Annotated in this window: 178 protein-coding genes, 6 tRNA genes and 1 pseudogene (1 of these 185 cut by a window edge); 127 read left to right on the forward strand and 58 right to left on the reverse strand. The window is 66.5% G+C overall.

From position 1 onward, the window contains the following. The first annotated feature begins 115 nt into the window (after positions 1–115). The 3 genes from BLT68_RS09210 to BLT68_RS04350 are packed head-to-tail and all read left to right on the forward strand — an operon-like array spanning position 116 to position 4,052. The gene (locus tag BLT68_RS09210) at positions 116–1,576 is read left to right on the forward strand and encodes a hypothetical protein (protein WP_074633012.1); all 1,461 of its coding nucleotides are present in this window, start codon (positions 116–118) and stop codon (positions 1,574–1,576) included. After that, a complete protein-coding gene (locus tag BLT68_RS04345; protein WP_074633014.1) occupies positions 1,570–2,799 on the forward strand; it encodes a S8 family peptidase in 1,230 nt (409 codons plus the stop codon). Before BLT68_RS09210 ends, BLT68_RS04345 begins: the two co-directional genes overlap by 7 nt. Continuing rightward, complete coding sequence (locus tag BLT68_RS04350; protein ID WP_074633016.1) at positions 2,796–4,052, forward strand: S8 family peptidase; 1,257 nt, start codon at positions 2,796–2,798, stop codon at positions 4,050–4,052. Before BLT68_RS04345 ends, BLT68_RS04350 begins: the two co-directional genes overlap by 4 nt. Positions 4,053–4,077: 25 nt before the next feature. On the opposite strand, the gene BLT68_RS04355 is transcribed toward BLT68_RS04350, so the two are convergent. Beyond that, positions 4,078–5,202, reverse strand: coding sequence for an Abi family protein (locus tag BLT68_RS04355; protein WP_074633017.1), 1,125 nt, complete (start codon positions 5,200–5,202; stop codon positions 4,078–4,080). Between the two features lie 425 nt (positions 5,203–5,627). Between BLT68_RS04355 and BLT68_RS04360 the strand changes: the two genes are divergently transcribed. The 3 genes from BLT68_RS04360 to BLT68_RS04370 all read left to right on the forward strand — a co-directional run bounded on the left by BLT68_RS04360 (position 5,628) and on the right by BLT68_RS04370 (position 11,749). After that, entirely contained in the window at positions 5,628–10,196 is a 4,569-nt protein-coding gene (locus BLT68_RS04360) for an acyl-CoA dehydratase activase-related protein (protein WP_074633019.1), read from the forward strand. Between the two features lie 117 nt (positions 10,197–10,313). After that, the gene (locus tag BLT68_RS04365) at positions 10,314–10,643 is read left to right on the forward strand and encodes a PadR family transcriptional regulator (protein WP_050695369.1); all 330 of its coding nucleotides are present in this window, start codon (positions 10,314–10,316) and stop codon (positions 10,641–10,643) included. Next, positions 10,640–11,749: a permease prefix domain 1-containing protein gene (locus tag BLT68_RS04370; RefSeq protein ID WP_074633021.1), complete on the forward strand. Its 1,110-nt coding sequence runs from the start codon at positions 10,640–10,642 to the stop codon at positions 11,747–11,749. The genes BLT68_RS04365 and BLT68_RS04370 overlap by 4 nt, the downstream gene beginning before the upstream one ends. Positions 11,750–11,839: 90 nt before the next feature. On the opposite strand, the gene BLT68_RS04375 is transcribed toward BLT68_RS04370, so the two are convergent. Next, a complete protein-coding gene (locus BLT68_RS04375; protein ID WP_074633022.1) occupies positions 11,840–13,450 on the reverse strand; it encodes a glycoside hydrolase family 2 TIM barrel-domain containing protein in 1,611 nt (536 codons plus the stop codon). A gap of 301 nt (positions 13,451–13,751) precedes the next feature. Further along, a complete protein-coding gene (locus BLT68_RS04380; RefSeq protein WP_074633024.1) occupies positions 13,752–15,752 on the reverse strand; it encodes an OPT family oligopeptide transporter in 2,001 nt (666 codons plus the stop codon). A 644-nt stretch (positions 15,753–16,396) separates the two neighbouring features. On the opposite strand from BLT68_RS04380, the gene BLT68_RS04385 reads away from it, so the two are divergent. Then, positions 16,397–16,486 (forward strand) — tRNA-Ser (locus BLT68_RS04385). Between the two features lie 745 nt (positions 16,487–17,231). Here BLT68_RS04385 and BLT68_RS04390 read toward each other — a convergent pair. Together BLT68_RS04390 and BLT68_RS04395 are read right to left on the reverse strand one after the other, a co-directional pair. Beyond that, positions 17,232–17,873: a superoxide dismutase gene (locus tag BLT68_RS04390; protein WP_074633025.1), complete on the reverse strand. Its 642-nt coding sequence runs from the start codon at positions 17,871–17,873 to the stop codon at positions 17,232–17,234. A 153-nt stretch (positions 17,874–18,026) separates the two neighbouring features. Next, on the reverse strand, positions 18,027–19,004 hold the full coding sequence (locus BLT68_RS04395; protein ID WP_074633027.1) for a DUF808 domain-containing protein: 978 nt from the start codon (positions 19,002–19,004) through the stop codon (positions 18,027–18,029). Positions 19,005–19,083: 79 nt separating this feature from the next. Here BLT68_RS04395 and BLT68_RS04400 point away from each other — a divergent pair, with 79 nt between their 5' ends. The 4 genes from BLT68_RS04400 to BLT68_RS04415 are packed head-to-tail and all read left to right on the forward strand — an operon-like array spanning position 19,084 to position 27,259. After that, entirely contained in the window at positions 19,084–20,760 is a 1,677-nt protein-coding gene (locus BLT68_RS04400; RefSeq protein ID WP_074633028.1) for a methyltransferase, read from the forward strand. Between the two features lie 51 nt (positions 20,761–20,811). Beyond that, a complete protein-coding gene (locus tag BLT68_RS04405) occupies positions 20,812–22,206 on the forward strand; it encodes an SWIM zinc finger family protein (protein ID WP_074633030.1) in 1,395 nt (464 codons plus the stop codon). Continuing rightward, complete coding sequence (locus BLT68_RS04410) at positions 22,203–24,656, forward strand: DUF6493 family protein (protein ID WP_074633031.1); 2,454 nt, start codon at positions 22,203–22,205, stop codon at positions 24,654–24,656. Before BLT68_RS04405 ends, BLT68_RS04410 begins: the two co-directional genes overlap by 4 nt. Next, entirely contained in the window at positions 24,653–27,259 is a 2,607-nt protein-coding gene (locus BLT68_RS04415) for a DUF7825 domain-containing protein (RefSeq protein WP_074633033.1), read from the forward strand. The genes BLT68_RS04410 and BLT68_RS04415 overlap by 4 nt, the downstream gene beginning before the upstream one ends. Here BLT68_RS04415 and BLT68_RS04420 read toward each other — a convergent pair. The 4 genes from BLT68_RS04420 to BLT68_RS04435 all read right to left on the reverse strand — a co-directional run bounded on the left by BLT68_RS04420 (position 27,210) and on the right by BLT68_RS04435 (position 31,958). Beyond that, on the reverse strand, positions 27,210–28,928 hold the full coding sequence (locus BLT68_RS04420) for an ATP-binding cassette domain-containing protein (RefSeq protein WP_074633035.1): 1,719 nt from the start codon (positions 28,926–28,928) through the stop codon (positions 27,210–27,212). The two genes, BLT68_RS04415 and BLT68_RS04420, sit on opposite strands and share 50 nt — an antisense overlap. A gap of 483 nt (positions 28,929–29,411) precedes the next feature. Then, positions 29,412–29,681: a transporter gene (locus tag BLT68_RS04425; protein ID WP_050695358.1), complete on the reverse strand. Its 270-nt coding sequence runs from the start codon at positions 29,679–29,681 to the stop codon at positions 29,412–29,414. A 25-nt stretch (positions 29,682–29,706) separates the two neighbouring features. Then, the gene (locus BLT68_RS04430) at positions 29,707–30,732 is read right to left on the reverse strand and encodes a DUF1266 domain-containing protein (protein ID WP_074633036.1); all 1,026 of its coding nucleotides are present in this window, start codon (positions 30,730–30,732) and stop codon (positions 29,707–29,709) included. Between the two features lie 167 nt (positions 30,733–30,899). Then, positions 30,900–31,958 carry a DUF1266 domain-containing protein gene (locus BLT68_RS04435; protein ID WP_083332369.1) on the reverse strand — a complete coding sequence of 353 codons (1,059 nt, stop codon included), beginning with the start codon at positions 31,956–31,958 and terminating at the stop codon, positions 30,900–30,902. A 263-nt stretch (positions 31,959–32,221) separates the two neighbouring features. Between BLT68_RS04435 and topA the strand changes: the two genes are divergently transcribed. From topA to hemH, 7 genes are all read left to right on the forward strand, one after another. Then, complete coding sequence (topA, locus tag BLT68_RS04440) at positions 32,222–34,954, forward strand: type I DNA topoisomerase (protein WP_074633038.1); 2,733 nt, start codon at positions 32,222–32,224, stop codon at positions 34,952–34,954. After that, positions 34,954–35,784, forward strand: a complete 831-nt coding sequence (tmk, locus tag BLT68_RS04445; protein WP_050695355.1) for a dTMP kinase — start codon at positions 34,954–34,956, stop codon at positions 35,782–35,784. Before topA ends, tmk begins: the two co-directional genes overlap by 1 nt. Next, the gene (locus BLT68_RS04450) at positions 35,781–36,974 is read left to right on the forward strand and encodes a DNA polymerase III subunit delta' (RefSeq protein WP_074633040.1); all 1,194 of its coding nucleotides are present in this window, start codon (positions 35,781–35,783) and stop codon (positions 36,972–36,974) included. Before tmk ends, BLT68_RS04450 begins: the two co-directional genes overlap by 4 nt. Before the next feature lie 36 nt (positions 36,975–37,010). Continuing rightward, the gene (locus tag BLT68_RS04455; protein ID WP_074633041.1) at positions 37,011–38,627 is read left to right on the forward strand and encodes an alpha/beta hydrolase; all 1,617 of its coding nucleotides are present in this window, start codon (positions 37,011–37,013) and stop codon (positions 38,625–38,627) included. A gap of 116 nt (positions 38,628–38,743) precedes the next feature. Beyond that, positions 38,744–38,816: transfer RNA gene (locus BLT68_RS04460), tRNA-Thr, on the forward strand. A gap of 383 nt (positions 38,817–39,199) precedes the next feature. Next, the gene (locus BLT68_RS04465) at positions 39,200–39,670 is read left to right on the forward strand and encodes a Dps family protein (RefSeq protein ID WP_050695353.1); all 471 of its coding nucleotides are present in this window, start codon (positions 39,200–39,202) and stop codon (positions 39,668–39,670) included. A gap of 225 nt (positions 39,671–39,895) precedes the next feature. Beyond that, positions 39,896–40,948: a ferrochelatase gene (gene hemH, locus BLT68_RS04470; protein WP_050695352.1), complete on the forward strand. Its 1,053-nt coding sequence runs from the start codon at positions 39,896–39,898 to the stop codon at positions 40,946–40,948. A gap of 22 nt (positions 40,949–40,970) precedes the next feature. On the opposite strand, the gene BLT68_RS04475 is transcribed toward hemH, so the two are convergent. Then, positions 40,971–42,197, reverse strand: coding sequence for a chloride channel protein (locus BLT68_RS04475; protein WP_074633043.1), 1,227 nt, complete (start codon positions 42,195–42,197; stop codon positions 40,971–40,973). Next, positions 42,191–42,649, reverse strand: a complete 459-nt coding sequence (locus BLT68_RS04480) for a MarR family winged helix-turn-helix transcriptional regulator (protein WP_050695350.1) — start codon at positions 42,647–42,649, stop codon at positions 42,191–42,193. Before BLT68_RS04480 ends, BLT68_RS04475 begins: the two co-directional genes overlap by 7 nt. A gap of 228 nt (positions 42,650–42,877) precedes the next feature. On the opposite strand from BLT68_RS04480, the gene BLT68_RS04485 reads away from it, so the two are divergent. Then, positions 42,878–43,207: a histone-like nucleoid-structuring protein Lsr2 gene (locus tag BLT68_RS04485; RefSeq protein ID WP_050695349.1), complete on the forward strand. Its 330-nt coding sequence runs from the start codon at positions 42,878–42,880 to the stop codon at positions 43,205–43,207. Between the two features lie 212 nt (positions 43,208–43,419). Here BLT68_RS04485 and BLT68_RS04490 read toward each other — a convergent pair whose 3' ends face one another. After that, a complete protein-coding gene (locus tag BLT68_RS04490; RefSeq protein ID WP_074633045.1) occupies positions 43,420–44,631 on the reverse strand; it encodes an OmpA family protein in 1,212 nt (403 codons plus the stop codon). Between the two features lie 261 nt (positions 44,632–44,892). On the opposite strand from BLT68_RS04490, the gene BLT68_RS04495 reads away from it, so the two are divergent. The 3 genes from BLT68_RS04495 (at position 44,893) to ispD (ending at position 47,146) form a co-directional block, all read left to right on the forward strand. Next, positions 44,893–45,630 carry a phosphoglyceromutase gene (locus BLT68_RS04495; protein ID WP_074633046.1) on the forward strand — a complete coding sequence of 246 codons (738 nt, stop codon included), beginning with the start codon at positions 44,893–44,895 and terminating at the stop codon, positions 45,628–45,630. 297 nt (positions 45,631–45,927) lie between these two features. Further along, complete coding sequence (locus BLT68_RS04500; protein ID WP_074633048.1) at positions 45,928–46,443, forward strand: CarD family transcriptional regulator; 516 nt, start codon at positions 45,928–45,930, stop codon at positions 46,441–46,443. After that, on the forward strand, positions 46,430–47,146 hold the full coding sequence (ispD, locus tag BLT68_RS04505) for a 2-C-methyl-D-erythritol 4-phosphate cytidylyltransferase (protein ID WP_074633050.1): 717 nt from the start codon (positions 46,430–46,432) through the stop codon (positions 47,144–47,146). Before BLT68_RS04500 ends, ispD begins: the two co-directional genes overlap by 14 nt. Here ispD and BLT68_RS04510 read toward each other — a convergent pair. The 5 genes from BLT68_RS04510 to BLT68_RS04525 all read right to left on the reverse strand — a co-directional run bounded on the left by BLT68_RS04510 (position 47,143) and on the right by BLT68_RS04525 (position 50,530). Then, positions 47,143–47,847 (reverse strand): hypothetical protein, encoded by a 705-nt coding sequence (locus tag BLT68_RS04510; protein ID WP_131800072.1) that lies wholly within the window; start codon positions 47,845–47,847, stop codon positions 47,143–47,145. The two genes, ispD and BLT68_RS04510, sit on opposite strands and share 4 nt — an antisense overlap. 116 nt (positions 47,848–47,963) lie before the next feature. Beyond that, positions 47,964–48,749: a hypothetical protein gene (locus BLT68_RS04515; RefSeq protein WP_131800073.1), complete on the reverse strand. Its 786-nt coding sequence runs from the start codon at positions 48,747–48,749 to the stop codon at positions 47,964–47,966. Further along, positions 48,746–49,942 carry a glycine zipper 2TM domain-containing protein gene (locus BLT68_RS09090; protein ID WP_131800074.1) on the reverse strand — a complete coding sequence of 399 codons (1,197 nt, stop codon included), beginning with the start codon at positions 49,940–49,942 and terminating at the stop codon, positions 48,746–48,748. The genes BLT68_RS04515 and BLT68_RS09090 overlap by 4 nt, the downstream gene beginning before the upstream one ends. Further along, entirely contained in the window at positions 49,939–50,238 is a 300-nt protein-coding gene (locus BLT68_RS04520) for a hypothetical protein (protein WP_050695339.1), read from the reverse strand. Before BLT68_RS04520 ends, BLT68_RS09090 begins: the two co-directional genes overlap by 4 nt. Next, positions 50,222–50,530: an SAV_915 family protein gene (locus BLT68_RS04525; protein WP_050695338.1), complete on the reverse strand. Its 309-nt coding sequence runs from the start codon at positions 50,528–50,530 to the stop codon at positions 50,222–50,224. The genes BLT68_RS04520 and BLT68_RS04525 overlap by 17 nt, the downstream gene beginning before the upstream one ends. An 89-nt stretch (positions 50,531–50,619) precedes the next feature. Between BLT68_RS04525 and BLT68_RS04530 the strand changes: the two genes are divergently transcribed. Beyond that, entirely contained in the window at positions 50,620–52,032 is a 1,413-nt protein-coding gene (locus BLT68_RS04530; RefSeq protein WP_341349666.1) for an MFS transporter, read from the forward strand. Positions 52,033–52,370: 338 nt separating this feature from the next. Here the strand turns inward: BLT68_RS04530 and BLT68_RS04535 are convergent, their stop codons facing one another. The 3 genes from BLT68_RS04535 to BLT68_RS04545 all read right to left on the reverse strand — a co-directional run bounded on the left by BLT68_RS04535 (position 52,371) and on the right by BLT68_RS04545 (position 54,686). Further along, positions 52,371–52,574, reverse strand: coding sequence for a hypothetical protein (locus BLT68_RS04535; RefSeq protein WP_050695336.1), 204 nt, complete (start codon positions 52,572–52,574; stop codon positions 52,371–52,373). 149 nt (positions 52,575–52,723) lie between these two features. Beyond that, the gene (gene ispF / locus BLT68_RS04540) at positions 52,724–53,215 is read right to left on the reverse strand and encodes a 2-C-methyl-D-erythritol 2,4-cyclodiphosphate synthase (protein ID WP_074633056.1); all 492 of its coding nucleotides are present in this window, start codon (positions 53,213–53,215) and stop codon (positions 52,724–52,726) included. A 67-nt stretch (positions 53,216–53,282) separates the two neighbouring features. Beyond that, positions 53,283–54,686: a hypothetical protein gene (locus tag BLT68_RS04545; RefSeq protein ID WP_131800075.1), complete on the reverse strand. Its 1,404-nt coding sequence runs from the start codon at positions 54,684–54,686 to the stop codon at positions 53,283–53,285. Positions 54,687–54,806: 120 nt separating this feature from the next. On the opposite strand from BLT68_RS04545, the gene thrC reads away from it, so the two are divergent. The 5 genes from thrC (at position 54,807) to rlmB (ending at position 61,308) form a co-directional block, all read left to right on the forward strand. Further along, positions 54,807–56,270: a threonine synthase gene (thrC, locus tag BLT68_RS04550; protein ID WP_074633060.1), complete on the forward strand. Its 1,464-nt coding sequence runs from the start codon at positions 54,807–54,809 to the stop codon at positions 56,268–56,270. A gap of 138 nt (positions 56,271–56,408) precedes the next feature. Then, positions 56,409–57,860, forward strand: a complete 1,452-nt coding sequence (gene cysS / locus BLT68_RS04555) for a cysteine--tRNA ligase (RefSeq protein WP_074633061.1) — start codon at positions 56,409–56,411, stop codon at positions 57,858–57,860. Between the two features lie 79 nt (positions 57,861–57,939). Then, positions 57,940–58,821 carry a glycosyltransferase family 2 protein gene (locus BLT68_RS04560; RefSeq protein WP_074633063.1) on the forward strand — a complete coding sequence of 294 codons (882 nt, stop codon included), beginning with the start codon at positions 57,940–57,942 and terminating at the stop codon, positions 58,819–58,821. 11 nt (positions 58,822–58,832) lie between these two features. Beyond that, the gene (locus BLT68_RS04565; RefSeq protein WP_232618745.1) at positions 58,833–60,194 is read left to right on the forward strand and encodes a lipopolysaccharide biosynthesis protein; all 1,362 of its coding nucleotides are present in this window, start codon (positions 58,833–58,835) and stop codon (positions 60,192–60,194) included. 136 nt (positions 60,195–60,330) lie between these two features. Next, a complete protein-coding gene (rlmB, locus tag BLT68_RS04570) occupies positions 60,331–61,308 on the forward strand; it encodes a 23S rRNA (guanosine(2251)-2'-O)-methyltransferase RlmB (RefSeq protein WP_074633064.1) in 978 nt (325 codons plus the stop codon). 168 nt (positions 61,309–61,476) lie between these two features. Here the strand turns inward: rlmB and BLT68_RS09215 are convergent, their stop codons facing one another. The 3 genes from BLT68_RS09215 to BLT68_RS04585 all read right to left on the reverse strand — a co-directional run bounded on the left by BLT68_RS09215 (position 61,477) and on the right by BLT68_RS04585 (position 63,200). Continuing rightward, on the reverse strand, positions 61,477–61,767 hold the full coding sequence (locus BLT68_RS09215) for a WXG100 family type VII secretion target (RefSeq protein WP_050695329.1): 291 nt from the start codon (positions 61,765–61,767) through the stop codon (positions 61,477–61,479). Between the two features lie 183 nt (positions 61,768–61,950). Beyond that, positions 61,951–62,616, reverse strand: coding sequence for a hypothetical protein (locus tag BLT68_RS04580; RefSeq protein WP_074633066.1), 666 nt, complete (start codon positions 62,614–62,616; stop codon positions 61,951–61,953). Further along, the gene (locus BLT68_RS04585; RefSeq protein WP_074633067.1) at positions 62,613–63,200 is read right to left on the reverse strand and encodes a hypothetical protein; all 588 of its coding nucleotides are present in this window, start codon (positions 63,198–63,200) and stop codon (positions 62,613–62,615) included. The genes BLT68_RS04580 and BLT68_RS04585 overlap by 4 nt, the downstream gene beginning before the upstream one ends. A 454-nt stretch (positions 63,201–63,654) precedes the next feature. Between BLT68_RS04585 and BLT68_RS04590 the strand changes: the two genes are divergently transcribed. Next, the gene (locus tag BLT68_RS04590) at positions 63,655–64,965 is read left to right on the forward strand and encodes an ISL3 family transposase (RefSeq protein ID WP_074633069.1); all 1,311 of its coding nucleotides are present in this window, start codon (positions 63,655–63,657) and stop codon (positions 64,963–64,965) included. A 363-nt stretch (positions 64,966–65,328) separates the two neighbouring features. Here BLT68_RS04590 and BLT68_RS04595 read toward each other — a convergent pair whose 3' ends face one another. After that, positions 65,329–65,796: a hypothetical protein gene (locus BLT68_RS04595; protein ID WP_050695326.1), complete on the reverse strand. Its 468-nt coding sequence runs from the start codon at positions 65,794–65,796 to the stop codon at positions 65,329–65,331. A gap of 236 nt (positions 65,797–66,032) precedes the next feature. Between BLT68_RS04595 and BLT68_RS04600 the strand changes: the two genes are divergently transcribed. The 23 genes and pseudogenes from BLT68_RS04600 (at position 66,033) to BLT68_RS04710 (ending at position 101,901) form a co-directional block, all read left to right on the forward strand. Further along, a complete protein-coding gene (locus BLT68_RS04600; protein ID WP_050695325.1) occupies positions 66,033–66,527 on the forward strand; it encodes a DUF456 domain-containing protein in 495 nt (164 codons plus the stop codon). A gap of 93 nt (positions 66,528–66,620) precedes the next feature. Next, positions 66,621–67,922: an adenylosuccinate synthase gene (locus BLT68_RS04605; RefSeq protein WP_074633076.1), complete on the forward strand. Its 1,302-nt coding sequence runs from the start codon at positions 66,621–66,623 to the stop codon at positions 67,920–67,922. Positions 67,923–68,449: 527 nt separating this feature from the next. Next, positions 68,450–69,373, forward strand: coding sequence for a hypothetical protein (locus tag BLT68_RS04610; RefSeq protein WP_232618746.1), 924 nt, complete (start codon positions 68,450–68,452; stop codon positions 69,371–69,373). A gap of 84 nt (positions 69,374–69,457) precedes the next feature. After that, a pseudogene (locus BLT68_RS04615) lies at positions 69,458–70,122 on the forward strand (heme-binding beta-barrel domain-containing protein). Next, a complete protein-coding gene (gene ygfZ, locus BLT68_RS04620; RefSeq protein ID WP_074633078.1) occupies positions 70,115–71,281 on the forward strand; it encodes a CAF17-like 4Fe-4S cluster assembly/insertion protein YgfZ in 1,167 nt (388 codons plus the stop codon). The pseudogene BLT68_RS04615 and the gene ygfZ overlap by 8 nt, the downstream one beginning before the upstream one ends. Then, positions 71,281–71,766 carry a D-aminoacyl-tRNA deacylase gene (gene dtd, locus BLT68_RS04625; protein WP_074633080.1) on the forward strand — a complete coding sequence of 162 codons (486 nt, stop codon included), beginning with the start codon at positions 71,281–71,283 and terminating at the stop codon, positions 71,764–71,766. The genes ygfZ and dtd overlap by 1 nt, the downstream gene beginning before the upstream one ends. A gap of 187 nt (positions 71,767–71,953) precedes the next feature. Then, positions 71,954–74,422 carry an ATP-dependent Clp protease ATP-binding subunit gene (locus BLT68_RS04630; protein ID WP_074633081.1) on the forward strand — a complete coding sequence of 823 codons (2,469 nt, stop codon included), beginning with the start codon at positions 71,954–71,956 and terminating at the stop codon, positions 74,420–74,422. A gap of 186 nt (positions 74,423–74,608) precedes the next feature. After that, positions 74,609–80,461, forward strand: a complete 5,853-nt coding sequence (locus BLT68_RS04635; protein ID WP_408641285.1) for an Ig-like domain-containing protein — start codon at positions 74,609–74,611, stop codon at positions 80,459–80,461. Between the two features lie 78 nt (positions 80,462–80,539). Beyond that, positions 80,540–81,505 carry an AAA family ATPase gene (locus BLT68_RS04640; RefSeq protein ID WP_050695318.1) on the forward strand — a complete coding sequence of 322 codons (966 nt, stop codon included), beginning with the start codon at positions 80,540–80,542 and terminating at the stop codon, positions 81,503–81,505. Between the two features lie 20 nt (positions 81,506–81,525). Further along, entirely contained in the window at positions 81,526–82,755 is a 1,230-nt protein-coding gene (locus BLT68_RS04645; protein WP_074633083.1) for a DUF58 domain-containing protein, read from the forward strand. Next, complete coding sequence (locus BLT68_RS04650; protein WP_232618747.1) at positions 82,752–85,433, forward strand: transglutaminase TgpA family protein; 2,682 nt, start codon at positions 82,752–82,754, stop codon at positions 85,431–85,433. The genes BLT68_RS04645 and BLT68_RS04650 overlap by 4 nt, the downstream gene beginning before the upstream one ends. Next, positions 85,430–86,968, forward strand: coding sequence for a serine/threonine-protein kinase (locus tag BLT68_RS04655; RefSeq protein ID WP_232618748.1), 1,539 nt, complete (start codon positions 85,430–85,432; stop codon positions 86,966–86,968). The genes BLT68_RS04650 and BLT68_RS04655 overlap by 4 nt, the downstream gene beginning before the upstream one ends. A gap of 136 nt (positions 86,969–87,104) precedes the next feature. After that, positions 87,105–87,977: a PP2C family protein-serine/threonine phosphatase gene (locus BLT68_RS04660; RefSeq protein ID WP_074633085.1), complete on the forward strand. Its 873-nt coding sequence runs from the start codon at positions 87,105–87,107 to the stop codon at positions 87,975–87,977. After that, complete coding sequence (locus tag BLT68_RS04665) at positions 87,977–89,311, forward strand: FHA domain-containing protein (protein WP_074633086.1); 1,335 nt, start codon at positions 87,977–87,979, stop codon at positions 89,309–89,311. The genes BLT68_RS04660 and BLT68_RS04665 overlap by 1 nt, the downstream gene beginning before the upstream one ends. 223 nt (positions 89,312–89,534) lie before the next feature. Then, positions 89,535–92,246 carry a pyruvate, phosphate dikinase gene (ppdK, locus tag BLT68_RS04670; protein WP_070779287.1) on the forward strand — a complete coding sequence of 904 codons (2,712 nt, stop codon included), beginning with the start codon at positions 89,535–89,537 and terminating at the stop codon, positions 92,244–92,246. A 770-nt stretch (positions 92,247–93,016) separates the two neighbouring features. Then, the gene (locus BLT68_RS04675) at positions 93,017–94,579 is read left to right on the forward strand and encodes an FTR1 family iron permease (protein ID WP_165603240.1); all 1,563 of its coding nucleotides are present in this window, start codon (positions 93,017–93,019) and stop codon (positions 94,577–94,579) included. Between the two features lie 56 nt (positions 94,580–94,635). Next, positions 94,636–95,274 (forward strand): iron transporter, encoded by a 639-nt coding sequence (locus tag BLT68_RS04680; RefSeq protein ID WP_050695312.1) that lies wholly within the window; start codon positions 94,636–94,638, stop codon positions 95,272–95,274. A 133-nt stretch (positions 95,275–95,407) separates the two neighbouring features. Then, complete coding sequence (locus tag BLT68_RS04685) at positions 95,408–96,730, forward strand: DUF2318 domain-containing protein (RefSeq protein ID WP_074633089.1); 1,323 nt, start codon at positions 95,408–95,410, stop codon at positions 96,728–96,730. A gap of 22 nt (positions 96,731–96,752) precedes the next feature. Next, positions 96,753–98,018, forward strand: coding sequence for an ABC transporter permease (locus BLT68_RS04690; RefSeq protein ID WP_074633091.1), 1,266 nt, complete (start codon positions 96,753–96,755; stop codon positions 98,016–98,018). Between the two features lie 5 nt (positions 98,019–98,023). Continuing rightward, complete coding sequence (locus tag BLT68_RS04695) at positions 98,024–99,232, forward strand: ABC transporter permease (RefSeq protein ID WP_074633093.1); 1,209 nt, start codon at positions 98,024–98,026, stop codon at positions 99,230–99,232. A gap of 8 nt (positions 99,233–99,240) precedes the next feature. Next, positions 99,241–100,044 carry an ABC transporter ATP-binding protein gene (locus tag BLT68_RS04700; RefSeq protein WP_074633095.1) on the forward strand — a complete coding sequence of 268 codons (804 nt, stop codon included), beginning with the start codon at positions 99,241–99,243 and terminating at the stop codon, positions 100,042–100,044. Continuing rightward, entirely contained in the window at positions 100,041–100,637 is a 597-nt protein-coding gene (locus tag BLT68_RS04705) for an FMN-binding protein (RefSeq protein WP_074633097.1), read from the forward strand. Before BLT68_RS04700 ends, BLT68_RS04705 begins: the two co-directional genes overlap by 4 nt. Positions 100,638–100,671: 34 nt before the next feature. Beyond that, on the forward strand, positions 100,672–101,901 hold the full coding sequence (locus BLT68_RS04710; protein ID WP_083332381.1) for an FAD:protein FMN transferase: 1,230 nt from the start codon (positions 100,672–100,674) through the stop codon (positions 101,899–101,901). Here BLT68_RS04710 and BLT68_RS04715 read toward each other — a convergent pair. Next, positions 101,882–102,145: a hypothetical protein gene (locus BLT68_RS04715; RefSeq protein WP_074633100.1), complete on the reverse strand. Its 264-nt coding sequence runs from the start codon at positions 102,143–102,145 to the stop codon at positions 101,882–101,884. The genes BLT68_RS04710 and BLT68_RS04715 overlap by 20 nt on opposite strands. A 1,076-nt stretch (positions 102,146–103,221) precedes the next feature. Between BLT68_RS04715 and BLT68_RS04725 the strand changes: the two genes are divergently transcribed. Then, on the forward strand, positions 103,222–105,069 hold the full coding sequence (locus BLT68_RS04725; protein ID WP_074633103.1) for a hypothetical protein: 1,848 nt from the start codon (positions 103,222–103,224) through the stop codon (positions 105,067–105,069). Positions 105,070–105,213: 144 nt separating this feature from the next. Here the strand turns inward: BLT68_RS04725 and BLT68_RS04730 are convergent, their stop codons facing one another. Next, positions 105,214–106,377 (reverse strand): alpha/beta hydrolase, encoded by a 1,164-nt coding sequence (locus BLT68_RS04730; RefSeq protein ID WP_083332371.1) that lies wholly within the window; start codon positions 106,375–106,377, stop codon positions 105,214–105,216. A gap of 433 nt (positions 106,378–106,810) precedes the next feature. Here BLT68_RS04730 and BLT68_RS04735 point away from each other — a divergent pair, with 433 nt between their 5' ends. Further along, positions 106,811–108,103, forward strand: a complete 1,293-nt coding sequence (locus BLT68_RS04735) for a C40 family peptidase (protein WP_074633104.1) — start codon at positions 106,811–106,813, stop codon at positions 108,101–108,103. Between the two features lie 126 nt (positions 108,104–108,229). On the opposite strand, the gene BLT68_RS04740 is transcribed toward BLT68_RS04735, so the two are convergent. Then, positions 108,230–108,724, reverse strand: coding sequence for an inorganic diphosphatase (locus tag BLT68_RS04740; protein ID WP_050695303.1), 495 nt, complete (start codon positions 108,722–108,724; stop codon positions 108,230–108,232). A 117-nt stretch (positions 108,725–108,841) separates the two neighbouring features. On the opposite strand from BLT68_RS04740, the gene dacB reads away from it, so the two are divergent. From dacB to BLT68_RS04795, 10 genes are all read left to right on the forward strand, one after another. Then, positions 108,842–110,182: a D-alanyl-D-alanine carboxypeptidase/D-alanyl-D-alanine endopeptidase gene (gene dacB, locus BLT68_RS04745; protein WP_082175905.1), complete on the forward strand. Its 1,341-nt coding sequence runs from the start codon at positions 108,842–108,844 to the stop codon at positions 110,180–110,182. A gap of 4 nt (positions 110,183–110,186) precedes the next feature. Continuing rightward, on the forward strand, positions 110,187–111,029 hold the full coding sequence (locus BLT68_RS09410; RefSeq protein WP_074633106.1) for a zinc-dependent metalloprotease: 843 nt from the start codon (positions 110,187–110,189) through the stop codon (positions 111,027–111,029). Next, positions 111,019–112,128, forward strand: a complete 1,110-nt coding sequence (tilS, locus tag BLT68_RS04755; RefSeq protein ID WP_232618749.1) for a tRNA lysidine(34) synthetase TilS — start codon at positions 111,019–111,021, stop codon at positions 112,126–112,128. The genes BLT68_RS09410 and tilS overlap by 11 nt, the downstream gene beginning before the upstream one ends. A 183-nt stretch (positions 112,129–112,311) precedes the next feature. Then, the gene (gene hpt, locus BLT68_RS04765) at positions 112,312–112,893 is read left to right on the forward strand and encodes a hypoxanthine phosphoribosyltransferase (protein WP_070779194.1); all 582 of its coding nucleotides are present in this window, start codon (positions 112,312–112,314) and stop codon (positions 112,891–112,893) included. Next, the gene (gene ftsH, locus BLT68_RS04770) at positions 112,890–114,935 is read left to right on the forward strand and encodes an ATP-dependent zinc metalloprotease FtsH (protein ID WP_074633109.1); all 2,046 of its coding nucleotides are present in this window, start codon (positions 112,890–112,892) and stop codon (positions 114,933–114,935) included. The genes hpt and ftsH overlap by 4 nt, the downstream gene beginning before the upstream one ends. Next, positions 114,932–115,501, forward strand: a complete 570-nt coding sequence (folE, locus tag BLT68_RS04775; RefSeq protein WP_074633111.1) for a GTP cyclohydrolase I FolE — start codon at positions 114,932–114,934, stop codon at positions 115,499–115,501. The genes ftsH and folE overlap by 4 nt, the downstream gene beginning before the upstream one ends. Before the next feature lies 1 nt (position 115,502). Further along, positions 115,503–116,372, forward strand: coding sequence for a dihydropteroate synthase (folP, locus tag BLT68_RS04780; protein WP_074633114.1), 870 nt, complete (start codon positions 115,503–115,505; stop codon positions 116,370–116,372). Beyond that, entirely contained in the window at positions 116,365–118,584 is a 2,220-nt protein-coding gene (gene folK / locus BLT68_RS04785; RefSeq protein WP_074633116.1) for a 2-amino-4-hydroxy-6-hydroxymethyldihydropteridine diphosphokinase, read from the forward strand. Before folP ends, folK begins: the two co-directional genes overlap by 8 nt. 2 nt (positions 118,585–118,586) lie before the next feature. Continuing rightward, a complete protein-coding gene (locus BLT68_RS04790; RefSeq protein WP_050695293.1) occupies positions 118,587–119,060 on the forward strand; it encodes a DUF3180 family protein in 474 nt (157 codons plus the stop codon). A 100-nt stretch (positions 119,061–119,160) separates the two neighbouring features. Next, positions 119,161–120,033, forward strand: a complete 873-nt coding sequence (locus BLT68_RS04795; RefSeq protein WP_131800076.1) for a hypothetical protein — start codon at positions 119,161–119,163, stop codon at positions 120,031–120,033. A 56-nt stretch (positions 120,034–120,089) separates the two neighbouring features. Here the strand turns inward: BLT68_RS04795 and disA are convergent, their stop codons facing one another. Both disA and radA read right to left on the reverse strand, forming a co-directional pair. After that, positions 120,090–121,160 carry a DNA integrity scanning diadenylate cyclase DisA gene (disA, locus tag BLT68_RS04800; protein ID WP_070779187.1) on the reverse strand — a complete coding sequence of 357 codons (1,071 nt, stop codon included), beginning with the start codon at positions 121,158–121,160 and terminating at the stop codon, positions 120,090–120,092. 36 nt (positions 121,161–121,196) lie between these two features. Further along, a complete protein-coding gene (gene radA, locus BLT68_RS04805; protein ID WP_070779186.1) occupies positions 121,197–122,579 on the reverse strand; it encodes a DNA repair protein RadA in 1,383 nt (460 codons plus the stop codon). A 299-nt stretch (positions 122,580–122,878) separates the two neighbouring features. On the opposite strand from radA, the gene BLT68_RS04810 reads away from it, so the two are divergent. From BLT68_RS04810 to BLT68_RS04825, 4 genes are all read left to right on the forward strand, one after another. Further along, entirely contained in the window at positions 122,879–128,920 is a 6,042-nt protein-coding gene (locus BLT68_RS04810; RefSeq protein WP_070779185.1) for a fibronectin type III domain-containing protein, read from the forward strand. Between the two features lie 4 nt (positions 128,921–128,924). After that, entirely contained in the window at positions 128,925–130,160 is a 1,236-nt protein-coding gene (locus BLT68_RS04815) for a DUF58 domain-containing protein (protein WP_083332373.1), read from the forward strand. 62 nt (positions 130,161–130,222) lie between these two features. Continuing rightward, entirely contained in the window at positions 130,223–132,718 is a 2,496-nt protein-coding gene (locus tag BLT68_RS04820; protein ID WP_074633119.1) for a transglutaminase-like domain-containing protein, read from the forward strand. Next, on the forward strand, positions 132,718–134,214 hold the full coding sequence (locus BLT68_RS04825) for a serine/threonine-protein kinase (RefSeq protein ID WP_074633120.1): 1,497 nt from the start codon (positions 132,718–132,720) through the stop codon (positions 134,212–134,214). Before BLT68_RS04820 ends, BLT68_RS04825 begins: the two co-directional genes overlap by 1 nt. Before the next feature lie 214 nt (positions 134,215–134,428). On the opposite strand, the gene BLT68_RS04830 is transcribed toward BLT68_RS04825, so the two are convergent. The 6 genes from BLT68_RS04830 to eccCa all read right to left on the reverse strand — a co-directional run bounded on the left by BLT68_RS04830 (position 134,429) and on the right by eccCa (position 143,661). Beyond that, entirely contained in the window at positions 134,429–135,670 is a 1,242-nt protein-coding gene (locus BLT68_RS04830; RefSeq protein ID WP_074633122.1) for a S8 family serine peptidase, read from the reverse strand. An 8-nt stretch (positions 135,671–135,678) separates the two neighbouring features. Continuing rightward, the gene (locus BLT68_RS04835) at positions 135,679–136,893 is read right to left on the reverse strand and encodes a S8 family peptidase (RefSeq protein ID WP_232618754.1); all 1,215 of its coding nucleotides are present in this window, start codon (positions 136,891–136,893) and stop codon (positions 135,679–135,681) included. A 5-nt stretch (positions 136,894–136,898) separates the two neighbouring features. Further along, positions 136,899–138,401, reverse strand: coding sequence for a hypothetical protein (locus tag BLT68_RS04840; RefSeq protein WP_074633125.1), 1,503 nt, complete (start codon positions 138,399–138,401; stop codon positions 136,899–136,901). Positions 138,402–138,427: 26 nt separating this feature from the next. Continuing rightward, positions 138,428–138,955, reverse strand: a complete 528-nt coding sequence (locus BLT68_RS04845) for a hypothetical protein (protein WP_198482569.1) — start codon at positions 138,953–138,955, stop codon at positions 138,428–138,430. A 57-nt stretch (positions 138,956–139,012) separates the two neighbouring features. Then, positions 139,013–139,546: a hypothetical protein gene (locus tag BLT68_RS04850; RefSeq protein WP_074632990.1), complete on the reverse strand. Its 534-nt coding sequence runs from the start codon at positions 139,544–139,546 to the stop codon at positions 139,013–139,015. A 68-nt stretch (positions 139,547–139,614) separates the two neighbouring features. Beyond that, the gene (eccCa, locus tag BLT68_RS04855) at positions 139,615–143,661 is read right to left on the reverse strand and encodes a type VII secretion protein EccCa (RefSeq protein ID WP_050695281.1); all 4,047 of its coding nucleotides are present in this window, start codon (positions 143,659–143,661) and stop codon (positions 139,615–139,617) included. A gap of 138 nt (positions 143,662–143,799) precedes the next feature. On the opposite strand from eccCa, the gene BLT68_RS04860 reads away from it, so the two are divergent. Both BLT68_RS04860 and BLT68_RS04865 read left to right on the forward strand, forming a co-directional pair. Next, positions 143,800–145,221 carry a hypothetical protein gene (locus BLT68_RS04860; protein ID WP_050695280.1) on the forward strand — a complete coding sequence of 474 codons (1,422 nt, stop codon included), beginning with the start codon at positions 143,800–143,802 and terminating at the stop codon, positions 145,219–145,221. Beyond that, entirely contained in the window at positions 145,221–146,882 is a 1,662-nt protein-coding gene (locus BLT68_RS04865; protein ID WP_074633128.1) for a hypothetical protein, read from the forward strand. The genes BLT68_RS04860 and BLT68_RS04865 overlap by 1 nt, the downstream gene beginning before the upstream one ends. Here the strand turns inward: BLT68_RS04865 and BLT68_RS09220 are convergent. The 3 genes from BLT68_RS09220 to BLT68_RS04875 all read right to left on the reverse strand — a co-directional run bounded on the left by BLT68_RS09220 (position 146,855) and on the right by BLT68_RS04875 (position 148,739). Beyond that, positions 146,855–146,992, reverse strand: a complete 138-nt coding sequence (locus BLT68_RS09220) for a hypothetical protein (protein WP_165603239.1) — start codon at positions 146,990–146,992, stop codon at positions 146,855–146,857. The genes BLT68_RS04865 and BLT68_RS09220 overlap by 28 nt on opposite strands. Positions 146,993–148,130: 1,138 nt before the next feature. Then, complete coding sequence (locus BLT68_RS04870; RefSeq protein WP_070779175.1) at positions 148,131–148,412, reverse strand: WXG100 family type VII secretion target; 282 nt, start codon at positions 148,410–148,412, stop codon at positions 148,131–148,133. A gap of 21 nt (positions 148,413–148,433) precedes the next feature. Continuing rightward, complete coding sequence (locus tag BLT68_RS04875; RefSeq protein WP_207512875.1) at positions 148,434–148,739, reverse strand: WXG100 family type VII secretion target; 306 nt, start codon at positions 148,737–148,739, stop codon at positions 148,434–148,436. A 195-nt stretch (positions 148,740–148,934) separates the two neighbouring features. Here BLT68_RS04875 and BLT68_RS04880 point away from each other — a divergent pair, with 195 nt between their 5' ends. The 7 genes from BLT68_RS04880 (at position 148,935) to BLT68_RS04910 (ending at position 157,686) form a co-directional block, all read left to right on the forward strand. Then, positions 148,935–150,296, forward strand: coding sequence for an EsaB/YukD family protein (locus tag BLT68_RS04880; protein WP_050695276.1), 1,362 nt, complete (start codon positions 148,935–148,937; stop codon positions 150,294–150,296). A 3-nt stretch (positions 150,297–150,299) separates the two neighbouring features. Next, the gene (locus tag BLT68_RS04885; protein ID WP_070779173.1) at positions 150,300–151,751 is read left to right on the forward strand and encodes a type VII secretion protein EccB; all 1,452 of its coding nucleotides are present in this window, start codon (positions 150,300–150,302) and stop codon (positions 151,749–151,751) included. A gap of 26 nt (positions 151,752–151,777) precedes the next feature. Further along, entirely contained in the window at positions 151,778–153,178 is a 1,401-nt protein-coding gene (locus tag BLT68_RS04890) for a S8 family serine peptidase (protein WP_232618755.1), read from the forward strand. Beyond that, positions 153,175–154,359 (forward strand): S8 family peptidase, encoded by a 1,185-nt coding sequence (locus tag BLT68_RS04895; protein ID WP_074633129.1) that lies wholly within the window; start codon positions 153,175–153,177, stop codon positions 154,357–154,359. Before BLT68_RS04890 ends, BLT68_RS04895 begins: the two co-directional genes overlap by 4 nt. Positions 154,360–154,495: 136 nt before the next feature. Then, positions 154,496–154,882: a YbaB/EbfC family nucleoid-associated protein gene (locus BLT68_RS04900; protein WP_050695273.1), complete on the forward strand. Its 387-nt coding sequence runs from the start codon at positions 154,496–154,498 to the stop codon at positions 154,880–154,882. A 6-nt stretch (positions 154,883–154,888) separates the two neighbouring features. After that, positions 154,889–156,241 carry a hypothetical protein gene (locus tag BLT68_RS09225; RefSeq protein WP_074633131.1) on the forward strand — a complete coding sequence of 451 codons (1,353 nt, stop codon included), beginning with the start codon at positions 154,889–154,891 and terminating at the stop codon, positions 156,239–156,241. Beyond that, on the forward strand, positions 156,238–157,686 hold the full coding sequence (locus tag BLT68_RS04910; RefSeq protein ID WP_074633133.1) for a WXG100-like domain-containing protein: 1,449 nt from the start codon (positions 156,238–156,240) through the stop codon (positions 157,684–157,686). The genes BLT68_RS09225 and BLT68_RS04910 overlap by 4 nt, the downstream gene beginning before the upstream one ends. Positions 157,687–157,852: 166 nt before the next feature. On the opposite strand, the gene BLT68_RS04915 is transcribed toward BLT68_RS04910, so the two are convergent. Together BLT68_RS04915 and BLT68_RS04920 are read right to left on the reverse strand one after the other, a co-directional pair. Then, a complete protein-coding gene (locus BLT68_RS04915; protein WP_074633135.1) occupies positions 157,853–158,530 on the reverse strand; it encodes a potassium channel family protein in 678 nt (225 codons plus the stop codon). Between the two features lie 379 nt (positions 158,531–158,909). Next, positions 158,910–160,472: a TrkH family potassium uptake protein gene (locus BLT68_RS04920; RefSeq protein WP_074633136.1), complete on the reverse strand. Its 1,563-nt coding sequence runs from the start codon at positions 160,470–160,472 to the stop codon at positions 158,910–158,912. Between the two features lie 141 nt (positions 160,473–160,613). On the opposite strand from BLT68_RS04920, the gene BLT68_RS04925 reads away from it, so the two are divergent. The 3 genes from BLT68_RS04925 (at position 160,614) to BLT68_RS04935 (ending at position 161,748) form a co-directional block, all read left to right on the forward strand. Further along, a complete protein-coding gene (locus BLT68_RS04925) occupies positions 160,614–160,832 on the forward strand; it encodes a helix-turn-helix domain-containing protein (protein WP_050695268.1) in 219 nt (72 codons plus the stop codon). 84 nt (positions 160,833–160,916) lie between these two features. Then, entirely contained in the window at positions 160,917–161,015 is a 99-nt protein-coding gene (locus BLT68_RS04930) for a 30S ribosomal protein bS22 (protein ID WP_003792170.1), read from the forward strand. 64 nt (positions 161,016–161,079) lie between these two features. Beyond that, the gene (locus BLT68_RS04935) at positions 161,080–161,748 is read left to right on the forward strand and encodes a histidine phosphatase family protein (protein ID WP_050695840.1); all 669 of its coding nucleotides are present in this window, start codon (positions 161,080–161,082) and stop codon (positions 161,746–161,748) included. On the opposite strand, the gene BLT68_RS04940 is transcribed toward BLT68_RS04935, so the two are convergent. Beyond that, positions 161,745–162,125: a phospholipase gene (locus BLT68_RS04940; RefSeq protein WP_050695267.1), complete on the reverse strand. Its 381-nt coding sequence runs from the start codon at positions 162,123–162,125 to the stop codon at positions 161,745–161,747. The genes BLT68_RS04935 and BLT68_RS04940 overlap by 4 nt on opposite strands. A 74-nt stretch (positions 162,126–162,199) precedes the next feature. After that, a complete protein-coding gene (locus BLT68_RS04945) occupies positions 162,200–163,105 on the reverse strand; it encodes a ribokinase (RefSeq protein WP_050695266.1) in 906 nt (301 codons plus the stop codon). 146 nt (positions 163,106–163,251) lie between these two features. On the opposite strand from BLT68_RS04945, the gene BLT68_RS04950 reads away from it, so the two are divergent. After that, the gene (locus tag BLT68_RS04950) at positions 163,252–164,691 is read left to right on the forward strand and encodes an MFS transporter (RefSeq protein WP_074633138.1); all 1,440 of its coding nucleotides are present in this window, start codon (positions 163,252–163,254) and stop codon (positions 164,689–164,691) included. A gap of 141 nt (positions 164,692–164,832) precedes the next feature. On the opposite strand, the gene BLT68_RS04955 is transcribed toward BLT68_RS04950, so the two are convergent. The 6 genes from BLT68_RS04955 to BLT68_RS04980 form a co-directional block, all read right to left on the reverse strand. Then, positions 164,833–165,450 carry a DUF4853 domain-containing protein gene (locus BLT68_RS04955; RefSeq protein ID WP_232618756.1) on the reverse strand — a complete coding sequence of 206 codons (618 nt, stop codon included), beginning with the start codon at positions 165,448–165,450 and terminating at the stop codon, positions 164,833–164,835. A gap of 5 nt (positions 165,451–165,455) precedes the next feature. Continuing rightward, positions 165,456–165,956, reverse strand: a complete 501-nt coding sequence (locus BLT68_RS04960; RefSeq protein WP_083332376.1) for a DUF4853 domain-containing protein — start codon at positions 165,954–165,956, stop codon at positions 165,456–165,458. A gap of 98 nt (positions 165,957–166,054) precedes the next feature. Beyond that, a complete protein-coding gene (locus BLT68_RS04965) occupies positions 166,055–166,573 on the reverse strand; it encodes a DUF4853 domain-containing protein (RefSeq protein WP_074633143.1) in 519 nt (172 codons plus the stop codon). Positions 166,574–166,659: 86 nt separating this feature from the next. Continuing rightward, on the reverse strand, positions 166,660–168,252 hold the full coding sequence (locus BLT68_RS04970; RefSeq protein ID WP_074633144.1) for an alpha/beta hydrolase: 1,593 nt from the start codon (positions 168,250–168,252) through the stop codon (positions 166,660–166,662). Positions 168,253–168,448: 196 nt separating this feature from the next. Continuing rightward, positions 168,449–169,342: a 1,4-dihydroxy-2-naphthoate polyprenyltransferase gene (locus BLT68_RS04975; protein WP_050695263.1), complete on the reverse strand. Its 894-nt coding sequence runs from the start codon at positions 169,340–169,342 to the stop codon at positions 168,449–168,451. Between the two features lie 40 nt (positions 169,343–169,382). Beyond that, positions 169,383–170,702, reverse strand: coding sequence for an AMP-binding protein (locus BLT68_RS04980; RefSeq protein WP_070779160.1), 1,320 nt, complete (start codon positions 170,700–170,702; stop codon positions 169,383–169,385). Between the two features lie 213 nt (positions 170,703–170,915). Here BLT68_RS04980 and BLT68_RS04985 point away from each other — a divergent pair, with 213 nt between their 5' ends. After that, positions 170,916–172,358, forward strand: a complete 1,443-nt coding sequence (locus BLT68_RS04985; RefSeq protein WP_074633146.1) for a L,D-transpeptidase family protein — start codon at positions 170,916–170,918, stop codon at positions 172,356–172,358. Positions 172,359–172,808: 450 nt separating this feature from the next. Further along, the gene (locus BLT68_RS04990; RefSeq protein WP_074633147.1) at positions 172,809–174,542 is read left to right on the forward strand and encodes an alpha-glucosidase; all 1,734 of its coding nucleotides are present in this window, start codon (positions 172,809–172,811) and stop codon (positions 174,540–174,542) included. An 82-nt stretch (positions 174,543–174,624) separates the two neighbouring features. Here BLT68_RS04990 and BLT68_RS04995 read toward each other — a convergent pair whose 3' ends face one another. Next, positions 174,625–175,605: a 1,4-dihydroxy-2-naphthoyl-CoA synthase gene (locus tag BLT68_RS04995; protein ID WP_050695260.1), complete on the reverse strand. Its 981-nt coding sequence runs from the start codon at positions 175,603–175,605 to the stop codon at positions 174,625–174,627. 314 nt (positions 175,606–175,919) lie between these two features. On the opposite strand from BLT68_RS04995, the gene BLT68_RS05000 reads away from it, so the two are divergent. The 3 genes from BLT68_RS05000 (at position 175,920) to BLT68_RS05010 (ending at position 180,257) form a co-directional block, all read left to right on the forward strand. Beyond that, entirely contained in the window at positions 175,920–176,978 is a 1,059-nt protein-coding gene (locus BLT68_RS05000; RefSeq protein ID WP_050695259.1) for an o-succinylbenzoate synthase, read from the forward strand. Positions 176,979–176,987: 9 nt separating this feature from the next. Continuing rightward, positions 176,988–178,640, forward strand: a complete 1,653-nt coding sequence (gene menD / locus BLT68_RS05005) for a 2-succinyl-5-enolpyruvyl-6-hydroxy-3-cyclohexene-1-carboxylic-acid synthase (protein WP_074633149.1) — start codon at positions 176,988–176,990, stop codon at positions 178,638–178,640. Between the two features lie 126 nt (positions 178,641–178,766). Further along, positions 178,767–180,257, forward strand: coding sequence for a S1C family serine protease (locus BLT68_RS05010; protein WP_074633151.1), 1,491 nt, complete (start codon positions 178,767–178,769; stop codon positions 180,255–180,257). Positions 180,258–181,406: 1,149 nt separating this feature from the next. Here BLT68_RS05010 and BLT68_RS05020 read toward each other — a convergent pair. Then, complete coding sequence (locus tag BLT68_RS05020; RefSeq protein WP_198482570.1) at positions 181,407–182,630, reverse strand: isochorismate synthase; 1,224 nt, start codon at positions 182,628–182,630, stop codon at positions 181,407–181,409. 58 nt (positions 182,631–182,688) lie between these two features. Here BLT68_RS05020 and BLT68_RS05025 point away from each other — a divergent pair, with 58 nt between their 5' ends. Next, positions 182,689–183,396, forward strand: coding sequence for a class I SAM-dependent methyltransferase (locus BLT68_RS05025; RefSeq protein ID WP_074633154.1), 708 nt, complete (start codon positions 182,689–182,691; stop codon positions 183,394–183,396). A gap of 66 nt (positions 183,397–183,462) precedes the next feature. Here the strand turns inward: BLT68_RS05025 and BLT68_RS05030 are convergent, their stop codons facing one another. Genes BLT68_RS05030 through BLT68_RS05040 form a run of 3 tightly spaced genes read right to left on the reverse strand, consistent with a single transcriptional unit; the run spans position 183,463 to position 186,560 of the window. Then, entirely contained in the window at positions 183,463–184,632 is a 1,170-nt protein-coding gene (locus tag BLT68_RS05030) for a S8 family peptidase (protein ID WP_232618757.1), read from the reverse strand. After that, positions 184,626–186,059, reverse strand: coding sequence for a hypothetical protein (locus BLT68_RS05035; RefSeq protein WP_074633157.1), 1,434 nt, complete (start codon positions 186,057–186,059; stop codon positions 184,626–184,628). The genes BLT68_RS05030 and BLT68_RS05035 overlap by 7 nt, the downstream gene beginning before the upstream one ends. A gap of 24 nt (positions 186,060–186,083) precedes the next feature. Further along, positions 186,084–186,560, reverse strand: a complete 477-nt coding sequence (locus BLT68_RS05040) for a hypothetical protein (RefSeq protein WP_074633159.1) — start codon at positions 186,558–186,560, stop codon at positions 186,084–186,086. Positions 186,561–186,948: 388 nt separating this feature from the next. On the opposite strand from BLT68_RS05040, the gene BLT68_RS05045 reads away from it, so the two are divergent. The 18 genes from BLT68_RS05045 (at position 186,949) to htpX (ending at position 207,914) form a co-directional block, all read left to right on the forward strand. Continuing rightward, on the forward strand, positions 186,949–188,229 hold the full coding sequence (locus BLT68_RS05045) for a geranylgeranyl reductase family protein (RefSeq protein ID WP_074633218.1): 1,281 nt from the start codon (positions 186,949–186,951) through the stop codon (positions 188,227–188,229). A gap of 28 nt (positions 188,230–188,257) precedes the next feature. Then, positions 188,258–188,617 (forward strand): NADH-quinone oxidoreductase subunit A, encoded by a 360-nt coding sequence (locus BLT68_RS05050; protein WP_050695250.1) that lies wholly within the window; start codon positions 188,258–188,260, stop codon positions 188,615–188,617. A 22-nt stretch (positions 188,618–188,639) separates the two neighbouring features. Next, complete coding sequence (locus BLT68_RS05055) at positions 188,640–189,194, forward strand: NADH-quinone oxidoreductase subunit B (RefSeq protein WP_050695249.1); 555 nt, start codon at positions 188,640–188,642, stop codon at positions 189,192–189,194. Then, entirely contained in the window at positions 189,191–189,928 is a 738-nt protein-coding gene (locus BLT68_RS05060; protein ID WP_074633160.1) for an NADH-quinone oxidoreductase subunit C, read from the forward strand. Before BLT68_RS05055 ends, BLT68_RS05060 begins: the two co-directional genes overlap by 4 nt. Beyond that, a complete protein-coding gene (locus BLT68_RS05065; RefSeq protein WP_074633162.1) occupies positions 189,928–191,274 on the forward strand; it encodes an NADH-quinone oxidoreductase subunit D in 1,347 nt (448 codons plus the stop codon). Before BLT68_RS05060 ends, BLT68_RS05065 begins: the two co-directional genes overlap by 1 nt. Then, a complete protein-coding gene (gene nuoE, locus BLT68_RS05070) occupies positions 191,271–191,981 on the forward strand; it encodes an NADH-quinone oxidoreductase subunit NuoE (protein ID WP_074633164.1) in 711 nt (236 codons plus the stop codon). The genes BLT68_RS05065 and nuoE overlap by 4 nt, the downstream gene beginning before the upstream one ends. Beyond that, the gene (nuoF, locus tag BLT68_RS05075) at positions 191,978–193,282 is read left to right on the forward strand and encodes an NADH-quinone oxidoreductase subunit NuoF (protein WP_074633165.1); all 1,305 of its coding nucleotides are present in this window, start codon (positions 191,978–191,980) and stop codon (positions 193,280–193,282) included. The genes nuoE and nuoF overlap by 4 nt, the downstream gene beginning before the upstream one ends. Continuing rightward, positions 193,279–195,837 carry an NADH-quinone oxidoreductase subunit G gene (locus BLT68_RS05080; protein WP_074633167.1) on the forward strand — a complete coding sequence of 853 codons (2,559 nt, stop codon included), beginning with the start codon at positions 193,279–193,281 and terminating at the stop codon, positions 195,835–195,837. Before nuoF ends, BLT68_RS05080 begins: the two co-directional genes overlap by 4 nt. After that, positions 195,834–197,162: an NADH-quinone oxidoreductase subunit NuoH gene (gene nuoH, locus BLT68_RS05085; protein WP_074633168.1), complete on the forward strand. Its 1,329-nt coding sequence runs from the start codon at positions 195,834–195,836 to the stop codon at positions 197,160–197,162. The genes BLT68_RS05080 and nuoH overlap by 4 nt, the downstream gene beginning before the upstream one ends. Continuing rightward, positions 197,155–197,808, forward strand: a complete 654-nt coding sequence (gene nuoI / locus BLT68_RS05090; RefSeq protein WP_070779147.1) for an NADH-quinone oxidoreductase subunit NuoI — start codon at positions 197,155–197,157, stop codon at positions 197,806–197,808. The genes nuoH and nuoI overlap by 8 nt, the downstream gene beginning before the upstream one ends. Next, complete coding sequence (locus tag BLT68_RS05095; RefSeq protein ID WP_074633170.1) at positions 197,805–198,782, forward strand: NADH-quinone oxidoreductase subunit J; 978 nt, start codon at positions 197,805–197,807, stop codon at positions 198,780–198,782. The genes nuoI and BLT68_RS05095 overlap by 4 nt, the downstream gene beginning before the upstream one ends. Then, complete coding sequence (gene nuoK / locus BLT68_RS05100) at positions 198,779–199,078, forward strand: NADH-quinone oxidoreductase subunit NuoK (protein ID WP_009056164.1); 300 nt, start codon at positions 198,779–198,781, stop codon at positions 199,076–199,078. The genes BLT68_RS05095 and nuoK overlap by 4 nt, the downstream gene beginning before the upstream one ends. 15 nt (positions 199,079–199,093) lie before the next feature. After that, positions 199,094–201,070 (forward strand): NADH-quinone oxidoreductase subunit L, encoded by a 1,977-nt coding sequence (gene nuoL / locus BLT68_RS05105; RefSeq protein ID WP_074633171.1) that lies wholly within the window; start codon positions 199,094–199,096, stop codon positions 201,068–201,070. 25 nt (positions 201,071–201,095) lie between these two features. Then, positions 201,096–202,643: a complex I subunit 4 family protein gene (locus BLT68_RS05110; protein ID WP_074633173.1), complete on the forward strand. Its 1,548-nt coding sequence runs from the start codon at positions 201,096–201,098 to the stop codon at positions 202,641–202,643. 11 nt (positions 202,644–202,654) lie between these two features. Continuing rightward, positions 202,655–204,208 (forward strand): NADH-quinone oxidoreductase subunit NuoN, encoded by a 1,554-nt coding sequence (nuoN, locus tag BLT68_RS05115; RefSeq protein WP_050695836.1) that lies wholly within the window; start codon positions 202,655–202,657, stop codon positions 204,206–204,208. Next, positions 204,205–205,218 carry a polyprenyl synthetase family protein gene (locus BLT68_RS05120; RefSeq protein WP_050695238.1) on the forward strand — a complete coding sequence of 338 codons (1,014 nt, stop codon included), beginning with the start codon at positions 204,205–204,207 and terminating at the stop codon, positions 205,216–205,218. The genes nuoN and BLT68_RS05120 overlap by 4 nt, the downstream gene beginning before the upstream one ends. Before the next feature lie 170 nt (positions 205,219–205,388). Beyond that, positions 205,389–206,900: an FAD-dependent oxidoreductase gene (locus BLT68_RS05125; protein WP_050695237.1), complete on the forward strand. Its 1,512-nt coding sequence runs from the start codon at positions 205,389–205,391 to the stop codon at positions 206,898–206,900. Positions 206,901–207,038: 138 nt separating this feature from the next. Continuing rightward, positions 207,039–207,914 carry a zinc metalloprotease HtpX gene (htpX, locus tag BLT68_RS05130; RefSeq protein ID WP_050695236.1) on the forward strand — a complete coding sequence of 292 codons (876 nt, stop codon included), beginning with the start codon at positions 207,039–207,041 and terminating at the stop codon, positions 207,912–207,914. A gap of 197 nt (positions 207,915–208,111) precedes the next feature. Here htpX and BLT68_RS05135 read toward each other — a convergent pair whose 3' ends face one another. After that, the gene (locus BLT68_RS05135) at positions 208,112–208,615 is read right to left on the reverse strand and encodes a YajQ family cyclic di-GMP-binding protein (protein ID WP_070779142.1); all 504 of its coding nucleotides are present in this window, start codon (positions 208,613–208,615) and stop codon (positions 208,112–208,114) included. A gap of 100 nt (positions 208,616–208,715) precedes the next feature. On the opposite strand from BLT68_RS05135, the gene BLT68_RS05140 reads away from it, so the two are divergent. From BLT68_RS05140 to BLT68_RS09105, 5 genes are all read left to right on the forward strand, one after another. Next, positions 208,716–208,797, forward strand: a tRNA-Tyr gene (locus tag BLT68_RS05140). 95 nt (positions 208,798–208,892) lie between these two features. Next, positions 208,893–208,965: transfer RNA gene (locus tag BLT68_RS05145), tRNA-Thr, on the forward strand. A 27-nt stretch (positions 208,966–208,992) separates the two neighbouring features. Beyond that, a tRNA-Met gene (locus BLT68_RS05150) sits at positions 208,993–209,066 on the forward strand. 56 nt (positions 209,067–209,122) lie between these two features. After that, positions 209,123–209,293, forward strand: a complete 171-nt coding sequence (gene rpmG, locus BLT68_RS05155) for a 50S ribosomal protein L33 (protein WP_006680816.1) — start codon at positions 209,123–209,125, stop codon at positions 209,291–209,293. 91 nt (positions 209,294–209,384) lie between these two features. Beyond that, positions 209,385–210,407 carry a sialidase family protein gene (locus BLT68_RS09105; RefSeq protein WP_074633175.1) on the forward strand — a complete coding sequence of 341 codons (1,023 nt, stop codon included), beginning with the start codon at positions 209,385–209,387 and terminating at the stop codon, positions 210,405–210,407. An 18-nt stretch (positions 210,408–210,425) separates the two neighbouring features. On the opposite strand, the gene BLT68_RS05165 is transcribed toward BLT68_RS09105, so the two are convergent. After that, positions 210,426–211,085 (reverse strand): FadR/GntR family transcriptional regulator, encoded by a 660-nt coding sequence (locus BLT68_RS05165; RefSeq protein ID WP_074633176.1) that lies wholly within the window; start codon positions 211,083–211,085, stop codon positions 210,426–210,428. Between the two features lie 172 nt (positions 211,086–211,257). Between BLT68_RS05165 and BLT68_RS05170 the strand changes: the two genes are divergently transcribed. The 9 genes from BLT68_RS05170 to BLT68_RS05210 all read left to right on the forward strand — a co-directional run bounded on the left by BLT68_RS05170 (position 211,258) and on the right by BLT68_RS05210 (position 221,827). Then, on the forward strand, positions 211,258–212,820 hold the full coding sequence (locus BLT68_RS05170) for an ABC transporter substrate-binding protein (RefSeq protein WP_050695233.1): 1,563 nt from the start codon (positions 211,258–211,260) through the stop codon (positions 212,818–212,820). A gap of 118 nt (positions 212,821–212,938) precedes the next feature. Beyond that, positions 212,939–213,895: an ABC transporter permease gene (locus BLT68_RS05175; protein WP_050695232.1), complete on the forward strand. Its 957-nt coding sequence runs from the start codon at positions 212,939–212,941 to the stop codon at positions 213,893–213,895. Between the two features lie 3 nt (positions 213,896–213,898). After that, the gene (locus BLT68_RS05180) at positions 213,899–215,944 is read left to right on the forward strand and encodes a dipeptide/oligopeptide/nickel ABC transporter permease/ATP-binding protein (protein WP_074633178.1); all 2,046 of its coding nucleotides are present in this window, start codon (positions 213,899–213,901) and stop codon (positions 215,942–215,944) included. Then, on the forward strand, positions 215,941–216,759 hold the full coding sequence (locus BLT68_RS05185; protein ID WP_050695230.1) for an ABC transporter ATP-binding protein: 819 nt from the start codon (positions 215,941–215,943) through the stop codon (positions 216,757–216,759). Before BLT68_RS05180 ends, BLT68_RS05185 begins: the two co-directional genes overlap by 4 nt. After that, the gene (locus BLT68_RS05190; RefSeq protein WP_050695229.1) at positions 216,759–217,676 is read left to right on the forward strand and encodes a dihydrodipicolinate synthase family protein; all 918 of its coding nucleotides are present in this window, start codon (positions 216,759–216,761) and stop codon (positions 217,674–217,676) included. Before BLT68_RS05185 ends, BLT68_RS05190 begins: the two co-directional genes overlap by 1 nt. Positions 217,677–217,781: 105 nt before the next feature. Beyond that, a complete protein-coding gene (locus BLT68_RS05195) occupies positions 217,782–218,702 on the forward strand; it encodes an ROK family protein (protein WP_050695228.1) in 921 nt (306 codons plus the stop codon). 9 nt (positions 218,703–218,711) lie between these two features. Next, positions 218,712–219,386: an N-acetylmannosamine-6-phosphate 2-epimerase gene (locus BLT68_RS05200; protein ID WP_074633179.1), complete on the forward strand. Its 675-nt coding sequence runs from the start codon at positions 218,712–218,714 to the stop codon at positions 219,384–219,386. Between the two features lie 91 nt (positions 219,387–219,477). Further along, the gene (locus BLT68_RS05205) at positions 219,478–220,728 is read left to right on the forward strand and encodes an MFS transporter (protein WP_074633181.1); all 1,251 of its coding nucleotides are present in this window, start codon (positions 219,478–219,480) and stop codon (positions 220,726–220,728) included. A gap of 10 nt (positions 220,729–220,738) precedes the next feature. Beyond that, positions 220,739–221,827: a UDP-N-acetylmuramate dehydrogenase gene (locus BLT68_RS05210; protein WP_074633182.1), complete on the forward strand. Its 1,089-nt coding sequence runs from the start codon at positions 220,739–220,741 to the stop codon at positions 221,825–221,827. A gap of 258 nt (positions 221,828–222,085) precedes the next feature. On the opposite strand, the gene BLT68_RS05215 is transcribed toward BLT68_RS05210, so the two are convergent. Genes BLT68_RS05215 through BLT68_RS05225 form a run of 3 tightly spaced genes read right to left on the reverse strand, consistent with a single transcriptional unit; the run spans position 222,086 to position 225,186 of the window. Next, positions 222,086–223,168: an adenosine deaminase gene (locus tag BLT68_RS05215; protein WP_074633184.1), complete on the reverse strand. Its 1,083-nt coding sequence runs from the start codon at positions 223,166–223,168 to the stop codon at positions 222,086–222,088. 3 nt (positions 223,169–223,171) lie between these two features. Continuing rightward, the gene (locus tag BLT68_RS05220; RefSeq protein ID WP_074633185.1) at positions 223,172–223,981 is read right to left on the reverse strand and encodes an alpha/beta hydrolase; all 810 of its coding nucleotides are present in this window, start codon (positions 223,979–223,981) and stop codon (positions 223,172–223,174) included. Beyond that, a complete protein-coding gene (locus BLT68_RS05225) occupies positions 223,981–225,186 on the reverse strand; it encodes a pyridoxal phosphate-dependent aminotransferase (protein WP_074633187.1) in 1,206 nt (401 codons plus the stop codon). Before BLT68_RS05225 ends, BLT68_RS05220 begins: the two co-directional genes overlap by 1 nt. A gap of 181 nt (positions 225,187–225,367) precedes the next feature. On the opposite strand from BLT68_RS05225, the gene BLT68_RS05230 reads away from it, so the two are divergent. From BLT68_RS05230 to BLT68_RS05265, 8 genes are all read left to right on the forward strand, one after another. Continuing rightward, positions 225,368–225,440 (forward strand) — tRNA-Trp (locus BLT68_RS05230). 33 nt (positions 225,441–225,473) lie between these two features. Next, positions 225,474–225,770, forward strand: coding sequence for a preprotein translocase subunit SecE (gene secE / locus BLT68_RS05235; protein ID WP_070779135.1), 297 nt, complete (start codon positions 225,474–225,476; stop codon positions 225,768–225,770). Positions 225,771–225,847: 77 nt separating this feature from the next. Next, positions 225,848–226,654: a transcription termination/antitermination protein NusG gene (gene nusG, locus BLT68_RS05240; RefSeq protein WP_074633188.1), complete on the forward strand. Its 807-nt coding sequence runs from the start codon at positions 225,848–225,850 to the stop codon at positions 226,652–226,654. A 160-nt stretch (positions 226,655–226,814) separates the two neighbouring features. Next, positions 226,815–227,246 carry a 50S ribosomal protein L11 gene (gene rplK, locus BLT68_RS05245; protein WP_050695219.1) on the forward strand — a complete coding sequence of 144 codons (432 nt, stop codon included), beginning with the start codon at positions 226,815–226,817 and terminating at the stop codon, positions 227,244–227,246. Positions 227,247–227,313: 67 nt separating this feature from the next. Then, entirely contained in the window at positions 227,314–228,021 is a 708-nt protein-coding gene (rplA, locus tag BLT68_RS05250) for a 50S ribosomal protein L1 (protein ID WP_050695218.1), read from the forward strand. A 179-nt stretch (positions 228,022–228,200) separates the two neighbouring features. Further along, positions 228,201–228,800: an MptD family putative ECF transporter S component gene (locus tag BLT68_RS05255; RefSeq protein WP_074633190.1), complete on the forward strand. Its 600-nt coding sequence runs from the start codon at positions 228,201–228,203 to the stop codon at positions 228,798–228,800. Then, entirely contained in the window at positions 228,793–229,569 is a 777-nt protein-coding gene (locus BLT68_RS05260; RefSeq protein WP_074633191.1) for an energy-coupling factor transporter transmembrane component T family protein, read from the forward strand. Before BLT68_RS05255 ends, BLT68_RS05260 begins: the two co-directional genes overlap by 8 nt. Continuing rightward, on the forward strand, positions 229,566–230,686 hold the 5' portion of the coding sequence (locus BLT68_RS05265; protein ID WP_074633193.1) for an ABC transporter ATP-binding protein. It continues 340 nt past the right edge of the window; the window shows 1,121 of its 1,461 coding nt (coding positions 1–1,121); its start codon is at positions 229,566–229,568; its stop codon lies off the right edge, out of view. Before BLT68_RS05260 ends, BLT68_RS05265 begins: the two co-directional genes overlap by 4 nt.

Genomic DNA, 230,686 nt, shown 5'->3' on the forward strand with positions numbered 1-230,686 from the left:
GACGGCGGTTCGGCGTCTTCCGGTGGGGAGACCGAGGGGACCCAGAACGCACACGATCAGGGACAGCAGCAGGGCGTCTGACGCAAACTAGAGTTAGGGAAAGGACTGTTTGATTATGGTTTCGTCGCCGATGTATGAGCGTTTGAAGGTTTTCATGGAGGCGGCCCGGGCCAATCGTGGGCTGGATGCCTGGGATACCGACCACGAGAAGACGATGGAGGGTTTTGAGCAGGCGATTGATCGCTTGAAGGACTATCGCGATGGTCATGGTTTTACGGGTAAGACCGGGGACGCGATGAACCGGTGGGTGGACCGGTCCATCAGCCGCATCGAGGGCTACCGGGCCAAGTATCAGCGCGGATACAACGCCTATTCCGCGGGCCGCAAATCGATGGAGTCGGCCCTGAAGGAGGCGGAGTTGCTTTCGCCGGATTTGTTGGATGCGAAGACTGCGGCGATGCGTGGTGCTCCGCTTGTTGCGGTTCCTGAGAGTGAGCCGGGGGGTGGCGTGTCACTGTTGGGGATGCGTTTCACGACTGGTGAGGCTTACGCGTCTGCGGTTGAGGAGCAGAACAACGCCCAGCGCGAGGCCGCGGCGGCGCGCGTGCTGCACATGGTGAATGGTAAGACCAAGCTGTTCAGCAGTATCGTGAAGGGCTCTGCTTCCGGCCCGGGAGTAGAGCAAAGCGGCAAGGGATCACCTGACTCTGGCTCGGACCCGTCAGCTGATACGTGGGGTTATTCTTCTGGGAATGGTTTTGGTCGCCAGGGTGGTCGTAGTTCTTCTTCGGGTGATTATCCGGGTGGGTTTGATCAGCCGTGGTGGAGTGAGGCTGATGCGGCTGCGGCTCGTAATCGGACGGTTGCTTCGGGTGCGTTGCCTACGCGGGAGCCTTCGTATGGGGATGTGGGGTCGCGGACGAATCCGATTACGGATCCTCAGGATTTGATGGATACGGATTTGTTGCATCGGCGTGTTAATGGTACGGCGTATCGTAATGGTGTTGTGGGGGGTCATACGCCGGCTCCTGCGGCGGATGTGGATCATCCGTTGTGGCGCCTTAATGGTGGTGGTGCCTCTGATTCGTCTGTGGCTGGTCGTTTGGGTGGTGCGGGTGTGCTGGGTGCTGGCGCGCTGGGTATGCGTGGTGCGGCCCGCATGGGCTCGGGTGGTCTGGGCGCCGCTGGCGGGCTCAAGGTTGGTTCTTATTCTGGGTCTGGGTTTGGTTCCTACACTCCCCCCTCGGCTGGTGCGAATGGTGGCGCGGGCTCGGGTGCGTCTGGTGTGACGGGCGCGGCTGGTAAGGCCGGCGCTGCTGGCGCTGCTGGTAAAAGCGGTGCTGGTGCTGCTGGTGGTCGTGGTTTCATGGGTGGTGGTGCCGGCGCTGGTGCGGGTGCTGGTAAGCAGGATCGTAAGGGGCGTAAGCGTAAGTATGTGGCGTTTACGTTTGAGGATGAGGATGAGGGTGGGTTGCCTCGGGGGTATGTGAATCCGTTGTCGCAGATGTCTGGGAATGACCGGAGTATTACTCCGGCGAAGCGTGTGGATGATGGGTGGGATCCTCGCCAATGGTGAATCCTATGCATGTTTTCGCGCCCCACCCACCCCGCCTGGCTGTGGGGTGGGTGGGGCGTGCTGCGCGCGTCCTTGCTGCTGCTGTCTGCGTCGTGACTATGGCCCTGGGTGTGCTTGTGTTGGTGCCTGCGTCGGCCCTTGCGGATGATGTGATTACGACGCAGGAGTATTTCTCTTATTATCATTTGGATACTGCTCGTGCGAAGGGGTATACGGGTAAGGGCGTGACCATCGCCCTCATCGACGGCCCCGTAGACACCAGCGCGCCTGAGCTCAAGGGCGCCAACATCACTGATAAGAGCCGATGCACCATCGAAGCATCCAAAAAGGGGAGGGGCCATGGCACGGATATGGCGTCGATTCTCGTCTCCCCGTATTTCGGGGTAGCGCCCGACGCGGCCCTCTACTCCTATCAGCTGTCTAATGCCAATTCGATCTCGGCAGGTACGTGTCAGAAGGACGGGGAGAAGCTCGATACTTTCGGTAAATTGATCAATCAGGCTATTGATGACGGCGCCCAGATCATTTCCATTTCGCAAGGCGGTGATGACAACACTCTTGAGTTGAAGTGGGCGATTGCTCGGGCGATGAGCCGGGGGGTCATTATTGTCAACTCCGCGGGCAATACGGGGGCCGATGCTAACGAAGATCAGCTTAGCGGTAGGTCTGGTGTGGTGGGGGTGTCCGCGATCACCAGCGACGGCAAGTTCGCCAACTACTCCTCTTGGGGCAACGGGGTGACCACCGCCGCTTTTGGCGGACCTGTCACGACACGTGATGATACAGACGCCACCAAGCTGGCGGTGTCTAATGGTTCGTCGAATTCGGCGGCGATCGTGTCGGGGTTGTTGGCGTTGGCTCGTCAGAAGTGGCCGGACGCTACGGCGAATCAGACCCTGCAAGTCCTGACCCGCACCGGGCTGAACCCAAACCACCAGTGGGATAAGTACACAGGGTACGGGGCCGCTAACATTGGTCCGTTGGTGAACACGGACCCCTCCCAGTACCCAGACGAAAACCCCCTGGCACAAAAGGAAGGCGGATCCAAACCTACGGTGGAAGAAGTTCAGGACTACGCCGACGGACTTGCTGATCCCAGGTACGTTGGTTCCCCCGACTCTTACGTGTATCGGGGAACCGACGAAACGCTCCTGAATCTCGTCGACCCCAATAGCTCGGCCCCCATCCACCTGGGTACCAGTCCCAAGTATCACCGAAAATGATCACGATGGATCGCGCGCGACACCCTGATCCTGTTTCTGCGGCGCCTTGCACGCCCCGCTCACACCGTCTGGTTTCGGGGTGGGTGGGGCGCCCCGCGCGCGCCCTTGCCGCGGCCGCTTCCGTCCTGGCGCTGACTGTTGGTGCTCTTGTGTTGGTGCCTGCGTCGGCGCGGGCGGATGATGTGATTACGACGCAGGAGTACTTCTCTTATTATCATTTGGATACTGCTCGGGCTAAGGGGTATACGGGTAAGGGCGTGACCATCGCCCTCATCGACGGCCCGGTCGAGCTGAGCGATCCCGAGCTCAAGGGAGCCAACATCACCGACAAAAGCCGATGCACGATCAACGCAACGATCGCGAGCCGTTACCATGGTAGTGAAATGGCAGCCATCCTCGCGTCCCAGGCGTATGGCGTCGCCCCGGAAGCAACGATCCTGTCCTACCAAAAGCCTACATCCGACGACACGCCCTCAGAATCGTGCAAGGAGGGTGGCAAGAAGTTGCACAGTGACGCGAGTTTGATCAACAGTGCTATCGATGACGGTGCGCAGATCATTTCTGCATCTTTTAGTACCAATGACACCAGTGATGACCTCAAGTGGGCGATTGCTCGGGCGATGAGCCGGGGGGTCATTATTGTCAACTCCGCGGGCAATACCGGAACGGACAACAATCATAGTCAGTTGAGTCAGTGGTCTGGTGTGGTGGGGGTGTCCGCTATCACCAGTGATGGGAAGTTCGCCAAATACTCCTCGTGGGGTAACGGGGTGACCACCGCGGCCGTCGGCGGGCCACTCAAGGTGCGAGACTTCGATACTGGCAAAACAGCAGTCACCAATGGTTCGTCGAACTCGGCGGCGATCGTTTCCGGGATGTTGGCTCTGGCTCGTCAGAAGTGGCCCGACGCCACGGCGAACCAGACCCTGCAAGTCCTAACCCACACCGGGCTGAACCCAAACCACGAGTGGAACAAGTACACGGGGTACGGGGCCGCTAACATTGGTCCGTTGGTGAATACGGACCCCTCCCAGTACCCAGACGAAAACCCCCTGGCCCAAAAGGAAGGCGGATCCAAACCCACCGCGAGCGAGGTACAAGACTACGCCGACGGACTGGCTGATCCCAGACGTACCACTTCTGATAGCTCCTACGCTTATCGCGGCACGGACGATTCAATCTTCGCCTACATCAACCCCGGTGACGAGAGGCCCATCCACCTGGGCACCAGCCCCAGATACCACCGCAAGTGACCACGACCGTGACTCGCGCGCGACCTCACACGCCCGCGGCGGCCTCTGGGTAAGCGTCAAGGCAACCCGTGTCCGGGCTATCCAGATCGCCACAGTTGACTGGGTTGGTGTCGGCACTCAAGTCAGCTTGCGCAGCTCCTGTCACTGTCGGTGAATAGTCGATGGGGGTAAGAGCCGCGAGTTTCCGGTCTGCTTGCCGGCAGTAGCCCTCAATGAGTCGCTGGATGGCGCGCAGCGTTGAATTGACGAGGTGGTTGCGTGGAACCTCCACGTGCAGATCACCGAAGAAGAGGGGACGGCGGCGCTCGATCCGCTCACTAAATCCCTTGAGATCAGCCACCATGTGGCTCAGCGCCTTGTGCGAATCGGCAAACTCGAGATGGCACAGGAGGGCAGCTGCGAAGTTGTTGACGACCAAGCGGTCGAGGGCGTCGTTGAGAGCCTTCTTTTTGCCGGAGTTGCGTCTGGGGCTGACGCCGCACATGCGTAAGGCAGCCAGAGTAACCTCTTTGTCGTAGCGCTTTCCGTTGGACTGGCGGCGTCCTTCGGAGGGGCGCGAGACATCGGCGAGTAGGCAATTGCCGTGAGACACGGCGTTGCGGAGCTTGCGCACGATGAACAATAGATGTGCGTACGGAGCTTGCATGTCATGGTAGTCGAAGTATGACGAGTAGAGTCGGATGTGTTCGTTGAGAGGAAGCAACTCCCAGAGATGCCAGATGGAGGGGGCATTGTTGCACGCTTCCCACATATCCTCCGTGTATGGATTGCAGCGTATCAAGGAGGTATCGCCGTGGAGGATTCGGCGCACAAGAGTCTCCGATAGATCGGGTTTGGGATCGTTCATGATGAGCTGGTTGAGCCGCACCTTGAGGAAATGCTCGGTGCTGAGAGCGAGCGAGAGGCAGATTCGGCTCAGCGCAAAATCCATATAAGAAAGCTCAACGAGGTGACCGAAGTCGAGACCCGAATAGGTATAGGTCGCTCCTATCTCTATCCTTTTGTAGTTTCGTTCGTAGGACTTGATCTTGAAAAAATATGAGCGCGAGCGAAGAAACTCTCGGGCCGAGTCTTCATCCATTAGCTCGAATGTGATTCCGTGTGACTTCAGTAAAGCAATCTGCTCATCGATGGTGATGCTCCGCCTCATGCGGACCTCGTTGTTCCAAAAATTATGAGGGGGCCGAATCTGCGATCCGACCCCCCGATACCCTGGAGCCGAACCCCCGAGCATCTGACGTAGTGCCCCCAGTCTATAGTTGCTCGTGCTCGCAGTCAAACACCTCCTAGCCCGCGTCGGCCTCTGGGTGAGCCTCAAGGCAACCGGGGGCCGGGCGATCCGGGCCATTCCGGCGCTGATGGCCGGATTGTTTCCGCGGGGTCGATTTTTGCAACGCTTCATATGTTGTAATTCCGAGCCAGTGTAGGGTGGAACACAGGGCTTTGCGCTCCATGTAAAAGACGCATATTCGCACGTTAGAGCCGATTGAGGTGGCCAATGATGTGCGGATACGCCGGAGCTTTGACGCGTCACGATCCGGGTCCTATGTTGTGGGGTGATCGCAGGAGGTCTCCATGACAACGCAGCGCCCCCAGGACGCTCCACGTCCCTACCAGCTCGGTATCGACGTCGGTTCCACGACGGTCAAGGCCGTCGTCCTGGACGGAAACCGCCGACTCTTCTCGGACTACAGGCGGCACAACGCTGACGTGCGCGCTTCCCTGGGGGCGCTCCTCGCCGACGTCGAGCGCGCGCTGCCCGATGCCCGCGTGCACGCGGCGATCACCGGTTCCGGTGGCCTGACGACCGCGCGCGCCATGGGCATCCCCTTCGTGCAGGAAGTCATCGCGGGCACGGAGGCCACGCAGCGCCTGCACCCCGAGGTCGACGTCGTCATCGAGCTGGGCGGCGAAGACGCCAAGCTCACCTACCTGCACCCCACGCCCGAGCAGCGCATGAACGGCACCTGCGCGGGCGGCACCGGCGCCTTCATCGACCAGATGGCAACCCTGCTGCACACCGACGCCGCCGGATTGGGCGAGCTGGCGACGCGCCACACGCAGCTCTATCCGATCGCGTCGCGCTGCGGCGTGTTCGCCAAGTCGGACATCCAGCCCCTCATCAACCAGGGGGCCGCCCACGAGGACCTGGCCGCCTCCATCTTTAACGCGGTCGCCACGCAGACGATCGCAGGCCTGGCGTGCGGGCGCCCGATCCGCGGGACGGTCATGTTCCTGGGAGGGCCCCTGCACTTCCTGCCAGCCCTGCGCGAGGCCTACAAAACACTGCTGCCCAAAGCAGACGCCTTCGTCACCCCCGACGACGCCCAGCTCTACGTCGCGATCGGCGCGGCCCTGCTGGCCGAGAAGGAAGCGGCTAAGAAACGGCGCCAGGCCGACGAAGCCAGGGCCGCCTCCCTGGACTCGCACGGCGACAGGCTCACCTCCCTGATGGACCGCCTGGCCGCCGCCCCCGTACAGGTCGAGTCACCGCGCATGGACCCCCTCTTCGCCTCCCCCAAGGACCGTGAGGAGTTCATGGAGCGTCACGGCCGCGACGTCATTCCAAAGGCGAGCCCAGAGGCGGCCCAGGGGCGCTGCTGGCTGGGCATCGACGCGGGATCCACGACGATCAAGGCCGTCGTCATAGACTCCGAGGACCGGATCGTCTTTACCCACTACGCCTCCAACGAGGGCGACCCCGTGGCCGCCGCCGTCGACATCGTGCGCGCGGTGCGCGGCGCGCTGCCGCAGGGGTGCGAAATCGGGCGCTCGTGCTCCACCGGATACGGCGAGGGCCTGGTGAAATCCGCCCTCACGATGGACGAAGGCGAGATCGAAACCATGGCCCACTACCGGGCCGCCGAGTTCATCTGCCCGGGCGTCACCTCCGTCATCGACATCGGCGGCCAGGACATGAAGTACCTGCGCATCCGCGACCACGCCGTGGACTCCATCTCCGTCAACGAGGCCTGTTCCTCCGGATGCGGGTCCTTCCTGCAAACCTTCGCGCAGACGATGGGTACGGACGTGCACTCGTTTGCCCGCATGGCGATGGAGTCGAGCTCGCCGGTGGACCTGGGAACCCGCTGCACGGTGTTCATGAACTCCTCCGTCAAGCAGGCCCAGAAGGAAGGCGCGGACGTGCGCGACATCAGCGCAGGCCTGTCCTACTCGGTGGTGCGCAACGCCCTGTATAAAGTCATCAAGCTCAAGGATCCTTCCGACCTGGGCGAAAGGATCGTGGTCCAGGGCGGCACCTTCCTCAACGACTCCGTGCTGCGCGCCTTCGAGCTCCTGACGGGACGGCGCGTGGTTCGCCCCGACATCGCAGGCCTCATGGGAGCCTATGGCGCGGCCCTCACCGCGCGCATGCATGACAGCGGGGAGGGCACCTCGTCCCTGGCCACGGTCGAATCCCTGGAAGACTTTAGCGTAGAGACCACGCGCAAGACGTGTCGCCTGTGCCAGAACCACTGCCAGATGACCATCTCGACGTTCTCCAACGGCGAGCGCCACGTGTCGGGTAACCGCTGCGAACGCGGCGCCTCATTAGAGCGCGTCCCAAAGAAGTCGAACCTGCCCAACCTCTACGACTGGAAGTACAAGCGTATCTTTGGATACCGGCGCCTCACAGAGAAAAAGGCATTCCGGGGGGACATCGGCGTGCCGCGCGTGCTCGGCATGTACGAAAACTACCCGTTCTGGTTCACGATGCTCTCTGCCCTGGGATTCCGCGTCATGATCTCCGGCCGCTCCAACCACGACCTGTTTGAAACGGGGATGGAGTCGATTCCCTCGGAGAACGTGTGCTACCCCGCCAAGCTGGTTCACGGGCACATCGAATCCCTGCTGGACAAGGGCCTCACCACGATCTTTTACCCGTGCGTGGACTTTGAACAAAAGCTGACGGAGGGCGACAACTCCTTTAACTGCCCCATCGTGGCCACCTACCCGGAGGTTATTCGCAACAACATGGAGCGGCTGGCCGAACCGGGTGTGCGCTTCATCAGCCCGTTCATCAACTTTGGCAACCGCGATTACCTGCCCGCCCACCTGTCCAAAACCTTCAAGGAATACGGCTACGACATCCCCGTCGACGAAATGAAGGCCGCCTTGGACAAGGCGTGGGAGGAGGACGCCGCCGTCAAGGCGGAAATCCGCGCGAAGGGCGCCGAGACGATCGCGTGGATGCGCGAGAACGGCGTGCGAGGCATCGTCCTGGCCGGACGCCCCTATCACCTGGACCCCGAGATCAACCACGGCATCCCCGAGGTCATCATCGGGCTGGGAATGGCGGTGCTCACGGAGGACAGCATCGTCGACGCGCGCCTCGAACGACCCCTGCGCGTGCTCGACCAGTGGACCTACCACTCGCGCCTCTACGAGGCCGCCGCCCGCGTCGGCGACGAAGCGGACCTGGCGATGGTCCAGCTGAACTCGTTTGGCTGCGGCGTCGACGCCATCACTGCCGACCAGGTTCAGGAAATCCTCGAAGGGCGCGGCGACGTGCACACCGTCCTCAAGATCGACGAGGTCTCTAACCTGGGCGCGGCAAAGATCCGCCTGCGTTCCCTCGACGCGGCCATCACCGAGCGCGCCTCGCCTCGCCCCGCCCCGGGCCTGGCCGCGGCCGGGAGGGGGGCAGACGGCGCGGAACCGGTGGATCTGGCCCCCGCCTGGTCCGTGGGCATCGTCTCCGGCGCGGTCGATACCGCCGCCCTGCGCGACCCATCGGGTCAGGCCGCCCGCGAGGAGCAGGCCGGCCACATCCAGCCGCGCGCCGTCTTTACCGAAGAGATGCGCCAGGCCGGCTATCAGATCCTCGCGCCCCAGATGTCGCCCATTCACTTCCGCTTCCTGACGCCGCTGTTTGCCCAGGCGGGCCTGAAGGTGAAGGTTCTGGAGCACACCAGCCGCGCCTCCATGGAGGTGGGCCTCAAGTATGTCAACAACGATTCGTGCTATCCGGCGATCGTCGTCATCGGACAGCTGCTTGAGGAGTTTATCTCCGGGCGCGCCGACCCCGACCGCACCGCCGTGGGTATCACCCAGACGGGCGGCATGTGCCGCGCCACGAACTACGCGGCGCTGCTGCGCAAGGGATTGCGCGACGCCGGATACCCGCAGGTGCCCGTCATCGCGCTGTCCGTCCAGGGCTTCGAGGACAATCCCGGCTTTCGCCTGGGCGCGGCACAGATCCACAAGGCCATCCAGGCCTTCGTCATCGGAGACGCCATCCAGTCGATGCTCCTGCGCGTGCGCCCCTACGAGGCCCACCCCGGATCCGCGATGGACCTGTACCGCACGTGGGACGGATACGTCCAGGAGTGGATCACCACCGGGCGGGTCGAGGCCCTGGGCGGGCGCACCTCGTATACGAAGATCATCCGCGAATGCGTGCGCGCCTTCGACTCCCTGCCCCTGCGCGATATCCCCCGTAAGCCGCGCGTCGGGCTGGTCGGCGAAATCCTGGTCAAGTTCCATCCCGACGCCAACAACCACGCCGTCGACGTCATCGAGGCAGAGGGCTGCGAGGCGGAGCTGCCGGGCCTCATGCAGTTTTTCCACAACTCGACGGCGACCGCCGCGTGGGATAAGGAAAACCTGGGCATCGACGGTAAGCAGCGCTACATCATGCCGATCGTGCTGTGGGCGCTCAAGAAGTACGAGAAGCCCGTGCATCGCGCCTTCGCCTCCACCGGCGGCAAGTTCGAGGCGCACCGTCCCATCGAAGAGATGATCGCCCGGTCCCAGGACATCGCGCGCCTGGGCAACCAGGCCGGAGAGGGCTGGTATCTGACCGCCGAAATGGTCGATATGATCGAGCACGGCTGCCCCAACATCATCTGCGCCCAGCCCTTCGCGTGCCTGCCGAACCACATCGTGGGCAAGGGAATGTTCCGGGCGCTGCGCAATCGCTACCCGCAGTCGAATATCGTCGCAGTCGACTACGACCCCGGCGCTTCGGAGGTCAATCAGCTCAACCGCATCAAGTTGATGCTGGCCACTGCCCTGCAGTCACCGGACGTGCGCGATGACGGCGTCTTGCACCTGGTGGACGCCGAGGAACCGCCCGGGGGTGCGGGCGCCGTCATGCTGGGCATGCCGACCATCCCCCGCAGGAGGGCCGCGTTCCGCTAGGCCGCAGCAGCCGCGCACTCCGCCTTTACTTCCCTTGACGTACTACGACAGACGTGCTATGTTTGTCGTATGGTTGGGAGTGCCCAGCCACGGCCTCGTGAACGGAAGGAGGAATCGATGATCAGCGCCGACGCGATCAGGGGATACATCGACCTCATCGTGCTGGGGCTGCTGCGCGAACGCCCGTCCTACGCCTACGAGCTGGCCAAGACCATCAGCCAGGTGTCTCAGGGGCAGTACGCCATCAAGCAGACGACCCTCTACTCAGCGCTCAAACGACTGGAAGGGCAAGGGGTCACCGAGTCCTACCAGGGCGTCTCAGAATCGGGCAAGACCCGCACCTACTACCGCCTGGGCCCCACCGGCCAGGCCTACCTCAACGACAAGATCGCGGAATGGGCCGACACCAAGAACCTCGTCGACCGCTTCGTGGAAGGAAGACAATGATGGAGACCATCGATAATTTCCTCGACGCCATGTTCGCACCCTACCCAGCCTCGACACGACTGACCGACGCCAAAGTCGAACTGCGCGCCATGATGGAGGACGCCTACGCCGACGCCATCGCCTCCGGCATGACGCACAACGAGGCGGTCGGCCGTGTCATCACCGACTTCGGAAACCTCCAGGAGATCGCCCCCGTCCTCGGTATCGCCGACGACCTCACCGCCGTCAACGGGGCGCCCCAGCCGGAGGCAGCCCCCGCGCGGGCCGGGACCGACGGGACCGGGACCCCGAGCAGGCCCCGCGTCACACTGCCCGAGGCGCAAGAACTCGCCGAAGCGCGCAGGCGCGGGGCCGCCAGCCTGGGACTCAGCGTCGCCATCCTGGTCTCGACGGGCATCCCCATGTTCGCGCTCCGGGGGCTGACGGAGGTCGGCCTCGTCCCCTTCAACGAGGACACGGCCACCTTCCTGGCCCTGGGTGTGGACCTGCTGCTCGTCGCCCTCGGCGTCATCATGCTGCTGTCCAGATCCCGGTTGTTCGCCAACGTCAAACACCTGGTGAACCTGGAGTTCACGCCCGACCCCATCGTCACGGCGTGGGCGGCCAGGCTGCGCCTTGAGCACGAGGACCGGCGTATGCGGCGCCTCACCATCGCCGTCGGACTGTGGATCTGCGCGGCGCTGCCACTCGCGGTGGTCCAAGCGCTGCCACCCATCGGCATCGGTATGGACGTGCCGGCGGGCGCCGACAACGGGACGCTCAACGGCGGCGACCTGTTCGAGCTCGCCCTGGCGCTGTCGGTGGCGCTCGTGGCGCTCGGCCTGTGGATCTTCCTGCCCGCCAACTGGGCCGTGCAAACGCAGCAGACCCTCATCCGCGAGGGCCGCCAAGAGTACGACTACGACGAAGAGAACTACCGCGACCCCGTCATCGGGATCGTCGCCAGCGTCTACTGGCCGTGCGTCGTCGTCGCCTACTTCGTGTGGGGGGCCGTCTTCGACCAGTGGGACAAGTCGTGGGTGCTCTTCCCCATCTCAGGACTGCTGTTCGGGGTCTTCGCCGCAGTGCGGACGTCGATCCGCCGCGCCAAGGCCGGCCCCCGGTAGGCGGTGCCAAAAATGCGCGGCACCCGGATGGGCCCCACCCGGGTGCCGCGCATCCCCACCCGGGGGTGGCAGGGGCGCCCGCCCGGGGCTTTACGCCGGTGCGGGCATGAAGCCCCGCCCGATTTCAAATCCCGCCGGAGCCCAGCCCGTGCCGTACGACAGCCGCACGGACACCTCCCGCATCCCCGAGGCCGGCCACTCCACCGGGAAGAATCCCGTTTCGCCGGGCGCGACGTCCAGGAACGCCGGATACTCCCAGGTCACCTGGCCGTCCTCGACGATGCGGCACAAAAACTCCAGGTCGGACGTCGACGTGAACGTCATGCGGTTGCGCACGGTCACCCCCGAATAAGACGGCGCGACCGACACGGGCGCATAGTGCAGCTCTTTGCCGCGCACCCTGTCCAGCTCCGGGAAACCGGTTCCCGTGTATTCGGGGCGCGTCGGATCCAACGCGCGGGTGAGGGAATCCTGTGCATCGCTCTCGCCCACGGCCCACGCGATCACGCTCGGGTGCGCGCGATCCCTGCGAACCGCGGCCTCGATCGCCTCGTCCCGGGCCGCGCCGGCACCATGCATTGTGGAGGCGCAGTCGATGATGTACAGGCCGTACTCGTCAGCCAGCTCATAGAAACGCGCGTGCGCGGGCGCGTGTGACACCGCGACCGTGTTGACCCCGTTGCGTTTGCACCACACGACGTCCTCCAGCATCTCGGGCAGCCCGACCGCCAGGCCCGTGCGGGTGTGGCACTCGTCGCGACGCACTCCCCGCAGGACCAGCGCCCGCCCGCCCAGGCTCACGTCCTTGGGAGAGGCCACCAGGTCGCGGAAGCCGATCCGCAGAGCAATCGTGTCTTCCGTGCCGTCCTGGTCCCCCAGCGTCACCACCAGCGTGTACAGCGCGGGTTCTTCCGCGCTCCACCCAATCACGTTCAGCCCCCGCGCCGTCAGCTGATCACCGGGCGCGCCGACCGCTGACCACAGCTCCTCCTGCTGGGCCTCGCCCAGCAGAGCGGCGCGTACGCGAACACCCCCCGACGCCTCAACAGCCAGTCGCAGGCTGCCCGATGTCCCGTCGTGAGACGCCACCGGGAAGACGTCTCTGAGGTGCGCCGGGGGCCGCGCCTCCAGCGACACCTCCCGGAACAGCCCGTGGCAGCACACGGGGGAATCCATCAGCAGCACGCTGATCGCGTGCGTCTGAGTCGGCTCCAGCGCCTCGGTCACGTCGAACGCCGCGGGAATGAAACCGTCCGGGCAAAAACCGACGAAGGTCCCGTCGACCCACGCGTAGAGGGGGCCCGAAAAGCCGCCGAAAGTCAGGGCCATCATCCACCCGCGTTCGCCCGCGTCCTTCAGCGGCGCATCCAGCGAAAACTCGCGGCGCAGGATCGAGGCGCGCACCCGGTCGCCTAAAAGCGGCCGATCAGCCCGTGCGCGACTGAACAACTCGGTTTTCTCGCCCGCCTGTGAACCGTCCGACTCCAGGACGCCGGGAACGGACGTCGCTTCGAATTCTCTCTGGAGGGGAGCGCGCTCAATCAGCTCGGCGGCAGTGCCGACCACGGCCCGCACCTGCCAGGTGCTGGACAGCATCTGGATCGGCCGACGTGACCTCCACGTCGCGTGGACCTGCAGGCGATTCACCGAGGCTCCTGGGTCCCGCAGCCACGCGACGTCCGGTTCCAGGATGTGCATCATACGGCCCAAAGTACCATTTGCCGATTAGTCACGGAAGGGCATACTTTGCATAAACACATATAAATGTGCCTTGACATGCGCATTAGATGCGGATGTCAAGCCGGAGAATGACCGCATCGTGGGATTATTTGTCCTAACAGGCGGACAAAAAGACGTATTGCGCCGGCCGCGGGGGGCGGCGCCAGGAACCCCGGCCTCGTCGCACGGCGCGGACCCGGCCGGGGTGGGCCGACGCGCACGGACGGACTACGGCCTGAGGGGGCCGGCGCACGCGGTCGGCTCTCCGCCTGGCGCCGGGATACTACATCGAGGCGGACTCGCGATCCGAGTCGCGCGAAATCTTGCGCGCGAAACGGTACAGCAACCACGAGGCGCCGGCGAAGAACGCGACACCCAAGACGTTCGCGACGGGCGTGTAGCCCTGGCCGATGAAGGGTAACGCGAGCGGCGAATCCAACCCCGTCGCGCCCGCGATACCCGCGTAAACCACACCGAACAGGGATTCGCCCACGATCAGGCCGGTCGCGGCCAGCGTGCCGAAACGCTTCGCGCGCTCCGCGTCAGCCTGCTTTGACGCCCACCTGTTGTAGAGGAAGCCGGCCAGGCCGCCGATCGGGATCAGGATCGTCAGCGCCGCGGGCAGGTAAATCCCCATGCCCACCGCCAGCGGAGGCAGAGCCAGCTTGCCCTTCGACGCGGGACGCGCCACCTCGTCAATGACGATGACGACGACGCCAATCACCGCGCCGATACCCAGCAGCTTCCAGTCGATGCCGCCGCCCAACACGCCCTTTGCCAGCGACGAAATCAGCGAGGCCTGAGGGGCCGCTAACGCGTCCGGACCCGCGCCGGGCGCGCCCTGGAAACCAAACGAATTCTGCATCAGCTGCAGCACCGGCGGAATGACCAGCGCGCCGAAAACAACGCCGATGATGAGGGCAACCTGCTGCTTCCAGGGGGTCGCTTCCACCAGCTGACCCGTCTTCAGGTCCTGCAGGTTATCGTTTGAAATCGTCGCAATGCAGAACACGATCGCCGACGTAAACAGCGCGAACGCGATCAGCGCCGTATTCTCTTGCACGGTCGCCCCGCGACCGTGCACCGCCAAAATGACGACCGCCGTGACCACGACAACCAGCAGGCCCACGCCCGACACGGGCGAGTTGGACGCGCCAATCAGGCCCGCCATGTAGCCGCACACCGCCGCAACCAACAGGCCGGCCAGCAAAATGAACAAGACCGACACCGCAATCAGCGTGGCCGTATTGTGTTCGATCTGAGTGCCGCGAATAAACCACCACAGCAGGCCGGCGATCGGGATCATCGCCGCGACGATCGACACGATCACCCACGTGCCCGGAATATCCTGTTCCGTGCGTTCAATCTCCCGGCCGACGTCCCCGGCCCCGCGCGAGGCGCGCAGCGACTCTTTGATGCCGCGGGCGATCGGCCCCATGATTTTTACGAGCGTCCAAATGGCGGCGACCGCCATGACGCCGGCACCGATGAAACGCACGTCGTTCTTAAAGATGGTGGACAGCGCCTCCGTCAAATCCTCCGCGTCTTCGACAGAGCCGTCAGCGTACAGAGGCAGCAGGACCCCGTAGGACAACAGCATGCCGATCAGCATCGCGATGCCGACCGTCATACCCACCAGGTGGCCCACGCCGACGAGCGCCAGCGACAGCGACGTCGACAACATCGTGCCCGTCGAACCGATCTTGAGGGCGGCCCCCACCTCGGAAGCCGTGACCTTCAGGTAGCCGAGCAGCGTCATCGCGGCGGACGCCAGCGCGCCCCACGTGATTGCCAGCAGGCCGCGCTTGTTATCCTGGCCGGCATCCTTCGCATCGCCGACCTTCAGGATTTCGGCACCGGCCACGCCCTCTGGATAGGGCAAATCCGAACCCGTCACCAACGCGCGGCGCAGCGGAATCGAATACATGACGCCCAGCGCACCGCCCACGGCGCACACAAACATGGTTTGCCAATACGGAAACCCGCTCCACCAACCCACGATCACGAGGCCCGGCAGGACGAAAATGACCGCCGAAAGTGTGCCGGCAGCGGACGCGATGGTCTGAACAATGTTGTTCTCTTGAACCGTGTGATCGCTCCAGAAGCGCAAAATCGCCATCGAAATGACCGCCGCCGGGATCGACGTCGCGAAGGTCAGGCCGACCTTCAGACCCAGGTACACGTTTGCCGCCGTGAACACCAGCGTGATGATTCCGCCGATGACGATGCCGCGCAAGGTTAGTTCTTTGAGCGACGTTTGCTTGATCGCATGTGGCGCAGACACAAATATCCTTTCGCTGCGTTGGTACCTACCCTGACAGGGTAGTGCATCGATGCTTCGGACCCAGTAGTGCGCATGGCGCCCATCCGCGCTATCACGTCGGTTGTGATCCACAGAGGCGCGGCGAGGATGGGCGGATCCTGCCAGGCGGCCCCGCAACCGATCGGGCCGTATTTCCGCCCGATGACGCGCCCCGCGAGCTTTCCCGTGCCGACATCGACGGACGTTGCATGCCTGTATCCCTGGCGTGGGGGCGGTTCGGAGCGTTCGCGCTCAGCGTGCACGCCCGACGCACCTGCTTTAGGTGCTGGGGTCGGTTGAGGGCGCCGCGGCGGCCCGCGTGGGGGCGCGACCTGGTTTTCGCGCGGGGGTCGGTTTGGAGGTGGCCCATGTGCCGTTTTGAGCCGGTTACCTTGTTCCCCGCTTCCATGAATGGTTTTGCTTTGCGTCACATTTGAATCGTTCGGCGTGACCTGGTTCCCCGCGTGCACGAATGGTTTGATATCGAGGACGGGTTTTTGACCCCCTGTTCCCTTGTGCGTGAATGGTTTTGCGTGGGTCTGCTTGCTCGCCATCGTCACCCCTGTTTCCCGCGTGCTTGATTGATTTGCGCTCGCGAGGGTTCCTGCAGTAAAATTACTAGCCGAGGTAGCGTGTCCGAGCGGCCGAAGGTGCAGCACTCGAAATGCTGTGTGGTGTCACAGCCACCCTGGGTTCAAATCCCAGCGCTACCGCCACTGGCCGTCCGGCCCCAGACGGGGCCGGACGGTTTTGTTGTGTGTTTGTGTGGGTTTGGGCCAATGGGGGCATAGGGCAGAACGGAGTTGTAGGACGGGGCGTGTTGGTTGTGTTTGTACTTTTCGGTTTGTTTTCGCGGGAAAGTTGGTGTTGAAGTTGGTGGGCACCAGCTTGACGGATGGATAAACGTGTTGGTTTGTCCGTAATTTTTCGGCTTTCTGACGCGGAAAAATCCCGATTTAAACCGGATGTACGCGCCCCGATTTTAGCTAGGTGTGCGCGTCGTGGCGCCCGCGGCTGCCGACCCGCCTGGCTCGCGCTCTGTTGCGGGACCTCTTCGGGGCGCAGCCGCCGTCTTCGCTGTCGTTCGCCCAGGCCCGTGTTCTGCTGTTGGTGTTGCTGCCTTTTGCGGCTGTTTCCCCGTGTGTCTGTTTCCTAATCCAGATGCAGGGCTGCTGTCAACATCGCCCAAAAAGCGGTGCCTGCGATTGGCGGCCCGCCCAAACGCATGATCTACCGCTGGTGTTGCTGCCCTTTGCGGCTGGTTCGTGGATAGGAAGTGCGTTTCTGGATAGGTTATGCACTCGTGGATAGGTTATTAACCTATCCAGAAGCTCGTAACCTATCCAGGTGGCCGTTTCCTATCCACGAAGCCGTTTCCTATCCAGATGCGGGACTCACGCGCGCCGCGCGCTCTCACCCTGGCCCGCCAGGGCCGCATGAATCCGCCTGGGCCGCCAGCTCCTATGAGTTCGGCAAGCCCGCGGGTGCGTTCACCAGGCCGGAGGATAGGCGGGCAGCGTTGAAGCGGGACGCGACGTTTTCCCAGTTAACCAGGTTCCACCAGGCCTTCACGTAGTTGGCCTTGACGTTGAGGTAATCCAGGTAGAAGGCGTGCTCCCACATGTCGATCATGAGCAGGGGAAGGGTTGCGACGGGGGTGTTGCCCTGCTGGTCGGTCAGCTGGAAGGTCACCAGGCGCTCGGCGATGCTGTCCCACGCGAGGACGGCCCAGCCGGAGCCCTGCAGGCCCAGGGCGGCGGCCGCGAACTGCGCCTGGAAGGCCTCGAAGGAGCCGAAGAACTCGTTGATCGCGTCCGCGAGCTCTCCCGCGGGGCGGGACGCGCCCTCACCGGTCATGTTGGTCCAGAAGATCGAGTGGTTCGTGTGGCCGCCCAGGTTGAAGGCCAGGTTCTTTTCCCACAGGTTGATGGCTCCGAAATCACCGGCCTCGCGTGCTGCGGCCAGCTTGTCCAGCGCGGCGTTTGCCCCGGCCACGTACGCGGCATGGTGCTTATCGTGGTGCAGCTCCATGATGCGCCCGGAGATATGGGGCTCAAGCGCGGAGTAGTCGTAGGGGAGATCGGGCAGGGTATAGGCAGTCATGTTGCTCCTTCGGTGGGTCCTCTGTCATTAGTCTGATGCCTCTAGACTAGTACTTTGGTCCCAGATTGCGAAGGGGGTGTGCGTAGGCTCTCGGCTGAATGCAATCGCTGCCCCCTCCGGTCCGCCCCGCGACCGCCGCGTGAAAACGTGGGATCATCCCCGCGCGCGGCGCCCGCGAACGGCTTTGACGGCGGCCGCCGTGCCGACGACGATCCAGCAGATGAGCGCGCCCAGGATGAGACCAAAGAGGCCGGAGATCAGGGTTTCAATCAGCCACGAGAGAACGCCTCCCAGGGATGAAGCGGCGTGGACGGCCGCCTCGAGGAGGTGATGAAAGACGGACAGCCCGACCTCGGCGAGGTTGGCGATGACCAGGTGGCCGCCGACCCACAGCATGGCGACGGTTCCGACGATGCCGATGACGTTGAAAATGTGCGGCATGACGTGAACGATGGTGCGTCCCATGTTATCGACGGGTCCGGGACGGTTATCCGCCGGGTCCAGGGCTCCGCGTGCCAGTCGCGCCCCAAAGTCGTCCGCCTTGACGAGCAGAGCGACCAGGCCGTAGACGAAGAACGTCATGAAGAAAGCGACGGCGATGAGAATCGCGACGCGCCTCGCTCCCGATTCCCCCGCCAGGCCCGCCATCGACACCAGCATGATTTCGGCGCTGAGGATCAGGTCCGTTCGGGTCGCGGACGCGATGATCTGTTTTTCGACCTCGTTGGCGCTGGCGGGGTCGACCTGGTCGTGTTCGGGGTGGTGAGAGGGCAGCCAGCCCAGCTTTTCGAGGACCTTTTCGGCCCCCTCGAAGCACAGGTACGCGCCGCCCGTGATGAGCAGGACGGGTAGGACCTGCGGAGCGAGCCACGTCAGTGCCAGGGCGACCGGCAGGATGATCAGGAGCTTATTGATGAGGGAGCCGCGCGCGATATGGCCGATGATCGGAAGCTCGCGCGCCGGGCTCAGACCGGACACGTACTGCGGGGTAACGGCCGTGTCGTCGATGACGACGCCGACGGCCTTCGAGGACGCCTTGACCGCACTGGAGGCAACGTCGTCGATGGATGACGCCGTGGCCTTCGCGAGGGTAGCGATATCGTCGAGCAGGGCGACGAGTCCTCCGGACATTGTTTCCTCCTGTGGGGGGCCTCGCTAGGGTGCCTCGTTGGGTACCCGCGCATTGTACGCGCGGGGATAGGCTTGAGTCATGACGACTTCCGTAACCGTCCCGGCCCTTGACCTCGACCTGATTGGCCGACTCCGCGCCGACCTGATCGGCTCGCGCTGGAGCGTCGAACACCTGCAGGCGCTGCTGAGCGGCGCGGCGTTGGACGCCCTCATGCGCGACCTGCGCCTGCCCGCAGTCGTTGAGCTCGCGGAGGAGAGCGATCCCGCGGCGGTCCTCACGCGCTTCTTCATCCTCGGCCTGCCCGAACGCGCCTCTTCCCTGAGCCGGGCGCTTCCCGCCCTCGGCGCTCGCGGCCTGGAGTCGCTGGGCCTCGCCTCGGTCATTGAGCAGGACGAGGCCGCCTGTGCCCTGGTTTTTCCCCGGGCGGGTGGGAAGCGTGCCGGGGGCGAGGGAGCCTCCCCTCGGCCCACACCCAAGCCGGGGACCATGAGCGATTCCAGCGAGGAGCCTGCCGAAACGGTCGAGGAACCCGACCCGTGGATGCACGCCCTCTTCGACCTGCGCCCCCACGCGGCCACGCTGCCCGGCGGTGACCACCAGTGGTGGGTGGCCTCGGACCTGGGGGAGGGGCTAATGGGCAAGCCGCTGTGCGAGGACCACGTGCTGGGGATCGGCGGCGCGACGCTGACGCTGCTGGAGATGACGGTGCGCGAGCCGGTCGAATCTGCGCTGGACCTGGGCTGCGGATGCGGCATCCAAGCGCTGTACTTGGCCACGCACGCGGGCCGCGTCGTCGCCACGGACCTGTCCCCACGCGCGTGCGCGCTCACTCAGTTCAACGCCGCCCTCAACCAGGTCGTGATCGACGTGCGCGAGGGGTCGCTCTTTGAGCCGGTCGCGGGCGAGGCCTTCGACCTGATCGTGACGAACCCGCCGTTTGTGATCACACCGGACTCGGTGCGTGGGGCCGCCGGGTTGCTCGAGTACCGCGATGGCGGCATGGAGCGCGACAACCTGATACGCGCGCTCCTGCGCGAAGCGCCGGCCCACATGGCACCGGGGGCCACCTTGCAGATGCTGGCGAACTGGGAGATCCCCGCCGACCGAGACCCGCACACCCAATGGTCCCGCCGCGTCGACCAGTGGCTGGAGGGGCTGCCGGTCGACGCGTGGGTGGTCCAGCGCGACGTGCTGGAGCCGGCCCGCTACGTGGACATGTGGATCCGTGACTCGGGGGGCTACCTCATGGCGCGCGCCGACTACGAGCGCGCCTTCACGTCGTGGCTTGCTGACTTTCATCGCGCGGGCACGGGGGCGATCGGCATGGGCTTCGTCGCGCTGCGCAGGCTGGATGAGGCCGGGGCCGCCTCGGGTGGTAAGCGCGCCTACGACCTGTCGCTGGATGGGCGCGCTCCCCGCGGGTGCGACGTCGGCTGGGCGCTGTCCTCGCTGCGCGCCCCGCAGCTGTGGGACACGGTGCTCTGGCGCGCGCCCGACGTGCGAGAGGAACGCCACTACGTGCCGGGCAGCCCCGATCCGGAGCTGCTGATCCTGCACCAGGGCGGCGGCCTGGGACGGAGCGTGTCCGTGTCCTCCGCGGTGTCGGCCGTCGTCGGCGCCTCCGACGGGGAGCTCACGGTCGCCCAGATCGTGGCCGCCGTCGCGGCGCTGACCTGCGCCGAGGCGGAGGACGTGCGCGAGGAGGTCGAGGCACCGCTGCGCGACCTGATCCGCTGGGGGTTCCTCACGTTCTGACGGGGCTCCCCCCTGTGGTAGCCTGTCGCCACGACTGCGCGAAGGAGCCTCATGGACTACGAGCTCGCCTACAGCTACGGCGCCGCCTCGCGTCTGGAAGAGAGTGCCGGGCTCGCGCTGGCGACCTCGGGAGGATCAACCCCCGAGGGGGAGGCCAGCCACCCCTACTTCTTCTCGGGCTTCATGGAGCGCCCCGACGTGGTGGCCGCGGGCCTGCTCGCCGTCGCGCGCGTGGCTCGCACCCGCTTCTACATGCCGCCCGGCATGGTGGCCCTGCCCGGCGGGGGCCTGACGCGGGTCGGCGCGCTCGACCCGGTCGTGACCAGCACGGAAGAGGGCCTGCGTTTCGAGTCCTTTAGCGCCTGCTGCGGCGTCTACGCGCGCCTCGACGTGGACGCCAGTGCCCTGGACGCCAGCCACCGGGCGGTCGGCGTCACCAACGTGGACGTCAATCAGCCGCTGCGCGCCGCCCTCGCCTCGTTGCGCGCCGGGGAACCCCTGCACCTGGGTGTCGGTGAGGAGGGCCTGACGGCCACCACCCTGGATGAGACGGTCACGGAGGAAAAGGTTCCCCTGTCGGTTCGGTGGCTCAAGGGCTTCGCAGAGACGCAGATGCTCTCTGCGGCGATGCTGCCCCTGCACGCGCTGGGTGCCGCGCAGGCGCGCGCGTTCATCCGAGGCCTGCCCAGGTCCAGCGCGACGGGCACGGTCATGTGGGCGGGCCGGGCCGTGCGCGGCCTGCGCCTGGGGACCCGGCCCACGCCCGGCACCGCGTGCGTGGCCGGCCCGGAGCGACTGCGTGTGTTCGAGCCACTCGGACATCTCGTGACCTCGCTCGAGGCCTACGGTCCGCCCGTGGATGCGGGCAGCGAGCCGGTGGCCTCACTGTGGGTCGCCCACATGCCCGGCGCGCGGTTGAGTATCGGGCTCAGTCCCGCCAAGTCGCGCGGCTTCTCGGGAGAGGGGTCGGTCCTGGCGGCCCTGGGCAACGCGCGCGTTGAGGAGGACGCGGACATGCTCTCCGTCCTGCTCTCCTTCGAGCCGCGCATCGACACGGCAGTCATGGCCTCTCGCAGCGGGCTCGCCCCCGACCGGGTGGCCGGGGCCCTGGCGCTCCTGGCTTCCAGCGGGCAGGTCGGCTTCGACGTGACGAAGGGCGCTTACTTCCACCGGCCCCTGCCCGTCCAGCCCGACGCGCTCACCGCCATGCACCCGCGCCTGGCCGGCGCGCGCCGACTCATCGACCGGGGCACGATCACCCGCGAGGAAGGGATGCGCTACCGGGTCTCCTCGGGCTCCAACCGCTACCGGGTTGAGGTGCCCGCCGATCCCTACGCGATCAGCGAGTACCGGTGCACCTGCCCGTGGTGGATGAAACACCGCGGCGGGCGCGGCCCCTGCAAGCACGTACTCGCCGTGTCCATCGTCCTCAAGGAGGAGAGGTGAGCCAGTCGTCGGACAAGTATTGGCGGCCCGCCACTCTGGACGAGTGCGCTGACTTTTGGAGGCTGCACCACTGGGTCAGGCAGCACCCGGGCCAGTGGACGCTGGAGCAGGTCTACGAACGCATGCTTGCGATCAACGAGGGGCCGCCCGTGGCCGCCGACCTGGCCACGAGTGCCAGGCTGTCCGGCGACTGGCTGCGCGGCATCGGCTTCCTGCGGCTGGCGGAGCGAAACGGCGACCTGACTCTCGACCACGACCAGGACTACCTGACGGCGCTGATCGGCCTCGAACCCGGGCTGCAGCTGCCCCTCATGCGCGCCGACGAGGAGCTGCGCGGTGAGCTTGTGTGGGGGATGCTGCGCCAGGAGGGCAACCGAGGGGTGTCGCTGTCCGCCTCAGACCGCTCCGCCACCACGGGCTCGGAGTGGGCGACCGGCTGGTCGCGCACGCTCGCGGCCTGCGTCGACGAGGGGCTCATCGACCGGGATCGCCTGCTCGACGCCCTGACGGAGATGCTGGCCGCGGACCTGCCCGCAGGCCGCGCCGGGTGGTATTCCCGGACCCTGCGTTTGCTGTCCCCGACCATCGACGAGGCCGACTCCCGTCAGGCGGTCCTGTGCGCGCTGCTCTCCTCGCCCATCGGTCCGACCGTGACCCTGGCGACAGGGCAGCTGGTTGCCCTGTCGCGTGCCGGGCGGCTCGACGTGGGGCTCTTCGCGCGTAGCTGCGAGGCAGCGCTCATGGGGTCGAAGGCGAACGCCCTGCGCGTGCTCGCGATCCTGCGTGACAACTTCGGGGCAGCGGAGCCCGCCTCCCTCGAACCCCTGCTCAGCGTGGCCCTGTCCTTTCCGCACGCGCAGGTGCAGCGGGCGGCGCTGGACCTGGCGCGCGACTGCGTGACCGGCGGCCTCCTCACGCGGGTGAGCGTCGCGGCTGTCGTGGACCAGGCCGACCTGGACCCGCTCGTCGCCCCCACCGCGCGGGACCTGCTGGCGGACACGGCGCTCGACCAGCCCGGCCCCGGCCTCGTCCTCAAGGAGGAGTCGGCTCAGGAGGGGCCTGCCGCCTTCCTGCCGCCCCGGGAGGTGGCGGCCCTGCAACCCATGAGCGCCGACGACGTGAGCGGGCGGGTCGGTGTCCTCGCCCAGCACGTGGAGCTGGGGCTCGAATACGAGCTGGCGCTCGCGTTCCTGACCTCCCCCGAGTTCGACCCGTCCGCGGTGGAATCGCTGCGCCCGCTCGTGCGGCGCCTGACCACGCGCAGGTTCGGGCACGAGCGCATGCTCGGGGTGCTCCTGCAAATGGCCCTCGACGGGGGAGAAGAAGACGCGCAGAACCCGCTGGCCTCGGCCGAGCCCTGGCGAGCATCGGAGGCCATGCCCGCCCTCATGCGCGAGCGCATCACCGAGGTCGCGGGCCTGCTCGCGCGCGGGCAGCGCTACCGCCTCCTGGCCACGCCCACCGACGACCGGGGAGCCGTGGACCCGATTGTCCTCGTGCGCCGCGCCCTGGACAACGGGGATGCCCCGCCGCTGCCCGCCGACCTCACCCAGGCGCTGCTGCGCGTGGACACGGACCACCCCGACTGTGCCGCCGCGCTCGCGCTCCTCGACGAGCACGCGGATGACCTGCCCGCCGCGCGGCGGCTCCGGCTCGCGCTGTCGGGCGCGGTGCGCGCGAGGGCCGAGAGCTTCCTGTCCTCCCTGGCGATTAAGTGGGAGGGGCGCCCCGCCTACGACGCGCGCACCGGGGCGCCCCGGTGCGCGCGCGACGGCTCGCCGGTCTACGCCTTCTACGTCCCGCGCGTCATCGGCGCGGATACGGGCGCGACGGGCCCCGAGCTGAGCGCGCTCGCGGACATCACGAGCGCCTCGGGAGACTTTTGGGCCCACCGCTACATCTACCCCGCGTCGGTGCGCCACTTCGCGGTGTGCCTGCTCGCCTCCCAGTGGTACGTGCTCGACACCACCCAGCTGATGTGGGACTGCTACCGGGCCCTGGCCGACCACGGCGGGCGGTGGGATGCCCTCAGCGCTCAGCTCCTCGCCCTGGCGATGGGCGAGCAGGCGGTCGAGGTGCGTGCGCTGGGCGTGGAAACCCTCGCTTCCCTGGTAGCGCGCGGGGACCTCGGCTTCGACGAGGCCGTGGAGGCCTTCGTGAGCGTCGCCCCGACCGTGAAACTGAACCGGTGGGCGCAGGCCTTCGCCGACCTGGGGGACCTCGATCCCCGGCTCGCACTGGACCTGGCGCTGGCGGTGGCACCCGTCCTCGAACCCGGTCGGACGGGCGTCGGCAAGGTCCTCGCCACCATGACCGCCCAGTACCAGAGGGCCGCAACGGAGGGCTGGGCGCCCCCACTCGACGAGGGGACCCTGGCGTGGCTCTCGCGTTTCAAGGGCTCGTCGCAGGCGGCGCGGTACGCGCGAGCATTGAAGGAGAAGAACACGTGAGCACGGACATGAGCCGCTCCGCCAGGCGCGCGGCCCTTAAACGCCTGGTCGCAGCCGGCGAGACCTCGATCGACGCCTACGAGGAGGTGATTCGCGGGGCCTTAGAGGCCGAGCGCCGCTCCCTGGCGAAGGCCGCCTCCTACGAGAACTTCTTCGGGCCGGGCGAGCAACTGCGGGACAGGGAGATCCCGGAGGAGGCAGTGCGCTGCTACTTCTTCCTGTGCGCCGCCCTGGCTGCGCCCGCCGCCCTCGAGATCAACGACAGCTACACCGCACGCTGGGCCGGGCGCGGCCCCGGGTCTCCGCGCGAGGGGCGGGAAGCCCAGGAGCTACTGTCCGCCTACGCGCGCGGCGCCGCAGGGCGCTCCGACGAATGGCTCGAGGAGGTCGCCGGGCTCTCCGGGGGCCGCGGCTTCTGGCTCGTCCACCGTGCCCTGCTGGCCGAGCGGGGCAGGTACGCCACCACGGCCGCCTCCCTGGAGTTCTTCGTCCGCGACATCGTCCCCGCGCCCGTCCTCTCCAGCGAGGAAACGCGCCGATTCTTCGAGGGGGAGCCCACGTTCCTCGAGCACGAGTTCTGGCAATTGTTCCATGTCGAGGGCGCCCTGCCGGGGTCTCCCCTCATCGTGTGGGTCGCAGGCGAGGATCCCGCGAACCCGGGCGGGTCGGGAGCGCGCCTGAGCAGCCAGGACCTCATCCACTACATGGGCGTCCACTTCCCCCGCCTGCGCCCCCGGATCCTGCGCGAGTGCCTGGCTGCGCAGGCGCGCGACTTCTCCGCCTACTACGCGCGGGCCTTCTCGCTGGCCTGGGAGCTGTTGGAGCCGACGCGCGCCGAATGCCTCGCGCTGGCCCCTGAGCTGATTGCCCTGCTCGGCGCCGCGCCCTCGCCGACGGTGACTCTGGCGCAGAAGGCGCTCACGGGCCTCGTCGATGCCCTGACCGAGGAGCAGGCGGACGCCCTCGTGCGCGCGAGCGGCGCGGTGCTGACCCGCACGGAGAAGAAGCTGTTGCGCGCCCACCTGCGCTTGCTCGCCGCCCTGGTCAAGGCCCACCTCAGCTGCGCGGGCGCCGTCAGCGAGGTGGTCGCCGACGCCGACTTCCCCCTCGACCTGCGCGAGCGCGCCGCCGCGCTCGCCGTGGCCCCTGCGGGTTCCGACAGCGCGGACCAGGCCGGGGCAGCCCCCGGCGCGAGCGCTCAGGGAAGTGCGCTCGGGGAGGGCGCACAGGCCTCGTGGACGTTCCCCGACGCGCCAGCCACCGACCTTGCGCGCATCGAGCGCAACACCGAGGTGCCCGCAGACAACGACGCAGCCGTCGCGGCGCTGCACGCCCTCTACCAGGATCCCGACGCCGGCGCGGCCCTGCCCGCGATCATGACGCGCCTGGACGGGCAGGGCCTGGAACTCGCCGAGGCGGACAAGGCGCTCCTGCTCAGGTACTGGCGTTCCGCGCGGAGCTGGTCGGGGTCCGACCAGCTCGCATACATCGCCTCCCGCCTGCTGCGCGGGGAAGTGACCGACGCCCCCGACACCCCACGCTTCCGGGGCTACCACCGCAAGGGAAACGAGTACGAGAACCACCGCGGACCCGTCCAGCTCCTGCACGAGCAGCTGCGACGCGTCTTCCGCGACAAGCCCTACGACAAGCCTCCCGGCCAGGACATGTACCGCTTCGACCCGGTCCTGACCGCGCCCCTGGAGCCGATGCGCCCCCGGTGGGAGCGTCAGGTGATCCGCGTGCGCGACAACCGCCCGTTCGCGGTCGTGCCGGGAGACTACGACAAGACGGACAACCTGCACGAGACCTGGGTGGTCGCGGGCCAAGAACCGCCGACCGGGACGGACTCCCTGGCAGACGCCCTCGCCAACGTCGCCAGCGTCCCGCCCGAGTTCCCCGGGCGCCTCATGGAGGCGGGGGACTACCGATCCACCAGCATCGTCTACGCGTGGGCGGCGTGGGCGCTGCAGCACAACCCCGACGTGCTGGCCGCCCACTCCATGCCGGTCCTGCAGGGCGCGTACCACAAGTTTCCGCAGGTCATCACCGCGTTCGACGTGATCGTGCGAGCCCTGGCCGACGGCTGGAGGGCACCCGGGCCGCCCACGTACTCGGCCCTGGCGTGGGCGTCCGTCGCCGCCCAGGCGTCCTACCGGGCGAGCGCCGCCGAAGCCCTGGCGCGCCTCATCGACTCGGGGCGCTTCGACGCGGACGCGATGGCCGACCAGCTCGGATACCTGGTCTCCCGGGGATGGTTCGGCCCCTCGCGCCTGACCCAGACGCTCACCGACTGCGCGAGCATCTCCGCCCTGTCCGGGTATCGGGTCGCGCAGGTGATCGCCGCGCTGCTGCCTTCCCTGGCGGGGGTGCGGGGCGCGAACGGCATGGTCGAGGCCCTGGTCGCCCTCGCGGGGGACTATGGCATGGGGGTGGGCGTTCCCGACGCGCTGCGGCCGAGGATGAAGGGGGCCAGTGCCCTGGCCAAGGCCCTGCGCGCCCTGGATGCCCTGCCGCACTCACCCACGCGCCTCGCTCGCGAGGCCGCGGAAGCCCTCAGTGCTTTTCCGTCCTCTCCAGCCGGTGGAGGCGGCCCCACCACTTAGCGATCAGCCACTCGTCATGAGTGGAGACAAGCAGGGTGCCTGTCCACTGCCGCAGGGACTCCTCGAGGGACTCCACGGCGTCCAGGTCCAGATAGTTGGTGGGCTCGTCGATCACGAGTACACGGGGGTCGGCGCGCGCCGCCCACCCCAGCTGTGCCCTGCGTTGGTTCCCCGCGGAGAGCCCACTGAGTGGCCGGTTCCACAGCGACGGGGGCACGAATCCCCTCCCGGCCTCCCCGACGCCCAGGCGCCACGCCTCGCCGGGGACCAAGGGGTCGCCGGGGCGGGGGAGCTCCTGGGACACGAGGACGACCCCGGGGGAGGCGTCGATGCTTCCGTGCGCCCCGCTGCTGGGGGCTCCGCGCGCAATCCACTCCAGCAGGGTGGTCTTGCCCGACCCGTTGGGGCCCGTGACCAGGAGGTGCTCGCCGTAGCGCATTTCGAAGGAGGTCGGAGCCAGGCGTTCCTCCACCGACGCGCCGCGAACGGATAGTGCGATGCCCGCGGGACGCGGGCGCGGCGGTGCGCCAAGGGCGGTGGACCCCGCCGGGCGGGGGAAGGAGAAGGCCGCCTCGTCGTAACGGGGCTTGGGGACTTCGCGGGCCGCCAGGGTGGCCAGCCTCCGGGAGTCGTCGTTGATGCGCCGCGTCGAGGTGGCCTGGGCGCGGTCGGCGTAGTACTTCTGCGCTATCCTCGTCTCCGTGCGGGGTTTGAAGTGCGCGTGCCCGACCACCGCCGAGTCCCGCCGGTGGGCCGCGAGTCGGCGTTTCTCGGCCTGCTGCTCCGCGTGGATCGCGCCGTGCCGTGAGCGTGCGGCGGCCTTGTCCCGCAGGTAGTCCGAGTAAGATCCGCCCACCCTGTACGCCCCGAAGCCCGCGGGCTCCCCCTCAGAGATCGCCACCGCCCGCCACGGCGCCGGATCCAGGTCGAGCAGCGTCGTTGCCGTGCGCTCGATGAAGGTCCGGTCGTGACTAGTCATGAGGACCGGCCCCTGCCAGCCGTCAATGGCGCGCGCCAGGTGCTCGCGTCCGTTAGCGTCCAGGTGGTTCGTCGGCTCGTCCAGGATGAGGGCGTCCGGGCGCTCGACGAGGGTGAGGGCCAGGCGCAGGCGAGCGCGCTGCCCCGGAGAGAGGGAGGCGAGGGGGCGGGAGCGGTCGACGCCGCCCAGGCCGAGGCCGTCCATGGTCTGCTCGAGGCGCGTATCGATGGTCCACGCGTCCAGTGCGGTCATCGCCGCCAGGACGCGGTCGTACTCCGCCTCGTCGCGCGGGGAGGCGCCCCGGGCGAGGCGCTCGGTGAGGGAGTCGAAGCGCGCCGCCAGCCCTCGGGTGAGGGAAGTCGCGTCATCGATGAACTGTGCGACCGTGTGGCCACCGTGTTTCTCTGTGAGCGGAGGGACAGGAGCGGGAAGCAGGCCTGGTGTCGACTGCTGTTCAGCCGACCGGGGCACCGGGGGGACCAGCGGGGTCGGGGAGAGCGGCGGGCCGGTGATCGTTCCGGAGTCTGGTTGGAGCCGGCCGGCTGCGAGGGCGAGCAGCGTTGACTTGCCGATCCCGTTCGGGCCGACGACGACGAGGCGGTCGACGGGCCCGCACGTGAAGGAGACGTTGTCGAGGACGGGCAGCGTGCCGTAGGAAAAAGAGACGTGGGAGAAGACAATCGTGGACATGGCGCACCTGGGGGAGGAGGGATGAGGTCGGGGCGTCGTGTCAGGAGTCCATGGGCCGATTATACCGGGAACGGGTTGTCGGAAGGGCGGAATCCGCCGGGGGTTGAGAGCCATCGCCTCCCAGGGAGTCGCCGGCGGCGTCCGCACTGGGAAGGGCGGGGAGGAGGCGATGGCCTCCTCCCCGCCCCGTGAACATGAGTGGACTGCTTCCAAATGACTCCTTCGTCTGGGTCGGGCGGGTATTCCGCGGTGTCAATTCGTTGCCGGTGCTTTCAATTGACTCCTTACGTGTGCCTGGTGCGGTGTTTCCCGCTTCCTTCCATCTGACGGTACTTACTGTAGGTAGCCAACCTTGGGGAATGGACTAAAGCAGCCTGGAGAATCCTGGGATTTTAGGGCTCGGGCGCGCGTGACACGCGAAATCCCCCGCAGACGCCCAAGCCGGGGCCTGCGGGGGAGGAAACCAGTAAGCGCAGATGGAGCCTAGGCCAGCAGCGGGAAAGCCGCCGCGGCGGGGGCGGCCAGCGCAACCCCGCCCAGCAGCGTGTCCTTCAGCATGAAGAACGCGAGGGCACCGAAGAACACCAGGACCACGAGAATAACCATAAAGATGAGGTTGGTGCGCTGACGCTTGTACTCTTCCGGGGTCAGCTCTGACTTCTTGCGGATCAGCGGTACTTCGCCGTGGACCGAGCCCGTGTTGCCCCCGGGCTTGGGAACCTGGTGCTCAATGGGCGTGTGTTGGTCAGACATGGTGCCTCCTTGGGGCTGTCGTGTATCAGTTGACGATCGGCTTGCCGCCGACGGACATGGGGGCGCGGGAGCGCGCCTGGGTGTCGAGTTCCTTCTCCCACGCCGAGGCGTCCTCCCAGTTGACGGACGACAGGAGGCGCAGGGCGCCGCGGTCCGCGAGCGCGTCCAGCAGCAGGAAGCGGGGGGCCGGGTAGGGGGCGTCCCACGGGATGGCCGTCCACAGGCCGCGCGCACCCAGGAGGAATTCGCCGCGGTTGCGGTCGTGCAGGTCGTCGGTGGCGCCCTGTGCTTCCCCCTCGGCAGCCCACAGCCACCGGGTGGTGCGAAATGCTTCCCAGGCCTCCTCCCACGAGGAGTAGCAGGATTGCAGCGCCCGGTTGATGAGAGCGAGGGTGTCAAAGGCCTCGTCCTCGCTCAGCCACCCCACGCCGGCGCCGGCGCGCGTCAGCATGGCCGCGCGAATGAAGTCCCACGCGGCGAAATCCAGGTCCTGGATGCCGCGGTCGTTCGCCTGGAAACGCTGGATCCGCCAGAGACGCTCCCAGTCGTCCGTCGACACGTCGGCGGTCTTGCGCAGGCGAGAGAGCTCGGCCTCGGTCCACCTCTGGCTGGCGCAGCGCCCGCGCAGGAACGAGAAGTCCTCGCGATGGCCGTCGCGCAGCAGCGAGTAGAGCTGCGTGATCATCTCGTCGCGATCGGTGATGTGCCAGTCGCGCTTGAGCATTCCCCTCACCTCGGCAGGATTCGACACCTTCAGGGCGTTGACGGGATCGCCGTTGCACAGCGCGTAGGGCATCGACGGGGCCAGCAGGCGCGCATGGGGATCGGTCGCCATCGAGGCGCGTGAGCCCCGAAGGAGCGGCTGATGGTGCTCGTTGAGCTTGTTCCACTCGCCTTCCTTCCCGGCCTTGCGCACGTCTCGGGGCGCGGGCATTGCCCCCTTTGAACGCCCGATCGCCAGCTTGATCTTGTTCCATGCCAACGCCGCCAACAGGAAGCCGATCGCAAGCCACACGGGGAAGGGAATCTGAGAGAGGATGTTCGCAATCACGATGACGATTGTGCCCGATGGGCAGCACGTTACACAAGCCAGAGGGAGGGAAAGGGCGGGTGCGAGACCGGGCGCGCAAGTCGCCGCCCTCACCGTCGGCCTTGACGGCACTCTCGCGGGCGAGGCCGGGGCGCCCTCGGGCATCCGGCCGCCGGGTACCGGACCCGCTAGTCGCCCTCGGTGGGTTCGCACTTGGATGGGGCGGCGGGAAGATACCGGGAGCGCGGGGTGAGCCGCGCGTGCGACTGTGCATCGAGTTCCTTCTCCCAGGCCGTGGGGAGCTCGACAGAAAAGGAACAGACATCCGGATCGGGCAGGGCGCCTTCGCTCGCGAGCGCGTCCAGCAGCAGGAAGCGGGGGGTCGGATAGGGGGCGTCCCACGGGATGGCCGTCCACAGGCCAGCTTTGCCCAGTAGGATGTTGCCGCGGTTGCGGTCGTGCAGGTCGTCGGTGGCGCCCTGTGTTTCCCCCTCGGCCGCCCACAGCCAGCGGGTGGTGCGAAATGCTTCCCAGGCCTCCTCCCACGAGGAGTAGCAGGATTGCAGCGCCCGGTTGATGAGAGCGAGGGTGTCCCACGCCTCCTCTTCGCTGAGCCAGCCGAGGCCCGCTCCAGCCCGCGTCAGCATGGCCGCGCGAATGAAGTCCCACGCCGCGAAGTCCAGAGTCCAAATGTCCCTGTCATTGTTTAAAAAACGGCAGATGCGCCAGCAGTCCTCCCAATCGTCCGTTGAATCGGCTGCGGTTTCGTTCAGCGTGTCGATCATTGATTCGGCCCACGCGCGGTCGGCGCAGTTTCGGCGCAGGAACTCGTAATCCTTGCGGTGCCCGTCGCGCAGCAGGGCGTAGAGCTGGGTGATCAGGCGACGTCGGTCGCGTATGCTCCAGTGCCATGCGAGCATATTTCGCGTGGCGGTGCGGTCCGTCAGCTCCAGGGTATCCACCGGGTTCTCGTGGCACAGCGCATATGGGATCGCGGGGGCGAGCAGGCGCGCGTGCGGGTCGGTTGCCATAGCCTTGCGCGAGCCTCGCACGATCACGGGATGATTCGCGGTGATCTCATTCCACTGGTCCTCCTGGCCAGCCTTGCGAACGTCCAGCGGCGCGGGCCCCAGCCCCTTGGTGCGCGCCAAGGAATCCTTGACGAAGGCCACCGCAAAGATCAGGGCAAGCGCGCCGAGCGCCAACCACACGGAGAGAGGAACGTGGGAGAACAGATCGGCGATCACGTGCACGATTGTGCCCGAGACGTGGCGCCTCAGGCAAGCGCGGGTGCGAGCCCGGTGGCGAGGCCGCGCCGCACAGGTACCCATTGTGGGCTAGAGCCAGACACGGCCTCGCCTGTCAACCCCGAGTGGCGTGAGACGCGCGGAAGCTGCCACGATACCCAGATAGGGGTGGGACGCGGTAAGGTCCTTCCCAGATGCCTCGGTGGGTGTGATCGCCCCGGGGATGCTACAAATAGCTGGGGAAGAACGGGAAGGGACAGGCAATGTCAGCGACGAAGCTCGTGATCGTGGAGTCTCCTGCGAAGGCGGCCACCATCAAGGGATACCTGGGTCCCGACTACCATGTGACCGCGTCGATCGGCCACATCCGTGACCTCCCCCAGCCCTCCGAGCTGCCCAAGGACATGAAGAAAGGGCCCTTTGGTCGTTTCGCCGTCAACGTGGATGACGGATTCACGCCGTACTACGTGGTGAACCCGGATAAGAAAAAGAAGGTCACCGAACTCAGGAAGCTCCTGAAAGAGTCCGACGAGCTCTTCCTGGCCACCGATGAGGACCGGGAGGGCGAGGCCATCGCGTGGCACCTCCTGCAGGTCCTCAAGCCGAAGGTGCCCGTGCGCCGCATGGTCTTTCACGAGATCACGAAGGAAGCCATTCAGCGGGCCCTCGACAACACCCGCGACCTGGATACGGCCCTGGTGGACGCCCAAGAGACGCGCCGCATCCTCGACCGCCTCTACGGCTACGAGGTATCCCCCCTGCTGTGGCGCAAGATTCGCCCGTCCCTGTCGGCCGGCCGCGTGCAGTCGGTGGCCACCAGGCTCGTCGTCGCCAGGGAACGCGACCGGATGGCGCACGTAAGCGCCGAATACTGGTCGATCGACACGTCCTTCACGTGCGCGGGTCAGGCCTTCGGCGCGCGCGTCACCTCCGTGGACGGGGCAGCGATCGCGACCGGCTCGGACTTCAGCGAGAAGGGCGAGCTGAGCGCGAAGGCCGTCAAGTCCGGCATCCTCCACCTGGACGAGGCCACGGCCCGCTCCTACGCGCAGGCACTGACCGATGCCCCGGGCTCGGTCATCGACTCCGTGACCCGCAAGCCGTACCGTCGCCGCCCGGCCGCCCCCTTCACGACGTCAACCCTGCAGCAGGAGGCCTCGCGCAAACTGCACTGGAACGCGTCATCGACCATGCGTACCGCGCAATCCCTGTACGAGTCCGGCTACATCACGTACATGCGCACGGACTCCACCGCGCTGTCGGGGCAGGCGATCCACGCCGCGCGCCAGCAGGCCACCCAGCTCTACGGCGCGGATGCCGTGGCGGAGGCCCCCCGCACGTACGGGGCGGCGTCGAAGGGCGCGCAGGAGGCCCACGAAGCGATCCGGCCCGCCGGGGATCACTTTCGCACGCCGGGCGAGGTGGCCTCGTCCCTGTCGAAGCAGCAGCTCGCCCTGTACGACCTGATCTGGAAGCGTACGGTCGCCTCGCAGATGGCCGACGCGCTGGGGTACACGGCGACCATCCGCGTGCTCACGGGCATCGACGTGGACGGCAAGCGTCACGACGTGCTCTCATCCGCCTCAGGCACGGTCATCACGGCTCCCGGTTTCCGCCTGGCCTACGAGGAGGGGCGTGACCGGGGGCGCTACGAGGCGGAAAAGAACGACGCGGAGAAGACGCTGCCGGATGTCGCCGAGGGGGACGCCGCTTCCCTGACACGGGCGACGCCCGACGGGCACGAGACGCAGCCTCCGGGGCGCTACACGGAGGCCACGCTGGTCAAGACCATGGAGGAGCTGGGCATCGGCCGCCCCTCCACGTACGCGGCCACCATCCAGACGATCGGGGACCGCGGATACGTGACGCACCGCGGCCAGTACCTGGTCCCCACGTGGCTGGCGTTCTCCGTGACGCGCCTGCTGGAAGAGAACCTGGCGAACCTGGTGGACTACGACTTTACGGCGTCCATGGAGGGCGACCTGGACCGCATCGCCGCGGGCGAAGAGAACGGCACGGAGTTCCTTTCCGGTTTCTTCTTTGGCCCCGACGGATCGGGCGAGGTGGGCGGCCTGCGACACGACGTGGCCTCCCTGGGGGACGACATCGACGCTCGCGCCGTGAACTCGATCGACCTGGGGCGTGGGGTGACCCTGCGCGTGGGCCGCTACGGGCCGTACATGGAAAAGGCCGACGGCACCCGCGCGAACGTGCCGCCGGAGGTCGCGCCCGACGAGCTGGGCGACCAGCTGGTGGACCAGCTCTTTAGCCGCGCCGCCGACGACGGCCGCGAGCTGGGCGTCGACCCGGACACCGGCCACACGATCATCGTCAAGGACGGGCGATACGGCCCGTACGTGACCGAGGTCCTTCCCGAGCCCGAGGGTGATGACGGTGCAAAGGCCAAGAAGAGCGCCGCCAAGCCCAGGACCGCCTCTCTGTTCAAGACCATGGACATCTCCACGGTGACGCTGTCAGACGCGCTCCAGCTGCTGTTCCTGCCTCGCGAGGTGGGGGTGGACCCGGCCTCGGGCGAGGCGATCACCGCCCAGAACGGCCGCTACGGGCCCTACCTGAAGAAGGGGACGGACTCTCGCACCCTGTCCAGCGAGGACCAGCTTTTGTCGATCACGCTGGAGCAGGCCCTGGCTATCTACGCCCAGCCCAAGATGCGGGGGCGCGCCGCCGCCCGGCCGCCGCTGCGCGAGTTCGGAGAGGATCCGATCTCCGGCAAGAAGGTCACCGTCAAGGATGGGCGATTCGGCCCCTACGTGACGGACGGAGAGACGAACGTGACGGTCCCTCGGGCCGAGACGGTCGAGGACCTGACCGCCGAGCGCGCCTATGAGCTGCTGGCCGACAAGCGCGCCAAGGGCCCCGCCCCGAAGCGCACGCGCAAGAAGGCGAGCACCAAGACGACGGCGAAGAAGGCGACGGCGAAGAAACCCGCCGCGAAGAAGACGAGCGCCAAGAAGACGGCGACGAAGGAACGATAATGGCAGCGCGCGGAGTGTTCATCACCTTCGAGGGCGGCGATGGTTCGGGCAAGTCCACGCAGATCCTCGCGGTGCGCGACTGGTTCCAAAGCCGCGGCCGCGAGGTCGTCGTCACCCGCGAGCCGGGCGGCACCGGGCTCGGCTCGGAGATCCGCCGCCTGGTGCAAAACGGCCCCGAGGACGTGGACGCGCGCACCGAGGCGCTGCTGTACGCGGCTGACCGCGCCTACCACGTGACCACGGTCGTCGCCCCCGCGCTCGAACGCGGCGCGGTCGTGCTGGGGGACCGCTACATCGACTCCTCCCTGGCATACCAGGGGGCGGCCCGCTCCCTGGGCTTCGACGAGATCTCCTCCCTGTCCGCGTGGGCGACGCGCGGCCTCTACCCCTCCCTCACCTTCCTCCTGGACCTGCCCCCCGAGGTCGGGCTGCGGCGCCACACCGACGCCCCGGACCGCATGGAGCGCGAGTCCATGGACTTCCACGAGCGCGTGCGCCACGAGTACCTGCGGCTGGCCGACGCCGAGCCGGATCGCATCGTCGTCATCGACGCGGTGGGCACGGCCGATCAGGTGTTCTCCGAGATCCGAGGCGTCCTGGTCGAACGCTTCGACGGCGGGGTGGCCACCATCGACGAGGACGTGGACGCGCCCGCGGGAGCGGCACCCACCCAGGACGCGGCGGCCTCGCCGACGGTGGCCGCCGGGCGCTGCGGTGCCCGCGACGCCAAGGTGCCGCGCCCAGACGGTGACGCCAAGCGTTCCTCTCGTAAGCCCGCGACCATGGTCGGTGCCCTCGGGGAATCCCAGGGCGCCCTGTGGGATGAATGATGAGCGTCTGGTCCTCCCTGGTCGGACAAGGCGGCGCGGTCGCTCGCCTCAGCCAGGCCGCGGCTAGTGCCCGCGCGGTCGTCGCCTCCAGGGGCGGCGCTCACGCAGTGGATGAGGCGCGTTCCATGAGCCACGCGTGGCTGATCACGGGCCCGCCCGGATCGGGGCGCTCCGTGGCTGCCCGCGCCTTCGCGGCCGCCCTGCAGTGCACCGGCGAGGACGTCGGCTGCGGCCGGTGCCCCGGATGCCGCACCACCATGGGGCGCACCAACGCCGACGTACTCTTCGCGGCCACCGAAACCTCGATCATTAACGTTGACACCGCCCGCTCCCTGGTCCTCCAGGCCCAGGGAGCGCCCTCCCAGGGGCTGTGGCGCGTCATCGTCGTCGAGGACGCGGATCGCCTGGGTGAGTCCGGCGCGAACGCGCTCCTCAAGGCCATCGAGGAACCCCCCGAGCACACCGTCTGGCTGCTGTGCGCCCCCAGCCCAAAGGACATGATCGCCACGATCCGTTCGCGTTGCCGCCACCTGGCCCTGCGTATCCCGCAGGCCAGCGCGGTCGCCGACCTGCTCGTGCGCGAGGGAGTGGCCACCCCCGAGGTCGCCCTTGAGGCGGCGCGCGCCGCCCAATCGCACATTGGGCTTGCCCGCGCACTGGCCCGCGACCCACAGATGCGCGCGCGCAGGCGCGACATCATCACCGCCCCCGCGTCCGTGCGCAGCGTGGGCGAGGCCGCTCTGGCGGCCGACCGCCTGCTGGAGACCGCCAAGGCGCAGGCCGACGCGCAGGTGTGCGAACGCAACGCGCGCGAAAAGGGGGAACTGCTGCGCCAGCTCGGGATGGAGGAGGGGGAGCGCGCCACCAAGGCTTCGCGCACCCTCATCCGTCAGCTTGAGGAGGACCAGAAGCGGCGCTCCAAGCGGGCGCTCACCGACGCGATCGACCGCGCCCTCATCGACCTGCTGGCCGTCTACCGCGACGTCCTCATGGTGCAGGTCGGGGGAGAAAGCGAGCTCATCAACACGGACCTGGCCGACCTGGTGCACTCGATCGCCGCGCAGTCCACTCCCCGCCAGACCCTGACGCGCGTCGACCACATCGAGACCGCGCGACGCCGCCTGACCTCCAACGGAAACCCCCTGCTGGTGCTCGAAGATATGGCCATCTCGTTGCGCCCACAGGCGTGAAACCTCTCTCGCGCAATCTCCGTTACAATCGTGGCCATGAAGACACGCTCCATCGCGGCCTGCGCCGTCGCGGTCCTGGCCGTCGTCGCGATCGTCCTGACCGTCGTCGGTTACTACGGCACCCATCGCAGGGGGCCGGTGCCCACCACGACAGCGGAGGATTCGTCTGCGCCGGTCCCTGTCCAATCCGGATCCGCCCATTCCTATTACGAGCAGACCGTCACCTGGGGCGCGTGCGCGTCGGGCACCTTCAACTCCTTCCGGGGCGTGGACTCCTCGGACCCCAGCGAGTACCAGTGCACCTTCCTGAAGGCGCCCCTCGATTGGTCGAATCCGGGCGGGGACCAGATCTCGCTGGCGCTCGCCGTCCATCGTTCCGGCTCCGAGGGCGCGCCCGCCCTGTTCGTTAACCCGGGTGGCCCCGGCGGCGCGGTCGTCTCCGCCCTGCCCTACTACGCTGCCAAGGGATTGGGTGAGTCCGTCGTCAACGCGTACGACATCGTTGCCCTGGACCCGCGTGGCGTGGGCGGCTCGACCCCCGTTTTTTGCCTGAGCGACCAAGAAAAAGACAGGTATAACGCAGGCGAGGACGACAGCGACTCCGCCGGCGACGACAACCCGCAGTCCGCGGTCGAGTCCGTCCAGGAGGAATCCCGCACCATCGCCGCCGGATGTCGCGAGCACTCCGGAAGCCTCTTTGAGCACATCGACACCGTTAGCGCCGCGCGCGACTTCGACATGGTGCGCGCCGTCCTGGGCCAGGACACGCTCAACCTGCTCGGATACTCCTACGGTACCTTCCTGGGCGCCACCTACGCCGGGCTGTTCCCCGAGCGCGTCGGTCGTTTCGTCCTCGACGGCGCACTCGATCCCACGCTCAGCGTCAACGAGGTCTCCGCCCTGCAGATGCGCGGCCTGGATGCCTCCCTCCAGCAGTGGATTAGCGACTGCGCCACCCAGTCCTCGTGCCCCATGGGACGCAGCCGCGAGGAGGGGATCGAGACCGTCACCTCCTTCCTGAAGTCCCTCGAGGACGCCCCGATGCCCACTTCCAACCCGAGTCGTCCCCTCACCGAGAAACTGGCGGTCACCGCCCTGACGGGTTCCATGTACAACACCCAGTGGTGGCCGCAGCTCACCCAGGCGTTCGCGTCCGCGTGGCGCGGCGGTGACGGCAGCGGGTTGCTGGCCATCGCCGACACGTTGAACTCGCGCAACGAAGACGGTACCTACGCGGACAACTCCTTTGACGCTATCAACGCGATTAACAACCTGGACTACACGCCCGAAGGGACCATCGATCTGTGGGTCACCCAGGCGGTGGCCCTCAAGGAGGAGTTGCGTATCTTGGGTAAGTACGTGGGGTACCCGTCGGCCGCTCTGGAGGCGTGGCCCACCCGGCACGCCGCCCGGTCGCGTATCACCGCGCAGGGGGCCGCTCCCATCGTCGTCATCGGGACCACCCACGACCCGGCCACCCCGTACTCCATGGCGCAGGGGCTCTCCGGGCAGCTGGCCAGCGGCGTCCTGGTGTCGGTCGAGGGGTGGAACCACACGTCCTATCGTCGCGGCGCCAACCAGTGTGTCGTGCGGGCGGTCGAAGACTACCTGGTCGCGGGCACCGTCCCCTCCGACGGGCTCATGTGCCAATAGGGACGTGACTCACGGCATCTTCGAGCGGCGGTATCCTGGTTTGCGCTTTCGGCGCACCTTCCAGTACAGTTGTGCCGTTGCCTGCGAGCCGTGGAAACGGTGAAACCGCAGGCGCGGCCGCCTTAGCTCAGTCGGCAGAGCGATTCACTCGTAATGAATAGGTCGTGGGTTCGATTCCCACAGGCGGCTCAGATGCGCCCACCCGGAGAGGGTGGGCGCTTTTTTGTGCGTGCTGGCGCGTGCCGGTCGGCCGATCTCGCGGTCCCGCTGGGTCGCTGGCCTGTTCACGCTGAGTTTCTGGTAGCTGTCGCACTGGTCCTCGCGGCGATGCGTCCAGCGTCAGCTCACCTGGAGTCGGTTAGGCATTCCTATAGTTCACGTCGAGTGCAACAATGTCATTAAAACACGTCATTGACGGGTATATTCCCGATTGCGGGGCGATCGTGAAACATCTGACGAATAGGGAGCTACCGGTAGAAATGATGGGACTAAAGGACCAAGATTGGTGTGGCTAAAGGGCGACGCCTCACCGGGGCCGACCCCGCACCGAACACACTCGCATAGGAGAGTCAATGACTGTTGAGTCCACTGGTTTCAAGGCTTCCGACGTTCTCGCAGGAAACATGCAGAAGGTCCTGACCGATGTCACGGCACTGTCCCTCGTGGGCAAGCAGCTGCACTGGAACATCACGGGCGAGGGATTCCGCTCGCTGCACCTGTTCCTCGACGATGTTGTGAGCATCGCCCGCGAGGCCTCCGACGAGGTTGCTGAGCGCATGCGCGCCCTCCAGGTTGTCCCCAACGGCCTGCCCGAGGTCGTCGCGCAGCACAACACCCTGCCGACCGTCCCGGATGCCATCATCAAGACGGATGACGCCGAACGGCTGGCCGTCGCCTCCATCAACGCGGTCGTCGCCACCATGCGTGACGTTCACGAGAAGGTTGACGCCGAGGACTCCGCTTCCGCCGACATCCTCAACGACTACATTCGTCGCCTCGAGCAGCAGGCGTGGTTCATCCGTTCGCAGAACGGCCAGGCCTGAGCCACACACCGCCGATCACCTCGGCCGAGCCACCTAGGCTCGATTGAACGTGGGGTGTCTCGCATTCGTGCGGGGCACCCCCGTTTTCGTATCTGGGCGAAGCGCCTCGGGAAGCGGACGGGAAGCGGACGGCTTCGGGAATCGGGCGGCCTCGGGGGTGGGAGGGGTACGTGGAGGTGACACGGATTCAGCGACACGAAAGTGCGGGGACACTATCCTGGGGGAGTGACGAACTCCTACGACAGCACGGTCACCGAGGCCGGTGACACCCCCTCCAACCGCGCCCGCTCCGGCGATGGCGGTGCGGCGCTGCTCCTGGTAAACTTGGGGACGCCGCAGGCCCCGGAGCCGGGACCGGTGCGCTCCTACCTCCGCGAATTCTTGTCAGATCGCCGCGTCATCGAAATGAATCCGCTCCTGTGGAAGCCGATCCTGGAGGGCGTCATCTTGCGGGTCAGGCCCCGTCAGACCGCCCGCAAGTATCGAACGGTGTGGCTGGACCAGGGATCGCCGCTGATGCACTACACGCGCGAGCAGGCGCGCCTGCTGGGCGAGCGCCTGCCGGGAGTGCGGGTGGAAGCGGCGATGCGCTACGGCGAGCCGTCGGTCGGGGCCGCGTTAGACCGTTTCCACGCCGATGGCGTGCGCCGCGTGGCGGTCCTGCCCGCGTACCCGCAGTATTCCGCGTCGACGGTCGCCTCGATTAACGACGCCGCCTCGGCGTGGATCGGGCGCAACCGCGACGGCTTCGAGATGCGCCTGCACCGCTCCTTCCCGGTTTCCCCCGCCTACATCGACGCGCTGGCGGTCGCGCTTGAGGCACACTGGGCGCGCGTGGGGCGTCCGAACTTCCTGTCGGGTGATCGCGTGATCGTTTCTTTCCATTCGATCCCGGTGGCGATGGACCGGGCGGGCGACCCGTATCGCGGCGAATGCCGCCGCACGGTCGCGGCGCTGGAATCGCGTTTGGGCCTGGCGTTAGGCTCCCTGACGGCGACGTTCCAGAGCGTGTTTGGAACGGCGCAGTGGCTGGGGCCGCAAACGATCGACGAGATGGCACAGCTGGGCGGCGAACGTTGCCCGCGCGTGGACGTGATCTGCCCGGGGTTCATGGCGGATTGCTTGGAGACGCTGGAAGAGATCGATCAGCTGAACCGCGAGGCCTTCACCGAGGCCGGGGGCGGAGACTTCCACTACGTGCCCTGGGCGAATGCCTCGCCCGGCGCGGTGGATGCCCTGGAGGAACAGGCGCGCATCGCGCTCGGGGGCTGGCTGTAGCCGGGGCCGAGGGAAACCAGGCTTACGTCCAGCGGGCCAACCAGGTGGCGGCAGCGGTGGCGCCGCCGATTCCAAGGGCCGCGGGTACCAGGATTGTGGCCCCCTGGCCGGTGAATTCGATGACCAGGATGAGGCCGGTGAAGGGTGCCTTCATGGATGCGCCCAGGAAGGCCGCGGCGCCGATGAACGCGAAGGCGGCCACCTCCGATCCCGGCCAGGCGGTGGCCCAGGGCAGGCCGATGACCGCCCCGAGCCCGGCTCCCAGGGCGAGTGCGGGTGTGAGGACACCGCCCCAGCCTCCCGCGCGGATGGTGAGGAAGGTGGTCCCCGTCTTGGCGGCGAGCACCAGGAGGGCGAGCACGAATCCGGTACCGGCCGCCCAGGTGGCGTCGAATTGCGTCTGGGCGCTGGCCTGTCCGTTGCCGAGCACGGAGGGGATCCGGGTGGAGAACAAGCCGACGAGCGTGAAGGCGACGGGCAGTGTGACCAGGATGCGCCTCCCGCGCGGTCGGACGGCGCCGACACGGGCGACGGCGCGCCTGAACGCCCATCCTGCTGCTCCCAGGAGCGGGCCGACGATGGCCCCGAAGACCGTGAGGGAGAGGGAGGGGTTGAGGGTGGGAACCGCGTAGAAAAAGGACGGCCTGGCGAATCCCGTGGAGACCAGGACGGCGATCCCGCAGGTGATGAGAGCGGGCGCGACGGCGCGCGCGGAGAGGGAGACGAGGAGGATTTCGAGCGTGTAGATCGCGCCCGAGAGGGGGATCGAGTAGACGGCGGCCAAGCCCGCCCCGGCACCGCAGGCGACGATGATGCGTCGGTCGGCATCGCTGAGGCCGAGCCGCTCGGCGGCCATCGCGCTGAAGGCGGCGGCCATCTCGCGGGGCGCGACTTCTCGACCGATAGAGGCGCCGAGGCCAACGATGAGGATCTGGGTCAGGGCATGCCAGGTGGGGCGCAGCGGGGGCATGGGGGCTCCGTCTACGGCGTCGCTCACGGAGGTGATGGCTCTGTTGCGCCGGAAAAGAACATACCAGGACACGGAACCGACGGTGCCGGCCAGCGCGAGGACCGCGACGCGGCGGGCGGGGGAGATGGCGCTGACGGCCTGCAGGAGTGTGCCCGAGTGCATGTCCCAGGCGAGCGCCTGGATCCAGTGGAGCAGGTGGATGCACATCAGGCCAACCACCCCGGCGATGACGCCGGTGGCGATCGTGGCAACCGCGAGACGACGCGTCTGAGTCAGCACGGCGATTCGTCGTCCAGGCGAGCGCTGACCCTGGTGAACAGCGCGGTGAGCACGTTGATTTCCTCGGCAGTGATGTCGCTGAGGAACAGGCGGCGGATGACGTCGCGTTGAACGAGGGCCGCCCTGTCGAACAGGTTTTTGCCGTCGGGGGTCAGGAACACCAGGCCGCCGCGCCCGTCGCCCTGGCAGGGGCGGCGCTCAATGAGGCCGCGCGATTCGAGGCGCTTCGTCGTGTGGGTCAGGCGCGAGCGCGAGAATACGACACGGCGCGCCAGCAGGGATGGGCGTATGCCGTCGTGGCCGGCTCGGTCGGTCATGAGCAGGACGGAGTATTCGGGCATGGACAGGCCCGTCTGGCATTTGAGCGCTGCTTCGATGCGTTCAGTGAGCCGCGCCGTCGCGGTGAAGTAGAGTTCCCAGGCCGCCGCTCGGGAGTGGTGTGCTCGGCTCACTGCTTCTCCTCGTGTATTCCTGCTCATTGACGAGGCCGGTGCTGGCTTCGCGGGTGGCTACAGTATAACTTTCAATTACCCGAAGCAAAAAATCGGTGCTGCGTAGCTCACGTTTGCGTGAGGATTGAAGTGGTGAGAAATAATGAGTGAATTGCGTTAACCTAATTGTTGTGAATTCCGAATTGGTAGGAGTGCGGGATTCTTGGAACGTTCTGAAGGAGTGAATACATGAAAAAGACGACGAAGATCGTGGAAGTTGTCGATGACTTCGATGGCTCGCCCGCCGATCAGACCGTCCGCTTCGCATTCAATGGTGCGTCGTACGAGATTGATCTGAGCCGCGCACATTTCGAGGAATTCGCTGAAGCTATTCAGCCGTACATCAAGGCCGGCCGTAAGACCGGGTCGAGCCGCCGTCGCGGTAACGCCGGTAACCCGACGCAGCGCCTCGAAAATGCGAAGATTCGCGCGTGGGCGGTCGCGGAGGGGCATAAGGTCTCTGATCGTGGGCGCATCCCCGCGCCGATCGTTGACGCCTACCGCAAGGCTCACGCCTGACCCTCTCTTTCGATTGGGGCGCGCAAGGAAATGCGCGCCCCAATCGCTGTATTTCCGCAGGGGACGGCGCGCGATCTGCGCGCCGTCCCCTGCGGAAATGGAATGTCATCGCGGCGGAGTCATTGGCTCCGGAGTTGCTTTGCGAGCGTTTTTCTCATCGTGCGGCCGCGTTGTTGGATCCCGCGGTGGTCTCCTCGGCGAAGGCGCGGGGGTTAGAAGGCGGGGATGAAGATTTCGACGCGGCGGTTGAGTGCACGGCCGGAGGGGTTGTCGGATCCGTCGGGGTTTTCGTTGGGGGCGATGGGTTTGGTTTCGCCGTAGCCGGTGGCGTCCAGGGTTGCGGTTACTCCGTCTTTCTTGAGTTGGGTGGAGACGGCGTTGGCTCGGTCTTCGGAGAGTTTTTGGTTGAAGGCTTCGTCGGAGACGGAGTCGGTGTGTCCGTATACGTGGGCTGTGGGGACCTTGGCGTCGGTGAGGACGCCGGCGAGTTTCTTGAGGGTTTGTGCGGCGTCGGGGCGGATGTCGGATTTGCCGAAGTCGAAGAGCACGCCGTCTTCCAGGGTGATAAGCGTCCCGCAGGACTCCACCGGCTTCAAAGAATCGATCGGGGGGAACTTACCCAGCTGGGGAACCTTCTCGACCTTGGGTGCATCCGTGACCGTGACGCCGTTGACCGTGGCGGTGCCGTCGCCGTGGTTGATGATCGACAGCTTTGGATCGTTGTAGCTGCCCGTCCCGTCGCCGTGATTAATGATCGAGACCTCCTTTCTCGAATAGTTGCCACGCCCGTCGCCGTGATTAATGATCGACTCATCCGTCTGGGAATTGGAGTAATTGCCGCCCCCGTGTCCGTTAATGACGTAACTCTCCGTCGGCGTAGAATAGGTGCCGGAACCGTCGACGTCCACGTTCATGGACACCTTCGTCTCGTTGTTCGTGTAGATGCCGGCACCGTTGCCTCCGTAGACGATCGAGATGGGGCCCTCGTTGATGACGCCGGCTCCCATGCCGTCGTTGACGACGGATCCGCCTTTCGACGATGACACCGCCGAGCCGTCGCCACCTAGAATCGTGGTCCCCGAGATCAGGCCGCTGCCGTCGCATTTGGCGGGGGAGACCTTCACGCCGGGCACCGACTGGAGGGAGGAAGAAGCGGTCTGGACGACGGCCTTGTCCGCGTTGGAGGCGAACACGTCGATTGAGGGGACAGCGAACAGGGGGATCGGGGGGATCTCGCCCGGGCGGTACCCGGGCACCGCATCAGCGGACGAGGCCGTGGCCGATTGGGTGGGAGTCGGCGTGGTCGCGTCGTCCGTCGGGGAGGCCGAGGGTGTCCGGGGCTTGGAGGAGCCGCAGGCCCCCAGGGTGAGAGCCGCAGCAGCGATAATGACCGAGGCCGTCAGGGTGTGTCGTGTGATGTTCATGCCCCCAACCGTACGGGAAAACAAGGAGGGCAGGTGATTACCTGTAAATTATATATTATCGCGAGATAATGCCGTTCTCAGGGTGGAACGGAGGGTGGACTCAGGGACTAATCAGGGTTGTCTCGGGGGGCGTTCACCCGGTTGGCGGTCATGGCCGTTTTGATGGAGGCTCGTTCAGCCGCGTGTGCCGCCGCTGAGGCTGTGGCGTGATCAACGACACGGGGTGTGGGAGCCGTGGCTCGACTGTGGGACAATGGAGACATGAGCTACAAACTGGTGCTGCTCCGCCACGGCGAGAGCGAATGGAATGCAAAGAACCTCTTCACCGGTTGGGTGGATGTTCCGCTGTCGGACAAGGGACGCGCGGAGGCTACCCACGGTGGCGAGCTCCTCAAGGAAGCAGGTGTCACCCCTGACCTCCTGTTCACGTCGATGCTGCGTCGCGCCATCATGACCGCGAACCTGGCCCTTGATGCCGCCGATCGCCACTGGATTCCCGTCGAGCGCAACTGGCGCCTCAACGAGCGTCACTACGGCGCCCTCCAGGGGAAGAATAAGAAGGAGATCCGCGACGAGTACGGCGAGGATCAGTTCATGCTGTGGCGCCGCTCCTTCGATGTGGCCCCGCCCGCCATCGAGGCCGGCTCCGAGTTCTCCCAGGATACCGATCCTCGTTACGCCGGCGAGCCTGTCCCCATGAGCGAATGCCTCAAGGACGTCATCGCGCGCCTGCTCCCCTACTGGGATGGGACCATCGTTCCCGCCATCAAGACTGGCAAGACCGTCATGATCGCCGCGCACGGCAACTCCCTGCGCGCCATCGTTAAGCACCTGGATGAGATCTCCGACGAGGATATCGCCGGCGTCAACATCCCCACCGGCATTCCGCTGGTGTACGAGCTCGACGAAGAGACCCTTAAGCCCATCAAGAAGGGCGGCACCTACCTGGATCCCGAGGCCGAGGCGAAGATCGCCGCGGTGGCCAACCAGGGCAAGTGACCAATGCGCAAGCCCCGGCCTCGTTAAATCGACGAGGCCGGGGCTTCGCTGTCGAACTGGTACCGCAGGGAATGCCGCGCACGTCCGGCGGGTGAGCGCGCCTGTGGTGCGCGCCCCAGGCTGCGCGCTTGGTTATGACTGGTGCCACATTGTGGGGTGGGTTGCGGTCCTGCTTGAGGTTCGTTTGTGTCGTTCCTTGTATGCGTGTACTGTTGAGGTTTCACACTGTATGGGTGCTATTCGACTGTCAGCTGGTAGAATGGGTGTGCTGTCCACGCAAGGTCCAGGAGTGCTTCCATGTCGTTCGAAATCGGTCAGACGGTCGTCTATCCGCACCACGGCGCTGCCACGATCGAAGAGGTCATGACGCGCACCATTCGCGGTGAAGAGCGCACGTACCTGAAGCTGCGTGTCAACCAGGGCGACCTCGAGATTCAGGTTCCCGCTGAGAACGTCGATATGGTCGGCGTGCGCGACATTGTTGACGAGGACGGCCTGGAGGAGGTCCTGTCCGTCCTGCGCGCCCCCTACGTTGAGGAACCCACCAACTGGTCGCGTCGTTTCAAGGCAAACCAGGAGAAGATCGCCACCGGCGACATCGTTAAGGTCGCGGAGGTCGTGCGCGATCTGACCCGCCGTGACGACCTGAAGAAGCTGTCCACCGGTGAGAAGCGCATGCTGACGAAGGCTCGCGGAATCCTCACCTCCGAGCTGGCGCTCGCCCGCAACATCGAGAAGTCCGTCGCCGCGGAACGCCTCGACTCCGTTCTGGCTGAGGGGCGCATCGAGATCGAGGAAGATGCTCTCGCGTAGTGGCGCGTGCGCGGTCCTCACGGCCGCGGGTTCCGGTTCTCGCCTCGGGTGCGAGTGCCCCAAGGCCCTCGTCGAGATCTCGGGTCGCCCCCTCGTCTGGTGGGCGGCCCGCGGCCTGCGCGCCGGGGGAGTGGGCGATATCGTCGTGACCGCCCCGGAGCCGTCTCTGGAGGACTTTCGCGAGGCGCTGGCCGACATTGAGAACCTGAGCGTCGTCGCGGGATCTGACCGTTCCCGCCAGGAATCCGTCGCCCTGGGCCTGGCCGCGCTGGGGGATCGAGAGTCCTCCTCGGTCGTCCTGGTGCACGACGCCGCACGCCCGCTGACGCCCCCGCAGGTGACCCAGCGCGTCATCGGCGCGGTGCGCGGCGGTGCCCAGGCCGTCATCCCCGTCGTGCCCGTGACCGACACGCTAAAGACAGTGGACACCTCCGGGGTCGTCACCGGAACGCCGCCGCGCCGCGACATGGTGGCCGTGCAGACGCCGCAGGGCTTTTGCTGGGACATCCTGGTGGGCGCGCACCGGGTGGGTGCCGCCCTCGCCGGGGACGAGGCCACCTCTGTCACGGACGACGCTGGCCTGGTCGAGGCCATCGGCGGGTGCGTGCACATCGTCGTGGGCGATGAGCGCTCGCTCAAGGTGACCCGCCCGCTGGATCTGACGCTGGCGCGACTGTTCGTACGCGACGAGCCGCGCGCTTAGAACCGGGGCGGGCGCGCGGCCTGCATGAGTGCTTTCACGACCTTGACGCCGGCCTTGGAGCCGAGCACATCGCGCTGGTCCGGGTTGGCCACGAAATACCGCATGATGCGCTCCAGTGCCGTGAACGACAGCCCCGGATCCGTCAGAGACAGGCGAGAGTTCCCCTCCTCGCCGTCCGCCGCCCAGTGAACATTGGTGACTCCTTTTAGGGTCGTCCCCATTCGGGGTGAAGCCTCCCAGTCGCTCATAAATAATGACGGAGAGTGTGCAGGGTTTGTGACGATAATCCCGGTCGGGCGAAGAACGACCCTCTGGAGCTTGAAATCGGTCGGTCGAGGGAACAGAACGCTCGGCCCCTTTACGAGCAGGGCACCGATTCCGAAGATGAGGCCGACGGTAAGTGCAAACCCCTGCCTGGGGCTGGCGGAGAAAGCGAGCGGTAAGAGAGAGACGAGAACGCCGCAGATTCCCCAGGCAATGGCAGCCGACCTGCGGCGGACGAACGTGGTGTCGGCGATCAGTTCGACCTCCGTGACCACGCGCTCATCCTCGTACGTCGCGAAGGCGATCTCGGGTTCGCGCCTGGGGGATCGGGCGTAGGCGATGGCGGCGGGGATGAACACGACGAGGAGGATGATCGCGATGACGAGGCCGTGGGTAAGCGATCGCGCGGGGTAACCCCGCGCCGCGAGGTAAAGCATGGGGAGCGTGGCCGCGGTGCCGAGGGCATAGAGGAGGGTCGGTACACGCCACGCACGGCACCTGATGAGGTCCGCCTGGCGGGGGTCGAGCGGTCGCCTGGCGAATCTCAGGGCGATCAAACTGTGCCTCCCGTGGTGAGGATTTCGATCACGAGGTCCGCGCCGTCTGGGGTCCCGAGCGTGGCCCGATCCTCCGGGTGGGCGTTGAAGTGATTGATGACGCGGCTGATCTGCCAAAACCGTAGGGGAATCCCCGTCGTGTCGAGGCGCAGCGTGTCTTCGGCGTCGCGGGTGGACACGTGCAGCAGGTTGTAGGTACTGCGGTTTATATTCAGCTGTTCGATACCTGCAATGTGCGGCTGCTTATCCCACGGGATCCGGGTTGGGCTCTGGTTCAGGAGTGGGTGGATTACGAGGCAGGCGGGCGTGAGCGCGATGATGGGGGAGCGGTGAATGTTCGAAGGGCGATGGGGCGTCCCCTTGAGCAGCACGTAGCCGAGGAACGAGAAGGAGATACCGAGGATGATGCCGCTCACGTTGCTCGGCTGAAGCAGGTAGAAGATGATGGCGGCTGGTCCCCAGGCTGTGACGACGATGAGGTATGAGCACGCCAGCCACATGGCGGTGAGGTGGGGGTACATCGTCACCCCGCCCCGCTCGATGCGGAGGGTCGGAATCCTGTGTTGGCGCACGACCCGTTCTATTGCCAGAAAGATGATCAGGAGGGTGCCGAGCGTTAGGTTGAACGACAGGAGTATCGTGAGGCCACTTGGCGCGTTCCAGGCTATCCAGACGAACAGCACGCACAATGCCATGAGCAGGGTGAGGACAGCGACAAAGCGGCCAGTTTTCTGCTGCTGCTCGTCCGCTTCGGATGTGCTGACCAGATCGACGGTGCTCACCACGCTGCTCCAAACATGTAGTAGGGCAGGTGTGCGACAACCGCTTCGGCGCGTTCTCGGTATTCGAGGGGGACTTCCTCGTAGATTGCATTCAACCCGTGCTCTGTTGCTAGCGAAGCCGCAAGCCCAGCTCCAGCGCCTGCTGCGCCTCCCGCTGCTGTCCCCAGCCCAGGGACAAGTGCTGTGCCGGCTAATGCCCCGGTAACCGCATTGCCAACGAATCCTCCAACGGCTGCGCCGACAACCAGGCCTGCTGAACCGGTCACGGCCTTCTGGACTGGCTTATCCGACTTGATAACCTCGTATCCGAGTGTTGCTGCTCCGAAAGCCGTTCCCGCTCTGGATAGTGACCGTCCGATTCCGCGCATCTTGCCGAGGGTTTCATCGTTCGCGGATGCAAGGCTGCTCAGCGATGCCTCAGTAATTGCCGCTGACAATTGCTTGGAACCCGAGGTCTGTTCTGTGCGGGCGGACAATGCAAGTGCCTCAATGCGCGAAGCATACGCGTCTGTGAGTACATTCCATGAGGTAGTTGCTACGTCAGGGAGTTGCTGCCATGGGTCATGAAGATACTCCAGTGCGCCCTTGGTTACCTCGCGGGCGAATACCAGAACCGCGCATTCCTCTTGCACTGCTCGCAAATTGGTGACCACCCACTGTTCGAGGTCGTCTCGTACATCCTGAACCCGTGAGACCAGCTTGTTGAAGACTTCATGCTGGTGCTGAAGTGAGAACTTGCCGTCCGCGCTGCCCATCGGAACGCCAATCGAAGGCTGTTCGTTAGCAGAAGGCTCGGCGTAGCATTTCTCGACCGTTGGTTCCGGAATTGGGGCGGGAGGCAATATGTCATACTTATTGACAATATTGAGACCAGCGATCTTAGCTTTTTCGCGAATTGTCTCCATGTCTCGGTAGTGGTAATCGAGCTGCTGAGCGTAGGCGCGCAACACCTCGTAGGCTGAGTAGAATCTCTGTTCGAATTCGCTGACCCTGGCTCCCATGTTTACGGTCGCGTCATCGTACCGCGATGCCGCTTCACCCGACCATGAGTAAGTGTTGACACGTAGTTTGTCTCTGAATTGGCCTGAGAGGCCCTCAATGTACTCGTAGACCTCGTATATCTGTGCCGCTACGGCACGGATATTCTCTGGATCGCCGTAGATGCGTGTGTCGATTGCTTCTGTATCGGTCATGACTGTGCCTGTTCCGCGATTGCTGCAAACGCCGTTGCCGCTTCCGCCTCGTTTTGCTCGAATGCGGAAATGAGCTCAGAAATGTTGTCCCGAGTGTCACGAAGCATGAGAGTAAGAGTGCTCGCATCTGCGGACAAGGCCCCGAACATATCGGTAATGATAAGTGTTGCGATCCCTCCATCGATCTCGGTAGGCATTCTCGGTGCAAGGCTCTCAAGACCGGCTGCTGCGAACTCGTATGATTGCTTGAGGTCCTTGAGGTAGTCGTCCGTACTGACTTTAAGATCGGCGCTCATCGGCACTCATCTTTCTCACTAATTCACTGACGAAGTGATCGACAACGAGGTGGGTGTACCCAGTTTCCTCTTTGACCGCAGAAAGCTGGGCGGTCTGGATCGCAGCCCAAGGCTGCTGGTCTCCGAGAGCGTCAAGGAGTCTGTCGAGGGCGGTGTACGCGAGAAGTATCTTCTCGTGATTTGAACCTTCAGCAATCGATACCTGCACCATCCCTTCATCATCTAGCCACACTGGAACGTAGATGTAAGGGGGTGCGACATTCGGGTGCGTATTGATGGACATCTCAGCCATGCTTCAAGCATATGGCACCTCGCCACGTCCCGCCGAAGGCCCCGACCCGGTTCATTGAATCGGCGTGGGCCGGGCACGGGGCGAGAAACGTGGTAGTTTCACCCTGGACGCAACGCGCGCCGCCGAGTACGCCCCGTCGAAGGAGCCCAGACCTCATGAGCACAACGCCCACCACCACCCGCCGCGTGATCACGCGCAAAGTCGTCGATTGGGCGGCCTGGGATTGGGGCAGCGCCGCCTTCAACGCGGTTGCCACGACCTTCGTGTTCACGACCTACCTGACCAGCGACGGCGTGTTCACCGATTCGGGGACGGCCTCCGCCTGGCTCAGTAACGGCATGACGATCGCCGGTCTCTTTATCGCCCTGCTCGCCCCCATCACGGGCCAGCGCGCCGACCGACGAGGCCGGGGCGGGGTCTGGCTCGGATGGTTCACGGGCGCGGTCGTCATCTGCATGCTCGCCATGTACTTCGTGCACCCCGACTCGGTCCTGGGGGCCAACGGCGCGCTCATGCTCGGAATCGCGCTACTCGGGCTGGGCAACGTGTTCTTCGAGTTTGCGTCCGTCAACTACAACGCGATGCTCAACCACCTCGGGGAGAAGGAAGACCGAGGCAAGATCTCCGGTTTCGGCTGGGCCGCCGGATACATCGGCGGCATCGCCTTGCTGCTCATCCTCTACGTCGGGCTGATCGGGATTAACCTGCTGAAGGTGCCCACCGAAGGTCACCTGAACATCCGCATCGCGATGGTGATCGCCGCCCTGTGGCTCGGCGGCTTCGCCCTGCCTGTCATACTGCGCCCGCCCCTGCCGAAAAACCCGCAGACCGGACCGGATCACGAGACCATCTTTGACTCCTATAAGCTGCTGTGGCGCACCGTGTGCACGCTCAAGCGCGAGGCCCCGCACACCCTCTTCTTCCTTGTCGCCTCCGCCGTGTTCCGCGACGGCCTGGCCGGCGTGTTCACCTTCGGTGCGGTCCTGGCAAAAACTGCCTTCGGCTTTAGCGCCAGCGACGTCATGCTGTTCGCGATTGCCTCGAACATCGTCGCCGGCCTGGCGACCGTCGCATTCGGGTGGATCGACGATAAGATCGGCCCGAAGAAGGTCATCATCCTGTCGCTGTCCGCCATGGTCGCCGCCGGATTCGGCGTTTTCCTGCTGCACTCACGCGGGGCCGTCGTGTTCTGGTCCTTGGGCCTGGTGCTCTGCGTGTTCGTGGGTCCCACACAGTCAGCATCGCGCTCGTTCCTGTCGCGCATCATCCCCCGTGGCCGCGAGGGCGAGGTCTTTGGCCTCTACGCCACGACCGGTCGCGCCGTGTCCTTCATGGCGCCCGCCATGTACAGCCTGTTCCTCGCCATCGGCGAGGTCCTCACCCCCACCGGGCAGGACTACACCTACTGGGGCATTCTCGGCATCATGCTGATTCTCGCCGCAGGACTGGTCCTGACGATCCCCGTGAAGGCCCACCGCGCCACCCTGGACCACATGGAGTAAAGGAATCTATGCGTAGGGACGACGATCTCTCGAGCGAACGAAAGCAGGAGCGCCGAGCGCTGTCCTCCATTCGATGGGCATCCACGGAACACGATGACCTGTGACAACTCTCCGTTCGGGGGTAGGTTTGACATACCCGCGATGCGTAGTGGGGCTAGGGTTTCTTCTCGCCTTTTGACAACCTCTTCAGCAAAGAGCAGAGGGTGGATGAGCGACTCGTGTTTTGGAGTGCCTTGAGGCGCGAAGTGATCGTGCCCGGTCAGGTGTATGTTCTGATAATCGATGACAACGGCAATGGAAGCGAGCAAATTAGCAAGCCAGTCAACTAGTGCCTCAGCTCAACGAGGCGCGGGGCAGGAATGAGCTGCCGAGAAAATACCGGTGTGGCGGTCCCAGGAGCCATCGCCCCGAGGCCCGGAAACGTCACGACGAATCGGCGCCTTCAACGCGACGTACAGTCGATCGCCATCGACCTCCATGTCGGCGTCGTACTCGGGGAAGGACCAGCCCAGCCGCTTGTCGATGCGCCACGCGGTGGCCACTCACGGACGCGGAAGCGGTGACACTACCGGAAGAAGACTCCATGCCCCCAGTATGCCAAGCGTGCGCTCGCGGCGGGGCGCGTCGACGGTGCTTGTGCGCATCAACCCGGCGATCGTGCGCGTCCACTCGGGTGCGAGGCCTGCGCTCCCTAGCCCGCCCGTACCATGAGCGCGCAGGCCAGCGCGGCGACCCCCTCGCCTCGCCCCGTGAACCCCAGGCGATCCGACGTGGTTGCCGACACGGTGACGGTGCCCCCGGCGGTCTCGCTCATGACCCGGCACGCCTCACTCAGGCGGGCCGCCATGCGAGGCCGGTTGCCCACGACCTGCACGGTGGCGTTGCCCAGCACCCACCCGGCCTCGGCCGTCATGCGGCGCACCTCCCCCAGGAGCGCGCGCCCCGACGCGCCCGCCCATTCGGGCCGGTCCACGCCGAACACGCTCCCCAGTTCGCCCAGGCCCGTGGCCAGCAGCATCGCGTCGCACAGGGCGTGCGCGGCCACGTCCGCGTCCGAGTGGCCCTCAAGGGGCCGTTCGCCGGGCCACTCCAGGCACGCGACCATGAGGGGTCGGGGTGAGTCGGGCGCAGCAAAGGCGTGCACGTCAAGTGCCTGGCCGATGCGAAAGGGCAGATCAGTCATGCCACCAGGGTAGCGTCACCTGGGCGTCGGAGTGAATGGCGCGTGCCCTGTCCGTCGCGGCTGCGACTCACGCGCCCTTGGGTGTGATGGCGACGATCCCCCGGGGCGTCACGCCCACGTACAGGTCGTCGTACGCCAACACCCCCGCGTACACGTCCTGGGAGGGATCGAGGCGCACCAGGTACCCCTCCTTCACGGCGACGAAGTAGAAGCGCCTGACCTCCTCGGGCAAACCGCCCGGGGTCTGTGTGCGAGTCTCCGGGTAGAACAGGACAGAGGCGTCCGGCGAGGCCGAGAAGGGGGTCTTGACCCAGCACGGATCCTCCTCGTGTCCTTGGAAGCGCCCGTAGGCGCTGCGGACCCGGTCGGAGATTAAGTCCACGGAGGAATCCCCGAAGGTCAGCGTGCGGCACTCCTCGCCTGTCGCGCCGAGGACCCCGAGCGCCCACGAAGCATCGGCGCTGCCGTAGTAGCGCTCCCACTGCTCCACAGTCGGCTGGCCGCCGGGGACGACGGGCTGGCCGCCCGCTGCGGGGTCGCCCTTCGCCAGGGTGAAGGTCTGCCGCACGGTGCCGTCCGCCTCGGCGGTCATGAACGCTCCGCGGTTGTCGCCCTCCACGAGCCAACCGTTGGCCGCGGGGCGGATCAGCGAGGGAGTGCCCGCCCCGAACCCGAGTTCCGCCGTGGCTCCGGTGCGGGCTTCGACGACTGTGTGGAAATCCTTGTATTCGGCGAAGCCGAAGTGGATCCAGGTGCGGCCGCCCGCGCTCGTCGTCTGGAAGACTCCGGGGCACCTCCACCCCGGGCCCTCGGCCGTCCACAGTCTGTCGAGGGAGGCGTCCACTCCCCAGCACTGCTTGCTGAGTTCCCCGCAAACCACCAGAACCGAGTCGACGACTCCGACGGCGGTGCCCTCGATGGCGGACGGCAGGGAGGAGTCCGCCTGTCCGGAGTCCGCCGCGAGAATAGTCCTGCCGACCGCCAGGCGGTCGCCCCACACGATCGGCTTTGGCGCTGGCTCTTCGTTCGTGAGGGGGGAGTTCCACAGCAGCGCGGGCTTCGAGCCGGAGATGTCGTATGCGCGCACCGAGGAGAGCGTGACAACGTACATGCGGCTGCCCTCGACCGCCAGGCGGGCACCGTACTCGGGGAACGTCCCGTCCAGCTTCTCGTCGATTCGCCAGGCGGTGGCGACTCCGCGAGCCCACGCGGGTGACGGGGCGCCCGTCGCCCTCGCCTCCCCCGAGTAGCCGACCTGCGTAGCGAGGGGCGCGGGCCCCGACTGGGGCTCCATGTCGAGGAGCCGGCGCTCCCGCTGCTTCCCCATGACGTGGACGGCTACGGCCAGCGCGGCGACCAGTGTCGCGCACACGGCGACAACAATCGCTGCCCGCCTTCTCCTGCGCGGTCGGACGGCGGGGGCGGAGTGTCCCGCACCCGCGGGGATTGTCTCGTCGTGGAGGGAACTCATGCCCCCAGTATGCCCAGTTCCCAGCACAAAAGGAATACCCACGCCCCGGCCTCGTCGATAGGTGGGACTGTCCCTGGGTGCCATCGCCCCGGTGGGCCCGTCGCCCGATAGGATCGGACCGTGCGTTACATTTCGACCCGACGCGGCTCCGACGCGCCCACTTCCTCCTTCAGCGACATCCTCCTGGAGGGGTTAGCCCCCGACGGCGGACTCTACCTGCCCGAGGAATACCCGACGCTCGAAGCACCCGACCTGGAGCGGCTGCGTGTCGCCTTACGCGAAGACGGCTACGCGGCCATGGCGGCGCGCGTCCTGGCGCTCTTCATCGACGACATCCCCGCCGAGGACCTGGCCGCCATGGCGGCACGCGCCTATAGCGCTCCCTCCTTCAGCGACCCCCAGATCGTGCCCGTCACCGCGCTGGAGGGCGCCGGAGTGCACCTGGCCCACCTGTCGGGTGGCCCCACCGCCGCATTCAAGGACATGGCGATGCAGCTCCTGGGTGAGCTCTTTGAATACGAACTAACCCGATGCGGGGACTGGCTCACGGTCGTGGGCGCCACCTCCGGGGACACCGGCTCCTCCGCGGAATACGCGCTGCGCGCCCGCCCCGGCCTCTCCGTCGTCATGCTCACCCCCGCCGGGCGCATGACCGCCTTCCAGCGCGCCCAAATGTTTTCCCTGCCCGACGACAACATTGTCAACGTCGCCGTCGACGGCGTTTTCGACGACTGTCAGGACCTGGTTAAGGCCATCAACATGGACGCCGACTTCAAGGCCGCCTGGCACGTGGGTGCCGTCAACTCCATCAACTGGGCGCGCCTGCTCGCCCAGGTCTGCTACTACGTGGCCACGTGGCTGCGCGTCACCGAGGAAGGCGCCGACGCCTCTTCCCGGGTCAGCGTCGTTGTTCCGACGGGGAACTTTGGAAACGTCTGCGCCGCCCACATCGCCCGCCAGATGGGCCTCCCCCTGGGCGCCCTGGTGGTTGCCACGAACGAGAATGACGTGTTGGACGAATTTTTCCGCACCGGCGTCTATCGCCCCCGCTCCCGGGCACACACGCTGGCCACGTCCAGCCCCTCCATGGACATCTCCAAGGCCTCGAACTTCGAGCGCTTTATCTTCGATCTGCTGGGGCGCGACGGGGACGCCACGCGCGCCCTCTTTGACCGGGCGCTGGGGCGCGATGGGTTCTTCGACCTGTCCGACACACCCGAGTTTGCGTCCCTGCGCGACACCTACGGATTCGTGTCGGGAACCTCCACCCACGCCGACCGCCTGGCGGAGATCGCGCGCACCGAGAAAGAGAGCGGCTACCTGCTGGATCCGCACACCGCCGACGGCATGCACGTGGCTCGCGCCCTGCGCGGCCAGATCGACGGCCCCCTCGTCGTCATGGAAACCGCGCTGCCCGTCAAGTTCGCCGACACCATCTTCGAGGCGACCAGACACCTGCCGCCCGTCCCCGCCCGCTTCGAGGGCATCGAGGGGCAGGTCGAGCGCGTCACCGCGCTGGCGAACTCGGCCGACGCCCTCAAGGAGCTGATCGCCCAGCGCATATCCCCGGGCAGCCCCGCCTGACCCCGCGCCTGCCACCAGGCTGGGGCGTCGAAACCGCGGAACCGGACGGTTCGGAAAGGCCAGCCCCCGCCTCGTTACATCCTCCCGGGAAGAGGCGCGACCGTCCCCGCCCGGTGCCCGCCGGGTAGGATGAGCACCATGTTGCACCTGTACGACTCCAAGAGCGCCCGCCTCCAGCCCCTGAACCCGGTCACCCCCGGCCAGGTCGGCATCTACCTGTGCGGCGCGACCGTGCAGGGCTCCCCGCACGTCGGCCACCTGCGCGCCGCCGTCTCTTTCGACACACTGATCCGCTGGCTGCGTCGCAGCGGATACCGGGTGACATACGTCCGTAACGTCACCGACATTGACGACAAGATCCTGGGTAAGTCCGCCCAGGCCGGATGGGACTGGTGGGCGTGGGCCTACCGCTTCGAACGCGAATTCACGAACGCCTACGACACCCTCGGCGTGCAGGCCCCCACCTACGAGCCCCGCGCCACCGGGCACATCCTTGACCAGATCGACCTGGTCCGGCGCCTGATTGACGCCGGGCACGCCTACAGCGATGGGCGCGGCAACGTCTACTTCGATGTCCATTCCCAGAGCGACTACGGCTCCCTCACCCGCCAGCGCCTGGCCGACATGCGCACCACCGAGGACGACGCGCAGATCGACGAGGCCGTCGAGGCCGGCAAGCGCGACCCCAGAGACTTCGCGCTCTGGAAGGCGACGAAACCCGGGGAGCCGATCACGGCCTCGTGGGATAGCCCCTGGGGGCGCGGGCGCCCCGGCTGGCACCTGGAGTGCTCCGCCATGTCCAGGCGCTACCTGGGCGACGAGTTCGACATCCACGGCGGCGGCATCGACCTGCGCTTCCCGCACCACGAGAACGAACAGGCACAGTCCCACGGCGCCGGGTGGGCGTTCGCGCGCCTGTGGGTGCACAACGCGTGGGTGACCGCCAAAGGCGAAAAGATGTCCAAGTCCCTGGGCAACGTCCTGTCCATCGACGCGCTCACCCGGGACCACCCGGCCGCCGCCGTGCGGTGGGCGCTGTCCACCGTGCACCACCGGTCTGCCATCGAATGGGGTCCCGACACGCTGCCCGACGCCCGCGCCGCATGGGAGAAGTTCTCTTCCTTCGTCGCCCGCGCGATCGAGGTCGCCGGCGAAGCAAGTGCCGAGGAGATCGCGCTGGGCCCCGACCAACTGCCGGACGCGTTCGTGGCCGCCATGGACGACGACCTGAACGTCGCGGGGGCGCTCGCGGTCCTGCACGAGCACCTCAAGGCGGGAAATGCCGCCCTGGCCTGCGCGGACGCCCGGGGCGTTTTTCGCCAGCAGATCCTGGTCCGTTCGATGTTGGACGTGCTGGGCCTGGATCCCGCCTCCGAGCAGTGGCGCGGACAGGCGGGCATCGGCGCGGAGGCTGGGGGCGCGGCCGAGCACGCGGCGCTGGACGCCCTGGTGGCAGCCGTTCTCTCCGAGCGCGCGGACGCTCGCGCGGCCAAAGATTGGGCGCGCGCCGACGAACTGCGCGACCGCCTGAGCGCCGCCGGCATCACCGTCGCCGACGGCCGCGACGGGGCGACGTGGAGCGTGGGTTAGGCATTGGCGACGGTGCTGGGAGGGAACTAGACTGAGGCGGAAGATCGAAGACGTAGGCCGTTCGCCGGAAGGAAGACGGATGACACCCGCCGCCCCGACACTGTGCGTATTTACCCCCACATACAATCGCGCGTACATCCTGCCTGCCCTGTACGAATCGCTACTGGCTCAAACGGCGACGGACTTCCAGTGGATGATCATCGACGACGGTTCCAGCGACGACACCGAAGCCCTGGTGGCCGAGTGGATCGCCCAGGGGCGCATCGCGATCGACTACGTGAAACAGGAAAACGGCGGTAAACCGCGCGCGATCAACGCGGGGGTGGCACGCTGTGAGAGCCCGCTGTTCTTCGTGGTCGATTCCGATGACCACCTGGTGCCCACGGCGGTGGAGCACGTGCTGGACGTGTGGCGCACGATCGAGGGGGAGGAGCGCTACGCGGGAATCGTGGCCCTGCGCGGCACGGACGAGCGAACCCCTATGATTACCTGGATGCCCGAGGGCGCCAAGGACGTCAAGTACTGGGACCTGTTCGAGACGATGGGTTTTTCCGGGGACACGTCCCTCATCCACCGCACACAGGTGCTGCGCGACTACCCCTACGACGTGGCCCCCGGGGAACTGTTCGTTGCGGAGACTTCCGTGTACTACCGGCTGGATGAGCGCTACGTCATGCTGGCGGACAACACGATCTTGACCATCTGCCACTACCTGCCCGACGGGTTGACGCAGAACTTCGCGGCGAACGCGAAGAGGAGCCCCATCGGCTACTGGAAGCACAAGCGCTACTGCGCGCAGCGCGCCACGACCCTGCGATCGCGTGCCCGCGAAACGGCGCTCTACCTGGTCGGCTGCATGCTCGCCCGTCAGAAGGGAGCCCTCGCGATGGCCCCCAGCAAGGCCCTGGCGTTGGCGTGCTACCCGGTTGCGCTGGTCGCGCGCTACACGATGTTTCGCTGAGGGGCGTGCCGATGGACAAACCGAACGACTCCGCCGGCGACGCGATGACCCCGGGCGGTGCGGTCCCGGATCAGACGAAGGCAGCGACCGTGGACGCCCCGCAGAAGCTGTCGTTGCGCGCGAACATGATGTGGAGCTCCGTCGGTTCCCTGACCAGACTTGGCTGCAACTACCTGGTCTCCTCGGTGCTGGTCGTGCGTCTGGCGGCAGGCTTCGACGCCGCGGGCCTGCTCGCCCTGGCCATGGCGATAGCGAACCTCGTGAACCCGATCGCCGACTTCCGCCTGCGCACCGTTCAGGTCACGGACGTGACGGGGGAGCGCAGCTCCCGGGAGTACGTAGGGTTACGCTCCGTCCTGTCCTTCGTGGCCTTCCTCGTGGGCGTCGTGTATTCCGTGGCGACGACCTCCTATGACGCGCTGCCGGTGATCTCCCTCTACCTCGTGTACTCGCTGGCCACGAACTTTATCGAGGTCTTCCACGCGATCGACCAGAAGCACCTGCGCCTGGACTTCGCGGGAAAGTCATACATGATGCAGGGGGTCGGTTCCCTCCTCGGCTTCGTCGCCGGGCTGTGGTTCTTCGATTCCCTGCTGCTCGCGGTGGCCCTGATGACGGCCGTCGTGATTCTCGTCGGCGTCGTCTACGACGCTCCCCGGGCGCGCGTCTTCGAACCCATCCGCCCGCGGCTGCGCGTGGGGCGCGCGGTCAAAACCCTGGTGTCATTGGCCCCCCTGGTGGTCGCCCAGATTGCCGCGACATCGGTCCTGACGGTCCCCAGGCAGATGCTCGCCGCGACCGACGGGGCGGACGCTCTGGGCATCTACCAGGCGGTTGCCTCGCTGGCGGTGATCGTGCAGATGGGTGCGACCTACGTGTACAGCCCCCTTATGGGCGTCTTCGCCGAGCGTTTCCACACGAATAAGCGTTCCGCTCTGGCCCTGCTGTGGAAGACAATCGGCGGGATCCTCGTCATCGCCGCGGCGTGCGCCCTGGCCCTGACCTTCGCCGGCGAGCCTGTTTTGACTCTCTTGTTCGGTGAGAAGATTCGCGGTAACACGCACCTGCTTTTGCCCGCCGTGCTGTGCACTGTCATCACCGCGTTCAGCTGGTTCTTGAACGACCTGCTGCTGTCGGTACGCGACTATCTCGCGAGCTTCGTCGGCAACGTCGTCGCCTGCGTGGTCGCGCTGGCTCTGGCCAGACCCTTTGTTTCCTGGTTCGACATGAATGGCGTGTCCTGGGTCGGTGTGGTCGCCTACGCGTCAGGCGTCCTGGTTCTGGCGGTGTTCCTTGCACGCGATTACTGCAGGCTCTCGGACTCTCCCGCTGCCGCGCTCGGGGACCGGGAGGATGCGCCCACGGGCGCGTGAGGGGCGAGGGACGCGTCGATGGGGTCGCGGGATTGACGCGCCAGATCGTGATCTTTGCCCCCGCGCCCGGCCGCGGTGCCCCCAGGCGGTTCGAACCACGTACCCTGGTGTCAGTTCATGAAGACGAGGAGACACCATGGCCGCACACAGCGGGCGCCCCGGCGCCATCCGTAAGAAGGGCACGAAGAAGGGCGCGCAGGTGGGCACGGGCGGGCATTCTCGCCGCCGCCTCGAAGGCAAGGGACCCACCCCCAAGGCCGAGGATCGGCCCTACCATCCCGCCCACAAGCGCAAGATTACGCGCGAGGCCCGCGAGGCTCGCGAGGCCGCCATCGCACGGGCCCGCGCCAAGTCCTCCATCCGAATCAAGCCGGGCCACGAGCTGATCGCCGGCCGTAACCCCGTCGCCGAGGCGGCCCGGGCCGCGGTCCCGATCGAGCGCGTCTTCATCCTGGATAACGTCAAGGATGATCGCGTGGAAGAGGTCGTGCGCCTGGCCTCAGCTATGGGCGCCCCGGTCTATGAGGTCACCCGCCGAGACCTGGATGTCGCGACCGACGGGGCCGTCCACCAGGGCGTGGCAATCGAGGTGCGCGGCTACGAGTACGCCGACGCCTCCGATCTCATCGCGGGTTCCCTGCAGCAGCTGGGTCACCCCCTGCTGATCGCCCTCGACCAGGTGACGGACCCCCACAACTTGGGTGCGGTCCTGCGCAGCGCGGGAGCGTTCGGGGCGGACGGCGTTCTGATCCCTGAGCGCCGCAGCGCGGGTGTCAACGCGACCGCCTGGAAGGTGTCGGCGGGCGCCGCGGCGCGCGTGCCCGTGGCACGTGCGACGAACCTGGTGCGCGCCCTGGAGGAGGCGAAGCGGGCCGGTTACTTCGTGGTCGGCCTGGACGGTGGTGGGGATGCGCCGCTGCGGGGCCTGCCGCTGGCGGACGGACCGCTCGTCATCGTGACGGGCGCGGAGGGCACCGGCCTGTCGCGGCTGGTGCGCGAGACCTGCGACCAGATCGTGTCCATCCCGATCGCCTCGACCGTTGAGTCCCTGAACGCCGCGGTCGCCACGGGCATCGCCCTGTACGAGGTGGCGTCGCTGCGCGCCCAGGATTAAGAAACCTGTGGCCCTGGCTGCGGGGGTGCCTAAGCCTGCGGGCGCTACCTGGTGCCCGCAGGCCATTCTTGTCGGACGCCTTGCGCATCGCGCCTTTGCGCCCTGCGCATCGGGGTCAGGGGGCCGTGGGACAGATGGGGTTAACTGTGGGGGACTCCGCCTGCCATCTCAGTTTCCCCACAACGCGGAGACCTTTTGCTCCGCTTCGCTGTAGGCCTCCAGCGCCGATTCCAGCGCCTTTTTATTGGCCGTCAGGCGCTCTGCGATCTGCCGCAGTTGCTTTTCGTCCCGGATGATGCGGTCCAGCGCCGCGGTCGCCGCCTCACCTTCCCAGTTGTTTGCCAGAAATGCTGCTGTCTGTGGGACGCCGTCGATGCGCGCCTCGAGTTCCTGGGCTCGTGCCCCCAGGGTGGTGGCCAGGGACTGGAGTTCGCCCGCGTTGACGAATATCTCTGTCACGGATGCTTCCTTAATCCTGTTGTTACTGGTTGGATTCCAGGATTCCCGCACGTTACGGGTGGTCGTTCGATCTGCTCGCGGACCGGCGCGAACGGTTCCTGGAGGGCGAAAGGACCCCCGCCGACACGCCGTTTTTGGCGCTTGAGGGCGGGCCAATTGCCTTGCGCCATAAAGTAACACACTCTATAAAAACTCAGCAGCGAGCGTCTGATAGGTGGAGCCGTGCATCGTGCCGCGGTGGCTGCTACGAGCGTTTGCCGAAGAGCCGCGTCCTGTCCATGCCTCGTTCTTGGCGGCCTTGCGCATGATCGCGATGCTGCGCCAGTACAGGACGTGATCCTTCGGCAGGTTGCCGCTGAGGAAGTAGCGTGGATAGCTCAGCAGGATTCCCTGCCGACCGAGGGCGTCCGTGAGTTCGGCGAGGGCCGTATCCATGTACGCGTTGGTAACAGAGGGGTCCGATACTAGTTCAGCGTCGAAGCACCATAGCTCGCTCGCCGGGCGGCCCCCGACGGAGCTGGCGCGGGCAGCAATGATGATCCGGGTCTTTTCCTGCCGGGCTCGCTTGACCGATTTGGGGGCGAGGGATGGAAAGATGTTAATGATCGGGATGTCTTCGATGGCTGGCGAGATGAGGGAGTGTCGCAGGTCGCTGCCGGTGATGATCTCGGTGCCGACCCAGCCGTGCTTGGCGAGCTGGTCGCTCACCCCTGGGGTTTCTCCCCTGGCCCCGGTGGAGATCCAGTAGTCGACACAGCGTGAGACAGCCTGATGTGGGTTGGTCGCCACCTGTGCGACCATGTAGCGGTGTCGGTCGTAAAGCCTGCGCAGTGAGAAACGTGGGGTCATGAGCGGCCTCCACGCGAAAAGTGACTCGTGAATGGTGCAGTCGTGTCGCCCCGCGTGGCCGCGAGGCTGGCGGGTGCCAGGACGTGGTCGTCGGGCAGGTTCGCAGGATTGACGAGGCGTGGGGGCCCCAGGAGGATGCCCTGGCAGTGGAGGGATGCGTGCAGATACGCGTACACGCGGGTGAGGGGATCCGTGCCCGGCTGGGCGCGCTGGATGAGTCTGTCCCACGGGAAACACCATAGCTCGGTCGAGGCCCGCCCCGCGTATGTGGAGGGGTGGGCCGCGATGATGATGGTCCGCTTGTTGAGTTGTGCGCGCACGGCCTTCAACGTGAGGTACGCGGCGAGTCCTCCCAGCGCAACAACGAGAAAGGGGTCCGGGGAACCGCCGGGCGCCTCAATTCCGACGAGGTCCGGCATCCGGGTTGTCTTGACGACGACCGTGAGTTCGGTGCCTGACCAGCTGCGGTTCGCGAGCTCCTTGGCTATCGCGCGCGACTCTCCCGAGACGTTGATAGCGCGCCAGAAGTCGACGCACCGCGCGACCGCCTCGTCGGGCGGGCACGACACGTCGAACACCGTCATGTGACGGCGTTGAAAAACAGGGTGCTTTCGTGCGATGATCCGAAGGTGGGCAGTGCGGATTCTAGGTAAGGAATTGCGAGACCCGTCGCTACTCTTCCCGCCTGCCTGGTGGATGCCCATTAGCGATTGTTGTTCGTTCGTGTATCGGTCTTGGCAGTACGTTGCATTGTCACCATATTTGCCCTGCCAAAGGGGTGGCTTTCGGGAAGGCTCCCTCCGAGGAAATAATTTGGAGGCCCCAGTATGATCCTTTGCTTCGTGAGAGAATTCGTGAGGTCGTTCAGGGCTGTATCCATGAATCCGTTCGTATCTGAATCCGCTGATAGGCCTTTGGAGGCTCTTCATAATTGAGGGTGTGGGGGTGGTATGCGGGGTTCGGTGTGTCGTGGCCGGGTAGGGGTCGAGGTCTTCCGATGATGGGGGTTCCTACACCGTCCATCCGAAAGACCTCGACATGTCCAATGCTACCTTTGGTCGCCCTGACCTGAGCGCCTTCACGGGCCTGGATGACCTAGGACTGGAAGTGATGGGTCAGCGTGTAGGAGGCGATCGGACCGTCTTGGCCTGCAAGGTAGTGGGTGAGGATCGGTGGTGCCGACAGTGTGGGGGCGAGGGCGTCGTACGCGACACGGTGATCAGGCGCTTGGCTCACGTACCCTACGGGTGGCACCCCACCATGTTGCACGTGAGCGTGCGCCGCTACCGCTGCCAGACGTGTGCTCACGTGTGGCGTCAAAACATGAGTGCAGCAGCCGATCCGCGCGCGAAGCTCTCGCGCGCAGCGGTGCGCTGGGCGCTGGTGGGCCTGGTGGTCCACCATCTGACGGTGGCGCGCATCGCCGACGTATTGGCCGTGTCATGGAACACTGCCAATACCGCGATCTTAGGTGAAGGCCAGCGCATACTCATCGATGATCCTGATCGTTTCGAGGGAGTGTGCGTCATCGGTGTTGATGAGCACGTGTGGCGCCACACCCCTTACGGCGACAAATACGTCACCGTCATCTTGGACTTGACTCCTATACGAGACCGTCGTGGTCCCTCCCGGCTCCTGGATATGGTCCCAGGCCGCTCCAAGCAGGTCTTCAAAACCTGGCTCTCTTCCCAGCCCGACACGTGGCGCGAGAACATCGAGGTCGTAGCGATGGATGGATTCACCGGGTTCAAAAGCGCAGCCGCTGAAGAACTCTCAGACGCAACCGCGGTCATGGACCCCTTCCACGTCGTACACCTTGCCGGTGATGCTCTCGATGAGTGTCGCAGGCGCATCCAGCAAGAACTCCACCACCGGCGTGGGCGTGCCACCGATCCCCTGTACAAGGCCCGCAGAATGTTACACACCAGATCCTGCCTGCTCACCCCGCGCCAACAACACCGGATCCTCGACCTGTTCGCCAGCGATTGCCACGTCGCCCTCGAAGTCACCTGGAGCGTCTACCAGAGTATTATCGACGCCTACCGCGATCCCAATAAAATCCGCGGTAAGGCCCTGATGCAAGCCGAAATAGACCGTCTCAGCAACGCGGGTGTCCCTCGCTCCCTCACGGAGATCATCACACTGGGAAGAACGCTCAAACGCCGATCCCGGGACATCCTGGCTTACTTCGATCATCCACACACCAGCAACGGTCCTACCGAAGCGATCAACGGACGTCTCGAACACCTACGCGGATCCGCACTCGGGTTCCGAAACCTCACCAACTACATCACCCGCTGCCTCCTCGAAACAGGAGGATTCAGACCCCAACTACACCCTCAATTATGAAGAGCCCCTTTGGACTCGAAACACCAAAGCTCACTGACATCCCTGCCCTGCTTCGAGTTAACACGGGCGACGATAGAAATCCAGGTCTTCTCTTGGACGGCTCGGGCCACCTTCTTAGGAATCAGAGGCCTCAGGAGAGTGCGTGGAAGGTCATTATTAAACGGTGAGAGGAAAAAACTACGCAGGGTACTTCCAAATATTAGTTCAGTCCCCGCCCACCCATGCTGGGCGAATTGGTCCCGCATGCCCGAAACCTCGCTGTGTGCACCGATAGAGACCCAAAAATCCTTACAGCGAGCAACGGCATCGTGCGGAGTCAGTGTCACCTGGTAGGCTGCGAAACGCCGCCGATCAAACAGCTTATTACCAGGTGTTGGTGGGGTTATCGAAGCCATGTGATATCTCCGGGTTGGTCGGGATAATAGGGTTGTTGTTCTTTGTATCTCGGCGAAGTCTCATCACACCGAGGTCGGAAAACACATGATCGCGGGGGAGGTCGCCGCCTCGGAAGAAATGGGGCGTGCCCAGCAAGAGGCTCTGCTTGGCGAATGCTTCCCCGATGTCTGCGAGCGTGGACTTCATGAAAGCGTCCGTGAGAGCGGGTTCCCTGAACGAATCTTTCACGAGGAAGCGAAACGTGCAGTGGCGATCCGTCCCGCCGATCGTAAATTGGCTGCCGATGAAACCGCGTTGTGCGTCCTGGATTAGACTGAGTACGCCGTCGCCAATGTTAACGACGGTCTGATTGATCGGGTGGAAGGCCATCAAAAGAAGACCACTTGCGTCTTCGCCCTGTGCGAAAGTTCCCCACTGATTCAGGAAGCGGCGCATCTCGGGGAGATGATCGGATCCCTGGCGCCAAGCACTTGCTGGGCGAGCGATAGGTCCGCATACTCGACGGATAGTGTCATGATTCCTCGTTATGTGTCGAAGCTCTGGTGGTTGGTTTCCGCCGACGTTGTTTCCTGAGCTCGGCGGCGAGCTGTTTTCCCTGTAGGTGAAAGTAGCACAGGTAGTCAGAGTTCGTCGATGCATGAGCAGGCCGACTCGCGGGCTATCATCGTCCCGTGAGCATCCTTGGAACCGTGATCGTCGGCGTCGTCATCGCGATCGGAGTGGTCGGCGCGGTCGTGCAGATCTGGCCCTCTTCGCCCCTCATCGGCGGTGCGATCCTGGTGTGGGCGTGGATGAGCGGCACGCGCGCCGCGTGGGTCGTCCTGGCCCTCACGGTCGTCATCCTCACAGTGGGAACGGTACTCAAATACGTGATCCCCGCGCGCGGCATGAGCAAGGCCGGGATCCCCCAATCAACCCTCATCTGGGGCGGCATCGGCGGCCTCATGGGCTGGTTCCTGGGCCTGCCCGTCGGCCTCCTCCTGGGCATGATCGCGGCCATCTTCCTGGTCGAATACCTGCGCAGCCGCGAAGCGTCCACGGCCTGGAAATCCACCCTCCACGCACTCAAGGCGTACGGCTGGACCATCGCCATCGAACTGTTCGCAGCGCTGGCCTCCGCGACCCTGTGGGGCATCGGCGTTGCCATGGTCGCCTCCGGAAGCTAATGCGACAGGGGGCGACCCGCCCCGGTTAATCATCCGGTAGAATATGCTCGTTGCGCGCGCCCGCGCGACGCCCCCAATGTAACGGAGATACTCATGCCAGCCGTCATCGTTCTCGGCGCCCAGTGGGGCGACGAAGGCAAAGGCAAGGCCACCGACCAGCTCGGTCAGCGCACCGATCTGGTCGTGAAGTTCAACGGAGGAAACAACGCGGGACACACCGTTGTCATCGACGGCGAAAAGTATGCGCTCCACCTCCTGCCCGCCGGAATCCTCTCCGAAGGCGTCACCCCCATCATCGGCAACGGCGTCGTCGTCGACCTGGACGTGCTCTTCGAAGAACTCGAGGACATCAGCGGGCGAGGCGTCGACTGCTCGCGCCTGCTCATCTCCTCCAACGCGCACATCATCCCGTCCTACAACCGCCTCATGGACCAGGCCAACGAGCGGGCGCGCGGCAACAACCTGATCGGTACGACCGGGCGCGGAATCGGCCCCACCTACGCCGACAAGATGAACCGCATCGGCCTGCGCATCCAGGACCTGTTCCACCCCGAGGATCTGCGCGCCAAGGTGGAGGCCGCCCTGGCCCCCAAGAACACTATTTTCGAGGCCGTGAATCTGCCCGTCCTCGACCCCGCCGAGGTCGCCGACCACCTCCTGTCCTTCGCGGAGCGCATCAAGCCGATGCTGTGCGACGTCTCCCTCGTGGTCAACGAGGCGCTCGACCGCGGAGACACCGTCCTCTTCGAGGGCGGCCAGGCCACGATGCTCGACATCGACCACGGCACCTACCCCTTCGTCACCTCCTCCAACCCCACCGCGGGAGGCGCGCTCACCGGCTCGGGAGTGGGACCCACTCGCATCGACTGCGTCATCGGCGTCGCCAAGGCCTACACGACCCGCGTCGGCGAGGGCCCCTTCCCCACGGAGCTCGACAACGAGGTGGGCGAGGAGCTGCGCCGCAAGGGCGGCGAGTTCGGCGTCACGACGGGACGCCCGCGCCGCACCGGCTGGTTCGACGCCGTCATCATGCGCTACTCCACGCGCATCAACGGCCTGACCGACATCTGCCTCACCAAGCTCGACGTCCTCTCCGGCTACGAGACGATCCCCGTGTGCGTGGCCTACGAGGTCGACGGCGTGCGTACCGGGGAGATGCCCCTCGACCAGGCGGGCTTCGAGGCAGCCGTCCCCGTGTATGAGGAGATGCCCGGCTGGAAACAGGACATCTCCGGCTGCCGCTCCTTCGAGGAGCTGCCGCAGGCCGCCCAGGACTACATCAAGCGCCTTGAGGAGCTGTCGCACTGCCGCATCCAGTCCATCGGCGTGGGTCCCGGCCGCGAGGCCACCATCGTGCGCTACCCGCTCATGTGGGGCGCCCTGGCGGGTGAGTGAAACTCCCACCGCCCCTGCTTGCCCCAAACAGACCAAAAGTGGCCGTTGCTGGGGTGCGGGGGTGGTCTCGGTTTCACCGGGCGGGCGCATGTCGCGCGCAGGGGCGGTGTGGGTTTCGGGCGAGGTCGGCAGGGCACCCGGCGCTCCACGCCGTGGATGGGTGCTCCACGCCATCGCTGCCCGGATACGACAAGGCACGCCGAACCGAATGCGCCTGTCGGCGTGAAGGCCGCTCGTAGCGGCAGAGTTTGGAGCCCGGGGCATACCGGTCCGGCGTGCTCAATAACTGTACGGCGTGCCTCGCGCGGTCGCATCCCGTGGGGACGTGCAGCAACCCACACCGGCCCGCTCCGCGCCCTCTCCAGCTCCCGCGGCTCACCCGGGGTGGGTGTTCCCCCGGGTGAGCGGACCTGCGACAGTGCCTCGTCCCCGCCCGGCACGGACATGTGGACGCCTCGGATCGCGGTCCCGGAAACGGGATGGCCTCGTCCCCGCCCGGCACGGACATGTGGGACCATGGAAGAGTGATGACATCGACCCCGCCACCCACACGACGTCGAACCGGCCCCGACCGCGGGCGCCGCCGCGAGACACCGGCGACCAAGCCCGTGCCCGCCGTCGTCGACACGGTGACCGTCACCCTGCTGGCTGCATTGACCATGACGGCCTGGTGGTTGCCAGGCTCTCGGTGGAGCGTGGGGCCCGTCATCGCTGTCGCCTCGCTCTTGCTGGCGGTCGGCTGGCCGACCCTGGCACGCCTGCACATGCCCTGGCTCGCCCAGGCTGTCCTGGCTGCGGGGGGTGCGCTCACACCGATGGCCGTGGCCTACTGGAAGAACCTCGACATCGCGGTTCCCCTGACGGGCATCACGCTGGTCGCCCTGGTCGCGGCGACGATCCTCGACGCGCCCGCGCCCCGCGACCACTCCATCGGGCACACGAGCGAGCACTGGGGATCGACCGCCCTGAGTGCGGCGCTCGCCTCGTCGGTGACCGCCCTCCTCATCGTCACGGCCGGATCCATGTGGGTATCCCTGACCGTCCACGAGCGCTGGTCCGTCATCGTGCCCATGGCCGCCCTGGTCGCCATTGTCGCGGCTGCGTCGGTTCGCGTCGGACGCAGCTCCAGCGCCGTCATCGTTCTGTCCATGGTCACGGGGCTTTGCGCGGGATTGCTGGCCGCGGCGATCGCGTGGGTCATGGGACAGACCTCAGACCTGCTGCCCGTCGTCTTCCCGTTCATCGCGAAGCGATTCGGCGAGTTCGCCGCGTTCCTCACGCTGGGCGGTGTCACCGGATTCGGCGTCGGTTTCGCCGTGTCCGTCGTGGACACGCTGCTGGGTGGGCGGGCTGCCTCCGCACAGCTGGCGAGCGTGCTGGGGCGAGGGGCCGCCAAGTTCCTGGTCGCCGCGCTGCCCGTGTACGCGATGATCCGTATCGGCGGCATCTGACCGGCCCCGGGATCGCCCCGTCGGCTTGCCCCCACGCGGCCTGTGGCCTCGGCCAGCGCGGGCACGAGGGGCTAGGCTGGAGGCATGATGGTGATACCCGCTGACCTGCCCGCACTCGTCGCTCCCGTTGCGTGGATGCTTGGAACGTGGGAGGGGTGGGGCATGCGTGCTGGCTGCGGCGAGTCCGGCGAGGCATGCCAGTCCGGCGAGGACGCTCCCGTGATCGAGGAGATCCGCGGGGATGTTGTGGGCGAACAGATGCGCCTGGTGACCCGCGTGTACGCCGGTGTCTCCTCGGCGCCGATCGACCCGACGTGGGACGCGGCCCATGGGCTCTCCGTGATCGCCAAGGGCGACCTGGTGAGCGAGGAAACCCTGTACGTGTCGGTCGCCCCCTCTGACGCTCCGCTGCCGCCCCCGGCCAGTACAACCCGCGCGAGTTTACCGCGACGTCGGCATCTACCGAGGGGCACGCCGCCGTATGGGACGGCGTGAGCGTGGGTCCGCGCGTGCAGATGGTCTCCGACGCGATCGCGCTGGGGGCGAGCGCGGCGCGCGTCAATCACCTGGGCCGGATGTTCGGCCTGGTGGCGGGCGAGCTCATGTGGACGCAGGAACGCTCACTCGATGGCGAGGATCAGGCGAACGTGGAGATTTCTGGTCGCCTGATGCGTACCGCGCAGGCCTCCACGGAATCGGGTGAGGCCATTGAGGGCATCGACGATTCTCAAGGGGGTTTTCTTGTCTGAGGAACGCCGCGGGTCCGACCTTGTGGACCAGGCCTCGGCCTCCTTCGGCGAGGCCCCTCACTATGGGGATCCGTCGGGTGAGCAGTGGGCGCTGGAGGGTGGGCGTGCCATCGTGGAGCGCCCGGACCTGGCCGTCATTGACGTGGGCGGCGCGGATCGGTTGACGTGGCTGACGTCGCTGTCGTCGCAGGTATTGACGGGGCTGGAGGCGGGGGATAGCCGCGAGCTGTTGATCCTGTCGCCCAACGGGCACATCGAGCATTGGGCGGGCGCCAGCGACGACGGCCAGAGAGCACACCTGATCGTGGAGCGCGCCGATACCGAGTCGTTCGTGGAGTTCTTGGAGTCCATGCGTTTTGCGCTGCGCGTGAGCGTGGGCGTGCGCGATGTGTCCGTGTTTTCCTCCGTGCGCGCGGGAGCTAACACCGCCGAGGCCGTGGCTGGGCTGCCCGGCGTCGAATGGACGTGGGAGGATCCGTGGCCGGGCGTCGTCAAGGGTGGGGCCGCGTACTTTATGGGCGCGCGTCACCCCGGCGCGCGCACCCCGATGATGTTTCACGTCGTTTCACGCGACCGTGCGACCGAGTTCGAGGCCGCGTGGTTGGCCGTGACCGAGGGCGGCAGCCGACGCCGCGCCGGGAGTTTGGCGTGGGAGGCGATGCGCGTTGCCGCGTGGAAGCCGCGCCTGGGGCGCGAGGTGGACGCCCGCACGATCCCGCCCGAGGTGGATTGGCTGCGTAGCGCCGTCCACACGGCAAAGGGCTGCTATCGCGGGCAGGAGACCATCGCCCGCGTCATCAACCTCGGTCGTCCGCCGCGCCGCCTCACCTACCTGCAGCTGGATGGGTCGCGCGCCGACCTGCCCGCGCCGGGCACGCCCATAGAGCTGGGGGGCCGTCAGGTCGGTGTCGTCACGTCGGCGGCGCGCCACGCGGACGAAGGGCCGGTCGCGCTGGCGCTCATCGCCCGCGCGGTGCCCGTGACGACGGTCTTTGACATCGATGGGGTTGCCGCCGCGCAGGAAGAGATCGTGCCCCCGCACGGCAAGTCCTCTATTTCTCCGCAGACCCGCCCCGGCCGGGGCCTCTCCCGCGAGGCCGGCCAGCGCGGCGGGGCAGGCGGATTCGGGGGGCTCGGATCGGCCTTGGGGGCACGCTGATGCGCGCCGTCATCCAGTGTGCCACCTCCGGTGAGGTGCGGGTCGGCGGCCGCCTCGTCGGTCGGCTCGCACTCGGCGATGCGGCGGGCCCTCGGGCCGCCGACCCTGAGGCGGAACGCGGCGCGGTGGCGCGCCAGGGCCTGGTCGTCCTGCTGGGCGTTGCCCGAGGGGACGGGCCCGAGCAGGTGGCCACGGTGGCCCGCAAGATCGCCGAACTGCGCATCCTTGACGGGGAGGCGTCCGCCATGGAAGTCGGCGCCCCGATCCTTCTCATCTCCCAATTCACCCTGTACGGGGATACGCGCAAGGGCCGGCGCCCCTCGTGGGCGCATGCCGCACCCGGGGACGAGGCCGAACCCCTGGTCGATGCGGTCGTCGAGGATCTGCGCTCGCGGGGCCTGCACGTCGAGACCGGCCAGTTTGGCGCGATGATGGAGGTCCACCTGGTCAACGACGGCCCATTCACGGTCCTGGTGGAGGCCTGAGGGTCGGGGGCGACGCGCCCGCCCTGGCCCCGACCGGGTTAGTCGGGGCGCATCGGGGCAGAGTTCCCCTGCGCCCAGGGCGAAAGCGCGCGCACGCGACGGGTGGGCCTCGTAGGCTGGTAACCAGTCAACTGGGACGGGTGTACGTCGAGCGCGGCGGGACTTCGCCCCTGAAATGAGGAGAGGCATGTTCGAACGCTTTACCGACCGCGCCCGCCGGGTCGTCGTGCTCGCACAGGACGAGGCGCGCGGTCTCAAGCACAACTACATCGGCACGGAGCACCTGCTGCTCGGCCTGATCTCCGAGGGGGAGGGGGTTGCCGCCAAGGCCCTGGAGGCGATGGAGATCAAGGGCGAGGCCGTGCGCGCCTCGGTCATCGAGATCATCGGCGAGGGCGAGAAACCGGTCGAGGGGCACATTCCGTTCACCCCGCGCGCCAAGCGTGTCTTTGAGCTGAGCCTGCGCGAGGCCCTGCAGCTGGGCCACAACTACATCGGCACGGAGCACCTGCTGCTCGGCCTGCTCAAAGAGGGCGAGGGCGTGGCCGCTCAGGTCCTGACCAAGCAGGGAGCCGACCTGGCGCAGGTGCGCCAGACCGTCATCCAGATGCTGTCCGGCTATCAGCGCGGCGAGGAGGAGGGGCGCGAGTCCGTGGGTGCCGGCGTGGGGGGCAGCGGCGGCCCGGAGCGTTCGAACTCGGCGATCCTGGAGCAGTTCGGCCGCAACCTGACGCAGGCCGCGCGGGAGAATAAGCTCGATCCTGTGATCGGTCGTCGCACCGAGATGGAGCGCGTCATGCAGGTCCTGTCGCGCCGCACGAAGAACAACCCGGTGCTGATCGGCGAGCCGGGCGTCGGTAAGACCGCCGTCGTTGAGGGCCTGGCCCAGTCGATTGTGGCGGGCGACGTGCCCGAGACGATCAAGGGTCGTCAGATTTACAGCCTCGACATGGGTTCTCTGGTGGCGGGTTCGCGCTACCGCGGCGATTTCGAGGAGCGCCTGAAGAAAGTCCTGAAGGAGATTCGCACGCGCGGCGACATCATCTTGTTCATTGACGAGATCCACACCCTCGTGGGTGCCGGTGCCGCGGAGGGGTCGATTGATGCCGCCCAGATGCTCAAGCCGATGCTGGCGCGCGGCGAGCTGCAGACGATCGGCGCGACCACGAACGACGAGTACCGCAAGTACATCGAGAAGGACGCGGCGCTGGAGCGGCGTTTCCAGCCGGTGAAGGTCGAGGAGCCCAGCGTCGACGAGACGATGGAGATCCTCAAGGGATTGCGCGACCGCTACGAGGCCCACCACCGCGTCATTATCACGGATGCCGCGATCCAGGCGGCCGCCGAGCTGGCGGATCGTTATGTTTCGGATCGTTTCTTGCCGGACAAGGCGATTGACCTGGTTGACGAGGCCGGGGCGCGTCTGCGCATCCGTCGCATGACCGCTCCGCCGGAGCTGCGCGAGCTGGACGAGAAGATCGCCGAGGTTCGCCGCAACAAGGAATCGGCGATCGACGATCAGGATTTTGAGAAGGCCGCCTCCCTGCGTGATGAGGAGTCGAAGCTGGCCGAGGAGCGCAAGTCGAAGGAAGAGGCCTGGAAAGGCGGGGCGTCCGACGAGATCGCGGAAGTGGGGGATCAGGAGATCGCCGAGGTCCTGGCCATGTCGACAGGTATTCCGGTCGTTCGCCTGACCCAGACGGAGACCACGAAGCTGCTCAAGATGGAGGAGGAGCTGCATAAGCGCGTCATCGGACAGGACGAGGCGGTCAAGGCGCTGGCCCAGTCGATCCGCCGCACGCGCAGCGGATTGAAGGATCCGAACCGTCCGGGCGGTTCGTTCATCTTCGCCGGCCCGACGGGCGTGGGCAAGACGGAGCTGGCGAAGGCCCTGGCGGAGTTCCTGTTCGGGGACGAGGATGCGCTGGTCCAGCTGGATATGTCGGAGTTTTCTGAGAAGCACACGGCCTCGCGCCTCTTCGGCGCCCCTCCCGGCTACGTCGGTTACGACGAGGGCGGGCAGCTCACGGAGAAGGTGCGTCGCAAGCCTTTCTCGGTCGTCCTTTTCGACGAGGTTGAGAAAGCCCACCCGGACATCTTCAATTCTTTGCTGCAGATTCTGGAGGAAGGCCGCCTGACGGACTCGCAGGGCCGCAAGGTGGACTTTAAGAACACCGTCATCATCATGACGACGAACCTGGGTACACGCGACATCAATAAGGGTGTTTTGACGGGCTTCCAGTCGGCGGATCACCAGACGCACGACTACGCGCGGATGAAGTCGAAGGTGTCGGAGGAACTCAAGCAGCACTTCCGCCCGGAGTTCCTGAACCGCGTCGACGACACGATCGTGTTCCCGCCGCTGACCAAGCTGGAGATCGCCCGCATCGTCGATCTGATGATCGCGAAGCTGGCGAAGCGCATGGAGGCACAGGATATGCGCCTGCAGTTGACGGATGAGGCGCGCGAGCTCCTGGCCGACGTGGGTTTCGATCCGGTCCTGGGGGCGCGTCCGTTGCGTCGCGCGATTCAGCGAGAGATCGAGGACGCGCTGAGCGAACGTATCCTGTTCGGAGAGCTACAACCCGGTCAGGTTGTCACTGTTGGCGTGCAGACGAAGGGCGACGAGCGCACGTTCACCTTTAACGGAGAGTGATCTATTCGCCAGTTGTGTGAGGTTGACAAGCTTTCAATATTTGCGGAACGACCCGTCGATCTGTGATAGAGTACCCTCTGATTGTTAGGTAACTATTTGTCTGATAGGTTCTAATTAACTATTGATCCTGGGTAAACTCGTGCCACACTATACCTAGGGCAATGCTCATCAATCGAGAGAGGGTCTATGACCGCGCGAGCGCGACGAAACGTGACTAGCCTGAGGCGACGCCTGCCGTCGGCCATTCTCATGCTGATCGTCGGGGCGCTCTGTATTGCGGGCATCATCTACAAGGGCGCCGAGGTGACCCAGGTGAACGTCAACGACGGCGGAATCTGGGTGACAAACAAGTCCAAGCAGATGGTCGGCCACCTCGACTACGAGGCCCGTATCCTCGACGGCGCGCTGCGCACCGAGGCGACCAACTTCGACGTCGGACAGGCCGCCGAAACCGTCACGGTGTCCGACCTGAGCGCACTCACCGTTTCCCCGGTCAACGTGACGCAGGTGGCCCTGGGATCCCCGACCGTTTTGCCCCCCGGCGCCAGCGTGATGCAGGGCGGCGACGTCCTGGGCGTCCTGAACGCGGCCGACGGCACCCTGTGGACGACCTCTGCGGCTTCCCCCAGCTCGAATAACCTCTCCGACGGGGCGGCCCTGGCCTCGAACATGGGGGCCAGCGCCTTCGTGACCGGCACGGATGGTACCGTGTACTCCCTGTCCGCCTCCGGCACGCTCACGACCGTGAAGCACCAGGGGTCGATCGACGAAACGAAGACCAGCCAGGTGAGCGGCATCCCCGAGGACGCGCGGCTCACCATGACGGCCGTCGGCGACCAGGTTGTCGCCCTAGATACCGCCTCCAACACCCTCTTCCTGCCCGGGAACAAGACGCTGGATCTGAGCGCGGTCGGCGTCGAGTCGGGTGGCGTCCTACAGCAGGCCGGCCCAAAGGATAATTCCGTCCTGCTGGCCACCGCCTCGTCCCTGGTGGAGATCCCCCTGCGGGGCGGGAACCCCGTGATCACCCCCGCGGCCGAGGGAGCCCCCAGCGGCCACCCCGCAGCCCCCGTGCGTCACGAGGGCTGCGCCTACAGCGCGTGGAGCGGATCGGGCGCGTACATACGGTCGTGCGACGACCCCTCCGCCAACAGGCAAATGATCGTCGATACGCTCACGACGGCTCAGGAGCTGGTTTTTAGGACCAACCGCAAGGCCATCGTCCTCAACGACGTCGCGCAGGGCAGCGTGTGGCTGCCCGACTCCAACATGGTGCTCATGGACAACTGGGACGAGGTCGAGAACCAGCTCGAAGAGAGCGAGGAAGAGCAGGACAGCCCCGAGCTGACCAACGAGGTCGCGGACCCTGAGCAGCGCGAAGAAAACACGCCCCCCGAGGCCGTGGATGACGACTTCGGCATCCGCCCCGGTCGCTCAACCGTCCTGCCCGTCCTGGATAACGACTCCGACCTGGATGGAGACGTGCTCACCGCATCCCCGACCTCCCAGCCCGGTTGGGGCTCGGTCGTGGTGGCGCGCAGCGGGCGTGCCCTGCAGATAGAGAACGTATCGGCCAGCCAGACAGGTTCCACGTCGTTTAGCTACGAGGCATCCGACGGGCAGGCATCCGCCTCCGCGCGCGTCCAGGTCACGATCCACCCCTACGGGCAAAACGAGGCGCCCGTCCAGCTGCGGTCCTCCACCGTCAAGATCGGCGCCGGCGCGCAGATCCAGTACCAGGCGCTCAGCGACTGGCGCGACCCGGACGGGGATCCCATCTACCTGAAGGATGTCCAAGCCCCCGGCGGATTGAACGTGTCGTTCATCGAGGACGGCACGTTGACGATCACCGAGGAAGGCAGCGCGGTCGGCCCGAAGACCGTCGTCCTGACCGTCGCTGACGACCAGGGCGGCGAGGCGCACGGCGAACTCGTCGTCAACGTGCAGGAGGCCGGTAACCTGCCGCCTTCGGCCAACGGAGACCTTTTCCAGGCGCACCCGGGCGAGACCGTCACCCTGGACCCGCTGAAGAACGACACGGACCCCAACGGCGATCCGCTCTCCCTCGCGGCTGTGTCGGGCACCCCGGCGGGCGTGACCGTCACTCCCGACCTGGATCGGGGAACCATTGATTTTCGGGCGCAGCAGCCCGGGTCCTACTCCTTCGCGTACACGGTTTCCGACGGTCTCGCGACGACGCTGGGGATCATCCGCGTCGAAGTCGTGGCCTTCTCCGCGTTGCCCCCCGTCGCCGAAAACGACACGGCCGTCCTGCCGCAGGGCGGGTCCGTGCTGGTCAATCCGCTGGGTAACGACTATGACCCTGCCGGCGGCATACTCTCCGTCACGTCGGTCGACACCTCGAGGGCGCCAGGTATCCAGGTCGCCCTCATCGAACGCCACCTGCTGCGCGTGACGGCCCACGCCGGTCTGTCCGAGACGGTGACCTTCTCCTACACGGTGTCTAACGGGCAGGCGAGTGCCACCGCCGAGGTGACGGTCATCCCCGGTGCGCCCGACCGTTCCGACATGCCACCCATCCTCAAGCCGGACCGCGCCAAGGTGCGCGTCGGCGACATCGGCACCGTGTCCGTGCTGTCGAATGACCGTTCCCCGGCCGGGTTGAACCTACAGGTCGAGTCGACCCTCCAATACGACCAGGCTTCTCCCGTGGGAACCCCCTTCGTGACGGGCAACCAGGTGCGCCTCGAGGCTGGAACGACTCCCGGGATCCTAGAGGTCATCTACACGGTCATCGATTCCGCGGGCAACCGCGCGTCCAGCACGGTCACTTTCGAGGTCATCCCCGACTCCGAGAACAACGAGGCGCCGCGCCCGCGCACCCTCAACGCCTGGACCAGCGCCGGACAGAACGTGCGTATTCCCGTCACCCTGAACGGCATTGACCCGGACGGGGATTCCGTCACCCTGGTGGGTGTGGATTCTTCGCCCACGCAGGGGGTGGCGACCGCCTCCACCACGTGGATCGATTACACGCCGAACCGCGGCGCGGTGGGTACCGACACCTTTACCTACACGGTCGAGGACCGCAGGGGCGCCCGCGCTTCGGCGCGCGTGCGTGTCGCGATATCCCCCGCCCCTTCGTCCAATCAGAACCCCGTGGCCGTCCCGGACACGGTGCAGGCCCGGCCTGATCGTGTGCTCACCATCAACGTGCTGTCCAACGATGTCGACCCCGACGGTGATTCGCTGTCCCTGGATGAGGGCGGGCTGTCCACCGCGACATCCGAATTGGCGCCGCAGGTGCGTTCGGCCTCGACGATCCAGGTGCGCACCCCCTCGGAGCCCGGCAGCTACGCGGTGGCTTACACGGTCTCGGATGGGCGCGGCGGGTCCGCGGTGGGCCTGGCCACCATCTACGTGTCCCCCGACGTTGCCCTGAAGGCGCCCGTCGCGCGCGACGATTATGTTGCCTACACGGAACTGCCCGACGACGGATCGGCGGTGCGCGTGCGCGTCACCGAGAACGACGAGGATGCTGATGGATCGGTCGACGAGCTGACGGTCACCACCGGTGAAGACGGGGTGAGCGTGAACGGCCAGGACCTGCTGATCCCCGTCTCCGACCAGCTCCGCCTGGTCGTCTACACCGTGACCGACCGTGACGGCTTGACCAACTCCGCCGTCGTGACGGTCCCCGGACGCAACACGACCGCCCCCTTCCTGAACAACGCGAATCTGCCCATCGAGGTGGACGCGGGCACCCAGCGCACGATCAGCCTCTCCGACTATGTGACGGTGCGTTCGGGCCGCTCCCCGCGGCTCGCGGCGGACTCCTCCCCGCTCGCTCAAACGGGCCTGGACTCCGTGGTCGCCGGGGGAGACTCGCAGCTGACGATCAGCGCATCCCAGGGTTTCTCCGGTCATACGGCCTTTGCCATCCAGGTGAGCGACGGAGACGACAGCGGTGCGCTCTCCGCGACCCTGTCCGTGCCCGTGCACGTGCGCGCCACCCAGAACCAACCCCCCACGTTTACGCCGACCACCGTGCGCGTCAAACCCGGGGGCAATCCCGTCAGCCAGAACCTGGCACTCGGCGTGTCCGATCCCGAGGGCGCCGACCCCTCAACCTTCACGTACGCGCTCGGGGCCGCCCCCGACGGTATCACCGCCTCGCTGTCGGGATCGACGCTGAGCGTTTCAGCCGCCGAGGGGATATCCCGCGGCCAGGTCGGTGCCATCGAGGTGACCGTGACCGACACGGACGGAAACTCCGTCTCCGGTTCCGTCCCCGTCGAGGTGGTGGATTCCACGAGGCCGCTGGTCTCTGTGCCCGCCACTTACCAGCTGCATACCCGGGTCGGCGAGAAGGTGACGATTGATGTTGCCCGTATAGCTACCAAACCGTCCCCGGATTCGTTGCTGGCCCTGGAGGGCCCGGCCACCACCTTAGGTAGTGCACAGGTTGATACCAAGGGCACGGAGGTGTCGATCACCCCGTTGAGCACCGAAACCGTCACGGTGACCTATCGCATCACCGACCGGTTGGGCGACCTCTCGCGCGCCGTACAGGGGACCCTCACCGTTACGGTGGACGGCGGCCCGCCGGATGCCCCGACAAGCGTGCACGCCGAGCTCGTGGGAAAGAAAAAAGCCCGTGTTACCTTCACCCCGGGTAAAGACAAGGGCAGTAAAATTCAGGGCTACAGGGTGTATGCGACGACGGGCGAGGAGATGACCGCGGAATGCCCCCTCCGCGACGACCACGTCGTGTGCAAGGTCAAGGGCCTAGAATTGGGGCGGGACTACTCTTTCACCGTCGTTGCCCGTAACGCGGACGGCGAATCGAAGCACTCACTCCCCTCGAATCCGATTACGACGAGCGACAAACCGGGTCAGATGGTTCGCCCCATCGTGACCCCTGGCGACTCCGAGCTGAAGGTGTCGTGGGTGCCTCCGGAGAGTAACGGCGGATACTCGATCGACCACTACGAGTTGAAAATTAACGATAAGGCCACTGGTGTGCCCTACGACGACACGTCGGCCAACATTCCCGCCCTGAACGGGCGCGACTACTACGTGCAGGTTCGAGCGGTCAACCGCGCGGGCAAGGGCCCCTGGTCCCCGCCCGCCTGGGGCCGCCCACGCCCCTCGCACGTGAACCCCGATCAGCCGAGGGTCTCCCTGAACGCCCAGAGGGCTGCATCGGGAGAGGTCAGCGTGAGCGTCTCCTGGACGGTCGGCTCCAGCGGGGGCAGCGGCTGGGGCAATACGACGGTCAACGTGAATGGCGATCCCATCACCGTCCCCGGGGGCATTCGCTCCTGGAAGGGAACGTTGCCAGCTTCGGTGAACAGCGTGACTGTGATCGTGACGGTCTCCAACGTCGAAGGGGATACCGCTACGTCCAGTCCGCAGACCAGGAGGGTGCCCCCGAATGGGCCGCCGCTGACACCGGACGCGCCGACCATTACCGCCACGGGTAATTCCGGCCAGCTTCTGGTCTCGAACGTCAGGGTCAAGCCCGGCAGGGGCTACGTGGCCGATGACCTGACCGTGTTCTGGGGCACGAGCGGGGAGGAATGCCAACAAAAGGCGCGCGCTCGCGACCCAAACCGGCACATCCACGGCACTAACTTCATCTGGCGGGGCGGCTCCGATACCAACGGGGTGCTCCAGAGGTTCTTCTTCTGCCAGATCTCCACGTCCGACGAGGTATCGGACAGCGTGGTGGCTACCGGCACGCCGAAGGACAACAACGCCGGTGGAGACGAGAAAGACTGGGAGAACGTGGACATCCGCACGAAACGTGAAGAGATCGACGGTGGCTTCGAGATAAAAATCAAGCACACCAAGGAGATCAAGGGCATGTGCAGGTACGGGTGTCGATTGAAGGTCGTTGATAGCGCGACCGGGACAAGGATCTACACGCAGAGCGAGGTGATCGTTTCGGAGAACGAGACCCCGACCCTGCGTGCGTACTGGAACCAGCTGCCTTCGGACCCCAAGGAGTATCGCATCGGTTTGTACATCACCCTGTCGTCTGGGAGAGACATAATCAAGTACGTCGACCGTTAGGTCGGCTCTGCCAGCGGCCAGATCGGTTGACGACCCGACGGACAAAAATACAACACGAACGAAGAGAAAAGGATACTCATGTCACTGTCCATTGAGGACGCGACGCGTTTCGCCCAGGTTTTCAAGAGCCTCGTTAACGGTGTGTCCGTGGCGGTCTTGGATAAGCGCCAGGCCGTGCGGCTCGCGCTCACGACGATGTTCGCCGGCGGGCATCTGCTGCTTGAGGACGCCCCCGGCACCGGCAAGACCGCGCTGGCACGCGCGATCAGCGCCGTCATTGATGGCACGCACTCGCGTATCCAGTTCACCCCGGACCTGCTGCCCTCGGACATCACGGGCGTCAACATGTTCAACCAGAAGACCGGCGAGTGGGTCTTCCACGCGGGCCCCGTTTTCGCGGAGATCGTCCTGGCGGACGAAATCAACCGCGCCTCGCCAAAGACGCAGTCCGCCCTCCTGGAGGTCATGGAGGAAGCTCAGGTCACGGTGGACGGCGTTCGCCGACCGGCCCCCCAGCCCTTCATGGTCATCGCTACCCAGAACCCCGTCGAGCAGGCCGGTACCTACCCGCTGCCTGAGGCCCAGCTGGATCGCTTCCTCATGAAGACCTCGATCGGCTACCCGTCGCGCAGCGCGATGATCGACGTGCTGGACGGTTCGGCCGCGCCCGACCGTTCGAAGAACCTGCAGCCAATGGTCACGGGACGAGACATCGTCGCCTGGTCGTCCCTGGCGTCGGCGAACCACACGGACCGGGCCGTCCTGGACTACGTGGCCGCCCTGGCGGAGGCGACCCGTGAGGACGAGTCCTCGCTGCTGGGCGTGTCCACTCGCGGTGCGATCGGCATGGTGCGCTGCACCCGCGTGTGGGCGGCCGCGCAGGGGCGCAACTTCGTCCTGCCCGATGACGTCAAGGCACTCGCGGTGCCCGTGTGGGCACACCGCATCGTCGTCGACCCGGACGCCGCGTTCTCCGGCGCGACCTCCGAGGGCGTCATCCAACGAGCTTTGACCTCGGTGCCTGCCCCGGCAGTGGGCGCCTAGGACGTCTATCGACAACCACGATGGAAGGGAAGCGTTCGGAAAGCAACGACATGGTCTGGCACTCACGGGAGCAGGCCAGCGGTTCGCGTCCCCTCGCAAAGTTGGCGGGAGCGGTCACACCGATCGGATGGGCCGTTATCACGCTCATCTTCGTCGGCGTGGCGCTGGCAGCAGCACTCGAATGGGTCGAGGCCCTGGCGTGCGCGCTGGCGGGCGTCGTCACGTTGGTGCTGGCGGCCCTGCGCGTCGCGTGGAAGCCGCCGCACCTCGTGTCGATCCGCGTCCCTAACGAACGCATCGTCGCCGGACAGACGGCCGTCGGCGAGATCCTGGTGCGCAACGAGCGCTCCCGCCCCGTCCGATCCGGCATCATTGAGCTACCGATCGGGTCAGGCACCGGCGAATTTGTCGTGCCCCCGTTGGGTGCCCGCAGGTCGTGGGACGAAATGTTCCTGATATCCTCGCGTCACCGTGGCCTCATCAACGTCGGGCCGGCGCGGTCGGTGCGATCCGACGCCCTGGGGCTCTTGCGCCGCGTGCGAGTGTGGGACGAACCCGTCGTCCTGCACGTGCACCCCCGAACGGTCCGCGTCCCTTTCGATGCGACCGGCTTTCAGCTGGACGTGGAGGGCGTGTCCACCGGCAAACTCTCCAGCTCGGACGTGTCGTTCCATGCGCTGCGTGACTACGAGCCGGGGGACGATCGCCGCGCCGTCCACTGGCAGTCGACCGCCCGTTTGGGCAAGCTCATCGTGCGCCAGTACGAAGAAACGCACCGTTCGCACCACGTCATCGTCCTGGACACGTCGCGCGACGCCTGGGATCACGATTCTTTCGAAACGGCCGTGTCGGTTGCGGCGTCGCTGGGCCTGGCTAACCTGCGCGAATCGCGTCCGGTGTCGGTAACCACGACCGACACGTGGCTGCCTTCCGGGGGCGCCATGCGTATGCTGGATGCCCTGTCCGAGGTGGGGGCCCGCTCCGGCGGCGATCTTTTCCTGCGCGTTCGCGAGGCCCTGGCTCAGCGCCCCGGCGTTTCCGCGCTCACGCTCGTGGTCGGTCCGAAGGTGACGGATGTGGATGCCGCGCACCTGGCGCGCCTGGCTCCCATCGATGTTCCCGTCTCCATCATCCGTATCGGCGGCGGCCGGGGCGGGCGTACGCGGCGGGATCTGGGGCGAGGGGTGCTCCTGGACTGCTCCAAGCTGGATGACCTGCCGCGCATCATCGTCGCCGGGGGGCTGGCATGAGCCGTAGCACCGTCGACACCAAGCCGCGTATCCAGCGGGTCGATCCCCAAGCGGGGCACCCAGCCCCCTCGCCCGTGTCGACCCAGCCCCGTTCGATGGACGTCCCGCCGCCAGAGTCGGCCAAGCCCCGGGGATCGGACGATGCCCGCGGCGCTTCGCAAGGCACGCGCCCCAAGACGACACGATCGCGCCTGCTGTCGGTCACGCAGCGCTTCGCGACGTATCGTTCGAAGCTGCCGATGTGGTCGCTCCTGGTGCTCGCCGTCCTGTTTGCCGGTCCGGTCGCCGCCTTTGAACCCGTCTTTGGCGGCGGAGTTGGCGCAATCGCCGCGGCTGCCGGTGTGGTCAGTGGCCTGTTGATTGCCGCCGCGTCGACCCGATGGCGGTGGGACGTGCTGACGACGGTGCTGAGCATCGTGGTCACGTATTTCCTGCTGGGCAGCGCGGCGGCGCTGCGCTCGGAGGCCCTGTTCGGTTTCCTGCCCACGGGACGGACACTGCAGGTCATGGTCCTGGGGTCTTTCCGCGCCTGGAAGGATCTGCTGACTCTGACGGCACCCGTGTCCGTGTACTCGGGGCCCGCCCTGGTGCCGTGGATGAGTGGCCTGATCCTGGCCGTCGTCGCTGGCCTGATCACCGCGCGCGCAGGACGCGCGATTGTGGGTTCCATCCCCCTGGTGATCATGGCGGTTATCGCTGTGTTCTTTGGGCTGACGCGCCACCCGCTGCCCGTGTGGGTGGTGCTCGCCTGGTGGGCGCTGCTGGTCGCCTGGTGGGCAACGGCCGCCCAGTACCAGCGCATCACGCTGGGTCAGGACGTGCTGGTGGGGCGCACGGGATCCCGCGGAGGCGAGGCCACGGTCGGGCGCCGGTCTCGATCGACCGTGTACGTGGGGACGCGGATCGCTGGCGCGCTCATCACGCTGGCGGTCTCCGTGGGTGTGGCGCTGCCCGCCGCGTCCTTCCTGGGGGCGTCGGGTTCGCGCATCGTGGGCCGCGACCTGGTGAAGCCGCCCCTTGACGTTCAGGCGTACCCCTCTCCCATGTCCTCGTTTCGTCACTACACGACCGACCTGAAGGACGAGGCGCTCCTGACCGTATCGGACCTGCCCGAGAACCAGCGTGTGCGCATCGCCGCGATGGACGTGTACGACGGTACGACCTTCGGCATGTCCGAGAATCGCGGCGACGGCCACACGGGATACATTCTGGTGGAAACGACCATCCCCGGACGAGCCGAGGGTACCTCCGTGACCACGGTGACCACGACTGGCCTGTCGGGTCCGTGGGTGCCCGTCCTGGGGGAGCCCTCCCAGATCGCCTTCACGGGCCCCAACTCGGCCGCGCAAAAGGCGGGGCTGCACGTCGATACGTGGGCGAACGCGGCCCTGACGACCGGCCCCGCCGGGACCATGAGCTACAACGTGACCACGGACTTTACTGCTCCCGTGCGCGACGAAGAACTGGCGAACCTGGTGGCGCTGCCGTCGACGTCGCAGGACACGAACGTGCCCGAGGGCATCAAGTCAAAGGCCGCGGATATCACGCAGAACGCGGTAACGCCGCTGGCTGCCGCGCGCACGATCGAGCAGTATCTGGCGACGAACGGCTACTATCTCAACGAAAACACGCAGTTTTCGCGGCCGGGCGTGCGCACCGACCGCCTGGAGCGCATGCTCTTTTCGGACGAGAATCTGATAGGCGATGACCAGCAGTACACGGCCATCATGGCTCTCATGCTGCACCAGCTGGGCATCAACGCGCGCGTCGTCATGGGCGCGTACCCGGAGGGCGGTTCCCAGGGTGGTGCTGCGACCCTGCGCGGATCGGACATCCGGGCGTGGGTGGAGGTCGAGTTCGCCGGTGGCGTGTGGGGGGTCTTCGATCCGACGCCGCCGCGTGACCACACGCCGCAGACGCAGGTTCCCAAGCCTCGTTCCGTGCCGCGCCCGCAGGTGCTCCAGCCCCCGGAGCCCCCGGAGCCCCCGGCCGAGCTGCCTCCGCCGACGAACGACCAGAACGCCGACCCGAACAAGCCCCCCGAGGCGGGCTTTCCGTGGAGGATCATTGCCGGTGTTTCGGGCGGCTTCCTGCTGCTCCTGCTGCCCCCGCTGGCGATCATAGCGTTCAAGGCGGGACGCCGCAGGCGCCGCCGCCGAGCACCCGCCGGTGACGCGCTGATCGGTTCGTGGGACGAGGTCGTGGACCTGGCCGCCGATTCCGGCCTGCGCATTGAGGTCGGGCGCACGCGTCAGGAGACCGCGTGGTCCCTGTCCTCCCAGTGGAAGCTCGGCGAGGATCCGGGCGATCCCTTTACCCTGGTGACGGGTGAGATGCGTCCCGGGGAGGATGGCTCGATATACTCCGTCGAAAACGCCGCCGCCGGGCAGGGGCGCTACGTGATCGACGGGTGGAGCCGCTTCGGCGGCGACGTACCGGCTCCGGTCGTCATCGCCCGCTATGCGGACGTGGCGAACTTCGCGTCTCACGGTGCCTCCCGTGACCGTGCGCGTGCCGCGTGGGTTCAGGTGGTTGCGCTGCGCACGCAGGTGACCAAGCGCTTTGGCTTCTTTGCCCGCGTGCGCCAAGCGCTGTCCCTGCGCAGCCTGCGCATGCGTCATAAGCTGCGCCAAAGCGCCTCGGCTGCGCGCGCGACGCGAGAGGAGACACAGCAGTGAGTCCAGTGGCCGCGGGCTTGAAGGGCCCCGATATTCCAGGTTTCCGATGGGTTCGTCCGCTGGGGCAGGGCGGCTTCGCCGACGTGTTTTTGTATCGTCAGGAGCTGCCCAGCCGCGACGTGGCGATCAAGGTCGTGCGCGCGCAGGGGGATGAGCGGGGCACGAAGGAGCTGCATCGCGAAGCAGACGCGATGACGCTGCTGTCCGGCCACCCCTCTGTCGTGGAGCTGCACGGCGTGGGCACGACCGCGGATGGGCGCGCCTACCTGGTGATGGAATATTGCCCGGTGGCTGATCTGCTCACGCAGGTGCGCGCGCGTCCGATGTCTCTGGAGACGGCGCTGGACATGATGATCAAGATGTGTGGCGTGGTCGAGACGTTTCATTGGAAGGGCTACGTGCATCGCGACATTAAGCCGTCGAACATCATGCTGGACGCCTATGGAAAACCGGTGTTGGCTGACTTTGGCGTGGCCTCGAAGGCGGGGCAGCTGGAGGTTGGCGCATTCGATGGTTTTTCGGTCCTGTGGGCGCCTCCGGAGCAGCAGGACGTGTCCTCCGCTGCGTCGCCGTTGCAGGACGTGTGGGCGCTGGCATCGACGACGTGGACGTTCGTGACGGGGCGCAGCCCGTTCGAGGATCCAATCGGGGATAATTCGGCGGCGTCGATCGCGAATCGTGTGCAGCGCGGGCGCGTGCGCGCCTTGGGGCGGGCGGACGCTCCGGCGGAGTTGGAGCGAGTGCTGCGCACCGCGATGTCCGTCGATCTGGCGGAGCGCACGCAGTCTGCGAAGGCGTTTGGCGAGGGGCTGCAGCGCGTCCAAAAAGAGCTGGGGTACCCGCGCACGGAGATGGAAATAAAGGAGAAGCGTTCGAAGGCGGCCGCCGCTGCGGTCAGCGCGGACGACAGGACCCGTCTGCGCGGCGCGGCATTGATCGACGCGGATGCGACGCGCCTGCGCTCCTCCTCGCCCTATTCCTTTGAGGGGGGAACGGGTTCCGGAGGCGTCGAGGCCGTAGCGGATTCGTGGAAGAGCGAGCGCTCCGCTGACTTAGACGATTCCTCCTCCAGCCGCGTCGTCGAGGAGGCGGCGGCAACCGGGAGGGGCCTGACCCCGGTGACGGGTGCGATTCTGGCGCTGCTGGCCGCGGTGATCGCCGCGGGCCTGGTCGTGGGTATGCTGCGCGGCCAGGGTTCTTTTACTCGTATCGCGCCCGGGAAGGAGACGACGACCCCGTCTGCGGCTCCGGGTGACGCGTTGGGCGCCGCCCCGCCGCAGGTGACGGATTTGACGGGCGAGTACGCGGACGGCCTGGTGGCGTGGAAGTGGAGTGCCCCGGAGGGCATCGCCCAATCCGACATCGTGTACGTGTACGAGGGGTCGAGTGAGGGGGGAACCTCGCGCGGTCGCGTCAACGAGACGACTGTGAGCGTGGACGCCTCCAGCGGAGAGAACTGTATGCAGGTCACAACGGTGTCGCGGTCGTCGGGGCGTTTGTCCGATCCGGTTCGCGCGTGCGTGACCGTTCCGTGAGAGCGATCACCTAATCGCGCCAGTTTTGTTGCGCGCAGCGCGTCTCTTCGTGGCGAGGCACCGGTTACGTCGCGTGTAGAATGGTTACCGTCGCGCGTAATCCCTCGCGCCCAACACAGTGGAAAGATGAAGGCAGATGGCTCTCGATGAACAGGCGGAGCAGCCCGCAGTTCGGTGGGGTGCATCGACCGACATCGGGCCGGTTCGATCAGAGAACGAGGACTCGTGGCTGGCGGTTCCGCCTGTCTTTGCGGTCGCCGATGGGATGGGTGGTCACCTGGGCGGCGCTCAGGCCTCGTCCACGGCTGTTCTCACGCTGCAGGAGTTTCTCAGCCCCGACAGGCTAGGCGACCGCGCGGTGGACTTGGTGGACCTGTCCGTTGCGATTGATTCGGCTGCCGCTGCGGTAGCCGCGCTGGCGTCGGACGATAACCCGATGGGCGCGCCCGGCACGACGCTGTCGGGCCTCATGGTACTGCACACGGCCGAGGGCCCCTACTGGCTTTCCTTTAACGTGGGCGATTCGCGCGCGTACGTGGTGGGCGGCGGCGGAATCCGTCAGCTCACGCATGACCACTCGGCCCTGCAGGAGGCGCGCGACTTGGCGGCTGTCTCGGGTGCGCCGCGGGTGATTCCCCCGGCGAACGTCGTGACGAAGGCGCTGGGCGCCGGGCAGTGCGGGACCGTGAAGGCCGACTATACAATTATGCCGTTGGAGGACGGCGATCGGGCGGTCATCTGTACGGACGGCGTACACGGAGTGCTTCAGGATGCGCAGCTATATGCGCTGGTTGCCGCGGGGAACGGTCCGCAGGGAAACGCCGACGATCTGATTCAGGCTTCTCTCGAGGCGGGTACTCGGGACAATACGACAGCCGTTGTGGTTTACGCAGGAACCGAATCGCGAGTAACATTGACATCGAATGTCATGAGTCGAATGATTCAACCAGTACGTCCGGCGTCGATCGAGACCGCTCGCCGGATTCCTCGCAGAAAAGGCAGTAACTGATGCTTCAGATTGGACGCTTCCTGTGTCGCGGACAGGGCGCGATGCTCGTCACCGGACCGCTCGGTGCAGCGTTGGTTCCGCTGGATTTCGCGGATTCCGCGGCTGATGTCGTGTGGGGGCGTGCGGACACCCAGGCGTGGCTGTCTCACGTGCAGGCCGAACAGGGCGACGTCCTGCTGTTGGACTGCGCCGGCGAGCAGCCGTACCTGACGGTGCTCGGCAACATCCAGCTGCGCATGCGCGCCGCCGGTCAGATCACCGAGCAGGTGTGGACCGACCCGATTTGGGCGTGGCCCTTTAATCCCGGCGAGTGGCAGACCTTTGAGGCCACCATCATCGACGGCGACGAGGTGACGTGGATGGTTCCCGCTGCCGACCGCGTCGAGGCCGCCGAGATCCGCATCGGTCGCGCTCTGGACGAGGTCGAGGCCATGGCCTCGATGCCCGTCGACACGATGGGCTTCCTCATCAACCCCGATATTCCCGATCACGAGCGTCGCGCGCGCAGAGAGGCCCGCGAGGAGCTTCCCGAGCCGTCGGTGCGCACCTCCTCCGTTGATCTGGAGGCCCTTGAGGCGCAGTTCCTGGCGGCCACCAACAACCCCCCGGTGTTCCTCTCGTCCTCCCGCGGGTCCTCCTCCGATGCGGATGAGGCCGCCCATGCTCCCGCCGAGCCGGACCAGGATGAGCCGGTCGAGCGGATCGACGAGGCGCCCAAGAAGGATATCGAGCAGCCCTCGGGCGACCTTTACGTCGTCGCCGCCACGGAGGAGCCGCCGGTTGACACGGCGGAGTCCGCCTCCTCTGAACGCGCGGGCGCCTTCGACGAACCCAGCGCCCCCTCCGTTCCCGAGCCCGCCCCGGAACCCGTGATGGGCTCTCCCGCCGCGCCCGAGGCCATGAGTGCCGTTGGCCTGGCTGGCTTGAACGCGGAAACCGACACCGAATCCACGATTCTGCGTCTGCCCTCCGTGGACTCCGGCCCCGCCGCTCCGGTCGCCTTCCTCATTCACGGCGGCACCGTCCCCGTCGAGGTCTCACGCGATGTCGTCATCGGTCGCGATCCCGACGCGTCCGCCCTCACCGGCCGCCCCGCCGCCACCGTCCTGCGCGTTCCCAGTCCCGCGACGGAGATCTCGCGTTCTCACTGCGCCGTCATGATCACCGCCCCCGGCTCGTGGGCGCTCATGGATCTCGGCAGTGCGAATGGCACCGTCCTGCGCCACGCCGACGGCTCCTTCCAGGACGTCACCCCCATGGTGGCTCTCTCTCTGAGCGACGGTGACCTCATCGACGTCGGTGAGGGGACCACGGTCGAGTTCCGAGTGCGTTGACATACATTCGACACGTGATGTGGGGCGGGCCAGGTGGGCTCGCCCCACACTCGTTTGACGCGGTGCGGTCGCCTAAGAAACGGCCCGGGCCTGGTACATATCGGGACAACCAGTCGCCGTCGTGGCGTAAGGTGACCTAGGTCCCGTGATCAGTGTATTCTTTCCTGTGGTAGCGGCCCGGGCGCGGGCCGGTCACATGCAACCACGGAAGTTGAGGACCATGATGGTCAAGTACGTATATGACTTCTCCGAGGGTGACAAGTCCATGAAGGACCTGCTCGGAGGAAAGGGAGCGAACCTAGCCGAGATGACGAAGCTCGGCCTGCCCGTTCCCCCCGGCTTCACGATCACCACCGAGGCATGCCGGGCATACCTCAAGGATTCGGTCGTCCCCGAGTCCCTGGCCACCGAGGTCACCACCGCCCTGCGTCGCGTCGAAGACCAGATGGGCCGCGTGCTGGGCGACGCGACCGATCCGCTCTTGGTTTCCGTGCGAAGCGGCGCGAAGTTCTCCATGCCCGGCATGATGGAAACCGTCTTGAATATCGGCCTCAACGACGAATCCGTTCGCGGCCTCGTCGCCTCCAGCGGTAACGAGCGCTTCGCGTGGGACTCTTACCGCCGCCTCATCCAGATGTTCGGCAAGACCGTGCTCGACATCGACGGCGACCTGTTCTCCGACGCACTCGATGGCCTCAAGGCCGAGCGCGGCGTCACGGGGGACACGGAACTGACCGCCGACGACCTGCGCGGCCTCGTTGACACCTTCAAGGGCATCGTCAAGGAACAGACCGGGCAGGACTTCCCGCAGGACCCGCGCACCCAGATGGACATGGCCATCGAGGCCGTCTTCCGTTCCTGGAACACCGAGCGCGCCCGCATCTACCGCCGCCGCGAGCGTATCCCCCACGACCTGGGTACCGCCGTCAACGTCTGCACCATGGTGTTCGGAAACATGGGCGAGAACTCCGGCACGGGCGTGTGCTTCACCCGCGACCCCTCTTCTGGCCACTCGGGCGTCTACGGTGATTACCTGGAGAACGCGCAGGGCGAGGACGTCGTCGCCGGCATCCGCAACACGCTGGCCCTGGCTGACCTGAAGCGCATCAACAAGCCCGTGTACGACGAGCTGCGCTCCATCATGCGCAAGCTCGAGACGCACTACCGCGACATGTGCGACATCGAGTTCACGGTCGAGCGCGGCAAGCTGTGGATGCTGCAGACCCGCGTCGGCAAGCGCACGGCGGCAGCCGCGTTCCGTATCGCCACGCAGCTGGTTTCCGAAAAGCTCATCACGCGCGACGAGTCCCTGGGTCGCGTGACCGGCGACCAGCTCACCCAGCTGATGTTCCCGCAGTTCGACGCGAAGGCCGACAAGGAACTGATCGCGCGCGGCATGGCTGCCTCTCCGGGTGCGGCCGTCGGTAAGATTGCCTTCAATAACGAGCAGGCCATCCTCGCCGCCGAGAAGGGGCTCAAGACCGTCCTGGTGCGGCGCGAAACCAACCCCGATGACCTGCCCGGCATGGTCGCCGCCGAGGGCGTGTTGACCGCGCGTGGCGGCAAGACCTCTCACGCCGCGGTCGTCGCGCGCGGCATGGGTAAGACCTGCGTGTGTGGCGCCGAGGCGCTCGTGATCGATGCTGCGGCAGGCACCGTCACGATCGGCGACCTGGTTCTGACCGGCGATGACACGATCGCGATCGACGGCCAGACCGGCGAGATCTTCCGCGGAGAGGTGCCCGTCACCGACTCACCCGTCACCACCTACCTGGCGGAGGGCCTCGAAGCGGGCCTGGCTGCCGCCGGCGAAGACGAGGGGACCCGCGAGCTGGTCAGGGCGGTCGACAAGATTCTGGCTCATGCCGACAAGGTCCGCCGCCTGCGCGTGCGCGCCAACGCGGACACCCCGCTGGACTCAAAGCGCGCCATCGAATTCGGCGCGGAGGGCATCGGATTGTGCCGCACCGAGCACATGTTCCTGGGCGAGCGGCGCCCGCTGGTCGAGCGAGCCATCCTCTCTGCCCCCGCCTCCCCCGAGCGTCAGGCCGCGTTCGACGAGCTGGAGAAGCTGCAAAAGCAGGACTTCCTGGAGATGCTTCAGGTCATGGATGGCAAGTCGATGACCGTGCGCCTCATCGACCCGCCGCTGCACGAGTTCATGCCGGCGCTCATCGAGTTGGAGACCAAGGTCGCCGTCGGCAAGGCCACCGGCACTTTAGATCCCGCGGACGAGAGCATGCTGGCAGAGGTGCGCCGCATGCACGAGCAGAACCCCATGCTGGGCCTGCGCGGCGTGCGCCTGGGCATCTACCTGCCCGGCCTGTTTGCCCTGCAGATGCGCGCCCTGTGTGAGGCCACCGCGGAGCTGGTCGCGCGAGGCCTGCATCCCGAGCCGGAGATCATGGTGCCTCTGGTCGGCTCCGTGCGTGAGCTTCAGCTGGTGCGCGAGGAGGGCGAGGCCATCATCGCCGACGTGGCCCGGGCCCGCGGCGTGGATCTGTCGGGCGTGACGATCGGTGCGATGATCGAGCTGCCGCGCGCCGCGATGACCGCCGAGGATCTGGCTGAGGAAGCCGACTTCTTCAGCTTCGGCACGAACGACCTGACGCAGACCGTGTGGGGCTTCTCGCGCGACGACGTTGAGGGCGTTTTCTTCCCGCACTACATTGAGGCGGGAATCTTTGGCGTGTCCCCCTTCGAGTCCATCGATGTTCACGGCGTGGGCACCCTGGTCTCCGAGGGCGTGCGTCGCGCCCGCTCGACCAAGCCCGGCATCAAGCTCGGCGTGTGTGGCGAGCACGGGGGCGATCCGCTGTCGATCCACTTCTTCCACGGCGTGGGACTGGACTACGTGTCCTGCTCCCCGTTCCGCGTCCCGGTGGCTCGGCTGGAGGCCGGGCGCGCCGCGGTCGAGGACCACGTAGAGGAGTGAGGGGTTAAGGAGTGAGCCTGACGTCTCCGTGAGGTGACGAGGCGAGGCCGTGGCCGGGTTTCCCGGTCGCGGCCTCGTTTGTCTGGGGCGCGGTGACATGTTTCGTGGCCCCGCGGGTGCCCCAACGGCACGCGTTAACCCTCTTGGTTGCACGTTGGCGGGGCTGCTCGCCGCGCATCCCAGCGGGTTAGTGTGAGAGTCTTTGTTCCGGGCGCTGGCCGGTGTGGGGATTTGTGGCGTGGCTTGTGGGTGGGGGTGAAACTGTGGTCGCCCCTGCGTGGTGATTTGGTTTGGATTTTGGGGTTTTTGGCGGTGTGGGGGTGGTGTGGGTTTCATGCGGGCCTGGTTGGTTGTTGGTGTTCGTGGGTGGTGGCGGGGCCTGGCCGGGCTTCGAGATCGATCGCTCCGAGCCGTTAGGCTCGCGTGTGGCGATCGAGCGGGCGGGCTGCCGCCCACGGACATATACACGGACACAAAAGGGCACGACAGTAAACTGGCGGGACGACTTCGGCAACAGGGGATAGGCCTTTGGTCCTTGCCACAAGTGGCTTGTGAGCATTATTGACGGTGACTATATGGTTACAATTTAGGCAATCCTAAATGGGCTACTTTTCATCTGGGCGGCATGTGGCTACGCTGACTGCTGAGGAAATCCCATCAGCCCGGCGTCTCCCACGCGCCGGTTTTCCAGGAGGCTCGTGATAGCCGTGCTTCGCGTTTGCGCACAAAACGTTATCCAGCGGTTCGCCCGCGTTCTCATCATCGCCGTCATGGCGGCCCTCGCCCTGGCGATCATGGGCGCCCCCTCGCGCGCCCAGGGCCAGACCTGGCGCGACGTGGCCACCACCATCAACGGCCTCATTGACGAGGGCGTCGAGGCCTTTAAGGCGGGTGATCCGAAGGGTGGTAAGAACAAGGTTAACGACGCGTATTACAAGAATTATGAGACGACTGGCATGGAGAAGCAGGTCCTGAGCCGCGTTTCCGGGGCCCGCGTCTCGCAGGTGGAGATGGAGTTCTCCCTGCTGAAAAAGGCCATGACCGATGGCGCCGCCGCGGATGTTGAGAGCCACGCGGCGACCCTCAAGCGGTACGTCGCGGAGGATGCCGCCACCCTGGACGGAGTATCCCCGGACCAGGGTGCGCAGGCATCGTCCGGCGACTACAGCCCGGGCGCGTGGGGGCAGGTCGCGCAGACCATTAACGGAATCCTTGCGGAGGGCGTCGAGGCCTTTAAGGCGGGTGATCCGAAGGGTGGTAAGAACAAGGTTAACGACGCGTATTACAAGAATTATGAGACGACTGGCATGGAGAAGCAGGTCCTGAGCCGCGTTTCCGGGGCCCGCGTCTCGCAGGTGGAGATGGAGTTCTCCCTGCTGAAAAAGGCCATGACCGACAACGACTCGAGCGCGGTCGACCAGCACTACGCGACCCTGTCGAACCTCATCCGTGAGGACGCTAACACCCTGGACGGGTACACCGGCAAGTCCGCTGAATCCTCAGCCTCCACCTCGTCCCCGTGGCTGGCGCAGTTCCTGCCCTCGCTCCTCGTCATCCTGCGTGAGGGCATGGAAGCGATCCTGGTCGTCGCCGCGGTCCTCGCCTACCTGGGTAAGGCCGGACACAAGGACAAGGTCGGCGTCGTGTGGGGCGGTGTCGCACTGGCGCTGGCCCTCTCGATCGGCCTGGCGTTCCTGTTCAACTACGCGACCTCCCTGGCTGGCGCGAATCAGGAGCTCCTGGAGGGCGTCGCGGCCCTCTTCGCTGTCGCCATGCTGATCTGGGTGTCGAACTGGATGATCAACAAGTCCTCCAACCAGGCGTGGGACAAGTACATCAAGGAACAGACGGACGCATCCTTGACCAAAGGCTCCCTGCTGGGCCTGGCATTCATCTCATTCCTGGCGGTCCTGCGTGAGGGCGCCGAGACGATTCTCTTCTACGTGCCGATTGTTTCCGGCGCCGGCGGCAATGTCCACTACGTGTGGATCGGCCTGGGCGTGGGCGCCGTCATCCTGGTGGTCGTCTACCTGCTCATCCAGTTCGCCGCGCTGCGCATCCCGCTGCGTCCCTTCTTTACGATCACGTCGCTGCTGCTGGCCCTCATGGCCTTCACGTTCACGGGATCGGGCATCAAGGAGCTCCAGGAGGCGGACGTTATCTCGCTGACGCCCGTTGGCGGCTTCCCCACTATTGACCTCTTGGGGATCTTCCCCCGAGTGGAGAACCTGGCCGCACAGGCCTTTGTTCTCATCCTCATCGTCGGTCTCTATTTCTTCGGAAAAGCTCGCCTCGCTCGCGAGGCCGCCGCCCAGACGCGGGCCGAGGAGTGACATCAGTCGAGCGACACCGACCCATCACCCAACCAACACGCTAAGGAGTTCATCGCATGAAGCGCTCACTCTTCCGTGTCAGCGCGGCCCTGGCCACGCTGGCCCTCGCAGGCACCCTCGCGGCCTGCTCGAACAACTCGTCTGGTTCCACCGACACGAAGCCCTCCACCGATTCCTCGGCCAGCTCCGACTCGGGTGCGGCCGCCCCCGGTGAGGACGCGGGCTTCGAAGAGCAGCCCCTGGGCGACGACGTGCACGTCGGCCCGCTCGTCGTGGGCGGCGTCTACTTCCAGCCCGTCGACATGGAGCCCGCGATGGGTGTTTCAGCGGCGGAAGCGTCAATGCACATGGAAGCAGACATTCACGCTGCGGCTGATAACAAGCTCGGCTACGGCGCGGGTGACTTCGTGCCCGCCCTGACCGTCAATTACACCATTAAGGACAAGTCCGGTAGCACGGTCCAGACGGGCACTTTCATGCCGATGAATGCCTCCGACGGCCCGCACTACGGCCTGAACATCCCCAAGCTGGAAGCCGGAACCTACGACGTGACCTTCTCGATCGAGTCACCGGAAAAGAACGGCTGGTTGCTCCACACCGATAAGGCTACCGGCGTTGAGGGCCGTTTCTGGACCGAACCGCTGGTCGCCGAGTTCAAGGATTGGCAGTGGGATCCCACGGCTGTTTCTTGGTGAAGCTCAGCTGACGCGGGGACGAGGCAGCGGCTCCCATCGTGGGCCATGACCTCGCCCCGCGCCCCGCCAGGGGACTACACGTGACACCGGAGTCGCACGACTTCGGTCCGCCTTTTTTAGGAGAGGAAAACCAGTGCTTCAGCAGATGAGTGAAGCGACGTTGATCTTGCTGCTGACCATGCTCGCCGTTGGTGCGACCATCCGCTTCATGCCGACCGCGGGCCACGGACGTCGCGGCAAAAAGGTGCGCTCGCGGGCCGTGTGGCTGGGCATCGGTCTGGGCATGGTCGCCTCCGCCGCGTTGACGATCATCAACGTGGAGGCCCCCAAGTCGGTCAACCGTCAGACCGTCGGCCTGTACACTCTGCCCATCGCCCTCGCCCTGGCCCTCGTTTTCCTGGCGCTCGTCGCTGTGCGATCGCGCCGCGTACGCCCGCACCTGCCCGGGGGGGATGCGGACGAGGAGGCACAGGCGGCCTCGGCGATTGAGACGGCGCTGCCCGGCGATGCCCTGGTGCGCCTCGTCGGTGCCCTGTACATTGCGTTCGCGCTGTTCCGATCCGTTCCGGTGGCGATGAGCCAGGCGGTCATGATGCTCTCCGGTGGGGTTGGAATCTATTCCACCCAGGCGGTGCTCGCCATCGTCGGCTACGCGCTGGCGTGGGGGCTCGTGTGCTTCCTGGCGTGGGTGTCCTACCGCCTGTGCGCGTGGAATAACCGGGTGTGGCCCGCGATGTTTATCCTGTGCGCGCTGGCCCTTGAGCACTCGTTGATGTTCGTGCGCATCCTCAAGGCCAAGCGGTGGATTTCTGTTCCCAAGGGCGCGTGGAACGTGATCGCGTGGTTCATCAACCACGAGGCCGTCTTTACGATCGTGGCCGCCCTGGCGCTCGGCGTGGTCGTGGCCCTCACCTGGTACGCCTCCCGATCGATCCCGACCGTGGGCGCGAACCCCGCCGAGGGGCGGCTGGGGCGCGCCCGCTCCCGCCTCTACAAGTCCATGGCCGGCACCGCTGCCATCGGCTACCTGTGCGGCGCGCTGCTGATCACCGTGGGCGTCGCGATAGGCAGCCAGGAGGTCGAGCTTTCGGCTCCCGAGGCTCACAGCGTCGTCGACGATCAGGTGAGCGTCAACCTGGCCGACATCTCCGACGGGCACCTGCACCGTTTCGAGTACACGACGTCGGGCGGCGTGAAGGTGCGCTTCATCGTCATCCAAAAATCCGGGTCCTCCTTCGGCGTGGGGCTGGACGCCTGCGAGATCTGCGGGCCGTCCGGCTATTACGAGAAGGATGGCAAGGTCATCTGCAAGCTGTGCGAGGTGGCGATGAACATCGCGACCATCGGCTTTAAGGGCGGCTGCAACCCGATTCCCATCGAATACAAGGTCTCTAACGGGACCCTGACAGTTCCCATCTCGGCCCTCGAGGCCGCGGCCCCCATCTTCGCAAAGTAGAGGCGCGCGCTTGTTTATCCGAATGCTCCGAGGGACCCTGACCAGGCGCGGTAACCGCCACCTCATGATCGCCCTGACCATCGCGTTGGGGGCGTGCGTGGCCACCTCCATGCTCTCCGTCATGTTCAACGTCGGCGACAAGGTTAACCAGGAGCTTAAGTCCTACGGCGCCAACATTGTCGTGCGCCCGCAGGGGGCTGCCGTCCTGAATGACCTGTACTCCACGGGCGAGTCCAGCGAATCGCGGACCTATCTGCGCGAGAGCGAGCTGGGCAGCATTAAGACGATCTTTTGGACCTACAACATCCTCGACTTCGCGCCCTTGCTGAGCGTGTCCGCCACCGACGCCTCGGGCGCGCGCGTCCCCACGACCGGCACCTGGTTTGGCCACCACCTTGAGCTCGCGACCGGCGAGAGCGTGGACACCGGCCTGGACAAGCTGCGCGGCTGGTGGGGCATCGACGGGGCGTGGCCGACCGACGACGACGCCACGGGGGCGATAATCGGAGCGACCTACGCGGCCGACAAAGGTCTGTCCGTCGGCGGCTCCTTCACGCTCACGCGCGGGCAGGCGAGCCGAGAGTTCACCGTCCGCGGCGTCGTCACCACCGGGGATGACGCGGATCGCGGCGTCTACATTCAGTTGGCCGCCGCCCAGGAGCTGATTGGTCGCGAAGGCGCCGTCGGCAGCGTCGAGGTCTCAGCCCTGACCACACCCGACAACGACCTGGCGCGCAAGGCCGCGAAGAACCCGAATTCGCTGAGCGTGTCCGAAAAGGAAACCTGGTACTGCACGGCCTACGTCTCTTCGATCGCCTACCAGATCGAGGAAGTCATGACGGACTCGGTTGCCCGCCCCGTCCGGCAGGTCGCCCAGTCCGAGGGCACCATCCTGGAGAAGACGCAGCTGCTCATGGTCCTCGTGACCGTCCTGGCGCTCATCGCCTCCGCCCTGGCCATCGCGAACCTGGTGACCGCGGGCGTCATGGAACGCTCCAGCGAAATCGGCCTGATGAAGGCCGTGGGCGCCAAGGATAAACAGATCATCGCGCTGTTCTTGACCGAGACGATCGTCGTTGGCCTGGTCGGTGGCGTCATCGGTTACTGCGCCGGCCTTGGGCTGGCGCAGGCGATCGGGTACATGGTGTTCCACTCCTCCATCGCTTTTGCGCCCGTCGTCGTCGGACTCGTTGCCGTCCTCGTCATCATCGTGGTCCTGGGCGCTTCCATCCCGGCGATCCGATACCTGCTGCGCCTCAACGCGGCGGAAGTCCTCCACGGAAGGTGATCCCCATGTCCAGACGCGCAATGTTTTGGCGGATGGTCACCTCTTCCATCCTCCGCCGCCGCTCCCGCGTCCTCATCGCTGTCCTCGCTGTCGCCATCGGCGCGACCACCCTGTCCGGCCTGGTTACCATCGCCGTGGACGTTCCCGCGCAGATGGCCCGCGAGATCCGCTCGTACGGCGCCAACCTCGTTCTCACCCCCAGCGGGGATGGGACCATCACGGACGAGGCCGTGGCCGCGGCTACCGCCCAGGTGCCCTCGGGTGCCCTCGTTGGCTCCGCCGCGTTCGACTACGAGACCGTTACCATTAACGAACAACCGTACGTCGCGGGTGGCACCGACCTCGACGCCGTTCGGTCGATGAACCCCTTCTGGTTCGTGGACGGTGCGTGGCCGGATGCCGCCGGCCAGGTGCTCGTGGGCGAACAGATCGCCTCCACGATCGGCGTCAAGGCCGGAGATGCGATCACCGTCAGTCAGCTCGACGGCGGCGCCTCCGCGAAGGCCGCCCGGGCCAGCGGCCAGCAGTCCGGTCCCGCGGACGCGTCCCAGGCCTCGTCCCTGTCCGTCGATCCGCGCACCGTGACACTGCGCGTGGCCGGGATCCTCAAGACCGGCGGAAACGAAGACGGCTACCTGTACATGTCCACCCAGGACATGTCCGCCCTCACCGGGGCCCCCGTGGCCGTGTCCATCGCGGAATACTCCATCGCGCTCGAGGGCGCGCAGCTGGGCGCAGTCGCCGACGCCATGAACGCGGCAAACCCCGACATCCACGCCCAGACCGTGCGACGCCTCGCACAATCGGACACGGGAGTCCTCGACATGCTCCGATCGCTGCTGCTGGTCATCACCGCCATCGTCCTGGCCCTGACCATGATCGGCGTGTCCACCACGATGATCGCCGTCGTCACCGAACGACGCAACGAGATAGGCCTGCGCAAGGCGCTGGGGGCCACCGCGCGATCCATCACCTCCGAGTTCATGGGCGAAGGCGTCATGCTCGGTGCGATCGGCGGAATTATCGGCGCGGGGGCCGGATACGCCCTGGCGGCCCTGATCTCCCACTCCGTGTTCCACCGCTCGATCTCCCTGCATCCCGTCATCTGGATCGCCACCGTCGCGTGCTCGATCCTCATCGCCGTCCTCGCCTGCCTCCCGCCCGTGCGCCGCGCACTGGCCGTTGACCCCGCGCTCGTCCTGCGTGGAGAATGAGAGAACCCATGAACACGCCCGATAACCCCACCGACTCGAACGAATCGGGCGAGGCGGCCCACGCCTCGTCAAAGGACACGCTGCTCGCCCTCGAAGGCGTCTCCAAGATCTACGGCGACCTGCACGCGCTGGACAACGTTTCGCTGGAGATCCCGCGCGGCCAGTGGGTGTCCATCGTCGGACCCTCCGGCAGCGGCAAGACGACCCTCATGAACATCGTCGGGGCTATGGACACCGCCACGAAGGGCACCGTCACCCTGGACGGCCGCGACATCTCCGACTTGACCGCCGACGAACTCACCGAGGTGCGCTGCCGGACCATCGGGCTGGTTTTTCAACAGTTCCACCTCATCGGGCACCTCACCGCCCTCGAAAACGTCATGGTCGCCCAGTACTATCACTCGATGCCCGACGAAAAGGAAGCCCTGGAGGCGCTGGACCGGGTGGGCCTGGCCGACCGCGCCACGCACCTGCCCCGCCAGCTCTCCGGCGGCGAACAGCAGCGAGTGTGCGTGGCCCGCGCGCTCATCAACTACCCGAAGCTGGTCCTCGCCGACGAGCCGACCGGCAACCTGGACGAAACCAACGAAGAGATCGTCCTCGACCTGTTCAACCAGCTCCACCGTGACGGCACGACCCTCATGGTCGTCACCCACGACGCGCTGGTCGCCGAACAGGGACAACGCGAGATTCGACTGGACCACGGCAGGGTCGTTAAAGAGACGTGGCACGACCACGACGTACGCGCCTGCGACGCGGCAGGCCCCGGAGACAGCGATGCACAGCGCAGCGGAAAGGACAAGGTGCGATGAGCGCTCGAATCAATCACGATGGCCACACCCCCGGAGCTGCCCGGTGGAGGGCACCCGCCTCCCGCGCGGCCCTCGGCGCCCTCGGGGCACTCGGGGCCACGATCCTCGCCGCGTGCCAGCCCTCCACGGGCCTCGACATGAGCAAACCCATGAGCGATGGAACGTGGAGCGCCCAGTCCAACGCGGACGACCAGGGCTCCATCGGCACGATCACCATCACCGTCGAGGGCGGGCACATCACCGCCACCTCCTATGAGACGGCGCTGGCGGACGGCACCGACAAGGGCGCAAACTATGGAAAGAGCTCCTCCGGTGAGGTCTTTAACCAGGACTACTACAAGAAGGCCCAGGCCGCCGTCGCCTCCTACCGTGAGTACTCCGACAACCTCACCAAGGTCGGCGACCCCGCGAAGGTCGACGTCATCACGGGGGCGACCGTGGCCCACCGGCAGTTCGTTCAGGCCGCCATTCGCGCCATCGCCGCCGCCCAGGGCACTTCGCCCGACGGAGCCGACGACATCACCATCCCTGGCCTGAACGACTCCACCAAGGACGCAGGCCTGGACCAGGACCTTGGAGGCGGCGACGACTGACGCTTCGCCGACCTGGCGCTCCTCTTTTCCCGCGATGGGCACCCGCGTCGACATCGTCGGCTGGGGCGGGGACGGCATGGCGATCGTGAACGCCGTCGTGGAGCTGGTCGCGCGCCACGAGGAGCTGTGGAGCGTGTATCGGCCAACCTCCGAAATATCGCGGCTCAACGCGTCTGGCCGGGTGGGCCAGGCAGGGGCCGGTGGAGTCGACGTCGGCGCAGGGGACCGGGGTTCCGTGGGGGCGGATGACCCGCTCAGGGGGGCAGGCCTGGTGGTGCAGGGCGGCCATGGCCTGGTCGTTAGTGCCGACACCGACCGCCTGCTGGAGGACGCGCTGGCGCTCGCGCGCGCCACGGGCGGAGCCTTCAATCCGCTGATCGGGCCGCTCGTTGCCGCGTGGGACGTCAAGGCCATGCGCGCCGCCTACCTCGCCGGCGCTCCGCTTCCGCCCGCTCCCGGACCGGCCCGCATCCGGGCGGCGCTGCGCGCATCCGACTCGGGGCTGCTCGTGCGAATCGGCCAGCGGCGCTGGCTGCTGCGGGCGCCGGGAGACCGGCCAGATGCGGCCTCGGGCGGTCATCCGGGCGGTGGGCGCGGCCGCACCCCGGGCGCTGCACCGGGGGTCTTCCCGAGCGTTGACCTGGGCGGCGTCGCAAAAGGCTACACGGCCGACGCGTGCCGCGACCTGGCCGTGGACCTGGGGGCCGCGGGGGTGCTCGTGTCGGTGGGTACCTCGTCCGTGGCCGCCTTCGGTACCCGTGCGGACGGTTCGCCGTGGCGCGTGGGGGTGCGTGACCCCGACGGGGCACCCACTGACGTGTGCGGCGTGGTCGAGTTGCCCGCGGATGGCATGGCGTCCCTGTCGACGTCGGGGGATAACCTGGGGCCGCTGGGGGCCCACGTCGCGGGAGCGGCAGATTCGGGCGCCTCGGCCGCGTCCGGTTGCGCAGCGGCGGTTCCCGCCGACCAGGCGCGCGCCGATCGGGCGGGCTCAGGCGGCTGCGGAGGTGCGCTCCCGCGCCTGCGAGACCACCACATCATCGATCCGCGGACCGGGCGTCCCGCGTGCTCGGGAGTGCGTCAGGTCAGCGTCGTCGCTTCCTCGGGTGTGCTCGCGGAGGCGCTATCCACCGCGATCCTCGTCGATCCATCCTGTGTGCGCGACGAGGCCGCGGCGCAGCGGTCCCACGCGGGCGCCCCCGAGGGCCGGTGGCGGATCGTGCGGCTGTTTGGCGAGGCTGGGGTCAGTGGGGCTGTGGAATAGTGGTGTCGTCGATTTGCTGGAAGCCGTCATTGGGCGGTGCGGGCGTTTGATACGCGGTGGGGTTATCCTCGATGCCGCCGTCGGGCGCCGGCGGGCACACCCGGGCCATGGTCGATTGTCTTTTGAACCATGCCACCAGCGCGATGACGACGCCGATACAGACGTAGATGATGTGCCTGGTCGTGGGGTTGTCCGCCAGGTTCGGGGCGACCTCCTCGACGACCCTCAGGACAAGGGTGAGCATGATGACCAGGCTGGCGGCGACGACGGGGAAGCTGATGACCGCGTACAGGCGCGGGGACGTGGGGGACGCTGTGCTGGTCTTGCATCTTGATTCTGTGGGGTGGTCTGTGGGTGTTCGTGGGTGGGGGTGAAACTGTGGTCGCCCCTGCGTGGTGATTTGGTTTGGATTTTGGGGTTTTTGGCGGTGTGGGGGTGGTGTGGGTTTCATGCGGGCCTGGTTGGTTGTTGGTGTTCGTGGGTGGTGGCGGGGCCTGGCCGGGCTTCGAGATCGATCACTCCGAGCCGTCAGGCTCGCGTGTGGCGATCGAGCGGGCGGGCCACCGCCCACGGACACAAAAGAGCAGCAAGCAGGCAGCGTGGCAAATATCCGGGTGGGCCTCCGCCCACGGGCACAAAAAGCAACCAGAAACGACCGGGGTCTTCTATGCAGGTTCGGGGTCGTCTCCGTAGAGCTTAGGGAAAGGTGTCACAGGGACAGGTATGGGCTCGATCGGAGGCAAATGTGGACTGACCGCCTGTGAAGTATCGGGGTAGAAATGGGGGGCTGAGTCCGAGTTGAGGCAGTAGGGTGAGAGTTCGCGGCGCGTCTCTTCGGACGCCGGAACGCGGGGTTCTGGCGCCGAGTATTCAACGATGCGCAGGTCTTCTCTGCCCATTGTTTACCGCCCTGTCTGTTGATTGCTTCATGTCGCGCAGTGGTCTAACCAGGTGGAAGGGGTCCTTCCGCCTGTGTCCTGTGGGACACGTAATATTGTACACGACAATAGTCATGAGTCGGCGTGATGTGCAAATAGTTGCTCAGGATGTGTCAGGATGGGATCGTGTGACAAAGGGATAGTGGTCTGGTTTTACTGAGCCACATTGCCCCGCTGTGGAGTGCGAGGAGCTGGCGCACATCTTCTGTTGACAGGTGAGGGGATGGGTATCGCTGTGATGCGATTGGATGGCCTGATGGTGGATGTATGACCAACTGATGCTTACGTGGTATCCATCGCAATGTCCCTGTGTCCTCCGAGTTTCTTTTGGAACGTATGGAACAATGGCCACGAGCGCCCCAATCATGTGGAGGAAAGATCGATGGCCCTGTTTGAGTTTGAGGATGGACGCCTCGTACCCGCTCAATTCGGGTACCCGGTCGCGCACGATCTGGGACCCGAATTGGTCGACGCAATCTGCCAGCAGGTCCTGCAGATCGTGTCGCGCCCCCTGTTCCCGGTGACCTGGCGCGACATGACCGGCCAGGGTGACGAGGAGACGCCGCGCCTGACCTCCCTGGATGTGACGGGGCAGATCGTCTCCGTCGAGATTCTCAAGGAGCTGGATTCCGAAACCCTCATCGCGTCTCTTTCTCGCTTGGCCGAGGTTGCGTCGATCTCGTGGTCCGACCTGGCCGCCGAATACCCGTCGGGTCCCGAGGGATTCCGTACGGGATGGACGCAGTTCCGCGACTCCATGCCCCCGGCCGTGGGTCCGGGGCCCAGGCTCATCATGGTGGCGGGCAGTATCGATCCCTCGGTGCGCCCCGCCTTGTCCGTCCTGGCGACGTCCGGCGTGGAGGTTCATCTGATGAACCTCCGTCAGATGTCGAACGGGCGCCTTTTCCTCGACGTGAACGCGGTGGGGCCACGCCTTTACGGCCATGCCCCGCAGGTTCTGGCCTCCGCTGCCGCCGCCCCCGAACTGACGGCCGCCGAACCGGCGGTCGGGGTCGACGGGGCGGATCGTGCCCAAACATCGGCGGAACACGATGCGCTGGATGGCGCGGAGGATAGTGGTGAGGCGGAAGCGGAGACACCCATGACGCGCCCCACCCCGAAGGTTTCTCCGCGCCTGCGCGACGTCTTCAGCTATCCGGTGGGCGAAGAGCCCCCGGCGCCCTGGCAGCCCGGCGATGCTGACGAAACGGAGCCCGGGGCGCAGGAGGCGCCTTCCGACGGGTTCGGCGACCAGACCGTGGGCGCCCGCGGCGGTGATGAGCGGGTCGAGGCACGGGGTGAGGAACAAGAGTGCGTTGACACTATGAGCGATGCCGACCCCGACGCGGTCGAGGAGATGCCCGTGGGAGCCGCGCGCGGGCAGGTGGATGCGGCCGATGGTGAGGCCGGTGAAGCCGAGGGCCGTGGTTTGCCGGGTGCCGCGGAGCGGGTCGATCTGGGTGACTGCGAGGAGCCTGAGGATGACGCGCGGGCGGAGTCGGTTGAGGAGTGTGACCAGGCCAGCCTGGCCACTCAGGCCATCCGGGCCAAACAGGCCGACACGGTCGACCCGGCTGACGCGGGCGATGGTGAGGCCGGTGAAGCCGAACCCCGCGATTGGCCCGGCGCTGCCGAGCAGATCGATGCGCCCGAGCAAGCCGATACCCCAAAGGATGACCCCATGGAAGCCGCACCCGATCAGGAAACAGTACCCGAGCAGGAGGATGCGCTCGGGGAAGAGGAGCCTCGCTGGGAGCGGCCCGCTCACCTCGGCAGCCGCGTCGCGCGCCGCGCGCAGACCGAAGAGCTCAACGACGACGGTGCGACGGACGCGGCCACGGCCTCGTTCGTGGACCGAGCCGAGGAATCCGCGGAGGTCATCCATGCCCGAGAGAATGGGGTGCCCGTCCTCAACCGCGACGAATCCGGGCTGCGCACCCTGGCGCAGATCCTCGGTGAAGACACGCCCCTGGTGGCGCGCGGCGAACTGGGCCTGCCCTCAGACCTGGTGCTGGCGGCCAGCGGAGCCATCTCCGGTGCGGGCCTGACCTATCCGTCGCTGGAAACCCTGCTGACCGCGCGCGGACTCGGGCATATTCGCGCCTGGGCACAGGTGCGCATCGGTGACCGGTTGGGTCCGACCCTGGCGGAGGCACTCGACGAGATCAACCGCGAGATCGTGCGCGAGTACTCGCAGGCGCCCCGTGCCCGCCGCGCGGCCAAGCACTGAGGCACGCGACCAAGCGCGGTGGAAACGGCGTCAAGCGCAGCAAAGACACGGCCGAGCACCCGGGCAACACAGCCACACGCGGCGGCGCGCAATGCGCGGTGGCGGGGCGCGGCTCAATCCGATTCTGCCCCGCCCCGACGCGCCTCACCTGACGAAGGCCTCCAGCCACCCGCAGATCGCGGCGTAGACGGCCTCGCGAACGGGGGCGTCCGAGAGAACCAGGTCGTGCTTGCCGGGGAAGCGGGCAATCGTCACCAGGTCCGACAGGTTCAGGCTGCGCTGGGCGATGACCGCCGGATCCAGGACCGTATCGGAGGTGAAAGCGCGCTCGCTCCACTCCTCGTCGAAATATGAGGACGTTGACACCATCGACAGCACCGGGCACTCCAGCGCCACATCCTTTTCAACGGTATCGTGACCGGCCATGATCGCCTCCAGCCAGGACGCGGGAACCGGGTAGGATTCGGGGCGTTTCCATTCGTGGGCGAGAGGCCAGCCCGCGACCGAGGGATCGTCGTCGGTCAGTCCGTCCGGGATGGGCAGCCCCGACGAGGCGCGCCCCGCGAGCGAACGCCCATAGAGACCGGCCCCTCCCGTGGGCACCTCCCACATGGGGTTGTGCGCCGCGATGCGACCGATGACGGGGGCCATCGCCCCGCGCCACGCGCTCATCGACTGCATTTCCAGCCACGCGGAGTTCAGGATCAGACCCGACAGGACGCCGGGGTGACGGTGCGCCCACAGGGTCGCGATGAGTCCGCCCGTCGAATGGCCCATGAGCACCAGGGGCTCGTCGTCGCGTTCCTCGCGGATAAGCTCGATGGCCTGGCCGATTTCCTCGTCGTAAACCAAAAGGTCATCCGTGTATCCGATTGTCTGGTGGGGGCGCAGGCTGCGCCCGTACTTGCGCATGTCCAGCGCGTAGAACGCCACGTCCGCCTCCGTCAAACGGTGCGCCATCTCCGTCTGGAAAAAGTAGTCGTTGCGGCCGTGCAGGTACAAAACTGTCATGCGCGCATTTTGCGTGGCCCTCGCGCGCACCAGAGTCGCCACGCACGCTCCCTCCGCGTCGTCCAAGAGCTCGATCGTGCGTGAGACGAAGTCCTGGCCGAGGATGTCGGTGCGCCATTCCTGGCCGGGAGGGCCGGCGTGGCCCCACGGGGCCATCACGTCGCGCTCGGGCAGGGTGGGGGGTACGGCCCGGTCGTCGTTCGACGAGGCCTGGGCCGGCACCCCGGAGAAACCGGCGAGTTCGGGCGCCTCGGAACGGTGGCGGTCGTGTGGCGTGGGATCGGTGGAAGCGCTCATGAGGCCAGCATAACGCGCGGGGTCACCGGCCTCGTCGATTGGCGAGGGGGTGACAGGGTGCGCGGTAGGGCGGTTGACGCTGCCTCGGCGCGGGCAGCCGTCGATTGGCGGGGACGATGGGGCATGTGGCGGGGGTCTGCGTGGGTGGAGTGAACGGGCCGAGGCCGGGCGATTTCGTGCGGTGAACGTCGGACGGGGCACGTGAAGGACAGGAAGCGCGCCAAATGTGAGTAGAAGCACTCGAAGGCTGGTGGCGGGTGAAAAATATAAGTAATTGCTCGGTATTCATGGTGTGAATGTTACTAATGTTGCGATTGTTGCGACTGTGAACGGTGGTGATTTTGGTGCGTTTGTTGCCAAGTGTGGCGAAAGTGGATAGGCTCGTTCTCATGTACGCGCCCGCGGGCGCCCGCACTGACGAGATGAGACGACGATGAGACAACGCGGAACCATCCGCATGGGACTGACGGCGCTGGCTGCCTGCGCCCTCCTGGTCCTGCCCCAGGTGGCGCAGGCAGCACCCTCCGAGGAAGAAATCGCGGCGGCCAAAGCGGCCGAAGAGGCCGCGAAGATGAGTGTCGCCCAGATTGAGGTCAAGCTGGCCGAAGTCAGCGCTAACGCCGCAGCTGCCACCCAGAGGGCGCAAATCGCCGGAGAAGACCTCAACGAAGCCAATATCGCCCTGGCCGAGGCCACCGCGACCGCCTCGGCCGCCTCGGACGACGCCGACGCCGCCGAGGCGGCATTCCAGGAAGGCAAACAACAGATTGCCGCCGTCGCCCAGACCGCCTACCGGAACGGTGGCGGCTCTCTCGACGCCATCGCGCCCTACCTCGACTCCGACGGGCTGCGCAGCGTCGAAACCAAGCAGGCGGGCATTAACTCCTTCTCGGCCTCGGCCGAGGCGAAGATGCAGAACGTCGCCGCCCTCGAACAGGTCGCCAAGGTCACCCGCGACGCCGCGAACGCCGCGCTGGCCAACCAGGAAGCGGCCACCGCCGCGGTCCAGGCCCGCACCGACGCCGCAAACAGGGCAGCGGCCGCAGCTCAGAACGAGGCCGCCCTCGTCGCCGCCCAGCGCAGCGCCTACGTGCAGGAGCTGGCCGCCAAGCAGAACACGACCGTCGACCTCATCAACCAGCGCGAGGCGGCCCTCGAAGCCGAACGCCAAGAGGCCGCACGCATCGCCGCCGAGCAGGCCGCCGCAGCCGCCGAAGAACGCCGTCAGGCACAGGCCGCCGCTGCCGAGCAGGCCGCGTCCCAGGCCTCATCTTCCGCAGGCGATGACGACGACGATTCCCCGGGCAGCCCCGCGCCCTCGCGCCCGGCACCCCCCTACTCTCCTCCCGCCAGCTCGGGCGGCGGCGCATCCACCGCGATCGCGGCCGCGAAGAGCTACCTCGGCGTGCCTTACGTGTGGGGCGGCGAATCCTACGGCGGCGTGGACTGCTCCGGCCTGACCATGCTTGCCTGGCGCAGCGCGGGCGTCAACCTGCCGCACCTGTCGCGCGCCCAGTACGGATACGGCACGCACGTGCCGATCGGGAGCATGGAGCCTGGAGACCTGATCTTCTGGTCCTCCAACGGCGCGCAGTCCGGCATCTACCACGTCGCCATGTACCTGGGCGGCGGGCAGATGATCGAGGCCCCCACCTTCGGCGTGCCCGTGCGCATCACCGGCGTCTACAGCTGGGGATCCATCATGCCCTACGCTGTGAGGCTGTGAATCCTCGAGGCAAATAAGCGAGCGGGGCCGCACAGACCGTCAAGTCTGTGCGGCCCCTTCGCGCGCGTGAAGGTTGTGCGCGAGGCGAGCGCCGGCCATCGGACGGGCGCGGCCCCCGCGCTGGGCTCAGTGCCCGCCCTGGTGTTCCTTCAATCGCTCGTAGGAGCGGCGGATCTCCTCCTCGGCCTCCTCGCGGCCCACCCAGTGGGCGCCCTCAACGCTCTTACCGGGCTCCAGGTCCTTGTAGACCTCGAAGAAGTGCTGGATCTCCAGGCGGTGGAACTCCGAGACGTCCTCGATGTCGGTGCGCCAGGAGGCGCGCTGGTCGGCGCTGGGCACGCACAGGACCTTGTCGTCGCCGCCCTTCTCGTCGCGCATGCGGAACATGCCCAGCGCGCGGCAGCGGATGACGCAGCCGGGGAAGGTCGGCTCCTCCAGCAGCACCAGGGCATCCAGGGGGTCGCCGTCCTCGCCGAGGGTTCCGTCGATGAAGCCGTAGTCGTCGGGGTAGCGCGTGGACGTGAAGAGCATGCGGTCCAGGCGGATGCGTCCGGTGTCGTGGTCGATCTCGTACTTGTTTCGGTTCCCCTTAGGGATCTCGATGGTCACGTCGAATTCCATGGCTGTGCCTTCCGCGTCAGCCCCCGAAACTCGGGGGCCAGTTGGTTATGTGGGTGCATGGACGGGTAGTCTAGCTACCTAGGAAACCACGAAGGGACATCCATGCATCGCACGTCTATGGGGGCAATTGTAAGCGCTAGTGCCGCGCTCGTGGCGGCAGTGGCGATGGTGAGTGCCGGTTGTTCTTCATCCGGGCAAGCCGCGGCACCGCCACCGACCGCATCCAGGCTCGATCCGGCGGTGGCAGCGCAGGATTCCCATGCCTCGTCAACGCCGGTCAGCGAGGCCGACGTCGAGGCGCTGTGGGCGCCCGTCGCCGCCGCGGCCGCTGCCGGGGGGTACACCGCGTGGGGCACGGTCGTGGACGCGGAAACCGGCAAAGTCCTGCTGGACGCGGAAGCCTCCACCCCCCATACGCCCGCCTCCACCACGAAGACCCTGGCGGCCTTCACCGCCCTGGCGCACCTGGATCCGACGAAGACGCTTGCGACCAGCGCCCTCCTGAGCGCCGACTCCCAGACCCTCTACCTCGACTCAGAGGGGGATCTGCTCCTGGGCATCGGCACCTCCGAGGAAACCGAGGTGTCGGGACGCGCGGGCCTGCAGACCCTGGCGAACGACGCGGCCGCCGCCCTGACCCAGCGAGGCATCACCTCGGTGACCCTGAAGTGGAGGGACACCCTCTTTGAGGGCGCCTCGCACCTGTCGTCGTGGGACGCCCAGGAAGTGGGCGCCTACGAGGGGCACGTCGGCCCCATGGCCATCGACGCCGGGCGCACCTTTGAGGGAGCGAACGACTTTTACGCGGACGCCCCCGCGCGCGTCGCCCAGGTCTTTGCTCAGGCCCTGGGGGCAGCCGGCATCAGCGCAAACCTCGGCGAGGCCGGTCAGGCCCCCGCCGGGACGGAAACCCTGGCGTCCGTCAGCTCCGCGACGATGGGCGAGCAGCTGCGTTGGATGCTGGCCCACTCGGACAACACGCTCGCCGACCAGTATTGTCGCTTCGCCGCGCGCGCCGCCGGGGCGCCGTCCACCTACGAGGGCGCCACCGCCACGGTCGCGAGCACGCTGAGCGCGGCCGGGGTCCCCACCCAGGGCCTATCCCTCGAGGACTGCTCGGGCCTGTCCAGCAACGACCGCATCAGCGCCAACACGCTGGTCGGCGTCCTCAAGGCCTCGTATGCGGGGCAGGGGACCAGCGCTGACACGATGCGCCTCCTGCCCTGGGCGGGGCTCGTGGGCACGCTCTCTAAGCGCATGAACGAGGCCCCCGCCGCCGGAAACGTGCAGGCAAAGACGGGTGCGCTGGCGGAGGTGACCTCGCTGTCGGGTTCCGTCATCACGCGGGGCGGGCGCGTTCTGCTGGTGTCGATCGGGCACGACCGGGTGAGCGGGGGAGCGCTCGCCACGCGCGGTCACCTGGACGCCTTCGAGGAGGGCCTGGCCAGGCTAAACTAGGGTCATGGATATGCCGTTTGGCCCGCGCGACGTCGCGGGAGTTCTCGCTTCGCTGTCCTACGCGGGACCGTCGGCGTCCCGCGTGGGCGCCTCCGCCGTCGTGGCGCGCCTGCGTCGATCGGTGGCCTGGTCGGATCGCAAGCTCGTACAACTGTCGCCCCTGCCTGAGGCCTCCGCGAAGGTGGCCGCGTCCTCGACCCTGGTCGTTGATCGCCGCGGACTGATCCGATCCGTCGGCGCCATCCTGGATCGTTTTGAGGACACGCGCACGCCGATGGTGCTCGCCGCCGAGGCCATCATCCTGCGGGCGCTGGCCAAGAACGCGACGGGCATTTGGGACGTTATTTCCTCGCGCCGGATCCTGGTCGCGCCGAACGTGCTCGCGGACGCGCAGCGCTACGCCCTGGATCAGACGGACTGGTGCCGCTGGGTGTGCCTGTGCACGGGCCTGCGCGCCGTCCACCTGACGCACGCCCCCTACCTGGTCCCCCACATCGCGGGCCTGATTCGTGCCCTTCCCGAACGCAGCGACGAGCTGGTGCGCATCGTTTTGCTCCTGGATGCCCTGCCGTCCGCGCAGATGGAGGTGCTCACCCCTCGGGACCTGCCTTCGATCCAGTGGCTGCGCACCCACCGGGCGCAGGCCGGGGGCGTGGCGCTGGTGCGCGCGTGCGCGGCGGCCGGCATGCCGCTGGCCGGGGTCGAATCCATCTGGGCACAGACCGCGGGCTTTGCGCGAACGGTCGTGCGCGAAGGCGCGATCAGGGCGCTGCTGTCCGGCCCGGAGGCGCTGCCCACCGCGCAGGAGTACGCCGCGCCCAGAACGTGGCTGGCGCGTGTGCGCTGAGGCCTCGCGCCTCGTGGGTCCCAACCCGCGGGGGCCGCTGCGCGCGTGCTCGCTCGCGGTTAACGACTGCCTGAACCGTGTGATCGGGCGGGCTGGGTCCCTCACCTCCATCGTCGTGGGGCTGTCGGGGGGCGCGGATTCGCTGGCGCTGGCCCTGGTTTCGATCGACGCTGCCGCGCGCGCGGGTATCCCGGTTGTGACGGTCACCGTCGACCACGGGTTGCGTGCGGGCAGCGACGAGGAGGCGCGTCGCGTCGCGGACCTGGCGTGCTCCCTGGGCGCGCGAGGCATCGTCGAGACCGTGCGCGTGGGGCGCACCGGGGGCGGGGGACCCGAGGCCTCGGCGCGCGAAGCCAGGCGCGCGGCCCTGCGTGGCGTTGCGCTGTGCGAGGGCGCCCCCGTCTTGCTGGGGCACACGATGGATGACCAGGCCGAGACCGTCCTGCTGCGGCTGGCCAGGGGTTCTGGCCCCTCCTCGCTGCGGGCTATTGCCCCCGTTTCGCGCGACGGGGATGGGGTGACGTGGCTGAGGCCCCTGCTCGGACTGCGGCGGGGGGATACCGCGGGAGCGTGCGAGCAGGCCGGGCTCGTCCCGGTCGAGGATCCGACGAACGCCATCGACGGCCCGTGGCGCGCAGCGGACGGGACTCCGCTGCGGCGCTGCGCCCTGCGGCATCTGGCGATCCCGGCCCTGGCCTCGGCCCTGGGGGTGGACCCGGTGCCCGCGCTGGCGCGCACTGCCGAACTGTGCGCGCGCGACGACGATGCCCTGAGCGAGTGGGCGCGGGAACTCACCCGGAGCGCGCGCGGCGACGAAGCACGGCAGGCCCCGGATCCGGCGGGGGAGGGGGGATTCGCGCTCGGCGTTCGGGAGCTGGCAGGAGCGCCCCGGGCGGTGCGTACGCGCGCGCTGCGCGAGGCCGCTTCGGCGGCGGGTGTAGGTTCGCTGTCTCGCGCCAACGTCGATGCCGTGGACGCCCTGGTGGTCGCGTGGAGGGGCCAGGGGCCGATCGATCTGCCCGGCGGGAGCGCGCGGCGCGTCGGGCGTGGGGCAACGGCGCGAATCGTCTTTACCGCAGGTCACGCCCCAATCCAGTGAAACAGCAGTCCGCGCGTCGTGAGGGACGCGATGGCCTCGGCCCGCCCCAAGGAGACGCCGGTGAGGGCACACAGGATGTTGCGCTCACAGTGAGAATCTGTGCCTTCCTGGCGCGCTTGCGCCGTTTTGTGGCACGCTTGTAGTGGAATCGCTCGCGCAGCAACGAAACGAAACGAGGATACGGTGGACGCCACCGACATGGGAAACGACCTGAAGGAGATCCTGGTCACCGCCGAGGACATGGACCGCAGGCTCGGCGAGATGGCCGAAGAGATCGACCGCGACTACGCGGGCAAGGAGCTCTTAGTCGTCGGAGTCCTGCGCGGTGCCGTCATGGTCATGGCGGACCTTTCCCGCAAGCTCCACACGCCCCTGGAGATGGACTGGATGGCCGTCTCCTCCTACGGGGCGGGCACCAAGAGCTCGGGCGTCGTGCGCATCCTGAAGGATCTTGATCAGGATGTGGATGGGCGCCACGTCCTGATCATCGAGGACATCATCGACTCTGGATTGACGCTCTCCTGGCTGCGTGCCAACATCGCCGGCCGAGGGGCCGCCTCCGTCAGGATCGCCACCGCCCTGCGCAAGCCCTCCGCCGCGAAGGTGGACGTGGATGTCGCCTACGTGGGCTTCGATATTCCCGACGAATTCGTCGTCGGATACGGGCTGGACTATGCGGAGAAGTACCGAAACCTGCCGTTCGTGGGGACCCTGAGGCCCCACGTTGACAACAATCGAGAACACCTACCTGTAGGGGACGCATGAACGAGAGAACTAAGAATAAACGCCCCAGTCTGGCGTGGGTGGCGATTCCGCTCATTATCCTGCTCGTGGCCGGATGGTTCCTCTGGCAGGCGTTCCAGCCGCGGGCCGTGACGACGTCGGAGGGCATAGCGCTCATCTCGGGCACCACGGTCGAGAAGGTGGTCCTCAACGAGGGCACGCAGCAGGTTAACCTGACACTGACCGAGGACTACCAGCACCAGAGCACCGGCGAGGGCGACCCGACCGTCAACCTGGGCAAGAACGTCTATTTCACCTACTCCTACGTCCAGACGAAGGAAATCCTGGAGACGGTCGCGTCCAAGGCCCCCGCAAAGGGATGGAACGCGGTGCGTCCCCAGTCCGGCCCCCTGGGGGCCATATTCCAGCTGCTCGTCCCCCTGCTGGTCCTCATGGCGGCGTTCTATTTCATCATGCGCTCCATGTCGGGCTCGCGGATGATGGGCGGTTTCACGCAGTCTCGCGCCAAAGAGTTCAACCAGGAGCGCCCCGACGTGACCTTCGCGGACGTCGCCGGTGAGGACGAGGCCGTAGAGGAGCTGGAGGAGATCCGCGAGTTCCTGGCCTCCCCCGACAAGTTCCACAAGGTGGGTGCGCGCATCCCGCGCGGCGTCTTGCTCTACGGCCCCCCCGGAACGGGCAAGACCCTGCTGGCCAAGGCCGTCGCAGGCGAGGCAAACGCCCCGTTCTTTTCCATCTCCGGCTCGGAGTTCATGGAGCTGTACGTCGGCGTGGGCGCCTCCCGCGTGCGCGAGCTCTTTGAGCGCGCCAAGAAGAACGCTCCGGCCATCATTTTTGTGGACGAGATCGACGCCGTGGGCCGCCACCGCGGCAGCGGCATCGGCGGCGGTAACGACGAGCGTGAGCAGACGCTCAACCAGCTGCTGGTCGAGATGGACGGCTTCGATGAGCGCGCCAACATCATCCTGATCGCGGCGACCAACCGCCCCGACATCCTCGACCCGGCGCTGCTGCGCCCCGGCCGCTTCGACCGCCAGATCGCCGTGGAGGCGCCGGACCTGAAGGGCCGCGAGGCGATCCTCAAGGTTCACGCGCACGGCAAGCCGCTGACGGCCCAGGTCGATCTGCGCCAGATCGCCAAACGCACCCCCGGTTTCACGGGCGCCGACCTGGCGAATGTGCTTAACGAGGCCGCGCTGCTCACCGCGCGTTCCAACATGCGTTTCATTGACGAGCGCGCCATTGACGAGGCCATCGACCGCGTTATCGCGGGCCCGCAGAAGCGAACCCGCGTCATGAACGACCACGACAAGGCCGTGACCGCCTACCACGAGGGCGGCCATGCGCTGGCCGCCGCGGCGCTGAACTACACGGACCCGGTGACAAAGGTGACGATCCTGCCGCGCGGTCGCGCGCTGGGCTACACGATGGTCATGCCCACCGAGGACCGCTTTAACAAGACGCGCAACCAGCTGCTGGACGACCTCGTGTACGGCATGGGTGGGCGCGTCGCCGAAGAGATCGTTTTCCGCGACCCTTCGACCGGCCCGGCGAACGACATCCAGCAGGCCACCAAGACGGCCCGCGCGATGGTCACCGACTACGGCATGAGCGACCGCATCGGAATGGTGAAGCTGGGCGACACCGACACCGAGGCTTTCGGGCACGGCGGCGGCGATGCGCCGCGCGCCCTGTCCGACGATACCGCAGCGATCATCGACGAGGAGGTTCGCCGCCTCCTGGATAACGCGATGCGCGAGGCCTGGCAGATCCTGACCACGAACCGCGCGATCCTGGACACGCTGGCCGCTCGCCTGCTGGAGGAGGAGACCCTGGACGAGGCGCAGCTCGCGGAGATTTTCAAGGACGTGGTGAAGGCCCCCGAGCGCCCCGTGTGGAACTACCAGTCCGACGCGGCCGCGCCCGGCGCCCTCCTGGGCAACCCGGTGGGCGTCGGCTTATCCGAGGCTTCGGATAAGTCGGGGGACGCCCACAGGGACACTGTGATTGATGTCACCGACGTGGTGGGTGAGCCGCGCGGGGACGGCGGGGAACAGGCGTGACCTACGATCCCGCTGGCGTGTCGAGGGCGTCGCACGACCTGCTGGTCGCGATCGGCGAGGATCCGGCGCGCGAGGGCTTGGTCGGCACCCCCGAGCGTATGGCGCGCGCGTGGCAGCAGATGTGCTCCGGCCTGACGGAGGATCCGTGCGAGCACCTGCGCACGCAGTTTCGCGCGGGTACGGACGAGCTGGTGTTGGTGCGCGACATCCCTTTCCATTCGGTGTGTGAGCACCACCTGTTGCCGTTCTTTGGCCGCGCGCACGTGGGTTACATTCCACGCGGGGGCGTGGTGGTGGGCCTGTCGAAGCTGGCCCGGGTGGTCGAGGGCTACGCTCGCAGGCCCCAGGTACAGGAGCGGTTGACCGCGCAGGTCGCGGACGCCATCGACCAGGTTCTGGCTCCCCAGGGGGTCATCGTCGTCATCGAGGCCGAGCACCTGTGCATGTCGATGCGGGGCGTGTCCAAACCCGGTTCGTCGACCGTCACCAGCGCGCTGCGCGGCATCATGAGCGACGGCGCGACCCGGGCCGAGATGATGGCCCTGGTGCTGTCGGGGAGCCGCTGACATGAGCGTCCTTCCCCTGCCCCCCGCCCCCACTGTGCAGGCCGCCCCGCCCGCGCCCCCGGCGCTGCCCGGCGGCTTGGCGCTGCCCTGCGGGCGCGCCGCGATCATGGGGATCCTTAACGTGACCCCCGATTCTTTTTCGGACGGGGGGCGCTACACGGATCCCTCGGCCGCGCTGGCCCACGCGCGCGCGATGGTGCGCGCGGGCGCTGATCTGATCGACGTGGGCGGCGAGTCGACGCGTCCGAATTCGACGCGCATCGGCGCGGACCAGGAGTGGGAGCGCATCGGTGCGGTGGTCGAGGCCCTGGCCGGTGAGGGCGTGATCGTGTCGGTGGACACGCTGCACGCCTCGACGGCTCGCGAGGCCGCGCGGGCGGGCGCGGCAATCATCAACGACGTGAGCGGCGGGCGATGGGACCCAGAGATGAACCGGGTCGTCGCCCAGTGTGGATGTGCTTACATCATTCAGCATTACCGGGCCCTGCCGGGGATGCCCGGAGAGTCCTTTGATTACGGGGACGATCTGGTGGGCACGCTGGTCGCGCGCATCAATTCCCAGGTGAGCGATGCGATTGATGCGGGTGTGACACCTGATAAAATTGTTATCGACCCGGGCCTCGGCTTCTCGCTGACGGTCGATCAGTGCTGGCAGATTCTGTCTGAACTACCGCGATTGTGTTCCTATGGGTACCCTGTACTTATAGGGGCGTCACGTAAGCGCTTCGTCAAGGCCCTCGGAGGCGATGTCGATACCGACAGCGCATCCATCGCCGCCCACAGCGTCCGCTTCGGCGCGTGGGCCGTGCGGGTCCACGACATAGCGGCCACCGTGGCGGCCATCGCCCGAAAGGAGAACGACGTTGAGTAGCAGACGCGTCATCATCGCCCTGAAAGGACTGGGGGCGTTGGCCAACCACGGCGTCTACGACAGTGAGCGCACGCAGGCGCAACGCTTTTGCGCCGACGTCATCATGTGGGTCGAGACCGCGGGTACCGCCGACGACATCGCCGCCACCGTGTCCTACGCCGACATCGCCGACGAAACGATGGCGGTGCTCACCGGCAAACCCGTCGATCTCATCGAGACGCTGGCGGAGAACATCGCCTCTCGCGTCATGAGCCACGACGGCGTGGTCGGTACCGAGGTCACCGTCCACAAGCCCGAGGCCCCCATTGAGCACCCCTTCGCGGACGTGTCCGTCACCGTGCGCGCGGGTGAGACCGATGCGCTCCCCCTGTCGCTGACCCTCAAAGGCATCTACGAGGCCGAGGACGGCTCCGTTATCACCGGCGAGATCGAGACGTACGGCCGTGCCCAGGCGCCCAGCCCCGCCGAGCAGGAGCAGCGGGAGGATATTCCGTCCCGCCGCGTCGCCCAGGCTGCCCAGGCCCCCCGCGCGGAACAGCCCTCCATGCCCGCGCACCTGCGTTCACGCCGCGTCGTTCTGGCCATCGGCGGCAACCTCGGGGATGTGCCCGTCACGCTCATGCACACGGTCGAAGCCCTGTCCTACATGGAAGGCTTTCAGATCGACGACGTATCGCCGATCATGCGCACAAAGCCCGTCCTGGCCCCGGGGCAGGCGCCCCAGCCCGACTACTGGAACGCCATTGTCATCGGTTCGGCCATCGCGACGCCCGACGAGCTGTTCACGCAGACCAGCCGCATCGAGCGCGAGCTTGGCCGGGAGCGCCACGAACGCTGGGGTGCGCGCAGCGTCGACATCGACATCATTCAGGTCGAGGGCCTGGCCTCCTCCGATCCGGCCCTGTCCCTGCCGCACCCGCGGGCCAGGGAACGCGCCTTCGTCTTGGCGCCCTGGCTATTGTGCGAACCCGACGCGGTGCTGGAGGGCGTCGGACGCGTTGCCGACCTGCTGGCCCTCACGCCCGACCGCGAAGGCATCATCGATGCCGTCGACGACTGGCTCGAAGACCCCGCGGCCGTCATGGTTGATTCCGACCGGCTTCTCGCCCAGCGCGCTGAGCAGGCCAGCGCCGACATGCGCGAGCTCATCGAAACCCTGACCGGCGAAATCAGCCGGGTGAGCGGGCTCGTGACCAAACCGACAGAGAGCGCCGCGCCCGCGGGTGAAACCGCGCCCTCTGCCGCCGCACCCGAGGCGAAGGGCCCAGGTGCCGCGCCGGAGGCTGCGCGCGGCGACAAGAGCGAGGCGCCCGCTCCCGAGCCCGAGGCGCCCACCCCCCGTGCGCGCGAGGAAGGGCACGCGTCGGTCGATCCCGCCACGTGGAACAACATGTGGACCCGTTGGGCCGCCACCGACGTCGGCGAAGACATCGCTCACGCCATGGGCATCGAACGGCCGCCGGCCCCCAAGGCCCACGCGAGCGATGAACCCGAGGCGCGGCCGCCGATGAGGCAACCTGAAACCCCCGCGCAGCGCGCCGCCCGGGCCGCCGAGCAACGCCGTGAGGCGGGAGGATCGCCCCAGGCGAGCGGAGCGCCTCAGGAACCCCCCGTTCCCCCGGCGGCTCCCTCCCCTCGGCCAGGCGGTGCCCCCCGCGCTGCCTCCGCCCCCCCGGCGGATGGACGCGGAGGGCAGGCGGCCCCCGCTCCCCGGTCAGGCGGCGCCCCCCAGGGGGCCCCTACCCGGCCCGAGGGCGGCCGCGGAACGCGGACGGCCAAGGCCTCTGCGCGCCCCTCGTGGCACCCCATCTCTTCCGTGTCGGCCGACTCACCGGCCGGACGCGTGACCCGCAAGATCGGCACGGGCACCTACACGCCCAGTGGCGACGAGAAACCCCGCTGGATGCCCGTCTTTGAGGCCGAACGCGAGGAATCGCATTCCGACATCGGGCTGCCTGACTGGAACTTCCCCGTCGGCTCCGCCCACGACGTTCGCGTCGTTGACGACCGCTCTGGGCTGGTCCGCGACGACGAGCCGCCCAAGCCGACCGTGCACGCCGACGGGCGTTCCACGATTCTGGCTCCCGGGTTGCCCGACAACACCCCCGTCGGCCCCATTCCCGAGGAAGAGGCCACCCACACCGGCATCCTGCGTCGCGTCGTCGTGCGGCCCACGATGACGGGAGCGATCCCGGTCGTCAAGAGGCGCTAGCAGTGAAACCGCTGTCGATCACCTGGGTTGCGCTGGTCGGCTTCGTCTGCACCGCAATGAGCTTCCTGGGCTTCTTCGCCCACATGCGCGCCGGTAACACCCCTATGATCGTCACGCCCGGCCCGGCCGTGCTGTTTGCCGTGGCCACCGCCTGCTTGATCTGGTCCGGCCTGGCCGTGCGCCGCCTGCGCGCCGACAGGGAAACGTGGATTGACGCGCTCGGCGCGATGCGTGTCGCAGTGTTCGCCCGCACGAGCGCGCTGGTCGGCAGCGCACTCACCGGCTTCCTCGGCGGCGTCATGGCCGTGTCCCTGACACAGCTGGGCGCCCCGGCGATGGCATCCAACGCAATCGCCTCGGGCCTGAGTGCCCTCGTCGGCCTGGTGTGGGTCATCGTCGCCCTGGTCGTGGAGCGCTGGTGCATCATCACCGACGATGACGGGCCTTCCTCGAACAAACCCAGCGCGGCCGCCTGACCGGCGCGCGAGAGGAAACGCACGCGGCCCCGGGCGGCGAAAGTGCGCTCACTCCGAGCGCCCCGCGCGCCGCGCGCGGTAGGGCCGGTATCGTGGATGCGTGGCTGACCAGCGTGAGACTTTCCCCAGGCGTCCCTCCCGGCGTCCCGTGGCGGGCGCCTTCCGGCGCGGCGCCGGCCGCCGGTCCGCTTCATCGGCGGGCTCTTCGGGCGCGTCGGCCGTGAAACGGGGACGCGGAAGCACAACGCGCGGCGGTGGGTCGTCATCGTCGGGCGGCGGACGGCCACCCGTGAACCTGTGGCCCAGGCGCATCATCACCGGAGGCGGCCTGCTCCTGATCGTGGCACTCATCGTGTGGGGGATGGCCGCCATCGTCCGCGCCATCGCGGGCTCCGCGACCGCAGAACAGACGACGCACGGCGCGCAGTCCGCCCATTCCGGCGGGGTTGACGCCTCGGGCTACACACTCACAGGTGGCCAAGAGGCCACCGCCGACGGCCTGCTCACTGACGGCACGACGATCGACATCCCCCCGTGCCCGGAGCGCGACATCACCGTGAGCGCCGAAGCGGACGATGCCGTGTCCGGAACGCCAACGCCCGTGAAGCTGACGCTGGAGAATCGGGGCAACGTCGCCTGCTCGACCTCCCTGTCGCAATTCGCCCTGCAGATAACGACGGGCGACCAGCTGGTGTACAACTCCGCGAACTGCGCCGAGGACCAGCAGAGCTCCACGCCCCTGCTCCTGCGCCCCGGAGGCTCGTGGAGTGGTGCGCTGCGCTGGGATGGCTTGGTGTACGCGAACGGTTGTACGCCGCCCGCGGGGGGTGCCCGCGCCGCGCTAGCGGGCACCTATAAGGTCGCGATCATCATGGGAGGGCGCGAGGTCGAATCCACCGTATTCGACGTGACGCCCGTCCCCGCCCCACCGCCCCAACAGAGCGGCCAGACGGGAACGCAATCCGGGCGTTAAGAGCCCGCGTCCTTCCAGCCCGAGCCCCCGCAGTTCCAGCGTTTCAGCCCGCGCGCCTACCAGCCGACGATGCCCGAACCGACCGCCTGCGCCTGGTGGGCCAGGTTCTCGGTGATGACCTTGGCCCGGTAGGGGCCGATCCCCTCGATGGGCTCCAGGTCGGCGACGGTGGCCGCGCGCAGCTCGGACAGGGAGGCAAAGTGAGCGGAGACCTCCTTGATGGCGCTCCATGACAGGTGGGGCACCAGGGACAGGGCGCGCACGCCCCGGGGGGTGATCTCGCGATCGAGGTCAGCGACCTCGTAGACGTCCAGGCCCAGGATATTCGCGATGGCCGTCAAATCCACGATCCGTTCCGACCCCATCGAGGACAGTTCGGACTCGACGCGGGCAACGTCGCCGGGCTCGCGGATGTAGTCACGCATGACCAGCGCGCGCTCTGACGCGGAGCCTCGCACCAGGTCCTCCACCTGCAGGGCGAGCAGGCGCCCCTCGGACCCCAGCTCCTCCAGGCACTCCGTGATCTCGGAGGTGATGCGCCGAATCATTTCCATGCGCTGCATCACGGTGGCGACGTCGCGCACGGTCGCGCTGTCGCGCATCTCCAGGATCGTCAGGGTCTGCAAAACCTCGTCCAGGCGCTGGCTGTAGCGGTCCAGCGTGTCCACGGCCAGGTTGGCGCGCGACAGGAGGGCCTCGGGCTCTTCGACCAGGCGGTGTTCGGTGCCCACGTAGATAGAGATCATGCGCATGGACGCCGACAGGGACAAGACGGGCAGGTGAGTCTGCCGGGCGGTGCGCTGGGCGGTGCGGTGGCGCATGCCCGACTCGTCGGTGGGGATCGTGGGATCCGGGAAAAGTTGAACGTTCGCCTTGCGGATGCGCCACAGGTCGGGGTCGATGATGACGGCCCCGTCCATCTTGCACAGCTCGCGCAGGCGCGCCGCCGTGAACGCGACGTCAAGGTCGAAGCCGCCCGAGCATATGGACTGCACCTCGGGCGTGTAGCCCAGGACGATGAGGGCACCCGTATGGGAACGCTGGATTCGTTCCAATCCCTCTCGAAGCGGCGTGCCTGGCGCGACTGCGCGCAGTGCTTCACGAAGGATCGCTGCGTCGGACGTCAATGTGGTTCCCTCCCGAGTGAGTAGGTTCGCTCTCTATTATTGCGAGTCCGCGGGGAAAGCGACGCGAATCGCCGCCGCCAAATCAGAGACAGTGAACACGGTGATGCCCGAGGCGCCGGTCAGGTCCTGGCTGCCCTGCGAGGGGACGATAGCGGCCGAAAAGCCCAGGCGGGCGGCCTCGGCGAGCCTGCGCTGCGTGCCCGTGCAGGCGCGGACCTCGCCCGTCAGCGAGATCTCTCCGACAGCGACCAGGTTGGCGCGAGGGGGCGTACCCCTCACCGAGGACACGATGGAGATGGCCATCGCCAGGTCGATGGCGGGTTCGACGGTGCGAGCCCCGCCGACCGTGGAAACATACACGTCTGCCCCCGACGCGTCCGCCCCGATGCGGGCCTGCAGGACGGCCAGGATCATGGCGACGCGCGCGTGATCCACGCCCGACGTGGTGCGCCGGGGAGAGCCACCCAAGGAGGGAGCCACCAACGACTGGACCTCGGTGGGCAGCGGGCGGCGCCCCTCAAGCGAGACGGTCGCGCACGTCCCGGGCACGCTCCTGCCGGTGCGCGACAGGAACAGGCCGGACGGGTCCGCGAGGCCGCAGATCCCCGAGTCCGTCAGCTCAAAACAGCCAACCTCGTCGGTGGGTCCGTAGCGGTTCTTGACCGCCCGCAACAGGCGCAGGCGCGAATGTCGATCCCCCTCGAACTGACAGACGACATCCACCAGGTGTTCCAGGACGCGCGGGCCCGCGATCCCCCCGTCCTTGGTGACGTGCCCGACCAGCAGGGCGGGCAGGTCGGATTCCTTGGCGACCCGGATCAGTGAGGCCGCGACCGCCCGCACCTGCGCGACGCCGCCGGCACCCCCGTCGACCTGGGCCGAGCTGATCGTCTGCACTGAGTCGACAATCAGCAGGGAAGGGGCCGCCTCCTGGACGTGCCCCAGGACGACCCCCAGCTCGGTCTCGTCCGCGATCAACAGGTTCGGCTCCAGCGCCCCGATGCGTTCGGCGCGGGAGCGCACCTGCGCCGCCGACTCCTCGCCCGTCACGTACAGGACGGGTCCCAGGCCGCACGAGCGCGCCGAGCGCGCAGCGTTTGCCGCGACGGCCAGGAGGAGCGTGGATTTGCCCACACCCGGCTCGCCGGCGAGCAGGACCACCGCGCCGGGAACGATGCCGCCGCCGAGCACCCGGTCCAGCTCACCCATCCCCGTCGAGCGCCAGGCGGCCCGCTCAGCGTCCACCTGACCGATGGGCACGGCCGCCTGGCGCGGGGGCGTCGCCGACGCGTGCGCCCACGCCGCCTGGCCGCTCTGATCGATGGTTCCCCACGCCCCGCACTCGCGGCACTGGCCCACCCACTTGGGCGAGACCCACCCGCAATCGCAGCAGCGGTACGTGATCTTTTCTTTCGCCATGCACCCACCGTAACTCGGGTCGCCCGCATCTGAGGGCGCGCGAGGGTGCGCAAGGGCGTTCGCATCCGCCCGGCGGGGCGTCCAAATGCACGATTGTGGTCAGGTTCTCGCATGGGGAAAGACCGTGGGCAAACGATGGAAAACCGGCGCAAAACCGTCGGATTATGCGACACCTGTTGTTCTCGCGGGGGTTTATCCATAGGGTTGGTCGGTGTGTATCCTTGGGTGGGGTGGATAATTCGCCCACGGATGCCAACAACGCCCGCAGACAGTGCGCACATCGAGACTGAGGAAGCGACATGAATAAGGCACGTCAATCGGCAAACGCCTGGCGCAAGCGGATCCCCGCTATCGCCGTCCTGCTGGTGTCAGCGATGCTGTGCGTGCTGGCGGTCATCTACCGGGGCGTCGAGGTCACCCAGGTGAGCGTTGACGACGGCGGCATCTGGGTGACCAACCAGGACCGCAAGCTTGTGGGGCACCTCAACTATGACGCCCTGATGCTGGACGGCACGGTCGCCGTCAAGTCCGCCTCCTTCGATATCGGCCAGGCAGGTGGGGACGTGACGCTGGGTGAGACGGTCACCCGCACGGTGTCTCCCGTGCGCCCGACCTCCTTTTCCGTCGGCCAGGCGGTAACGCTGCCCGAGGGCGCGATCCAGGTCCAGGGCGGGTCGGTGCTGGCGGTGCTGGACCCCAGCGAGGGCCTGCTGTGGGCCGGAAAAGCGCAAGAGCCCGCGTCCATGTCCTTTGCGCGCGAGGATGCGGTGGCCAAGGACCTCAGCGGCGGTGTCGTCACCGTGTCCCGCTCGGGCAAGGTCTTTGCCTTTTCCCCCGATTCGGCCACGCTGGTGACGCTGGAGCAGGCGGGGCAGACGTGGCGCTCAAAGACCACAGAAATCAAGGGATTCAAGGGTGCGGGACAGCTGTCGATCACCGCGGTGGGGGACAAGCCCATCATCTATGACCAGGGCGGCAACAGCCTCGTAATGCCGGACGGTAAGGTGCGCGACCTCAGCGAAGACCACATCACCGGCGCCGTCCTGCAGGCGCCCGGAGACGACGCCGCGGCCGTCCTGATGGCCACCGACTCCGAGCTCTTGTCCGTTCCCCTGAACGGGAAGGGGGCACAGCGCCAGGCGGCATCGGATCAGGGAAAAAAGGGCACCCCGGCCGCTCCCGTGTTTCACCGCGGCTGCTCCTACGGCGCGTGGGCAGGTTCGGGCGCCTTCCTGCGCACGTGCACGGATCAGTCGCGCAACCAGGCGCAGACGGTATCGACCCTGGCCGAGGCCACCTCCGCGGTGTTCCGCACGAATCGCACGCGCATCATCCTCAACGACGTGTCGACGGGGACGCTGTGGCTTCCCGACAAGAACATGGTCGTGGTGAACAACTGGGACCAGATCCCCACCGAGGAGCAGGAGGAAGAGGACACGCCCACCCCGGATCAGCGCGAGCAGGTTTCAGAGCCGGAGCACAAGGATAAGAACACGCCCCCCGAGGCCGTGGACGACGATTTCGGGATCCGCCCGGGTCGCTCGACGATGCTGCCGGTGCTGGATAACGATTCGGACGATGACGGGGACGTGCTGACGGCACGCGCGGTGTCCGAACCCGAGTTCGGCGCGGTCGTGCGCACCAGGGGAGGACGCGCCCTGCAGATCACGGACGTGCCGCAGAACATGACGTCGGGGTCAACCTCCTTTACCTACGAGGCATCGGATGGCATGGCGGGCGCCACTGCGACGGTGCGGGCGACGGTCCACCCGTGGACCCAGAATGAGGGGCCGCGCCAGATTAAGCACCCGGTGGTGAAGGTGGGCGCGAACGCGCAGGTGGAGTACAACCTGTTGTCGGACTGGATCGATCCGGACGGCGATCAATTCTATGTGAAGAGCGTGGCGGCGCCCGACGGCATGGCGGCGCAGTTCTCGGAGGACGGCACGGTTCAGGTCCGCGACCTGGGTTCGGGTGCGGGCGTGAAGGCGCTGAACGTAACGCTGTCGGACGGGCGCGCGGAAACCGTGGGTGAGCTGCAGGTGAGCGTGCAGGAGTCGGGGAACGTGCCCCCGTTGGCGCGCGCCGACTTTTACGTGGCCCGAGTGGGCGAGCCGCTGACGATCGACCCGATCGCGAACGACACGGATCCCAACGGCGATGCCCTGTCGCTGGTGGCCGCGGGGACGCCGCCGGACGGAACCTCCGTGTCGGCTGACCTGTCGCGCGGGACGCTGAACTTTACCGGTTCGGTGCCGGGTTCGTTCCAGTTCACGTACACGGTGTCGGACGGCCCCTCCACGTCGGTGGGCGTGATCCGCGTGGACGTGGTGGCCGACGACACGAAAGCGCTGCCGATCGCGGAGGATGACCTGTCGGTGCTGCCCAGCGGCGGCGCGTCCCTGATCGCCCCGCTGGCCAACGACACGGATCCGTCGGGCGGCGTGCTGGTCGTGCAGTCGATTGACGTGCCGGCAAAGTCGGGCCTTGAGGTGACGCTCATCGAGCGCCACCTGCTGAGGATTACGGCCCCCGGTGGGCTCGCCGACGTGGCGTCGTTTACGTACACGGTGTCCAACGGCGCCGGTTCTGCGACCGCGCAGGTGAGCGTCATCCCCACGGAGGCCCAGAGCGAGGAGCAGCCGCCGGAGGCGACGCCCGATTCCGCGAAGGTGCGCGCCGACGACATCGGATCGGTGAACGTCTTGTCGAACGACCGCTCGCCGATCGGCCTGTCGCTGAGCCTGGATCCGGACGTGACGGTTCTGTCCGGTGCGGAGCTGGGCACGGTGTTCGTCACGGGCAACCAGGTGCGTGTGGCCGCGGGTTCCGAGGCGGGCGTGGTGCGTGTGGCGTACACGGTCGTTGATTCGGTGGGGAACCGTGCGACCTCGACCGTCACCTTCGAGATCGTGCCCGCCTCTGCGGCGAACAGCGCCCCGGTGCCCAAGGCGTTGAGCGCGTGGGCCGTTCAGGGTCAGATGAGCCGTATTCCGGTGCCTCTCACGGGCATCGACCCCGACGGTGATTCGGTCACCCTGGTGGGTATCGATCAGCCGCCCTCGAAGGGCAGCGTCGTGCTGGGGACGGAGTGGCTGGAGTACACGCCCAGCGATGACGCGACGGGCACGGACACGTTCTCCTACATCGTCGAGGACCGTCTGGGGGTGCAGGGACGTGCGCGCGTCCGCGTGGGTATCGCTCCCCCCGGGAACCAGAACCATAACCCGACGGCCGTGCCGGATGCGGTGACGGTTCGCCCCGGCCGCGAGGTTCGGATTAACGTGCTCAGCAACGACCTGGACGCGGACGGCGACGCGCTGTCGGTGGACACGGATCCCGCCACCGTGTCGGTGTCGGACACGGCGGCTTCGGTGTCGGTGGCCGAGGACGCGGTGACGGTGCAGGCCCCGGACACCAACGGCGTTTTCGTCGTCGCTTTCCAGATCCAGGATGGGCGCGGTGGCCGCGCCCAGGGGCAGCTGACCGTGACGGTGGACGAGGAGGCGCCTCTGCGCGCCCCGGTCGCCCGCGATGATGTGGTGTCGGTGGCGGACCTGCCCTCGGACTCGAAGCCCGTCAGCGTCGCGGTGCTGGCGAACGACGAGGACCCGGATGGCACCACCGGGGCGCTCACGGTGTCGGCCGACGGGTCGAGCGTGAGCGTGTCCGGCCAGAACCTGTCGATCACCCCGGAGGCGCGCCGCCGCCTCGTGGTGTACACGGCCACGGACCAGGACGGCCTCAGCGCCAGCGCCGTCGTGACCGTTCCGGGCACAGATCTGTTGGCGCCGCGCCTGAATAACTCGCGCGTCCCGGTGGCGATGCGCGCGGGGTCCACGATGACCCTGGATCTGAGCGATTACGTGCTGGTACGCGACCGGTCGCGAACCCCGATCATCGCGGATTCCGCGTCGGTTAAGTCCAACGGCGGCCTGGATTCGGTGTCGTTGCAGGATTCGTCGCACCTGGTGCTGAGTGCCCCCGAGGACGCGTCGGGCCGCGCGTCGGTATCCTTCACGGTGCGCGACGGAACGGCGGATGACGTCTCCGCGCTGTCGGCGACCCTCACCATTCCGGTGACGATCCAGCCCGCCCGAAACCTGCCGCCGCGCCTGACGCCGACGCCCATCCTGGTCGGCCAGGGCGAGACGGTGACGGTCGATCTGACGCAGATGGTTGACGACCCCGACGATCAGGCGAAGAATACCTTCGAGTACCGTCTGACGAAGGTGCCCGGCGGCGTGGACGTGTCGCTGGATGGTTACAGCATGAGCGTGTCGGGTAAGAAGGATCAGCCCAAGGGGCCCGTCGGCGCGATCACGGTCAGCGTGGACGACGGTTCGGGCGCGGTCAGTGCCGACATTCCGGTGACGATCGTAAAGTCTTCGAAGCCGCTCGTGACCACCACGGATGCGCGCATCAAGGCCAGCGCCGGTCAGACGGTGGACGTGAACCTGTCGGAGTACACGACGAATCCGTTCCAGCAGCCGCTCACGGTCCTGGATGCCTCCGTGCACGTGGGCCAGGGAACCGCGTCGGGTAACGGCAACGTGGTGTCGGTGACGCCGAAGGCCGGTTTCCACGGCGACATGATCGTCGTGTACCGCGTCATGGACGCCACGAATGATCCTGATCGCATCGTGCAGGGCCGCGTCATCGTCAGGGTGCTGGATCGGCCGGATCCGCCGGTGAACGTGACGGCTACGGCGACGGGACCGGGCAGCGCGTTCGTGTCCTTCCAGGAGGGTGCGGCCAATGGCGGCACCATCTCCGGTTACACGGTGACGGATGTGACTACCGGCGAGAAGTATGGGACGCGTAACCCCGGCGTGCAGGTCACTGGCCTGAAGAACGGCGAGTACCACACGTTCACCGTCGTGGCGCACAACGAGGCTGGTACCTCCGACCCGTCGGCACCCTCCTCGAGGGTGCTGGTCGACGTGGCGCCCGAACAGATGGCTGCCCCCACGGTCCAGGGCGTTGACTCTGCCCTGGAGGTTTCCTGGGTTCAGCCTGCGAACAGGGGGTCGGCGATCAGCTCTTACACGATCTTCGTCGCAGGTTCTTCGGGAGGACAGCCGCAGTCGTATACGGCGGGAGGCGGGGAAACCTTCAAGAGGATCAATGGCCTGAAGAACGGCGAGGTCTACTCGGTGACGATTCAGGCGCACAATGGTGCGGAGTCGCCCTCGCCCATCTCCTCACGGGGGACAGGCTATCCGCACGGCGCCCCGGATACGCCGGGATCGGTGTCGGCCTATCCGCTGCATGCGGAATCGGATCCGTCGTACGCGACGGTCCGGGTGACGTGGACGCTGGGCAAATCGGGCGGCCGAGGCTGGGGCACGACCACGGTGACGGTGGGCAATGCTCGCGCCGATGCGGCGCCCGGTGCCACGAGTGTGGACGTTCCCGGCGTGAAGACGGGCGCGAACATCCCGGTGACGGTCACGCTGAGTAACTCTGATGGGGACTCCTCTGGACCCGCGTACGCCTCGACGAACGTTGCGACGACCCCCGCGCCGATCGCCGCCCCGACCCTGTCGGGCACGGGCAGTGCCGGGGAGCTGCGCGTGGACGGCCTGGCCGTCGCGCCGGGCAACGGCTTCGACGCGGGCAGCCTGACGCTGCGCTACGCGTGGAACGAGGGCGGCTGCGCGGGCGGTCGGCCCATCTCGAACGGGAGCATCATCCAGGTTGACGGCTGGCAGAGGTACACGCTGTTCTTCTGCCAGACCGGCACCGGATTGGGCAACAAGACGGTCGCGTCGCCGGTCGTGTCGGCCAGCGGCACCCCCACGGGCCCGCCCTCGCAGGTGGGAGTGTCTATCACGAACGTTGGGACGAACAGCGCGACCGTCCGCTGGGATCCGGTGGGCGCGAACCCCGCCCCCAGCGAAATCCGCGTGACCCTGGGCCAGCACACCCAGGTCGTGGGGAAGGACGCGACGGAGGTAACGTTCACCGGCCTGGATCAGGGCACGCGCTATCAGGCCACGGTCGTGGCTGTCAACTCCGCGGGCCAAACGACGATGAACAGCCGCCCGACGACCACGACGAAGCTGGATGTGACGGCGACGTGGGTGGGCACCTGCCAGGGCGATGAGGGGCACCGCCAGAACGGCCCGTGCCACACGTTCTCGCTGAACGCGCCGGGCTGGGGTGGTGCGTCCGTGCCGCACATCTGCACGATCCGCTCCGACATCGATAACGCCACCGAGCAGGTCCGTGTCGATTCCCAGGGGCCGATCCCATCGCGAATGGCGACGAAGGCGGACAGCGAGGACGCCTTTAAACGCGACACCCACATCGTCGGCGAGTGCAAGCCCGAGAGGTGAGCGCGTGAGGAAACTACGTCGGATCCTCCTGGGCGCCTGGCGTGACGCGACTGCCCGGCTGCGGGCGATGCCCGCGTACGCGGCCCTGGCGCGCTGGCTGGGCGTGTTGACGCCTGCCGGCTGGGCGGTGAGCGTCGCGCTCATCGCCGGAGCGGTCGCCTCGGCGGCCTTCGGCTGGATCGAGGGCTTCATCGTGGCCGTGATGGGCCTGGTAGTGCTGGCGGTGGCGATCGCCTCCGTCGCGTCGCCGTCCCCGCTGTCGGTGTCGCTGCGCATGGCCAGCGACAGGATCGTCGCCGGCGAGGTGGCCGTCGGGCGCGTGCGCGTGGTGAACGAGTCCGGGCGGCGTTCGGGTTCGACGCTGGTGGAGGTCGCGATCGGGCGCGGCAGCGGCGAGTTCACGGTTCCCCCGATTAGCGGGAACGGGACCTGGAACGAGGCCTTTTCGGTGATGACGAAGCGCCGCGGCGTCATCACGGTGGGTCCCGCGCGCACCGTGCGAATGGACGGATTGGGGCTTTTGCGCCGAGTGCGCGAGTGGGACGAACCGATCCTGGTGCACGTGCATCCGCCGACGGTTCGTTTTTCGTTCAACGCGACGGGCATGCAGATGGACGTTGAGGGTGTGGCCAGCGAGAAGCTGACCAGCTCCGACGTGTCTTTCCACGCCCTGAGGGACTACGAGCCGGGGGATGACCGGCGCGCGGTCCACTGGGCGTCGACCGCGCGCTTTGGGCGCCTGATTGTCCGCCAGTTCGAAGAGATACACCGGTCGCACCACATGGTGTTGCTGGACACCAGGGTCGTTTCGTGGGATCGGCGCGCGTTCGAGACGGCGGTGTCGGTGGCGGCCTCGCTGGCGATCGCGGGTTCGGGAGAGGCACGCACCGTGTCGATGCACACCGCCGACGAGTGGATTCCGACGGGCACGCCCATGGCGATGCTGGACGCGCTGTCCGAGATGGAAACGTCGATCCGTTCCGATTTCGCGGGCGTCGTGCGCCGGTGCGTCATGGAGCGCGGCGCCATTTCGGTGCTGTCGATCGTGGTTGGGCAAAGCGTCGATGACGCCGAGGCGGCGCGATTGGCCAATATCGCGCCGGTCGACGTCGCGGTGTCTATTATTCGTGTCGTCCCGGGGCAAGCCAGGCGCCGCCGCAAGACCAGCCGGGGCGTGATCATCGATTGCCCGTCGCTGGAGGATTTGCCGATGCTGATTACCCGGGGGGTGGCGCTGTGAATGCTGCGCGTCGTGCTCCCGCACCCGGTGTTCCCCGCCGCTCGTCTGCGCAGGAGACCACCATGGGTGGCTCGGTGCGCCGCGCCGCTCTGCCGTCGTGGTCGCTGCTGGTGCTGGCGGTCCTGTTTGCCGGGCCGGTCCTTATGTTCGAGGGTGTCTTTGGTGGCGGACAGGGCGCGATCGCGGCCGGTGCGGGCGTCGTGGTCGGCCTGCTGCTGGCCTGGGTGGCCTCGGCGTGGCGCTGGGATTTGCTGTCGATGACGGCCGGCCTCGTGGCATCGTATTTCCTGTTTGGCGGGGCCGCGGCCCTGCGCGACACGACCCGGTGGGGCGTGGTACCCACCTCTCGGACCTTGCAGACGCTGGTGATCGGCGCGGTCGAGTCCTGGAAGGATCTGCTGACCCTGACGCCTCCCGCCGCCTCCTACGTGGGGCCCGCGCTGGTGCCGTGGATGACGTGCCTGGTGTGTTCCCTGGTGGCGGGGGTCGTGACGGTGCGCTACGGGCGCCCGATGTGGGGTTCTGCCGCCCTGATTCTCTCCGGCGTGATCGCCATCGTGTGGGGTCCCACCCACCAGGCCCCCGGCGTGATCGTGGTGGTCCTGTGGTGGGTTGGCCTGATCGTGTGGTGGTCGTGGGCCTCGGCGATTGGTCGGGCCCGGTCGGGCGCGGACATCGTCATCGGCATGGCGTCGTCCACCACGTCGGCGTCCACCACCATGGGTGGCTCGTCCCGCCAGATTGTGCACGTGTGGTGGCGCGTGGGCATGGCCTCGTTGATGGTCGGCGCGATGGTCGCCGCCGCGATTCCCGCGGGGTCCCTGCTGGGGCCGACGGCCTCGGACCGCCTGGTGGGGCGTGACTTCGTGGAGCCGCCCGTGGATGCGCGCGAGTACCCGTCCCCGCTGTCGAGCTATCGCCACTACAACAAGGATCTGGAGAATGAGTCCATGATCCGCGTGTCCAACATGCCCAAGGAGGCGCGCGTGCGCCTGGGCGCGATGGACGTGTACGACGGGACCACGTTCGGGATGGGCGCGGCGAACACGGACGGCACCGCGGGATACCGGCGCGTCGGTTCGACGATTCCCGGGCGCAGCGCGGACACCGCGCAGACCCAGACGACGGTTTCGACGTCGCATCTGCTGGGGCCGTGGGTGCCCACGATCGGACAGGTTTCTGTGCTGCGCTTCGACGGGGCCGACTCTGCGTCGGACGACCAACAGAAGGGGTTGAACTACGACCTGTGGGCGGAGACCGCGTTGACGACGGGTCCCGCCGGGGAGATGAACTATTCGCTGAGCACTTCGATGCCGAACGATCACGCGGACGCGGAGTACGCCAGCGTGGACGCGCGTCGATATTCGGGGACCGATACGAACGTGCCGAAGGACGTCGATACCCTGGCCTCCGAGCACACGACCACGGCGCGCTCGGATCTGGAGAAGGCGCGCGCGATAGAGACGTACCTGCACACGCAGGGTTTTTACTCCAACGAGGACTCGATCAATTCCAGGCCCGGTTCCTCCCAGGACCGTATCCAGCGCATGATCGGCGCGGACATGCTGGTCGGGGACGACGAGCAGTACGCGACCCTGATGGCGCTCATGCTGCACTCGCAGGGGATCGGAGCGCGCGTCGTCATGGGTGCCTACCGCGAGGGGACCTCCGGCAGCGTGGATTTGACGGGCAGTGACATGCACGCGTGGGTCGAGGTGGAGTTCCCCGGCGTGGGGTGGGCGACCTTTGATCCGACGCCGCCGCGCGACCAGCAGCCGACCACGCAGGTCAATCGGCCGAAGTCGGTGCCCAAGCCTCAGGTCCTGCAGCCGCCCGAGCCGCCCGAGCCGCCGGTCGAGCTGCCGCCGGCGACGCGCGACCAGGCGACGGACCCGCACGACCCCAACGGGCTGCATATCCCGTGGATGGTGATCGGCGCCGTGTCGCTGTCACTGCTGGTGCTGTTCGGCCCGGTCCTGACGGTTCTGTTGCTCAAGGCGCGTCGCCGCCAGGGCCGTCGCCGCCTGGGGGGCGCCCAGGCGGTGCGGGGCTCGTGGGATGAGTTGGTGGATACCGCGATCGACTCCGGCCTGGTCGTCGAATCTCACCTGACGCGCCAGGAGGTCGCGTGGGCGCTGGCCACGCAGTGGGCCCCCGAGGAATCGGGCACAGAGTCCGGCGGCTCGGAGGATGCGGGTGGCTCCGGGGAATCGCCCCGCGGTGGCCGAAAGGCGCGTGGGCGCCCGGTCGCCGTGCGCGTGCCCGGATGGTCGATGTTTTCCGGCGCGGTTCCCCGCGTCGTGACGGTCGCCCGCCGCGCGGATGTCGCGGACTTTGCTTCGGCCGGTGCGCGCCAGGAGGACGCTGAGAGGGCCTGGAGCGACGTGGATGAGCTGCGACGCGAATGGGCGTCGTCGGTGTCGGTGTTTGCGCGCGTGCGCGCCGCTTTGTCGCTGAAGTCGCTGCGCTGGCGCCGCCGCGCCCGCCGTCAGGCGGCCGTCGCCATGAGCAAGCGCCCGTGGGCCAGGTTTGTGGGCCGCAGGAAAGGGGCACGTTGATGGACAGTAACGCTCGCGTTGGAATGGTTCCCGTGCTGCCGGGATACCAGTGGATTCGTCCCCTGGGGTCCGGGGGTTTTGCGGACGTGTTTTTGTGTCGTCAGGAGCTGCCCAGCCGCGATGTCGCGGTGAAGGTGGCGCGCAGGGATCGCGGCGCCGACGGCGAGGCAGGGATCGCCCGCGAGGCGGATGTTATGGCACTGGTGTCGGGCCACCCCGCGGTCGCGCAGCTGTACGGGGCTGGGCGCACGCCGGACGGCCTGCCGTACCTGGTCATGGAGTATTGCCCGGTCGCGAACATTTTGGATCAGGTTCGCGCGAACCCGATGGCCGCGGATCGGGCGCTGTCGATGATGATTCGCATGTGCGGCGGCGCTGAGATGCTGCACCGCGCGGGCTATGTGCACCGCGACATTAAGCCCAGCAACATCATGATCAACACCTACGGGTCGCCGGTGCTCACCGACTTTGGCGTGGCCGATCCGATGGGGACGGATCCGCGGGGTGGCAGCGACGGTTTCTCGGTGATGTGGGCGCCCCCGGAGCAGATCGCGGGGACCGCCAGGGCTCACCCGACGCAGGACGTGTGGGCGCTGGGCGCCACGCTGTGGACGCTGCTGATGGGGCGTTCGCCCTTCGAGGTGCCCGGCGGGGATAATTCGGCGAGGGCGGTCGCGGAGCGTGTGGCGGCGGGGCGCGTGTCGCGCATCGACCGCCCGGGCGTGCCGGACGCGGTGACGGCCGTGATTCGTCGCGCCATGAGTGTGGATCCCGAGAATCGTTTCGGGTCCGCGGCGGCGCTGGGGTACGCGCTGCAGACCATTGAGCGCGAGATGCACCGCCCGGTGACGGAGATGAAGCTGAGCGTCGTCGCGTCGGCTTTAACGCCCGCCTCGGCCCTGTCGCCCGCGTCTGCGGCGGCGTTGGACGCGGAGCGCACGCGTACTCGGCGCGGCAGTTTCGCGGATGTCCCCCAGGGTTCGGCGAACCAGGCGTGGGACGGGAATTCGACGACCAGCCGGACGGGGCTGGTCGATGGCGATTCGAAGCGTCCCCCGTGGGTGGTGCCGGTGCTGGCGCTGGTCATGGTGGTTGCGACGGCGGCCCTGGTGGTGGCGATGCTGACGGGCGGCGGACACAGCGTGCACGTGGGCGGCGGATCCACTCCCACGACGGAGCAGACGACCGGTCAGACGGGCGGTGCCGATCCGGGTGCGGCTCCGCCCGCGGCGGTCGGCGAGGTGAGCGCGACGCTGGGGGGGACGGAGATCCGCTGGGGGTGGGAGGTGCCCCATCAGGCGCAGTACCAGGCCGATCAGCTGGCGTTCAAGTACGTGTTGACCCGTCCGGGCGAGGCCGCGGTGGCGGATACCATGCGCCGCAATAGCCTGACGACGGTGGCGGTCAGCGGCGAGAACTGCCTGACGGTCAGCGTGGTCGTGGAGTCTACGGGGCGTGAGTCCGCGCCGGTTACGCGGTGCGTGTCGGTGCCGTGACTCCCGCGGGCGAACTTTAGCGGCCTGGGGGCGCGTGAACGTGAACGGGTGGTTGTCGCATCGCGCCCGGGGCGCACCCGAAGCCCCGCACGGTGTCCACCGATGGGGATTTGACCGGCTCTGATCATGCGCGCGGCGCGCCCCACCCACCCCGAAAGACGGGACGAACGAGGCACCACAGGGGCAGGGTGTTGCGCGTGTGTCATGGTTGTGGTTATTTGCGGTGGTATTTGGGGCTGGTGCCCAGGTGGATTGGTGTGCCGTTTTCTGGGAGCCATAGGAGTGTTTCGTCTGTGCCGCGGTAGGAGTAGGAGGCATCGAGCGCGACGTCGTCGGAGGGTGGGATCAGTCCGTCGGCGTAGTCTTGTACCTCGCTGGTGGTGGGTTTGGATCCGCCTTCCTTTTGTGCCAGGGGGTTCTCGTCCGGGTACTGGGAGGGGTCCGTATTCACCAACGGACCAATGTTAGCGGCCCCGTACCCCGTGTACTTGTTCCATTCGTGGTTTGGGTTCAGCCCGGTGTGGGTCAGGACTTGCAGGGTCTGGTTCGCCGTGGCATTGGGCCACTTCTGACGAGCCAGAGCCAGCAACCCGGCAACCAGTGCTGTCGAATTCGAGGTGCCTGTTGTCGTCGTTGTATTGCCGGTATCGAAGTCTCGGACATTGATTGGTCCGCCGATGGCTGCGGTGGTCACCCCGTTGCCCCAAGAGGAGTAGTTGGCGAACTTGCCGTCGCTGGTGATCGCGGACACCCCCACTACACCAGACCATCGTGATAGGTGCGTGTCGTTCTCGTCGCGCCCGTTGTTGCCGACCGATGCAACGACGATGACTCCCCGGCTCATCGCGTGGGCTATTGTCCACTTTGTTTCGTCGCTGTCGTCATGAGTTCCGCCTTGTGAAATGGAGATGATCTGGGCGCCGTCATCAATAGCCTGATTGATCAACTTACCAAAGGTGTCAAGACGCTTCCCGCCCACCGAGCAGGAACCAGGAGAAACAGAAGATTTGCCTGCAACCTGATACGTGTGCAAGGTGGCATCCGGGGCAACTCCATAATTTTGCGACACCAGGAGCGCTGCCATTTCACTCGCGTGATACCTGCTTTTGAGCGATGGTTCGATGGTGCATCGGCTTTTGTCGGTGATGTTGGCGCCCTTGAGCTCGGGATCGCTCAGCTCGACCGGGCCGTCGATGAGGGCGATAGTCACGCCCTTACCCGTATACCCCTTCGCACGAGCAGTATCCAAATGATAATAAGAAAAATACTCCTGCGTCGTAATCACATCATCCGCAAGAGCCCGCGCAGGCACCAACACGAGAGCACCAACAGTCAGCGCCAAGACAGAAGCGGCGGCGGTCAGGACGCGCGCAGCACGCCCCACCCACCCCGAAAGCGGGCGGGGTGGGTGGGGTGAACGAGGCGCCGCGGGGGTGGTGTGTTGCGCGTGTGTCATGGTTGTGGTTATTTGCGGTGGTATTTGGGGCTGGTGCCCAGGTGGATGGGTGTTGCGTTTTCTGGGAGCCAGAGGAGTGTTTCGTCGGTGCCGCGGTAGGAGTAGGAGGCATCGAGCGTAAAGTTGGTTGGAGGGGGGATCAGTCCGTCGGCGTAGTCTTGTACTTCGCTGGTGGTGGGTTTGGATCCGCCTTCCTTTTGTGCCAGGGGGTTCTCATCTGGGTACTGGGAGGGGTCCGTATTTACCAACGCACCCCCGTCAATGGCCCCGTACCCCGTGTACTTGTCCCACTGGTGGTTTGGGTTCAGCCCAGTATGCGTCAGCACCTGCAGGGTCTGATTCGCCGTAGCCTCCGGCCACTTCTGACGAGCCAGAGCCAGCATCCCGGCAACTAAGGGAGTGGAGATTGATGTTCCTGTTTCCTCGACGTTCTTGCCTTCGCTGTAGCTGCGTACTGTGGCGGGTCCGCCGATGGCCGCGGTGGTCACCCCGTTACCCCACGAGGAGTATTTGGCGAACTTCCCATCACTGGTGATCGCGGAGACCCCCACCACACCAGACCAGCGACCGAGGTGCGTGTCGTTCTCGTCGCGCCCCTCGTTGCCCGCCGACGCGACGACGATGACCCCCCGGCTCATCGCGTGGGCTATTGTCCACTTTGTTTCGTCGCTGTCGTCATGAGCTCCGCCTTGTGAAATGGAGATGATCTGGGCACCATCATCAATAGCCTGATTGATCAGTTTGCTGAAGGTGGCGAGAGGCTTTCCGCCTGCCGAGCAGGAACCAGAAGAAACAGAAGATTTGTTTGCAACCTGATACGTGTGCAAGGTGGCGTCAGGCGCCACCCCGTAATCACGTGAGACCAGGAAGGACGCCATCGCCGTCCCATGGGTTCTGTTTGATGCGGATGCTTCGATGGTGCATCGGCTCTTATCAGTGATGTTGGCGCCCTTGAGCTCCGGCGCGCTGGTATCCACCGGGCCGTCGATGAGGGCGATGGTCACGCCCTTACCCGTATACCCCTTCGCACGAGCAGTATCCAAATGATAATAAGAAAAATACTCCTGCGTCGTAATCACATCATCCGCACGGGCCGACGCAGGCACCAACACGAGAGCACCAACGGCCAGCGCCAGGACGGAGGCGGCGGCGGTCAGGACGCGCGCAGCGCGCCCCACCCACCCCGAAACCAGACGGGGCGGGCGGGGCGTGAAAACATGCATGGGGTTCACCATTGGCGAGGATCCCATCCGTCGTCCACACGCTTAGCCGGGGTGATGCTCTGATCGTTCCCATACATCTGCGACAGGGGGTTCACATAACCCCGGGGCAGCCCGTCCTCGTCTCCTTCATCGAACGTGAAGGCCACGTACTTGCGCTTGCGGCCTTTACGATCTTGTTTGCCCGCGCCCGCACCGGCGCCGGCACCACCACCCATGAAGCCGCGCCCACCCGCGCCGCCCTTGCCCGCCGAGCCCGCGGCGCCGGCAGCGCCACTGCCGTTCGCGCCGGCCGCGCCCGTGACGCCAGAGGCGCCCGAGCCCGCGGTGCCGTTTGCGCCAGCGGACGTCGAGGGGGGAGTATAGGAACCAAACCCAGACCCAGAATAAGAACCAACCTTGAGCCCGCCAGCGGCGCCCAGACCACCCGAGCCCATGCGGGCCGCACCACGCATACCCAGCGCGCCAGCACCCAGCACACCCGCACCACCCAAACGACCAGCCGCAGACGAATCAGAGGCACGACCCCCGTTAAGGCGCCACAACGGATGATCCACATCCGCCGCAGGAGCCGGCGTATGACCCCCCACAACACCATTACGATACGCCGTACCATTAACACGCCGATGCAACAAATCCGTATCCATCAAATCCTGAGGATCCGTAATCGGATTCGTCCGCGACCCCACATCCCCATACGAAGGCTCCCGCGTAGGCAACGCACCCGAAGCAACCGTCCGATTACGAGCCGCAGCCGCATCAGCCTCACTCCACCACGGCTGATCAAACCCACCCGGATAATCACCCGAAGAAGGACTACGACCACCCTGGCGACCAAAACCATTCCCAGAAGAATAAACCGAGGGATTGTTGGAACCATTTCCCGAGCCAGGCTCCGTTCCGCCGCGTGGTTTCTCGAAGTCTTCGCCGATGTCTTTTCCTGGGTCCGGTGCCTCGGTGCCACCGCCCTGTGTCATCCCGGCACCAAGCGCTGTGGTAAGACCGTTGACCATGTTCAGTACGCGCGATGCCGCGGCTTCGCGCTGGGCGTTGTTTTGCTCCTCAACCGCAGACGCGTAGGCCTCGCCGGTCGTGAAACGCATCCCCAACAGTGACACGCCACCCCCCGGCTCACTCTCAGGAACCGCAACAAGCGGAGCACCACGCATCGCCGCAGTCTTCGCATCCAACAAATCCGGCGAAAGCAACTCCGCCTCCTTCAGGGCGTTCGCCATCACCTGGCGTCCTGCCACGTACGTGTTGTACCCCTGCTGGTACCTCCTCCGGTATTCCTCGATGCGGCTGATCGATCGGTCCACCCACTGGTCCATCGCGTCCCCGGTCTTACCCGTAAAACCATGACCATCGCGATACGCCTTCAAACGATCAATCGCCTGCTCAAAACCCTGGATCGTCTTCTCGTGATCAGAATCCCACGCAGCCAACCCACGATTGGCCCGGGCCGCCTCCATAAACACCTTCAAACGCTCATACATCGGCGACGAAACCATGATCAACTTCCTTTCTACAACAACTCTCAGTACTCGTGGGGGCCAGAAGCGGCAGTCTGCGCGTTCTGGGTACCCTCGGTCTCCCCACCGGAAGACGCCGAACCGCCGTCGGCCGAGGAGGAACCCGCGTCGGCCCCTCCCGCACCGCTCTGCTTGGACATCATGCCTGCTTTTTGCAGGGAGGAGGCCAACGCGCTCGCCTGCGACGAACGGGCAACACCCTCCAGGGCCTGGTTCACGGCCCTAAACGTCTGCTCGTTATCAGCCTCCGTCTCTTCAATGGAGGCCATGGCCTGACGCATCTTGGTCTCAAACTCCGAAATCAAAGCGTTCTCCTTCGACAGGAGATCCGATATCTCGCCGAACATGTCGCCGGAGCGGTGCCCGAAAGACTCGGGCCCCCTCTCGGTTCCCCAGACGTCGGGCTTTTGTGCAGACCCCAGCGCATAAGACGACTTCGCAGAAGAATCCACCGCCTCCTGACTCTCCTGCACCTTGGGAGCAGCCTGCTGCTGCTTATCCCCGTCGTAGGACTGATCCGAACTCGTTGCCATCATGTGCTCCTTATCGTTGATGGAAAACCTAACAGCGCGCCTATGCGCCAAAACCAACTATTTAGCTACCTTAAACCTACGAACCAACGGCTTATCCGGCTGATCCGCACCATCAATCTTCAACGTCCACACATACACCACATCACCACCACTACCCTCAACATCCACCGTCCACGACGAGTAATACTCACAATCCTGCTCCACACACAAATCATAAGAATCCCCACCCAAACGCCAAAAATCAGTAGCCGACATCATCTTATACACCATGTCGTCCTTATTCACCGAAACCCGATTCTGCGCATCCAACTTAAACTGCTGACCCGAAATACCAGCCGGATCCACCCCCACCAACTGAGCACCCACCATCTTACTCAACGCCACAGCCTTCTCACCAATCCTGCGCTTTTCCTGCCCAGAAGCAGAACTCATCTGAGCAATCAACTCACGCTTTTGACCCTCCGGAATATTCTGCAACTTACTAATATCAGCAGAACCCCCACGAAACGGAAAACAACCAGACAAACCAACAACAACAAACAAAAAAGACGAAGCCGCAGCAACAACACGACGAGAAACAAGAGACAACATAACTACTCCCCTTACTTTCAGACTGGTCAATCATACGCACCCCGGGGGGCGCCGTGTCAAGAATGTGATCACATAGAGGGAGGGGTCCACGACATCTGCGCGGCCACCACCCCCAGATCGCGGTGGACGACCTGCGCGCGTCCCGCCACCGCGCGCCTGGGTTTCACGCCGTTAATGACCGCGCCCTCCTTGGGATTGCCGGACAGCAGGATGCCGGTGACCGCCAGGTCGCCCATCATCTGTATCACCTTCTCGAAGGCCGCGCGCGACGCGCCACCCATGCGGCGCGTGATGATCACGTGCAGGCCGATATCGCCCGCCTGCGGCAGCAGATCCAGCATCTCCATCAGCGGGTTGCCCGACGTGGTGGCCACCAGATCGTAGTCGTCAACCAGGATCCACACCTCGGGACCCGACCACCACGTCCGCTCGCGGATCTGCTCCGGCGTCACGTCCGATCCGGGCAGGCGCGTGCGCAGGAACTTCGCCAGGTCGCGCAACTGTCCCATAGCCTCCTGGTGGTTGGTCAGGTACCGCAGAGAATAATCCTCGGGGATGTCGCCCAGCAGGGAGCGGCGCATATCGAGCGTCACGATCTTTGCCTCGGAAGGAGAGTACAGGCGCGTGATCTCCTGGATGATGGAACGCAAGAACGCCGTCTTGCCCGTCTTTGCGTCGCCGAAAAGATACAGGTGCGACTCCGAGCGCGTGTTGAACATGAGCGGCCCCAGGCGGGACTCCTCCACGCCCAGGATCATGTCGCCGCCGCCGCGCGGCAGAATCTGCTGCTCCGGCAGCTGAGACAGGATCTCCTGGGTCGTGATCAGCTCCGGCAGCAGGCGCAGCTTCGGCCCCTCGCCGGCCACCAAGGACTCGCGAATCTTTTCCACCGTATAGGTAACGCCCTGTGACACGGTGGCCGGATCCTGGTCCTCGTCCGCGCGGGGCAGGGCCACCATCATCTCGTGCCCCACCATGTCGATGCCGCGACCCGGCCGCCCCTTCGGAATACGGGCCGCACCGTCGCGGTTGACGATCGACTCCTTCGGATTCGCCGTGTGCAGCTCCAGCCTGGACCCGAAAATATCCTGCGCCTCCGAACGAATGTCCATCCAGCGAGCCGCAGAAACCACCAGGTGAACGCCCAAGGACAGGCCGCGGCTCATCATCGTCGTCACCTCTTTATCCAGGCTGTCGAACTCCGAACGCAGCGCGCCCCAACCGTCGACCACCAAGAACACGTCGCCGTAACCATCATCGAAACGCCCCTCCTGGCGCCCCCGCCGGTACGTGTCCATCGAATCGATGCCGTGCTGACGGAAATACCGCTCGCGATCATCCATGATGGACGCGATCTCCGCCAGCATACGCGTGCGCGCCTCGGGCGTGTCGCGCGTCGTGATGCCGGCAACGTGCGGTGCGCCATCGAAACCAGCAAACGTGCCGCCACCGAAGTCCATCACATAGAACTGGACCTCCTGCGGCGTGTAAGTCAGCGACAGGGCCTGCACGATCGTACGCAGCGTCGTCGACTTACCCGTCTGCGGGCCACCCACCAGCGCAAAGTTACCGCCCGCACCCGACAGGTCCAAGATCAGCGTCTCGCGGCGCTGCTCCAGCGGCAAGTCGACCGTGCCCAAGGGGACGCGCAGCGTCCCAGACTCGCGCCACGCGCGCGACACAAAGCCCAGATCCGGGTCCGGCCCCAGATCCGGCATCAGCGTGGCGAACGTATCCGGGATCTCCAGAGGCGGCAACCACACCTGGTGAGCCGGGTAGCCCTTCCCCTTCATCTTCGCCACGGCGATGTCCATCTCAGACATGTCCGCCCACTCCTCGTCGCCAGCCAGGACCACCTCCTGACTCTGATCGACCTCCTCCTCTTCATCACCCATCGAATCCTCGCGCGTGATCACGGGAGCCACAGTAAACGGCAGGATCTCAATCGGAGCGCTGGGAGCGCCAGCCGTCGACGCCTCGGAAATGGACGCCAACGTTCGGGCCGGCGGGGGAGCCGCCACGTAAGACGCGCGGAAACGGACCAGCCCGTCGCCGCCAGCCTTCAAGAACCCCGAACCCGGCAAAGGCGGCAGCTTCGCCGCGTCAGGAATACCCAAAACCTCGCGCGAATCGTTCTCCGTGAACGTCTTCAGCGCCACGCGATACGACAGGTGCGATTCCAGGCCCCGCGCCTTACCCAAATCCATCTTCTGGGAGGCCAACAACAGGTGCACCGACAGCGAACGACCCAGACGGCCGATCATGATGAACACCTCGCCGAACTCCGGCTTGGCCACCAGCATTTCCGTGAACTCGTCCAGGACGATAAACAGCGCCGGCAGCGGCGGGAAATCATGCTTGCCCGCCAAACGGTCCGCCTCGTAGTCGCTCACGTTCGCATAGTTACCCGCCTGGCGCAGCATCTCCTGGCGGCGAACCATCTCACCCTGCAGCGCATCCTGCATGCGATCAACCAGCGACAGCTCCGACTCCAGGTTCGAAATCATGGCCGACACGTGCGGCAGATCAGCCATGCCGGCGAAGGTCGCGCCACCCTTGAAGTCCACCAGCACCAGGTTCAACTGTTCGGGAGAGTGCGTCAGCGCCAACGCCAACACCAGCGTGCGCAACACCTCGGACTTACCCGAACCCGTCGCGCCGATCAACAGGCCGTGCGGACCCATACCCTGCTGGGCGGATTCCTTAATGTCCAGCACCACCGGCTTGCCCTCGGGCGTCACCGCGAAGGGCGCGGCCAAGCGTTCGCGGCCCTCGCGGCGCGTCCACTGCCTCTCCGGGTCGAAATCGCGAATATCACCAATACCGATCAGCTCCATCAGATCCATCTGACGGGACTCATCCGAGCGGCCCATCGGCGTGTCCGCCTCTTCCAGGCTCTGCTGGGTCGCAAACGGCGTCATACGCCGGGCGACGGCCTCCGCCTGAATCGCGGACAGACGGTCGGCGTGCGCTGTCTCGGGAACCGCGTCCATGGTCACCACGTCGATCACGTCCAAACCATTGTGATCCGGGCTGGGGTGGATCACCAGACGCAGCGCCGTGTGCGACTTCATCGGGGTCCACTCGCGCGCACGGCTCATCACCGTCACGCCCCGCACCCCCGCCATCGAAGCGAAGGGGGACGTGGACGGGAATTCGGCCCCGTCACACACCAGCAACAGATGAGGCCACTCCGGCATGTCATCGCCCGGCCTGAAAGCCCCGCGCATCGGGATTTCCGGGCCGATCATCTCCGCCAACTCCGCCGGATCCGTCGAAATCATGCGACCGGGGCCCACCGCGTCACGCACCACCGCCGAGCGTGCCTGGGGCATCCACTTCACCCATTCCCAGTCATTCAGACGATCCGCGGAGCACAGGACCGCGATCTTCAGTTTCGACGGCTCAATGAAGCATGCCACGTGCATCATGATCGCGCGCATCTCGTCGTAGACGGCCTCGCCCTCGCCCGCAACCTCGATGTGGCTGTAATCACCCAGGTACAGGAACTTGCCCACGTTATCCGTGTGGTCGTGGACCCCGATAAAACGATCCATCGCAGACAGGCACACCACGTCCATCTCCGTCATCGGATCGATCGGCGGACGGTTGAACGTGAGCCCCAGGGGCTGCGTGCCGCTGCCATAGCGGAACGCCAGCAAATCGTACGTGTTGCCCTCGCGTGACCACAGGCGCGCCCCGTTGGCCGCCAGGGTCACCAGTGCATCCGGGTCCGGGTACACCCAGTTGTAGTAGGCCCGCTGCTTCTTGACAACCTTGCGCACAGCCTCGCGCGTCTTAGCCAGATACGACAGGTATTCGCGCCGCTGAGTCACCACGCGCGTCCGATACTGCGCGAACTGGCGATAAATGTTGAAGCCCACCATGCCCAGCATCGCGACCAGCATGCCGCCGCCCATCAGCATCGAACGCGTGCCGCCGGTCTGCAGGGCCATGAAAACCATGACACCCGTGGATCCCAGCATCGGGACGACCATCATCAAGACGTTACCCATCGCTGCGGGTTCGGCCTTCTCCGGCGGTATCTGCAGGTCAAGGGTGCCGGAGGGCTGCTCCGGAACCTTAGCAGTGCGCCGTTTCTTGCGTGTAACCATCGGGTCTCCTCGCGCTGCGCGCCTCCGTGTTCGATGCGATTTCCCCCAGTGTAGCGGAGTGGACTTCCAAGTTTTAACCGACGGTTAGCCGCGGTGCACTACACTGGTCACTGTTGTATCCCTGAGATCGGAGGTCCCATGAGCGCCAACATGGTGTCCGTGACCGTTATCGACCAGGACGGCGCCTCCGATTTCGCCGCCCCCCAAGGGACCACGGTCGCAGGATTGTGCGCCATGCTGGCCATCGACCTGACCGTGCCCTCAGTCCGCTTGACACACGCGGACGGACGCCCGCTGGACAGCGGTTCCGTCCTGGGACAGGAACTGCCCTCCGGATCCATGATCGCGCTCTCCAGCCGCGTCCTGTCTGCCCAACAGATCAACGAGGCATCGGCGCGCCAGGAGAACCAGTGGCTGTCCCCCGTGCTGGCCCTGGTCGGCCTCTGTTTCCTGCTCATCGGCGCCATCAGCTCCCTGTGCCTGCTGCCCCTGGTCGCCGACGCCGCCCTCAGCCAATTTACGCACCCGGAGGACGGACCCACCTGGGCTCTCGTTGCCTCGTCAATCCCGATCTGGCTGCGCATCCTGTGCTCCCTGATCTGCTGCGCCGCCGCTGCCGCGCCCCTCTTCGTCTCTCGGTCCGTTCGCTCGCGGCCCGTGATGCTCCTGCTGATGCCTGCCCTCGCCGGATACAGCGCGATCGGCTTCGTGTCGGCCACGGGACTGCACGCCCTGTCCGTCGCGCCCGTCGTCGGGGTCTGGGTCGCCCTGGTGGTCGCCCTGGCCGTGGTCTCGCTGACGGCCGCCCCCTCCGCGATCAGCGCGATGCTCGCCTGGGTCGGCGCGACCGCCCTGGTGACGATCAGCGCCTACCCCCTCTTTCACCTGATCGACATCGCTCCGTTGGCCGTCGTGCTGGGCATTTATCTTCTCCTCATGGCGCCCCGCCTCGCGCTGCGCGTGCCCGACAGTCAGCTCGTTGACGTTTCCGCCGTCCTCACGATCGCCTCCCGCATCCGCCAGGCCCCGACCCAACCCCCCAGCCCCGTCACCGGCGGGCGCATGGCGACCGCCCTGGGGCACACGGGCGCCCGCAACACTCTGCTGGTGACGGCCTCCGCCATCTTCGTCCTGGCGGGAGGCATCCCCCTGGCGCGCACCGTCACCCCGACCATCGAAATGGGGCGGGGGCTGGCAGGCTTCATTCTGGTGATCGCGGCGATCCTCACCCTGCTCACCGCGCCCCGCGCCACCCGAAGCCACCTGGGCCGCATCCTGCCTCGTATCGGGGCCGCCGGCCTGGCGTGCGCCTTCCTCTTCGGCAGCTGGGTCCAATCCTGGACTGCCCCCGTCGGCATGTACCCCCTGATTCCGATGTGCGTCCTGGTTATCGTCGGCATCTCCATAGCCGCCTGGGCGACACTGTACGAGCCGCAGGGGCACGCGGCACTGGTCGGCACCATCCTCGATTTCCTCCAAACCTTCTGCATCTTTACACTCTTCCCCGCGGCATTCATGGCCTCGGGCCTGTTCGCGTTCGCCTGGAGGGCGGTCCTGTAATGCCTGACACCACAACGACTCCTTTCGCCCCCGCGACCGCGACGCGACTCGTGGGCGCCTACTTCGTCGACCTGGCGGTCCTCGGCGCGCTGGCCGGTGCGACCTGGTTCGTGTACTTCACGCCCCTGACGATCACCTTCATCACCGTCGAGGCCGTGGTGGCCTCCGCGATCATGCTGGGTGCCACCGGACGCACCCCCGGCATGGCGGCCATGCGTGTGTGCCTGATCCGTGACGAAACAGACGCGCAAACCCCCTCCCTCGGCGCCGCCCTGGCCTACACGGCCATGACCGTGGCGCTCCAGCTGACCGTCGTCGGCCCCCTCGCCGCGCTCGCCATGGTCCGTGATGGACACACCTGGCTCACCGGAGCGACCCGCACCCGCCTGGTCGACCTGCGCAAGCACGCGGCGCTCGCGACGGGACCCGCCGCCGTCGGCATGGGGGAGGGGGCCGACCGGCCCCGCCCGGGGCAGGCCCCCAGCGGATTCGACAGCGTCCACACCAGCCCGGTGTCACAGGAATGGGACGCTCCGACCTCCCCGCTCATGTCAGCCCCCCACGCGATTGACTACTCCGTGCCCGGAGTCCCGGGTGGTTCCAGTGATTCCACTGTTTCGGGCTACGCCGCACCGGGATTCCCCGGTGGTTCCACTGTTCCGGACTATTCCGCGCCCGGAGGCCCGGATGGTTCCAGTGATTCCACTGTTTCGGGCTACGCCGCGCCGGGATTCCCCGGTGGTTCCAGCGGCGCCGGTAGCTCTAGTGGCCCCGGTGTTTCAGGCTATTCCGCGTCCGGACGCTCTGCCGGTCCCAGTGGCCCCAGTGGGCCGGGCTACGCCGCGTCGCAGCAGAGCGTCCCGCCGACCGTGCCGCCGCGCGCCCCCGTTCCCCCAGCTTCCTCCGATCCCTCGCTCCGCGGGGCCTTAGCCCCGCAAGTCCCTGCGGCCCCCGCCCCCTCCCGGGAGCAGTCCAGCGAGTCCACGCAATTCGATGCGATTCTTGCGCCTGCCTCGGATACCTCTGGAGGCTCTGGTTTCATGCCCGAGCACCCCGCGCCGCCGCGTACCGCCGTATCCGGCTCGCGGGTTCCACCCGCCGCCCCCCCAGGAAACGGGGATGTGCCCGGCCGACAGGTGCCCGCGCAGCCAGCCCAGGCCTCGTATGCGATCGGGCAGCCGGAGAGTGACGCCGCCGGGCAATACGCGCCTCGCACGTCGGGCGTGCCCGCGCCGCCGCCCAGCCGACGCGCCTACCAGGCCGCCCGCAGGAATGATCCCGACCGGTTGCAGGGGGGTGCTCCCGCCGCGTCGACATCCAGCCCCCTGCTGTGGCTCATCTTCGATTCTGGGCAACGCGAACTCATTGACGCTCCCCTGACCCTCGGGCGCGCGCCAGCGTCCGACGAAGGCTCGCGCGCCGTCGTGGTCCCCGACACGACCGTATCGCTGTCGCGCACGCACATGCGTGTCGGCCCCGCAGCAAGCGGCGCGTGGATCGAAGATGCGTTCTCGGCGAATGGGACGCAGATCCGGACGCCAGACGGGCGCATCGCTGCGCTGGCGGGCGGGCAGGCGGTCGAGGTTCCCGCAGGCACCGAGATCCTGATGGGGGAGCGGCGCGCCACCATCGTCTACGCCGACGCGGATTCGGTGCGGTGATCGCGAGCGGTAGCCGTCGCTAAAGGCGGCTTCACGGCAGCACGCCGCCCGATGATCGACGCTGTCAAGCAGTAGGCGGACGGGGTCGTGTCCTCCTTCAGATCGCTCACGACGCCTCTCGCCCCATACCCTAGGATTTGAGGCGCGTTGACCCGCATACGCGCGCCGTCTTTCGATGGTGGTGTATTTGGTGGGTTGGGTGTCTGGTGCGGGGTTGGGATGGTGGGTGGGCGAGGAGGGGCAGGAGTTGGTAGTCCGGGTTTGTTTCGAGGCGCGTTGGCTCACTTGGCGCGCATAAATCTTGCTGAGGTGTTCGTGGTGGGCAGCCCTGTTCGCGGGCATGTATGCGCCTTAGCGTGCGCCGTAGAGGGCTGCGCGTATCTTAGCGGGTTGAGAACAGTCAGCCCGATAACGGGGGTGTGGCCTGCGTGGATGGGGGTGAGCGCGCGGCGCGCGTGAGTCCCGCATCTGGATAGGAAACGGCTTCGTGGATAGGAAACGGCCACCTGGATAGGTTACGAGCTTCTGGATAGGTTAATAACCTATCCACGAGTGCATAACCTATCCAGAAACGCACTTCCTATCCACGAACCAGCCGCAAAGGGCAGCAACACCAGCGGTAGATCATGCGTTTGGGCGGGTCGCCAATCGCAGGCACCGCTTTTTGGGCGATGTTGACGGCAGCCCTGCATCTGGATTAGGAAACAGACATGCGGGGAAATAGTATCTGGGAGATAGTGCTGGGCCGTCGTCGTGGCGGACAGGGAGCAGGCACACGGAGAAACGGACACCTGGATAGGAAACGGCTTCGTGGATAGGTTACGAGCTTCTGGATAGGTTAATAACCTATCCACGAGCGCACTTCCTATCCAGCAACGCACTTCCTATCCAGCAACAAGCTTCCTATCCACGAACCAGCCGCAAAAGGCAGCGACACCAGCAGCAGCGGGGTCGAGCCACTGCGGGTTGACGGTGTCGCGAAAAAACGGCGCGCAACCCCGGCAGTAGTAGCACGCGGCACCTGATCCCACGCGGGCCGACAGCCACGGGAACGGATCAACGCCCCTGCAGACACACAGCACGCTTCACAGACACACAACAAGGCCGCCCACCCCCCGGTGGGGGCGGGCGGCGCCACCGCAAACTCACGCGCGGCGCCACCGCAAACCCCGCACAGACATGAGGGCAGGCATAAGGGAGGGGCCGCCCCATCTGGGGCGGCCCCTCTATGCTCTCCGAGCGACGCTATCAGAAGCGGGAAGCGCTGGACTGGTCCGTCTGCTGGTAGTTCGTACGCGCCGAGTCAACGGCGGTCGAGGTGCGACGCAGGACGTCCTTCAGGCCCTCGAGGCCCTCGTTCCACTTGCGCTGGGCGGCCTGGTAGGCTTCCTGAGCCTGGCCTTCCCACGATGCGACCAGCTGGTTGAGCGTCTGCTCGAGGTCGCTCAGGCAGCTATCGAGGTTGCCGGCACCGGTGTTGATGTCAGCGGCGGCCTGATCGAGGGCGCCGTACTGTACCTGGAAATCCATTTCAGTCTCCTATCGTCTCTATCACAGTCCGCCGAGAAGCTGGGAGAACGAGCTCTCAGTATCAGCCTCGTTGGCTTCCATGGACTGGTGCGTGCCGCGCAGCTTGTCAGCGAGCTCCTGCAGAGCCTCGTTAACCTTGGTGGCGTTCTCATCCCACTGCTGCATCAGCTGCTGGAACTTGAGAGCGGCCTCACCAGTCCAGGCGCCGCCGACGGATGACAGGTCGCCCCTGAGGCGGGAGAAGTGACCCTGTAGGTCGGCGTAGGTCGACTCGATTGCCTGTACGCCCTTAGGAAGGGCGCCTTCCTCGGCCCTCTGGTCTGCCATGTGAACCTCCATTTGTATGAGTGGACTCTCCCGCGGGGATGCGTGAGAGCATGGGGACATACGAATACTAACCGTGTTTCCGATACTTTTATAGATGTTACGCGAAAATCATGACAAATCCTGACCGACAACCTAAACTTACAGGGTTGTGTCGTGTAGTCAAAAACCCCATCACGCGGCACCGGGGAGGATTCGATGGCATCGAAAACATCTCGTGGAGTGGCACTGATCCCGCTCACGATTACCTATGGCGTGGATCGCAACGATGTGACGATTCCGCAGTCGATACCGCTGGTTGAGCTGCTCCCCGGACTGGTTGAGTCTGCCGGTGCTTTCACTGATGAGCCCACAAATGACGGGTTTGCGGTGCGTACCGCGTCAGGGCGCCTGCTCGATCAGTCGAAGTCGCTGTCCGCACAGGGAGTTCGCGCGGGCGCCTCCCTGACGCTTGAGCCCCTGGGCGAAGGCGCGGCGGACATGGTTTACGACGATCTGACCGAAGCGGTCGGACAAGTCATCGAAAGGGTGTCCACGCCTTGGACGCGTGAGGATACTCGCACCTTCGCCGCACTGTCCGCGGCCGCCCTGGTTTTTGTCGCCGCAGTCCTGTTGGCGACCACGCCCCCGGATGCGATTGCCTCCCTGCAGCCCGGGCGCATCACGATGCTGAACTACGTGTACGGTGCGATTGGCGTCGTCTCCGCGCTGCTCGTCACCGGCACCTCGGCGGTGGTGACCCGGAAGCACCCGGGGCCCAGCGGTATCGCCCTGGCTCACACCGCGCCCTTCTTGACCGCCGCCGCGGCCCTGCGTCTGACTCAAAGCCAGTGGAGCGCGGGCGGCTGGATCGCGATTGGGTCCGGATTGCTGATCGGATCGGTTGCCGCGCTGACGCTGCCGAAGCGCTATCGGATTTCGATCGCTGCGCCGATAGTCCTCGGTTCCATAATTGCCGCGACCGGCCTCATGGTGCATTTTGGGGCGCTCTCGCAGGTCGGCGTTTCTGCCGTTCTCTTTGCCTTCGTTATCGTGTTGCTGCAGGTTGCGCCGTGGGTGGCGTTGGCCCACATTCCCGTGCGCATCCTGGACGCGAACACCAGTGAGCAGATTCCCGCTCAGGGGGTGACGGACCAGGTCAGTACCTCCTTCGTCTTCGTCGTGGCTCTGCGCTCCGGCGGCGCGCTCGCCGCAATCTTCCTGGCCGTCTCGATGATGGCCGCGCCCAGCATTCGTTCGGTCTTCCTCCCGCTGGTTTTGATCCTGCTCGGTTCGGTCTCCCTGATCCTACAGACCCGCTCCATCCGCGCCCGCGTCGAGGTTCTGCTCGGTGCGCTCACCGGCCTGACGACGATCCTGGTCGCCGCGACCCTCGCGACCCGCGCGGATCCGACGACACTGTCGTGGATCACCCTCTCGTCAATCGCCGCCGCCTTGATCCTGGTGGTCACGAACGTCGTCGGGCCTCGCGCCCGCCCGCACCTGACGCGCATCGCGGACACGATTTCTGTGCTGTCGCTCTTTGTCCTGATCCCTCTGGCCGTCTACCTCTGGGGCTGAACCATGCCGTCGAGTAAAGACATTCTTGAAGCCCAGCGTTTCAACCGCAACCGCCTGATCACCGCATTCACGTCGGGCACGCCGGACGGCCACGAGGTCGACACTCCCTCCCCCGTGCGCCCGCTGATTTTCGGCACAGTCGTCGCCGTCATCATGTGCGTCGTCGGATTGGGCATCCGTTTCTTCAACCCGAATCCGGACCTGACCGCCTCGAACTACGTGTTGGTTGACGTCAAGTCCACTGGCGCCCGGTATTTCTGGGCGAACGGCGTGCTTCACCCGATCACGAACGTGACGACGGCCAGGCTCCTGGCCCAGGAGTCGGGGCTTGAGGTCATCTCGGCCAGCGCCTCGGCCCTCAAGGACATCCCGCGAGGTGCACAGATCGGCCTGCCCGGCGTCCCCGACGACGTGCCCGCTTCGTCGCAGCTGGGCCACACGTGGCTGTCGTGCGACCTGGAAGATACGTACCACACGTGGATCGCCGAGTCCCTGCCAACCGACAACTTCCCCCTGAAAGCGGCCACGTCGGCGCTGGTGACCCCCGATCACGGGGCCACCAAGTACTTCGTGGATGGAACCACGAACAAAAAGTACCTGGTCGACGAAACCGATAGCCGACAGAGCGAGTGGGCGCTCGCCTTCCAAAACATCATGGGCTATCCGATCGAGGCAGAACCCGCGTGGGTGGACCTGTTCCCCTCCGGCACGCCGCTGAAGTCGTGGAGCTACTCGGACATCCCGAACGCCGGACAGCCCGCGAACGAGCTGCCGGGACCGCTAAAGAATGAAAACCTGACGATCGGCACGGTCATCCAGCAGACCAGCACGAACGGAGAGGTCCTGAACTCATACCTGGTCCTCACTTCGTCGCAGCTGGCGGTGTTTAACTCGACTGCCTCGCGCCTGTACAAGGACGCGCCGCCCACCCGGCCCTTCCCGACGGACATGTTCAAGGATGTGACCCCCGTTCACGCGGACTTTATCGGCGAAGACTGGCCGCTCTACGAGCACTTTGCCGACGCCCAGTGGGCCGACCCGAAGGCGGACGCCTCAAGCCGCACCGCCCTGTGCGCTCAGATGTCCACCACCGACCACGCGGTGCCTCAGCTCGGACTGTACGTGATGCCCAACCAGCGGGCCGTTCAGGCCGCATACGACGCCGAATCCGTGTCCTCCACCTCCGGCCCGACCACCACGCGCACGGTGACGGTCGCGGGTGGCTCCGGCGCGCTCGTCGCAATCACCTCGGGAGGCGGAGAGGCTGCGGCCTACGCGTTCGTCTCTGACCAGGGGCACATGCACTCCCTCGGGGCCTCTCCCAGTGCGTCGATCAACGCGCTCGGCTGGGCCCAGACGGACGCCTCCGCAATCCCCGAGGCCTGGGCGCTCCTTATCCCGCCCGGTACCGACCTGACGCCCCAGGCCGCGGCGACCTCAGTGGGGTTGTCGTGAGCCGCGGGCGCGCACGGTCTCGGGTTTTGAGTCGAGGCCTGGTCGGTGCCGCGCTGACGACGGGCCTCGCGCTCGCGCCCCTGTTTGCGCCCCTTTCCGCTCCTGCGGACCGGGCCGGGGAGTCCTCCGCTTTCGGGCCCGCCGTTGCTCACGCGGATCCGACGCCTGCACCGAGTGTGCGGCCCACGCCCACGACCCCGCCATCGGAGGCGCCCACGCCGACTCCGAGCTCAAGCGCAGACCAGACCTGCCCGAAGGAAACGCCGACCTACATCAAGACTCAGCCCACGATCCTCGACCAGGTTGGGGTGCGGCGCGCGTGGGATGTCACGCGGGGCGCGGGCGTTAAGGTGGCCGTCGTAGATTCTGGTGTCGCCGCGGGTAACGCGCACTTCAATGCGGGCGGCCAGACCGTCGTGTTGCCGGGCACCGACCTCAGCGGCGAAAACACCGACGGGCGCGTTGACGTGGGCGAGCACGGCACCGCCATCGCCGGCGCGATCGCCGCCAGGCAACTGCCATCCTCCACGGGGTCGGGGCTGGTCGGCGTGGCCCCCGAGGCTCAGATCCTGCCCGTCCGCGTCGAGACCGGCCTCGAGCAGGGAAACAACCAAAAAAAGGGGGAGGAAACCTACCTGCAGCGCCTGGGCCGTGCGATTCGGTGGGCCGCCGACCACGGCGCCCAGATCATCGTCGTTGCTCAGTCAACGAAGGAGGACGACCCGGACCTGAAGGCGGCCATTCAGGCCGTGCGTGGCCGCGCGCTCGTCGTCGCCTCGACCGGCAATACGTACCAGGACCAGGAGAATAACGTCGTCGTCTACCCGGCCGGGTACGAGGGCGTGCTGGCGGTGACCGCCACGAACGCGGACGGTTCGGCGTCCGACCAGCAGGTGCACGGCGCACACGTCGATCTGGCCGTCCCCGCGGGGGTCATTCACACGACCTGGTTCGACCAGGCCGACTGCATGGTTGGGGGGCACTCTGGGAGCACGCCCCTGCCGTCATCCTCGTACGCGACCGCCTACGCCGGTGGATTCGCCGCCCTGGTTGCCGCCCAGTTCCCGGGCGAGGGCCCCGACATGTGGAAATACCGCCTGGAGGTGACGGCCCTGCGCGGGACCGCCGACCAGCGTACCGACGAACTGGGCTGGGGTATTGTTGCGCCCTACGACGCCCTCACCTTTGGCGACATTGGAACCAGGTATGGGCCGCCGCACCCGAACGCCGCCGAGCACCCCGCTCCGCTGCGCCCTGCCGAGGCATCGGCTAACCTGACAAACCGAGACAATAACCTGACGATCCGCGCATACATTGTGTCGGCGGTGGCGGTCCTCGGTTCCGCACTGCTGGGCGGTTTAGTGATTCTGTCGCACCTGCGCGGCAGGCCAAAGAATATCGATGAGTCGGAAGAGGACCTGTCATGACCAGGAATGTGAGGCGTCGGTGTCGGCGCGCGTGCATGGTTGCACTCGGCGTTGTTGTGCTGGTCGCCGGGACCACGCTGCTGCCCGCTGCTCCCGCGCGGGCTGTCGATCCGCCGCTGACGGGCAACGAGCAGGAGTACTACACGCACTACAGGATCCGGTCGCTGCACTCGCAGGGATACACCGGTAAGGGCACAGTCATCGCGATGATCGACGGGACCGTGAACCCGAATATTCCCGAGCTGGCGGGCGCGAATATCGTGGACAAGAGCCCGTGCCCCGTGAATTCCACGGCCGAACACGCTGATCACGGAACGCTGGTTGCACAGCTCCTGGTGGCGCCCGAGTTTGGCGTGGCCCCCGGGGCGACGCTCCACACCTACGCCGTTCAGTTGAACGGCGACAGAGAGGGACAGACCTGTGATTTGCCCGGGTGGACCGGCACAGAAGGAACCGATACCTCGCTGCTGATTGAGCAAGCGATCAATGACGGCGCGGACATTATCACGATCTCAAGCAGCTACCCCGGATACTCCGAAGACCTGCGTTGGGCGATGGCGAGGGCCATCGACCAGGGAGTCATGGTGGTTGCTTCGATGGGAAATGACTCCACGGAGGACCCTGACGACACGTTACCGTCGTGGTCGGGTATATGCGGGGTCGGTGCAGTCTTGAAAAACGGTTCCCTCACCGACTATACGAACTGGGGTAACGGGATCTTTACCGCCGCATTGGGCGGCGTTTACTACCGCAGTGGCACGGATAAGAAAATCTACTTCGGGGAAGGTACGTCCTTTTCGACGCCTATCGTCGCCGGGTTCCTGGCTATCGCGTGGCAGAGGTTTGACGACGCCAATGCCAACCGGATCCTGCAGGCCCTCGCCGAGTCAGGCAAGAAGAACTGGAACAAGTACACGGGCTACGGTCCGATCGACCCATGGGCCTTCCTCAATACCGATCCGTCGAATCTGCCAAATGAGAATCCGTGCGAGTCAAAAACGTATGCCTCGGACCCCAGCTGGCAAGATGTCGAAGACTATATTGATGGCACCGTTAATCCGCTGCTGATCAGGAACGACGACTCTTACGTCTATCGGGGGATTAACGAGGATGCGGCCCTTAGCGACCAGCACGACTATCCCGTGCACCTGGGCACCAGCCCCAGGTATCACGCGCAGTGACGCATCCGCGCAAGTCCGCAGGTTGAGACATTGATTCTGAACCCATTGGCGGATCACGCGATTCTCGCGGGCGAGGGCAGGGTCTCTGCAGCCAAAGTGCTGTACAGGTGGCTGGGGAGTCGGTTAGAATAACCGTATGGTAGATGTGATGGGGCAGACCCCCGAAGAAATTAGACAGACTCTGCGAGAACAAGTGGCGGCAGCCGAGAAGAGGGCCGCTGCCACACAGGAGCTCGTTGAGCTTTTGAAGTCAGCCAAGGCATCCGGCTTTGATTCCCGGCGCGAGATTGAGGCTGAGGTGGATCCTGAAGGACACCTCGTGAAACTGTCAATCGACGAAGACGCCCTCGAAGGCAGCGCTCGGGACCTCGAGGAAGGGGTTATGGAGGCCTACGCGAACGCGGGGCGTAGCATGCGTGACTACATTCAGCGGGAGACGATCGATCGCCTCGGCGAAGACGGCGGTTCGCTGAAGGATTACCTCGACAAGATGGACTCGAGCCTCGGCTCGCTGGGGCGCTGATCGCACATGAGTACAGGTTCCCCCGATCTCGGTGTCGATACAGGACTCATCCGTTCGCACGCGTCCAACGTCAGTAACTGCGCATCAACCCTCGACCAGAACGTGAGCGTCGCCAGCGGTACGCAAGGGCAGGTGGGCGGTAACGCGTTCGGCATTATCTGTTCATTCTTCGTTCCTCCGGTCAGTTCACAGATCCGGAATCTGCAGGGAATGATCTCCGACTGTGCTGGGGCCGAATCTCGTTTGGTGAGCTGCCTCCTGCAGTGGGCGGAGGAAATGGACGACCTCGAAGACCGCATCCGAGAGAAGCTGTCCAAAATCGACAAGGAACAAGGCGGCGACAACAAGCCGACTGACTGTCGGCGTCCCCGTCCCAACGGTCCCACTACTGGCAACGGAAGCGGCAACGGTGACAGAACCGGCGGTGGTTCCACCTCCGGTGGCGGCGGTGGTGGAGGCGGCGGTTCTACCTCCGGTGGCGGAGGCGGCGGTGGTTCCACTCACGGCGGCGGAGGCGGCGACGGTTCCACTCATGGTGGTGGGGGCGGCGGTTCCACCGAGGACTCATCTAAACCCAAGATGCCTATCCCCGAAACCCCGGGACGTCACAGCTCCCAAGCCGGCGGTGCGGCTGATGGCAGCACCACCGGTAAGGATGGACACGGCGGTCATGACGGCCATGACGGTACCGGCAGGGACGGTAAAGATGGTCACGACGGCCACAAAGGCGCCGCCGAGGATACCGCCAGAAAAGGTGGCTCCGGCGGAGCGGGTGATTTCGACAGCATCCTTGGCGGACATGACAAGGTGAACGTTGACGACGATCAGCTGCGCGCATTCCTCGAGAAGCAGCGCAATGATGAAAACACCGATCTCGCCACGTTCTACGAGCGTCAGCGGGCCGATCAGAGTGAGGCGCTCGCCCGCTACGCTGAGGCTCACCCCGGTCAGGACATCTCCGAAGTCAAGTCTTTGATCGAGTCGAATCAGCAGCAGCAACAGGACGCGATGACGGATTTCCTCTCACGGCAACGAACGGAAGAGGAATCGCAGATCCGGCAGTATCTGCAGGAGCATCCGAAGGCCACCAGTCGCGACTTCGACACGTTCATGTCGCAGCAGCGCAATGAGCAAGAGGCGAGCTACCGTTCCTTTGTCGAGGAGCAGCAGAAGGCTCAGAATGCCCGAATCGAGGAGTTTACAAAGTCTCACCCCGATTCGAGGCCGGATGATGTGCGTTCGCTCTTTGAGCGACAGGATAGTAACGGCGACAAGGACATCGAAAAGTTCCTCCAACGTCAACGTCAGGATGAGGAGCGCACCTTGCGTCGCTTCATGTTCGAAGGAGTGAAGAAGTGAGTCTTGAGGCTCCCACACATACCCGGAGTATCGATAACACAACTCCGACCGAAGGCCTAGGGGCCATCGACGACATCTACAATGCCGTCCAGGACATGAAGTCCGGCGACGTGACGACTCTCGTCAGCGCGGCCCAAAGCCTCGTGAGCGAGGCCGGTAATATGGTGCTCGACCCCATTGGCGGTTTAGGCGGCATGGTCGTTGAGTGGATCCTGCAGCACGTCGAACCCCTCAAGGGATGGGTAAACCAGGTGACTGGCGATTCCGCTCAGGTCTATGGAATGAGCGCGAGCTGGGACTCGATCTCGAGTTCGCTCTCCTCCGTCGCCGACGAACTCGACGACGATTCACAAAGCGCCATGTCGAACATGCGGGGTGAGGCGGTTCGCGCCTATCTTGAGCGCCAGTCGATCGTTGTGAGTGCGATTCGTGCGATTGCTGAAGCATCGGGCGCATTCAGTGAGGCTCTGAACAAAGTCGCCGACTCGGTTGACAACATTCACGATGCCATCGTCAGCGCGATTGCGGACATCGTTGTGACCTGCTTCCAGGTGGTTGCAGAAGTCCTTATGACGTTTGGTGCCGCGACGCCGGTTGCGGCAGCACAAGTCTCCTCGAAGGTCTCGAAGTGGGCGTCGCGCATCGGGCCGATCCTGGAGGTCCTCACCCACGCCCTCGAAGCCCTTCAGGCAATTTTCGCCGTGTTGACGTCTGCTGGCAGCGATCTGACTCGCGACGCGAAGAAGATTGGCGAGCAGTGCCAGGGACCCCGCAGGGGCGGCTGCTGTGGCGGCAATGAGCCTCCCACAGGTCGAAGAAGAAGGGGTGACGGTTCTTCGAATGGCGATGACCGGGATGACGGCAGAGTCCGTAATGGTGAGACCGGCGGTGTGACCGGAACGGGTAACGTCGGCGGCGATAACAACGGCACCATCGACAATAGTCGACACGATGATCACCACACCGAATACAACCCAACTATCAATATCAATCGCGGTGACAAGGGATCGTCGGGCAAAGACGGCGGCCATGACTCGGGCGATGATCGTCGCAACGGCTCTTCGGATGGGCGTTCCAGGTCCCGCGACAAGTCGCACGATGGCAGCGGTGACAAGGGGAAGGGCTCATCTAAGGGCTCCGACCATGGTGACAGGCATCGCGGTGGCAAAGACCACGGCGGCAAGGACCATGGTGGGCACCGTGGCGGTAACCACGGTAGCAACCACGGCGGTAACCATGGTGGTAACCACGGCGGGCACCATGGCGGTAACCATGGTGGTAACCACGGTGGGCACCATGGTGGTAACCACGGTGGGCACCATGGTGGTAACCATGGTGGTAACCACGGTGGGCACCATGGTGGTAACCACGGTGGGCACCACGGCGGTAACCATGGTGGCGGCCATCATGGTGGCGGCCACCATCGCCACCGCCGCCATCACTGATGCGCTGGCCGGGAAGCATGGGGTGACCGGGTAAACGAACCGTGAAGCAGTGCCGGTTTGCTGGTTTCCTGACAGCTCAGCGGCACGGCTGCCTCCGCTTGGCCAGATTATCAAGAGGGTGCCCCGCACGAAATCTCGTGCGGGGCACCCTCTTGCGACGGAAGCCCTAAGGTCGGTTCGCGAAATACTCTAAAAGGTGCGAATCACCTGAGACGATGATTTCGTCGTCGGCGTTGATCCGCGTTGACGCGTCCGCGTACTCGAAACGATGCTTTGGATGACGAATGGCCAGCACGTTCACGCCGTAACGGCCACGCAGATCCAGCTCCTGAAGCGAAAAGCCGTGAACCTCCTGCGGAGGACGCAGCTTCATGATTGAAAATCCGTTTTTCTCCATCTCGATGTAGTCCACCATGCGGCCGCCCACGAGGTGCGCCGTGCGTTTGCCCGCATCCAAGTCCGGGTACACGACGTGGTGCGCCCCGACGCGGCGCAGGATGCGCCCGTGCTGCGACGACGTCGCCTTTACCCAGATCGACGAGATTCCCATGTCGACCAGGTTCGCGGTGATCAGCACCGCCGCCTCCAAGGACGAACCCACGCCCACGACGGCGCTGCGGAACTCCCGGGCCCCCAGCTGCTCCAGCGCATCCTTCGACGTCGCATCGGCCTCGACCAGGGGGAAGCGTCCTGCGAACGCCTGCACGCGTGCGGGGTTCTTTTCGACTGCCAAGATCTCGTACCCCAGCTGATCCTGCGTCACCGCCACAGCAGAACCGAAACGTCCCAACCCAATGACCAGCGTTCCCGACTGGAGTTCCTTTGACTCGCGTTCATCTGTCATGCCCCCATTCTTCCCTGAGCACGCGCTATACGCGAATGGGAACCAAGCGACGAGCTTGCCCGGAACGAACGGGTAATTGCCTGACTGGATGCCGTGAAACGGCGTGAAACGCGCGATATCTGCGCCGCTGCAGGGCTGTGATGCCGCGACTCGGTGTTGGTTTTCTGCCTCACCGATGTGGTGACACGTCAGAATGAGGGCGTGGTGAAACCTGCACCGCCCCTGCTTGGCTGAAGCGGCTTAATTCTGGTGTTTTTCGTGCTGCCGGGGCTATGCCGGTTTCACGCGACGGAGACGGCACAAGCCGCGCCCCCGATGCCGGGCGGCGTCGAGCCAGAGGGCGGCGAGATGGCTGCCTCACGCCCGTGCCGTCATCGCCTCAACCGATGATCGGCTGCTCCTGAGGCATGCGGATGACGCGAGAACGCTCGCGCAGGGCGAGGGCGGCCGCGACGGTCATGGATCCCGTGCGTCCAGCGAACATCAGGACGATGAGCACGTACTTTGCGCCAACCGGCAGAACGGGCGTGACGCCGGTGGTAAGGCCCACCGTGGCAAACGCCGAGATGGCCTCAAAGAGGATGACGTCGAGCGTGTAATCCGTCATGGACAGCAGCAGGACGACGGAAACGGTCACAAAGGCCAGGCCCAGGAGCGACACGGCGACGGAGAGGCGGACGGCGGACGTGGGGATACGGCGGCCAAAGGCTTCAACGTCGCGGTCGCCTCGGGCTTCCGCGATGACGGCCAGCACCAGCACGGCGAAGGTCGTGACCTTGATGCCGCCGGCTGTGGACGCGGAGCCGCCCCCGATCAGCATGAGGACGTCCTGGACGAAGTGGGTTTGCGAACGCATGGCGCCGACGTCAAGCGCGGACAGCCCAGATGAACGCGAGTTGACGCCCGCCAACAGGGCATTGAGGATCTTTGAAGGGGTGTCGATGGCGCCGAGGGTGGTGGGGTTGTGCCACTCGGTGAGCGCGAGCGCCACCACGCCCACGAAGGCGAGAGCCAGGTACGTGGAGAGCGTCAGCTTGGTGTGAAGCCGCCAGCGGCGCGGGGAACGCAGATGCGTGGTGACGTCCATGATCACAGGGAACCCGATGGCGCCAACGGTGGAACCCAGGATGATGGGGACCAACATCCACCAGTCGGTAACGTGGGGTGCGAGCCCTCCGGGCAGGATGACGAATCCGGCGTTGTTGAAAACGGAGATCGCCATAAACAGAGCATTCCAGATGGCGCGCACGGGGTCGAGGCCCAAGGCGAGGAAACGAGGCAGGAAGATCGCGGCCAGGAGGATCTGCATGGTGAGGGAGGTCGCGATCACGGCCTTGAGGAGAGTGGAGATCTGTCCCATGGCTCCGGTCTTGTACTCCTGCGTGGCGAGCATCCGCTGGGTCAGGCCGAGGTGGCGCGACACCGCGAAACTGAGGATCGACGCGAGGGTCATGACGCCCAGGCCGCCCACGACGATGCCGAAAGCGATGACGGCTTGACCGAATGGTGACCAGTAGGTAGCAGTGTCGACGGTTGTGAGGCCGGTGACGCAGACGGCAGAGACGGCGGTGAAGAAGACATCAACGAAGGGTGCAGGGGCGTCGGAAGCGGATGCGATGGGTAGCATCAGCAGCATGGTGATAACCCCGATAATGAGCGCAAAAGTGCCGATTGCGAGGCGCGCGGGCGAGTAGCGGGCCTGCCGGGAGAGCCAGGCGCGCACGCGCTGGGCGTTGGAGGTGGGCACCTGGGGATGCGGGCCACGGGGGCCACCCCGGACGGGGCGGACGATGGGGGATGGCTGCGGACTGATGGTTTCCGCTGAAATCACGGGGGACGAAGCCGTGGCTCGTCCACGGATCAGGGAACGCGTGGCACCGGGTTCGGTGCGCAGGCGGGAGCTGTGTGCTGGCGGTTTCCGCCTGTTGTGTGCCGGTGCCATCGCTGCTCCTTAACGACTCTGCAACAAACGTGGATAAAGTTGCAGTTTCCACGTGGTTGGGCAGTAGTATATTTCGTGAGGCTACGTAAGCGGTGAACGAATCGGGTTTAGCGCGCCTCGCGAGCATACTGGGAGTCATTGATGGAACAGCAGTCGGCGCCGCGTTTTATGACTGTCACAGAAGTGGCGGACATCATGCGCGTCTCTAAAATGACTGTGTACCGGTTGATTCACAGCGGTGAGATGCCCGCGATTCGCGTAGGAAAAAGCTTCCGAGTCCCGGAGGCTGCGGTCGCTCAGATGATTCAGGCGGGTACGGCTGATCGCTCCGGTGGCCAGGCTCGCGTCATTGGCGGGTAGTATAGGCACGATGTGCTCGTCTCGAGCACCCATCATCCATTAGCGGTAGTATCGCTGCCGCCCACACCACCAGGGAGGAACCCCATGGGCTCCGTCATCAAGAAGCGCCGCAAGCGCATGGCGAAGAAGAAGCACCGCAAGCTCCTGCGCAAGACGCGTCACCAGCGTCGCAACAAGAAGTGAGCGAGCGGAGGCCCGGCCATTTGGCCGGGCCTCACGTGTGTCCGAAGTCCTATACTTGTTTCTCATGGACCGCACCATTATTCACGTTATGCGCCACGGCGAGGTGGACAACCCGAACGGTGTTTTGTACGGCAGGCTGCCGGGTTTTGGGTTGACGGAGCTGGGGCATCGGATGGCGGAGCGCGCCGCCACATACCTGGTGGATTCGGGAGCTGACATTGCCCGCGTGATCTCATCGCCGCTGCTGCGCGCGCAGTTGACGGCGGCTCCCACGGCCGCGGCGTACGGGCTGACCATCGAGTCGGATTCGCGTCTGATCGAGTCGGATAACGTCTTTGAGGGCCTGCCGGTGAACTCGAATCGCGCGATGCTGGCGAACCCGAAGTACTTTAAGTACTACCTCAATCCGCTGCGGCCCTCGTGGGGCGAACCGTATCGGGACATCGCCTCGCGCATGAGCGCGGCCCTGTCGTCGGCGTTGCGTGAGGCCAGGGGGCGCGAGGCGCTCGTCGTGTCGCACCAAAACCCCATCGTGACGCTGACGCGTTTCGTCGACGGGCAGCCGCTGGCGCATTCTCCGAAGCATCGACACTGCGCGCTGGCGTCGATCACCTCGTTCATTTTTGCGGGGGCGACGCTGGTGGGTACCTCCTACGCGGAACCGGCCGCCGACCTGGTGGCCGTGGCGCGCGATATGACGCCGGGCGATTCGGCGGCGGATCTGCGCCGCTAGAGCCCCTCGCTCTGGCCCTCGCCAGCGGCCGGGGGATTACCGTTGCCTTCTTCGCGTTTGCGGCGCTCTTCTTCGCGTCGCTTGCGCTGGATGTCGCGCTCCAGGCGGAACAGGAAGTCCGGGTCGTCGTCGGGGGCGGCGGGCCGCTCGGGGGTCGCGGCGCGGGACTGTCGAGCCTTTTCGGCGCGCGCCACCCAGCGCAGAACCAACCACACGATGGGACCGATGGCGGCGAGCGTGGCGGTAAAAAGGATGATGAGCAGCCAGATGGGCTTGGCGAGCTTGCCGGGCATCTCCTCTTCGGGCGTGCGATGCCAGTCTGCGGCCGCGTAGATGGTGAGCGCGAGCATCGCGACAAACAAGACAATCCTGACCATGCCCCTAGTCTAAGGGGAGTGGGTTGCCTCACGCCGAGCCGTTCACTCCCGGGGCAATCGGGGGCGCGTGGGACCTAGTCGCGCGTGACCGTGGGGAGCGCCGCGTACGAGGGGGCGGCGCCCGAAACCAGGACGGCGGTGGATCCCGCTCGCATGCCGTCGGCGACGGCCTGGTTAAAGGGCTTGCCCAGCGCCATGGCGGCGGCCAGCGCACCCACGCACGCGTCCCCCGCTCCGGTGGTATCCACGACCTCGCCCAGGGAGAGTGCTGGGCAGTGTTCGGCTTGACTGCCTGACGCCCACGCTGCCCCGTCGGCCCCCAGGGTCACCATGATGTGCCGAGGTCCCAGGCCTCGTAGCGCCCAGAGGATACCGATCGCTTCGGTGGGCGTCGCCGGTGCGGGCATACCCAGGGCCAGCCCCGCCTCAGTTTCGTTGACGACCAAAACGTCGACGCGAGCCAAGAGGTCGGCATCCGTGGGCCGCGCCGGGGCCAGGTTGAGCATGACTGTCGCGCCGAAAGAGTGCGCCCACTCCAGGGCGGCGGCGTTTGCCTCGGCGGGAATCTCCGCCTGGAGCACGACGATATCGGAAGGATCGGGGACCAACGAGGCCCGGGCGTGCTCGATCGTGGCCGCGCTGTTTGCGCCCGCGTCCACAATGATCGTATTCTCCCCGGAGGCGGAAACGGTGATGAGGGCGGTCCCGGTGGGGCCGCTGGCCTCGCGCAGGTGCGTAACATCTACGCCGTGGGAAGCCAGGTCTGTGCGCAGACGCTGTCCGGACAGGTCGGAGCCGACCGCGCCGACGAAGACGACAGGCGCGCCGGAGTGCGCGGCCGCCGCCGCTTGGTTCGCTCCTTTTCCGCCGAGGCTGTAGGCGAGCGACGTGCCTGAGAGAGTTTCGCCGGGGGCGGGGAACCGGTCGACTGTGACCGTGATGTCCTGGTTGATGGAACCGACGACGATAACGCGTGCCATGGGCGCTCCTTTGCGAGGGGTTACTCAATTGTGCCATGCCCCGGCGGCGGGTGGTGATATGGAACAGGCGAAAAGCGGGACGCCTCAATTGTGCGCTAGATTCCTGCAATTTGCCTCGAGGTGCGCCCTGTGGTGAACTATGCACCGTGCGTATCCTCCGCTTTCTCATCACGTCGCGCGCCGCAGGCCCGACCTGCCGCGTCGCTGCCCCCTCCTCGCGGGGGGCCATCGAGGGGAGCGCGGACTCTGCGCCCTCAATCGACATGAGCCAGGTAGCCACCGACGGCGACCTGGCGGACGGCCCCGCGCGGGTGCTCCTGCCGCTCCTGGGAATCTTCATGCTGGGTACCGTCGTGCTGCAGGGCTTTAATCTGGTGTACCTACGCGTCGCGCAAGATATCGGCGCGGGGGACGCGTCCGGCCTGATCACCGCGATACCCGGCATCGTGCTGGGCGTCGCTTGTTTTCTCTACGGCACCCTGGGCGACTTCATCCCGCTGCGCCGCATCGTCGACGTGGGCGTCGGGCTGATCATCGTTGGTTCGCTCCTCGGTTTCGCCCTGTCCACATCGCTGGTCGGCGTCATCGTTGCGCGCGCCCTCCAGACGCTGGGATACCAGGCCGCGGCATCCGTGTACATGATCCTGGCGACCTCCATCCGAAATCCCAAACGACGAGGCATCTACATCGGCCTGTTCTGTGCCGCATTCCAGGGCGGAACCGCCATCGGCATACTGTCCGGCGGTTTTCTCGCCGACATCAACTGGTCGATCCTGTTCCTGATTCCGCTGGTCGGCCTGGCCTTCCTGCCCATCATGGGCAGGCGCGTCCCCGCCCGCGCGCACGCAGGACACGTCGATGTGATTGGCCTCGCGATCTTCTCCGCCTGCGCGCTGCTGCTCACCCTGGTCGCCACCCACCCGCGCTGGTGGCTCATCGCCGGACTTATCCTGGGGGTGGCCGTGTTCTGGCAATACATCGGGCATGCTCGCGCCCCCTTCATCACACGGTCCTTCTTTACGAACGTGCCGTGGGTTCGATCAATCAGCCTCATCCTCATCGCCTACTGCACGAACTACGCGATAGCGCCCCTCATGAACGGCATCGGTTCTGGCTACTATGGCCTGAGCCCAGCCCAGGTGTCCGTGCGCCTCCTGCCGACCTACTGCCTGGCCTTGGCCGCCGCATTGAGTTCGAGTGCCGTCATAGCGCGGATCGGGCGCGGGCGTACCGTGCGCGCAAGCATCGGCCTGATCCTATTGGGCGCGGCCCTGCTGGCGCTGTTAATCAGCGCCGGTCCGTGGGTCATCACTGCCGCCATGTGCCTCATCAACATCGGGTTTGGCGGCCTCTTCGCGCCCATCTATGACACCGTGCTTGCCACCGTTGCGCCCGGCCAGAACGGTCGAGCCGTCGCCATGAACGACCTCGCCATGCAGGGCGGCGCCGCCCTCGGCATCGGCATGCTCACTCCCTGGCTCGCCTCCGGCTATTTCCGAGCCGTCGCCGCCGCGTGCGTCCTCGCTGCCGCGACCAGCATTGTGGGCGACTGGGTTCACGAGCATCTCTACCGCAGAGGACGCTAGCGCCACGCCGTCTTGGGCAGTTTGGCCGAGTGGCGGACCCGTGATGGTATGTCGCATGGTGGCGTGCAGGCGGCCCGCCCGCTAGGAGGAGGGTGCAGGCCAGGGTGGCGAGGGGTTTGGCCGTTCGTGCAGGGGGTGTGGTCATTTCCTTGGAGTGGTTGTCGGGTCGAACCAGTCGGGGACGCGGCCGGGCAGGTCGATGAGCCGCTTGGGGTCATCGGTGGACCCGTCACTGCGCAGGGGTTCCGTGTAGTAGGTGTAGGAGCTGTGGATATCTCGGGCGATAAGGGCGCTCACGGTGGCGCCGTATCGTTCATTCACCCAGTAGAAGCTGACCCGCGTTTCCCCGTCGTTGGTGGTGTACTTCCTTTCCACAATTTTGAATCCGAGTGGTTCGAGGTGAGCGTTGACGACGGAACGGAACCGGTCGACGTCGTGTTCCTCGAAGAAGTAATGGGCGGCAAACATGCTGTATAGGTACTGATTTCCGGCTGTGCTTCGGGAGATGCTGTCTTTGGCGCTGTATTTGCGGATGTTCTCGGTGGTGAGAATCTCGTTGCGTGCCGCCACAATAGCGGGCTCGATGTCGCGCTGGAAAGCCTCGATGGACTCCATCTTGGACGCGTTGCGCAGGTTCTCAGCGTGGTGCGGGTTCATTCCTGATCCTCCAAAAAACGGTGTGCAGGCGGTGGCGCCCGCCAGGAGGAGGGTGCAGGCCAGGGCGGCGAGGAACTTGGTGGGGCGTACGTTTATTGTCATATGTCTTATTTGTGTCCGGCTGGTGGGGTTGAGGGGTCGAACCAGTCGGGGACGCGGCCGGGCAGGCCGATGAGCCGCTTGGGGTCATCGGTGGACCCATCGCTAGGAGCACGCAAGACGTAGTAGTGCACGGCGGTTTGTTCGCCTCCAATTGTCGTGGAGGAGACGACTGCCTGGTACTGGTCATTGGTCCAGGAAAAGTCGACGAACTGTATGCCGTCTTCCGTTGTCCAGCGTTTCTCGGTCATCTTGAAGCCGAGGGGCTCGAGATGCGAGTTGTAGGTGGCTCGAATGGCGTCAGTGTCCATGTTCGCAAAGAAGTACAGACGCGAATGAAAGGAGTAGATTCTGGACCCCTCGCGCGTGTACGTGCCGATATGGTCTATGTTCTTGTATGCCATGAAGTTGTCAGCGGTCATGAGTTCGTTGCGTGCCGCGACGATGGCGGGCTCAATGTTGCGCTGGAAAGCCTCAACGGACTGAACCTTCTGATCGGGCGATTTCATAGTTCCTCCTAGGAACGGCGTGCAGGCGGTGGCGCCCGCTAGGAGGAGGGTGCAGGCCAGGGTGGCGAGGGGTTTGGCCGTTCGTGCAGGGGGTGTGGTCATTTCGTTGGAGTGGTTGTCGGGTCGAACCAGTCGGGGACGCGGCCGGGCAGGTCGATGAGCCGCTTGGGGTCATCGGTGGACCCGTCGCTGCGCAGGGGCTCCGTGTCGTAGGTGTAGGAGCTGTGGAGGTCCGGGGAGAGGGAGATAAGGGCGCTCACGGTGGCGCCGTATCGTTCATTCACCCAGTAGAATTTGATCCGTGTTTTCCCGTCGTCGATGTGCTTCCTTTCCACAATTTCGAATCCGAGTGGTTCGAGGTGAGCGTTGACGACGGAACGGAACCGGTCGACGTCGTGTTCCTCGAAGAAGTACTGGGCGGCAAACATGCTGTATAGGTACTGATTTCCGGCTGTGCGTCGGGAGATGTGGTCTTTGTCGCCGTATTTGCGGATGTTCTCGCTGGTGAGAATCTCGTTGCGTGCCGCCACAATAGCGGGCTCGATGTCGCGCTGGAAAGCCTCGACGGACTCCATCTTGGACGCGTTGCGCAGGTCCTCAGCGTGGTGCGGGTTCATTCCTGATCCTCCAAAAAACGGTGTGCAGGCGGTGAGTGGCAGCGATACCAAGATAACGCTGATGATTGTGGCGAACCGATGTATTTTCATTTCTTTTCCCCGGCGATGACCCGTGAAATGTCGTCCAGCGCCTTCGTCTTTTCCTTGAAGTAGGAACTGTGTTCTCCCCAGCCGGTGGGGTGCCACGGGGTGTCGCCGACATCCCCCGATAGGTGCCTGTATCCGGGCATCGTGTCGGGGTTCTTTCCGAAGGTGGCATCCGGGCCGACCCCCTGGACCATGTCGTGCCGGTAGGGCGCCGCGCTGACCCACGCGTGCCCCTTTGGGACGTGCAGCTCGCCGACGTCCTGAACGCCGGAGCCAGGAGAACCGAACTGAACCAGGTCGTCGATGACGCCATCGCCCACTTTCGTGGCGGCGATGCCCGCCGTCGTGGAACCGTAGGAGTGAGCCGCAACGGTGACGTGGGCGTCCCCCGCGCCGTGCTCGCGCGAGGCGTCCAGCCCGTTCAGGAAACCAGCCAGGCGTTGAGCGCCAGCCTGAGCCTTGTCCGTGGACATAACGTCAACATCCTGTGGTGCGTCGTAATTGAGATATTCCACGATCGCGACGGATCCATCGGTGTACTCTTTAACGTTCTTACGCATGGTGGAGGCCTTGTCGTCGTAGTCGCCAAGTGAATCTGCCACGTTCGTGGTCATGCCCGGGACGATGACGCCCACGTGGTCGGCCGTGTCCGGGTTATTCTGAGAGACAGCCGCGAGGACGTTGGGCCCCGACGTGTCCATGCCGAGGAGGAAGCGGGGGGTACCATCTTCCTCTTCTTTTTTGAGAGTGTGTCCAATAGCGCGGAGCGCCTGAAGTTGCCGGTGAAGCCGTTTCAACTCTCCCAGCTGTTCGACCGTTGGATCGTCCCCGAGCTCTCTCTCGTAGTCTGCGAGTTGCTGCTCCGCTTCCGCGATCTTCTGCGGGAGCGCGATACGGTTCGCTTTGTCGCGGGAGGTAAAGTCAACGCCGTCAAGGTTTCCGATCTGCTCGGGGTAATTCTCGATCATCCACTGCTTGTCCTTGTCGGACAGGGAACTCCACCAGGACGCCACCTCCTGCGCTGAAGCGCCAGCGGGAGGCAGGGAGGGGCGAGCGCTGCCGGACACGGAATAGTGCACTCCGTTGTCGAATGTTCCCCTGTCCAAAGCACTGATCATGCCTGCGAGTTTCTCTTCGAGGGCGCGAGCGTCCGTGAGGACAGTTGCGATGCGTTCGCGGATGAAAGTGAGACGCTTCAGCGGAGCCAGGGGGTCCATAGCGACATCAGCAAGCTCGCGAAGAACAGACTCGAACACAGAGACAACCCCGCTCGTGTCGATGTGAACACTCAGCGAAACAGCCAACTGTGAGATGTCCTCAATGTTCGCGCGGATCTCGTTGATCCCCTGGACTCCGGCGGAGGCGACCTCGGCCGCGCTGATCAGGTAGTTGACCTGCTCCTCAATCTCGCTGACCCGCTTGCGCAGCGCGTTCCGCGCGGCGTCCGCGGTCTGGCCCTGGCCGCTGAGCCTGCTCAGCTCGGTCGAGAGGTCCTCGCCCGTCTCCTGCAGCTTTCGCTGCTTCCTCTCGCATTCCAAGGCGTACTCCTGGAGCGGAGCAGAATCCCATTGCTTGATGTCCGCCCAATTCACCGGCCCATCACCAACCCCACGGCAGCTTCGCCCAAACGGGCAAACCTTCCGGGCACGTAGGAACCAACGCTCATCGCTGCCTCCGCTTCAACGGTAAATAGTGCTGCGCGAAATGGTACCTGACAGACGGCTACTTTTCACGCGCCGACGAACTCTGTGAGACCGGGGCGGACAATCCGGCCTGTTCAACGGTCCCTCAAGACAGAGTGAGAGCCAAGGCCACCAACGCACCCCACGACATCGCGTAAAACCCCGTGTTGCGCAGCACCGCTATGAGCGCGCGCCCCGACGCGCCCGTGAGCACCGGCAGGCTCACGCCCGCCGCCCAAACGGCCGCACCCACGCCCAACGCGCACGTCGCCAACGGGTGCAGGCCCACCGCCACGCCCAGCGTGACGATCATGGGGACCGGACCCCACACGCAGGCGGCAAACACCCAGCGTGACGCGCGATCCCCCAAGCGCACGGCCGCCGTCATTTTTCCGGATTCGCGATCCGTGGGGATATCCCGAATGTTATTGGCCATCAGCAGCGCCACCGACAGGAGCCCCAGCGCCGACGCGCTCATCCACAGCCACCACGGGGCATCGCGGACCTGCGTCCACGAAGTGCCCACGCACGCCAGCAAGCCAAAGAAAACGAACACCATCAGTTCAGACAGCCCGATACCCATGTACGCGTACGGATGCCTCCCGCCCGTGTACAGCCACGCCGCGGCCACGGCAGCAATGCCCGCACCGATCAGCCACCACGTGCCCGACACCGCCACCAGAGTCAGGCCTGCCACGCCCGCCAGCGCAAAACAACCCAGCGCGGCCCTCAGGACCGTCTTTGGCGCCGCCAGGCCCCCACCTGTCAGCCGCGCCGGCCCCCGGCGGTTATCGTCCGTGCCGCGAATACCGTCCGAATAGTCGTTCGCGTAGTTGACCCCCACCTGCAACGCGAGAGCCACCACGAGCGCCAGGCACGCGCGCCCGGCGCCGAAACCACCCAGGTGATGGGCGGCCGCCGACCCCACGATCACGGGCGCGGCGGCGGCGGGCAGGGTGCGCAGGCGAGCGCCCTCGATCCAATCAGAAACGGAAGCCATGGCCATCAGTGTAGTTGGAGCGGGCCCCGGCCAGGGGAGCCTAGCGCACCCACTCCCTGGCGGTACCCGCCGCGCGGGTAGCCGCATCCGCAGCCGCGGCACGGTCGATCTTGTCGTAGCCCAGGTAGGGCAGGGAATCAATGGCGACAACGCGGCGAGGAGCCTGAGCGCGCCCGATGTGAGCGGCGGCGTGCTCACGGACCGAGGAGCCCAGCTTCGCCATCTCCAGCGAATCCGACGGCATTCGCTCCGGGATCACCAAGGCGGTGACCACGTGCCCCCACTTGGCGTCCGGGGTCGCCATGATCCATGCATCCGAGATTCCCTCGTGGGAACGCACCGCGTGGCGCACCAGGCCGGGGGCGATCGACAATCCGCCCGACACGATCACGTCGTCGGCGCGCCCGCGCACCTCGACCGTGCCCGACGCGCGAATAATGCCCAGGTCGCCCGTGAGCAGCCAACGGTGGCCACCCTCTTCAAAGAACGGGCTGTCCGCATCCAGATAGCGGGTCATCAGCGTGGGACCGTTGATCGCCAGGCGCGTGCGGCCGTCCCAATCGACCGCGCGCACGGACGTGCCGGGCAGGGGCAGGCCGTCGTACACGCAGCCGCCTGCCGTCTCCGTCATGCCGTAGGTGGTGCGCACCCTCAGCCCCGCCTCGCGGGCGCGCGCGAGCAGCTGCTGGTTGGTGGCCGCGCCGCCCACGAGGATCGCCGAGAGCGAGCGCAGCGCCTCCACGACCTGTTCCGCGTCCAGGCACTGGGAGAGCTGCGTGGGCACCAGGGACAGGTAGCCGGGCATGTCGTCCTGCGTGGCACCCCGAACGGCGGGCAGGAGCGCCTCGGGGGAAAAGCCCTCAGAGGTGTCGACGATCTGCGGATTCGTCTCTGCCACCGCGGCGCGCAGGAGCACCATCGCGCCCGCGATATGGTGTGTCGGCAGGGCGAGGATCCAGCGCCCCGGGCCGTTTAACGCCAGCTCGGTGGCCTTCGCCGAGGCGATGAGCGCCTCGGTAGAGAGGCCGACCAGGCGCGGCGCGCCCGCGCTGGAACCCGAAGTGGGGACCACCAGGTCGATTCCGTCAAAAAATGCGGGATCCTGATCGATCTCACGGGCCAGGCCGGGGTATCTTTCCTCTGGGAACGCTTCCTGCGGGGTCGCCGCGGAACCCCGCAGAGTGGCGGGAGAAACGGATTCAGGCTCGCGCAGAACCACGACCGTGTGGGGCGCGGGATGATTCGGGTCGGCTGCCCGTTCCTCGTACAGCTCAACGAGCTTGTGGATGGACGCGTTGGCCAATGCGACGGCACCGGCGGAGGTGCCCCCCGGCACGACAAGGATTCGTGGCGCAGCCATGATGAGCCTCCCAAGTTCGACGGCGAGTGCGTATGCAATATGTAACAAGGATAAAGGTTGGTGTTCTCGCAGGTGGCGGACCGTCCCGCGGCAATGATCACGTTTAATGGCTGGATCCCCTAAATGACGGGCATTTTCATGTGGCACAGAACGCAGCTGAAATTTCAACAGTATCCCCCCACGAGTCGGCATAAGGCTATACGATAGACTGTGATGCTCAATAACATTTCCGTGAAAGTCAGATGGGCGATCGGCGCCGCGTGCGCCCTCGTCCTCCTCGTCGTTGGCGCCGCCACCGTATACGCGGCAAATTACTCGGGTCGCGCCCTGCCGGGCACGACCGTCGCCGGCGCGTCCGTTGCCGGAATGACGCATGACCAGGTTATGTCCTCGATCAACGAACGGGCCGACGCGACGACCGTGACGGTCACCGTTGAGGGGAAGGCGACCACGGCCTCACTCAACGAAGCGGGCATCACCGTTGACGCCGAATCAACTGCCGCCGCGGCCATGGAGGGTTCCACATCGCTGCCCGCGTTCGTGCGCTCCCTCTTCGCCGGGCGCACCGTCGACCCCGTCATGACCGTCGATGACGACTCCATCAGGAAGCTCGCGGCCACCGCCAACTCGACCCTGTCCTCGGAAACGAAAGACGCGAAGGTCGTCGTCGCGGACGACGGTGAATCCTTCACCGTCACCCCCTCTCAGATGGGTAACGGCATCTCCACGGACGAAGTGAGCGCCGCCGTCAAACAGGCCGGCACCACGTTGGCCTCGGTCACGCAGGACGCGTCCGTTATGCAGACGGAACCGGCGATCACCACCGAAAATGCCCAGAGCGCCGCGGATAAGGCAAATGCCCTGCTGGAGACGAGCATCGAAGTCTCTGACGGCATCGACACCTTCAGCGCCAAGCGTTCCGACAAGGTCAAGTGGATTGAGTTCCTGACCAAGCCCGACGGCTCCCTCGACGATCCCTCCATCGACACCGTCAAGGTTGCCGACTGGGTTAACGCCCTGGCCGCGACCACCGACGTCAAGCCGGAAAACCGCGTCCACAACGTCGATTCGGAGGGTAACGTCCTCACCGTTGCCCGCGAAGGCAAAAAGGGACTCAAGACCAACAACACCGATCAGATCACGAAGGACGTCGTTGCGGCCATGACCGGCCGCACCGCCTACGAGGGCCTGTTCCACTACGACGACGTCGAACCTGGATCCGAGACCAAGCGGGTCGCCGAAGGCACTGAGAACCTGGTCTATCAGGCGGCCGAAGGCGAAAAGTGGGTTGACATCAACCTCTCCGACGCGTCCGTGACCGCCTACGTCGGCGGCAAAGTTGCAGGCGGCCCCTTCTACATGGTTCCCGGCGCACCCAACACGCCCACCATCACCGGCACGTTCCACGTCTACCTCAAGTACGACGTGCAGACGATGCGCGGGGAGAACGCCGACGGTTCCAAGTATGTGACAGAAGGCGTCCCGTGGGTCACCTACTTCACCGGTTCCTACGCGATGCACGGCGCCCCCTGGCGTTCCTCCTTCGGCTGGAGCGGATACGGCGGTTCCCACGGCTGCGTCAACATGCCCGTCGATGCCGCGAAGTTTATCTATGACTGGACCGACATGGGCGACACGGTGGTCGTCCACTACTGATCCCACCGATCACGCGATGCGGGCGGGCCGGAACCTGTTGTTGGTTCCGGCCCGCCCCACTTTGTTGCACGTAGGATTCTGGCCGGCTTCCCGGTGGTGTCCCGCTGTATTGTTTTTTGAGTGTCGCGTGGACTTCCCTCCTGCATCCGACTTTCTCGGTGTTTCGCATCCGCGGGCGTACTTTTGCTCACCGGTGCGCCCCGTTTGTAGGGCGCCCGAGAAAAGGTACGCTGCGCGTGTGCGCCACACGAAGCGCGTGCCGTCGGCGCCCGCCGAAGACCGTGAGGCGGTACGCTGCGCATGACCCCCTCGTGCGACCTCGTCGCGCGCGCGTGGCGGCGGCCAAGCCCGGCGCGGCCTCACCGCGCGCCCTCGGGTACGCTCAACCAGGACGGTCACGCTATCGCAACCCCGCGACCCTTTCCGACCCCAACGTATGGCAGGTGCTCCATGTTCTTTTCTCACGACGCGCTGAACCCAACAGGAAACGGCCTCGATGCCGACCACTGGTGGAAGGGCGCGGTCGTCTACCAGATCTATCCGCGCTCCTTCAAGGACTCCAACGGAGACGGGTACGGCGACCTTGAGGGCATCCGATCCAAGCTGGACTACCTGAAGGGCCTGGGCGTCGACGTCCTGTGGCTCTCGCCCATCTATGCCTCGCCGCAGGCCGACAACGGGTACGACATCTCCGACTACTACGGCATCGACCCCATGTTCGGCACCCTCGAAGACTTCGACCGCCTCCTGACAGACGTGCACGCCCACGGCATGCGCCTGGTCATGGACCTGGTCGTCAACCACTCCTCCGATGAGAACCCGTGGTTCATCGAGTCCCGTTCCTCGCGCCAGAACCCCAAGCGCGACTGGTACTTCTGGCGCGACCCCAGGCCGGGCTTCGCGGGCGGGCAGCAGGGCGGCGAGCCGAACAACTGGGAGTCCTTTTTCTCGGGTTCCGCATGGCAGTGGGATGAGGCCACCGGGCAGTACTACCTGCACCTGTTCCACAAGAAACAACCCGACCTGAACTGGGACAACCCCGAGGTGCGTGCCGCCGTCTACGAGATGATGAACTGGTGGCTGGATCGAGGCGTCGACGGTTTCCGCATGGACGTCATCAACCTCATCTCCAAAAACCCCGGTCTGCCCGATGGTGAAAAGTACCCCGGGCGAGCCTGGGGCGAAGGATTCCCCCTTTTCTCCGAGGGCCCCCACCTGCACGAGTACCTGGCGGAAATGCGCCGCGAGGTCTTTGACGGGCGCGACGCCCCCATGACCGTCGGGGAAACACCCGGCGTGCGCCGCGACAACGTTCTGCTCTTCACAGACCCGGCGCGTCACGAGCTGGACATGGTTTTCCAATTCGCCCACGTCGATCTGGGGTTGGAAAACGGGAAGTTCCGCCCCAGAGCGCTGCGCCCGGGCGAACTGGCCGACTGCTTGACCGACTGGCAGAACGCCCAGGGCCAGGTCGGCTGGAACAGCCTCTACCTGGATAACCACGACCAGCCTCGAGCGGTCAGCCGCTTCGGGGACGAGGTCCACCGATACGCCTCCGCCACCGCCCTGGCCACCGCGCTCCACATGCTGCGCGGCACCCCCTACGTCTACCAGGGCGAGGAGCTGGGGATGACCAACGGGACGTTTGAAGGAATCGACGACTTCCGGGACGTCGAAGCCCTGCGATACTACCGCGAGGCTACGCAAGCCGGCGAAAGCCCCGAGTCGGTCCTCAACGGCATGCGCCTCATGGGGCGCGACAATGCTCGCACCCCCGTCCAGTGGGACGATGGCCCCCACGCCGGCTTCACCACTGGCACCCCGTGGATCGACGTCACCTCCAACTACACGGAAATCAACGCCGCCTCGCAGGTCGGCGACCCGAACTCGGTGTACGCCTACTACAGGGCGCTCGCGCAGATCCGCCACGGCCTGCCCGTCATCGCCAGCGGCGACTTCGAGCGCATCGCAACCCCCACGCCCGCGGTCTTCGCATATCGCCGCACCATGGGCGATGCAGTGGCAACGATCCTGGTCAACCTTTCCGATGCCCCCGCCCCCCTCGGCGAGGCTGCCGCTCGGGTCCCCGGGACGCTGCTCCTGTCCAACCGAGACCTGCCCGAGGAGAACCGGGATGTCCCGGCGGTCCTGGGCGAATGGGAGGCCAGGGTCTACATCGCCTAGTTTCGCGAGGGCCCCAGGCGTCGCCCCGGAGGGCTGTGCCTGGGGCTGCGCGAGCCAGAAACGGGGCGGGCTCGGGCGGCGGTTAGTAGTAGTAGGGGTAGTCTTCCCAGCGAGGGGCGCGGCGCTCAAGGAAGGCGTCGCGCCCCTCTTGCGCCTCGGCCGTCATGTAGGCCATCCGGGTCGCTTCGCCCGCGAAAACCTGCTGTCCGGCCAGCCCGTCGTCGGCCAGGTTGAACGCGAACTTCAGCATACGGATCGCCTGCGGGGACTTCGTCGCCACCGTCGCAGCCCACTCCAGCGCCGTCTCTTCGAGCTTGGCGTGGGGGACGGCCCGGTTGATGACCCCCCAGCTCTCCGCCGTGGCGGCGTCGTAGCGCTGCGCGAGGAAGAAGATTTCGCGCGCCCTCTTGTCCCCGGCCTGGCGGGCCAGGAGCGCCGAGCCGTAGCCTGCGTCGAAGGAACCAACGTTCGCGTCGGTCTGCATGAATGCGGCGTGCTCGGCAGAGGCCACCGACAGGTCCGCGACGACGTTGAGTGAGTGCCCACCCCCGGCCGCCCACCCGGGAACCGCCGCGATGACGACCTTCGGCATGGTTCGGATCAGGCGCTGGACCTCCAGAATGTGCAGGCGTCCGGCGCGCGCCGGATCGATCTGTTCGCGGCGCTGGAAAAGCGGGGCCTGGGGGTCAGCGTCCTTAACCTCGTAGCGGTAGCCGTCGCGGCCCCGCACGCGCTGATCGCCGCCCGAGCAAAAGGAGTATCCACCGTCGCGCGCGGAGGGGCCGTTGCCCGTGAGGATGACCGCGGCGACACGTGAGGTTTGCCGGGCGTGGTCGAGCGCCCGGTACAGCTCATCGACCGTGCCCGGGCGGAAAGCGTTGCGGATGTCGGGGCGGTCAAAGGCGACGCGCACCACCGGCATGTCGGCCCCCTGCGCGCGACCATCGAGCTCGGGGCCGCGGGAGATGCCGCGGTGATAGGTGATATCGGTGAAGTCAAAGCCTGCGACCTCGCGCCAGCGGGTCGGGTCGAAAGTGTCGGAGACAAAGGGCAGAGCGCTCATGGGTGGGATTCTAGTCGACGCGCTCGCCGCGGGCTTCGGGGTGCGCGCGCCCGAGGGGGAAACAACGGGGAGCGACGCGAGCCGTCTGGAAAGGGGCGGTGAACTGCGTGCCCACCTGCGTAGATAGACGGCCGCAGGCGGATGTAGGCGGGCGCGGCGCGCGAAAGGCTGCAATTTTCCAAGTGTTCAAGAGGGGCTGAAAGTCGATCATCCGCCGACAAACAGCGTAAAATACCCTGCAAGCGTCCGTGTCAGGGACCTGTCGCCAGGCTGAGCGCGCGCAACACTGTTACCGGTAAGTAAGGAGGGGTCTCATGAACGTAGCGCTGCAACCGACGCTCCTGCGCATCCCCATGCGCACCCTGAGCCGCCAAACCCGATACGCCCTGGAGGGCGTCACCGACCTGCTGGTTTACAAGATCGCGATGACCACTCGTTTTCGGGGGGTAACGCGCCGCGAGGGTCTGCTCCTGCGCGGGCAGGCCGGTTGGGCAGAGGCCGCGCCCTTCTGGAACTACGACGATGCGGAGTCGGCGCGCTGGCTGGCGGCTGCGCTCGAATCGGCGCGCCGTTTTCCACCGATTCCCCGACGAAAATTCGTTCCCGTCAACGTCACGATCCCCGTGGTTTCCCCGGAGGACGCCTACGAGCGGGTCACGTCATCCGGCGGCTGCGCGACAGCGAAGATCAAAGTCGCCGAACCCGGCGTGAGTATCGAACGCGACTGCGCGCGCATCGGCGCCGTGGCCGACGCGCTGCGCCAGAGGGTCGGTGAGCAGGCCGCGATCCGCCTGGATGCCAACGGAGCCTGGGGGGTGGACCAGGCCTGCGACGCGATCCCCGCGATGACCGAGGCCGCAGGCGCGGTCCCCATCGAATACGTCGAACAACCCTGCCTGACGGTCGACGAGCTGGCCCAGGTCCGCCGCCGCGTTGACGTGCCCATCGCCGCGGACGAATCCATCCGCCGCGCGCAGGATCCGATGGAGGTGGCCCGCAAGGAGGCCGCCGACGTCGTCATCATCAAGGTCGCTCCCCTCGGCGGGGTGCGGGCGGCCCTGCGGGTCGCCCGCAAGAGCGGCCTGGGCGTCGTGGTGTCCTCCGCGCTGGAAACGTCCGTGGGCCTGTCCGTCGGCGTGGCCGCCGCGGCCGCCGTGCCCGGCGTGTCCCGGGCGGCGGGCCTGGCCACGGCCTCGCTGCTGGTGGGGGACGTGACTGAGCCGCTGGTTCCCGAGCGCGGGCGCCTGCCCGTGGTGCGTCGCGAACCCGACCACGAGCTGATAGACCGCACCCCCGTCGATGGCGACCTGCTTTCGCGGTGGGGCATGCGTCTGGAAGGCATGGCCGAGCACCTGGGGGCAGGGGCCCGGTAGGCTGGGCGCATGCCCTCCGTCGATACCGCCAGCGCCATCTTGCACACCCTGGACGCCCTGGGTGTCACGCACGTCCTGTACTGCCCCGGGTCACGCAGCGCCCCCTTCGCCTACGCCCTGGAATCCGGGGCCTTTCGCGGGGATGCGCGCGCCGTCCTGGACGAACGCGGCGCAGGCTTCCTCGCCGTCGGCCTGGCGCGCACCGGAGCGCTGCCCGCCGTCATCGTCACCTCGGGCACTGCCGTCGCCGAGCTGGCCCCCGCCATCCTCGAGGCATCCCACGCGCGCCTGCCCCTCCTGGCCCTCACCGCTGACCGCCCCGGCGAACTGCGCGGCGTCGGCGCATCCCAGGCGACCGACCAGGCGCGTCTCTTCGACACCCACGCGCGGGCGTGCGTGGAACTGGAGCCGCAGGAGGCCTCGCCTGCGCTGATCGGACGCCTGACGCGAGCCGTTGCCGCCGCGTGCGGAGCTCCCGCGGGCGCCCCCGGTCCCGTGCAGATTAACGTCGCGTTCCGCGACCCCCTGACGCCCGCCCCCGCCCAATCCCCCCGGGGTGCGGGGGCCGAGTCCTCCTGCGTGCCGCGGCCGTCGCGCGTCATCCCCTCCTCACCCGCCCCCGCCCGCTGGGAGGAAACGGTCGGCGAGGGGGTTGCGGGGCTCATCGTCGCAGGCGAGGGCGCATCTCCGCACGCCCGTTTGTGGTCCCTGGCCTCGGGGTTCCCGCTGCTGTCCGAACCGGCGTCGGGCGCGTGGCAGGGCGGCGGCGTGACTCCCTACGAACAATCCATCGTGTCCGGGGAGATCGGGCGAGAGGTGGACACGGTCGTAGTCGCGGGCCGCCCCACGCTGTCGCGCCCCATCCAGGCACTGCTCGCGAGGCCGGACGTGCGCGTCATCGTGGTTGACCCGCACGCGCCCTGGGTGGACATTTCAGGAAACGCCTCCACCGTGGTCGCGGAGCTTGCCGCCGCGACGCGACCCGTCAGCGAAGACACCGCCGCGTGGGCGGCGCGCGTGGGCCAGGCCGCCGATGCCGCCGGGCAAAAGATCGACGCCCTGCTGACCGCCGGCTCGGGGCGAACCATGCTCGACTTGGCGCGCGCCGTCGCCCGATCCACCACCGGCCCCCTGGTGCTCGGGGCATCCAACCCCGTGCGCGCCTTCGACCTGGGAGTCGCTTCCCTGGACGGACGCACGATTCACTCCAACCGGGGCCAGGCCGGCATCGACGGAACCGTCGCCACGGCCGTCGGCGTCGCCCTCGGCTCTGGCGCCTCTCCCCGGGGAAGCCTCGGCCGCGTCACCGCCGTCATGGGCGACCTGACCCTGTGCCACGACGCCTCCTCGCTGGCCCTGGCCGCCAGCGCGCGCGCGGACCTCGACATCGTCGTCGCCGACGACGGGGGCGGGGGAATCTTTGCGACCCTGGAACACGGTCGCGCCGCGGACCCGGCGGCCTACGACCGCTGGTTTGGCGTCGCCCAGAACGTCGACTACGCCGCGCTGGCGGCCGCCTACGGCATTGACTTCGCGGCCGCCAGTGACCCGCAGGAGCTGGGCTGCATTCTGTTAGCTCCCGCGCCCGGCCCCCGCCTGATACATGCCCCCGTCGAGCGCGCCGCGCACCTGTACGCGGCCATCCGGGACGTCCTGCGCTGAGGCTGGCAGCGCCACATAATCGGGGCCGTCAGGGTTTTCAGGATACTCACAGGGCGTTTCCAGTGCCCCTTTGAGGAGTATGCCCATACTGGTTCCTAACTTGAGAACTGACACCACGAGGGAACCATGACCAATCCTCAGCTTCCAACCCCCGACGCCGATTCGTCGCGTCCGTACAACCCCGGCGGGGTCCCGCGCTACGCGCAGCGGCCCGCGCCCCCCGACCCGTTAGCGGCGACGCAGGAAATACACGCGGTGCCCGGCAGCCAGCCGGATGTCACGCGCGAGATGCCCGCTGCCACCACTATCCCCGCGCCCGTCTCACCCCCCGCCCCCGCGGATCCGTTCGCCCCGGGTACAGGCACGGAAGGCGGCGCCTGGAACGCGCCCACCGGCGATCCCTACACGGAGTACGAGGCACCGGCCTCGCCGGAAAACCCAACGGCCCCGGCCCTGCCAGAGAATCCAGCGGCCCCGGCCGTCGTCGTCACCAAGAAGGGACCCGGCTGGGTCGCCCTGGTCGGCGCGATGGTCCTGACGATCGTCATGACGCTGGGTGCCGTGTTCCTCGCGCGCCCGGCGCTGCTGCGCGCCTCCACGCCGAGCAACATGAACGGCGGCACCGTCAGCGCCCTTCCCGCTTCCAACAGCGACGGCACCGACTGGACGGCCGTCGCATCGGCGGTTTCCCCGGCCGTCGTCACCATCCAGACGCAGGGCGCGACCTCCTCGGGCGGCACCGGCTCCGGCGTCATCTACGACTCCCAGGGCGACATTGTCACGAACTACCACGTGATCTCCTCCGTCCTGAACGGAGGCAAGATCCAGGTAACCCTGGCTGACGGGCGCCTCTATACCGCGCACATTGTCGGCCACGACAAGACCACGGACCTGGCCGTCATCCGCCTGGATAACCCGCCCTCGAACCTGACGGTCGCGCGCTTCGCGAGCTCCTCCACCCTGAAGGTCGGCGCCCCCGTCATGGCCATCGGCGCCCCCCTGGGCCTGTCGAACACGGTGACGACCGGCATCGTTTCGGCCCTCAACCGCCCCGTTGAGGTGTCCATGGAAGACTCGAAGGGCCCCCAGGACCCGACCCAGGCGTCATCGGACCTCGTGGTCACGAACGCCATCCAGATTGACGCCTCGATCAACCCCGGTAACTCGGGCGGCCCGCTCTTCGACGCGACCGGCGCAGTGGTCGGCATCAACTCGTCGATCAAGTCGCTGTCGTCCTCCGGCGATGGGCAGGCCGGGTCGATCGGCCTGGGCTTCGCCATCCCCTCCGACCTGGCGGCCTCCGTCGCCGACCAGCTGATCGCCTCCGGACACGCCTCCCACGGCATGCTCGGCGTGACGGTGAGGGCCGCGACCACCACGGTCGGCTCCGACACCTACGTCGGTGCCCAGATCCAGGACGTCACCCCCGGGTCCGGCGCCGCCAGCGCGGGCCTGCGCTCCGGCGACGTCATCACCAAGGTCGAAGGCCAGGAGGTCACCAGCCCCAAGCAGCTCATCGGCTACGTGCGACGTTACCGCGCGGGGGACACGATCACTATGACGGTCGCTCGCGACGGCGCCACCTTCGACGTGTCGGTGACGATCCAGGGAACCTGAGCGGCCGCGCGCCGCACCGCAGGCCCGCCGCCCCTTGGGCGGCGGGCCTCGTCACTCCGGATTGGTTTCGTTGCGGTCGGTGTTCCGCCGCTTCCTTCAAGCGGCGGGTTTCGTCACGCAGGGAGGGGAAAGCGTGCACGCGCATGGCTGAACGGGCGCGGGGCGTAGAGCGCGAGCCGTGAGACGACGGCGGTAGCAACGCTCCGTCGAGAGTTTGGCGTCTGACCGTGGCCCGGCTCACCTGCGGGCACACGATATCCTCTCCCCGGTCCTCTTCGCGTCCTTCGCGTTCCGCGCCCCCGCCCGCTCTGTGGCCTTCGTTCCGGCGCTCACCATCATCGACCAGGCCGGGGCGCGCTGGGCGATCACGGCGGGCATCGACCGCGCCCCGGACCCGCTGGAGGCGCTCAACGCGGCTCTGTTCGCGTGGCGGTGGCCATGCTGCGGGAGCGTGGATGGGGTGGATGCCCCTGACCCCACACTCTGCACACTTCCCGCGATGATCCGGGGCGCGTGGAAGGGCTGTTGCATGGCGGCTACCCAGTCCCTTCGTGCCCGTTGTCGGGGGTTTCGGGCGCGGTTGTTACAAACGTCGTCCATCCGGGTTCGATTTTCGGCGGTTTCCGGCTCGGTTGTTACAAACGTCGTCCATCCGGTACCCGAAAGGGCAGGAAACGGCTGTTCGAGCGTGCGTTTGGACGACGTTTGTAACGGTGGGCGGGATCGGGCCGCGGGCGTACCGGCGTTTGGACGACGTTTGTAACGGTGAGTGCGATCGCGCAGCGTGAGTGCCCGCGTTGTGACCACCTTCGTAACCGTTAGGCCTGTGGAACGTAACCTCAACGCGCTGCAAGCAACGCCGTGCGTTGCGTGATGATCGACCTGGAGCGTGGCCCCGTCCGCTGGTGGGCGTTGCGCGCCGGTGAGGGGCGCCGGGGGAAACGGGTGCTTCGGGCGCCGTCTGTCTCCGCGCGGGTCGATGCCATCGTTCGTGGGATTCGGGTGGCGTCGGATGCTCGTGCGGCGGTGGTGGCTTGGGGGGAATTGCAACCACAGGGCTACTTTGTCGGCGTGTCGCCGGCGTGTCGGAGTCCTATGGTCGCAAAAGCCCCGGCCGCGGCTGCCCGCGATGACGAGCATCGCGGGGTCTCACACCCCCAGGGCGTCCAGCAGCGGGCGCATCTTTGCTTCGGTTTCGGCCAACTCAGCGTCGGGGTCCGAATCCGGCATGATGCCGGCCCCCGCGAAGAGCCGCAGGCCCGCGGGCGAGACCAGCCCGCAGCGCAGGGCGATCGCGAACTCGCCGTCGCCAGCCGTATCCACCCAGCCGACCGGCCCTGAGTAGCGGCCCCGTTCCGTGTCCTCGATTTCCTCAATGAGGCGCATCGCCGCCTCGCGCGGGCTTCCGCACACGGCGGCCGTCGGGTGCAGGGCGGCCACCAGATCCAGCAGGTGTGCATCGCCGAGCCGCGCGCGCACGTCGGTGGCCAGGTGAACGACGTTGGGCAGCTCCAGCAGGAACGGGCCCCGGGCGTGCACGTCGGAGCACAGGCGCGTGAGGATCGATGAGACAGAATCGGAGGCCAGCGCGTGCTCGCGCAGATCCTTGTCGCTGGATGCCAGCGAGGGGCCTTCCCCGGGCGGGCAGGTGCCGGCCAGGACGCGCGAGGCGGCGGTGCCTCGCGAGGAGGAAATCAGCATCTCCGGGGAGGCGCCCACCAGGGAATCCACGCAAAAACGCCACGTTGACGGGTAGAGGGAGCTGAGCCGCTCCAGCAGGTAGCGCTCGTCGAAACCCCGCGAGCAGCGCACAGTCATGTCGCGCGCCATGACGGCCTTGTCGGCATCCCCCTCGCGCAGGCGCGCCGCGACAGATCGGACCGAGGCACGCCATTGGCCTCGGGACATCGATCCTGGGCCGAAAGACAACGAGGCGGGGACGCGGGGGGTGGGGCGGGCCGCGAGCAGAGCACCGTCGAGTGCCTCCAGCGGGTCCGGGGCCCGGCCGATGCCCGCCGTGATCGCCCAGCGCGCCCCGGCCTGGTCGATGATGGTCAGCGCCGGAACGAAGGCCACAGAGCGGGCGGGGGCGCGGAACGCGAAGGACGCGAAGAGGACCGGGGAGGGGATATCGCCCGGAAGTGGGGCGGCGGCGCCCTCCCACACGCGGCGAACATCCGTGATCGCGTCGGCGCTGGTGGACTCGAACGTGAGCGCGCGTCCCAGGCCAATCATCTGGCGGCGCTCGCCCAGCCACGCGGCGCCACCGGAAGCGGGGAGCAGGTGGAACAGTGAGCAAGCAGACCCCGGGTGCTGTGCGGGCAGGAACGCCGCCCGAAAAACCAGGCGCGAGCATCCGGAGTTGTCGTGCATGGGTTCCATGGTAGGAGCCGGGGCGGCGGCGCGCTGAAAGACGTGGGAGGATTAACGCATGAACGAAGCCCCGCGCGCGGACCTGAATAAGGTGCCCGAAGAGATTGCCTCGATGTTTGACTCCGTTGCATCGCGCTACGACATGATGGATGCGCTGATGACGGGCGGTTTGAACAACGTGTGGATGGTCGCCCTGCGCAAGGCGGTCGCCCCACACCCCGGCGAACGCATCCTGGACCTGGCCGCCGGAACCGGCACGTCCTCCGCCGCCTTGGCCAAGGGCGGCGCCGAGGTGGTCGCCTGCGACCTGTCCGAAGGGATGATCGAGGTGGGGCGCCAGCGCCACCCCGAGATCGAGTTTGTCCACGGAAACGCGATGGACCTGGACTTTGAGGACGGAACCTTCGATGCCGTGACCATTTCGTGGGGGCTGAGGAACATCCCCGACCCGGCGCTCGCGCTGCGGGAGATGATGCGCGTGGTACGCCCGCGCGGACGCCTGGTGGTGTTGGAGTTTTCCACGCCAACCTCGCGCGTATGCCGCGGACTCTACAACGCCTACCAGTCGACGGTGATGCCGGCGCTGGCGCGCGTGGCTTCCACGAATGACGGCGCGTACGACTATCTGGTGGAGTCCATTCGGCAGTGGCCCGCGCAGGAGGAAGTCGGCCGCATAATCGCCGCCAACGGATGGCGTGAGGTCGAGTACCGCAACCTGACGGGCGGAATCGCCTGCATGCACCGCGCGGTGAAGCCGCTGCCGTAGGGTTCTTTAACGACCAGGCCGGGACCCCTCAGCGGGGTTCCGGCCTTCGCGCGTGGAGGACGGCTGCTACTTAGCGTGGTAGCGGGGGCTTGTTCCGATGTGTGTGGGGTAGGGGTTGTTTTTCGAGGTCAGGGTGGATTCGTCCAGGCCTCGGTAGGTGTAGGAGTTGTCGTGGACGATCTCGGTGGGGTCCACGATTCCGTCAGCGTACCGCCTGACTTCCTCGGGGGTGGGGCTGGAGCCGCCGCCCTTATCGGCGAGGGGGTTTTCGTCGGGGTATTGGCTGGGGTCCGTGTTGAGCATGGATGCCGGGCTGGCCACCCCGTATCCGGTGTATTGGTTCCATCCTCCATCGGGGTTGACGGTCGTGTGGACCAGGAGTTGCAGCAGCTGGTTCGCGGTCGCGTCCGGCCACTTCTGACGAGTCAACGCAAGAAAACCAGCAACGATAGGGGTCGAGATTGATGTGCCTCTGGTTTCGATGATCTGTGATGTTCCGTGGTCGTAGGCTTTGATAGGGCCTCCGACGGCAGCGGTCGTCACGGTGTTCCCCCAAGATGAGTAGTCGGCCCGCGCCCCGGTAATGTCGACAGCGGAAACGCCGACGACCCCAGACCACGCTGACAGGCTTGCTGAGTCGTTGGCGATAGGGGTGTTTCCCATACCCGCGACAATGATAGTCCCCGAACTCATCGCCCTGGCCATGGCCCACTTTAATGAAGCGTCGTGGTCCTCTGAAGAGAGCGAGATACTGACGACCTGTGCGCCGTCATTAATTGCATGGTTAATCAATGACGCATGCTTATGGATTGCTGGGTCTTTGCATGATGGATCGGCCGTGGAGCCTCCGCTCAGGGTCTGGTAACTGTTGAGGGTTGCGTCGGGTGCAACGCCGTAGTCGCGTGCAACCAGCAGCGACGCGATTTCGGTACCGTGTCTACGACTGTCGTTACTGGGGTTGACAGGACACGGGCTCCTATCGCTGATCGAAGCGCCAGCAAGCTCTGGACGAGATGTATCGACCGGTCCGTCGATGATTGCGATGGTTACGCCTTTGCCGGTGTAGCCTTTGGCTCGTGCTTGGTCGAGGTGGTAGTAGGCGAAGTAGGGTTGGTCGGCGGCGGTGATGGTGTCGGCTGCGCGGGCGGGGGATGCCGGGAGGGCCAGCGAGCCCAGCGCGAGCGCGGCCGCGCAGGCCACCGAGAATGCGATGCGGGTACGGGGAGCAGTTACCATTGGCGGGGATCCCATCCGTCGTCCACGCGCTTCGCGGGCGTGATGTCCCTGTCCGAACCGTACGTCTGCGACATGGGATTGACGTACCCCTCGGGCAAGGCGCCCTCGTCGTCGTCCAGGTAGCGGTACGGTTCGTACTTGCGTCGTTCTTGCTTCTTGTCGTCATTGGTGCCGCCCACACCGGCCCCCGTACCACCCATGTAGCCGGGATGCCCGGAGCTCCCCGCGCCGCCCTGTGAGGCTGAGGCTGCGGGCGGAGTGTACGTGCCGAACCCCTTTCCGCTAAAGGAACCGGCGTGAAGTGCCGGAGCAGGGCCCACCGTCCCGCCGGAAAACGCGCGGGCGGCTCCGCGCAGCCCCAGGGCGCCAGCCCCCAGCATTCCGGCGCCGCCGAGTCGACCAGCGGTGCTGGCGTCGGTGGCCGGGCCGCCGTTGATGCGCCACAGGGGGTGGTCGATGTCGGTGGGGGTGGCCGGCACGTGTCCGCCCCATACGTGACCGTTGCGGTGGCGGTTCGCGTCCACTCGGGTGTGCATGAGGTCCACGCCCATCAGGTCCTGCGGATCGGTGATGGGCCTGCCGTAGGAGCCGTTCGCATCCGGCGGGAGGTAACGCTTGGAAATCTGGTGGGAAGCCAGCGCGCGCCGACGCGCGGCCTCCTCCGTGTCGGGGTCCGCGTAGCCCTCCGGGTACAGGGACTTGTCGGAGCGCAGGGGAGCGCGCCCGTAATCGTCCTCGGCGCTGCGGCCGTAGGCGCCTCGATCGTAGGGCGAGAACTGGATGTGGCCGCGATCGAGATTCTCTTCCGTGCTTTGTGGAAGTGAAACGGCAGGAATATCGATGTTCGTGTACCCAGAATTCGGTCCTTCCTGCACCAACTTCTTCATGCCCCCGCCGATCTCGCCCACTGTGCTGTTGACGCGATCAAGGATCTCGGCGGAGGCTGCCTCGCGCTGGGCGTTGGCCTGAGCCTCCACGGCGCTGACGTAGGCCGCTCCGGTCGAGAGCACCGTGTTAGCGACAAGCCCGGGCACGGGGGCGAGGACGGGGGTGAAAGGCAGGGCGACCGTCGCGGCCGAGCGCAGCGCCTCGGTCTTCGAATCGAGCAGGGCGGGGGACAGCTGCTTCGCATCCGCCTTCGCCTGGGCGATCGCCTGGCGAGCCGCCACATAGTGGGCGATGCCACGCATGTAGTAGGACCGCTTTGATTCGAGCCGGGCGACCGTCTTGTCCGCCCACGCGTTCAGAGCGTCCCCGGTCTGGCCGGTGAACCCCTGGTGCTGCTGAAAGTGGCGCACGCGCTCGATGGCCTGATCGAAGCCGTCAAGGATGCGCTTGTGCTCGCCGTCCCACGACCTGAGCTCTTCGTTGTATTCCGCTTCCGCGGCGAACTGCATGAGACGGTCATACATAGGTGAAGAAACCATGATCCCTATCCTTTAACTAAACGCTCAGAACTCGGGCATCTCGCCGACGGGGGTGGGTGCGTCGGCGGGCGGGGCGCTGGGCGTCGCGGCACCATCGGCGGAGGAGTTGGCCCCCGAAACCCCGGAAGCTGCGGACGACGCGGCGGCCGCGGCCGCCGCCGTTTCGGGGTCGGACTGGAGCGCGCGGTTGATGGCCTCCAGGATCGCCGCGTTGGCTTCCTCCGTGCCCCGCGCCTCCTGCTCTGCGATGGACAGATTCGTCCGGAAAGTGTCGAAGACGTCCTGCTCGTCGGCCAGCATTTCATCAACGGAACCAAAGAAGGCGATGGTGCTGCTGCGGAAGCTCCTCGGCCCCTGCTCGCTGGTCCACCGGGTGTCCGTCTGCGCGCCATTGAGCTGGTGCGTCGCGTCGTTGGATGAGGCGAGGGCGGATTCGCCGTCCGTCATGTCCCCGTTTGTGTGCGCGTGGGAATCGCTGTTGAAACCGTAGTCGGTGGCCATGGGTGTGCTTCCTGCTATCGACCGGCCGCGGGGCCTGCGGTGGCCGGTCAAGGGTGGTGTGTTGATTTCCCCCAGTCTATGGACCCGGCGCGTGGCCAGCAAGCATGTCCACATGGGGGACCGGGGCCGCTTTGTTCGCGCCAGTCGCGCGCCCCTCAGGCCGACGAGGCCCGGACCGAGATTTACGACAGAGTTTCGTTGCGCAAATGGGGGGACTGAGCGCTGCTCCCGCATACCTGATTCCCCGAGATACAGCCAAAAAGTAACGTAGGTCGCCGAGGCGAGGGGTGCCTGGATAGTCTTTCGGGCGAATGAGGTGATGTGCACACCTCATCCGCCTATGTACATTTCGCGCGGAGAAAACCGCGCACCACACAGGAGGGACGCGGTGGCATCCACCATGCCTGGCGACATGAGCGCCGACGTTGTTATCGTCGGTGCAGGCCCCGGCGGGTCCTCCACCGCCTATCACCTCGCTCAGGCGGGCCTCGACGTCATCCTCCTGGAAAAATCTACGTTCCCCCGCGACAAGATCTGCGGCGATGGACTCACCCCGGCGGCGGTCCACGAGCTGATCGCCATGGGCGTTGACACTACAGGGTGGATGCGTAACCGCGGCCTCACCGTCATCGGCGGCGGCCACACCGTTCGCATGGACTGGCCCGACCAGAAATCCCTGCCCGGATACGGCATGACACGTGCCCGCATGGACCTCGACCATGCCCTCGCTGGCCGCGCCGTGGGCGCCGGGGCGCGCCTGCACGAGGGCGTCACCGTCACCGGCGCCATCCAGGACGGCTCCGGCCGCGTCACCGGCGTCACCGCCAAGAGCGGGCGCGGAAAGAACGCCGCCACCATCACTGTGCGCGCCCCCATCACCGTCGACGCCGGGGGAGTGGCCGCCCGACTGGCCACCAGCCTCGGCCTGGAAAAGAAGACGAACCGCCCCATGGGCGTCGCCGCCCGCGCCTACTTCCGCAGCCCCCGCGGGGACGAAGAATGGATGGAATCCCACCTGGAGCTGTGGAGCGGCACCCCCGGCGACTCCGACCTGCTGCCCGGATACGGGTGGATCTTTCCCATGGGCGACGGCGTCGTCAACGTCGGCCTCGGTTCCGTCGCCTCCCGCGCGGGTGCCACCAACCTGCCCTACCGCGAGGTCTTCAAGGCCTGGACCGCGAACCTGCCCCAGGAATGGGGATTCACCCCCGAGAACCAGATCGGCCAGCTACGCTCCGCCGCCCTGCCCATGAGCTTCAACCGCAAGCCCCACTACACGCAGGGCCTGGTCCTGGTCGGCGACGCAGGCGGCATGGTATCCCCCTACAACGGCGAAGGCATCGCCCCCGCCATGAAGGCCGGGCGCTACGCGGCCTGCTGCATCGCCCAGGCCCTGAGCCGGAACCACCGCGCAGGCATCGACCGCGCCATGAGCGAATACCCCCACATGCTGCGCGACGAATACGGAGGCTACTACCAGCTGGGCCGCATCTTCGTCGCCCTCATCGAAAACCCGACGATCATGCGCACCTGCACGAACGTCGGGTTGCCCAACGCGCGCCTCATGACGCTGGTCCACAAACTCCTGTCGGACGGGTACGAGAGAAACGGCGGGGATTTCGACGATCAACTGATCGCTTTGCTGACCAAGGTGGTGCGCCCCGCATGAGCACCGCCACCGATAACCGGGAGGAACGATGACGAATCCCTACGTGCCGCTGCTCATCATGTCGGCAGCTGCCCTCGTGCTGGCGTTCGGGGGCCTGGTTGCCTCCGCGATCTTGGGGCCCACCAAGAAGTCAAAGACCAAGGCCGACAACTACGAATGCGGCATCCAGCCGACCAGCGCCCACCTCACCGAGGGCCGCTTCCCGGTGCGCTACTACCTGGTCGCCATGACCTTCATCATCTTCGACATCGAAGTCGTTTTCATGTACCCGTGGGCCGTCACCTTCAACCAGCTCGGTCTCTTCGGTCTGATCGTCATGATGAGCTTCCTGGTCACCCTGGCCGTCCCTTACGCCTACGAATGGCGACGCGGCGGCCTGGACTACTGAGGCAAAGGTAAGGGAGAGACAAGTGGGACTCGAAGAATCCCTGCCTGCGGGCATTGCGCTGACCAGCGTCGAGAAAGTCCTCGGGCTTGCACGCAAGTACAGCCAGTGGCCCGTCACCATGGGCTTGGCGTGCTGCGCCATCGAGATGATGGCCGCCGGCACCCCCCGATTCGACATGGCGCGTTTCGGCCTGGAAGTCTTTCGCGCCTCGCCGCGCCACTCCGACATGATGATCGTCTCCGGCCGCGTCTCACACAAGATGGCCCCCATCATCCGGCGCGTCTACGACTCCATGCCCGAACCCAAGTGGGTCATCTCCATGGGCGCGTGCGCCTCTTCCGGCGGCGTCTTCAACAACTACGCCGTCATCCAGGGCTGCGACCACATCGTCCCCGTCGACGTCTACCTGCCCGGCTGCCCGCCCCGCCCCGAGGCCCTGATCCACGCGGTCCTGGTCCTGCGCGAACAGATCGGCAAAGAACCCCTGGGCGTCCACCGCCGCGAGATCGCGCGCAAGGCGGAGCAGGCCGCTCTTGCGGCAACCCCCACACACCAGATGAAGGGACTCCTCGCATGAGCGACATGTCCGTCCCCGAGGAAGACGCGCCCACCCGCGCAGAGGCGGCTTCGTCCCCGCGTGGTTTTGCCCTGCCCGAACCCATCGCCCACCGCGAGGGCCTTTTCGGCGCGGGCACCGACTCCTCCACCTCCGGTTTCGCGGGGCTGGTCACCGATTCCTTCCTGCCCGGCGAAGCCACCCGCCCCTACGGCTCCTGGTTCGACCAGGTCGTTGACGTCCTCGAAGAACTCATCAGTGCCGACGGACTTGACGTCGCCGAGGTCATCGAAAAGGTGACCGTCGACCGGGGCCAGCTCGCCATCTTCATCGCCCGCGAGCACATCGCGCGCGTCGCCTCCTATCTGCGCGACGACCCGGACCTGCGCTTCGAGATGTGCCTGGGCACCAACGGCGCCCACTACCCGCAGGACAAGGGGCGCGAACTGCACGCCATCTACCCCCTGTACTCGATCACGCACAACCGCATGATCCGCCTCGAAGTTACCTGCCCCGACGAGGATCCGCGCATCCCCTCCATCGTCTCCATCTACCCCGGCAACGACTGGCAGGAACGCGAAACCTGGGACCTGATCGGAATCGTCTTCACCGCTCACCCCTCCCTGACGCGTACCGCGATGCCCGACGACTGGATTGGACACCCCCAGCGCAAGGACTACCCCCTGGGTGGCATCCCCGTCGAATTCAAGGGCGCCGTCACGGCCCCGGCCGACGTCCGTAGGAGTGTGAACTGATGACCGCCGACTTCCACGCTCCCGTCGGTGCCGCCGACCTGCCCCTGGAGGAGATTCCCGAGGTCCTCACCCAGGGCGGCGACTGGGACGACGTTCTTCACGAGATCGAGGCCATCACCTCCGAACGCATCGTCGTTAACCTCGGCCCCGTGCACCCCTCGACCCACGGCGTGCTGCGCCTCATCCTCGAGCTCGACGGCGAAAAGGTCCGCGAAACCCGCGTCGATACCGGTTACCTGCACACCGGCATAGAAAAGAACATGGAGTACCGCACGTGGACCCAGGGCGTCGCATACTGCACGCGCATGGACTACGTCGCCCCCTTTTTCCAGGAGACCGCATACTGCCTGGGCGTCGAAAAGCTGCTGGGCATCGAAGAGGACGTGCCCGAGCGGGCGAGGCTGATCCGCGTCCTCATGATGGAGCTGTGCCGCATCGCCTCGCACCTGGTCGCCATCGGATCCACCGGCAACGAAATGGGCGCCACGACGATCATGACGATCGGCTTTCGCGCCCGCGAGGAAATCCTGCGCGTCTTCGAGCGCATCACCGGATTGCGCATGAACCACGAGTACATCCGCCCCGGCGGCGTCATCCAGGACATCGGCGAGGGCACCACCGGCTACATCCGCGAGCGCCTGCGCCGCGCCCGCAAGGACATCGGCGAGCTGCAAGACATCCTGCAGGAAAACCCGATCTTTAAAAAGCGCCTGTGCGACGTGTCCGTCATGCCGCTGAGCGCCCTCATGGCCCTGGGACACACGGGCCCCGGCGTGCGCGCCGCGGGGTTGCCACTGGACCTGCGCAAGTCCCAGCCCTACTGCGGGTATGAGAACTTCGAGTTCGACGTGCCCACGCGCGACAAGTCGGACGTCTACAACCGCACGATGGTCCGATTCGACGAATGCTACGAGTCCATGCGCATCGTGTGGCAGGCCCTCGCCAGGCTGGACGGGTGCGAGGGAGCGCCCACCATGGTCGCCGACCCCGAGATCGCGTGGCCCGCCCGCCTGGCGGTGGCAACCGACGGTCAGGGAAACTCCGCCGAACATGTCCGCGAAATCATGGGGGAGTCCATGGAATCCCTCATCCACCACTTTAAGTTGGTCACGGAGGGCTTTCGCGTGCCCGCCGGTCAGGTCTATCAGACCGTCGAGCACGCGAAGGGCATCCTGGGCGTCCACCTGGTTTCCGACGGCGGCCCCCGCCCGTTCCGCGCCCACTTCCGCGACCCATCCTTCGCAAACCTGCAAGCACTGGCCATGATGACCGAGGGTGGCCAGCTGGCCGACGTGGTTGTTTCCCTGGCCGCTATCGACCCCGTTCTCGGAGGCGTTGACCGATGAGCTACACACCCGACACGCTGGCGCGCCTTCAGGCGGACGCCGCGCAGATTATCGCCCGCTACCCGGATGGTCACGCGCGCAGCGCCCTGCTGCCCATGCTGCACCTGATCCAGTCCGTGGACGGATACGTCAGCCCCGACGGCATCGATTTTGTCAGCACCACCCTGGACCTGCCGCGCGCGGAGATCAGCGCGGTCGCGACCTTTTACACGCAGTACAAGCGCCACCCGACCGGCGATTACCTGGTGGGCGTGTGCACGAACGCGCTGTGCGCCGTGATGGGTGGCGATGAAATCTGGGAGCAGGTCTCCAAAAAGGTCGGCGTCGGCAGCGATGAGACCAGCGAGGATGGCCGCGTCACGCTCGAACGCATCGAATGTAACGCGGCGTGCGACTACGCCCCCGTCGTCATGGTCAACTGGGAGTTCTTCGATAACCAGACACCGGAATCGGCTGCGGCGATGATCGACGACATCCAGGCGGGCCGCGACCTTCATCCGACGCGCGGCCCAAACGTGGCCCCCACGTTCAAGAAGAACGAGCGTGTCCTGGCCGGCTTCCTCGACGGCCACCAGAACGAGGGCCCCTCCGCCGGCCGAGCCAGCCTGCTGGGTCGAAGAATCGCCGCCGAGCGCGGCTGGACCGGACCGGTTGCCGTCGATGTCGCCGACGAGGCCAGTGACGCGCGGGGAGATGAGGCGAAGTGAGCACCATATACGTTGCGCCCGGGCCGCTGACCCCGATCCTCACCCACGGGTGGGGCGAGGAACGTTCGTGGACGCTGGACTCCTATCGTGAGCGCGGCGGCTACCTGGGCCTGGAAAAGGCGCGCGCGATGGAGCCCGCCGACATCATCGCGGCCGTCAAAGAGTCGGGTCTGCGGGGCCGTGGCGGCGCCGGGTTCCCCTCGGGACTCAAGTGGTCCTTCCTGCCGCCCGACGATGGCGGCCCGCGCTACCTGGTCGTCAACGCCGACGAATCCGAGCCGGGCACCTGCAAGGACATTCCGCTCATCATGGGCAACCCGCACGTCCTCATTGAGGGCATCGCGATCACGTCGCGCGCGATCGGCTGCGACCACGCGTTCGTGTATCTGCGCGGCGAGGTCACGCACGTGTACCGCCGCCTGCTTGAGGCGGTGCGCGAGGCCACCGAAGCCGGCGTGCTGGGCGACCTGCGGATCACCGCACACGCGGGCGCGGGAGCCTACATTTGCGGCGAGGAAACGGCCCTGCTTGACTCCCTTGAGGGCCGCCGAGGCCACCCGCGCCTCAAGCCCCCGTTCCCCGCGGTCGCGGGCCTGTACGCCCGCCCCACCGTGGTCAACAACGTTGAGACCATCGCGCAGGTGACGGGCATCTTGCGCAATTCCCCGCAGTGGTTTGCGTCGATGGGCACCGAAAAGTCGAAGGGCCACGGTATTTTCTCCGTGTCGGGCCACGTCGAGCGCCCCGGACAGTTCGAGGCCCCCTTCGGCATCACGATGCGCGAGCTCATCGAGATGGCCGGAGGCATCCGGGAGGGGCATACGCTGAAGTTTTGGACCCCCGGCGGCTCCTCCACCCCGATCTTCACGCAGGACGAGCTGGACACTGCGCTGGACTACGAATCCGTGGGCGCCGCCGGGTCGATGTTGGGCACGCGCGCCCTGCAGGTGTTCGACGAGACCGTCTCGGTCGTGCGCGTCGTTTCCCGCTGGGCCGAGTTCTACCAGCACGAGTCCTGCGGTAAGTGCACGCCCTGTCGCGAGGGCACCTACTGGATGAAGCACATCATGGCGCGCCTTGAGCGAGGCGAGGGCCGCCCCGGCGACGTTGACCTGCTCGACGAGATCGCGCACAATATCGCGGGCCGCAGCTTCTGTCCGCTGGGCGACGCCGCAGCAACCCCGATTATCTCGGGCATCAAGCGTTTCCGCGACGAGTTCGAGGCCGGGCTGACCACGCCCGCCCGCGAGCTTTTCCCCTACGAGGCGTCCGTTAACTACGCGCGAGGAGGTGGCCGATGAGCGACGCTGCGAACATGATCGACGTCACCATCGACGACGTTCAGGTTTCAGTCCCCCGGGGCACGCTCGTGATCCGCGCGGCCGAGCAGGCCGGTATCCGGATCCCGCGTTTTTGCGACCACCCGCTGCTGGATCCTGTGGCCGCGTGCCGTCAGTGCCTGGTGGAGGTGGGCATGCCCGACCGCAACACGGGCGAGCTGCGATTCATGCCCAAGCCCCAGCCCTCCTGCGCGCAAACCGTCACCCCGGGCATGGTCGTCAAGACGCAGCACACCTCCGAGGCGGCGATGCGCGCCCAGCGCGGCGTCATGGAGTTCCTGCTCATCAACCACCCGCTGGACTGCCCGGTGTGCGATAAGGGCGGCGAATGCCCCCTGCAGAATCAGGCGATGAGCGATGGCCGCGGCAAATCCCGTTTCACGGACTCTAAGCGCACGTTCAAGAAGCCGCTGCGCCTCACCTCTCAGATCCTGCTGGACCGCGAGCGCTGTATCCTGTGCCAGCGCTGCGTGCGGTTCGGCAAGGAGATCTGTGGCGACGTGTTCATGGACCTGCAGGGGCGTGGTGGCGGCAGCGCCCCCACGGACGACCACTACTTCATGGGCGCGCAGGTCGGCGGTTTCGACTCGACCACGCTGGACTTTTTCGACCCGAAGGCAAAGGATGCCTCGACCTCGACGCTGTCCTCACCGTTCGGCACCGACGCGATCGTCGGTTCCCTCAACGAGGGCGATCTTTGTGTCGATGAGCGCGACGTGTCGGGCCGCGCGTTCGCTTCCTACTTCTCGGGCAACGTCATCCAGATCTGTCCGGTCGGTGCGCTGACCGCCGCGTCCTACCGCTTCCGTGCGCGCCCCTTCGATCTGGTGTCGACGGCGGCCGTCACCGAACACGACGCCTCCGGCAGCGCGATTCGCCAGGATATTCGCCGCGGCGAGGTCGTGCGCCGCATGAGCGGCAATGATCCCGAGGTCAACGAGGAGTGGATCACCGATAAGGACCGTTTCGCGTTCGAATGGGACAAGGTAGACCGCCTGACGACCCCGCTCGTGCGCTCCGACGGCGAGCTGGTTCCCACGTCCTGGTCCCACGCCCTCGATCGCGTGCGCGAAGGCCTACAGGGCGCCGGGTCGTCCGTCGGTTTCCTGCCCGGCGGCCACCTGACCTTCGAGGACGCGTGGGCGTGGTCGAAGTTCGCCCGTACCGTCGCGGGTTCCGATTCGATCGACTTTCGCTCCCGCCCCTCCAGCGAGGAGGAGCGTTCCTTCCTGGCGTCCCGCGTGGCCGGCTCCGGACTCGAAACGACGTATGCGGACCTGGAGAACGCCAGGCAGGTGCTCCTGGTCGCCTGTGAGCCCGAGGACGAGTGCGGCGCGGTGTTCCTGCGCCTGCGCAAGGCAGTGCGCAAGGCCGGCGTGAAGGTCGCGACGATCGCCCCCTTCACCTCCGCGGGCTCGCGCAAGATGAATGCGCGCGTGCTGCACGCGGCCCCCGGCGACGAGGCCTTTATCGTGGAAGCCATTGGCGGCGGCCGCTTCGATGACCTGGCGGCCGCGCTGGCCGACGGCATCGTCCTGGTGGGCGAGCGCGCAGCCGCCACCCCCGGCCTGCTCTCCGCTGTCGTCGCCCTGGCCGAGCGCACGGGTGCGCGCCTGGCGTGGATTCCTCGCCGCGCCGGTGACCGGGCCGCCGTCGAGGCTGGGCTCCTCCCGGGGCTGGCCCCCTTCGGACGCGGAATCGACCGGGCCGGGGCCGACTCCCTCGGGTGGGGTGACCTGCCCGAGCGTGGGCTCGACGCGACCCAGATGATCGAGGCCGCCGCCCGGGGCGAACTCGGCGCGCTGGTCGTCGGCGGCATCGACGTGCGCGACTTTATCGACCCCGCGCGCGTGCGCCAGGCACTCGAAAATGTTCCCTTCCTGGTGTCCCTGGAGGTTCGATCCTCCCAGGTCACCCAGCGCGCGGACGTCGTTTTGCCCGTCGCCCCCGCGGTCGAAAAGAACGGCACGTACATCAACTGGGAGGGCCGCCTGCGTCCCTTCGGCCAGGCCCGCTCGGCGACGTCCCTGACGGACCGCGACGTGCTGGTTCGCCTGGCCGAAGAGTTCGACCTCGACCTGGGTATCACCGCGCTGTCGGACCTGTACGCCGAGGTCAACGACCTCATGGAATGGGACGGCCAGCCACAGGAGTTCACCCCGGCCTCGGCCGCGTCGGCCGCCGAAGTGGGCGCCGGGCGCGTGCTGATCGCCTCCCACAAGCCCATGATCGACGCCGGACGACTCCAGGACGGCGCCCCCTGGCTGGCCGGATCGGCCCGCCGCCCCGTCCTCCTGGCCGCGGCCGCGACGCTGGCCGCCGCCGGGATCACTCCGGGCCAAGACGCTACGCTGGAAACCGAGCGCGGAACGATCACCCTTCCAGCCGCCATCGCCGACCTGCCAGATTCGGTTGCGTGGGTTCCCGAGTGCTCGGACGGCTCCGTCCTTCATGAAAACCTCGGCGGTGTTGGCACCGCCGCGACGCTGCGCGCCACGCAGGAGGTGGCACGATGACATTCGCACCCTTTGCAGTCCCGGAGTACACCGCCGCGGACTTCAGCCAGGACACCTGGTGGATCAGCCTGATTAAGGCCGTGTTCATCATCGTCTTTCTGATCGTCAACGTGCTGATCGCCCTGTGGGTCGAACGCCGGGGCCTGGGCCGCATGCAGACCCGTCCCGGTCCCAACGTGGCCGGTCCTCTCGGACTGTTCCAAGCCTTCGCGGACGCCGGCAAGCTGCTCTTCAAAGAGGACATGTGGACGCGCCGAGCCGAGCGGTTCCTGTACTTCCTGGCCCCCGCAATCGCCGCCTTCGCCGCCTTCAGCGTCTTCGCCGTCATCCCCATGGGACCGAACGTTACTATCGGCCCTATCTCCACCCCCCTGCAGCTGGCCGACACCCCCGTCGCCTCCCTGTACATCCTGGCCGTCACGTCGCTGGGCCTGTATGGCATCGTGCTCGGCGGCTGGTCGACCCGCTCGACCCTGCCCCTGTACGGCGCCGTCCGTTCCTCAGCGCAGGTCATCTCCTACGAGCTGGCCATGGGGCTGTCCCTGGTGAGCGTCTTCCTCATGTCGGGCTCCATGTCCACCTCGCGGATCGTCGCCGCGCAGGGACAGTTCTGGTGGGCGTTCACCCTGTTCCCCGCGTTCGTCATCTACTGCATCAGCGCCACCGGCGAAGTGAACCGGCTGCCCTTCGACCTGCCCGAGGCTGAAGGCGAGCTGGTCGCCGGTCACATGACCGAGTACTCGTCGATGAAGTTCGGCTGGTACTACCTGTCCGAGTACGTCAACATGCTGAACGTGTCCGCGGTGGCGACCACCATGTTCCTGGGCGGTTGGCACGCCCCGTGGCCACTGTCCCACGTCGAGTTCGTCAACTCCGGCTGGTGGGGCATGCTCTGGTTCTTCCTGAAGATCTGGTTCTTCATGTTCCTGCTGGTCTGGACGCGCGCCACGCTGCTGCGCTTCCGCTACGACCAGTTCATGAACCTCGGCTGGAAACGACTCATGCCCATCGCGCTCGGCTGGCTCGTTCTGGTCGCCCTGGTGCGCGGCATCACCCAGTTCGTCCAGGTCACCACCCCCGTCCTGTTCGGCGGGGTCGGCGTCCTCTTCCTCATCGCGCTGGCGTTCATCTGGCTGACCGACAGATCCGAACCGGGGGAGGCGACGGCGTCCGAACGCGAATACACGGGCTTCGAGGACGGCTTCCCCGTACCGCCGCTGCCCGGACAGACCCCCGTTGCCTCGCCGCGCGCCGCCGCCAGCATCGAGGGCGAGGCGGCCACGGCCACCGAGGCCGACAGCCCGAAGGAGAGCACCGATGAGTGAGAAGAACACCGACGAGGAAATGCTCTTCGAGCACGACCCCAAGGGGGCGCTCGCCCAGTTCGTGGCGCCCATGGCCGGCTACGGAGTCACCCTGTCCTCCTTCTTCCGGTCCACGGTCACCGAGCAGTACCCGCGCGAGCGCGCGCGCGTCATGCCTCGTTTCCACGGACGCCACCAGCTGAACCGCTACGACGACGGCCTGGAAAAATGCGTCGGCTGCGAGCTGTGCGCGTGGGCGTGCCCCGCCGACGCCATCTTCGTTGAGGCCGCGTCCAACACCCCCGACCGGCAGTACTCGGCGGGCGAACGCTACGGCCGGGTCTACCAGATCAACTACCTGCGCTGTATATTCTGTGGCATGTGCATTGAGGCGTGCCCCACGCGCGCCCTGACGATGACGAACGACTTCGAGATCGCCAAGTACACCCGCGAGGATGACATCTATGAGAAGGAAGACCTGCTGGCTCCCCTCTCCGACGGAATGCTCGCGGCGCCACACCCCATGGTTGAGGGAAAGAACGACATCGACTACTACCGCGGGGAAGTCACCGGCCCCACCGCCACCCAAGTCGACTGGGTCGCGGCCCGCCGCCCCGACGACCCCTCCCTCAAGACGGTAAGAGTCGCGCAGGAGGCACATTCATGAACATGTCCAACGGCTGGCCCATGATGGGGTCGGTGGGCGAGATCATCCTCTTCGTGTGCGCGGCCATCGTCATGATCGTCTGCGCCCTGGGGGTCCTCTTCTGCAAGAAGGCCGCGCACGCGGCCATCTGCATGGTCGGCGTCATGCTGGGCCTGGCCGTCCTGTACCTCGCCAACAACGCGCCCTTCCTGGGCGTCGCGCAGGTCGTCGTGTACACGGGCGCGATCATGATGCTCTTCCTCTTCGTCATCATGCTCATTGGCATCGGAAACACCGACGACTACGCGCGCCAGAGCCACGGAGCGATCATCGCGGCCACCGCCGGCGGGGCCGGGATGATCCTCATCGTGACGACGGCTGTTCTCAAGTCGGTGCCCGCCACGCATTCGCCGAGCAACGCCGACCCCTACTCCGATCAGCCCATCACCGACCTGGCGATTCTGCTCTTCCAGGAACACTGGCTGAGCATGGAGCTGGCCGGTGGGCTGCTCATCATCGCCGCTGTGGGCGCGATGCTGCTGACCCACTCCGACCGCCTGGTCGCCAAGGCGACTCAGGCCGAGACCGCGCGCAACAAGATGCGCGCCTTTAAGGAGAAGGGCGCTCGCATCGGCCAGCTTCCCGCCCCCGGCGTGTACGCCCAGTCCAACGCGGCCGACGTGCCGGCGATCTCCGGCGAAACCCTGGGCCCCGTTGAGGAATCCGTGCCCCGCGTCCTGCGCGTGCGCGGACTGACCCGCACGATCGGCGAGGTCGCCCCCGAGGTGTCGGCCCAGCTCACCCTGGCCCGCACCGAGGCTCCCGCGACTGAGGACGCCGAGGAAGAATCCCCCTACACCATCGGGCGCACGCTCAACGTGGCCCGCTCCGGCTCCTTCGGGATGCCCGGCGCCCCCGCGCCCACCGGCATGGCCCAGCCCCGGCCTCGCTCCCAGCGCGCCACCACCACCGACCAGAAGGAAGAGAACGAATGAGCCTCGCCTGGTACCTCATCCTCGCGGGTGTGCTGTTCGCCATCGGAGCGACCACGGTCCTCGTGCGCCGCAGCGCGGTCATCGCGCTCATGGGTGTCGAAATGATGCTCAACGCCGCGAACCTCGTCCTCGTGACGTTCTCGCGCATCAATTCCAACATTGACGGACAGATCATGGCGTTCTTCGTCATGGTTGTCGCCGCCGCGGAAGTCGTCGTCGGCCTGTCGATCATCGTGTCCATCTATCGTTCGCGCTCGACCACGAGCATGGACGACCTCAACCTGTTGAAGAACTGAAGGAGGACGTAACGCATGACCGCCTTCATTTCCGCACAGGTCCCAGGCGCGGTTGACACGGTTGCCGCCACGGGGATCGCCTCCTACGCGTGGCTGCTCATCCTGATCCCGCTCACCTCAGCCGGGCTGGCCCTGCTCCTGGGGCGCGCCTGCGACAAGTGGGGCCACCTGCTGGCCACGCTGGCGTCCTGGGCGACGTTCGTCGTCGGCGCGCTCATCGCCGCCCAGATGTGGAATGCACCCGAGGACGGGCGCCGCTTCGCGCACACCCTGTTCACCTGGATCCCCGCCGGCGAGTTCACGGTGAACTTCGGGCTGCTCGTCGATCCCCTGTCCATCACCTTCGTGATCCTGGTGACCTTCGTCGGCTCCCTCATCCACGTGTACGCGATTGCCTACATGGCCCACGATTCGGCCCGGCGCCGCTTCTTTGCCTACCTGAACTTTTTCATCGCGGCGATGCTGACCCTGGTGCTGGCCGACTCCTACGCCGGCCTGTTTGCCGGGTGGGAAGGCGTGGGCCTGGCGTCCTACCTGCTCATCGGATTTTGGAACCATGTGCCCGCCAACGCGGTGGCAGCCAAGAAGGCATTCGTCATGAACCGCATCGGCGATATGGGCATGCTCATCGCCATGATGGCCATGGTCGCGTCCTTTCAGTCCGTGTCCTTCTCGGACGTGAGCTCCCGGGTCGGCGCGATCCCCACCTCCGCAGCGACCATCATCGGGTTCTTCCTGCTGGTCGCCGCCTGCGGCAAGTCCGCGCAGTTCCCGCTGCAGGCGTGGCTGGGTGACGCCATGGCTGGCCCGACCCCCGTGTCCGCCCTGATTCACGCGGCCACGATGGTCACCGCCGGCGTCTACCTGATCGTCCGCTCCGGCGCGGTCTTTAGCGCCGCCCCCGTGGCCGCGACCGCGGTCGCCGTCGTCGGCGCGATCACCCTGCTGTTCGGGGCGATCGTGGGCTGCGCCAAGGACGACATAAAGAAGGTGCTGGCCGCCTCCACCATGAGCCAGATCGGCTACATGATGCTGGGCGCGGGCCTGGGCCCTATCGGGTGGGCGTTCTCGATCTTCCATCTCTTTACCCACGGCTTCTTCAAGGCCCTCATGTTCCTGGGCGCGGGCTCCGTCATGCACGGCATGGGCGACCAGGTGAACATGCGCCGGTTCGGCGCCCTGCGCGGCGTCATGAAGGTCACGTGGCTGACCTTCATGATGGGCTGGCTCGCGATCCTCGGCGTCCCGCCCCTGTCCGGCTACTGGTCGAAGGATCGGATCATCGAAGCCGCGTTTGGAGCCCACCAATTCGGAGCTAGCGAGGCTCCGTGGATCGGGTGGGTGTACGGCCTGGTTGCGCTGGTCGGCGCCGGCGTGACCGCGTTCTACATGTCCCGTCTCTTCTTCATGACCTTCCACGGAAAGGCCCGCTGGACCACCGAGGCCGAGGGCGCCCCCGTGCACCCGCACGAGTCCGGCCCCCTCATGACGGTTCCGATGATCATCCTGGCGCTCGGCGCCGTCCTCCTCGGCGGCGCACTGTCCATGGGCGACGCCTTCGTCAACTGGCTGGCCCCCGCGATCGGCCGCGCCCAGCACGGCGAGCCCGTCCTGAACGAGTACGTGATCCAGGGGGCCACCCTGGCCCTGGTCATCGCCGGCGCTCTCATCGCGTGGATGAAGTACGGGCGCGACGAAGTACCCGCCTCCGTTCCCGCCGGAAACATCCTGGTAGAGGCCGCTCGGCGCGACCTCTACCAGGATAGGGCCAACGAAGCCCTGTTCATGATGCCCTCCAAGGGGCTCGTCACCGTCGCGACCGTCGGCGACGCGAGCGCTATCGACGGCGCGCTCACCGGCCTCGGGCGCGGCTCGCAGCTGCTCGGACGCGCCGTTGGCCTCACCCAGAATGGCCTCGTGCGCACGTACGCCGCCTACATCCTGGGCGGTGTCATCCTGGCCCTGGCCATCGTCCTCGGATTCAGGCTCTAAGGGACATACGACAATGGAAAGTGCAATGGTTGATGCTAACTTCCCGTGGCTGTCCGTCCTCGTGGCAGTTCCGGCCGCGGGCGCGGCCCTCCTCGGCCTGGTCCCGCCCCTGAGGCGCGCCGCCGGGCGCATGGTCGCCCTGGCCGTCGCCCTCGTCGAGCTCGCGCTCGGCATCGTCGTGGCCGTCACCGCCTTCGACTGGTCCGCCCCGGCCTCGTACCAGGTGTACGAGACCCACGCGTGGATCCCCCAGATGGGCATCAGCTGGTCCCTGGGCGTGACCTCCCTGGGCCTGGTTATGATCCTGTTGGCCCTGGGGCTCGTGCCGCTCGTGCTCGTCGCGGGATGGAACGAGGACGAGGCATCGGATCGCGGCGCGTACCCCGCCCTGGTCCTTGCCCTCCAGGCGTTCATGGTCGTCATCTTCGCGGCCTACGACCTGGCGGTCTTCTACTTCGCCTTCGAAGCGATGCTGGTGCCGCTCTACGTCATGATCGGCCGCCACGGCGTCGGCCAGGAGAGCGCGCGCCACAAGGCGGCAATGAAGTTCCTGCTGTACTCGCTGTTTGGCGGCCTCGTCATGCTGGGCGGAATCCTGTTCCTCTGGGCGATTGGCTCGCGGTCCGCCTCGGATGTCTCGACGTTCTTCCGCCTGGATTCGCTGGCCCAGGTGCTGCCGAATACCGCCCCCGCCGTGCAGATGGTCGTCTTTTGGACCTTCCTGGTCGCCTTCGCCATCAAGGCGCCCATGGTTCCCGTCCACACGTGGCTGCCCGACACTGCCGCGGCCGCGCGCCCCGGCACCTCCGTGCTGCTGGTCGGCGTGCTGGACAAGATCGGTACCTTCGGGATGATCACGCTGTGCCTGCAACTGACCCCCGGCGCCGCCGCGTCCGCAAAGTGGGCGGTGTGCGTCCTCGCCGTCATTTCGATCCTGTGGGGAGGCCTGTCGGCCAACGGCCAGAGCGACATCATGCGCCTGGTGTCCTACACGTCCGTATCGCACTTCGGTTTCATGGTCCTGGGCATCTTCATCGGGTCACACCTGGCCCTGGTCGGCGCCATGTTCTACATGGTTGCCCACGGGGTTTCGATCGCCGCGATGTTCCTCCTGTCCGGCTGGCTCTCGCGTCGCGGCGGATCGCAGGACATGCGCGAGTACGTTGGCATGCAAAGGGTCACGCCCGTCCTGTCTGGCCTGTGGCTGATCTCTGGCCTGGCGTCAATCGCGCTGCCCGGATTGTCCGGTTTCGTCCCCGAGTACCTGGTACTCATGGGGACCTGGAAGGTGAGCGCGCCGCTGGCGCTCTTCGCGGTCCTCGGCGTCGTCATCGCCGCCATGTACGTCCTCATGCCCTACCAGCGCGTCTTCACGGGCGCGCCCGGCAAAGGAAAGGAAGACCTGGCGGACCTGTGTACCCGCGAACGCTGCGTCATGACGCCCCTCGTGATCGCGATGCTCGTCCTCGGTATCTGGTCGGCGCCCCTGGTCGGCGCGCTGACCCCGGTTGCTTCAGACCTCGACCTGGACACAGCGCCGGTCCCGGCCGCCGCTGAAGGGAGCGCACAGTGAACGTCCTGCCCATGGCTAACTTCCAGGCCCCCGAGGTTCACTGGCTGAGCCTCGCTCCCATCATCATTATGCTGGGGGGCGCGGTCCTGGGAATCCTCGTCGAGGCATTCGCCCCCGCGAAGGCTCGCCGCCCCATCGTGATCGCCCTGGCCATCGCGGCCACCTGCGGCGCGGGTGCCGTGCTGGCCCTGCGCTGGTCTGCCGTCGTGGCCGCCCCGGCCTCGCTGGGGGAGTACATCGAGGATCCGCTGACCGTTGCGGCGCAGTCGATTCTGGCGGTCATCGGCCTCGTCGCGGTGCTGGCGATGGCCGACCGCACGAGCGCCGGTGACGGCGCGTTCGCCGGTCAGCCGTCGGATCGTCCCGATTCGGCGGCCGAGGAACTGACGCAGCGCCACGGCCACCAGCGTTCCGAGATGTTCCCGCTGACCCTGTTCTCCCTCGGCGGCATGATGATCTTCCCCGCGGCGGACAACTTCGTCACGTTGTTCGTGGCCCTTGAACTCATGTCGCTGCCCCTGTACATCATGGCCGCAACCGCGCGTCGCCGCCGCCAGCTGTCCTACGAGGCGGCGCTGAAGTATTTCGTGCTGGGCGCGTTTTCCTCCGGCTTCATGCTGATGGGCACGGCCTTCCTCTTCGGCTTCTCGAACTCGCTGCGCATCTCCGCGCTGGGGCGCGCCATCTCGACGAATACCGACATGGACTGGATGGTTCTCATCGGCGTGTTGAGCGTGATGGTTGGACTGCTCTTTAAGGTGGGGGCCGCCCCCTTCCACGCGTGGACCCCGGACGTTTACACGGGCGCCCCGACCCCGGTGACGGGCTTCATGGCCGCGGCCGTCAAGATCGCCGCGTTCGCTACGATGGCTCGCTTTTACCAGGCAGTCGCCGCGTACCTGCAGTGGGATTTCCTGTACGTTTTCGCCGCCGTCGCGGTCGGCACCATCCTGGTCGGAACCTTCGCGGGCCTGGTTCAAAAAGACGTGAAACGCATGCTGGCGTACTCGTCGATCGCGCACGCGGGCTTCATCCTGATGGGTATTCTCGCGATCCAAAAGGGCGGCACGGGGCACGTGCTGTTTTACACGCTGGCTTACGCGCTGGCGACGGTCGGAGCCTTTAGCGTGGTCGCCCTGGTGCGCGGCCGCGACGGTGACGGCAACGTCCTCGGTGAGGCAACGAGCCTGCGCAAGTGGGCGGGAATCGGCCGCACGAACCCGTGCATCGCGGCCTCGATGCTAGTCTTCCTGCTGTCCTTTGCCGGCATCCCGCTGACGGCCGGTTTCGTCTCCAAGTTCGTGGTCTTCTCGGACGCCATCGCGGGCGGCATCGGTTGGCTCGCGATCGTGGGCCTGGCTGCCTCGGCGATCACGGCGTTCTACTATTTCCGTCTGGTGCGCCTGATGTTCTTCACCGCCCCCGGCGAGGACTCCGTGGTGGTCAGGTCGCAGGGCCTGTCGGCTCTGGCCATCATCGTGAGTGCCCTGGGCACGGTTGCGCTGGGCGTGTTCCCCGGTCCCGTGTTGAGCCTCCTGGAAAAGATCGTCATACTGATTCCGTGAACGTCCAAACACCCGATCTTCATGTTCCCGACCTTGAGCTCCGTATTACGCCGGGGCTTGAGGCCGTTGAGCGCCGTCTCCTCGACTCGGTCTCCTCGTCCCGCGACTTGATGGATGAGCTGACGCGCCATCTGGCGGTCGCGGGCGGCAAGCGGATGCGTCCGCTGCTGACGCTCGTGTGCGCGCAGCTGGGGGATCCCGAGCGCGCGTTGGACGACAAGGTGCTGACGGCTGCGACGGCGGTCGAGCTGACGCACCTGGCGTCGCTGTACCACGACGACGTCATGGATTCCGCGCCGACCCGTCGCGGGGTGCCCTCCGCTCAGCGCCTCTGGGGCAACAACCGGGCGATCCTGGCCGGCGACATCCTGTTCGCGCGCGCATCCTTGTTGATCGCGTCCCTGGGTTCCCAGATGGTGGATCACCACGCGCGCACCTTCGAGCGCCTGTGCGAGGGCCAGCTGAATGAAACCTTCGGTCCGACGCCGGGTGCGGACCACGTGGACTTCTACCTGCAGGTGCTGGCGGATAAGACCGGTTCGCTCGTGTCGGCGGCCGCCTCGTTTGGTGCCCTGCTGGCTGGCGCGAGCGAGTCGGTCGGTGACATCGTGAGCGACTTTGGCGAGAAGGTGGGCGTTGCCTTCCAGATCGCGGACGACGTGTTGGACTTGGCCTCCTCGGGCGAGCAATCGGGTAAGACCCCCGGCACGGATCTGCGCGAGGGCGTGGATACGCTGCCCGTTTTGCTGTTGCGTCGCCGCGAGGCGAGCGGAGCGATCGACCCGGCCGGGGCGCGTATCCTGCGTGACCTGGCGGGCGACCTGTCCTCCGATGAGGCGCTCGCCGACGTGGTTGAGCAGCTGCGCGCGCACGACGTCGTGGAGGAGACTCGCGAGCTGGCGCGCGCGTGGGCGCGCGATGCGGTCCAGGCGCTGGAGGACCTGCCCGAGGGCGAGGCCAGGACGGCGCTCGTGTCGTTCGCGAACCTGATGGTGGATCGCCTGGTCTGACGGTGCACGCGAGGCCGGGGCCGACAGGCCACCGCGCACACCGGCCTCACCCGAAGAGAAGACCCTTGAGGTGTGCGGGGGGTCTCAGGTAAGGTTACCCTCGGCCTCGGGCGCTAGACTCGGTGCCCAGGTGCGCGCACTCGCGCTTTGTCGAAGTAAGGAGAACTTGGTTGGCACCGCTGAACGTTGCCGTCATCGGCGCTGGTCCCGCCGGTATTTACGCGTCGGATATTCTGTCAAAGTCGGGGCTCGAGGTCAATATCGACCTGTTTGAACGCCTCCCCGCCCCCTACGGTCTGGTGCGCTACGGTGTCGCGCCGGATCACCCGCGCATCAAGCAAATCATCGTCGCGTTGTACAAGATCCTGCAGCGCGGGGACATCCGCCTGCTGGGCAACGTCGAGGTGGGCAGGGACGTGAGCATTGATGACCTGCGCGACCACTACGACGCGATCGTGATCGCGACGGGCGCGGATCGCGATCATCCCCTCGACATTCCGGGCGTGGATCTGCCGGAGTCTTACGGCGCTGCGGACTTCGTTTCCTGGTACGACGGCAACCCGGACTACCCGCGTACGTGGCCGCTTGAGGCGCGCGAGGTCGCCGTCATCGGCGTGGGTAACGTGGCGCTGGACGTGTCGCGCGTGCTGGCCAAGCACGCGGAAGACATGCTCAAGACGGAGGTGGCGGCCAACGTCGCGCAGGCTTTGGCCGAGAACCCCGTGACGGACGTCCACGTGTTTGGGCGTCGCGGACCGGCGCAGGTGAAGTTCACGCCGCTGGAGCTGCGCGAACTGGGCAAGGTGCCGGACGTGGACGTGATCGTGTCGGAAGAGGACTTCGACTTCGACGAGGGCTCCGAGGAGGCGCTGCGCGCGTCGAACCAGCAGCGCCAGGTGGTGAAGACGCTGACGAACTACGCGATGGTGGACGAGAAAGAGCGCACCGCGTCGCGTCGCATCCACATTCATCTCTTCCAGTCCCCGGTCGAGATCGTCGCTGATGAGCGCGGGCACGTCAAGGCGCTGCGCACCGAGCGCACCGCCTTAAACGGCGACGGCAGCGTGTCGGGCACGGGGGTCATCACGACGTGGCCGGTGCAGGCGGTCTACCGCGCGGTGGGCTACTATTCCTCGCCGATCCCGGGCCTGCCCTTCGACGAGAGCGCCGGCGTGGTGCCCAACGTCGAGGGCCGCGTCATCTGTGCGGAGCAGACGAAGGACGAGTCCGCCGAGGTCATTCCCGGCGTGTATGCGACGGGGTGGATCAAGCGCGGTCCGGTCGGCCTGATCGGTTCGACCAAGTCGGACGCGCAGCAGACGATCGCACACCTGGTGGAGGACGCCTCGGCGGGGTGCCTGCACGCCAAGACCGAGGCCGTGGGCCACGAGGCCATGGTCGCCCTGCTGGAGGAGCGGGGCGTGGAGTTCACGACCTGGGAGGGGTGGGAGCTCCTGGATGCCTACGAGCAGGCCCTGGGTGAAAGCTATGGTGAGCTGCCCGGTGGTCGCGGGACGCGCGAGCGCATCAAGGTGGTGTCGCGCCGGGTCATGACGGACATTTCGCGCGGCGCCGAGGTGGATTCAGCGACCGTCGATCACATCGGGGAGATGGGCGAGATGGGCGTTCCCGCGGCCCCCGAGCGCTTCGACGACTACACGGGTCCGGGGCGCCGCTCCTAGGCGAGTGATTTCCCGGGCGAGGCGGTGGGCTCCACCGCCTCGCCCGCTGGTATCGGTTTCCCCTGCGGCCCCGGATTCACACAGGGTTTCCGGGCCCCTTTCAGTGATCTTTTAGGTAGCCTTCGTAAAATCCCGTGCATGGTGCACAGGAACTACCACAATGGCCTCAAGACGACGCTCTTGCTGGGAGGAATGTGGGCGTTGCTGCTGGGCCTGGGGGCACTGGTCGCCTCGGGTACGGGTCGCGCCGTGTGGATTTTAGTGTTTGCCGGTATCGGGCTGGCTCAGACCGCCTATTCCTACTGGAACTCGGCGGCCATCGCGCTGCGGTCTATGGGCGCCTATCAGGTGAGCGAATCGGAGCAGCCGGAGCTCTATCGGATCGTTCGCGAGCTGTCGGAACGGGCGGGGGAACCGATGCCGTCGATCTGGGTGGCGCCCTCGCCGACGCCGAATGCCTTTGCGACTGGGCGCAATCCGAATAACGCGGCGGTGTGCTGCACGGAGGGAATCCTGGCGATCCTGTGCGAAAGGGAGCTGCGGGGGGTCCTGGGCCACGAGCTGATGCACATCTACAACCGGGACATCCTGACGACCTCGGTGGCCGCGGCGATGGGTGGCGTCGTCATCGCTATCGCCCAGTTCCTGCTGTTCTTCGGCGGGGGCGTACGCCGCGAGGGCGGGGGAGTGGGCTTCCTGGGGCTGCTCGCGTTGAGCCTTTTGGCTCCCATCGCCTCGACCCTGATCCGGTTCTCGCTGTCGCGCACGCGCGAGTTCGATGCTGACGAGGACGGGGCGATGCTCACGCAGGATCCCCTGGCGCTGGCCTCGGCGCTGCGCAAGCTGGAAACGGCGACGGATCGCCGGCCGATGGAGGATACGCCGCGCACGAGACACGTCGCCGCGATGATGATCGCCAACCCCTTCCGGGGGTCATCGCTCAGGCGGGTGCTGTCGACGCATCCGCCGATGGAGGAACGCATCGCGCGTCTGGAGGAAATCGCGGGCTACTGACGCGTCTTCGTCTGCCCGGCTTCCTCGTCGTGCTGGTGCATTTCCTGGTTTCCGGTCGCCGCGGGGCCTGCCGCCCGCGAGCCTGCTCAACCGAGCTGCGCCCGGTGCGTCGTCTCGAAGCCCGGCCAGGCCCCGCAGACCCCGCGGCGGCCTCCCATCAGGACTTTGCGCGCGCCCGCCCTCATTGATGCCCGGGATCAGCGGTAGTTGACGAACTGGAGGGCGACGTCCAGCTCCTCGCCCCTGGGGCCCTTAAGCAGGGCGATGACGGCCTGCAGGTCGTCGCGCGACTTGGAGGAGACGCGCAACTCATCGCCCTGGATCTGAGCCTTGACCCCCTTGGGCCCCTCCTCGCGGATGAGCTTGGCGATCTTTTTGGCTGTCTCCTGCGGTATTCCCTCCTTGAGGGGGCAGACGAGCTTGTAGAGCTTGCCCGATGCTTTGGGCTCGCGGTCCTTATAATCCAAGACCTTCAGGGAAAGCCCGCGGCGGATGAGCTTGGACTGGAGCACGTCCAGGATCGCAAGCACACGGGACGCCGAGTTCGCCTCCATAGCGATCGTGTCCCCGCTGAGGACGATGGCGGCGTCGACGCCGCGGAAGTCGTAGCGGTTGGCGATCTCCTTGGCGGTTTGGTTAACGGCGTTATCGACCTCTTGGCGGTCGAGCTTGGAGACGACATCGAAGGAAGAATCGGCCATGAGAAGGCACCTTTCATTGACATTTCGCCCATCGTTGTTCCGATTGGCGCTCGGCGTCATTTTAGTGCTATTCTTTCACGGCACCGCGAGAGCGGCGCGCGGCAGGTTACCAAAGCGGCCAAATGGATCTGACTGTAAATCAGACGCTTCGTGCTTCGGGGGTTCGAATCCCTCACCTGCCACAGGCTCGCTGGTTTCAGCGAGTAACGTCTGTGATGTCATTCTCAGGCTTCGGGATTGCTTCGGTGCTCGGAGTTGGGATAGGCTTTCCGGCGTTGCCCCGATAGCTCAGTAGGCAGAGCGTCTCCATGGTAAGGAGAAGGTCAAGGGTTCGATTCCCTTTCGGGGCTCCGGTTGCGGATTCATCCGCTTCCGGCGGCGGGGTAGCTCAGCTGGTCAGAGCGCACGACTCATAATCGTGAGGTCGCGGGTTCGAGCCCCGCCCCCGCTACCGAATCTTTAATCGGACAGGTCGCACGGCGACGAAACTAAGCGAGGGAAACAACCGTGGCAAGCAAGTCTCAGGACGTTCGCCCCAAGATCACTCTGGCCTGCTCGGAGTGCAAGGAGCGCAACTACATCACCAAGAAGAACCGTCGTAACACGCCGGATCGTCTCGAGCTGGCAAAGTACTGCCCGCGCTGCCGCAAGTCGACGGCGCACCGCGAGACTCGCTGACGGCTTTTCGCCTGTAAGGCCCCGAGGAACCTGGGTTCCCCGGGGTGCTTTGTATGTGCGCCGTGCCACTGTGGCTTATCCTGGTCGGGTGATGGCGCGTGTTGAACCGGAACAGATCATTGCTCCGCTGGGTGCGGGGGAGGCGCGCATTCCCGCGCTCGTTGCACTGGGGGATGGAAGGACGGTCCTGTTCTACGACGAACGGCCGGCCCCGGCCTGCGGTGCGGGATCCGATTTTAACGGGCTGACCATGGCCTCGGACCTGCCGAATCCGAACCGGATCCGGTGGGTGGAACGGCAGGCGGCGGGCCGTTGGTCTGCTCCCCGCCCGCTGCCTGCGGGGTGCCCTCCGGTATCGTCGGACGCCTGCGTGGGCGTCGATGGGGGCGGGTGGATGCACCTGGCCTTCGCGTCAACGCGGGGGTGCGTCGGCTATATGGATTCGCGCGCAGCCGGCGAGCGCCTGCGCGCCTGGTGGGCGTGGGGGAGCATCCCCGAGGAACTGACCTACGAGGACGTCACGGACCGGCTGTATGAGGAGACGGGCGCGGATGGGCTCTTCGCCGCCTCGGGAGGAACCGTCAGCTTCGGCGGCGCCGTGGCGCTGCCCTACGTCGTGCGGACGGGGGACCTGACCCGCGTGTGCGTCGTGTTCGCGCGCGGCGGTGAGCTGGCGTGGGTGTCGGAGCCCCTGGAGGGGCCGCAGGGGGTCTTGCTGGACGAGACGACGGTGAGCGTGTGGGATGGGCGCCTCGTGGCAAATTGCCGGATTCAGGGCTTCGAGGGGCGCGGGGCGGGTGCGCGCTACCTCGCGTGGGGCGACGGGCGCCGCTGGGATGGTGGGCGCATGTGGGAGCTGGAGGACCCGGGGTGTAACGCGCGCCACATCGTAGACCTGTTTGTGCACCCGCATTCGCGTGGTGCGCGCGCGGGTGGAGCCGTCCTGCGGCTGACGCCCCCGTGGGAGGGCGAGGTGCGTGCCCGCCCGGTCGCCTCCCTCGGCGAAGGCGGGTTCGGTTACAGCGACGTCGCCGTGGGGGTGGGCCAGGCCGTGGTGGTGTTCGAGCGGGACCGTGGCCTGTGGGAGGCGGCGGTCCCGCTTCCCGGCGCGTGAGCGTTTCTCCCCGAGCCCTCAGCGTCCCTCGATGATGGCCAGCAGGGGCGCGTAGTGCGCGTCAACGGCGGCGGCGTAGGCTGCCGGATCTCCTGCTTCGCAGGCGCGCAGGATCGCGGCGTGGGCGTCGGCGGCGTCCTCCATCTCCTGGCGCGACGCCGCGGCCAGCTGGGGGGTGACGCTCTGGTGGACCAGCCACATGGCGGCCACCAGCTGGTGCATGAGGGCGTTGTCCAGGTATGCGAGCAGCCCGGAGTGGAAGGCGATGTCCTGGTCCAGGTAGGTGGCGCCCTCCCGTGCGCGCGTGGCCATCGCGTCCACGAGTTCCCACAGTCGCGGGTTTGTGGTTCCCGTCATAGCGCGCGTGAGCGGCAGCGCGATCCCCAGGTCGAGGGCGTGCCGGGTCTCGACGATCGAATGCAGGGATTCGACCCCGTTGATTTCGTCCAGGGCGGCGCGCAACACCAGGGTCTCAACCAGTGGCTGCATGGACATGTCGCCCACGTAGGAGCCCGAGCCCTGGCGGACGGTCACGATGTCGAGCGCCTGGAGGCGACGCAGCGCCTCGCGCACGGAGGAACGAGACACGCCCAGGTCGGCGCACAGCGCCGATTCGGTCGGGAGACGGTCGCCGGATCGCAGTCCGTGGCGCAGGATGTAGGACTTGATCGCGTCCATCGTTACCGAGGATCGCGTGTCGATTGGTGCTGGTCCTGTGCGATTCTGTTCGGATGTGTGAGGCAATTGCGTCGTTATCGCTTGCACAGATTTGTCTGACAACATACGATGAGTATAGCGAGCGGAACAAAAGAACCGCACGTCCCAATTCTCGAAGATGAGGAGCGAGAACATGCGAATGCATAAACACTTCGCAACTGGCGCTGCGCTGACCGCAGCCGCCGCCATGATCCTGACCGCGTGCGGCGGATCGCCCACCTCGAACGGCTCCGGCGGCAACGCTTCCGGCGGGCCGAAGGGGACCGTTACGGCCGGTGTCGCCTACGAGACCACCGACTATGGGCCGATCACCACCTCGGCTCTTGGCATGGGTGCGAACTGGCAGGTCCTCGAGGGCCTGTACCGCTTCAACATGGCCGACTATTCCGTCAGCCCCGCGCTGGCCGGCGGTGACCCCGTGAAGGTCTCCGACACCGAGTACGAGGTCACCTTGCGCGACGGCGCGAAGTTCTCCGACGGCTCCAATGTGACCGCCGCTGACGTCGTTAGCTCCTACGAGCGCGCCACGTCCGAGAAGTCCATCTACCGTCAGTTCTTCACCTTCGTTGACTCCGTGAGCGCGAAGGACGACAAGACGGTCTCTATCAAGCTGAAGCACCCCTTCGCCAATCTGAAGGAGCGTTTCGTCAACGTTCGCGTGGTTCCCTCCTCCATGGACGAGGACGCCCTGAAGGCAAAGCCGATCGGCTCGGGCCCGTACAAGTACGACACGATCACGGCCACCGAGATCACCGCCGTTCCCAACGAGAACTACACGGGTAACGAGCCCGCGAAGGTCGCCACCCTGAAGTGGCAGGCCCTCAAGGATGACTCCGCCCGTCTGGCCGCCGCTATCGGCGGCACGGTTGACCTCATGGAGGCCGTCCCCGCCTCCGCTCAGGATCAGCTCAAGGGCGCCGGCTGGAACGTCGACTCCAAGCCCGGCTACGGCAACCCCTTCATGATGTTCAACACGCGCAAGGCTCCCTTCGACAAGCCCGAGGTGCGCCGCGCTTTCCTCAAGGCCATCGACAGGCAGAAGCTGATCAACTCCGCGCTGGAAGGCCAGGCCGTCGAGGCGACCTCCTTCCTGCCCGAGGCGAACCCCGCCTACAAGAAGCCTTCGACCGACCTGTCCTACAACAAGGATGCCGCCACCAAGCTCCTGAGCGACGCCGGCGTGTCCGGGCTGGAGATCAACCTCGTGACGACGGACCACCCGTGGGTCCTGGCCCTGGTTCCCCAGATCAAGTCCGACCTGGAGGCGCTGGGCGTGAAGGTCAACCACACGCAGATGGCGTCCTCCGACCTGTACTCCAACGTCACCGACGTGGATTCCCCCACCTACGACGTCGTGCTGGCCCCCGGTGACCCCTCGGTCTTCGGCGTGGACCCCGGCATCATCATCTCCTGGTGGAACGGCGACAACGTGTGGACCAAGAAGCGTGACGGCTGGCAGGAGTCGGATCCCGAATCCTTCAAGAAGCTCCAGTCCATCATGGACGAGGCCGTTCAGCTTGACGGCGACGCCGCCAAGGCCAAGTGGGGTGAGGCTCAGGACTTGCTGGCCGAACAGGGCGTCCTGTACCCCCTTGTCTTCCGCAACATGATCACCGGCTCCAACCCAAAGAAGGTGGACGGATTCCAGGCGATTTCCTCCACCGGCCTGCAGCTGCTCGGTGTGAGCGCAAAGTAAGGCCCGCAGGGGCCGGATAGGACGGAGGGGTGGAACGCCCACCCATGAGGCAGACGCCACAGTGGGGCGCCACCCCTCCGTTCTCTTTGCCAAAAACCACTGAAATGGAGGTCTAGCAGTGAATAACCTTCTGCGTCTCATCGGACGACGACTGGTGGCCCTGCCGATCATGGTGGTCGGCGTGTCCTTCCTCGTCTTCTTCATCATGTCCCTGTCTCCCATCGATCCGGCCTACTCGGCCCTGGGCGAGACGGCGACCCCCGAAGCCCTCGAAGAGTACCGCGCGCAGCACGGTCTCAAGGATCCCTTCTTTGTCCAGTACGGCCGCTACCTGTGGAACATGCTCCACGGCGACCTCGGCACCTACGGTGTCGGAACGTCCAACCACGTCAGCGACCTCGTGGGCCAGGCCCTGCCTATCACCCTGCAGCTGACCTTCCTGGGCCTGCTCTTTGCGGTCCTCCTGTCCTTCCCCCTCGGCGTGCTCGCCGCCCTGTACCGGGACCGCTGGCCCGACCAGGTCATCCGCGTCCTGTCGGTCATCGGCATCGGCACCCCCTCCTTCTGGCTGGCTGCCTTGCTGGTCCTCGTCTTCAACCAATCCGTTCTACCTGTCTCGGGTTCCGTTCCCGCCCTCTCCGTAGACCCCGGGGGATGGTTCCTGCGCATGCTGCTTCCGGCCATCGCCCTGGCGGTTCCCGTGGTTGGTCAGATGACCCGAGTCGTGCGAACCTCCATGGTCGAGGAACTGGACCGCGACTACGTGCGTACCGCGGTGGGCGGCGGCATCCCGAAGCGAATCGTCGTGGCGCGCAACGTTCTGCGTAACGCGCTCATCACCCCTGTCACCGTCCTCGGCCTGCGCATCGGGTACCTGATGGGCGGCGCGGTCGTCATTGAAATCATCTTCGCCATTGATGGAATGGGCAAGGCGGTCCTGCTCAAGGGCATTCAAGAGAACTGGGTGACCCTGGTGCAGGGCGGCGCGCTCGTCGTCGCGATCGCCTTCATCGTCGTCAACATCATCGTTGACATGCTCTACCTGCTCATCAATCCGCGTATTAGGTCGGTGTGAGGCATGAACCAGAAAGAAAAGCTCGCTAAGGTCACCGCGAAGGGGGCGCGTTTCTCGCGCATCGGCGCGATGTCCCTGGGGTCCAAGATCGCGATAGCCATCCTGGCGCTCGTCATCCTGATCTCGATCCTGTCGCCCCTCATCTCCCCCTACGGCCCCGATGAAATCCACGACAAGTGGCTGGCGCCCTCGGGCGAACACCTCTTCGGCACCGACCACGTGGGCCGCGACATTTTGGCACGCGTCCTGTACGGAGGCCGCTTCTCCCTGCTGATCGGTCTGTGCTCGACCCTCATCGCCCTATTCTTCGGGGCGATCGTCGGTTCGGTCGCGGCGGTCGTCCGCAAGAGCCTGTCCGAGACGATCATGCGCGTCATGGACATCATCATGGCGGTGCCCGGCATCGCGATGGCCGCCGTCTTCGTGCTGGTGTTCGGCCGTACGCTGTCCAAGTCGGGCAACACGGTGGCCCTGGTGTTCGTCATCATCTGCTCGGTCGCCTTCGTCTATATTCCGCAGCTGTCCCGTGTCGTTCGTGCGAACGTCATAGCCGCCTACGGCGAAGACTACGTGCGCGCGGTGATCGTGTCCGGCGCCCGCGCCCCGTGGATCCTGATCAAACACGTCATGCGCAACACGGCCGCCCCCGTCCTGGTCTTCGCCACGGTGCTGGTCGCCGACGCGATCATCCTCGAGGCGTCCCTGACCTTCATCGGGTCGGGCCTCCAGGCGACCACGGTGGCCACGTGGGGCAACGTCTTGTCCGAGGCCTCGTCGAACCTGTCGGTTCTGCTGGGCAAGTGGTGGACCGCGTTCTTCCCGGGCCTGTTCGTCATGATCACCGTCCTGTGCCTGAACATCCTGTCCGAGGGCATCACGGACGCGATGGTGGCCGCCCCCTCGTCGGGGGCCGTCGCCCAGGTCGATAAGGATTCCGACCGCGAGGCCGACAAGCTCCTGCTCGACCCGCGCCGCGCGTACGCCGAGCAGGCCGATTCCCTGCAGGCCCGCCTGGATGACTTGGAGGCCGTCGAAAGCAAGCGCACCGACCGTTTCGAAGGGTCCTTCGAGGATGTGCCGCTGCTGGAGGTCAAGGACCTGTGCATCCAGTTCGACCGCCACGGCGACGTCAACGTCGTCGATCACGTCTCCTTCAAGGTGCGTCCGGGCGAAACCATGGGCCTCGTCGGCGAGTCCGGCTGCGGCAAGTCGATCACCGCCCTGACCATCATGGGATTGATCGACCCGAAGGCCAAGATCACCGGCAAGATCCTGTACCAGGGTGAGAACCTGCTGTCCAAGTCCATCGAGGAGCGCCGCGCGCTGCTGGGCCACGAGATGGCGATGATCTACCAGGATGCGCTGTCGTCCCTGAACCCCGCGATGCTGATCAAGGCGCAGATGAAGCAGCTGACCAGCAGGGGAGGTACGCGCAGCGCCGAGGAGCTCCTTGAGCTGGTGGGCCTGGATCCCTCGCGCACCCTCGAGTCCTACCCGCACGAGCTCTCCGGAGGCCAGCGCCAGCGCGTGCTCATCGCAATGGCCCTGACCCGCGATCCGAAGCTCATCATCGCGGACGAGCCAACCACCGCGCTGGACGTGACCGTCCAGAAGCAGGTCATCGCCCTGCTCAACGAGCTGCGCGAAAAGCTGGGCTTCGCCATGATCTTCGTGTCCCACGACCTGGCGCTGGTCGCCGAGGTCGCGCACCACATCACCGTCATGTACGCCGGCCAGGTCATCGAGCAGGCCCCCACGAAGGAACTGCTCACCCACCCGACCCACGAGTACACGCGCGGCCTGCTGGGCGCCGTCCTCTCGATCGAGTCCGGCTCCGGGCGACTCCACCAGGTCCCCGGCACGGTGCCCTCGCCCCGCGACTTCCCGGCGGGCGACCGGTTCGCCCCCAGGTCCTCGCACCCCGACTACGGCTTGGATATCCGCCCGGTTCTCACCGCCGTGGGCCCCGAGCACGTGTACGCGGCCCTGCCGCCCCGCGACGACGAAGACGCCGCGCCAGAAACGAACGGTCAGGAGGAAACCCGATGAGCGCCGACACCCCGATCATCGAACTGAAGGACGTCGAGGTGACCTTCACCTCGCGTACCGGCTCCCTGTTCAAGCCCAATAGGGTGCACGCGGTGCGCGGCGTCAACATGCGCATCGAGCGCGGGCAGACGCTCGGCATCGTCGGCGAATCCGGTTGCGGAAAATCCACGACCGCGAACGTCATGTGCGGCCTGCAGATGCCATCGAAGGGCCAGGTGTTCTTTGGTGGCGAGGAGATCACGAAGCGCAACGCGGACGCGCGCAGGCGCGTCGGCCGCGTCGTCTCCGTGGTCTTCCAGGACCCGGCGACCGCGCTGAATCCCCGCATGCACGTGCAGGATCAGCTCGCCGACCCGCTGCGTGTGCACGGGATCGGCGACGAGGCCTCGCGGACAAAACGTGTGCGCGAACTGATCTCGCTGGTCGGTCTGCCCTCAAGCGCGCTCGACGCGCTGCCCGGCCAGCTTTCGGGCGGCCAGCGCCAGCGCGTGGCGATCGCCCGCGCCCTGTCCATCGGCCCCGACGCGATCATCGCGGACGAGCCCACGAGCGCGCTCGACGTGTCGGTGCGCGCGCAAATCCTGAACCTGCTGACGGACCTGAAGAAGGACCTGGGCCTGGCGATGGTGTTTATCTCGCACGACATCCAGACGGTTCGCTACGTGTCGGACCGGATCGCCGTCATGAACGGCGGAAAGGTCGTGGAGGAGGGGCCGGCCGCGCAGCTGCTGGCCGCCCCGAAGGATCCCTACACTCGCAAGCTGCTGGGCGCCGCGCCCTCGCTGCTTCACCCCACCCTCGAAGGAGAGAACTGATGACTTCGCAGATTCGTGGCGTTATCCCGCCGCTGGCTATCCCGCTGAAGGACGGTGAACTGGACGTTGCCTCGCTGGAGCGTCACATCAACCGCCTCATCGCGGCTGGCCTTCACGGCCTGTTCGTGTCGGGGTCCACGGGTGAGGTTGCCTTCTCCACCACCGAGCGCCGCGCCCAGATCCAGCGCGAGGTCGTGCGCATCGTCGACGGACGCGTCCCGCTGCTGGTCGGCGTGATCGACACGGAGACCGAGCGCGTCCTCGACAACATCAGGGCCGTGGAAGCCGTCGGTGGCGCCGCGGGCGTCGTGGCCACCGCCCCGTTCTACGCCCTCGGTGGCGAAACGGAGATCGAGCGGCACTTGAGGATTCTGGCAGAGAGCACGGACCTGGAGCTGTGGGCATACGACATCCCCGTGTGCGTGCACACGAAGCTGTCTCCCGACCTGCTGCTGCGCCTGGGCCGCGACGGAGTGCTCGCCGGCGTCAAGGACTCCTCCGGCGACGACGTTTCCTTCCGCTGGCTGGCCCGCGCGAACGAGGCCGCCGGTCGCCCGCTGCGTCTGCTCACCGGCCACGAGGTCGTCGTTGACGGCGCCTACATGTCCGGCGCCGACGGCTCTGTTCCCGGCCTGGCCAACGTGGACCCCGAGGGCTACGTGCGCCAGTGGCAGGCCTACGAGCGGCGCGACTGGGAGGCCGTGCGCACCGAACAGGATCGCCTGGCGGACCTCATGCGCATCGTCCAGGTGAAGGGCGTCCAGGGCTTCGGCGCTGGCGTCGGCGCCTTCAAGACCGCCCTGCATCTCCTGGGCGTCTTCGATTCTTCCGAGATGCCGCGTCCCGTTGGCGCCCTTGAGGGCGACAACGTCGAGCACGTCGCTTCCGTGCTGCGCACGGTCGGGCTGCTCTCCTGATCGTCGACGAGGCCGGGGCCCTCCGTTCCGCATCCGCCGCGCCCTCGGGCGCGCGCCTCGGCCTCGTCGATCCCCTCTCTCACCCCATTTTTCGTAAGGAACCCCATGACTTCGCTCCTTGCCCTGGACATTGGCGGCACCAAGGTCGGCTGGGGCATCGTTGAGGCCCGGGACACCCCTGAGGTCACCGAGCGCGGGTCGATCCCGACCGAGGCGATGCGAGGCGGGGCCGACGTGGCCGAGCGTGTTTGCGCCCTCGCGCGCTCCCTGGTGACCTCCCATCCGGAAGCCTCGGGGATCGCCGTCGCCAGTGCGGGCGTCGTCGACCCGGCCACGGGCACGATCGTCTCCGCGACCGGCACCATGCCCGGGTGGGGCGGAACCGCCCTCGGAGCGCAGCTGAAGGCGGCCACCGGCCTTAACGCGCGCGTCCTGAACGACGTGCACGCGCACGGGCTCGGCGAGGCGACGCTGGGAGCCGGCCGCCCCTACCGCTCGGTCCTGTCCATCGCGGTGGGTACCGGCATCGGCGGGGCGTTTGTCGAAGATGGCCGCGTCGCCTTCGGTGCTCGCGGCATCGCCGGGCACGTGGGCCACATTCACCACCACTACGCGCCCGACATGGCGTGCTCGTGCGGCAGGTTCGGGCACATCGAATCATTCTGCTCCGGCTCGGGGATCACCGCCTGGTACGACTCGCTGCGCACCTCCGCCGACCCCGAGGCCGACGGCGGGCGCGCCCTGCAGGACCTGGCCGAATCCGGCAACGCCCTGGCCGCCGCGTGCTTCGCCCGCTCCGCCTATGCGCTCGGCGAGGCCACGGCCTCGCTCGTCAACTGCACGGACCCAGCGGCCGTCATCCTCTCCGGGTCGATGACCCGATCCGGGGACATGTGGTGGGACGGCCTGCGCGAGGGCTTCGCGGCCAGCGCGATGACGCCCGTCGCCGACACCCCCCTCCTGGTTGGTTCCCTCGGCGGCGACGCGCCGCTGCTCGGGGCCGTTTCGTTCTTCCTTCACCCATAGGAGAAAACCATGCATCCGCTCATTGCTGGCCTGTCCGGTAAGCTCATCGTCTCCGTCCAGGCCTACCTGGGCGAGCCCATGCGCCATCCCGAGACCATGGCGCAGATCGCCCGCGCGGCCGAGATCGGCGGTGCCGCCGCGATCCGCTGCCAGGGCCTGTCCGACATTTCCGCCATCAAGGGCCGCGTTGACGTGCCCGTCATCGGATTGTGGAAGGAGGGCCACGAGGGCGTCTACATCACACCCTCGCTGCGCCACGCCCGCGCCTGCGTCATGGCCGGATCCGACATCGTCGCCCTGGACGCGACGGGTCGCCCCCGCCTGGACGGCCTGACCTTTGACCAGACCACCCGCGCCCTGCACGAGGACGGCACCCTGGTCATGGCGGACTGCGGATCCTTCGAGGATGCCAAGCGCGCCGCCCATGCCGGTGTGGACATTATTTCCACGACCCTGGCCGGCTACACGGGGGAGCGCGCCAAGACCGACGGCCCCGACATAGAGCTTCTGGCCGAGGTCGTCGCCGCCTTCCCGGGCGTGCCCGTCATCTGCGAGGGCCGCGTTCACACGCCCGAGCAGGCCGCCGCGGCCATCGGTGCCGGTGCCTTCGCCGTCATCGTGGGCACCGCGATCACGCACCCCACGTCGATCACGACCTGGTTCAAGGCGGCCGTGGAAGGCTGAGCGTCAGGATTGGCGCGGCGCGCGGGCGGGGTGACGAACACCCGCCCGCGCGCCGCTTTACTGGGGAAGCCAAGGGCGTATATTACCCAGCATGCCCATCTCCTTTGCTCGCGCCCGCGCCGCCCTGCGCGCGACCTGCGCGGTCTACGTCTGCCTCGGTTTTGGCACCTCGGCCTGGCTGTCCCGTCTGCCGGACGTGCGCGATGACCTGGGGCTCACGCCCGCCACGATCGGCACGATGCTGCTGATCGCCTCCCTCGGCTCCCTCATCACCCTGCCGACCTCCGGTCCGATCGTCACCCGGATCGGCGCGCGCGCATCGGGGCGCGTCGGCGTGGGGGTCTGGGCCGTCGGGATCGTTAGCGCCGGCGTGGGGGCGCTCCTCGGCCTGCTCCCGCTGGCGACCTTCGGCCTCGTGCTGCTGGCCGCGGGTAACGGGCTGTGGGGAGCGACCATGAACATTGAGGCGGGACTGGTCCAGGCGGCCGTGAGGCGCACCGTGGTGCCCATCATCCAGGCCATGTACGCGGTGGGCATGCTGACCGGCGCGCTCGTCGGCTCCCTCGCCTCGCACCTGGGGCTGCCCCTCGGCGCTCACCTCTTTGGCCTCGCCGCCCTCGAACTGGTCGCCTGCGGTGTCGCCGTCGGCTTCTACCTGACGAAGGAGGAGGTCACCTCCCTGGCGCCCGCCCCGGATACCGGCGGGGCCAAGGTGGGGTCGGCCTCGCCGAAGACGGAGGCGAAGGGCCTGACCCGCCTGGCGTGGCGGGAGCGGCAGACCGTGTTGATCGCGCTCATGGTGATGAGCGCCGGGCTCATGGAGGGCGCGGCGAACGATTGGCTGAACCTGTCCATGGTGGACGGATACGGCTTTTCGACCGCGGGGGCCTCCGCCGCCTTCGCCTTCTTCCTCCTCATGATGACGATCGTCCGCTTCGCGTCCCCGCGCCTTCAGGCGCGCCTGGGGTCGCCCACGCTGCTGCGTCTGACGTTCTTCGGGGCGGTCATCGGCCTGCTCCTCGTCGCATTCGCGCCCCATCACGCGCTGGCCGTTACCGGCATCGCCCTGTGGGGGATCGGCGCGTCCCTGGGCTTTCCCCTGGGTATTTCCGCCCTCAGCGTGGATCCCGTGATGACGCCCGCGCGCGTCAGCGTCCTGTCCACCGTGAACTACGGGGCATCGCTGATCGGTCCGCCCCTGCTGGGGCTCATCGCCGACCACATCGGCTACCATCGGGCCCTGGCCTTCGTCGCCATCCCCGTCGCGGTCGCGATCGGCCTGGCCGGGCAGGTGCCGGACCGGCGCGGCACCAGGCGCACGGACCTCGCGTTTGGCGGCTAGGCTTGAGGGCATGACGACCCTCGCTGACCTGACGACCCTGCGCGTGGGCGGACCCATCGCCCGCCACGTGACCGTGACCTCCGCCGACGAATTGGTCGGCGCAGTGTCCGCCGCCGACGCCGCGGGCACCCCGCTCCTGGTCGTGGGCGGCGGGTCGAACCTGCTGGCCAGTGACGCGCCCTTCGAGGGCACGGTCATCGACGTGCAGCCCGCAGGAGAGGTCGCGGCCGTCGTGCGCGAGGCCTCGAACGGCACCGCCGTCGTTCGCGTCGGCGCGGGCACCGTCTGGGACGAGTTCGTGTCCTGGACTCTCTCTCACGGCCTTTCCGGCGTCGAGGCGCTGTCCGGCATCCCCGGGACCGTCGGTGCCTCTCCCGTTCAGAACGTGGGCGCCTACGGCCACGAGGTCTCCGAAACCATCGAGAGCGTTGCGGCCTACGACCGCTGGAACGGCCTCGTCGTGCGCCTGCTGCCCTCCGACCTCGGCTTCGCCTACCGCTCATCCGCGATCAAGCGCAGCATCGGCGAGCCCGGCGTGGGCGGCCGCCCGTGGGGGCCGACCGGGCGCTGGGTCGTCCTGTCCGTCGACTTTCGTCTTGTGCGCTCGGAACTGAGTGCCCCCGTCATGTACTCGGAGCTGGCCAGGCGCCTGGGCGTCCGGGTGGGGGAGCGCGCCGAGGCCGACCTGGTTCGCTCCACCGTCCTGGAGCTGCGCCGAGGCAAGGGCATGGTCCTGGACGCCGGCGACCACGACACGTGGAGCGCGGGGTCCTTCTTCACGAACCCGATCATGCCCGCCGACGCGGCAGCCTCACTGCCCGCCAACGCGCCTCGCTTCGGGGCCGGGGAGGGAATGGTTAAGACCAGCGCCGCCTGGCTCATCGACCACGCGGGCTGCGCTCGCGGCTTCCATCTGCCCGAGGCCGGGGACCCGCCGCGCGCCTCCCTGTCCACCAAGCACGTCCTGGCGCTGACGAACCGGGGCGGCGCCACCGCCGCCGATATCGAGGCACTGGCCCGCGCCGTGCGCCAGCGCGTGCGCTCCGCTTATGGCATCACCCTGGTGCCCGAGCCGGTCACGGTCGGCATTGACTGGTAGGTTGCGGCGTTCGCCATCGATCTGACAGGAGTGAGTCGTCGTGAACGAGGCCGGGCTGAGCGCGTGGAACCTCGGTTGGGAAGCCGGTGAGTTTGCTCGAGTATGAGGCAATGTCCGCCAACTTGAAGAGCGATACCTCGCGGGTGGGTGATAGTCCGCGGCGCGCAGGAGAGCCGGTGCATCTTTTCGCCGGAGTGCACGCATGCACTATTCGTTTGTGACGCCAGCGTGCTACCCCGAACGAGTTCCGCTCCTGGCCTATTCCCCCGGCAGGGCCGCCAGCCACGCGTCGATGCCCACCTTCCAGGCCGCCTTGCGCGACGGGGAAGCCAGGGACGCGTCGATCGACGAACGCGCCAGGGCGGCTAGGGCCTCGTCGCTCATCCCAAAGACATCGCGCGCGACCTCGTACTGGGCGACCAAGCGCGACCGGAACAGGAGCGGGTCGTCTGCCGCCAGGGCGATCGTGGCGCCCGCGTCGATGAGGGTGGGCAGCGGCACGTGGGAAAAGTCCGTGAACACTCCCAGGTGCACGTTCGACGTGGGGCACACCTCCAGGGCAATGCCCGCATCGACGACCGCCCGCAGCAGGTCCGGGTCCTCGCTGGTGCGAACGCCGTGCCCGATGCGCGCCGGCGCCAAGGAGGCCACGACCTCGCGCACCGACGCGGGCCCCAGGAGCTCACCACCGTGGGGCACACCCACCAGGCCCGCGCGCCGGGCGATTCGAAAAGCCGGGGCGAACGAGTCCGTGGAACCGACGCGCTCATCGTTGGACAGCCCGAATCCGACGACGTCGCCGGGGCCGTCGCCCGCGAAGGAAGCCGCCAGGCGCGCCAGTGTGCGCGCGTCCAAGGGGTGCTTCATGCGGGAGGCCGCGACGATTACCCCGATATCGACGCCCGTGTCGGCGGAGGCTAAGCGGGCCTCGTCGATGATGATCTCGAGGGCCGGCGTGATACCGCCGACGTAGGGCGCGTAGCTGGTGGGGTCGGCCTGGATCTCCATGCGGACGCTGCCCTCGGCGGCATCGTCCTCGGCGGCCTCACGGATGAGGCGACGCATCGCATCCTCGGACCGCACCAGGTGACGCGCGGAATCGTAGGCGCGCTGAAACCGGAACCACCCGCGCCCGTCGGCCGGCATGGAAGCGGCATCGACGTGCAAAAGGTGAGGGGGCAAACGCACGCGCTGGGACGCGGCCATGTTGATCATCGTCGAGGGGCGCATGGCCCCCGTGAAATGCAGGTGCAGGTGCGCCTTCGGCAGCGTGGCGAGGTCCCGCCTGCCCTTTGGGGTGGGACGCGGGGCGGTCAGGTCGGCAACCGCGGGCGTAGCCACGGCTCAGTGCTCCCCGAGCCAGATGATGATGTCGCGGATCAGGCCGGGTCCCTCGGGTTCGTTCAGCAGCTCATGGTAGGCGCCGTCCACGACGCGCAGGTGGATGTCCGCGCCGGGGTTGGCGGCTCGCGCGCCCCGCACCAGGTCTCGCGAGCCCCGCAGATCCGCCATGAGGTCATGCGAGCCATGCATGACCAGGGTCGGCGTGCGCAGGCGGGCGGCGTGGCGCAGCACCTCGTCGCCCTGGAGGATCATGGTCACGCCCGTCAGGATTGGGACGCCCCCCACATAGTTGAGGGGATCCGCGTCGAAAGCGCGCTGCACCTCGGGGTTGCGAGACAGCGGAGAGACCCCCATGTCGGAGGCCCCCTTCGTGACGACGAGGCCGGGGCACAGCCGCGCCAGGGGCGCCAGCATGCGGGCCTGAGAGGGGGCGACGCGGGGGAGGGGGCGCAGGGCCGGCGCGGATAGGACGATGCCGCGCAGCCGCGTCGGATCCAGGATCGCCCCGGCGGCCGCGATGAGTCCGCCCATCGAATGCCCGAACAGGAACAGGTCGGGGGTGCGCGCGTGGGCCAGGGCCTGTCCTCGGGCGACCCCGAAGTCGCGGATGAGCGCGCCGACGTCCACGCGGCCGCGGTCCCCGCCGGATGTGCCGTGGCCGGCGTGGTCAAAGGAAGCGATGTCGTAACCGGCGCGGGTGAGCGCGGAACGCAGGCGGGCGTAGCGCCCGCAGTGTTCTGCGTACCCGTGGGAGAGGAGGACGGTGCCCCGGGGGGAATCCTCGGCAGTTCGTTCGAACGAGACGTGCATCAGGCGAAGAGCTCCTGCACGCGAGTGATGCCTGCGACCAGGTCCTCGTCAGCCAGGGCGTAGGAAAAGCGCAGGAACCCGGAGCGGCCGAATGCCTCCCCGGGGACGGCTGCGACCTCAACCTCGTCGAGGATCAGGTCCGCGAGCTCGCCGGAGGTGCGGGCGACGCGGCCGCGAATCTTTCGGCCCAGCAGGCCCTCGACGTTGGGATAGGCGTAGAACGCGCCCGTGGGTGTGGGAACGGTAAAGCCGTCGATCCGGCGCAGCATGTCGACGATGGTGCGGCGGCGGCGGTCGAAGGCGGCCCTCATCTGATGCACCGCGTCAAGGGAACCGGACACGGCGGCGCGCGCGGCCTCCTGCGCGACGTTGTTGACGTTGGACGTGAGGTGCGACTGGAAGGACAGGGCCGCCTTGATCACGTCGGAGGGGCCGATCATCCAGCCGACGCGCCACCCCGTCATCGCGTAGGTCTTGGCGACACCGTTCAGGATGACGGCCTGGTCGGCCAGCTCGGGCACGAGCGCGACGATGTGTGCCGTCTGTGCGTCCTCGTACAGCAGGTGTTCGTAGATTTCGTCGGAAATAACCCAGATGCCGTGATCTAGCGCCCACTGTCCGATCACGGTGAGCTCCGCGGGCGTGTAGACGCTGCCCGTGGGGTTCGAAGGCGAACACATCAGGAGGACCTTGGTGCGCGGCGTGCGCGCCTCCTCCAGCTGCTCGACGGTGACCTTGTAGTCGGCGTCTGCGCCGGCGAACACCTCGACGGGGGTGGCGCCCGCGAGCTTGATCACCTCGGGATATGTGGTCCAGTAGGGGGCGGGCAGGATCGCCTCGTCTCCGGGGCCCAGCAGCGCGGCGAAGGCCTGGAAGACCGCCTGCTTGCCGCCGTTGGTGACAACGATGTCGGCGGGACAGACCTCGTAGCCGGAATCGCGCAGGGTCTTATCGGCGATGGCCTCGCGCAGCGCGGGCAGGCCGGCTGCGGGCGTATAGCGGTGCATCGCGGGATCGTGCGCCGCCCTCACGGCGGCCTCGACGATGTAGTCGGGGGTGGCGAAGTCCGGTTCACCCGCGCCGAAGCCGATAACGGGACGGCCGGCAGCCTTGAGGGCCTTCGCCTTCGCGTCGACGGCCAGGGTGGCCGACGGGGTGATGGCGTTGAAACGATCAGAGACTCGGGTGCGTGGAGATGTGCTCACCCTTTAATGGTCCCACGTCGTGAGCCCGTGTGGCGTTGAGCGCAGGCGGCGTGTGCGTGGTCTACCTCTCATCTGCGAGGCCGGGGCCAGGTTTTCGCGGCTCGCGACATGACGGGATCCTTCTCCGTTGGACAAAGCGGCGACCCATACACTAGTGTTCGTCAAGCAGGTTTTTCTGCGTAGGGCAGTGGCGCAATTGGTAGCGCACCGGTCTCCAAAACCGGCGGTTGTGGGTTCGAGTCCCGCCTGCCCTGCGAATAGGCTGATATTTTCGCAGGAGGATTCCAATGGCCGCAAGTGAAGCCTCGGACGTCGAATCCTCGCGCCGAGACCGCACGAAAAACGAGGCGACCCCAAAGCGCGGGGAAGCCGCTCGTGAAAAAACGAAGCGCCCCGGTTTTTTCGGTCGCATCTGGCTTTTCTTCAAGCAGGTTATCGACGAAATGAAGAAGGTCACCTATCCGACGGGATCCGAGACCTGGACGTACTTCACGGTCGTCGTTGTGTTTGTTACCGCAATCATGATTTTCGCTGGTCTCCTCGACTTCGGATTCGGTAAGCTGAGTGCATTGATCTTCGGCTGAGACCGACGAACCCGCCCGCAGGATACTGCAGGCGGGTTTCTTTCACGGTCCGGCCCCATTCTCAGGAGGGAAACACCGTGAACGACGACAAGTACACCGAGGACCCCGCCGACCTGGCCGCCCAGGAAACGGCGGAGGAAGTGCCCCAGGAAGCGGTCGAGCCAGAGGGTGCCGATTCGAGGGACGCAGAGGCGGTGGTCGACGGCCAGGCCTCGGAATCCTTAGCGGAGACTGCCGAACAGGCCCAGGAAGCCTCCCAGGGGGAGGCGTCGACGGAAGAGGAAGCGGTGGCCGAGCTGCGCCGCAAGCTCTACACGTCCCCCGGCGACTGGTATGTCATCCACACCTACTCCGGGCACGAGCGCAAGGTGAAGGCAAACCTCGAGCAGCGCATCGCCACGCAGAACATGGAGGATTACATCTTCGCCGTTGAGGTTCCGGACGAGTACGTCATGGAGTACCGTGGCACCGCGAAGAAGCGCGTGCGCCACGTGCGCATCCCCGGGTATGCGATCGTCTGCATGGACTTTAACGAGGCTTCCTACCGAGTCGTCAAGGAAACCCCCGCCGTCACCGGCTTCGTGGGCGATCAGCACAACCCCGTTCCGCTGTCCATCGACGAGGTCGTCATGCTCCTGACGCCCAACGTCTTGGAGGAGGCCGCCGAGGCCGCCAAGGATCAGCCCGCTCCCGTGCAGGCCGTTCAGACCCAGTTCGAGGTCGGCGAGATCGTCACCGTCATCGACGGGCCTTTCGAGACCATGTCGGCCACGATCGCCGAGATCATGCCCGAGACGCACAAGCTCAAGGTCCTGGTCACCATCTTCGAGCGCGAGACGCCGCTCGAGCTCGGCTTCGATCAGGTGGACAAGCTCGATCAGTGACATCGTGCACCCGGACTTGGGATCAAGCCCGGAATCGCGTTATGATTCACTTTTGTGTGCGTAGGGCGGGGTGTGCCCGCTGAAAACCAGCGGGATGCCGCCCCTGCGCCGCCCTGACCGACGTCCGTCGGCCAGAACTTCAGCAGAAAGACCCGCATTCATGGCACCGAAGAAGAAGGTCACCGGCCTGATCAAGCTTCAGATCGCAGCCGGCGCCGCCACCCCCGCTCCGCCTGTCGGCCCCGCGCTGGGCCAGCACGGCGTGAACATCGTCGAGTTCACCAAGGCGTACAACGCGGCCACCGAGTCTCAGCGTGGGAACATCGTCCCCGTCGAGATCACCGTCTACGAGGATCGTTCCTTCACGTTCGTCCTCAAGACGCCGCCCGCCGCCGAGCTCATCAAGAAGGCCGCTGGCATCCAGAAGGGTTCCGGCACGCCCAACACCGTCAAGGTTGGTTCGATCACCATGGACCAGGCCCGCGAGATCGGCCAGTCTAAGATGGCCGACCTCAACGCCAACGACGTCGAGGCCGCCGCCAAGATCGTCGCCGGTACCGCCCGCTCCATGGGCATCACCGTCGAAGGCTGACACCAACCGACCCCCGTGGTAGGGCAGGCGCTGCCCGACACCCACGACTGCAAGGAGAAGAAGCAGAATGACCAAGCGCTCCAAGAGCTACCGCGCAGCCGCCGAGAAGGTCCACGCGGACGTGCTGTACACCCCCTTCGAGGCCATGAAGCTGGCCAAGGAGACCACCGTCACCAAGTTCGATTCGACCGTTGAGGTCGTTTTCCGACTGGGTGTCGATCCCCGCCAGGCGGACCAGATGGTCCGTGGCACCGTTTCCCTGCCGCACGGCACCGGCAAGACCGCCCGGGTCTTGGTCTTTGCCGCTGGTCCGCGCGCGCAGGACGCCATCGACGCGGGCGCCGACGAGGTCGGCGGCGACGAGCTCATCGAGAAGGTTGCCAAGGGCTACACCGACTTCGATGTCGCCGTCGCCACGCCCGACCTGATGGGTAAGGTTGGCCGCCTGGGCCGCGTCCTCGGCCCCCGTGGCCTCATGCCGAACCCCAAGACGGGCACCGTGACCATGGACGTCGCGAAGGCTATCAAGGAGATCAAGGGTGGTCGCATCGAGTTCCGCGTCGATAAGCACGCCAACCTGGCGTTCATCGTCGGCAAGGCCTCTTTTACGGCCGAGCAGCTGACCGAAAACTACGCCGCCGTCCTGGACGAGGTTCTGCGCATGAAGCCGACCTCCTCCAAGGGCCGCTACCTGATCAAGGGCGCCGTCGCCACGACGATGGGCCCCGGCATCCCCCTGGATGTCACCAAGGTCAAGGACCTGCTGGACAAGTAAGCCCAACTCGCTGGCGAAGCGATTCGGGTCCCCGTGCGGCGTTGCTGCACGGGGACCCGCTCTTTACGCAAGCGGCCCGAGACGTGAGCAAATCGTAGGTCGTAGGTCACGCTTTATGTAGTCCTTATAGGGTACCCTTACCTTGATTCCAGTTACCTTATGCTCGCGAAAGGCTGCTCATGTCTCAGGTCGCTGGCTCGGGCGTCACCAAGGCGCGCTCAGTCGTCACCATCGGCGCATTCACCGCCGTTTACTTCGTTCTCCTGTGGTGCTCGGGAATGCTCGGCTTCTTCGGTCCGGCGTTCATGTTCGTCGGCGGTGTGGTGGGCTTACTGCTCAACGCTTCGGTTGTCATGCTCATGCTGGTGCGCTCGCGCATGTTCGGGACCCTCACGATCATGGGGGGCATCGTCGCCTTCCTGATGGTCCTCACCGGCCATGCGTGGGTCACCCTGCCGGTTGCCCTCGTTCTCGGTTTCCTGGGCGACCTCATCGCCCGCAGCGGAGGGTATGTGTCGGCGTCTCGCAACATCGCGGCATACATGCTGTTCTCACTGTGGGGAATCGCTCCGCTTGCGCCCATATTCTTCAGTCCCAACGCCTACTTCGCCGACATCGCCACGTCGATGGGACAAGACTACGCCGACGGTATGCGTGCGCTCTTTAGCCCCACCGTGATCTGCGTGTGGGCCGTCGTCTCGCTAATTGTTGCGTGCGTCGGTGGCCTCATCGGTCGCTTCCTGCTGCGCAAACACTTCGCAAAGGCCGGGGTTGCCTGAGATCGTGATCGCCGATGCCACCCCCGGTGAATCGTTGAGCAGGCTAGATCCGCGTACGAAACTCCTCGCTCTGCTCGTATTCAACGCGCTCGTCATGCGCTCTGGTCCCGTCACGACTCTCCTCGCAGTGCAGATTCTCGCCGTGGCCGCGCTCGCGTGGGAGGTCAGCAGCAGGTCCGCGCTGCGTGTGGTCGCCAGCTGCCTTGCATTCGACGCGATCAGCCTGGGGTCCCCTGCCCTGCTCGCCTGGGTGCAGTCGGCTTCCTGGCCTCGGGGCGTGGCGCTCACGATCGGCACCTTCTCCGCCATCGCCTACTGGTTCGCGCGCTTTGGCGCGGGCCTCGGCCTGGCCCTCTACGTGTACCACACGACGCGGATCGGCCAGATGAAGGCTGCGCTGCGAGCCGCCCACCTGCCGCGCCCCTTCGTCGACGCCCTCGTCGTTGCCTTCCGCGTGATCCCCGCCGTCGGCGCCGAGGCCTCTGCCATCCGCGACGCGATGGAGATGCGCGGGGTCGACCTGGGGCTGCGCGGCGTGCTCCGCCACCCGATCGTGATAGCCGAGCGCTTCCTCGTTCCCCTGCTGTCCTCCATCGCGCGCGTCGCCGACGACCTGGCGGCCGCCAGCGTGATCCGAGGCCTGGGCGGTCCCACGCGCCCAACATCCCTGACCCGGTTGCGCGCCACGGCGTGGGACGGCCTCGCCCTGTCTCTCGTGGGCGCCGCCTTGGCGCTTGAGATCCTCTGCTACCGAGGGGTGCTCCCGTGATCGACGTCGAATCCCTATCCTTTTCCTACGTGAGCGAGCTGACCGGCAGTCGCGTCGACGCCCTGACCGGCGTGGATCTGTCGGCCAGGCCGGGGTCCCTCACGCTCGTGTGCGGAGCGTCGGGGTGCGGAAAGTCGACGCTCGTCAAGGCCCTGACCGGGCTGGTTCCCCAGATGAGCCCCGGCGAGATCGGCGGAACGGTGAGGGTGAGTGGGCGAGACCTCGCCGAGGTACCCCTGACCGAGGTCGGATACCTGTGCTCCGCGGTGTTCCAAAACCCGCGCACCCAGTTCTTTAGCGAGACGGTATCCGAGGAACTGGCCTTTTGCGGCGAAAACTACGGTCGCGATCCCGCCCGCCTGCGCGAGGACGGCCAGCGCGCCGCGACCCTCATGGGCATCACACACCTGATGGGCCGCAAGCTCGCCACCCTCTCCGGCGGGCAGCTCCAAAAGGTCGCCCTCGCCTGCGCACTCGCCTCCGGCGCACCCATCCTGCTGGCGGACGAGCCGACCTCGAACCTGGACGGACGCGCCATTGCCGACGTCACAGAGGCGCTCGGAATCCTGAAGAAGCAGGGGATGACGATCGTCGTCGTCGAACACAGGCTCCACTTCCTGCGCGGCCTGGCCGACCAGGTCCTCCTCGTAGAGGGCGGGGCCGTGACGCGCCGCTGGAGCGGGGAAGAGTTCTTTGCGATGGACGAGGAAACGCGGAACTCCCTCGGACTGCGCGCCCTCGTCGACCCGGGGCCACCCCGGGCAGCCATGCCCGGGGTGGCCCCGAGGGCGGAAACCGCGTCGAGGGAGGGGCCGCCCCGCCTCGCGTGCGAGAATCTGAGCTTTTCCTACGGGGGCACCCCCGTCTTTGAGGGGCTCAACGCCGACTTCCCGGCCGGAAGTATCACCTGCATCGCGGGAGCGAACGGTGTCGGCAAAACGACCCTGGTACGCGTGCTGTGCGGGCTGGCGAAACCGAGCGGTGGCACGATCAGCATCGACGGGGTCGCCGCTTCGCGACGGGTGCGGCGCGGCGCGTGCGCGCTGGTCATGCAGGACACCGGTCGCCAGCTCTTCTCCGACACCCTCGCGGGGGAACTCACGATCGGGGCCTCGCA

This window comes from Schaalia meyeri, assembly GCF_900105015.1.
In the GTDB taxonomy this organism is placed as follows: domain Bacteria; phylum Actinomycetota; class Actinomycetes; order Actinomycetales; family Actinomycetaceae; genus Pauljensenia; species Pauljensenia meyeri.

Excerpts from the sequence above, each read along its gene's own strand:
- BLT68_RS04835 (WP_232618754.1), bottom strand. The coding sequence starts at position 136,893 with ATGCATGTTTTCACGCCCCGCCCGCCCCGTCTGGTTTCGGGGTGGGTG.
- eccCa (WP_050695281.1), bottom strand. The coding sequence starts at position 143,661 with ATGGTTACACGCAAGAAACGGCGCACTGCTAAGGTTCCGGAGCAGCCC.
- BLT68_RS04395 (WP_074633027.1), bottom strand. The coding sequence starts at position 19,004 with ATGTCCGGAGGACTCGTCGCCCTGCTCGACGATATCGCTACCCTCGCG.
- BLT68_RS04605 (WP_074633076.1), top strand. The coding sequence starts at position 66,621 with ATGCCAGCCGTCATCGTTCTCGGCGCCCAGTGGGGCGACGAAGGCAAA.
- BLT68_RS04940 (WP_050695267.1), bottom strand. The coding sequence starts at position 162,125 with ATGGTCAGGATTGTCTTGTTTGTCGCGATGCTCGCGCTCACCATCTAC.
- BLT68_RS04840 (WP_074633125.1), bottom strand. The coding sequence starts at position 138,401 with ATGGTTTCGTCGCCGATGTATGAGCGTTTGAAGGTGTTTATGGAGGCG.
- BLT68_RS04680 (WP_050695312.1), top strand. The coding sequence starts at position 94,636 with ATGAAGCGCTCACTCTTCCGTGTCAGCGCGGCCCTGGCCACGCTGGCC.
- tmk (WP_050695355.1), top strand. The coding sequence starts at position 34,954 with ATGGCAGCGCGCGGAGTGTTCATCACCTTCGAGGGCGGCGATGGTTCG.
- BLT68_RS05255 (WP_074633190.1), top strand. The coding sequence starts at position 228,201 with ATGTCTCAGGTCGCTGGCTCGGGCGTCACCAAGGCGCGCTCAGTCGTC.
- BLT68_RS04610 (WP_232618746.1), top strand. The coding sequence starts at position 68,450 with ATGACATCGACCCCGCCACCCACACGACGTCGAACCGGCCCCGACCGC.
- BLT68_RS04705 (WP_074633097.1), top strand. The coding sequence starts at position 100,041 with ATGAGCGCTCGAATCAATCACGATGGCCACACCCCCGGAGCTGCCCGG.
- BLT68_RS04630 (WP_074633081.1), top strand. The coding sequence starts at position 71,954 with ATGTTCGAACGCTTTACCGACCGCGCCCGCCGGGTCGTCGTGCTCGCA.
- BLT68_RS04650 (WP_232618747.1), top strand. The coding sequence starts at position 82,752 with ATGAGCCGTAGCACCGTCGACACCAAGCCGCGTATCCAGCGGGTCGAT.
- BLT68_RS09090 (WP_131800074.1), bottom strand. The coding sequence starts at position 49,942 with ATGACCGATACAGAAGCAATCGACACACGCATCTACGGCGATCCAGAG.
- BLT68_RS05220 (WP_074633185.1), bottom strand. The coding sequence starts at position 223,981 with ATGCACGTCTCGTTCGAACGAACTGCCGAGGATTCCCCCCGGGGCACC.
- ispD (WP_074633050.1), top strand. The coding sequence starts at position 46,430 with ATGCTCTCGCGTAGTGGCGCGTGCGCGGTCCTCACGGCCGCGGGTTCC.
- BLT68_RS04880 (WP_050695276.1), top strand. The coding sequence starts at position 148,935 with ATGGCATCGAAAACATCTCGTGGAGTGGCACTGATCCCGCTCACGATT.
- BLT68_RS05110 (WP_074633173.1), top strand. The coding sequence starts at position 201,096 with ATGGTTGATGCTAACTTCCCGTGGCTGTCCGTCCTCGTGGCAGTTCCG.
- BLT68_RS04405 (WP_074633030.1), top strand. The coding sequence starts at position 20,812 with ATGGACTACGAGCTCGCCTACAGCTACGGCGCCGCCTCGCGTCTGGAA.
- BLT68_RS05210 (WP_074633182.1), top strand. The coding sequence starts at position 220,739 with ATGACGACCCTCGCTGACCTGACGACCCTGCGCGTGGGCGGACCCATC.
- BLT68_RS04965 (WP_074633143.1), bottom strand. The coding sequence starts at position 166,573 with ATGAACCCGCACCACGCTGAGGACCTGCGCAACGCGTCCAAGATGGAG.
- BLT68_RS04990 (WP_074633147.1), top strand. The coding sequence starts at position 172,809 with ATGTTCTTTTCTCACGACGCGCTGAACCCAACAGGAAACGGCCTCGAT.
- BLT68_RS04900 (WP_050695273.1), top strand. The coding sequence starts at position 154,496 with ATGGTAGATGTGATGGGGCAGACCCCCGAAGAAATTAGACAGACTCTG.
- folP (WP_074633114.1), top strand. The coding sequence starts at position 115,503 with ATGAGCGTCCTTCCCCTGCCCCCCGCCCCCACTGTGCAGGCCGCCCCG.
- BLT68_RS04580 (WP_074633066.1), bottom strand. The coding sequence starts at position 62,616 with ATGACCCCACGTTTCTCACTGCGCAGGCTTTACGACCGACACCGCTAC.
- BLT68_RS04740 (WP_050695303.1), bottom strand. The coding sequence starts at position 108,724 with ATGGAATTCGACGTGACCATCGAGATCCCTAAGGGGAACCGAAACAAG.
- ispF (WP_074633056.1), bottom strand. The coding sequence starts at position 53,215 with ATGACTGATCTGCCCTTTCGCATCGGCCAGGCACTTGACGTGCACGCC.
- BLT68_RS05170 (WP_050695233.1), top strand. The coding sequence starts at position 211,258 with ATGCGAATGCATAAACACTTCGCAACTGGCGCTGCGCTGACCGCAGCC.
- nuoI (WP_070779147.1), top strand. The coding sequence starts at position 197,155 with ATGAGTGAGAAGAACACCGACGAGGAAATGCTCTTCGAGCACGACCCC.
- BLT68_RS04885 (WP_070779173.1), top strand. The coding sequence starts at position 150,300 with ATGCCGTCGAGTAAAGACATTCTTGAAGCCCAGCGTTTCAACCGCAAC.
- BLT68_RS05065 (WP_074633162.1), top strand. The coding sequence starts at position 189,928 with ATGACCGCCGACTTCCACGCTCCCGTCGGTGCCGCCGACCTGCCCCTG.
- BLT68_RS04370 (WP_074633021.1), top strand. The coding sequence starts at position 10,640 with ATGATGGAGACCATCGATAATTTCCTCGACGCCATGTTCGCACCCTAC.
- BLT68_RS04920 (WP_074633136.1), bottom strand. The coding sequence starts at position 160,472 with ATGGCACCGGCACACAACAGGCGGAAACCGCCAGCACACAGCTCCCGC.
- BLT68_RS04915 (WP_074633135.1), bottom strand. The coding sequence starts at position 158,530 with ATGACAGATGAACGCGAGTCAAAGGAACTCCAGTCGGGAACGCTGGTC.
- BLT68_RS04870 (WP_070779175.1), bottom strand. The coding sequence starts at position 148,412 with ATGGATTTCCAGGTACAGTACGGCGCCCTCGATCAGGCCGCCGCTGAC.
- BLT68_RS04825 (WP_074633120.1), top strand. The coding sequence starts at position 132,718 with ATGGACAGTAACGCTCGCGTTGGAATGGTTCCCGTGCTGCCGGGATAC.
- BLT68_RS04925 (WP_050695268.1), top strand. The coding sequence starts at position 160,614 with ATGGAACAGCAGTCGGCGCCGCGTTTTATGACTGTCACAGAAGTGGCG.
- BLT68_RS05080 (WP_074633167.1), top strand. The coding sequence starts at position 193,279 with ATGAGCGACGCTGCGAACATGATCGACGTCACCATCGACGACGTTCAG.
- BLT68_RS04690 (WP_074633091.1), top strand. The coding sequence starts at position 96,753 with ATGCTCCGAGGGACCCTGACCAGGCGCGGTAACCGCCACCTCATGATC.
- BLT68_RS04875 (WP_207512875.1), bottom strand. The coding sequence starts at position 148,739 with ATGGCAGACCAGAGGGCCGAGGAAGGCGCCCTTCCTAAGGGCGTACAG.
- BLT68_RS05135 (WP_070779142.1), bottom strand. The coding sequence starts at position 208,615 with ATGGCCGATTCTTCCTTCGATGTCGTCTCCAAGCTCGACCGCCAAGAG.
- nuoL (WP_074633171.1), top strand. The coding sequence starts at position 199,094 with ATGACCGCCTTCATTTCCGCACAGGTCCCAGGCGCGGTTGACACGGTT.
- BLT68_RS04365 (WP_050695369.1), top strand. The coding sequence starts at position 10,314 with ATGATCAGCGCCGACGCGATCAGGGGATACATCGACCTCATCGTGCTG.
- rplA (WP_050695218.1), top strand. The coding sequence starts at position 227,314 with ATGACCAAGCGCTCCAAGAGCTACCGCGCAGCCGCCGAGAAGGTCCAC.
- BLT68_RS05010 (WP_074633151.1), top strand. The coding sequence starts at position 178,767 with ATGACCAATCCTCAGCTTCCAACCCCCGACGCCGATTCGTCGCGTCCG.
- BLT68_RS05165 (WP_074633176.1), bottom strand. The coding sequence starts at position 211,085 with ATGGACGCGATCAAGTCCTACATCCTGCGCCACGGACTGCGATCCGGC.
- BLT68_RS04525 (WP_050695338.1), bottom strand. The coding sequence starts at position 50,530 with ATGGCTGAGATGTCCATCAATACGCACCCGAATGTCGCACCCCCTTAC.
- rlmB (WP_074633064.1), top strand. The coding sequence starts at position 60,331 with ATGGCCGCACACAGCGGGCGCCCCGGCGCCATCCGTAAGAAGGGCACG.
- BLT68_RS04345 (WP_074633014.1), top strand. The coding sequence starts at position 1,570 with ATGGTGAATCCTATGCATGTTTTCGCGCCCCACCCACCCCGCCTGGCT.
- BLT68_RS04660 (WP_074633085.1), top strand. The coding sequence starts at position 87,105 with ATGGCTCTCGATGAACAGGCGGAGCAGCCCGCAGTTCGGTGGGGTGCA.
- BLT68_RS04420 (WP_074633035.1), bottom strand. The coding sequence starts at position 28,928 with ATGTCCACGATTGTCTTCTCCCACGTCTCTTTTTCCTACGGCACGCTG.
- BLT68_RS04830 (WP_074633122.1), bottom strand. The coding sequence starts at position 135,670 with ATGACACACGCGCAACACACCACCCCCGCGGCGCCTCGTTCACCCCAC.
- menD (WP_074633149.1), top strand. The coding sequence starts at position 176,988 with ATGCCCTCCGTCGATACCGCCAGCGCCATCTTGCACACCCTGGACGCC.
- BLT68_RS04500 (WP_074633048.1), top strand. The coding sequence starts at position 45,928 with ATGTCGTTCGAAATCGGTCAGACGGTCGTCTATCCGCACCACGGCGCT.
- BLT68_RS04455 (WP_074633041.1), top strand. The coding sequence starts at position 37,011 with ATGAAGACACGCTCCATCGCGGCCTGCGCCGTCGCGGTCCTGGCCGTC.
- nuoH (WP_074633168.1), top strand. The coding sequence starts at position 195,834 with ATGACATTCGCACCCTTTGCAGTCCCGGAGTACACCGCCGCGGACTTC.
- BLT68_RS04700 (WP_074633095.1), top strand. The coding sequence starts at position 99,241 with ATGAACACGCCCGATAACCCCACCGACTCGAACGAATCGGGCGAGGCG.
- htpX (WP_050695236.1), top strand. The coding sequence starts at position 207,039 with ATGGTGCACAGGAACTACCACAATGGCCTCAAGACGACGCTCTTGCTG.
- BLT68_RS04695 (WP_074633093.1), top strand. The coding sequence starts at position 98,024 with ATGTCCAGACGCGCAATGTTTTGGCGGATGGTCACCTCTTCCATCCTC.
- BLT68_RS04520 (WP_050695339.1), bottom strand. The coding sequence starts at position 50,238 with ATGAGCGCCGATCTTAAAGTCAGTACGGACGACTACCTCAAGGACCTC.
- rplK (WP_050695219.1), top strand. The coding sequence starts at position 226,815 with ATGGCACCGAAGAAGAAGGTCACCGGCCTGATCAAGCTTCAGATCGCA.
- BLT68_RS09105 (WP_074633175.1), top strand. The coding sequence starts at position 209,385 with ATGGCGCGTGTTGAACCGGAACAGATCATTGCTCCGCTGGGTGCGGGG.
- BLT68_RS09210 (WP_074633012.1), top strand. The coding sequence starts at position 116 with ATGGTTTCGTCGCCGATGTATGAGCGTTTGAAGGTTTTCATGGAGGCG.
- nuoE (WP_074633164.1), top strand. The coding sequence starts at position 191,271 with ATGAGCTACACACCCGACACGCTGGCGCGCCTTCAGGCGGACGCCGCG.
- BLT68_RS04860 (WP_050695280.1), top strand. The coding sequence starts at position 143,800 with ATGAGCGCCAACATGGTGTCCGTGACCGTTATCGACCAGGACGGCGCC.
- BLT68_RS05060 (WP_074633160.1), top strand. The coding sequence starts at position 189,191 with ATGAGCGACATGTCCGTCCCCGAGGAAGACGCGCCCACCCGCGCAGAG.
- BLT68_RS05050 (WP_050695250.1), top strand. The coding sequence starts at position 188,258 with ATGACGAATCCCTACGTGCCGCTGCTCATCATGTCGGCAGCTGCCCTC.
- BLT68_RS05000 (WP_050695259.1), top strand. The coding sequence starts at position 175,920 with ATGAACGTAGCGCTGCAACCGACGCTCCTGCGCATCCCCATGCGCACC.
- BLT68_RS04930 (WP_003792170.1), top strand. The coding sequence starts at position 160,917 with ATGGGCTCCGTCATCAAGAAGCGCCGCAAGCGCATGGCGAAGAAGAAG.
- BLT68_RS05035 (WP_074633157.1), bottom strand. The coding sequence starts at position 186,059 with ATGGTTTCTTCACCTATGTATGACCGTCTCATGCAGTTCGCCGCGGAA.
- BLT68_RS04675 (WP_165603240.1), top strand. The coding sequence starts at position 93,017 with ATGGCGGCCCTCGCCCTGGCGATCATGGGCGCCCCCTCGCGCGCCCAG.
- BLT68_RS04560 (WP_074633063.1), top strand. The coding sequence starts at position 57,940 with ATGACACCCGCCGCCCCGACACTGTGCGTATTTACCCCCACATACAAT.
- topA (WP_074633038.1), top strand. The coding sequence starts at position 32,222 with ATGTCAGCGACGAAGCTCGTGATCGTGGAGTCTCCTGCGAAGGCGGCC.
- BLT68_RS04730 (WP_083332371.1), bottom strand. The coding sequence starts at position 106,377 with ATGAGCGCTTCCACCGATCCCACGCCACACGACCGCCACCGTTCCGAG.
- nuoK (WP_009056164.1), top strand. The coding sequence starts at position 198,779 with ATGAGCCTCGCCTGGTACCTCATCCTCGCGGGTGTGCTGTTCGCCATC.
- BLT68_RS04975 (WP_050695263.1), bottom strand. The coding sequence starts at position 169,342 with ATGGCTTCCGTTTCTGATTGGATCGAGGGCGCTCGCCTGCGCACCCTG.
- BLT68_RS04945 (WP_050695266.1), bottom strand. The coding sequence starts at position 163,105 with ATGGCACGCGTTATCGTCGTCGGTTCCATCAACCAGGACATCACGGTC.
- secE (WP_070779135.1), top strand. The coding sequence starts at position 225,474 with ATGGCCGCAAGTGAAGCCTCGGACGTCGAATCCTCGCGCCGAGACCGC.
- BLT68_RS04665 (WP_074633086.1), top strand. The coding sequence starts at position 87,977 with ATGCTTCAGATTGGACGCTTCCTGTGTCGCGGACAGGGCGCGATGCTC.
- BLT68_RS05025 (WP_074633154.1), top strand. The coding sequence starts at position 182,689 with ATGAACGAAGCCCCGCGCGCGGACCTGAATAAGGTGCCCGAAGAGATT.
- BLT68_RS04710 (WP_083332381.1), top strand. The coding sequence starts at position 100,672 with ATGGGCACCCGCGTCGACATCGTCGGCTGGGGCGGGGACGGCATGGCG.
- BLT68_RS05185 (WP_050695230.1), top strand. The coding sequence starts at position 215,941 with ATGAGCGCCGACACCCCGATCATCGAACTGAAGGACGTCGAGGTGACC.
- BLT68_RS04490 (WP_074633045.1), bottom strand. The coding sequence starts at position 44,631 with ATGAACATCACACGACACACCCTGACGGCCTCGGTCATTATCGCTGCT.
- ppdK (WP_070779287.1), top strand. The coding sequence starts at position 89,535 with ATGGTCAAGTACGTATATGACTTCTCCGAGGGTGACAAGTCCATGAAG.
- BLT68_RS04495 (WP_074633046.1), top strand. The coding sequence starts at position 44,893 with ATGAGCTACAAACTGGTGCTGCTCCGCCACGGCGAGAGCGAATGGAAT.
- BLT68_RS04850 (WP_074632990.1), bottom strand. The coding sequence starts at position 139,546 with ATGTTGTCTCTTGTTTCTCGTCGTGTTGTTGCTGCGGCTTCGTCTTTT.
- BLT68_RS04820 (WP_074633119.1), top strand. The coding sequence starts at position 130,223 with ATGGGTGGCTCGGTGCGCCGCGCCGCTCTGCCGTCGTGGTCGCTGCTG.
- BLT68_RS04995 (WP_050695260.1), bottom strand. The coding sequence starts at position 175,605 with ATGAGCGCTCTGCCCTTTGTCTCCGACACTTTCGACCCGACCCGCTGG.
- BLT68_RS04960 (WP_083332376.1), bottom strand. The coding sequence starts at position 165,956 with ATGAAATCGCCCGATCAGAAGGTTCAGTCCGTTGAGGCTTTCCAGCGC.
- BLT68_RS05030 (WP_232618757.1), bottom strand. The coding sequence starts at position 184,632 with ATGGTAACTGCTCCCCGTACCCGCATCGCATTCTCGGTGGCCTGCGCG.
- BLT68_RS04865 (WP_074633128.1), top strand. The coding sequence starts at position 145,221 with ATGCCTGACACCACAACGACTCCTTTCGCCCCCGCGACCGCGACGCGA.
- BLT68_RS05040 (WP_074633159.1), bottom strand. The coding sequence starts at position 186,560 with ATGGCCACCGACTACGGTTTCAACAGCGATTCCCACGCGCACACAAAC.
- BLT68_RS09225 (WP_074633131.1), top strand. The coding sequence starts at position 154,889 with ATGAGTACAGGTTCCCCCGATCTCGGTGTCGATACAGGACTCATCCGT.
- BLT68_RS05180 (WP_074633178.1), top strand. The coding sequence starts at position 213,899 with ATGAACCAGAAAGAAAAGCTCGCTAAGGTCACCGCGAAGGGGGCGCGT.
- BLT68_RS04485 (WP_050695349.1), top strand. The coding sequence starts at position 42,878 with ATGAAAAAGACGACGAAGATCGTGGAAGTTGTCGATGACTTCGATGGC.
- BLT68_RS04590 (WP_074633069.1), top strand. The coding sequence starts at position 63,655 with ATGTCCAATGCTACCTTTGGTCGCCCTGACCTGAGCGCCTTCACGGGC.
- dtd (WP_074633080.1), top strand. The coding sequence starts at position 71,281 with ATGCGCGCCGTCATCCAGTGTGCCACCTCCGGTGAGGTGCGGGTCGGC.
- BLT68_RS04725 (WP_074633103.1), top strand. The coding sequence starts at position 103,222 with ATGGCCCTGTTTGAGTTTGAGGATGGACGCCTCGTACCCGCTCAATTC.
- BLT68_RS05205 (WP_074633181.1), top strand. The coding sequence starts at position 219,478 with ATGCCCATCTCCTTTGCTCGCGCCCGCGCCGCCCTGCGCGCGACCTGC.
- BLT68_RS04735 (WP_074633104.1), top strand. The coding sequence starts at position 106,811 with ATGAGACAACGCGGAACCATCCGCATGGGACTGACGGCGCTGGCTGCC.
- BLT68_RS04355 (WP_074633017.1), bottom strand. The coding sequence starts at position 5,202 with ATGAGGCGGAGCATCACCATCGATGAGCAGATTGCTTTACTGAAGTCA.
- BLT68_RS04955 (WP_232618756.1), bottom strand. The coding sequence starts at position 165,450 with ATGACAATAAACGTACGCCCCACCAAGTTCCTCGCCGCCCTGGCCTGC.
- BLT68_RS04400 (WP_074633028.1), top strand. The coding sequence starts at position 19,084 with ATGACGACTTCCGTAACCGTCCCGGCCCTTGACCTCGACCTGATTGGC.
- BLT68_RS05200 (WP_074633179.1), top strand. The coding sequence starts at position 218,712 with ATGCATCCGCTCATTGCTGGCCTGTCCGGTAAGCTCATCGTCTCCGTC.
- BLT68_RS05190 (WP_050695229.1), top strand. The coding sequence starts at position 216,759 with ATGACTTCGCAGATTCGTGGCGTTATCCCGCCGCTGGCTATCCCGCTG.
- BLT68_RS04810 (WP_070779185.1), top strand. The coding sequence starts at position 122,879 with ATGAATAAGGCACGTCAATCGGCAAACGCCTGGCGCAAGCGGATCCCC.
- BLT68_RS04640 (WP_050695318.1), top strand. The coding sequence starts at position 80,540 with ATGTCACTGTCCATTGAGGACGCGACGCGTTTCGCCCAGGTTTTCAAG.
- ftsH (WP_074633109.1), top strand. The coding sequence starts at position 112,890 with ATGAACGAGAGAACTAAGAATAAACGCCCCAGTCTGGCGTGGGTGGCG.
- radA (WP_070779186.1), bottom strand. The coding sequence starts at position 122,579 with ATGGCGAAAGAAAAGATCACGTACCGCTGCTGCGATTGCGGGTGGGTC.
- BLT68_RS04350 (WP_074633016.1), top strand. The coding sequence starts at position 2,796 with ATGATCACGATGGATCGCGCGCGACACCCTGATCCTGTTTCTGCGGCG.
- BLT68_RS04450 (WP_074633040.1), top strand. The coding sequence starts at position 35,781 with ATGATGAGCGTCTGGTCCTCCCTGGTCGGACAAGGCGGCGCGGTCGCT.
- BLT68_RS05020 (WP_198482570.1), bottom strand. The coding sequence starts at position 182,630 with ATGCACGACAACTCCGGATGCTCGCGCCTGGTTTTTCGGGCGGCGTTC.
- BLT68_RS04645 (WP_074633083.1), top strand. The coding sequence starts at position 81,526 with ATGGAAGGGAAGCGTTCGGAAAGCAACGACATGGTCTGGCACTCACGG.
- BLT68_RS04585 (WP_074633067.1), bottom strand. The coding sequence starts at position 63,200 with ATGACGGTGTTCGACGTGTCGTGCCCGCCCGACGAGGCGGTCGCGCGG.
- BLT68_RS04715 (WP_074633100.1), bottom strand. The coding sequence starts at position 102,145 with ATGCTCACCCTTGTCCTGAGGGTCGTCGAGGAGGTCGCCCCGAACCTG.
- BLT68_RS04545 (WP_131800075.1), bottom strand. The coding sequence starts at position 54,686 with ATGAGTTCCCTCCACGACGAGACAATCCCCGCGGGTGCGGGACACTCC.
- BLT68_RS04565 (WP_232618745.1), top strand. The coding sequence starts at position 58,833 with ATGGACAAACCGAACGACTCCGCCGGCGACGCGATGACCCCGGGCGGT.
- cysS (WP_074633061.1), top strand. The coding sequence starts at position 56,409 with ATGTTGCACCTGTACGACTCCAAGAGCGCCCGCCTCCAGCCCCTGAAC.
- nuoN (WP_050695836.1), top strand. The coding sequence starts at position 202,655 with ATGGCTAACTTCCAGGCCCCCGAGGTTCACTGGCTGAGCCTCGCTCCC.
- BLT68_RS04375 (WP_074633022.1), bottom strand. The coding sequence starts at position 13,450 with ATGATGCACATCCTGGAACCGGACGTCGCGTGGCTGCGGGACCCAGGA.
- BLT68_RS04845 (WP_198482569.1), bottom strand. The coding sequence starts at position 138,955 with ATGGCAACGAGTTCGGATCAGTCCTACGACGGGGATAAGCAGCAGCAG.
- BLT68_RS04635 (WP_408641285.1), top strand. The coding sequence starts at position 74,609 with ATGACCGCGCGAGCGCGACGAAACGTGACTAGCCTGAGGCGACGCCTG.
- BLT68_RS05095 (WP_074633170.1), top strand. The coding sequence starts at position 197,805 with ATGAACATGTCCAACGGCTGGCCCATGATGGGGTCGGTGGGCGAGATC.
- BLT68_RS04390 (WP_074633025.1), bottom strand. The coding sequence starts at position 17,873 with ATGACTGCCTATACCCTGCCCGATCTCCCCTACGACTACTCCGCGCTT.
- BLT68_RS04935 (WP_050695840.1), top strand. The coding sequence starts at position 161,080 with ATGGACCGCACCATTATTCACGTTATGCGCCACGGCGAGGTGGACAAC.
- BLT68_RS04595 (WP_050695326.1), bottom strand. The coding sequence starts at position 65,796 with ATGCGCCGCTTCCTGAATCAGTGGGGAACTTTCGCACAGGGCGAAGAC.
- BLT68_RS04465 (WP_050695353.1), top strand. The coding sequence starts at position 39,200 with ATGACTGTTGAGTCCACTGGTTTCAAGGCTTCCGACGTTCTCGCAGGA.
- BLT68_RS04425 (WP_050695358.1), bottom strand. The coding sequence starts at position 29,681 with ATGTCTGACCAACACACGCCCATTGAGCACCAGGTTCCCAAGCCCGGG.
- BLT68_RS05195 (WP_050695228.1), top strand. The coding sequence starts at position 217,782 with ATGACTTCGCTCCTTGCCCTGGACATTGGCGGCACCAAGGTCGGCTGG.
- BLT68_RS04980 (WP_070779160.1), bottom strand. The coding sequence starts at position 170,702 with ATGGCTGCGCCACGAATCCTTGTCGTGCCGGGGGGCACCTCCGCCGGT.
- BLT68_RS04360 (WP_074633019.1), top strand. The coding sequence starts at position 5,628 with ATGACAACGCAGCGCCCCCAGGACGCTCCACGTCCCTACCAGCTCGGT.
- dacB (WP_082175905.1), top strand. The coding sequence starts at position 108,842 with ATGGGGGCAATTGTAAGCGCTAGTGCCGCGCTCGTGGCGGCAGTGGCG.
- BLT68_RS04510 (WP_131800072.1), bottom strand. The coding sequence starts at position 47,847 with ATGCTTTACCTCGCGGCGCGGGGTTACCCCGCGCGATCGCTTACCCAC.
- BLT68_RS04895 (WP_074633129.1), top strand. The coding sequence starts at position 153,175 with ATGACCAGGAATGTGAGGCGTCGGTGTCGGCGCGCGTGCATGGTTGCA.
- BLT68_RS04985 (WP_074633146.1), top strand. The coding sequence starts at position 170,916 with ATGCTCAATAACATTTCCGTGAAAGTCAGATGGGCGATCGGCGCCGCG.
- BLT68_RS09410 (WP_074633106.1), top strand. The coding sequence starts at position 110,187 with ATGGATATGCCGTTTGGCCCGCGCGACGTCGCGGGAGTTCTCGCTTCG.